Origin of the sequence: Aeromonas sp. A600620, assembly GCF_029479985.1 — a bacterium.
GTDB classification, from domain to species: Bacteria; Pseudomonadota; Gammaproteobacteria; order Enterobacterales; family Aeromonadaceae; genus Aeromonas; species Aeromonas veronii_A.
In genome coordinates this window covers 1-227698 of record NZ_JAAKXB010000007.1, presented here as the reverse complement: position 1 = coordinate 227698, position 227698 = coordinate 1, and the positions used below count along the sequence as shown (strand labels likewise).

Here is a 227698-nt window from a genome sequence, read left to right as displayed (position 1 = left end):
GGTGCGTCCTAGTGGATTCGAACCACCGACCCCCACCATGTCAAGGTGATGCTCTAACCAGCTGAGCTAAGGACGCATAACAGCAATCTGTGATGGTGCGTCCTAGTGGATTCGAACCACCGACCCCCACCATGTCAAGGTGGTGCTCTAACCAGCTGAGCTAAGGACGCATCACAGAAAAAGTGGTGGGTTTAATTGGATTCGAACCAACGACCCCTACCATGTCAAGGTAGTGCTCTAACCAACTGAGCTATAAACCCACTTTCTCTTACTTCACTACGCCAGCGCTGCTGACGTGGTCGGCATACTACCCATGCCCCCCAAGGCTGTCAACAGGCCATATGCACAAAGGAGACTGTTTGCCCAGTTCTTGCGCAGCCTGTTGATTTTGCAGGCGAGTTGTCGCTCGCCAAGCCCTGTTACTGAGATCGCGACAGGGTAGTGCAGGCTTCCGGAGTGGCAAAACGGCCATAGATGTAGCGCAATCTCGCCCCCAGCATCAGGGCCGCACTGGTGAGGCCGACGATAAAGCCGATCCAGAAGCCCTGCGGCCCCATCCGCGGCACCAGCCAGTCGGTCAGACCCAGGATCATGCCGGTGGGCAGCCCCAGTCCCCAGTAGGCGACGATGGTGACGTAGAAAATCGCCTGGGTATCCTTGTAACCGCGTAGTGCGGCGGCCGCGACCACCTGCACCGAGTCGGAGATTTGATAAATGGCGGCGAAGAACAGCAAAATGGCCGCCAGGACGATCACCTGCTGATCATCGGTATAGATCGAGGCGATCTGCTCGCGCAGTAGCACCGTCATGGCGGCAGTGGCCGCGGCAATGGCCATCCCCAGCATCAAGCCGGTGCGAGCCGCTACCCGAGCGTGATGGGGCTGCCCTTCACCTATGCTGTGGCCAACCCGGATGGTGACACCCACCCCGATGGAGAGGGGTAGCATAAAGACCAGGCTGGAGAAGTTGAGCGCAATCTGGTGGCTCGCCACCGTCTCGGCACCGAAAGGAGCCAGCATCAGGGCTACCACGGTAAACAGGGTCACTTCGCAGAAGATCGCCATGGCGATGGGGAAGCCCAAGCGAAACAGTCGCCAGATCCGGCTGCCGTTGGGGCGAGCCAGCTGGGAGAAAAGCCGGATCTCGGTGAAGTGACGGGAGAGCTTCACATAGAGGATCATCGCCAGCAGCATGGCCCACAGCACGATGGCAGTAGCCACGCCACAACCCACACCGCCCAGTTTCGGCATGCCGAAGTGGCCGTGAATGAAGATGTAGTTGGCGGGAATATTGACCGCCAGCCCGACAAAGCCGATCACCATGGTAGGCATGGTGTGGGAGAGCCCCTCACTGAAGTTGCGCAGCACCTGGAACATCACGAAGGCAGGCAGGCCCCACAGGATGGCGTGCAGATAACCAGTGGTCTTGGCAGCCATCACCGATTCCACATCCATAAACTGCAACGCCAGCGGGCTGTAATAGAGGGCGATCATCGCCAGCGGGGTGACGATCAGTGCCAGCCAGAAGCCCTGATGAACGGCCGGACGGATTGCCTCCCGTTTACGGGCGCCATTGAGCTGGGAGACGATGGGGGTGAGCGCCATGATGATCCCCTGCACCAGCAGGATCACCGGTAGCCAGAAGCTGGACGCCACCGACACGGCAGCCAGATCGACCGCACTCACCTGACCCGCCATCACGGTATCGACGAAGTTCATGGCGACCTGGGCCACCTGGGCGACCAGAATGGGGCTGGCTAGACGGACGAGCTGCTTCGCCTCGGACCAATAACGTTGCACTGACACCTCCGAGTGGATCAGATAAGAGTAAAAAAGAGCGGAAATCGGGAAGAGCCTTTGCACTTTCGGACGAAAGTGCAAAGGGTGGGGGAGGCATTCTAGCCTGAAAACGATACAGGGTGAAACGTTTGGCTTTGAATGTGGTCGATCAGGCGTCTTGGTGATCGCTGATCAGCAGGTTGGCAGCGGCATAGGCAGCCTGCTCGCGCAGCTCGGCGGGTACCCGCTCATCGACGGCGACCGCGTTGAGGGCGCGGATGGTGGCGGCGATGGCGTTTGGCACATAGCCCTGCTCACCGGAGCCAATCTGGTTATAGGCGATACGGATCGCTTCACAACATTGATATACCTGCATTTCTTTTTCCTTGTTTACCCGGATGTGAACGGCGTCACTATAGCGATCGGACGCAAGCTTGTCAGCCTGTACCCTTGTCTCACCCTCTGCCCGAGGTTAACCTGCCCTTTTTGCCGTAGCAGGAGACGAGAGATGTTCACTGGCATAGTGCAGGGGACCGCCGAACTGGTGGCCATCGAGGAGCAACCCAACTTCCGTACCCATGTTATCCGCATGCCAAGCCCGGCGTGGGGGGAAGGGCTGGTCCTCGGCGCCTCGGTCGCCCACAACGGCTGCTGCTTGACCGTTACCCGGGTAGAGGGTGAGCTGGTCAGCTTCGATCTGATGCAGGAGACCCTGCGTCTCACCAACCTCGGCAAGCTGCAGGTGGGGGACAAGGTCAACGTGGAGCGGGCTGCCCGCTTTGGCGACGAGATCGGCGGTCATGCCATGTCTGGCCATATCATCGGCATGGCAGAGGTTACCTCGGTGATCGATACACCCAACAACCGTCAGGTGTGGTATCGCCTTGCTCCCGAGCTGATGAAATATGTGCTGACCAAGGGGTATATCGGCATCGACGGCATCAGTCTGACCATAGGTGAGGTGCGCGAGCGGGAGTTTTGCGTCCACCTGATCCCCGAGACCCTGGCCCGCACCAACCTGGGTTGGGTCAAGGCTGGCTGGCAGACCAATATCGAGATCGATCCCCAGACCCAGGCCATCGTCGATACGGTGGAGCGGGTACTGGCGGCACGCGGGGGTAACTGAAAGGAAACGGCTCTGTTTCAATCCCCTCATAAGCAAGGGCCTGCAGTGTGCAGGCCCTTGTTATTTACATGGTGAAAAAATCCACTCAACTTTTTATGGCTCGCAGTCACAACATCTGCTCAGCTCTTTGCGACTTGCATGCAAAACAGCTGCTCGGCCTTTTGTGACTCGTAATCAAAACAGTTGCTCGTCGTCTGCATCCACAAACAACTGCAAACAGTCGCGTGCTTCGTCGCGGTGAAGCCGCAGATGGATCGGATTGCAACAGGCCATGCAATCTTCGTAAAACTCCTGATCACCCTGGCTGGCATCCAGCTCGACCCGGGTATGGTGGCCGCAGTGGGGGCAGACGATGCGCTTGCTGGTGTACTCGATCATGATAACCTCCTCGGGCCCTGAGGCCGCCTATCTACCCTGATTCTAGTCGGGCTGCAGGGGGTTAACCGCGAGCAAACGCACGTTTATGACAGAGATCAAGCCTGAGGGATGGCAAGGTGAAACCGGCTGGACTGGTCGTGTGCGATAAGCACAATCCGGTTGTGATTGACGGGTGAAAAGAGGGGAATTGCCAACGGTTGTTTGGCAATAACAGGGGGCTGGAGCCCCCTGCGGATATGAGAACGCGAGCGCAGCAAGGCGCCGATAGGCGCTATTTGACCCAGCTGGCCAACATGTCGGCATTGAGTTCGGCCAGCGAGCCGAGCTGGTAGTTGGCGATGGCCAAGCGTGGGTCGCCCACTAAAGCGGGATCCGGCACGATCAGCGCTGTCATGGAGGCCGCCTTGGCCGCCAGCAAACCGGTAAAGCTGTCTTCGATGGCCAAGCAGTGCACCGGTTCCACCCCCAGTTTCTCGGCGGCGTGGATATAGACATCCGGGTGCGGTTTGCCGAAACGCTCGATTTCCGCAGAGTGAACCGCCATAAAGCGATCGCGAATGCCGAGTTTGCCGAGTACAGCTTCTACCATGGCAAAGGGTGAGGAGGTCGCCAGACCCACTTTCAGGCCGCGGGCCTCGATAAGGTCGAGCGCCTCCTGCACACCGGCTTTGGCCTGACCTTCGGAGAGGATCAGGGCGTTGACCCGATCCAGAATGCGCTGTACCACCTCTTCCTGAGTCGGGCCGCTCCACGGGCGCAGGCGATACCAGTGGGCAACCAGCTGATCTATGCGCACGCCGATGGTCGACTCACAATCCTCGACGGTGTGGGGGTGGCCCAGATCGGAGAAAACGGCGATTTGGGCCCGTTGCCAAAAGGGTTCCGAGTCGATCAGAACACCATCCATATCGAAGATCACGGCAGCTAACATCTTGTACTCCTGACAAATTTGAAGAGGGGATTATAAGCCTGACGGGGAAATGCAAAAGGGGCATTGCCATGCCCCTTGCGCTCGATCACATCGGCAAACGTTTGTTTTGCTGTGGCAAAAAAGCCCTTAGAACAGTACTTCGACCTTGGCGGCCACAGCTTTGGCTTTTTCCACCGCATCCTGGCAATCCGCTGCGCGGGTCAGCGCCACGCCAAGACGGCGGCGACCGGCGATCTCCGGCTTGCCAAACAGCCGCAGCTGGGCGCCCGGCACCAGCGCCAATGCCTCACCAATTCCCTGATAGCGGATGTCCTGGCTGTGCCCTTCGCGCAACACCACGGCGGAGGCACTCGGCCCGTACTGGGTGATGGTGCCGACCGGCAGCCCCAGAATGGCGCGCACGTGCAGGGCGAACTCGGAGAGATCCTGCGAGATCAGGGTCACCATGCCGGTATCGTGGGGGCGGGGGGAGACTTCGCTGAACCACACCTCATCCCCCTTGATGAAGAGTTCGACCCCGAACAGGCCGTAACCGCCGAGGGCCTCGACCACCTTGGCCGCTACCTCTTTGGATCGGACCAGCGCCAGCTCGCTCATCACCTGTGGCTGCCAGGATTCGCGGTAGTCGCCATCTTCCTGCCGGTGGCCGATAGGGTCGCAGAAGTGAATGCCATCGACGGCGCGTACCGTGAGCAGGGTGATCTCGTACTCAAAGGGAACGAAGCCCTCGACGATCACCTTGCCACGACCGGCGCGGCCACCCTCCTGGGCGTAGGTCCAGCTCTCATCCAGCTTGGCGAGATCGCGCAGTACACTCTGCCCCTTGCCGGACGAACTCATCACAGGTTTCACCACGCAGGGCAGGCCGATAGCCTCGACGGCGGCGACAAACTCCTCTTTGCTTTGGGCAAAACGATAGGGTGAGGTGGGCAGACCCAGGGTCTCGGCGGCGAGGCGGCGGATCCCTTCCCGGTTCATGGTGAGTTGGGTAGCGCAGGCGTTGGGCACTACCTTGACCCCTTCTTGCTCAAGGGCAGCCAGGGTATCAGTGGCAATCGCTTCAATCTCGGGGATGATGAGGTCGGGTTTAACCTCGGCAACCAGGGCACGCAGGGCGTTGCCATCGAGCATGTCCAGCACGTGGGCTGCGTGGGCCACCTGCATGGCGGGGGCGTTGGCATAGCGGTCGGCGGCGATCACTTCGATCCCGAACCGTTGCAACTCGATGGCGACCTCTTTGCCAAGTTCGCCGGAGCCCAGCAGCAGGGCACGGGTGGCGCCGGGGCGGGTTGCGGTTCCAAACATACGATCTCTCCTGATGTCGATGGTCATTGTTGATGATCGCTATCGCACGAATAGCGGACAAAAAAAGAGGCACGCATGGCGTACCTCAGGAAACGGGTTTGTGAGCGCGCTGCTCCAGATGGGTCAGCAAGGTAATGGCGCCAATGATGATGGCGGCGCCAAGCCACAGACGGCCGGGGGGCGCCCAGCCAAATACCAGCCAGCCCGCCAGCACGTTCATCGGCAGCTTGGCAAAATCGAAAGGCTGCACGAAGGAGGCCTCTGCCACGCTGTAAGCGCGAGCGATGGACATTTGGGCCAGTGCCGTCAGCACGCCGGAGGCGGCTACCAGCAGCCACTGGCTCTCGCTTGGCCACTGCCACTCCGGCAGGGCCAGCATGATGTTGAACGGGGTACTAAAGATAAGCAGATAGACCACAATGGTGTGGGATGATTCGTTGGCCGCCTGATAGCGCACCATCAGGGAGTAGCCGGCCCAGAACAGCGCCGCCGCCACCGGCAGCAGGGAGGCCCAGTTGAACTCGTCAGTCCAGGGGGCGAGGATCAGCATGGCGCCGGCAAAGCCCGCCAGGGTGGCCAGAATGCGGGTGCGGCTCACCTGCTCCTTGAGCAGCAGGGCGGAGCCCAGGGTGGCAAACAGCGGTGAGGTCATCAGCAGGGCGATCCCCTGCCAGATGGGGACGGGGTACGCCAGTGCCCAGAGCCAGAGCTGGATGCCGATCACTGCCAGCAATACCCGCAACAGGTGCAACCGGAACTGATTGGTCATCAGGGATTGGCGCAAGCCATGACGAACCAGCCAGGGCAGCAGGCAGATCAGGGCGATCAGGTATTGATGGAAGGCGACCTGAGTCGATGGGAGGCCAAGCTTGAAGCTGACATACTGGCTCAGGCTGTTGACGGCGGCGAAGCAGAGTCCTGCCACCATCATCCAGACTGCACCGGCCAAAGGAGAGTGCCTGCGCGAGGGTATCATGGGATCCGGGTCGCTGGAAAAAAGTGCGGCGGATCATAACGGCAATCGTTTGTTCTGCCAAGGGTGGAAGCGCGGCCGCAGGGTTGGCTGGCGAGGAAGTGGCCTTGCATCAAAAAATTTGAACAAGTTGAGCATCTATTTTCGCTATCAGCAAATAAGCACAATGTTTAGAGTGACCTCCATCGACAGCAAGGCTGTTCAACCGACAACCAAATGGAGTTTCACCATGGCCAATATCCTCGTACTCAAATCCAGCATCCTGGGTCAATATTCCCAATCCAACGCCCTGATCGACGGCTTCCTGGCTGATCATCAGGATGATGCCGTCACCGTGCGTGATCTGGCGGCCCTCAACCTGCCGGTGCTGGATGGCGAGCTGGCCTCCGGCCTGCGTGGTGGTGATAACCTCAATGAGCGTCAACTGGCGGTGATCGCCCAGTCCGACGAGCTGATCGCCGAACTGAAAGCGAGCGACTTGGTGGTGATTGCGGCCCCCATGTACAACTTCAACATCCCGACCCAGCTGAAAAACTGGATCGATCTGGTGGCTCGTGCTGGCGTCACCTTCCGCTACACCGAGACCGGTCCGGTGGGTATGGTTGAAAATACCCGTGCGCTGGTGATCAGCCCCCGCGGCGGCATGCACGTCGGCAGCGCCACCGATCTGGTCACTCCCTACATGCGTACCGTGCTCGGTTTCATCGGTATCAAAGAGGTGGATTTCATCTACGCCGAAGGGATGGGGATGGGCCCGGATGCCCAGAGCAAGGGGATGGAAGCGGCCAAAGCGCAGCTTGAGGCTCTGGCTATCTAAGGGCTCTCTTTTATAAGGGCTCTCTATCCCGTCAGGGGTTATCTCTTCAAGGGGTTGCCCCACCAGATACAAGAACGCAGCCATCAGGCTGCGTTTGTTTTTTGGCTCGATATGATTGTGACAGGCGTTGCTGCTACAGAGAGTATCGCGGCAAGCGGTCGGTATAGACGCTCTGGCGGAGTCACTACTCCATCATAAAGCGGCGACAACCGCGCACCAGCAGCAGTGCCACCGCGACCAGCAGGCCAAGCAGGAGGGTGGTTAGCCACTGTTCGGTACTTTGCGGCAAGTGGGGCGTGAAGAGGCTGATCATCAACAGGGTACAGAGCGTGATCAACAGGCTCTGTCGGGTCATCAGTATCATGGGGTCATCCTTGGTTTGCTCACCTGAAACGATTTTAATGCCCTCTTGTGACAGGGTGATGTATCCGTGCATCACCCTGTTGGGGCTCTTCAGACCATATCAGGTTTTTACCGCAGAGCCAGCGCCATCACTGGCGCTGTGATCCCGATCCCGCTAGCTCTCTTTATCTGAACTGTTTCTGCGCCGGCTGGTAGTGAAAATCGCCGCTGGCGAGCCGCGCTTCCAGTGCTGCTTGATCGATCTCCTGCGCCTTGCAGAGATCATCCAGGTCGTCATAGTGATCACGCAGCTGCATATTGACGACGCTCAACAGCATGTTGATATCCATGGTGGCGAACTTTTTCAAATCCATGATTATTTCTCCCGATCCAGTGATTGCAGCTGCTCGATGGCGGCGCTGACGCTGTGCAGATGCTGGCGGATCGCCTCGCGGGATTCGCTAGGCAGATAGTCGGTCAGGGTATGTTGCCAGCTGCCAGCTTCGCTCTTGAGCTGCAGGAAGAGTGCCTGGCCGGCATTGGTGAGGGAGACCAGGCTGATGCGTTTGTCCTGCTCGCTGCTCTCGGTGAAGATGATCCCTTTTTCGACCAGACGGCGGATCTCGCGGGAGATGCGCACCTTGTCCATGCCGCTCGCCTCGACCAGCTCTTTCTGGCTGATGGGGTAGTTGGGGCCGAGCACCATCATCAGGCGCCATTGCGGCACGGTCAGCTGGTAACGCTGTTCATAAAACTGTTCGAAGGTATCCCGTAGCATCTCGGCGGCATGTACCAACTGATAGGGCGGGTAGTGAGCGAGTAACGCTATGATTTTTGACATATTACACCCTGCTGTGACGGCTGCATCAGATGCAGTTTCTTTTGATACTTTGACATTGATGATACGAAACTCAAGCTGATTTGTCTGACCCGGTTGCGATGAAATGTGCGGTGGCGCACGCCCTCAAGGAAAAACCGGGTCTGACCGACGGGATTTTAAGCCAACGCTGTTCAGCCTTTACGCAACCAGATGAGGGCGTTCTGCTTGAGCCAAGCCTCGCGAGTGTGGATGGCGTAGAGCGCCGCCTCGTCACGGCTGCCCGCTTGCCAGCTTTGCGGCTCCTGTTTGGGCAGCTTGCGCTGACCCAGCAGGCAGGCAGGAATGTGCGGGTTGGCCTCGATGGCGACCAGCAGATGGGGCTTGGCTGCCTCGGCACCCTCGGTGGCAAAGACCATCAGCGCCTTGTTGTATAGCAACCAGCTGGAAGCTTCATCAAAGCGCACCAGCAGGGCGGCCAGCGCCTGCCAATCCCCTTGCAGTGCATAGAGAGTGGAGAGGTTGTAGCGGCAACCCAGCTCATCGGCCACGCAGATCGTCAGCAGATCCAGATACTCCGCTTTGGCTTCACCCAGCTTGCCAAGCCGCAACAGGCAGTCGGCGCGCCCGGCTCTGGCGGCCAGCAGGGGGCGCAGTTCGGGGGCACTCCAGCCGTGGCCAGCGATTTGCTGCCAAAAGGCTTCATCAAAGAGCGGAGTGGCATCGGCGATGATCTTCTCGAACCAGCCGAGGCGGGCCTGATGATCGCGGCAGCTGTCGGCCAGTTCGAACCAGGTCTGCCACTGTTGGGCCTGTTCGCCATTGAGGGAGACATCAGCGCTGGGAGCTGCCTGATACTGGTCGAGGTTGAGCAACTGGTTGAGGGCGGTTTTCATATTCTGGCGCTGTCGTTTGCAGAACTCGACAAAGGGGAGTTCGCTGGCGGCGGCGCTATAGAGCATCTGGGCCATCTGCTTGTCGCGAAACAGGCTCAGCTCGGCGGCCAGACTGAAGCGGTACTGGGTGGTCGGGTCGTTCAAATCCTTCGGCTTGGGCCAGGTGGCAAAGCCCTGGCTGAAACCGTAGCACCACTGACCGAGGGGATGGCTCTGCTCGAACACCTGCTCCGGGTTATCGCTGGGCAGGCGGCATTGGCTCGGCAGTGCCAGCTGGGCGTCGTCGGCCTGGGCTTCCAGCTCGGCGATCAGATGGTTGAGGGCTTCTGCGCTTTTTTCATCCAACTCGGCATCCTGTTCCAGCAATCCAGCCAGCGGGCGTTGCCAGTCAGGGGTCTCTGGCCCTACCAGACGGGCACAGAGAAAACCGTGCAGGGCCGGGTAGGTCATGTCTTGCTGGCTGTGGCTCTGGATCCATTGATTAAGATGGCGGGTACGAGTGGATGGGTTCATCGACAGTTCCTCTGGATTTGAACAGCCGCGAAGTCTACCTAAAAGTGGGGTTATTTGCAGCAAATGGCCGCCTGTTTGGCGATTTAATCACCATTGGCGGATAAGATAAGGGCGAAATGGCGGCCAGTGGTGGCTTGGGGACTAGGCCGGATCACCGCTCTTGAGGTAACATGCGCGCCCATAGGGGCCATGATCAATTGGCCCATCCGGGTAATGAGAAAAGAGAGCACCATGATACAGATTGGCAAGATGAACACCCTCACCGTTGTTGAACTCGAAGATCGCGGCGCCTGGCTTGCGGCCGATGAGTACGGTGAACTGCTGCTGCCCAAGCGTCAACTGCCGGAAGGGGTGAAAGAGGGGGATAGCGTGCAGGTCTTCCTCTATCTGGATGCCGATTGCGAGCCGGTGATCACCACCGACAAGCCGTTTGCCATGGTGGACGAATTTGCCGGTCTGAAAGTGGTCAATGCCAACAAGATTGGTGCTTTCCTCGACTGGGGCATGAAAAAGGATCTGTTTGTGCCCAGCCGCGAGCAGAACAAGCCGATGCAGGTGGGCCACGTCTATCTGGTGCGTCTGCAACTGGATAACGAAGGACGCATGGTCGGCACCAGCCGCATCGAGCGTTTCCTGACACCGGCCGGCAGCAACTTCAAGGTCGGTGACGAAGTGACCGCGCTGCCGGGGGAGCATTCTCCTCTAGGTATCAAGGTGATCGTCAACGGTCAGTATCCCGGCATGCTGTTCAAGAACGAAGTGTTTGGCCGAGTGATGACCGGTCGGCCGCAAACCGCCTGGGTCAAGCAGGTGCGCGAAGATGGCAAGCTCGATCTGACCCTGCAAAAGCCGGGTCTGGCGCGGGTCGATGATGCCGGTGAGCGCATTCTGAGCCGGATGAAAAAGCAGGGCGGCAGTCTGGCGGTGGGTGACAAGAGCGAACCCGAGCTCATCTACAAGCTGTTCAGCATGAGCAAGGGCACCTTCAAGAAGGCGATCGGCGGCCTCTACAAGCAGGGCAAGATTGTCATCGAAGATAACGCCATTACCCTGACCGACGCCGGTGCCGCGCAGGTACAAGCAGGTGAGCAGGCGCAGGATAGCGAATAAGATGCCGAGCCCCTGTGTTGGCCTCTGCAAGGCGAAAGACGGGCTTTGCCTTGGTTGTGGCCGCACCCTGAGCGAGATCGGCCACTGGTCGGCGATGGATAGCAAGGCCCAGCTGGCGGTGATGGCCGAGCTGAATGGCTCGAAAAGTACTCACCTCTGTCCGGGTTGTGGCGAACCGGCCTATTGCGCCGTCTCTGCCGGTCAGACCATTGCGCAGTGCTGGTGCAGCCAGTTGCCGGTACTGCCGATGCAGGAGGCCAGCGCTTGCTGGTGCCGCCGCTGTCTGGCCAAGGCCATCGCGGCGCAGGATTAGCAGAAAACTGAATTAAGTGAAAATAGAAACAAGAAAGGCGCCGATGGCGCCTTTTTTATGCCTGCTGCTGGCGATGCCAGCGCACATGCACTTGATCTTCGGTCAGCAGACGGGGCAGCAGGAAGGTGGCGAAGATCACCTCAAACTCATCCTGATGATCCAGCAAACCGACCCACACTTCGACCCAGCGCTCCATATCGACCGGTTCACCCAGCTCGGTCGACCAGTCGGCATTGGGCAGGGTCGCCTCCACGGCGCCACGCTGCTCAAACTCCAGGGTGATGTCGACTATTTGTTCGGGGGCCAGCATATCGGCGGCCTGCTCAAGAAACTGATCATAGGCCCATTCGACCAGCTGATCCGGGGTACGCTGTTCCATGAAATCACTCCAGATACATCGAGGTTCGTTACTGTAACAATTATTGGCTGTGGCGGCCAGACCAGTGCGCCGGGCGTGGCTGGCCTGTCCAAGTTGCCGTTGGGGGAGTATGGTTAAGGCGCGGATCAGCTGGCAGGGAGTAAGGGGATGAAGCAGCGGGGACGGCGGCAACAGATCAAGCGACGGCGCGAGGCCTGGTGGTGGCACTATCTGCCGCTTCACCGCGAAACGGTGGGCGGCCATCTGGGCCCACCGGAGAAACCCGATGAGCCCTGAGGATCAGTCGGCCTGATGCACCCGATTGAGGGTGATCTGGCCCAGTTGTCCCATCTGGCGGCGGATCCAGACCGAGCGCTTCTGCACATAGGGTGAAGGGGGCTTGACCCGATAGCGCCACGGATTGGGCAGGGCAGCAGCCAGCAGGGATGACTCGTAGCGGGTCAAGCGGCTGGCCGGTTTGCCAAAGTAGGTGCGGGCAGCGGCTTCGGCGCCATAGATGCCGGGGCCGAACTCCACGATATTGAGATAGACCTCGAGAATACGGGCCTTGTCCCAACCCAGCTCCATCAGCAGGGTAAACCAGGCCTCCAGCCCCTTGCGCAGGAAGCTGCGATCACTCCACATAAAGAGGTTCTTGGCGGTCTGCTGACTGAGGGTGCTGGCGCCGCGCACCCGTTCGCTGTGCTGGTTGTGCTTGAGGGCCGCGTTGATGGCATCCATGTCAAAGCCGTTGTGATCGGCAAAGCGCTGATCCTCGGCGGCGATCACCGCCAGTTGCAGCTCCTTGGAGATGGACTCCAGATCTACCCATTGATGGCGCACCTGGGTGATCTTGGCGGGCGGAAAGAGGGCCCGCTCGATACGCCAGCTCCACATCGGCGGATCGATAAAGCGCAGCAAGGCGACCGAGCCGACCGAGCAGAGCAGCCCGGCCAGCGCGATCTTGCCTGCCCACCTCAACACCCGGCGCCCAAGGGATGCAGATGGGCGTACGGGGGCCACGGCGTCAGGGCTAGACTCCCACTGATAGTGGCTGGGATCATCGGGATCCGGAATTATTGGGGCAGCCATTCGATGTGGCAGAACTTCTCGTCAACACGGCGGGAGAGCAGCATGCGGGCAAACAGATGCTCATACTCTTGTTCTTCATTGCCAAGGCCAACCCAGATCTCGGCATAGTCGGTGTCGCTCACCGCAAAACCCACGTCCGCTTCCCAGTCATCGGCCGGGTCGGTTTCGGCCAGCAGGCCGCGGTCGTTGAACTCCTGATTGAAACGGGCGATCTCCTGCCCCGGCAGGTTGTCAGAGGCCAGCTCCATAAAGAGTTCGAGGGCGGTATCGAGCAGTTCCTCGACGCTGTGCATTTCGTCATTCATAGACATAAGCGGTCTGTTCCAGAAAAGAGAAAAAGGTGCCAGCGCAGATCACTGCCTGCGGGGCGGCGCTATTCTAGCGGTCGGCAGACCCCTTGGCGAGATGAGGCGAGCCGCTGTGACCTGTTTTTGTGCCAATAAAAAACCGGATCCTGCCAGGGGATCCGGTTTCATTGGGGGAAGGGGTCACGCATAGGGCGTCAGCTCATCCCTTCTTGTTGTCATCGGCGAAGGTGATGTTGAGCTCCAGCACTGACAGCTCATCACTCTTCTGATCCAGTTGAACGGTTATCTTCTCCGGATCAATGTTGACGTATTTACGGATCACATCGAGGATATCCTGCTTGAGCTGGGGCAGGTAATCCGGCCCCCCTCTGGATGAACGCTCGTGAGCAACGATGATCTGCAACCGCTCTTTGGCCAGTTGTGCGGTGTTCTGTTTCTTGTTGGAACGAAAATAATCCAATAATGACATGTTTAACTCCCGAACAGTCGGCTAAAGAAGCCCTTCTTCTCTTCTTCCAGAAAACGAAATTCCTTGGCATCGCCCAGCAGGCGGGACACCGCATCTTCGTAGGCCTGACCGGCATCGGACTCCTTGTCCAGGATGACCGGTTCGCCGGAGTTGGAGGCGCGCAGCACCGCCTGGGACTCCGGGATCACCCCGAGCAGCGGGATGGCCAGGATCTCCTGCACATCCTGCACGCTCAGCATGTCGCCGCGGTTGACGCGGGTCGGGCAGTAGCGGGTCAGCAGCAGGTGCTCCTTGATGGGGTCTTCGCCACGCTCGGCGCGGCGAGACTTGGAGGCCAGGATGCCAAGGATGCGGTCGGAGTCACGCACGGAAGAGACTTCCGGGTTGGTGGTGACGATCGCTTCATCGGCAAAATAGAGCGCCATCAGTGCGCCCGCCTCGATCCCCGCCGGGGAGTCGCAGACGATGTAATCGAACTTCATCTCCGCCAGTTGATCCAGGATCTTCTCGACCCCCTCACGGGTGAGGGCATCTTTGTCCCGGGTCTGGGAGGCGGGCAGGATAAACAGATTTTCCGAGCGTTTGTCCTTGATCAGCGCCTGATTGAGGTTTGCTTCCCCATTGATGACGTTGACGAAGTCATACACCACGCGCCGCTCGCAGCCCATGATGAGATCCAGGTTTCTCAGACCGATGTCAAAGTCAATGACCACTGTCTTGTGACCACGCTGGGCTAAGCCGGTGCTCAGGGCCGCACTGGTTGTGGTCTTGCCAACGCCACCTTTACCCGATGTAACGACTATGATTCGCGCCATTCTCGCTTCCTTGTAACTCTATTTGATACGGTCTATTCGGAGTTGTTCATTGTCCAGCCGGACGTGTACCGGTTGCTGGATCAGGCCTGCCGGCAATGCATCGCTCAGCTGGAATGTGCCCGCGATGGAGAGCAGCTCGGCCTGTAATTGCTGGCAATAGATCCGGGCCTGGGTGTTTCCCCGGGCACCGGCAATGGCTCTGCCACGCAGGGTGCCATAAATATGAATGCTGTCGTCGGCGAGCACTTCGGCTCCTGGACTGACGGACCCCAGCACCACCAACGAGGTACCGGCGGCATAAATCTGCTGGCCGGAACGAACCGGTCCCACATGTACCTTGCTCGGGATCAAGGGGGCGGGTTCGGGCTCGGGAACCACCTCAGGGGCGGCTGGCGCGGGGGCAGGCTCGGGTTCCGGTTCGCTCTTGCGACTCTTGCCCGAGGCCATCACTGCCAGTCCCACCGCCTTGGCGGCCGTCTTCATCTCTTCACTGCGCGCCCCCGTGATGCCAACCAGCACAAACTCTTCGGACTCCACCAGCTCCTTGAGCTGTTCGAAATCGGGAATATGTTCCAGTCGGGAAACATTGATCACCAGCGGCGCACAATTAAAAAAGTAGGGTGCCTGGGCCACTTTTTCGGCCAACAACTGACGTATCCGCTCAGGCTCGCCATCGCTGATATGCAACACAGAAATAGTGAAGGTGGTCCCTTTCAATTCGTTATCGCGCTCAACCATGAATCTTCCCCGAGGCAGAGATGCTAATCCGTTATTGTTATTCAATTCCTGATGTTATAGTTTGCCCCCATCAGAGGCAATAAACTCGTCGGATTATATCAATTTCCATGTTGTGTGCAGTCTATAAAAGTCGCAAAAAAGCCGAGACCTACCTTTTTGTTGAGAGAAGAGAGGATTTTTCCCGCGTCCCCGCGCCCTTGATGGGGGTGTTTGGCCGCCCAGAACTGGTATTGATGACCAAACTGGACCCCGCTAAGCCCTTGGGAATGGCCGATGTTGGCAAGGTAATGGAGGCGCTGACGACTCAGGGCTTCTACCTGCAGGTGCCGCCGCCCCCCGAGAATTTGCTGGAGCAACACAAGGCCAGCCTGAAAAAACCAGCCTGAATATCCAGCCCCGTTGTGCGTTCTGCCAAGCGGGGCTAATTCTTTGTGACTCTGCATGACGCATTTCGGCCCCGAAGAGGTAGCTTGCGATAATCCCGTGACAGGATCTGGCCAAATTAAACCCTCCCTTTGGTGATATTCACTTTTCGCTGTTTAAATAGAAAGTCAATCTGCTCCCAACACCATATCCTCAACCTTTGCTGGCGCTCACAAAAATAGCGAGTAGCGCGTACTCATATCCTCCATTTCAACGACTATTGGCTCATTCATCGATTATTTTCAGCCTCTTCCTTGGGCGCTTTTTGGCCTCCACTGCCCGATGCGTTTTACATCAAATAGGGCGTAAAGAGGGCGGTGATAACTGTGCTAAAACCAGTTTGTGCGATGCGCTGTGGCTAAAATGATGAGCTAACCCTCTGTTTGTGTGCTTGATTGTTTGCCCTGATCACGAAAGTGCCACATAGGAGGCAATCAATGTGGCGGCGTGATAATCCGCAGGGTGAGCGGTAACCACGTCTTGCCAAACAAGGGTATGACCAAAGGGGGATATTGAGATGAGGGAGCATCTCGATATCGATTAGGTGTGAAAGCGTGGCTGGGGCAAGATAGCAGGTAAAGGTTTCATGTCGGGGCGTAATGTCTCTCTCAATGCATTGAGAAGAGTTAATCAAGGCATGTAATTAGAGAGGTATGCAGACAAGGCAATCCGCATTGCGGTGGCGTAGCAGGGTATATCAGCGACGCCCAACAGTGAAATGGTCGGTATGCCGGTATAAGTGCTCAGCATCCCATTCGGGCAATAAAAAAGGCGGGATATCCCGCCTTTGTTCAGATGAGGGTCGCAACCCTTATTTATTCGCAGGCAACCTGCATCACCTTGATGGCCAGACCGCCACGGGAGGTTTCACGGTACTTGGAGTCCATATCCTTGCCGGTGATGTACATGGTCTCGATCACCTTGTCCAGGGAGACGCGCGGCTTGGAGGTACGACGCAGGGCCATACGGGAGGCGTTGACTGCCTTCATGGCGGCGATGGCGTTACGCTCGATGCAAGGCACCTGTACCTGACCGGCAACCGGATCACAGGTCAGACCCAGGTTGTGTTCCATACCGATTTCAGCGGCTTCGCAAACGTGCTCCGGGCTACCGCCCATCAGCTCGGTCAGACCGGCAGCGGCCATGGAGCAGGAGACACCCACTTCACCCTGACAGCCCACTTCGGCGCCGGAGATGGAGGCGTTCATTTTGTAGAGGATGCCGACGGCACCGGCAGCCAGATAGAAGCGGGTGTACTCGTCGCGGCCAACCGGCTGGATGAACTTGTCGTAGTAAGCCAGTACGGCCGGGATGATACCGGCAGCGCCGTTGGTCGGGGCAGTGACCACGCGGCCACCGGCAGCGTTCTCTTCACTCACGGCCAGAGCGAACATGTTGACCCAGTCAACGATGTTCATCGGATCGCTCGAGAGGTTCTCGTTGGTGTTGAGCTGACGGTAGAGCGGCGCGGCACGACGGGGTACGCGCAGCGGGCCGGAGAGAACGCCTTCGGTACGGCAGCCGCGCTCGATACCTTCGCGCATGGTGTTCCAGATCTTGCCGAACTTCTTGTAGATCTCTTCCGGAGTGTTGAAGCACTTCTCGTTTTCCATCATCAGGGCAGAGATGGAGAGACCGGTCTGGCTGCAATGGGCAACCAGCTCAGCGGCGCTCTTGAACGGATAGCGTACGGACATGTCGCCGCTGTCAGCCTTGCCGAAGTTCTCTTCGTCAACGATAAAGCCACCACCGATGGAGTAATAGGTCTTGCTGTAGACCACTTCATCTTCGATCAGGGCAGTCAGCTTCATGCCGTTTTCGTGCAGCGGCAGGGCTTCGTCGTGGAATACCATGGCGTCGCGCGGGAAGCTGACGGTGTGGCAGTGCAGGCCGATCGGCAGGCGCTCGGTCTGCTCAACACGGGAGATAAACTCGGGGATGGCATCGATATCGACATTTTCCGGCAGGTTGCCAGCCAGGCCCATGATGATGGCAGTGTCGGTATGGTGGCCTTTGCCAGTCCAGGAGAGGGAGCCGTAGACATCGACATTGATCCGGGTTACATCGCGGATCTTGCCGCCCGCGCGCAGCTCGTCAACAAACTGCTTGGCCGCTTTCATCGGGCCAACAGTGTGGGAAGAAGAGGGGCCTACACCGATTTTGAAGATATCAAAAACGCTGATCATGTCACTATTACCTCAGGGTAGAAGGGGGCGGCATGCCCACTCACAGAAATTTGGGAGATCCATGGAACGCGCTTGTCAGCGCAGGTCACAGAACCAGATAACCGTAGTGTAACGGCTCCAGACCTAAAAAAAGTTGAAATAGATCTATTTTTGTTGAATCTGAGGCGCGAGTATAAAATTTATTTTTGTGCTTATCCATTTTGTTAAGCGTTTGCCCATAAAAATACCCGGCGATGCCGGGCATTTCGGAACCAAATGGATTCACTTTCCGTTTTTTAACATTCGGTAATGTTAACGGCGAGGCCACCACGGGCCGTCTCCTTGTATTTGGTCTTCATGTCGTTGCCGGTCTCCCACATGGTCTTGATCACCTTGTCCAGCGACACCTTGTGCTCGCCGGTGCCGCGCAGGGCGAGACGAGCTGCATTGATCGCTTTCACTGCGCCCATGGCGTTGCGCTCGATGCAGGGCACCTGTACCAGCCCGCCAATAGGATCGCAGGTGAGCCCGAGGTTGTGCTCCATGCCGATCTCGGCGGCGTTTTCCACCATGGCCGGGCTGCCACCCAAGAGTTCGGTCAGCGCGCCGGCCGCCATGGAGCAGGCCACGCCAACCTCACCTTGACAGCCCACTTCCGCTCCCGACAGGGAGGCATTCTTCTTATATAAGATGCCGATGGCAGCCGCGGTGAGGAAGTAGCGGATCAGCGTCTCGTCATCCACCTTGTGCACGAAGCGATCGTAGTAGTGCAGCACGGCGGGGATGATGCCCGCAGCGCCATTGGTGGGGGCGGTGACCACCCGGCCACCGGCGGCGTTCTCTTCATTGACCGCCAGCGCAAAGAGATCGACCCACTCCATCACCATCAGCGGATCCTTGTTGAAGTTGGTCTCGCAGCTTAACTGGCGGAACAGCCCCGGGGCGCGGCGCCGAACCTTGAGGCCGCCCGGCAGCACCCCTTCGCTCTTGCAGCCACGATCGACGCAGCCTTGCATCGCCTGCCAGATCTTGCGCAGCCCCGCTTTTATCTGCTCATCGCTGCGAAAGACCCGCTCATTGGCCAGGATCAGCCCCGAGATGGAGAGGCCGCTCTCCTGACAGTGGGCCAGCAGTTGGGCGCCGCTGTCGAACGGATAGGGGACAGGGTGTTCGGCATCGGACTTGGCGGCCTCCTCCTTGGCGGTAGCAAAGTGGCTCTCTTCAATGATGAAGCCGCCCCCGATGGAGTAGTAGGTCTGGCTGAAGCGCAGGTTTTCCTCTTTATCAAAGGCCCGCAGAGTCATGCCGTTGGTGTGGGCCGGCAGGGTTTTGCGGCGGTTGAAGATGATGGCACCGATGCGGGGAAAATAGCTTGGCTGTTCGCCAGCCAACTGTAGGCTCTGCTCCTTTTCCACGTGTGCCAGAATGGCGGGGATGGCATCGATATCGACAGATTCCGGTTCAAAGCCCGACAGCCCCAGAATGATCGCCTTGCCGGTACCGTGTCCCTTGCCGGTCTGTCCCAGCGAGCCGTAACACTCCACTTCGACTCGCGCAGTATGAGGCAGATGGCCATGGAGCTTGAGCTGCTGCACAAAAGCATAAGAGGCGCGCATAGGACCGACTGTATGGGAAGAGGAGGGGCCGATACCGATAGAGAAAAGGTCAAACACACTGATCATGACACCACTCCGGTGATGGTTTATGTCTGTTTATTCTAGGATTTTTGCCATGGATGAAAAGCGGGGATGTGCGGTGCTGTGACATGGACACAGATAATGGGGCTGGGGGGGCCAATAAGGTTGAAGGGGGGGCTCCCCTTCAACCGGCCTGATCAGTCGAGAAATTCGCACAGGTAGGCGGTGGGGGTTTTCACTTCCAGTTTGAAGGAGGAGTGACCGGCCACCAGGAAGGATTCACCCTGGCTGTAGGTGTGCCACTCATCTTCATCAGCCAGCTGGATGGTGAGGGCGCCCTTGATCACTGTCATCCGTTCGGGGGCGGCAGTGTTGAACAGGTAGTCACCGGCGTTCATCACCCCGACGGTTGATTTCTCGCCTTTTTGTTCGAAACCGATGGATTTTACATTTCCGTCGAAATACTCGTTAACTTTCAGCATCTTTACATCCCTGTGTGTACGTTTGTGCAGCCAAACTAGCACAATCTTTTGCCAGTTGTCATGGGGGATGAGGTAAAAATCGCCGAGGCCGCTTTGAATCTTCACTTTTTCGCAAACTTATTAATAGCCAAGGTTAATGATTTGCTGATTTAAAACAGCAATTAAATGTGAGATAACACGCGCAAACAGGGGAATGGGCAGCCGCTCATTCCCCTGTTTGGTTAATTGCACTGGGAAAAGTGTGAATTTTGCTACATAAAGGAACATATTGTGTTAACTAAAGGACTCATTAAAAACATCGGCTTCCAGGTTGTGGTCGCCATGGTACTGGGCGCAGTGGTCGGCGCGTTCATGGGTGAACAAGCCATCGTGTTTGCACCGCTCGGTACCCTGTTTATCCAGCTGATCAAGATGCTGGTGATCCCGCTGGTGGCGGTAGCCATCCTCTCCGGCGCCGCCAATCTGGGCGCCAGCCCCGCTGCGGGCAAGATCGGTGCGGCTACGCTGGCCTTCTTCCTCGTGACCTCAGCGTTGGCCGTGTTGCTGGCACTGGTGATGGGGCAGATCTTCAAACCGGGTGTCGGGGTCGATTTCGCTTCCGTTGCCTCCATGTTTGGCGGTGACTATGCCGATAAAGGGGCGTTGCCGGATGCAGTCGCCACCTTGCTTGGCATGATCCCCACCAACGTCTTCAACTCCCTCAACGAAGCGAACATCCTGCAGATCCTGGTGTTCTGCATGTTCCTCGGCATTGCGCTGGCCAAACAGCCGCGCGAGCGGGCCAAGCCACTGGTCGATGGGCTCAATACCCTGGTGGATGCCTTCGTCTGGATGATCAACAAGGTGATGATCATCGCGCCGCTCGGGGTGTTCGGTCTGATGGCTGAGGCCATCGGTACCTATGGCTTCGATGTGCTGACCCTGGTACTCAAGCTGTTCGTGGTCTATGTGGCTGCCATCCTTATCTTCGGCTTTGTGGTCTATCCGCTGCTGGTGATGATGTTCTCCAACACGCCGGTGATGAAGTACCTCTCTGCCATGAAGAAGCCGCAGATCGTGGCCTTCTCCACCGCCTCTTCCATGGCGACCCTGCCGGTCAATATGGAGACCTGCGAGCATGATCTGAAAGTGACCAACGCGACCGCCTCCTTCGTGTTGCCGTTGGGTGCCACCATCAATATGAGCGGCAACGCCATCTATTACGGTCTGGTCGCCATCTTCTTCGCGCAGGTTTACAACATCGATCTGAGCGTCGGTGCCTGGGCGGCCATCATTGTGACCTCCACTCTGGGGGCGATCGGTCAGGCCGGTGTGCCGGGCCCAAGCTTCCTGGTGGTTGCCGTGCTGCTGGCGGCCGGGATCCCCATCGAAGGGTTGCCGCTGCTGTTCGCGCTGGACCGTCTGTTCGACATGATCCGCACCTCCCTCAATATCACCGGCGATGCGGCCTGTGCTGTCATTGTTGACCGCTTCAGCCCGGAATATGACCCAGAGCGCTGGAACAAGGCATAACTGCTTTGAGCTGGGCTGAGATATAACAGCCTTAAGCTGACACTGCGTAACGCGAGCCCCTGCCATGATGGCGGGGGCTTTTTTATATCTGCCGGACAAGTATCAGAGCAAAGGTGTGCTCAAGAGATTGCTAACGGATGTAGCTGTGTTGAATGGAGAGTACAGGAGGGGAAAACATCAGTCGTGGGCATGGGCCTTGTGACGGATGGCTGCCTGTGTGGCCGCCGGGGCAATGGGGTTGTCAAAGACAGGTAACAAAAAGGGGAGCCTCGCTCCCCTCGGATATGATTTGCTGCTGGTTCTACTCCATCAGGCCATATGGTTAAACCATCCTGGTTACACCCTTGTGGCGAAAGAAACAGCGTCAACGTGATGAAATCATATCTATGTTGACCATCTCGGCATTGTCACTGAAAAGCGCCAGTTGGTGGCGATTAAACAGACATGGCAAAGAGGGTCGGTCCGGATTGATGCCTCTCTATCCGGCTCAGAACTGTGACAGTGAGGGCAGAGAGACAGCAACCAGGGTGAAAAACACCGTGAAAACGGCAGTAACGACAAACTCTTTCATTTTTCTCTCCCTAAGTTGTTGGTTGATGTAGTCAAGATACCATAACAAGGGGGTAAAACAAGGTGTAAATTGATAAAATAGCTTCTTTGTGTGCGTGGTTGGTTGAGATGTCTATTTTTGTCATATTGAGCTTATTTTATCACCTTATCTGGCAGGGGAGGCATTCAAGACGCTGTCCTTATGATTATTTCATTTAAATTCAATTGGTTGGTGAGCTGCTGGTTGGCTTGGTAATGGGTTTTGCATGGGGCTTCAATGGGGTTTTATAAGTTTTCACCCTCGTAATGGCGTCATTAAGGCCATGAAAAGTGTACGAGGTAATGATTTGACGATACCTGACGTAGATAGCCCATCCAAAATAAGTCTATGGAGACAATCTGGTCGCCAGCCCTTGTCGCACCATCACTTTATCAGTCCGGAGTCTCCGCATTTATACACAATACATTGGGTTCATAGGGATGAGAGCCGTGCATCGGGGGGATACAGAGTAGCAGCTGGCTGTTTTATCACCGCCAATTTCCCCGTTGGCCTCGGAATAGACATGGCCGCAGCAAGAGTGAGGTGCGCAATAGGCCAGAGGCGTATTCTCTGGCTGGGCTGGGCTGGGCTGGGCTGGGCTGGGCTGGGCTGGGCGCGAGCAGCGATCTGCGTGGGCGATGCACCTGAGTGAGTCATGTGAGTGCAATACGAGAACTGCGCCGGAGCATGGTTGGGGAAGATATCTGAATCCCTTCTACAAGATTGAGATATAAAAAGCGGCGTATGACGAGGAGGCTGAACAAGCTCGTTTCAGGGTCGACAGAGCACAGGTCAACGCAATCCGGTTCGCAGTAATAAAACACATCCACGACGATACCGGAACTCTGTTCGTAGTGAAGCCGGTTGCTGTGAGCAGAGGAAGGCTAGTGATCAGTCAGATGGCGCAAGGGTTGGGAATCAGGCAACCCGTATGGTGAGGGCCACACAGCGTGCCGATGCCCACGTTTTTGTAAGATATAAAAAACCCTCCGATGGAGGGTTTTTGTCATCAACAGCCGGTTAAAAGCCGCGTGGCTTAGAACAGGGTGGTGGAGAGGTTGTACAACTCCTGATCGAACGGACGCTTCATGTTCTCGATGCAGTCGATGATGTCGTGGTGTACCAGCTCGTTGCGCTGGATACCGACGCAGCGACCACCGTGACCAGCCAGCAGCTGCTCAACGGCGTAAGCACCCATACGGCTGGACATGATGCGGTCACGAGCAGTCGGGGCACCGCCACGCTGGATATGACCCAGGATGGTTGCGCGGGTTTCACGACCGGTCAGGGCTTCGATGTCCTTGGCCAGCGCATTCACGTCGGTAACGTGCTCACAGATGGTGATGATGGCGTGCTTCTTGCCCTTGGCTTCGCCTTCCTTGATCTGCTTGAGCAGCTTCTCTTTGTCGAAGGCTACTTCCGGCACGATCACATATTCGGCACCACCGGCAACGGCGGCGGACATGGCCAGATCGCCACAGTGGCGGCCCATGATCTCGACCACGGAGATACGGTGGTGGGAGCTGCAGGTGTCGCGCAGGCGGTCGATGGCGTCAACAACTACGTTCAGAGCGGTATCAAAGCCGATGGTGAAGTCGGTACCGGCGATGTCGTTGTCGATGGTGCCCGGCAGGCCGATGCAGGGGAAACCCTCTTCGGTCAGCTTCTTGGCACCCATGTAGGAGCCGTCACCACCGATGACGACCAGCGCATCGATACCGTGCTTTTTCAGGTTTTCGATTGCTTCGGCGCGCACTGCGGGGTCTTTGAAGGCAGGGAAACGGGCGGAGCCGAGGAAAGTACCACCACGGTTCACCACGTCGGAGACGCTGTGACGCTCCAGCTTGACGATACGATCCTGGTGCAGACCGAGGTAGCCATCATAAATACCGTAAACTTCCAGGCCATGATGCAAACCGGCGCGAACCACGGCGCGAATGGCTGCGTTCATACCCGGTGCGTCGCCACCACTGGTCAAAACACCAATACGTTTGATTTGTTTGGTCATGAGTGCCTCTGGATCTGAGTTGTCAAATACGAATGTTTAAATAGACAAGCCACTTTTACTATATCGGCTTTCATATGGGATGCGGGGGCCACCATAGGAAAAGCGATACAAGAGAGGGGACCAGCCCCTCTCTTTGCCGTAATCAGCGATTACTTGGCAGCGCCAGCGATGATCTGGGAGAAGTCGTCCACTTTCAGGGACGCACCACCGACCAGGCCACCGTCGATGTCCGGCTGACCGAACAGGTCGGCTGCAGTGGCGCCAGTGACGGAACCGCCGTACAGGATCTGTACTTTGGCAGCAACGGCGGCATCAAAACCGGCCAGGTACTGACGGATGTGAGCGTGAACGGACTGAGCGATCTCCGGAGTGGCAGTCTTGCCAGTACCGATGGCCCATACCGGCTCGTAAGCGATAACGGCGTTGTTGAAGGAGGCGATGCCGCAACGGTCGATAACGGCTTTCAGCTGGGTCTCAACCACGTTCTTGGTCACGCCGGCTTCGAACTGCTCCAGAGTTTCACCGATGCACAGAACCGGGATCAGGCCGCCTTTCTGTATCGCTTCGTACTTGGCAGCAACCACGTCGTCACTCTCTGCGTGCAGGGTACGACGCTCGCTGTGGCCGACCAGAGAGTAGGTGCAACCAAAAGCTTTCAGCATGGAGGGGGCGTTTTCGCCGGTGAAGGCACCAGACTCGTGAACGTCAGCGTTCTGGGCACCGTAGGCAATCTTGCTGCCAGCGGTCAGTTGCTCAACCAGACCCAAAAAGATAACCGGCGGGCAGACGGCGACTTGTACAGAAGGATGAGCGGCAGCAGCCGGGGTCAGTCCTTTGATCAGAGCTTCTACAGAAGCCTTGGTGCCGTTCAGTTTCCAGTTACCCATTACCAGGTGCTGTCTCATCTTGTATATCTCCTAGGCATTTGATTGCGCGACATTATATGAATTGAACCGAGCCCAAGATAGCTGACCCGGCGGCAAATGACGTAATTTTTTTTCGCTTTCCTGATCCAAATCAGGAATGAAACGCTTGATCGCTCATTCGTTAACCTGCCCCCGCAAGCGAGCCCACCATACCCCAATCCATTCGTGGATGGCAGCTTCGGAATACATCAGATAACGTCCTTTGGGTAAAAAACTGTAGAGCGGCTGGGGTACCTGGCTCTGCTTGGCGGTGTAATCGGTGGGGGCCGGCACGGCCTTGAGTCCCTGACCCTGATAGAGGGCCATGGCACGTGGCAAATGAGTGGCCGAACTGACCAGCGCCACCTCTTTTCCTTTCAGATGGCGGCTGATACTGACCGCTTCATCATGAGTGTCTTTGTTGTTTTCAAACAACGTCATTCGCGCGCGGGGAATGCCAAGGCTCTCGGCCATCCGGGCATTGACCTCGGCATTGGAGAGGGTATCCCCCGACACATAACCGGAGAACACCAGCTCGGCGTCGGGATAGGCCTGGGCAAGGCGAACCCCCTCTAGAGTCCGTGCCAGGGCGATATTGTTTTGCCAGGAGCGCTCGGGCACCGCCGGGTCACTGACATGGCCGTTGCCGAGCACTACTATGGCATCGATGTTGGGATGCTGGCTCACCTCGAACGGCGGGAAGGTCTGCTCCAGCCCGCGGGCCAGTTCATAGCTCACCGGCCGCATCCCCATCAGGGCCACAATGAGCAGCGAGAGGGTGGCCAGCAGCTTGCCGGTTTTCTGAAAACGGGTGAACCAGAGCAGCAGCAGGGCGACCAGTAGCAGGGAGAGGGAGAAGGGGAGCGGCATCAACAGCTGACCCAGCCACTTTTTAATCACAAACACGACAGACACTTCCTTGAGTTTTCAGCAAATTCGGGATGTGACAGAATACCTCTCTTTTTTGGGATGGCCACAACCCTGTGGCGCTAATGTTGAGTTTCTCCTTGAAGCACGATCAGAGTTTTGACGGGCGCGCCGACAAGTTCGCCCGCAACATTTACGACTCCACCAAGGGGCGCATCCGCACCACCATTGTCTGGAGCGACATCGAAGCCTGCCTGGCCCGCCTTGGCAACCGACCGCTGCGCATCCTCGATGCGGGGGGCGGTTTTGGCTATTTCGCCCAGAAGCTGGCGGCCATGGGCCATCAGGTGGAGCTGTGCGATCTGTCAGCAGAAATGCTGGAACTGGCCCGCAGCCAGATCGCCGAGAAGGGGCTGGAAGACAAAATCCGTCTCATCCATTGCCCCATTCAGGATCTGAAGCAACACGTGACCGGTACCTTTGATCTGGTGCTCTGCCATGCGGTGCTGGAGTGGCTTGCCGAGCCGCGCCAGACCTTGCTGGGTCTGTTCCCTTTCGTCAATGCCGGGGGCATACTGTCGCTGCTTTTCTACAACCGTCATGGTTTGCTGTTCCAGAGCCTGGTGGTGGGCAATTTTGACTATGTGCGCCTTGGCCTTCGCAAGAAGCGCCAGACAGCGCTTACGCCCACCAACCCCCAGTTGCCGGAGCAGGTCTATGACTGGATTGGTCGCGGGGGGCTGCGCATCATCGGCAAGACGGGGGTGCGGGTCATCCACGACTATATGCGTCACAAGCAGGATCAGGTGGAGAAGTTCGACGATCTGCTGGCCATGGAGCAGCAATATTGCCGTCAGGAGCCTTTTGTCGCCCTCGGCCGCTATATCCATGTGATGGCCCAGAAGCCGGCCAGCTGACTGCTCGCGGTTCACGTCAATAATGTGAACCATGTTTTCGATGCTACCGGATGTAGCCGCGCGCACGATTTTGCGCCCAATACAACAACGAGATGACAACATCATGATGAGTACATCCCGTACCCTGCCAGAGCGTTCTTTGCCGGAGCTAGTAGGGTGGGTCAGGCAGGAGGGGTTGGCGTTGAGCCTGCCAACCGACCGGCTGGCCTTTCTGATTGCAATCAAGACCCTGTCCGAAGATGAGTCGGATTTGTCGGAAGCGGCGCTGCACGACGCTTTTGGCTATGTCAGCAGCGCTTTTGGCCAGATGGACGAGACCCTCACCGGTCGCGCCAACAACGCCATCAACGATCTCATTCGCCAGCAGCTGCTGTCGCGTTTCAACACCGACATGGTGGCGGGGGAGAGCCTCTACCGCCTGTCGCGTCTGGGTGTGAGCATCGTCGACTTCTTTATGGATCAGCGTCAGGTCGACTCCATCAAGCTCTCCATCCTGCTTGAACACCTGGCCTCCGAGCTCGACACCGCCCGTAAGGCGGCGCTCGAGACCAACACTCGCGAGCAGTGGGATGCCGAGGTGCTGCCGCGCCTCACTTTCTCGCTGGAAGAGACCCTGGGGCGGATCGATCTCACCCAGCGCGCCATGGATGAGCAGCAGAATCAGGTCAAAAGCGAGATTGCGGCCCTGCTGACCCAGAACTGGGTCGATGCCATTCACAGCTGCGAAAAGCTGCTGCACGAGACCGGCCAGACCCTGCGCGAGCTGCAGGATACCCTGGATGCTGCCGGCCACCGCCTGCAGGCGGGGCTGCTCAACATTCAGGAGGCGGCGCAGGGGCGCGACGATCTGTTCCACGTCGAGGAGCTGACTCACGCCTTGCAAGGTCGCCTTGACATCATCACCAGCTGGGGTCAGCAGTGCATCGAGCTCTGGTCCCGCTACGATAGACACGTCCACAAATTTATCCGCAACGCCATCGATATGGACAAGAACCGCGCCTTCAGCCAGCGGCTGCGCGAGTCCATCCGCAACTTCGAGCAGCACAACTGGCAGCTGCGGGTGGCCGAAGAGCCCCGCCTGCTGGAGCTGCGCGACGAAACCATCGCCATCCACGACGAGGAGGTGACCGGTGAGGTGCCACTCGAGATGGAGTACGTCGAGATGGTGGACATCAACCAGGAGCTGGCTGAGCGCATCGAGCGTTATCTGGCCCGCTACCCCGAGCAGGGCCAGCAGCTGGACTTGGCCGATGTGCTGCGGGAATATCTGCTGGACTACCCGGCCCATGCCCACTTCGATGTGGCGCGTCTTCTGATCGACCAGGCCGTGCGCCTGGGCCATGCCAGCGGCGAGCGCGAACTGCATCGCCAACCCGCATGGAAACCCATTAACCAAGCTGGATCCAAGGTTCAGGCCTATGTCATTGATCAATTCTGAGTTTCCCTTGCCGCTGCGCCTTGCAGAGGCGATTGCCAACCCCTTGTTTCCGCGCATCGACACCGCCTTGCGCTCCGGCCGCCACATCAGTGCCGACGAGTTCGAGCAGCATTCGGCGCTGGTCGAGTATCACAGCGAGCTGGAGATCTTCTACGGCCGCTATCAGGTGGAGCTGATCAAGGCGCCGGAAGGCTTCTTCTACCTGCGTCCGCGCCCGAGCTCCGACATCGGCACCACTGTGCTCTCCGAGCTCGATATGCTGGTGGGCAAGGTGCTCTGCTACCTCTACCTGAGCCCGGATCGTCTCGCCTCGGAAGGGGTGTTCGCCATGGCCGAGCTGCAGGAAGAGGTGCTGAGCCTCGCCGACGAGAAGCAGCTGCTGCGGATGGTCAACAGCCGCTCCGGCGGTACCGATCTCGACAAGAAGAAGTTGCTCGAAAAGATCCGTACCTCCATGCGCCGTCTGCGCCGCCTTGGCATGATCACCGCCCTTGGTAACGGGGATAAATTCCGGGTCAACGAATCGGTGTTCCGTTTCGCCGCCGACGTGCGTTCCGATGAAGATCCGCGCGCCGTTCAGCTGCGGATGATCCAGGAGGGTGAAGCCATCTTCCACGACGATGAAATGCCGAGCAGCGACTCGCTCTTTGATGACATCGAGGCGGATCTCGATGAAGAACAACTGGATCTGGAGGTATAACCGGTGCGAGGCAAGTTCAAATCCCTGACCATGGTCAACTGGAACGGCTTCTTTGCCCGGACCTTCGATCTCGACCAGCTGGTCACCACCCTTTCCGGCGGCAACGGCGCGGGCAAGTCCACCACCATGGCGGCCTTTATCGCGGCGCTCATCCCCGACCAGTCACTGCTCCATTTCCGCAATACCACGGAAGCGGGATCGAGCAGCGCCTCCCGTGACAAGGGGCTCTACGGCAAGCTGCAGCGCGGCCACTGCTATTCCCTGCTGGAAGTGATGAACAGCCGCGAACAGCGGATCTGGGTCGGCGTGCACCTCGAGCAGGTGGCCAACCGTGACAACAAGGTCAACATCACTCCGTTTGCGCTGGTGGATGTGCCGGAGAATCTGGCGCCGACCGATCTGCTGCTGGAGAAGCTTGATGGCGGCAAGGGGCGGGTGCGCGCCTTTACCGACCTGAAAGGAGCGGCCGCCGAGCTGGGGGCGCTGAAAGTCGCCAAATTCAATACGGTGACCGACTATCACAACTTCATGTTCGAGTTCGGCATCACCCCGAAGAAGCTGCGCGATCAAAAAGATCGCGGCAAGTTCTATCGCCTGATCGAGGCTTCCCTCTACGGCGGCATCTCCTCGTCCATCAGCCGTTCCCTGCGCGAATACCTGCTGCCGGAGAACTCCGGGGTGCGCAAGGCGTTTGCAGACATGGAGGCGGCCATCTATGAAAACCGCCGCACGCTGGAAGCGATCAAGGAGACGCAAGGGCAGCGGGATCTGTTCAAGAACCTGATCACCGAGACCACCCACTATGTGGCCGCCGACTATGTGCGCAACGCCGCCGAGAAGAGCCGTCTCTCCGAGCTGGCCCTCAAGGCGCGCCAGGAGCTGGCCGACAAGCGCCGCATTCTGGCCGAAGAGAAACAGCGCGCCATCTATCTGGCCGACGAGGTGGAGCAGCTCACCAACCGCGAAAAATTGCTGACCGACGAGCTGGAGTCTGCCTCCGAGCATCTGGCCAAGGTGATGGCGGCCGTCAGCTTGCAGAAGAAGATCGAGATGTATCGCGCCGATCTGGCGGATCTCTCTGACAAACTCGAGCAGCAGCAGGCGGTAGTGGAAGAGATCCACGGCCAGCTGCTGGAAGTGGAAGAGCGCAAGGAGCTGGCGCAGGCAGAAGTCGACAGCCTCAAGACCCAGCTGGCCGACTACCAGCAGGCGCTCGATATCCAGCAGACCCGCGCCATCCAGTACCGTCAGGCGGTGCAGGCCCTCGATGCTGCCCGCGAGCAGTGCGAGCTGCCGGGGCTGAGCGCCGAACAGGCGAGCGACACCCTGCACCAGTTCCGCGCCGCCGAGCAGAGCCTCACCAGCCGGGTGCTGGGGGCCGAGCAGCAATTGGCGCTGGCGAAGGCGGCGGTGGCCGAGCATGAAGCGGCGTTGGCGCTGCTTTTGAGCATCGCCCCCGAAACAGTGCGCGAGGCCGCCTGGCCCACCGCGCAGGCGCTGCTCAAGCGTCACATCGAAGACAAGGCTCGCATCGCGCAGGGGCAGGGGCTGCGCGCCGCGCTGGCTCGCCTCGAGAAAGAGAGCGAAAGCCAGAAGAGCCTCTTCAAGCTGCGTGACGAGCTGCAGCAGGCCTCTGGCCAGCTGATTGCCAGCAGCGACGAGCTGGAGATCTTCCTCGAATCCCAGCGCACCCGTCAGGAGGAGCTCTCCGAACAGCAGGCGGAGGTGAACCAGCGCCGCGCCAGCCTCGAGCATCAGGGCACCCAGCTGGGCCGTGATATTGCGGAGCTCACCAAGCTGGCGCCGCGCTGGCTGAAATCTTTTGAAAAACTCGAGCAGCTGCGCGAGCAGAGCGGTCTGCCGCTCGCTACCGCTGAAGAGCTTTCGGTCGGCATGCAGGCCGTGCTCGACAAGGAGCGCGAGTTCGAGCAGGAGAGCAACCGCATCGCGGCGCAGAAACAGGCGCTGGAGCTGCAAATTCGCAACCTGCAGTTGGGAGCAGGCGAGGCGGATCCCCGTCTTGCCCGCATCGCCGAGCAAGTGGGGGGTGTGCTGCTCTCCGATGTCTATGACGACATCTCCATCGACGATGCCCCTTACTACTCGGCGCTCTATGGCCCGGCTCGCAGCGCCCTGGTGGTGCTCGACCTTGAGGGCGCCATCGAGCGGCTGAAAAAGCTGGAAGATTGCCCGGAAGATATCTACCTGATTCAGGGCAACCCCGACTCCTTTGACGAGGATCTGGTGGAAGCGGACGAGCTGGGGGACGCCGTGCTGGTACGCACCAGCAAGCGTCAGGTGCGCTTCTCCCGCTACCCCGAGCTGCCGCTGTTTGGCCGCGCTGCCCGGGAAAAGCGGATCGAGCAGCTCGACCTTGAGCGTGAAGGGCTGATCGAGGGTTACGCCAAGGCTGCGTTTGAGCAGCAGAAGTACCACCGTCTCTACGGTCACTTCCGCGACTTTATCGGTCAGCATCTGGATATCGCCTTCCGCCCCGACCCCGAAGCCGAAGTGCAGGCCAAACAGGCCGAACTGCGCACACTGCAAGCAGCCATCGGCGAGTATGACAAGCAGCTGAGTGATGCCAAAGCGGCCGCCGCCCAGCTGACTCGCCATATCCAGCTGGTGCAGGGGATGCTGCCCTTTGCCCACCTGTTTGCCGAGACTGATCTGGCGGCCCGCCTCGAGGCGGCTCATGCCGACGTTGAGGCCCTTAAAACAGCCGAAGCCTTTATCGCCAAACACGGCAAGTCGCTGGAAACACTGGAAACCATGGTGCAGGTGCTGCGTCAGGATCCGCAGGATCTTGCCGCGCTGCAGGCGGCCTTCGATGAGGTAAATGACCTGCTGGCCGAGCAGAAACGCCGTTGCTACGCCCTCGATCAGCTGGTGGCCCGTCTGCCGCACTTTGCCTATCAGGATGCGCAAGATCTGCTGGGCAAGGCCTCCGAGATGAGCGAGCGACTCAAAGAGAAGCTCAAAGCCGCCGAGCTGGCAGCCCGTACCGCTGGCGAGCAGCACAAGCAGATTGCCCAGCGTCACACCGAGGCGTTGCAGCTGCGCACCGCGCTCAACTCCAGCGTAGAGGCCAAGCGCCAGACCCTGACCGAGTTTGAGCAGGAGCTGGCGGCCATGGGGCTGACCCTCTCTGACGATATGGAAGAGAAGGCGCGCGCCCACAAGAAAGAGATTGAAGAGCTGCTGATCCGCACCCGCTCCCGTCGCACCAGCGCCGAGGCCCAGTTGCAGGTCACCAAGCGCGAGATCGAATCCCTCGGTGGCCGTCTCAAGCTCGAAGGAAAGGATTACTACAGCGCCCGTAAATCTCTGGTGGGTCACAAGGCGAGCTGGTCGCGGGTGGTGCGACTGGCGCGGGAGACCGACGTCGAGAAGCGCCTCAACAAGCGCGAGCTGGCGTACCTCGACAGCGACGAGCTGCGTTCCATGTCGGACAAGGCCCTCGGCGCCCTGCGGGTGGCGGTGGCCCACGACGAGGCTCTGCGCGATGCGCTGCGTCTCTCTGAGGGCAACCGTAGCACCGAGCAGAAGGTGGCCTTCTACGTGCAGGTCTACCGTTACCTCAAGGATCGCATCCGCAACGACATCATTCGCTCCGATGATCCGGTGGAGGCGATCGAGGAGATGGAGATCGAGCTGGCCCGTCTGGCTGACGAGCTCAAGCAGCGGGAAACCCACCTGTCGCTCTCCTCCCACGAAGTGGCGGCCAAGATCACCAACATCATCCGCCGCGAGCAGAACCGCATCCGGGTGCTCAACCAGGGGCTGCAGAACATCGCCTTCGGTCTGGTGCGCGGGGTGCGCCTCAACGTCAATATCCGCGAGGCCCATACCCGTCTGCTGACGGCGCTGGCCGATCAAACTGCCATGCACAACGATCTGTTCGCCGACAAGGAGCTCAGCTTCTCCGAGGCGATGGCCAAGCTGTTCCAGCGCCTGAACCCGCAGATCGAGCAGGGAGATCGCAGCTATCAGGTGATGGGCGACGTGCTGCTCGACTATCGCAACTATTTGGAGCTGGAGATCGAGGTGCAGCGCGGGGCCGATGGCTGGCTGCGGGCCGAGAGCGGCGCGCTCTCCACCGGCGAGGCGATCGGTACCGGTCAGGCGATCCTGCTGATGGTGCTGATCAGCTGGGAGGAGGAGTCCCGCCGTCTGCGCGGCAAGGATATCGCCCCCTGCCGCCTGTTGTTCCTCGACGAAGCGGCCCGTCTGGATGGCAAATCCATCGCCACCCTGTTCGAGCTGTGCGAGCGCCAGGATATGCAGCTGCTTATCGCGGCGCCCGAGAACATCAGCCCCGAGAAGGGCACCACCTACAAGCTCATCCGCAAGGTGCAGGGCAAGCACGAGCACGTACATGTGGTGGGCCTGCGCGGTTTCGGCTTTGCCGACGACAAGCTGATTGCCTGAGAAGTCTCTGGCCCATCCCGACAAAGGATGACCGGTAACTAGTTGAAAGGGAGGCATTTGCCTCCCTTTTTGCATGGAGGATATGGCAAAGTAGCCGCGCGGTCGCTGTTGCCTGACAACAAGACGAGTAACATGATGAGTGCCTTGGAGCTATGGCAAGGTGAGGTCTCCCGCCTGCAAGCGTGTCGCCAGCGTCACCGGCCGTATCGAAGAAGAAAAATTGCGCATTGAGAAAAGAAGAAGAGAGGAGAGGGGAAAGGTGCAACATATCCAGAAAGGGCTGCTGTTATCTCTTTGCCTGCTGCTGGCGGCCTGTAGCAGCCGTTATGACGAGAGTCACGGCGGCAGCTGGCGCGGCTATAGCGAGACCGGTTACGCCAGCTATTATGCCGACCGTTATCACGGCAAAAAGACCGCCAGCGGCGAGATCTATCGCAACAACCTCAATAGCGCCGCCCATATGGAATTGCCCTTCGGCTCCATGGTGCGGGTCACCAACCTCGCCAACGGCAAGAGCGTAGTGGTCAAGGTCAATGACCGCGGCGCCTTTAAAAGTGGGCGTATTATCGATCTCTCCAAATCTGCCTTTAGCACCATCGGCAATATTCGCGACGGGATTATCAAAGTAAAAATAGAGGTGCTCTAGGCTGGGTGAACCCGTTTATACACGAAAATGGATGTTGATGAATGATATTGGAAGGCTGACATCGACCAGTCAGCCTTTCGGTAGATAAAGATATAACATTGATATGGATCAATATTTAATTCGGCTAAAAATGGATTTGTTATCAATGGAAAAAATCGATGATCGTGATTGATATTTATTTTAGCTTATCTCGCCTGTTCGGCCTTACTATGGGGCAAAAGGAGGGATTAGTGATGATTATCTATGGTAAATATGGTGGTGCAGCGCTGAGAGCTGTTCATCTGATGGTGCAGAATAATTATGGGCATGCTACCGCTTGGGATATGGCTATTGCTGAAGCATTTGGTGATGATATTAGTACAGGGAAATTCAAGAATAATCCAAAGGTAACTTTTTTGACTCTTTGCAGTCTTGGTTGTATCAGTTGCATCATGCCAGTTCATTATGTAGCTGCGACCAAAACCAGAGCATATGTGTTGGCTGCCATTGATTTATTGTCACACAAGGATATTACCAAACCGATCAATCCCGAGCAGTTATGGCTGGAAGTGGTCTCTGCCTGTAAGAGCGGCAAGGTTGTTAAGCATAACAATCAGATGGATGTCATTCTGACACTCTGGTATGCCGGTGTGCTTAACCCCGAGTGGGATAGGGATGCCATCAGGATAGACTATCGACGAATATAAAAAAGCCAAGGTAATGAATACCTTGGCCATGAAACATCAATTGGTTCTGGTCAGGGATGCACTATCGGAGTGTGCGAATGGCTTGCCATACACCATCAGGTTGGTGGTTTGACTGTATTTGAGGAGATCTTTCTCTGAGAAGTCCAGAGTCATCGAGAAATCCGTGGTGGAATCATTAATGGTCATATAATTGCTTTCCGCAATACCGCGCTTGCCCGTCTTGAACTCGATTTTGTTACCCGCTTTGCCTTCAGTGACCACACAGACTGCACGGGGTATACAGTATGAGTTGTAAACAAGCTGATTAGTCTTGTCATAAATCAGATAGCCGCGTTGGTCATGAAATTTCCCATTATCGCTTTTTCTGAATACTTCCTGTTTGTAATACATGGCTACCAGATATTGTTCGCTGGCATTTTTAGCATCGGCTGCCGGTTCAAAAGTAATGACTTCGTAAAAGGGTTCCACTGCCGGCCCCCCTTTGCCAACTTTGCTACCCTCCTGGCCGGGTGCTACATCTACACCACCAGCATCGGTGCTTTTCCATGTGCCAGCCAACTGAGCTAATGGACCAAAATCCAGACCGTTGATAATAGTGCTGGACTCTGCGTGAGCGAGCGTGGCACAGGTAATTAATGCTATGGGTAAGATAACTTTATTCATTGTGATAACTCCATCACTAATAATGACTTGCGAATAAATATGTTCAGCAAAGTAATTGTTATAACGCACCAAGGGTGTGGTCAATGATATTGAGTGATAGTGGTTCGTTTTTGTGATGTATGATTTGCTTTTTCGTGGCTAAATAAATTGAATTTGATATAAGACAATGTTGTATTTTTTCATCGCGCTTCCTCAGATATATCGTGATAGAGATAAAGGAACATTGACATGATGCGATGATTATTATGTCAACGGCGTGAATATTTCACTCAGCCCCATCAATTGAAGGCGATAGCCACTAACTCTGTGGCACCCTGACCCCTTTATCGAGATAGAGGCTGCTGTAGTGGACGCGGTGGGTGACAAACATCACCTGATGGCGGCTGCCGTCGGAGAGGATAACAAAATCCCCCGCCTGAGCGGGGCTCTGCAAGGTGATCTCCTGCTCGGGGGCGGTCAGGCGATCGACATCTTCCTTGAAAGTGAGGGTGTAATAGTACATATGGCGCTCCACTGCTGGCTCATATCAAACACTCCGTTGAAGGTAGTTGCTGGCATGGGCGCGCGCGGCGCCCGATTGGCGCTGTTAGACCAAATATCAGCGATGAGAACGTGCGTGGCTTCAGTCGGGTTGTTCTGCTGAGGTGCGCTTGAGGCGTTTACATCAAGGCCATTGGTATCAAAACGATGGTAAAGGGGCGAAAGGGGGATGAAAAAACCGCCTATTGGCGGTTTTTCTTATGCGGTGGGCCCTACTTCAGGGCCTTCTTCAGCTTCTTGATCTTGCCTTCATGCTTGGCAATTTTCTCAAGACGAGCGGCGATCTTCTTCTTGATCTCTTTCTTGCTTGCTTTGGCCATCGGTGGCGCTCCTTTGCAGTGGGGACACATCAAGTGTCAGTGTGGGTCTTCCCTTTGACGTCCCAGAGTGCCACAGGGCTCCTGTGTGAACCAGCATTCTGTTGCTTTAATAGCCAGTTCGCTATAACTGCAAGGGGCTGAGCCAGCGCAGCAGTTGCTGGCCAACCTGTGGGTTGGCGAGCAGGGCCATATGGCTGGTGCGATAGACAATCAGGGTATGGGCAGGAAGAAAAGCCAGCTGATGGCGCGCTTCGTTGTGCTGACCGAGGGCACTGCGTAGCGGCACCAGTCCATCGCCAATCAGCCGGTCGGCCAGCAGGCTGCGCTTGGCGGCAGTGGTCGCGGCGATGGCATAACAGTTGACGCTGCAGGGTAAGGGGAGTGGAACGCGGGGATCGCGCAAGGGCACGGCGGGGTCGGGTTGGGCCACTTCGTCGATCACCTTGCCGTGGCGCAGATCCTTGATGCCTGCACTGCGCAGCCGCGCCAGTCTGACGAAGGGTTCGCTGTAGGCGGTAGCGGGCAACAACTGTTCCAGCCAGTGACCTGCATGTTCGAGCGGTGCGCCGTGGTGTGGTGTGCCGAGAAATATCAGGTTGGCAAGGCGTGCAGGCCAGGTGAGCCCGGCCACGCCGGCATGGTGGCAGGCGCTGCGTGCAACCAGTCCCCCCATGCTGTAGCCCATTATCGTTATCTCTTTGAGCTCTCCCGGCCAGTAGGCGAACAGCTCCTCCAGCAACAGGGCAAGTAGCTGCCCGTTATGTGCGATAGGCAGGCCCGAGTTGTAGCGCAAGTAAAGAGGCAGATAGCCAAGCGCGTTGGCAAGTTGCTCTCCGTGATTGACCGGCTTGCCTTGATGCTCGGTCTGCCACTGCAGATCGTTCATGCAGAGGCCATGGATCATCAGCAGCACCCGTCCCTCGCGGGGTAGATCCTTTGGCATCGCCTGCCAATCGAGGGGCTTGCCCTGATAGCGCAGTGTCATGGGGGTGGCGAGGGCATTGTGGTGATCGACCAGCTTGTCCCCCAATACGCCGTTGAGCGTGGCGATCAGGGCTGCACGTTTCGGGGTTTCGGGGATCTGGTGGGGCGGCGGAGTGGCTGGCAGGCGGCTGAGCAGTTGGTTGATGCCGCTGCCCAGGGTGTTGGCGGTGCCATGTACCCCCTTGTAGACCAGCCCGGTGATCCCGGCTGTTTTTCCCTCATCTCGTCCCTTGAGCCCCATACCGCTCAGTACCGCCTGATGTACCGCTTCGGTGATCTCTACCGCGGCGGGCAGCGCCAGAGTCAGCAGGTGCGCCAGCTCGCGGATATCCGAAAGATGCCAGGAAGAGGATGGCGATGGGTCTGTGGCGTCGGTCATGGCAAGCCCTTGTGAAAGCGGGTATCGCGTTGTCGTGCCGCGAAGAGCGCAGCGTATCTCTATATCAAACCAGCTTGCGCCCTTTGTGGCGGGTTTACCAGTAACGGGCCATGCATGGCGGGGCTGATAAGAACCGCTTGCGAAGCCGGTCACGGTAATGACAGGGAAAATCACCTCTACTTCGTCATATGAAGCCACATGGAGAGGTGATGATGTCGCTGTTTAATGAGGTGCGGGTACAGGATTTGTGTGCACGGTTGCTCGATAGCCAGAACGAGAAGGGCTGCTCCCTTGAGAGTCGGCATGGCCGCGAGTTGAAGGAGTTGCTGCAGGCTGTGGGCGGAGTCGAGTCAGTTGGGCGCAGTTCCCGTCATATATTGACCGACGCGGGGCGGACTTTTCTGACCGGACAACTGGCACGGGCTGCGCCCCCCGAACCGGACAAGGGGGAGCAGCTGCAACGTCTGGGAGTGAGTTTGCCTGCACGGCTCAATCAGGCCTGCTTTTATGCCCTCTGGCATGGGGACAGCAAGCATCCGCGGTCAGCATCCCTTGCCGCGCCACTGCTTGCGGAATTGTCGCTCACGCAGGATGAGGTGATCCGCATCCGTACCCTCGAACCGCTCTCACTGGTCGATCTGCAGGGTCAGCAGCACGATATGACTGCAATGATGGCGTTGTTGGGAGAGTTGGCGTTGCCGGAGCGGACTCTGGACACGCTGGCGGCCATCGGCTGGCAGGGGGAGCGGGTCATTACGGTGGAGAACAAGGGGGCCTTTGTCGACTACCCGCTGCAACCCGGGCAACTGCTGCTCTTTGTCCCCGGTCGCAATACCACCCTGGCCAAACAGCTGATCCCGCTGTTGCCTGCGGGCGTGCAGTGGGCCCATTTCGGTGATCTCGATCAACGAGGTATCGATATTGCCATCGATCTGGCGCGTGAGCTAAATCGACCGTCCATGCTCTGGCTTCCCTGTGAGCTGCAACCTTATCTGGATCACTACGCCCGTCCGGTACGCACCTTTGCGACGGACAGTGGCAAGGTGCCCTGGCGTGTGACGACGCAGACTGATCAGGTCGATGGTCATGGCACGCTGGCAGGCGTTCCCTGGCTCGATAAACTGATCACAGACGGGACTTGGCTGGAGCAGGAGGTATTGATTCTGGCCCCTCACTGGCGGAGCTGGTCATTGGAAGCGATGGGCAATCAGGTGTGAAACGGGGAGCCCGCGCTCCCCGTCATTTGTGGTCAGCTGCTTACTTGGCGTTGATGGGCCCCTTGGTGCCGGCATCATTATCGACCCAGCCATCTTCACCCTTGATGCGGCGATCCCCCTGAATGGTGTAGATGACCATGCCATCCTTGAACACCAGCGCGCCATCGGATTTCTTGGCATTGACCTTCTTATCGTTGACCCACACCTGATCCTTGCCATCGATGTGGATATTGGCCACGGTGGCGCCAGTTTGGGGGAAGGTGGCGATCCAGTTGCCCGCATAGGGGCTGCCGCTGGTTGCCGCGGCCGGAGCATTGCCAACACCGGCAGCCGCGTTCTCAGCCTTGGTTTTGTTGATATCGCAGCCATTAAGCTCGCTCACCTGAGTGCAGCCCGAGCGCTCCAGCTTCTGCTCATAGCTCAGATTCAGACCGCCCTTCGCGGCCGGGGCGGCAGTGCCAAATCCCGCCTTGGCATTTTCCGCTTTGGTTTTGTGAATGTCACAGCCCTGCGCCTCGGTGACCTGGGTGCAGCCGGATCGCTCCAGTTGCTCGGCATATTTGGCACTGATGGCGTGGGCAGGGGTGATACCGAGCAGGGTCAGGGTGATGAGCAGAGCAGCATTCCTGGACATAGATAATCCCTCAAAGATGTAAGTCATGCAGGTTCACCCGCGCAGTTGCGGTCGTGAACGTCGGCCTCTCTTGAGCATCCGAGACAGATGCGCAGCTGGCGTATTCACGTTAGCACCTTGGGCCAACCGCGCCCAGCGATGTGGCCGGAAGATAAGGCGAGAGGTGATACGGGCGGGGAGCGAAGGGGAGACGAGATAGCAGCAGTGTCAACGCTGGAGAGATCCTTCCAAGAGAAAAGGTGTTGCGGGCATTATCATAATGATAACGACAGCCCAGCTGATATCATTTCAGCCCCTGAAACTGACCTTTGATGATAATTCTCACCGACGTCGAGATATCGCCTTTGATTATTATCACCTTGCTATTTTATGGCTTGGCTGATCTGCGCACATTTTTATGGATTAAATCGCTGAAATAGCCGCTGATTTTGTGGGTGGCATCACACACTTTCGTCATTTATTAATATCTGCCTGCATCTTATTGGTTTGGCACGGTTATTGATTGCCTCATATCGACGCTAACCGACGCGCTCACCCACAACCGGGATGCTGGTGACATCGTGAGTGAAAGGGGAGCTATCCATATCTCATCCAATGATTGGGGCGAACGATGAAAGCAGTTAACGAATTAATCAAAGAGATCAGGGCACTCAAATCCAACCTGCATGAAAAAGATTTTCTGCTGACCTGGGAGCAAACGCCTCAGGAGCTGGAGCTGGTATTGAAACTGGCCGAATCACTCAAGACCCTGCGCGCCGAAAATATCTGCACCAAACTGTTTAACAGCGGGCTCGGTATCTCGGTTTTCCGCGATAACTCCACCCGAACCCGCTTCTCTTATGCCTCTGCATTGAACCTGCTCGGTCTGGCCCAGCAGGATCTGGATGAGGGCAAATCCCAGATCGCCCACGGTGAGACCGTCCGTGAAACCGCCAACATGATCTCCTTCTGCGCCGATGCCATCGGGATCCGTGACGACATGTTCCTCGGTGCCGGCAACGCCTATATGCGCGAAGTGGGCGCCGCACTGGATGAAGGGTTCGAGAAGGGAGTGCTGCCCCAGCGTCCGGCGCTGGTCAACCTGCAGTGCGACATTGATCACCCGACCCAGTCGATGGCTGATCTCGCCTGGTTACAGGAGCACTTCGGTAGTCTGGAGAGCCTCAAGGGCAAGAAGATTGCGATGACCTGGGCCTACTCCCCCAGCTACGGCAAGCCGCTCTCCGTGCCCCAGGGCATCATTGGTCTGATGACCCGTTTCGGTATGGACGTGACCCTGGCCCACCCGGAAGGGTATGACCTGATCCCGGATGTGATCGAAGTGGCCAAAGAGAACGCCAAGGCCTCCGGCGGCAGCTTCCGTCAGGTCACCTCCATGGAAGAGGCTTTCAAGGATGCGGATATCGTCTATCCCAAGTCCTGGGCCCCCTTCAAGGTGATGGAGCAGCGCACCGAGTTGCTGCGCGCCAATGATCACGCCGGCCTCAAAGAGCTGGAGAAACACTGCCTTGAGCAGAACGCCAAGCACAAGGATTGGCACTGCACTGAGGAGATGATGAAGCTCACCAAGGGGGGCGAGGCGCTCTATATGCACTGCCTACCGGCCGATATTTCCGGCGTCTCCTGCAAAGAGGGCGAAGTGACCGAAGGGGTATTCGAGAAATACCGTATCGCCACTTACAAAGAGGCGAGCTGGAAGCCCTATATTATCGCCGCCATGATCATGGCCCGTAAATTTTCCGCCCCGGCAGAAACTCTGGAAAATCTGATTAAAGAGGCGCAAAAGCGGGTGAAATAAATAACGGCAGGGCAGGGTGAATATTCATCCTGCCCATACTGTCGAATTCATTATTTCGAGTTTTCTCCCCGTGGTATCTGAATAACGGATCTCCCGGCGAGGCAGCTCTTTGTCAGGTAACGCCTAGTGAGGTAAGCATGTCCCAATTTTCGCTGAAGATGGATATTGCCGATAACCGCTTTTTTACCGCCGAGCCATCTCCGCTGTTTTCTCGCGCCGAAGCACAAAAGGCTCGCGCTTTTCATAAAAAACTGGCCGGTTATGAACCGACCCCATTGTGCGACCTGAAAGATCTGGCCGCCTATATCGGGGTGAAAAATATATTGGTCAAGGACGAGTCAAAGCGCTTTGGCCTCAACGCCTTCAAGATGCTGGGTGGCGTTTATGCCATCGCCAACTTGCTCTGTGAAAAATACGGGGTGGCCATCGAGGATTTCTCCTTCGATCTCATCAAACGCACCATCAAGGAGCCGATGACATTCGCCACCACCACAGATGGCAACCACGGTCGTGGCGTTGCCTGGGCCGCCAAACAGGTGGGTCAGCATGCGGTGGTCTACATGCCCAAGGGCTCGGCCCAGGAGCGGGTTGACCACATCCTCAATCTCGGTGCCGAGTGCATCGTCACCGACATGAACTATGACGACACCGTGCGCCTAACCATGAAGATGGCCGAAGAGCGCGGCTGGCACATAGTGCAGGACACCGCCTGGGAGGGCTACACCAAGATCCCGACCTGGATCATGCAGGGTTACTCCACCCTGGCCGACGAAGCGGTCGAGCAGATGCAGGCCATGGGCATCAAGCAGCCGACCCACGTGTTGCTGCAGGCTGGCGTTGGTGCGCTGGCGGGCGGTGTGCTCGGTTATCTGGTGGACTGCTTTGGTGCGAAAAACCTGCACAGTATCGTGGTCGAACCGGATCAGGCCGACTGCATCTTCCGCTCCGGTGTGGCGGGGGAGATGGTCAACGTGGGGGGCGACATGCGCACCATCATGGCCGGTCTCGCCTGCGGTGAACCCAATCCCCTCGGCTGGCCGCTGCTCAGAAGCTGCACCACCCAGTTCATCTCCTGTCACGACAAGGTGTCGGCATTGGGCATGAGAGTGCTCGGCAACCCCCTTGGCAATGATCCACGCATCATCTCCGGTGAGTCCGGCTCGGTCGGTACCGGCGTGCTGGCGGCAGTACGTCACCACCCGGATCGCGCAGCGCTGATGGCGCGCCTCGGGCTAAGTCGCGACTCCGTGGTGCTGATCATCAACACCGAAGGGGACACCGATGTGACCCACTACCGGGAAGTGGTGTGGGAAGGCAAACATCCTGCCTGCGATTAACCCCGGCTGTGAGTAACCCCTGCGAGAGCAGAGAGACGAATTGAAGAACTGATCGCGCCTCGCCAACGGGGCGCGGTAACGGGCACAGGGCGCTGCCGACGAACAGGCCGCGCACTCTCAGTTGTTATGGAGAATCACAATGAGCAAGCAAATTCCGTTTGAAATGGTGTTGGAGAAGGCCTACCAGTACAAGGCCGAGATGAGTCAGTTCCTGCGCGACATGATCGCCATCCCGAGCGAGAGCTGCGATGAAGAGCGCGTCGTGCTGCGCATCAAGCAGGAGATGGAGAAGGTTGGCTTTGACAAGGTCGAGATCGACCCCATGGGCAACGTGCTGGGCTATATCGGCCACGGCCCGCACCTGATCGCCATGGATGCCCACATCGATACCGTGGGCGTCGGCAACATGGCCAACTGGAAGTTCGACCCCTATGAGGGGATGGAAGATCACGAGATCATTGGTGGTCGTGGCGCATCTGACCAAGAAGGCGGCATGGCCTCCATGGTCTATGCGGGCAAGATCATCAAGGATTTGGGGCTGGAAGATCAGTACACCCTGCTGGTGACCGGTACCGTACAGGAGGAGGATTGCGATGGCCTCTGCTGGCAGTACATCATCGAGCAGAGCAAGATCCGCCCCGAGTTCGTGGTCAGTACCGAGCCGACCGACTGCCAGATCTACCGTGGCCAGCGCGGCCGCATGGAGATCCGTGTGGAGGTGCAGGGGGTGAGCTGCCACGGCTCTGCGCCGGAGCGCGGTGACAACGCCATCTTCAAGATGGGCCCCATCCTTGGCGAGCTGCAGGAGCTGAGCCACAACCTCGGCAACGACGACTTCCTCGGCAAGGGCACCCTGACCGTCTCGGAGATCTTCTTCACTTCGCCAAGCCGCTGCGCCGTGGCGGACAGCTGCGCCGTCTCCATCGACCGCCGCCTCACCTGGGGCGAAACCTGGCAAGGGGCGCTCGACGAGATCCGCGCCCTGCCTGCGGTGCAAGCCGCCGGTGCCGAGGTCTCCATGTACCAGTACGATCGCCCGGCCTACACCGGTCTGGTCTATCCGACCGAGTGCTACTTCCCGACCTGGAAGGTGGAAGAGGATCACATCACCGTCAAAACCCTCTCCAAGGCTTATCGCGAGCTGTTCAACAAGGAGCCGGTGGTGGACAAGTGGACCTTCTCGACCAACGGGGTCTCCATCATGGGTCGCCACGGTATTCCGGTGATCGGTTTTGGCCCGGGTAAAGAGCCGGAGGCCCACGCACCGAACGAGAAGACCTGGAAAGAGCATCTGGTCAAGTGCGCCGCCATGTACGCCGTGATCCCCATGCTCTATCTGGCCGAGCTGGACAAGTAAGGGGTCTGCCGGGTGGTGACTCTCATCACCGCCCGTCTGTCGCAAGTGTGGCAAGTGCCCCGTCTCCATTGAGGCGGGGCTTTGCTGTTTGAAGTGATGTTCGAGGTGGTGGGGATGAAACGGCTGATCAAAAACGGTGTGCTGGTCGATGCGCAGGGTGAATATCGTCAGGATCTGCTGATCGAGCACGGGGTGATCCGCGCGCGCGCCGCCGATATCGAGCCCGATGGCGAGACCGAAGTGATCGATGCCAGCGGCTGCTATGTGATGCCGGGTGGCATCGACGTCCATACCCACTTCAACATCGACGTGGGCATTGCCCGCAGTTGCGATGACTTTTTCAGCGGTACCCGTGCCGCCGCCTGTGGTGGCACCACCACCATCGTCGATCACATGGGATTTGGCCCAGCGGGGTGCAATCTGCATCACCAGCTGGCCCGATATCACGACTATGCCGCCGATCAGGCGGTGATCGACTACAGCTTTCATGGCGTGATCCAGCATGTGGATGACGCCATCCTTAATGAGATGGCCGCCATGGTGCAGGAGGAGGGGATCAGCAGCTTCAAGCTCTACCTCACCTACCAGTACAAGCTGGGGGATCACGATGTGTTGCGCGCGCTGGCCCGCCTCAAAGAGGTGGGGGCGCTCGCCACCGTCCATCCCGAGAACGATGCCGCCATCGCGGCGCGCCGTGCGGCCCTGCTCGCCGCCGGTCACCATGAACCCTGGTATCACCCGCAAAGCCGCCCACTGGAGTGCGAGGCGGAGGCGATCGCCCGGATGATCAATCTGGCGGGGCTCGCGGGCAATGCGCCGCTCTATATCGTCCACCTCTCCAATGGCTTGGGGCTGGAGTATCTGAAACTGGCGCGCCGTCAGGGCCAGCCGGTCTGGGTCGAGACCTGCCCGCAATATCTGCTGCTCGATGAGCAGTGTTATTACAAGGAGAACGGGGTCGACTATCTGCTGAGCCCGCCGCTGCGCTCGCGCCGCGAGCAGGACAAGCTGTGGGTCGGTATCGCTGCGGGTGACATCGACACGGTGGCGACCGATCACTGCAACTTCTCTCACGCCCAGCGCATGACCCTCTCGGGGGGCGATTTCAGCCGCTGCCCCAATGGTTTGCCCGGGGTCGAAAACCGGATGCTGCTGCTGTTTTCCCACGGGGTACTAGGCGGGCGCATCTCGCCGTCGCGCTTCGTGGCACTCACCAGCGCCAACCCGGCGCGCCTGTTTGGCCTCTGGCCGCGCAAGGGCAACCTGCAAGCGGGGTCTGATGCCGATCTGGTGATCATGGATCCCCGCGGTGACACCCTGATTTCTCACCCACTGCTGCATGACAACGGCGACTACAGCCCCTACGAGGGGATGCATTGCCCCGGCCGGATCAGGATGACCCTCAGTCGTGGCGAGATAGTCGCTCGCGACGGCGAGTTTCTGGGGCGGCGTGGTCATGGTCGGTTTTTGGCCAGAGCGCCCTTTGATCCGGCGTTGGCTTCGGATCTGCACTCGCCTTGCCCCGCGGTGTCAGGCTGACAATCCGTTCGAAATACGCAAATCAGCAAGCTTATGTGAACAACGAAAGGTGAGCCGGTATCGCGCCGGCTTGTCCCATCACTGGAGATAACAAGATGAAACAGAGAATCGTACTGGCCCTTGGTGGCAATGCGCTGGGCAACAACCTGCCCGAGCAGATGAAGGCGGTGCAGAGCACGGCGGGCACCATTGCCGACCTGATCGCCCAGGGGCACGAGGTGGTGGTGACCCACGGCAACGGCCCGCAGGTAGGGATGATCCAGCAGGCGTTCGAAGTGGCGGCCCGCCACGAGCCAAAATCCCCCCATCTGCCGATGTCGGTCTGCGTGGCCCTGAGTCAGGGTTATATCGGCTATGACCTGCAAAATGCCCTGCGCGAAGCCCTGCTTGAACGCGGCATCCACAAGCCGGTCGCCACTCTGGTGACCCAAGTGGAGGTAGATAAAAACGATCCCGCCTTCCTTGACCCGAGCAAACCCATCGGCGGTTTCTTCAGCAAGGAAGAGGCCGAGGCGCTGATGGCCAAGGGCGAGCGGCTCAAAGAGGATGCCGGTCGCGGCTATCGCCGGGTAGTGGCATCCCCCAAACCCGTCGATATCATCGAGAAAGAGACCGTCTCAGCGATGCTGGCCGCCGGTCAGGTGGTGATCACCGTCGGTGGCGGCGGCATTCCGGTGCTGCGGGAGGGCAATCACCTGCGCGGTGCCAGTGCGGTGATCGACAAGGATTGGGCCAGTGCCAAGCTGGCGGAACTGATTGACGCCGACATGCTGATCATCCTTACCGCGGTAGAGAAAGTGGCCATCAACTTCGGCAAACCCGATGTGCAGTGGCTCGATCAGCTGAGCGTGGGAGATGCCCAGTGTTTTATCGAGCAGGGGCAGTTTGCCAAGGGATCCATGCTGCCCAAGGTGGAGGCGGCGCTCTCGTTCGCTACCTCCATGCCGGGGCGCAAATCCCTGATCACCTTGCTGGAGAAGGCCGCCGACGGCATTGCCGGCAAGACGGGAACCCTTATCTGCCGCTAGGCGTTCCAGCTCGGGTTGCGTGTGATTGCGGGGGCCGACGGCCCCCTTGTTCATTTCGGGGCGACCATGGTCAGCGGAGGATGAGCGGCGTAAGATGGCCGCCTTCAAGCGCGGGCAAGAGGCCGAGAACAGACCCGGCGCAATGAGTGACAAGAGGTGAGTAACAAGCAAATGAGCGGAAAGATCAATATGGCGGCGCTGGTGGGATTGATCCTGCTCACCGCCATCTGGAGTTACAGCTGGATCGTGATGAAGCAGGTGATGCTTTACGCGGGGGCGTTCGAGTTCACCGCTCTGCGCTGCCTGTGCGGATCTCTGGTTCTGCTGCTGGTATTGGCCCTGCGCGGGCGCCGTTATCTCAAACCCACTCCGTTTCGCTATACCCTCGCCATCGCCCTGTTCCAGACCTGCGGCATGGTGGGGTTGGCCCAGTGGGCTTTGATCAGCGGCGGGGCGGGCAAGGTGGCCATTTTGAGTTATACCATGCCGTTCTGGGTGGTGATCTTCGCGGCGCTCTTTCTCGGCGAGCGGATGCGCAAGCTCCACTATCTGGCAGTCGGGGTGGCTGCCTGCGGGCTGCTGCTGGTGATCGAGCCCTGGCAATTGCATCTGGATTCCATGAAGAGTGCGCTGCTGGGGATTGCTTCCGGCATTTGCTGGGGGATTAGCGCCATCATCGCCAAGCGGATGTATGCCCGCCATCCCGCGGTGGATCTGATGTCCCTCACCACCTGGCAGATGATCTACGCCACCATGGTGATGGCCGTGGTGGCGGCGCTGGTGCCGGAGCGACCCATCGACTGGCAGCCCTATGTGTTTGGCGCGCTCGCCTACAGCGCCATCTTCGCCACGGCGCTGGCCTGGAGCCTCTGGCTGTTCGTACTGAAAAAGCTGCCGGCAGGGATCGCCAGTCTCAGTACCCTGGCGGTGCCGGTGAGCGGCGTGCTGCTCTCCTGGTGGCTGCTGGGCGAAAATCCGGGGCCGGTGGAGGGGAGCGGCATTGCCCTTATCGTGCTGGCGCTTCTCGTCATCAGCCGCAAGGGCAAGCGCTCTGTGGTGTCGGTGGCGGGGGAGACTCGCATCAAGCATGGTTGAGTGGTGACTGGGCTGCCAGTGGCACGATAAACGGCACTCAAAAGAGCCCGCGACAGGGGACCAACCCCTCGTTACAATGGCGTGGTTTGACTGTGCTGGAGCACAGGTATCTGATTTATTGTGATTATTTCAACGAACCTAACGGCAAGGATGAGACCGTATGATGACGCTGGTGTGGTTGGCTGTAGGCCTGGTGTGTCTGGTGGTGGGGGCCGAATCTCTGGTGCGGGGCGCATCTCGCCTCGCCACCATGATGGGGATATCGCCACTGGTGGTGGGATTGACCATAGTGGCCTTTGGGACCAGTGCTCCCGAGCTGGCTGTGAGCATCCAGTCTGGCCTCGAGGGGCAGGCAGGGATCGCAGTGGGAAACGTGGTCGGCAGCAATATTTTCAACGTGCTGTTTATTTTAGGTATTTCGGCACTGATCGTACCGTTGACCGTCTCCCAGCAACTGGTACGTCTCGACGTTCCCTTGATGATAGTGGTCTCTTTTCTAGTGTTGTTGCTGGGCTACGATGGCCGTATTGCACCACTGGAAGGGGCGCTGCTGTTTGCCGGCATCATCGCCTACACCGTGTTTCTCTTTGTCCAGAGTCGACGGGAAAACAAAGCGGTGCAGGCGGAGTATGAGCAGGAGTTTGGTACCCGTGAAGCGAGTACGGCGGGCAACTGGTTGCGCAATCTGCTCTTTATTGCCGCAGGTCTGGGTCTGCTGATCCTCGGCTCCCGCCTGCTGGTTGGCAGTGCGGTTGAGATTGCACACTACTTCGGGGTGAGCGATCTGATCATCGGCTTGACCATAGTGGCGGCCGGTACCTCCTTGCCCGAAGTGGTGACCTCCATCGTCGCAGCCCTGCGCGGGGAGCGGGATATCGCTGTGGGGAACGTGGTGGGCAGCAATATCTTCAATATCCTCTGCGTGCTGGGGCTCACCTCCATCGTCACTCCCGGTGGGCTTGAAGTGTCGGCCACCGCCCTTCAGTTCGATATTCCGGTAATGATTGCGGTGGCGCTTGCCTGCCTGCCCATCTTCTTTACCGGTTACACCATCGCCCGCTGGGAAGGGGCGCTGTTTCTGGCCTACTACATCGGCTACACCTGCTGGCTGATCCTCCACGCCACGTCCAGTCCGCTGCAAGGTCAGTTCAGTGCAGCGCTAACCGGTTTTGTGTTGCCGCTCACCGCCATCACTCTGGTTGTGCTGGCGGTGCGAGCCTGGCGATTGCAACGAACCCGGTCGTGATGCAGGTTCTCCTGATGTAAAGGAGCTGCATCAACCGACAGGCCGAAAAAAGCCCCACCATCATGGTGGGGCTTTTGCTTGGTGCTGAACTTGGTGCTGAAGAGGGACGCGAAGCGCCGTCATCGGCGCTGGGCCAGATGCATCATGGCTTCCAGCACGGCACCGCCGATGGCGCGAGCCTTGTCCGATACCGTAGTGGCATCGGCCCGCTCGCCTCTGGGATCGATGTCACCGATCTTGAAGCCGACGGTGACCTCGATGCCATCGCTGAGCAGACCTCGCACCATGCCGGAGAGCGGCGCGATAATAGGGGCGTCACCCACATGGGCGATCACATCCCCCTCCTGCACCAGATCACCGAGCTTGATAATGCTCTTCATCACGCCGGGGGCGGGGGCGCGCACCACCCGGCGGGCGGAGTGCCCCTCGATCACCCCGGGAATGCCGGTATTGGGCTGGGCGGGGCCCTGATAGATGACACGGCCCAGATGATGGCCGCGGTTGGTCTCAATGACCGCATCACAGTCGCGTCCCGCCTCAAATCCCGGGCCAAGGGCCACCGTAATGGGGGCCATCTCCTTGTGGGTGCCGAGATTCTGCTTGGCGAGGATGGCATCCACCAGATAGCGGGGCTTGAGCTCGGCGAGGGTGGTGCAGTCGGGGTCAACCAGCAGCGGAATGATGCCCCGATCCAGCTGCTCGAACGCTTGCTCAACGCTCTCGACCCGCTTGGCGCGCACACCCTCGACACTGGTTTCACCATCGAACAACCCTTGAGCGAAGGCGACGGTGCGGCGGATCACCGTGGGCTTGTCGAGATCCAACATCACCACCTTGAAACCGGCATTGTGCAGCCGCAGCGCCACCCCGGTAGCGATATCGCCGGAGCCGCGCATCACCACCAGCTGATCCCGCTTGAGGCGAACATCGTCCTGCATCAGCCCACCCGATTTGCCGTTTTTCACCTGCAGCAGCTCGGCGAGGATGCTGATGGCGATCTCCTCGGGGGTTTCGGCTCCGATGTTGTAACCGATGGGGGCGTGCAGCTGCTGCAGTTGCTCCTGGCTCACCCCTTGCTGGCGCAGCGCCTGGGTGAAGGTCTGCACCTTGCGCTTGCTGGCGAGCAGCCCCAGATAGGCGAGGGGGCGATTGATGAGCCGCTCCAGCGCCTCCTTGTCCTGATGGTTGGTGGCGATGATGACGAAGTTGGCGGGCTCGATGGCCAGCGCCTCGATCACCGCGCTGATGGTATCGGCCTGTTTGAGATGGGTGCCGACGGGGAAGTGATCGGGGTTGAGGCTCCCTTCAAAACAGTCGCCCACATGGATATCAAAACCCAGTGGCGCCGCAGCATGGGCCAGCGCCCGGTTGACGTGACCGGCACCAATGAGCACCAGCCGGGGGCGCAGGCCATAGACATCGATATAGACCGACATGGCTCCACCGCAATCCGACCCGACCGCATGCTCACCGTTGCGCGCCATCCGGCCGTGGAAGATGCGCGGCTTGCGCTCGGCAATGGCGGCCACGGCCTCTTCGATCACCAGCCGCTCGATCATGCCGCCGCCTATGGTGCCGAGGATCTGGCCATCGGCCATCACCAGCATCTGGGCCTGATGGCGGGGGGTGGAGCCACGGCTCTCGATGATCTGGGCCATGGCAAACGGCGTGTTCTCCTGTTCCAGTCGGGCTGCGTGTGTAAACAGATTCATAAGGTACCTCTTCTTATCCTTAAACCATCATGGGCGAGGCGGCTGTGCCTCATCCTGAGCGAAGTAACCGAGTGCGAGGCGAATGGGTTGTGGTTCGCGAACCGCCCCCTGCCAGATGGTGTGGAGCTCGGGGTGGCGGGTATGCAGCTTTATCAATTCATCGAGCCACGACGCCTCATTTTGATAATCCCCATTGATAAACCAGATCCGGCGCGCTCTGGCCGGGGAGCCCTTGAACAGCCCCTCGGGGTGGGAGAGCAGCTGGTGAAACAGAACCCAGTCGAGGGGGTCACCAGCCTCTATCCCGCACAGGGCCTGAAGCTCTGCCCAGCGGTGGATCTGCTGCGGGTCGGCCTTGGCCCCCACCATGGCGCCGCCCGTCAGGGCGATCACCCAATCACTGTGCTGAGGAATGCAAGGTTCGTGCAAAGCGGGCACTTTCAATAACTTGTGATGGGCGCCATCCGCTTCGACCAGGATCAGATCGAAGCGCTGCTGCCCCTTGATGAGATCAATCTGCTGGGGCGTGGGGCCCGCCACCTTTCCGGTGCGCTCGTCGAGATGGCTGAACAGGGCAACCAGCGCCGGGCCATCCGGTAGCGCCTGACAGCGGGTCAACTGGCGGACGGGATCGGCTTCCAGGATCAATTCCCGATAGTGTGACGGGGCAGGCAGAAACATCCGGGTGGTGGTGGTAATTAGCACCCTTTTACCCTGTTGATAAAAATATTCCGCCAGCCAGAACAGGGTGCTGGTTTTTCCACCGGCCCCACAGAGGCTAATTAAGGTGGTATGGCTATCAATATTTTTGGTGAGCGGGTTTAATAGCGGATCTATATCTGGAAATGCGACAGCAACAGCGTGTGGGTGCGACATAATGACGACCAAAATAAATATCGAAGGGAGTTGGAAACAACGTTGCCAGGAACAAGAGCAGTGTGACTGTATAATAACGGCGGCGGGTTTATCTTCCCGAATGGGTACCTGGAAAATGATGCTACCTTATTGCCAGGGGACAATGCTTGATGCAAGTCTCAAAAATGCCCTGGCTTTTTGTCAGCGCGTTATTCTGGTGGTGGGCCATCGTGGCGAGGAACTTCAAGCGCGCTACGGATCACGGCCGGATATTGTTGTCGTCCACAACCCCGACTATCGGCAGGGGCTGGGCAGCTCCATCCGCTGCGCCCTGGCGGCCAGTGACGCCAACTACCTCTTTATCAGCCACGGGGATCTCCCCTGTATCCCGCGCGATGTCTATCAACAGATCTGGCAGGCACGGGGTTGTGAGGCTCTTTTCCCCACCTGGCAGGGGGAGGCGGGCCATCCGGTGTTGCTGCCAAAATCCCTTGCCCGCGAGCTGGCTGCTGCCCCGGTGCAGTCGTCGGTACGACGCTGGTTGCAAGGGCATCCCCATCGTATGGTGCCCGTCGACAGCCCCGCCATCCTGTTTGATGTGGATACCCCGGAGCGCTATCAGGCGCTGCTGGGTGGTATTCTTGAAAATGAGAGCGAGCCCACGAAATAACCCTGTTTTAAAAAGATAACGGGGAGATAAATGGCGTATCAAAGTGATATTTCTCGCACTTGATCTGATAGGGCGAGTTCTTTTTGAACTGCTCATCAAGTAAATTTCAGAGTGATTGATAACTACTCGCAATACCCATAATGGTGATATCGTAATTTCTCATCATTAATTGGAGCTGCCTCACGCTTTCACCCTAAAAAATAGTTTTGTAGCTCGTTTTATAACTGTAGTGGCCTGATAGTTGCTCCTCTCCTTGCCAAGGGGGAACACCCGTGCGGGATACCCCATTTATTCATGCTGCCAATGGGCAGAACAGCTGCAAGGAGATAGCCATGGGCGATATTATGCGACCCGTTCCCTTCAAGAACCTTCTGACCCGTATTTTTGCGGAATATAAAGAGAGTCAGAGCATTTTCGGTATTCCCGCCGCGCAATTCTATCGCAAGCAGGACGAGCGCAAGATCAAGGTGTTCGGTGAAACCTGCGAGACCCCCATTGGCCCGGCAGCCGGCCCCCATACCCAGTTGGCCCAGAACATCGTCACCTCCTGGCTGACCGGCGGGCGCTTTATCGAGCTCAAGACGGTGCAGATCCTGGACCGTCTCGAACTGGAAAAGCCCTGCATCGATGCCGAAGACGAGTGCTTCAACACCGAGTGGTCTACCGAGTTCACCTTGCCCAAGGCGTTTGACGAGTATCTGAAGGCCTGGTTTGCCCTCTATCTGCTGGAGGAGGTGTTCGATCCGCGTCTTGAGGGGGAGGCCAAGTCTTTCATTTTCAACATGAGCGTGGGTTACAACCTCGATGGCATCAAACAGCCACCGATGCAGCAGTTCATCCACAGCCTGATGGATGCCAGCAGCAATCCGAAATTTGCCGAATACCAGCAGGTGGTACGTGAGCTGGTGGCCGATGAGCAGTTTATCGCCGAGCTGGGACTGGGGGCGCGCCGCGATCGCCTGCAACAGCTGGTAGATCGTATCCCGGCCAATCTGGTGCACGGCGTTACCCTCTCTACCATGCACGGCTGCCCGCCCAACGAAATTGAGGCCATCTGCCGCTACATGCTGGAAGAGAAGGGGCTCAACACCTTCGTCAAACTGAACCCGACCCTGCTAGGCTACCCGCGGGTGCGCGAGATCCTCGATACCTGCGGCTTTGATTACATTGGTCTGAGCGAAGCGTCGTTCGATCACGACCTCAAGCTGGATCAGGCCAAGGCAATGCTGACCCGATTGATGGCGCTGGGGGCCGAGAAGGGGCTCACCTTCGGGGTCAAGCTGACCAACACCCTCGGCACCATCAACCGCAAAGGGGCGCTGCCGGGGGATGAGATGTATATGTCCGGCCGTGCGTTGTTCCCCCTCTCCATCAACGTGGCCGCTGTGCTGTCCCGCGCCTTCGATGGCAAGCTGCCCATCTCCTACTCCGGTGGTGCCAGCAAGTTCAATATCGCCGAGATCTTCGAGACCGGTATTCGTCCCATCACCATGGCCACTGATCTGCTGAAACCGGGTGGTTACCTGCGCCAGATCGAGTGTCTCAAAGAGATCGACGCCTCCGACAGCTGGGGCATGAGTCAGGTGGATGTGGCCAAGCTGGAAGCGCTTGCCGCTAAGGCCCTCACCATGGATTACACCCAGAAGGAGTGGAAGTCCGACGATCGCATCGAAGTGGGTGGCGGCCTGCCGCTGACCGACTGCTACGTAGCGCCCTGCGTCACCGCCTGCGCCGTGCATCAGGATATCCCCGAGTACATTCGCCTGATGGGCGAGGGGCAGTATGTGGCAGCCCTTGAGCTGATTTATCAGCGCAACGCCTTGCCCGCCATCACCGGCCATATCTGCGATCACCAGTGCCAGTACAACTGCACCCGTCTCGACTACGACAGCGCGCTCAACATCCGCGAGCTGAAAAAGGTGGCGCTGGAGCGCGGCTGGGAAGGGTACAAGGCTCGCTGGCACAAACCGGCAGGCAGTGGTGACAAGCACCCGGTAGCGGTGATTGGCGCCGGCCCCGCCGGTCTCTCCGCTGGTTACTTCCTGGCCCGCGCCGGTCACCCGGTCACCGTGTTCGAGCGTGAAGCCGATGCCGGTGGCGTGGTCAAGCACATCATCCCCGAGTTCCGCATTCCGGCCGAGCTTATCCAGCATGACATCGACTTTGTCGCCGCCCACGGGGTCAAGTTCGAGTTTGGCTGCGATCCGGCGCTCACCGTCGACAAGCTGCACGCCCAGGGCTTTACCTATGTCTTCGTCGGCATCGGCGCCGACAAGAATGGCGGCATGCGTCTCGAAGGGGGACACGAGCGGATTTACAAATCCTTCCACTTCCTGCGCAGCTTCAATCAGGGCAAACCGCTGCCGCTCGGCCGCCATGTGGCGGTGATCGGCGCCGGTAACACCGCCATGGACTGCGCCCGCGCTGCCCTCAAGGTGCCGGGTGTCAGCGATGTGACCGTTATCTACCGTCGCAGCGAGAAAGAGATGCCCGCCTATCGCGAGGAGTATCTGGAAGCGGTGGAGGATGGGGTGCGTTTCTGCTTCCTCACCAATCCGGAGCGCTTTGACAAAGATGGCAAGCTCACCGTGCGGATGATGGCGTTGGGGGAACCTGACGAGCAGGGCCGCCGCCGTCCGGTGCCCACCGAGCAGACCGAAGTGATGCAGATGGATGCGCTGATCACCGCCATCGGCGAGCAGCCTGACTGCGAGGTGCTCAAAGCGATGGGCATTCCCTTGGGCAGCGATGGCTGGCCCGAGGTGGACAGCCAGACCGGCGAAACCAGCCGTCGCAACGTCTTCCTTATCGGTGACGTGCAGAGCGGCCCGTCCTCCATCGTCGGTGCCATCGGTGGTGCCCGCCGCGCCGCGGATCTGGTGCTCTCTCGCGAGCATATCGCCAGCCAGCAGAGTGAAGTGACCATCCAGCCGTCGGGCAAGGATGAGATCTACCGTCGCAAGGGGAGCATCGCCGTCACTATGGTCGACAAGAATGAGCGGGATGCCTTCGTGGCGCAAGAGGCGCACCGTTGCCTCGAGTGCAACTACCTCTGCAGCAAGTGCGTGGATGTCTGCCCCAACCGGGCCAACGTCGCCATTGCGGTGCCGGGCTTCAAGGATCAGTTCCAGACCCTGCACCTGGATGCCTACTGCAACGAATGTGGCAACTGCGCCCAGTTCTGCCCGTGGCAGGGCAAGCCCTATCAGGACAAGGTCACCATCTTCAGCCTGCCCGAGGATTTCGACAACAGCCGCAACCCCGGTTTCTATCTGGCTGACGGTGGCGAACTGCGGGTGCGTCAGGGTGGCGAGACCTATCGCCTGACCATAGACGCCCAGAGCCGGATCAAGGATGCGCCAGCGGCCCTTGGCGATATGTGCCGGATCATCAGCCATGTCCATGCTCATCACCACTACCTGCTGGGGGCCGTCGAGGCCTGAGCGAACCACGAATAAGCGAAGGAGCACACCATGTTTATTCTGAAAAACGTCACCGCTGTCCAGCTGGAGCCGACCCGGGTGCTGGAAGGGGTGGATATCGCCATCGAAGGCACCCTTATCAAAGCGGTGGGGCCCAATCTGCGGGTCCTCTACCCGGAGGCCAACTATCGGGAGATGGGGGGCAAGCTGGTGATGCCGGGCATCGTCTGTGCCCACAACCACTTCTACTCAGGCCTGTCGCGGGGGATCATGGCCAACATTGCCCCCTGCCCGGACTTTATCTCCACCCTGAAAAACCTCTGGTGGCGGCTCGATCGGGCGCTCGATGAGGAGTCCCTCTACTACAGCGGTCTCATCTGCTCGCTGGAGGCGATCAAGAGCGGTTGCAGCGCGGTGATCGACCACCACGCTTCGCCCAACTTCATCAAGGGCTCCCTGAATGTGCTGCGCAAAGGGTTTATGGAGGCGGGCCTGCGCGGCATGACCTGCTTCGAGACCACGGATCGCAACGGCGGCCTCGCCGAGCTGCAGGCTGGGGTGGAGGAGAACATCCTATTTGCGCAGGCCATTGATGCCGCCAAGGCCAAGGGGAACGAACCCTATCTGGTTGAAGCCCATATCGGCGCCCACGCCCCCTTCACCGTACCAGACGAAGGGCTAGCCATGTTGCGCGAAGCGGTGCAGGTTACCGGTCGCGGGCTGCATATCCATGTGGCGGAAGACCGCTACGACATGGCCCACGGCCACCACCACTATGGCAAGGAGCCCATCGCCCGGCTGGACGAGTTTGGCCTTATCGACAGCAAGTCACTTGTCGCCCACGGCATCTACCTGAGCCCGGCTGACATTGAGCTGCTCAACAGCCGCGATGCCTTTCTGGTGCACAACGCCCGCTCCAACATGAACAACCACGTGGGCTACAACATGCACCTGCCGGAGTATCGCAATCTGGCGCTCGGTACCGATGGCATCGGCTCCGACATGCTCGAAGAACTCAAGTTCGCCTACTTCAAGCACAAGGATGCCGGTGGCGCCCTGTGGCCCGACAGCTTTGCCCGCTTCCTCTGGAACGGCAACACCCTGCTGGAGCGCAACTTCGGTGCCAAATTTGGCCACCTGGAGCCGGGCTACAAGGCCGACCTCACCATTTGCGACTACGACGCACCGACCCCGCTGGCGCCGCGCAACCTCGGCGGCCATCTCGCCTTTGGTATGGGATCGAACAGCGTCAACAGCGTGATGGTGGAGGGGCGCATGGTCTATCAGGATCGCGAGTTCCCGTTCGATGTCGCGCCCATTTACGAGCAGGCCAGCAAGGTGGCGAGCCGCCTGTGGCAACGGATGGATCAGCTGGCCTAAGGCCACCTTCCACAGTTTTGGACCGGATTGCCCGCCCTGTTGATTTTCCCGGCGGCGGGCAGCAAGAGTAAGGACGACACATGATTGAGCAATTCTTCCGACCCGAGCAACTGGGTCAGGCTTTGGAACTCAAGGCCAGTTTCGGCAACGACGCCGTCTACATGGGAGGCGGCAGCAAGCTTAACGCCGCTCCGACTCGCACCGACAAGAAGGTCGCTATCTCGCTGGACAAGCTGGGACTGAACCAGATTGAGCAGCAGCACGGCCAGCTCCATATCGGCGCCACCGTCACCCTGCAGACCCTGAAAGAGGATCCCCGTACCCCGGCCGCCCTGTGCGATGCGCTGGGGTTTGTCTACTCCCGCCATCTGCGCAATCAGGCCACCATCGGCGGCGAACTTGCCTGCCAACAGCAGGACTCCCCCTTGCTGCCGGTGCTGCTGGTGCTCGAAGCGGTGGTGGTGCTGGAGAACAACCTGCTGCAACCCATCGACGCCTATCTGGCGGGTCAGCGCAATGCCCTGGTGCTGGGGGTTGTGCTGCCGGAGCCTGAACTGCGCTGCGCCACTCGCCGCATCAGCCGCAACGCCGATGGCTTGGCGGTGATGACCGCCGCCGTGGCCCTCGACAGCATTGGCGAAATGCGGGTCGCCGTTGCTGGCGTCACCCCGCAGCCGATGCGCCTGCGGGATCTGGAGCGCCGCGAACTGCACGATGCCGCGCTGGAGGCCGCCGTAAGCGAGCTGATTGCGCCCCGTGAAGATCTGGCGGGCAGCATAAGTTACAAGCGGTATATCACCGGCGTGGTAGTGGCGGATCTGCTGGTGGATTGCCAGCAGCAGGAGGTGCAAGCATGATGGAACTCAACTTTACCCTGAACGGTGCCCTGCGCACCGTCATCTGCAAGGCCGGTGACAATGCCCAGCGGGTGCTGTTCAACCAGTGCCGGATGCACTCGGTGCGCAACAGTGACGACGGCTTCGGCTTTGCCGGTTCTGACGCCATTCTCTTCAACGGCAAGGTGATCAACGCCTCTCTGCTGATCGCCGCCCAGCTGGATGGATCAGAGGTGCGCACCGCCGAGTCGCTCGGCAGCTGGAACCAGCTCAGCCTGGTACAGCAGGCGATGGTAGATGTGGGCGTGGTGCAGTCCGGCTACAACGATCCGGCTGCGGCACTCATCGTCACCGACCTGCTTGATCGCCACCCCGAGCCTACCCGTGATCAAATCGACGATGCCCTCTCGGGCCTCTTTCACCGGGACGGCGGTTATCAGCAGTTTTATCAGGCCATCGAGCTTGCCTGTTCACGGATGAAGGATCCCGATTACCTGTGCCAGATTGCTCCCGAGTTTCGTGACGACCTGCGCCATATCGGCAAGAGCTGTCCGAAAGTGGACGCCGCCAAGATGGTGCAGGCCAAGCCCTGTTATGTGGAGGATCGGGTTACTGAAGATGCGTTGATCATCAAGATGCTGCGCAGCCCCCATCCCCATGCGGTGATCACCAAACTCGATGTGAGCCGCGCCGAGGCGCTGCCGGGCGTCGTGCATGTCATTACCCACCTCAACTGCCCGGATGTGTTTTACACTCCGGGTGGTCAGAGTGCTCCCGAGCCGTCACCGCTTGATCGCCGTATGTTCAGCCGCAAGCTGCGCCACGTAGGTGACAGGGTCGCCGCCGTGGTGGCCGAGAGCGAAGCCATCGCATTGGCAGCCCTGAAACTCATCGAGGTCGAGTATCAGGTGCTGCCAGCGGTCATGAATATCGATGAGGCGATGGCCCCCAATGCACCCCTGGTACACGACGAGCCCATTGTCTACATGGCCGGTGCGCCTGCGGATCTCGAGCAGCAGAACGCCTGCTCGGTACGTCGCGGCGACGAGCACATGATCATCAACTTCCCCATCGGCTCCCGCCCGCACGAGAACCTGGCCGCAAGCGTCCATGGCCAGATCGGCGATGTGGCCAAGGGCTTTGCCGAGGCGGACGAGATAGTCGAACGTACTTACGAATCGACCCAGGCCCAGCAGTGCCCGACCGAGCCGCACATCTGCTTCACCTATATGGATGGGGAGCGTCTGGTCATTCACGCCTCTACTCAGGTGCCGTGGCACGTGCGCCGTCAGGTGGCGCGTATCGTCGGCCTCAAGCAACATCAGGTGCACGTGATCAAGGAGCGGGTAGGGGGCGGTTTTGGCTCCAAGCAGGACATCCTGCTGGAAGAGGTGTGCGCCTGGGCGACCAAGGTCACCGGCCGTCCGGTCACCTTCCGCTACACCCGTGAAGAGGAGTTCATCAGCAATACCTCGCGCCATGTGGCCAAGGTGAAGGTGAAAGTGGGGGCCAAGAAAGATGGCACCATCACCGCCATCGAGATGGATTTTCGCGCCAACACCGGCCCTTACGGCAACCACTCGTTGACGGTGCCGAGTAACGGCCCGGCGCTCTCCCTGCCGCTCTATCCGTGCGACAACGTGCGCTTTACCGTCAACACCTACTACAGCAACATCTGCCCGACCGGCGCCTATCAGGGCTACGGCGCGCCCAAGGGCAACTTCGCGCTGACCATGGCCATTGCCGAACTGGCCGAGAAACTGGGTATCGATCAGCTCGACATGGTGGAGCACAACCGGGTGCATGAAGGGGACATCCTCAAGGTGCTGGGGGCCATCGGCGAGGGCAAGATGCCGACTTCTGTGCCCCACGCGGCCAGTTGCGCCCTCGAGCCCATCCTCAAACAGGGTCGCGAACTGATTGCCTGGGATAGCCCCAAACCCGCCGATGGAGATTGGCGCATCGGTCGTGGCGTCGCCATCATCATGCAAAAATCGGGGATCCCGGATATCGATCAGGCCAACTGCATGGTCAAGCTGGAATCGGACGGCACCTTTATCGTCCACTCCGGTGGCGCCGATATCGGTACCGGCCTCGATACCGTGGTCGCCAAGCTGACCGCCGAGGTGCTCGGTTGCCCGCTCAGCGATGTGCATGTGATCTCTGGCGACACCGACCACGCCCTGTTCGACAAGGGGGCTTACGCTTCGTCAGGCACCTGCTTCTCCGGCAATGCGGCCAAGATGGCGGCCGAGAACCTCAAGGCGAAGATCCTGTTCCACGGCGCCGCCATGCTGGGCGAGCCGGTGGAGGATGTGGAGCTGGTTCATCCGGGTATAGTGCGCGGCAAGCAGGGGGAGGTGACCCTTGCCAAGCTGGCCCACAAGGCGGAGACCGGTACCGGCTTCGGTATCCTCGTGGGCACCGCCAGCTACATCACCTCTGAGCTTGCCTTCCCGTACGGGGCCAACTTCGCCGAGGTGGCGGTCAACGTCAGAACCGGCGAGATCCGGCTCGACAAGTTCTACGCCCTGCTCGACTGCGGCACCCCCATCAACCCGGAACTGGCGCTCGGTCAGATCTACGGGGCGACCATGCGGGCCATCGGCCACACCATGACCGAGGAGATCTGCTACGACAGCAAGGGCATCCCGCTGACCCGGGATCTGAAGAGCTATGGCGCGCCCAAGATTGGCGACATTCCCCGCGACTTCCGGGCCTTCCTGGTGCCGAGTGACGACAAGGTTGGCCCCTACGGCGCCAAGTCCATCTCGGAGATCGGGGTCAACGGCGCGGCGCCTGCCATCGCCACCGCTATCCACGACGCCTGTGGTGTCTGGTTGCGCAAGTGGCACTTCACGCCGGAGCAGATCCTGCGCGAACTGGGCAAGCTGGAGCAAAAAGTGTCGGCATAACAAAAGAAAAGGTGAGGGGCGGGCACCAGCTCGCCCCCAGCGCCTGACGGCGGAATGAGTACTCCGCCTACATTCTGTGTGATGGGACAAACACGATGTCTAAAACAACACGCAAGCACTCGGATCTCATTTACGAGCTGGAAGACAACCCCCCGTTTTATCAAACCCTGATGGGCGCAGTGACCCATCTGCTGGCGATTTTTGTCCCCATGGTGACCCCGGCGCTGATCGTCGGCGGCGCCCTGGGCCTCTCCACCGAGATCACCGCCTATCTGGTCTCCATGGCGATGATCGCTTCCGGTATCGGCACCTGGCTGCAGGTAAACCGTTATGGCCCCATCGGTTCGGGGCTGCTCTCCATCCAGTCGGTCAACTTCTCCTTCGTCACCGTGATGATCGCGCTCGGCGGCGCCATGAAAAAAGATGGCATCCATGAGGAGCTGATCGTCTCGACCCTGCTCGGGGTCTCCTTTGTCGGCGCCTTTCTGGTGATGGGCTCCTCCTTTGTGCTGCCCTACCTCAAGCGGGTGATCACCCCGACCGTGAGCGGTGTGGTGGTACTGATGATTGGCCTGAGCCTTATCAAGGTGGGGATCATCGATTTTGGCGGCGGCTTCTCCGCCATGAGCAGCGGCACCTTTGGCAAATACGAGCACATCGGGCTGGGGCTCTTGGTGCTCTGCGTTATCGTCGCCTTCAACTGCAGCCGAAGCCCGCTTCTGCGGATGAGCGGGATCGCCATCGGTCTGATGGTGGGCTATGCGGTGGCCCTGATGCTCGGTATGGTGGATTTCTCCGCCCTTGAAAACCTGCCGCTTATTACGGTGCCGATCCCGTTCAAGTACGGTTTCTCCTTCGATTTTCACGCCTTTATGTTGGCGGGCACCATCTATCTGTTGAGCGTGCTGGAGGCGGTGGGGGACATCACCGCCACCGCCATGGTCTCCCACCGGGATATTCAGGGTCCCGAGTTTCAAAAACGGCTATCCGGCGGCGTGCTGGCTGATGGGTTGGTGTCGGTGATCGCCTCTGCCCTCGGCTCTTTGCCACTCACCACCTTTGCCCAGAACAACGGCGTCATCCAGATGACCGGGGTGGCCTCACGCCATGTGGGCAAGTTTATCGCCGTCATCCTGGTGCTGCTGGGGCTCTTCCCCGTAGTAGGGCGCTTCTTTACCACCATACCGTCACCTGTGATGGGGGGCGCCATGGTCATCATGTTCTCGATGATCGCCATCGCCGGTGGTCGCATCATCATCAGCCACGGCTTCGATCGGCGGGAGACTCTGATTGTCGCCACCTCGCTTGGCCTTGGGCTCGGTGTTTCCTATGACCCGAACGTCTTCAAGGTGCTGCCAGCGGGTATTTACATGCTGGTGGAGAACCCCATCTGCGCTGGCGGCATCACCGCCATCATCATGAATCTGGTGCTGCCGCAAAGCCGCAAACGCAAGGCGGCCGTCAGGGATGCCGAGGCGGTGGAGGTGATCCAGCTGAGCGACAAGCCGGATGTGAGCTTTACCGCCCGCAGTGCGGGCCAGCCATCGGCCAGCAAGGGTGAGGGGTCACCAGAGCCAGTGCCCGGGCAGGCGGTGGCGCCACAAGTGGAACGGGTCTGACGGTTAAATCGGCAAAAAACGTCAACAGAACAAGAAAAACAGGGAAACGGTTATGAAAAACGACAACTCTGTCAAAGCGGTACGCGGCAGTTTCTTCGATATCACCCGGGTGGTGGATCAGCCCGAGGAGATTGAGTCCAACGCCCGCCTTATCGAGGATGGTCTGCTGATCATTCGCAACGGTTGCATCGACTGGTTCGGTGAGTGGGAGGAGGGGAAAGATCGCATTCCGGCCGAAGTGCGGGTGCGCGATTATCGCGGCAAGATGATAGTGCCCGGCTTTGTCGATACCCACATTCACTATCCCCAGAGCGAGATGGTAGGGGCCTATGGCGAGCAGCTGCTGGAGTGGCTCAACCGCCACACCTTCCCCGCCGAGCGGCGCTACAACGATCTCGAGTATGCCCGCGAGATGTCCACCTTCTTTATCAAGCAGTTGCTGCGAAACGGCACCACCACGGCGCTGGTGTTCGGCACCGTTCACCCCGAGTCGGTGGATGCCCTGTTCGAGGCGGCCAGTCGCATCAATATGCGAATGATCGCGGGCAAGGTAATGATGGATCGCAACGCGCCCGACTATCTGCTCGATACCGCCGAGAGCAGCTATGAACAGAGCAAGCAGCTTATCGAGCGTTGGCATGGTAACGGTCGACTTCTATATGCCATCACACCGCGATTTGCACCCACCTCGACACCCGAGCAACTGGCGATGGCGCGGCGACTGCGCGAAGAGTTTCCCACCACCTATCTGCACACCCATCTGTGCGAGAACAAGGATGAGATCGCCTGGGTCAAATCCCTCTTTCCGGCGCACAAGGGTTATCTCGATGTCTATCACCAGCATGGCCTGACCGGCCACAACTGTGTGTTTGCCCACTGCGTCCATCTGGAAGAGCAGGAGTGGGATTGCCTGAAGGAGACCGGCTCCACCATCGCCTTCTGCCCCACATCGAATCTTTATCTGGGCAGCGGCCTGTTCAAGCTGCACAAGGCGTGGCGCAAGCAGGTGAAGGTGGGGATGGGCACCGACATCGGCGCGGGCACCACCTTCAACATGCTGCAGACCCTCAACGAGGCTTACAAGGTGATGCAACTGCAGGGCGAACGGCTCTCGGCCTATCAGGCCTTCTATCTAGCCACCCTGGGCGGCGCCCATTCGCTGGGGCTGGACGAGAAGATCGGCAGCTTTGCGGTGGGCAAGGAGGCGGACTTCGTGGTGCTCGACCCGGTCGCCACCCCGCTGCAGCAGCTGCGTTATGACAACTCCACCACCCTGCGGGACAAGCTCTTTGTGTTGCTGACCCTGGGGGATGACAGATCCATCTACCGCACCTATGTGGATGGCCAACTGGTGCATGAACGGGGGTAGGGGCTGGAGTGGGCTGCCGCGGCGCAGCCCCAACGAATACGGCGGCTGGCGTGCTCCACAGGGGCGCCAGTCTTGCCGCACGACAGGGGATCTCCCCGCATAGAACGTGAAATGGCCCGGTTTTTTTGACCAGCAAGGCAAACGTTTGAGTCAAGGCTGCCTGCCCTGGTCTGTCTGTCGCATCCTCTGCCACCATCGCCTGTTTCTCATCAGACTGGCGCTCGGCAGACCCGCAGATCCTGTCGCCATTTCGTCATGGAACATTCAGGCGCGTGTGAAGGAGTTGGGTATGACCCAAGCAAACAGCAGGACAAACAGCGTGGAACAGCTGGCCAATGATGACGCCAGCCAGAGTGCAGCAAAGCAACAGCCGCTCACGGCTCTTGATCGCTACTTTATGATCAGCGAGCGGGGCAGCAACGTCAGACAGGAGGTGCTGGCGGGCCTCACCACCTTCCTTGCCATGGTCTACTCGGTGATCGTGGTGCCGAGCATGCTCGGCAAGGCGGGCTTTCCTCCCGGCGCCGTGTTTGTCGCCACCTGTCTGGTGGCGGGGTTCGGTTCACTCTTGATGGGGCTTTGGGCCAAGCTGCCGATGGCCATCGGCTGCGCTATTTCCCTCACGGCGTTTACCGCCTTCAGTCTGGTGCTGGGGCAGCAGATCCCCATTCCGGTGGCGCTGGGGGCCGTCTTCCTGATGGGGGTACTGTTTACCGCCATCTCGGTGACCGGGGTGCGTAGCTGGATCCTCGACAACCTGCCGATGGGGATTGCCCACGGCACCGGCATCGGTATCGGTCTCTTCCTGCTGCTTATTGCCGCCAACGGGGTGGGGCTGGTGATCAAGAACCCGCTGGATGGGCTGCCGGTGGCGCTGGGGGCCTTTACCTCTATGCCGGTCATCATGTCCCTGATCGGCCTTGCGGTGATCTTCGGGCTGGAGAAGCTGAGAGTACCGGGGGGGATCCTGCTGGTGATCATCGCCATCTCCATCTTCGGCCTCATCTTCGATCCGGCGGTGAAGTATCAGGGGCTGTTCGCCCTGCCGAGCCTCTCGGACGATCAGGGCAAGTCCCTCATCTTCAGCCTGGATATCATGGGGGCGCTCTCGCCGCTGGTGTTGCCCAGCGTGCTGGCGCTGGTGATGACAGCGGTATTTGATGCCACCGGCACCATCCGCGCCGTGGCGGGGCAGGCCAACCTGCTGGATAAAGATGGTCATATCATCAACAGCGGCAAGGCGCTCAGTGCCGACTCGGTCAGCAGCATCTTCTCCAGTCTGGTGGGGGCGGCCCCCGCTGCCGTCTATATCGAATCGGCAGCAGGCACGGCGGCGGGGGGCAAAACCGGCCTCACCGCGACTGTGGTCGGCGGCCTGTTCCTGTTGATGCTGTTCCTCTCGCCGCTCTCCTATCTGGTGCCGGCCTATGCCACCGCACCGGCCCTGATGTATGTGGGACTCCTGATGCTGAGCAATGTCACCAAGCTCGATTTCGATGACTTTGTCGGGGCCATGTCCGGGCTAGTGTGTGCGGTCTTTATCGTGCTCACCTGCAATATCGTCACCGGCATCATGCTTGGCTTCAGCTCGCTGGTGATCGGCCGCATCTGCTCGAAGGAGTGGCACAAGCTCAACGTCGGCACCGTGGTCATCGCCCTGGCGCTGGTGCTCTTTTATGCTGGGGGGTGGGCTATTTAGGGATAACCCGCCCGTTTGGGGCCGCACTGGCGGCCCCGTTTTTATACCTGTTATTTTTAGCCCACCCATGCTGGCTATCACGTCTCGGCCGTCTCCGCAGTTGGGTGGTCTCATCGCGATACCATTTTGATAAATCCCCCTACCAGATTGATAGGCTCCCACCCTTGCGCTACTCGCTCTGCCGTTTTTTTCACCGCTGATGTGCCCCGTTTGCTCAGGGGCTGCCCCTGGCTTGTCGCTTCGGGCAAACAAAAGCGGGCTAGATGGGATCCCCTTCACACTTCTCCCCATTGTCCTGACGATGGCGGGAAACAGGCGCATATCTTGCTGTTTTTTATGCCGGTTCCAGATTTTTCCCTTCGAAAAAAGGACTTGCATATGTCCATAGGATTACCGCTCAAGCGGGTGGATGCCGAGGCCAAGGTGACCGGCAGCGCCCGCTATACCGATGACAACATCATGCTCGGGATGCGCCACGCCAAGTACGTGCGAAGCAATATTGCCCACGGCAAGGTGCTTGCCATCGATGCGACCGAGGCGCTGGCCCTGCACGGGGTCGAAGCCGTGTTTACCCACGAGGATGTGCCCACCACCTGTTTTCGCACCGCCGGTCACGCCTGGTCCCTCGATGAGGCGAAACGGGATGTGAAAGACCGCCGTCTGCTCACCGATCATGTGCGCCACTTCGGCGATGGGGTCGCCATAGTCGTGGCGCGCGATCCGCTGGTCGCCGAAAAAGCGGCCGCGCTGGTCAAGGTGACTTACGAGCCGCTGCCGGTGATGACGGATGCCGAAAGTGCGCTGGCCGAGGGTGCCTATCCCATTCACCCGAGCGGCAATCTGCTGCGCCAAAGCCAGCTTCGCGCCAATGACCCGGAGCAGGCCATTGCGGCGGCCGATCTGCAGTTTCAGGGGCACTACCGGACCCCGGTGGTGCAGCACTGCCATCTGGAGACGGTGACCTGCTACGCCTATATGGATCAGCCGGACCACATCATCGTGGTCAGCAGTACCCAGATCCCCCAGATAGTGCGCAGCCGGGTGGCCAAATCTCTCGGCCTGGCCTGGTCGAGCGTGCGGGTGATCAAACCCTATATGGGCGGCGGCTTTGGCAACAAGCAGGATGTGCTGGAAGAGCCGATGGCGGCGTTTCTGAGCTACAAGCTTGGCGGTGTGCCGGTCAAGGTGACCCTGAGCCGGGAAGAGTGCTTTTTTGCCTCCCGCACCCGCCACGGCTTTGCCATCGACGGCAAGATGGGTCTCAACCGCGACGGCACCCTCAAGGGCTATCAGCTCGACGTGCTCTCCAACACCGGCGGCTATGCCTCCCATGGCCACTCCATCGCCAGCGCCGGTGGCAACAAGATCAGCTACCTCTATCCGCGCAGCGCCTTCGGTTATGACGCCAAGACCTTCTACAGCAACCTGCCCACCGCCGGTGCAATGCGCGGTTACGGCGCGCCCCAGGCGATTTTTGCCCTCGAGTGCATGCTGGACGATGCCTGCGCCGAGTTGGGTCTGGATCCGCTCGAAGTACGCATCGCCAACGTGGCGCGCGAGGGGGATGTCAATCAGGTCAACCAGAAGACCATCTACAGCGCCGGGTTGCCGGACTGCCTGCTGCGTGGTCGCGAGATGTTCGAGTGGGATCGGCTCAAGGCCGAGTGCTTGGGGCAGGATCCTGCGAGTCGGGTGCGCCGTGGCATCGGGGTGGCCTGTTTCAGCTACGGCTCCAACACCTATCCGGTGGGGGTCGAAATTGCCGGCGCCCGCATGCTGCTCAATCAGGATGGCACCGTCAATCTGCAGATCGGCGCCACCGAGATAGGGCAGGGGTCGGACACCGTCTTTGCCCAGATGGCGGCCCAGACGTTGGGCATTCCGTTTGAGCAGATCCGGGTCATCTCGACTCAGGATACCGACATTACTGCCTATGATCCTGGCTCGTTCGCCTCGCGTCAGAGCTATGTGGCGGCCCCCGCCATCCATCAGGCGGCGCTGCAGTTGCGGGCCCGCATTTTGTCGCTGGCGGCCCAACTCTGCCATCAGGATGTAGGATCGCTGACCCTGATCGACGGCTACGTGGTGCTGGCCGGTGCGCCGGACAAGGTGCTGATCAGCGTCGCCGAGGTGTCGGTCAACGCCTACTACCACCTCACCATCGGTGGCCAGATCACCTCCGAGGTCTCCCACAAGACCACCACCAACCCGCCCAGTTTCGGCTGTACCTTTGTCGATCTCAGCGTCGATATCGATCTCTGCAAGGTGACCATCAATCGCATCATCAACCTGCACGATGCGGGCAAGATCCTCAACCCGCAGCTGGCGGAGGGACAGGTGCACGGCGGCATGGGGATGGGGATCGGCTGGTCCCTGTTCGAGGAGATGATCATCGACGCCAAGAGCGGCGTGGTGCGCAACCCCAACCTGCTCGACTACAAGTTTCCCACCATGCTGGATTTGCCAGAGCTTGAGTGCGACTTCGTGCAGACCTACGAGCCCCAGTCGGTCTATGGCCACAAATCCCTGGGGGAACCGCCCATCATCTCGCCGGGCCCTGCTATTCGTAACGCCATTCGCATGGCGACCGGGGTGGCCATCAACGAGCTGCCCATCACCCCCAAAACCCTGTTTCGGGAGTTTGTCGCGGCGGGTCTGATTGGCGAGGGAGCAGGGGAGGAGCAACACCATGTTTGATATTGCCCGTTACTACAAGGCGCACAGTGTGGCCGAGGCGGTCGCCCTGCGTCAGGCTGACCCCGAGGCGCGCCTTCTGGCCGGTGGCACCGATGTGATGATCCAGCTGCATCACCTCAACGCCGCCTATCGCCATATCGTCGATATTCACGACTTGCCCGAACTCAAAGGGGTGAGCGAGCTGGCTGACGGTTCTATCCGCATCGGCTCCGGCACCACCTTTACCGAGCTCATCGAGAACGAACTGGTGCAGCGCCGCCTGCCGATGCTGGCCGAGGCGGCCGCTACTATCGCCGGCCCGCAGATCCGCAACGTCGCCACCTATGGCGGCAACATCTGCAACGGCGCCACCAGTGCCGACTCGGCGGCGCCTACCGTCGCGCTGGAGGCCGAGCTTGAGATTGCTGGTCCTAACGGCACACGCCGCATCCCCATCGCCGGTTTTCATACCGGCCCAGGCAAGGTTGCGCTGCAACCGGCGGAAATTCTGGTGGCGTTTCACTTTGCCCCGGACTCTCACCCCCATGTGGGCTCCCACTACTTCAAATACGCCATGCGCGATGCCATGGATATCGCGACCATCGGCTGCGCCGCCTACTGCCAGATTGAGGATGGTCACTTCAAGAGTCTGCGGCTGGCCTATGGGGTGGCGGCACCGACACCGGTACGCACGCCTCACGCGGAAGCTGCGGCCGAAGGGCAACCGCTGACTCGCGCCACACTGGCAGCCATTGCCGAGGCGGTGGTAGCCGATGTGGCGCCGCGCTCCTCCTGGCGGGCGGAGAAGGAGTTTCGCCTGCACCTTATCAAAACCCTGGCGCAGCGGGTGGTCGCCTGCGCAGTCGAACGTGCCGGAGGCAAGATCCTATGATGCAACCGCAAAGCTGTCCCGCAGTGGAGATCCAGTGCGAGATCAACGGCAAGCCTTACTCCTATGCAGTGCCGCCCACCATGTCGCTGCTCCACTTCCTGCGCGGGCAGGGGCTGATCAGTGTGAAAGAGGGGTGCTGTGTCGGTGAGTGCGGCGCCTGTACCGTGCGGGTGAATGGCACCGCTATCGACAGCTGCCTCTATCTGGCGGTGTGGGCCGATGGCAAATCCATTCGTACCGTGGAGGGGGAACGCAAAGGTAACGAGCTCTCCGACGTGCAGCAGGCCTTTATCGACGAGGGGGCGGTGCAGTGCGGTTTTTGCACCCCGGGCCTCGTGATGGCGAGCGCGGCTCTGCTCGACAAGACCGAGCGCCGTCCACTGACCGATGCGGAGATCCGCCGCGGCCTTTCTGGCAACCTCTGCCGCTGTACCGGCTATCAGAACGTGGTGCGGGCGGTGAAGAAGTGCTGCAAGGGGTGATAGTTCTAGTGCCGTGAGTGGTGCGTGCCGTTGTTTGAAAAAGGAAACAAGCCGTCCAAAAACACAGGCCCGCCTCGAAAGAGGCGGGCCTGCTGCTGAGTGGGGTCAGGAGAAATCACACTTTTGGCTGGTCGATCACCAATTTGCCATCTTTGACCGGAATGGTTGCACCGGGGGCTTGCTTCATGCGGATCACCCCCTCCTGACCTGCGAGGCGATAGGTCACGTCATAACCAATTGTGTTGACGCTAGTATCCTGCACGGTTTTGCAGCGCTGCTCGGTGGTGGTGTAGGTATCGCCAGCCTGCATATTGCCCTGCACCTGATTACCGGCATAACCACCCGCGACAGCCCCGGCAGCGGTGGCCACCTTCTTGCCACTGCCGCCACCAAACTGGTGGCCGACCACGCCCCCCAGCGCCGCGCCCACCACGGTGCCGAGGATCTTGTGCTCATCCTGTACCGGCTTGCGGTGGGTCACGGTGACGTTGCGACACTCCTGGCGGGGAGTCTTGATGGTCTCGGTGATCGGCTTGCTGGCAATCACCTCGGCAAAGGTGGGTTGTGGTGTAAAGAGCGAGCCACTGGCCGCCGCCGAGAGCGCCAGGGCCGAGGCGATGCCAATACCGATACCTGCCATCATGGATCTGTTCATCTTGTTGTTCTCCTGCATACCCATACGGGCTGTTCCAATCTGGCGCCATCTTGTCATAACCGGTTGGCCGAACAAGGCGAGGGGGATGGGTCTGCGACAGGCGCTGGCAAGGTCAAAAAACAGTCACCCCGAAAAAGTGTCTGGCTTTGGCGACAACGGACTAAAAGTGACCGGTTTCCGGCGCATGGTGGACTGTGCCAGTGTAATAAGGAGCAATTCGAGTCGCAATTTGCAAGGCGTGCGGTGAGCAGAATGCCAGAGTGGCAAAGTGCTGACGGGGGCAGGTCAAGGGAGGCCTTGAGCAAGGGCTCTGTTCGTTGAGATGGCCACGCAAGTGGTTGATAAATGGCTCCAGCCCCATCGGATGTTGGCCGATAAGAGATCACGGCAAGCATTTTGCTTTGATTGGGTGAAGCAGAGGGTGAACGGGTCGGCAGACAACTGCGTAAGACCTGATATGAAGAGGTTCACCCGAGATCACCGGATCAACGAGGGGGAGATATGTCAATGTTACCCAGCTGGATCACCCCGGCCATCCAGGCCAACATCATCACGGCGCAGCAGGCTGAACGTCTGCTCTCATCCCTCTACCGGCCCCTGGCCGAGCAGGGAGAGGAGCTTCCCGCCGATATCGCCGACATCAGCCTTAAACTCTACTGCTTCCGCCAGCAGGGGCGGGTGCGCCACTAAGGCTGACAAAAGAACACCCCGCGCCAGGCTCGGGGTGTTGTCACTCATGTATCACAGGCCCATCAGGCCAACATCACTTGCGCCACCAGCATCAGGGCGCCAAATCCCAGCACAAAGCCCACCATGGGCAGCACGAACTTGACCCACTTGTTGAACTGGATGCCGAGCATCTGCAGGGTGACCAGCACCAGTCCGGTGGGGGCCAGGAACAGCATGGCGTATTGGCCCCAGTTGTAGGCCGACAGCACGATATAGCGGGGGATCATCACGGTATCTGCCAGCGGCGCCATGATGGGCATGGAGAGCACTGCGAGCCCGGAGGAGGAGGGCACCACCAGCCCCAGCAGGGTGAACACCAGCATCTGCGCCACCGCGAACACGGCGCCGTGCATGCCGGAGACCAGATCGGAGGCGTAGGCCAGAATGGTGTCCGAGATCATCCCCTGATCCAGCACCAGATTGACCCCCCGTGCCAGCCCGATTATGAGGGAGACCGCCACCAGCTCCGACGCCCCCTGAGTGAAGGCCTCGACTGCCTCTTTCTCTTTGAGACCCGAGATAAAAATGATGATGATGGCGATGGTCAGGAAGGTGGCTGCCATCTGCGGAAACCACCAACCGGCCATGGAGACGCCCCACACCATCAGCGGGAAGGCGAGGATAAACAGGGTCAGAATGATCTTGCGGCGCAGGGTGAAGGGCACCCCTTCGTCCATAGAGCCCTCTTTGAGAAAACGGGCGCGAAAACTCTCTCTGTCCTCATAGGTGTAGGAGAAGGCCGGGTTGGCCTTGATCTTCTTGCAGTACCAGTAGAGATAACTGATCACCACCATGGTGCCCACCAGACAGCCAATGGCGCGAAAGATCAGCCCCTCGGTAAAGGGAATGCCGGCGGCATTGGAGGCGATCACCACCGAGAAGGGATTGATGGTGGAGAAGGTGGTGCCCATGGAGGCGGCGAGGAAGATGGCTCCCACGCAGACGATGGAGTCATAGCCGAGCGCCAGAAAGATGGGCACCAGTATGGGATAGAAGGCGACCGCCTCTTCCTCCAGTCCGCAGGTGGTGCCTCCCAGCGCCATTACGAAGCAGACCAGCGCCACAAACAGGAACTCGTTGCCCCGGGTCTTGCGCGACAACGCCACCAGCCCTGCACTGAAGGCACCTGTCTTGTTGATGACGCCGATCAGCCCCCCGAGCACCAGAATAAAGACGATGATATCCGCCCCCTCTATGGTGCCCTTGACCATGCTGACCGCCACGTCACCGAACCCCTTGGGCGCTTGCTCCAATCGGGCATAGGTGCCGGGAATGGCAATGGGCTTGCGGATGGTGCCGTTGGTAAATTGCTCCACCGCAATATTGATGTTAAGTTTTGCCAGGGCATCCTGGGTTGCGGGAAGTCGGCTTATTTCCCCCTGTGGGCTATTGACCATCAGACTTTCACTGGCTGGATTATAAGAGAGCTTGGCATAGGCGCCCGCCGGAATTATCCAGGTCAGTGCAATGGCCAGTAACATAATAAGAAACAGAATGGTAAATGCAGTAGGGAATTGTCTGCGTGGTGTGGTATTCGGCACGGCACACATAAAATGCTCCTTGATAAAGCAGGTTTGGGCTCGGCGGAATATCGGGTCGATAGGGTTTCTGCGTCATACATCCAAGGTACGCAAACTCACTGTGGATTGCGTAGTGATTGGCGAGAAATCTGGCCTGATATTGAACATCCGGTAGATTGTTTCACGTTGTAACCGTAACCCGTGTGTGGCTGAATGAACATGGTGCCATGCTCGCTTTATGGGATGGCTCACAAAATTTATTTTCCATGGATTTAACAGCTGATATGAAATAAAAGTTATTATGCAATAACTATTTCGGCTTTCGTTTTATGCGGTTTACCTTAAATAAAGGTCATGAAAATAGTGCGTGCCGAGATGAATGAAATGACATATAAAGCAGTTTTGACGGAATAATATTCCATTATCGTCATTTTTCGTTATTCGCCAAAAACAGCCTGTGAAAAAAATGGCACGCTTTCCCGTAATGAAATATTTTTTTGCAACGAAAACAGGGGGCCTCTGTTGGCAGCAGGCTGCCCCTGTCTAAGACGTTTTGCTAATACCTGCCGCCGCAGGCTCACTGTTAGGCTGTCATCCCCATAAGAGACCAGTGACGGGCAGGATGCCTATGTCGCTTGCTGATCTCTGATTGATCCCGAAATAGCCCGTTTTGTGCCACTTGTGAGGAAGGAACCCGATGACAGTGCAGAACATCTATGAGCGCGACCTTGCCAAAACTGCCGCCAATTTTGAGGCCCTGACCCCCATCAGCTTTTTGGGGCGGGCGGAGCGGGTCTATCCCGACTATCCGGCGCTGATCCACGGCCCGCTGCGCCAGAGCTGGGGCGAGACCGCCCGCCGTTGCCGCCTGCTGGCCTCGGCCCTGCGGCTCAGCGGTATCGGGGAGGGGGATACCGTCTCCATCGTTGCGCCCAATATCCCGGCGATGTTTGAAGCACACTTCGGGGTGCCCATGAGCGGCGCCGTGCTGAACACCATTAATACCCGGCTCGATGCCGAGTCGATGGCCTTTATCTTCCAGCATGCCCAGAGCAAGGCGGTGCTGGTGGACAGGGAGTTCGGCGCCGTGGTGCGCAAGGCATTGGATCTGCTGGAGCGCCAACCGCTGGTCATCGCCATCGACGATCCCCTCTACCGGGAGGGGGCGCTTGTCAGTGAACTGACCTATGAGGCCTTTATTGCCACTGGTAACGGCGATGAGCCCGGCTGGCTGCCACAAGATGAGTGGCAGGCCATCTCCCTTAACTACACCTCCGGCACCACCGGCAACCCCAAGGGGGTGGTCTATCACCATCGCGGCGCCCACCTCAACGCCATCAACAATGTGCTCTCCTGGGAGCTGCCCAAACATCCCGTCTACCTATGGACCTTGCCGATGTTTCACTGCAACGGCTGGTGTTTCCCCTGGACGCTGGCGGCCACCGCCGGGGTGAGCGTCTGTCTGCGTCATGTGCAGGCGGCCGCCATTTATGAGGCGCTGCATGAGCACAAGGTGAGTCATTTCTGCGCAGCGCCCATCGTGCTCAATATGCTCAACAATGCCGATCCGGCGCTCAAGCGTGGGCTGGATCACCCCATCAAGGTGATGACCGCCGGCGCTGCGCCCCCCGCCACCGTGATCGCCGGTATGGAAGCGATGGGGATCGCCGTGACCCACGTCTATGGCCTCACCGAAACCTATGGTCCCTGCGTGTTGTGCGAGCCGCAGAGAAGCTGGCAAGGGCAGGATGCTACGGCGCTCTCCCGCCTCAAGGCACGGCAGGGGGTTGCGTCACCTCTGCAGGGGGAGATGCGGGTTATCAATCCGGTCAGTGGCGAGCCGGTAGCCAAAGATGGCAAAACCATGGGGGAGATAGTGCTGCGCGGTAATGTGGTGATGAAGGGCTATCTGAAAAATCCGGCGGCCAGCGCCGAGGCGATGGCGGAGGGGTGGTTTCGCAGTGGCGATCTGGCGGTGTGGCACCCGGATGGTTATGTGGAGATCAAGGACAGATCCAAGGACATCATCATCTCGGGCGGGGAGAACATCTCCAGTCTGGAGGTGGAAGATGTGCTCTATCGCCATCCCGATGTGGACGAAGCGGCGGTGATCGCCATGCCCGACGAGAAGTGGGGGGAGGTGCCCTGCGCCTTCGTGAAACTGAAAGAGGGGCGAGAGACTACCCAGGCGGAGCTGATCGCCTTTTGTCGTGAGCAGATGGCCCACTTCAAGGCCCCCAAACGCATCATCTTCACCCCGTTGCCGAAAACCTCGACCGGCAAGGTACAAAAATTCGTGCTGCGCAAACAGTTGGGGTAGCGGCCTGTTCGTAAGGAGCCAGCACAGCCATTCATAGGAGGGAGATACAAGGGGTCTGGAGGGCTGCTGGCCCTCCCGTTGTATGGCTAGGGAGCCTTGCAGGCAACGCAGTTGCGGCCGCTCTGTTTGGCCTGATAGAGCATCTGATCGGCGCGGGCGTAGAGGCTCTCCATCTGCTCCCCCTTGCTATTTTCCACCAGCCCGGCGCTGATGGTGATAACCAGCTCATCCCCATCGGCAAGGGGTAACGGGCTTTGCATCACCTGCTTGCGCAGCCGTTCGGCCAGTGATGCGGCGGCCGAGAGGGTGGTGTTGGGCAGCAAGATGGCAAACTCGTCACCGCCGATGCGGGCCAGCACATCTTCGCTGCGCAGCACCGATTGCATCACCCTGCCCAGATGGATCAGCGCCTGATCGCCCAGCGGGTGACCGTAGCGATCGTTGATGCATTTGAACTGATCCACATCCAGCACTATCAGCACCGAGGTGAGCTGGTGGCGCATGTTCATACTCAGGTTCTTTTCGCACACCTCGAAGAAGAAACGGCGGTTATAAAGTCCGGAGAGGCTGTCACGAACCGATTGATATTGCAGTTGTTCCTTGAGCTGGTGCAGCTCGGTGATATCGGAGGAGATACCGATCAGGGTGGGGGTACCATCAGCCAGCTTGAAGGGGACTTTGACAGACCAGTAGTAATGTTGCTTGCCTTCGGTATCGGTCAGTGACTCTTCACCGGCTTGCAGCTCACCCGTTTCGAACACCCGGTTGTCCAGCTGCCACAGCTGGTTGGCTCCGTGTGGGGAGAACAGCTCATTATCGCTGCGGTTGATGATCTGTTCGGCGGGTAAACCGAGCAGGGCACATACCTTCTGATTGACGTAGAGAAAGCGGTGCTGGCTGTCCTTCATATAGATATGGGCATCCACGTTGGCGAGGATGATCTCCAGCAACTGATGCTGCTCGGCCATACGGGCCTCAATCAGCTTGTGTTCCGTGATATCGGTGGAGATGCCGCACAGACCGATCAGCGTGCCATCCCGGTCGTACATCGGCTTTTTCACGCTCCAGTAGACCCGTTTCTCTCCCGTGGGTTTGAGGTAGTTGATCTCCTCCCGGGCGATGGCGACCTGCTGCTCCAGCACCTGACGATCATTTCGTCTCAGATCTTCCGAGAAGTCGAGGTCAAAAAAGGCGCGATCATCCTTGCCTTGCAGTTCGGCCAGGGTACAACCAAAGAGATCCAGCACAGCCTGATTGGCATAGATATAACGGCCATCCAGATCCTTGGTAAAGAGGTAAGCCCCCATCTCGTTAAAGATGGATCTGAGGTGATCCAGCTCGTGCTGCAATCGGGTGGAGAAGGGTTCATCCTTCATGAAGTTGGCCATCCTTGGGTCGCTGTGATTGGTTGGCTGAACACGAGGCCAACGTGCATCAACTGCTTTAAATTAAGCACTCTTCACGGCATATTTCTCATTTATTTCCGCAGGTTCTGCGTTATGTCACATGGTTGTAACCTCTGAGCAAATCAAAGGAAATCAGTTGAGTCCATGGTTGTTGAGATAGCTTGCCACCATGTATCGACCCTCTATCATCGGCTCTCGGCAGAGAAGTTGAACAACAGCTAAATAAACCTCCCCAAGTGGCAAAAAGGGTAACGAACAGGTCTTTAGTCAAACTATTTCCTCGGTGTCCCTGATATCATCTCCAGCAACGCAATATGGAGAGATACGAGATGGCAGTGGCACCGTTTAATTGGAATGACACAGTTCAGTGGGACGGGCCGGGGGCCATTGCGGGTAGCGAAGAGAGTTTGAGCGCAGATCGGCTGGATCGCGCCCGCTATGCCGAATTTCTGACCAACTACCTCGCCGCCGAAGGCAAGCAGCGCAACTATGTGCTCAACCTCAATGCCGAGTGGGGGGCGGGTAAAACCTGGTTTATCAAGCGCTGGTATATGGAGCTGAAAGCGCACTATCCCACTGTCTATATCGACGCTTGGCAGCAGGACTTTTCCGATGATCCCTTATTGACGGTGATCTCGTCGATTATCGATCAATTGAGAGATGCAACGGGAAATAAGGTTGCCATACCTGATGGCATCAAGTCCAAACTATTGGGTTTGCTCAAAGTTGGCGGGAAATTGGTGCTCAAGTCAGCCATTAAAAAAGCTGGATGGGAAGATAGTGATTTTTCTGTGGAAGGCGAAGACGCAGATAAGCTGGTTGATACACTTTGCAGCAATCACAAAGAGCGTTATGAATCTATTCAGTATCTTAAACAAGAGATCCGGCAATGGGTTGAGGGAGCTGTTGGTTTAAGTGAAGGAGAACTGGATTATCCCGCATTCATTTTGATAGATGAGCTGGATCGCTGTCGCCCCTCTTATGCAGTAGAGATGCTTGAGACCATCAAGCATATTTTCGATATTCCCGAAGTGGTTTTTGTATTGGCCACGGATACCGAGCAGTTACAGCATTCTATCAAGGTCATTTATGGTGAAGGATTTCATGCATCTGCTTATCTAAGACGTTTTTTCAGGCGGCAATTTGCCTTAAAGGAAATATCAAAAGCGTCATTTATTGAAAGCTACATGACTCTTGATGATGCATTATTTGAGCACCTTTTTCCAAGATTTAAAACAATAGGCGAATTTTCATTGTTGCTATCTGTGCTCGCAGATGCCTTTAGTCTTCAGCTTAGAGATATTGAACAATACATAGACAAAGTAAAGGCTGCAATATCAAACTTTAGTGATAGTTTTGATTTGGTAATTTTTTCCATACTTCTTTTAGCCAAAGAGCGTGAGCCTGAGCTATATAGAAAGATAGTTAGTTTAGAATTATCACTTAGAAATGATAGTAAAAAGTCAGTCTCCAACATTGGGTTCTACGAGCGATTTAAATCTAATAAAGAGTTAGGTTTTTATTTGCCTTGGGAGAACAATAGCTCAGAGCTTTTAAAAGCTGAAGTAAGTATATCAAAATACATAGGTTGTTTCTTTTTCTCCATCAAAAATAAAGCTCAATTAGTTGCCGCAAAGGAAGCTATTTCGATAGGGGGAGTATTGGGTAAATATTCAATGGATTCATTTGCCGAGGCTAGACATGAAGAAGCGCTACTAGCATATTATTTGGCAAATCAAAATATCAATATTAATGATTATCAAGATCTGGTTGAGCTAGCATGCAATTTAAAATAGAAATGGGCATAAGCCCATTTCTAAACATGAATATTATTTTTGATGCCGCTCATAAAGCCGCTGAACGACATCCTGTAATCCCAGCCCTTCGTTTTGCAGTAGCACGGTGAGGTGGTAGAGCAGATCGGCGGATTCGTTGATGAGCTCCTCCCGATCCTTGGCCATGGCGGCCAGCGCCACTTCAACACCTTCCTCACCCACCTTCTGGGCGATGCGCTTTGTCCCTTTGCCGTAGAGGCTGGCGGTGTAGCTGGTGGCCGGATCGGCCCCTTTGCGGGCGGCCAGCACCTGTTCCAGCTCTGCCAGAAAACCGAGGGGTGGCAGCGGGTGACCATGGAAGCAGGAGGTTGTCCCTTTGTGGCAGGTGGGGCCGACGGGGTTGGCGGCGATCAGCAGAGAGTCCTGATCGCAGTCGGTGCTGATGGCCACGAGTTTGAGCACATGGCCCGAGCTTTCACCCTTGGTCCAAAGCCGCTGTTTGCTGCGGCTAAAGAAGGTGACCTGACCTGTGGTCTGTGTCTTTTCCAGTGCCTCACGGGTCATAAAGCCCTGCATCAGCACCTCGCCGCTGGCGGCGTGCTGGACGATGGCGGGGATCATGCCATCACATTTTGCCCAATCGAGCTGCTCGGCAAGGGGGCGCGCGCTGGCGGTGGTTTGTGCATTTTCAGAGAAGTTATTCACGGATGGCGACTCCTTCGTTTTTCAGCCAGCGTTTCAGTTCGGGAATGGGGATTAGGCCCTTGTGGAACACAGAGGCGGCCAGCGCCCCGTCCACATCGGCGAGGGTAAAGGCATCGCGAAAGTGTGCCATGGCACCGGCGCCGCCGGAGGCGATCAGCGGCACCTTGCAGACGCTGCGCACCAGCTTGAGCTGCTCAAGATCATAACCCTGACGCATGCCGTCCTGATTCATCACGTTCAGCACGATTTCGCCCGCGCCGCGTTTTTGCACCTCCTGTACCCAGTCGAGGGTGTGCCAGGCAGTGGTGCGGGTGCGACTCTCGTCACCGGTAAACTGTTTGACCTGATAGTGGCCCGTCTCGGCGTCGAAGTAGGAGTCAATGCCCACCACCACGCACTGCACGCCAAAGCGCTCGGCCAGTCGGCTGATAAGGGTCGGGTCGGCCAGCGCCGGAGAGTTGATGGAGACCTTGTCGGCGCCAAATTCCAGGATCTGGCGGGCATCTTCCACGCTTTTAATGCCACCGGCGACGCAGAAGGGGATATCGATCACCTCCGCTACCCGGCTTACCCAGCTCTTGTCCACTACCCGCGCATCGCTGGAGGCGGTGATGTCATAGAACACCAGCTCGTCAGCCCCTTCCTCGGCGTAGCGGCGCGCCAGCTCGACAATGCCGCCCATCACCTCGTGGTTGCGAAATTGCACCCCTTTGACCACCACGCCATCTTTTACGTCGAGGCAGGGGATAATGCGTCTTGCCAGCATCAGTTGCCTCCTGTGGTATCGGCTGCGGGGGCTTGCCAGCAGGCGATGGCGTCACCCACCGAGAATTTGCCCTCCAGCAGGGCGCGGCCAAGGATGATCCCCTTGACGCCGGAGCCCTTGAGCGCCTCGATATCCGCGATGCCGCCAATGCCGCCGGAGGCTTGAAAGGCGACGCTCGGGTAGCGGGCGCAGAGATCCCGATAGAGTTCGACGTTGGTGCCAGCCAGGGTGCCGTCACGGCTGATGTCGGTACAGAGCACATGCTTGAGCCCGGCGGGGAGGAAGCGCTCGATCAGCGCCTCGATGGTCACCCCGCTGTTCTCCTGCCAGCCTGCCACCGCGATATGGCGATTGCCCTGCTCATCGATATTGACGTCCAGCGCCAGCACGATCTGCTCGGGGCCATATTTTTCCATCCAGCTGGCCACCAGATCCGGGGATTTGACGGCGGTGGAGCCAATCACCACCCGGCTGGCACCGGCGGCCAGCAGATCTGCCACATCCTGCTCCGTGCGCACGCCGCCGCCAACTTGCACCGGCGCTTCGGTAGCTGACAGCAGTTGGGTCAGCAGGGGCAGCTGGCGCGCCTTGGCATCTTTGGCACCGTCCAGATCCACCAGATGGAGCTGCACCGCCCCCTGAGAGACATATTCGTCGAAGCGGGCCTGCGGGCTGCTGCTGTATTCGGTCTTCTGCTCGTAGTCCCCCTGATAGAGGCGAACCACCTGACCGTTGATAAGGTCAATTGCGGGAATGATCATTCATAGCTCCAGAAAATTTTGCAGCAAACGGGCACCGGCTGCGCCTGAGCGCTCCGGGTGGAATTGGGCGCCAAAGAAGTTGTCACGGGCGACAATCGCGGTAAAAGGTTTGCCATAGTCGCAGGTCGCCAGCGTCGCTTCGGTCACCTCCAGCGCATAGGAGTGCACGAAGTAGAAGTAGCTGCCGCTCGGGATCCCCTTGAGCAGAGGATGGGTCTCGTCGTGCTCAATCTGGTTCCAGCCCATATGGGGCAGGCGCATGCTTGACTGGTGTAAGGTGCCGACCTCCATCAACCGGATCTTGCCCGGCACTATGCCAAGGCAGTCGATAAGCCGCTCTGACGAGTCATCCGTACCCATGCTCTCTTCGGAGGCCTCTGCCAGCATCTGCATGCCGAGGCAAAAGCCCAGCAGCGGCTGTTTGGCGGCGCGAATGAGCGGTACCAGCCCACGCTCGTTGAGGTTGTTCATGGCGGCCACCGCGGTGCCGACGCCGGGCAGGATCAGCTTGTCCGCCTGCTCGATATCGGCTGTCTGGCTTGAGACCAGCGGCTGCACGCCGAGGCGTTCGAACGCCATTCTGACCGAGGCCAGATTGGCGCAGCCGGTATCGATAATGACCAGCTTCTGCTTGCTCACATCCATCACAGCACTCCCTTGCTGGAGGGAAGCTCGCTCCCTTCCACCCGAATAGCCTGACGCAGGGCGCGGCCAAAGCCTTTGAACAGCGCTTCCACCTGATGGTGGGTGTTGCCGCTGCCCACCTTCATCTGCAAGGTGATGGCCATGGCGTCCGACAGCGAGCGGAAGAAGTGGGGCACCATCTCGGTGGCCATCTCACCCACGTTGTCGCGGCCAAAACCGCTCGGGCAGTCAAACACGAAGTAGGGGCGACCACTGAGATCCAGCGCCGTGCTCACCTCCTGCTCGGTCAGCGGACGCGCATCGATCACCGCCTGCACCTCGTCCATAGCCAGCACGAAGCCGAAACGGCCGATACCGCGCTTGTTGCCAAGGGCTTGACGCAGCGCCTGACCCAGCGCCAGCCCCACATCCTCTACCGTGTGGTGATCGTCGATATGCAGATCGCCGCTGACGTTCAGCTTGAGCTGGAAACCGGCGTGGGTGGCAATTTGATCCAGCATGTGATCAAAGAAACCGATGCCGGTGGCGATCTGGTTGCCGCCGCTCTTGTCCAAATCTACCGCTACCTGAATGCGGGTCTCCTTGGTGTTACGCTCCACCGAGGCTACGCGCCCCTTGGACAACAGCTGATCACGGATGGCGAGCCAGTCGTGATCCTGTGGGTGGTAGCGAATGCCGCCAATGCCCATATTCTCGGCCAGCTGCAGATCGGTCTGGCGATCGCCAATCACGAAGGAGTTGGCAAAGTCGATGCGACCCGAGGCGAGATACTCCTTTACCAGCCCGAGGTGGGGCTTGCGGCAGCTGCAACCGTCGGTGGGGAAGTGCGGGCAGATCAGCACCTGCTCCCACTTCACCCCTTGCGATTCAAACAGGTGCATCATCAGGTCGTGGGGTGGCTGGAAGTTCTCCAGCGGCAGGCTGTCGGTGCCCAGCCCATCCTGATTGGTCACCATCACCAGCACATAGCCGGCGGCCTGCAACTCGCGCAGCACCGGAATGACCATGGGCTCGAAGCGCAGCTTGGCAAGGCTATCTACCTGCTTGTCGGTCACCGGCTCTTCAATCAGGGTGCCGTCGCGGTCGATAAACAAAAACGGGGTCTTCATCGCTACATCCTTGTCTTACAAAGTGGGAGAGGGCAGATCACGCAGTACCGCCAGCACGGCATCCATCTCGCCCTGATAGCCGATGGTGACGCGAATGCTGTTATCAAGGCCGGGTTTAGTCGAGAAATCCCGCAGTATGATGCCAGCGGCCTTCATGGCAGCAAAGACGGCGGCGCCATCCACAAAGCGCACCAGCACGAAGTTGCCCTTGTCTTCGAATACTTCCTTCACGCAGGCAAGCGTTGTCAGCTCTGCCTTGAAGGCGTCTTTTTGCTTGTTGAGCTCTACCACTCGCTCTTGCATCAGCTCCAGTCCCATGGGGGAGAGGGCCTGCGCCGCGATCTGGGCGATGGGCTCGGGGATGGGATAGGGGGCGATCACCTTGGCCAGCATGGCGATCACCTCGGGGCTTGCCAGCGTAAAGCCGCAGCGGATCCCCGCCAGGGCAAAGGCCTTGGAGAGGGTGCGGGTCACCACCAGATTGGGGAAGCGGGCCAACAGGTCCACTACGGATGCTTCCGGGCAGAACTCGATATAGGCTTCGTCCACCACCACGATGGCGCGATCCCGGGCTTTCTCCAGCAAAGCGATGAGACCGTCACGTCCCACCAGATCCCCGGTGGGGTTGTTGGGGGAGCAGAGAAACACCAGTTTCACGTCACTGAGGCGATCGGCGATGGCGGGCCAGTCGGGCTGGCGGCTGGCGGTCAGCGGCTGCTCGACGATACCGACGCCACAGGTCTCGGCGCTGATGGCGTACATGCCGTAGGTGGGCGGACAGATGAGGATCTGATCTTCACCCGCTTCGCAGAAGGTGCGAATAAGCAGCTCGATGGCCTCATCGGCGCCGCGGCTCACCAGCACCTGATCGGGATTGACCCCGGCATAGGCGGCATAGCCGTTCACCACCTCGGCCGGTTGGCACTCGGGGTAGCGGTTGAGGCGGCTCCCCTCGATGGTGAAGGGATAGGCCAGCGGCGCTTCGTTGGCGTTAAGCCAGACGTGGCCCTTGCCGCCGATGCGGCGGGCGGATTGATAAGGGGTGAGGGCCCGCACCACGCGGCGCGCCAGATTGGCAATGCTCATGACAAATCCTTTTGCTGTGCTGTTGGTTGGGGCGCGGCGGCCAGGGCGTTCAACCTGAGGGTGACGGCGTTCTTGTGGCCATCGAGCCCTTCGGCCTGAGCAATGCGCTCGACAATGGGGCCAAGGCCCTGAATGCCGCGCTCGCTCAGCTCCTGCACCGTGTAGCGGCGCTGATAATCGGCGAGGCCAAGGCTCGAGCAGGTGCGGGCATAGCCGTAGGTGGGCAGAGTGTGATTGGTGCCGCTGGCGTAATCGCCGACCGATTCCGGTGTCCATGCTCCCAGAAAGATGGAACCGGCGTTCTCGAGTTTATCCAGCAGATCGCGGGGAGCGCGGGTCTGCACGATCAGGTGTTCCGGCGCATAGGCGTTGGAGATGGCACACGCCTCGGCCAGATCGTCACAGAGGATCACCAGACTGCTGCCGAGCGCCTGGGCTGCGATATCGCGGCGGCTCAACTTGGCCAACTGGCTCTTGATTTCCCCTGCGATGGCATCGGCCAACAGTGGCGAGGTGGTCACCAGCACCACCTGGCTGTCTGGGCCATGCTCGGCCTGGGAGAGCAGATCCGCCGCCACGAAGGCTGGGTTCGCGCTCTCATCGGCGATCACCAGCACCTCGGAGGGGCCAGCTGGCATATCGATGGCGGCGCCGCGCCAGTCGCGGGATACCTGCCCCTTGGCTTCGGTCACATAGGCGTTGCCCGGGCCGAAGATCTTGTCCACCTTGGGAATGCTCTCGGTGCCGTAAGCCATGGCGGCGATGGCCTGGGCGCCGCCGATGGCGAACACCTTCTCGACGCCGCAGGCGCGGGCGGCAAACAGGATCTCGTCGCTGGCGGGGGACGGGGTGCAGAGCACCACTTCACGGCAACCGGCGATAGCCGCCGGAATAGCCAGCATCATCACGGTGGAGGGGAGCGGCGCGCTGCCCCCCGGCACATAGAGGCCGACCCGACTGATGGGCTGGGTGCGCAGCTCGCATACCACACCTGGTTGGGTTTCTACCCGTACCACTGGCTGCACTTGCGCGGCGTGGAAGGTGCGAATGTTGGCAATGGCCGCTTCGATGGCGTTTTTGATGTCGTCATCCAGCCGCGTGCAGGCGGCTTCAATCTCATCTTCACTAACGCGCAGCTGTTCACGGGGGGCGCGCTCGAAGCGCTGGCTCAGCTCGCGCAGGGCCTCATCGCCCCGGCTGCGTACCGCATCGATGATCTCCCGCACCACAGCGCCGATGTCGGCTTCGTCATTGAGGGCGGGGCGGGTCAGCACGTCGGCCTGCTGGGCAGGGGAGAGGGTCTTCCAGATCAGGGTCTGCATGATGTCCCTTCCTTATTCCATCATTTTTTCGATGGGCAGCACCAGAATGGAGCTGGCACCCAGAGCCTTGAGCTGCTCCATGGTCTCCCAGAACAAGGTCTCGCTGGAGACGACGTGCAGGGCCACCTGATTGGTGTCACCGGCCAGCTGCATGATGGTGGGGCGCTCGGCACCCGGCAGCAGATCGGTGATGGCATCGAGCTTGTCTTTGGGGGCGTGCAGCATGATGTACTTGCTCTCGCGAGCCTGCTGCATCCCCTGAATACGGGGCAGCAGGGTGTCGATGAGTTTCTGCTTGGCATCGGACAAGGGGTTGGGGGCCTGTACCAGTACCGCCTTGGAGCGGTAGATCACCTCTACTTCTTTCAGGCCATTGGCTTCCAGGGTTGCACCGGTGGAGACCAGATCGCAGATGGCATCGGCGAGACCCGCGCGGGGTGCCACTTCCACCGAACCGCCCAGCATCACGCTCTTGAAGCCAAGACCCTTTTCGTCGAAGAAGCGCTTGAGCAGCCCGGGGTAGGAGGTGGCGATGCGTTTGCCGGCAAGGCTCGCTGGCCCTGTGTAGGTCACATCTTCCGGCACCGCCAGCGAGAGGCGGCAGCCACCAAAGTCCAGCTGCTTGAGGGTTTTGACCTCGAAGGGGAGGCCTTGGGAGGCGCGAATAAGCTGCACCTCTTCCAGCACGTTCTCGCCGATGATGCCAAGGTCGACCACCCCTTCCATCACCAGACCCGGGATATCGTCATCACGCACCCGCAGGATATCGATGGGCATGTTCTCGACATGGGCGATAAGGCGCTGCTCGCGCAGGTTGATTTTCAGGCCACAGCTCTTGAACAGGGCTTGGGAGTCCTGGCTCAGACGACCGGACTTTTGCATGGCGATACGCAGACGTTGTGTTTCCATTGCTCGATTTCCTTCTAGTCAAAAACGAAAAAACCCTCGGAAGTGGGTGCTTCCGAGGGTTTATGAATCTTGCGGTCCTTTTGGAAGTCACCAGTTAAGTGTCTTCCAGCAGTCAACCTCCTGAAAGACTAGTCGGGATGATGGTGGTGATGAGTCTTCAGGGTGGTGAACTTCATGTAATCAATCCTTTACAAAATAAGATGTCGTAATTGACGCCTGATTTAAACTACCTGCCTTGACAGAAAATGCAACCCGAAATTGTGATTTGATCGATTAAAGTGGCGAAAACGGTTTTCTGGTCGATAACTAGACAATAACCCCTGCAGGAGTCGCCATCATGCCCAGCCAGGACCTGTTGTTCCCCATTTTGCCCCGGGCGCCTGCCGCGCCCGGCAGCGAAGAGATCAAGCGGGAAGTGAACCAGATCAGCAAGAAGCATCAGCTGCGCAAGACCAGCACTGACAACAGTGACTCCCAGAAGCGTCAGCAGGCGTATAGTACGCCCGCCAAGCGTGATCAGCCCAAGGCGGAGGAGGGCGATCACAAGCCGGACCCCGAGCATCAGATCGATCTGTTCGTCTGAGCAGATTATCTGTCCCGCTTTTGCCGCGCTTTTGGCATAATGGCCGCTTTTGCTGCGGGACGCCCTTTTGACCATCCAGACCCTGTTCAAGCCAGATGGCCCTCTGGCCAGCCATATCGACGGTTTCAAAGCCCGCGCTCCCCAACTGGAGATGGCCGAAGCGGTCGCGCGCGCCATCAAGAGTGGTGGCCGTCTGCTGGTGGAGGCGGGGACCGGTACCGGCAAGACCTACGCCTATCTGGTCCCTGCGCTGGAATCCGGCAAGCGGGTGGTGATCAGTACCGGCTCCAAGAACCTGCAGGAGCAGCTCTTCTATCGGGATCTCCCGACCATCACAGGGGCGCTCTCCTATACCCCGCCGGTGGCCTTGCTCAAGGGGCGCAGCAATTATCTCTGCATCGAGCGGATGAACCGGCTCTTGAGCGAATCCCATCTGCAAAAGCCAGAAGTGCTCAACGATCTGGTGAAGGTCAAATCCTGGTCCACTGCTACCGATAACGGCGATGTGGGGGATATTCCGGGATTGCAGGAGAACGCCGAGATCCTCGCCCACGTCACCAGCACCAACGACAACTGCCTCGGCCGCGACTGCCCCTATTACGACGACTGCCATCTGGTGGTAGCCCGTCGCCGCGCCATGGATGCCCAGGTGGTGGTGATCAATCATCACCTCTTCTTCGCCGATATGGCGGTGAAAGACACCGGATTTGGTGAGTTGGTGCCCGAAGCGCAAGTCTATGTGTTTGACGAGGCGCACCAGCTGCCGGAGATCGCCACCAACTACTTCGGCAAGTCGGTGGGTAGCCGAACGATTCAGGATCTGGCGCAGGATATCCAGCTGGCCTATCGGGCAGAGGCCCACGACATGGCCCAGCTCGGCAAGGCGGCGGACCGGCTCGCTATCGCCAGTCAGGACTTGCGTCTCGCCTTCGGGGTGGATGGCGGTCGCGGTAATACCCGCGACATGCTGCGCCAGCCGCTTTGGGGGCAGGCTTTAGCTCGTCTCAACGATGCCATCGGGCTTTGCTACGAAGTGCTGAAACTGGCTCTCGGCCGTGGCGAGCAGCTGGATCACGCCTTCGAGCGAATCAGTGAACTGCGCACCCGCCTGGGTGAAGTGCTGGCGGTCAACCAGACCGGTTTCTCCTACTGGTACGACTGCTCACGGCTTCATTTCACCCTCAATCTGACGCCGCTGTCGGTGGCCGAGCGATTCAGTGCCGAGGTGCAAAGACCGGAAGTGGCCTGGGTCTTCACCTCCGCCACCCTGACGGTGGATATGCGTTTTGATCACTTCAAGGCCGAGCTGGGGCTGGCGGGCAGTGCTGAGCTTATTCTCGACAGCCCGTTCGACTATGGCGAGCAGGCGCGGCTCTGTGTGCCCCGTTATCTGCCGGAGCCCAATGCCTTTGGCCGTGGCGAGCAGCTGGCCAATCTGATGATCCCGCTGATCAACAAGACGCCGGGTGGCTGTTTCTTCCTCTGCACCAGCCATCAGGTGATGCGTCAGGTAGCCGAGGTGCTGCGCCGGGAGATTGGCCGCACCGTCTTGTTGCAGGGGGAGGACAACAAGCAGCGGTTGCTCAAGGAGTTTGTCGAGAATGGCCGCGCCGTGCTGGTGGCGACCAGCAGCTTCTGGGAGGGGATCGACGTGCGAGGGGCGGCGTTGTCGTGTGTTATCATCGACAAGCTGCCGTTTGCCAGCCCCGATGATCCGTTGCTCAAGGCGCGGGTGGATGATTGCAAGCTCAAGGGGGCGGATCCCTTCGCCGAGCTGCAGTTGCCCAAGGCGGTGATCGCCCTCAAACAGGGGGTGGGGCGGCTTATTCGTGATCGCAGTGATCACGGGGTGCTGGTGATCTGTGATCCCCGAATGGTCAACAAACCCTACGGCGCCACCTTTATCAAGAGTCTGCCCGCCATCCCTCGCACCCGGGAGTTGGGAACGTTGGGGAGTTTTTTCGATCGCACTGAACGCGGTGAATAAGTGTGCCGCCAGCTAACAGATTTGAACAACGGGTGAGCATATCTCGCTTGCCGGTTATGTAATTGACTGATTTTATAGAGATTGGAAAGCATGAACGAGTTGAAGATCCTGGCCGTTGATACCGCCACCGAAGCCTGCTCCGCCGCCTTGCTGGTGGGTGACAAGCTGTTCTCCCGCTGGGAGGAGGCGCCACGGGATCACACCCGAAAAATCCTGCCCATGGTTCAGGCTGTGTTAGAGGATGCCGGGATAAGTTTGAGTGACCTCGATGCCATCGCGTTCGGCCGCGGCCCGGGCTCCTTTACCGGCGTGCGGATCGGCATCAGTGTGGCGCAAGGTCTGGCGTTTGGTGCGGGTGTCCCGCTGATTGGCATCTCGACCCTGGCCGCCATGGCGCAAGGGGCATATCGACTGGATGGCGCCGAGCAGGTGCTGACCGCCATCGATGCTCGGATGAACGAGGTCTATTTCGGCCGCTATGAGCTGATTGATGGCCGCATGCAGCTGGTGGGTGACGAGGTGGTGAGCGATCCCGCGGCACTGGTTGACGTCCGTGGCAAGCTGGCGGGCCCTGTGACCTGCGTCGGCACCGGCTTTGAAACCTATGGCGAGACCCTGAGTGGTCTGGCCGATGAGCTGGCGGTGAGTCAGGTGCGCTTCCCGGCGGCAGAAGACATGCTGCCGTTGGCCCGCGCCGCCTGGCTGGCGGGGGAGGCGGTGCCTGTGGAGCAGGCGACGCCGGTTTATTTGCGTGACAAGGTGACCTGGAAAAAACTGCCGGGTCGCGAATAAGGGCAGGAGCACTGATAGCATGTCGCTCTTGCCGCTCATCAGCTGCAACAAAAGCGGATGGCCCCGACAGGCCACGCTGGCAACAGGAGAGTGACATGATGCGTAATACCAGAAGCGATATGATGAAACGCACTATGGTGGTCGGGGCGCTGGCTCTGCTGCTCGGGGCCTGTAGCTCGGTTCCCAAGGAGCTGGCCTATGAACCAGAAAACCAGCTGGTGGCCTATCAGCCCGCCCTTGGCGGAATGGAGGGCAAACCGGCCCGCTGGAGCGGCGTTATCTCGGCGGTGCACAACAAGGCGGATCAGAGCGTTATTGAAGTGGTCTATCTGCCGCTTAAATCCAACGGTGTGCCGGAGCAGACCGAGCAGAGCCCGGGGCGTTTTCTGGCCATCATGAAGGGTTTTGTCGATCCGACCCTTTACGCCAAGGGGCGCAGCCTGACGGTGCTTGGCACCATAGGCCAACCGGTTGATAGCCAGATTGGCGAGCACAAGTACCGCTTCTCGGTGCTCAATGTGACGGGCAGCAAGCTGTGGCCGCCAGTCAAGGAGGTGGAGGTGCGCTATATGGACCCCTACTTCTATGACCCCTTCTATGATCCCTTCTGGCCGAGACGGCCGCTGCGTCGCTAAGGCTTGCCATGATTAACGCTATGATGAGCACCATGCACGAGCGGCTGCTTACGCTGGCGGATGGTCGGCAGGTGGCCTTGCTGGAGAATCAATCCGCTGAGCATGATCAGCAGGGCAAACCCCTGTTGATCGCCTTGCATGGCTGGCTCGACAACAGTGCCAGCTTCTTGCCGCTGGCGCCCCATCTGGGGGATTTTCACCTCATCTGTGTCGATCTGCCGGGACATGGTCACTCCGATCACAAAACCACCCCTTATGTCTTTGTTGACTGGCTGGACGATCTCTACCAGATCGTGCAGGCGGCAGGCTGGTCGCGCTTCACTCTGCTCGGTCACTCCCTCGGGGCGCTGATCGCCTCCGCCTATGCCGGGGTGTTCCCCGAACAGGTGGAGCGGTTGGTCATGCTGGAGGGGCTGGGGCCGCTGAGCCAGCCCGATGAGGAGGTACCTGCCCAGCTGCGACGTGCAATTTTAAACCGCAGCCGCACCCGGGAGCGCAGTGCCAACGGCTTTGCCTCCATCGATGAGGCTGTCGCCGCCCGTTGCAAAGTGGCGGATATCACGCCGCAGGCGGCGCGTCTTATCTGTGAACGGCAGCTTGAGATGAGGGCAGGGCGCTGGCACTGGCGCAGCGACCCCCGCTTGCGGGATCTGTCGCCCCTGAGAATGAGCGAAGGACAAGCTCGTGCACTGATGGCGGCTATCCGTTGTCCGGTGCTGTTGATTCAGGGGGAACAGGGCTTTGCTGCGCTTGAAGCCCAATGGCAGGCCCGTCAGGATGCCTTCCAGCAGATCGAGCGGGTCATATTGGGTGGAAACCACCATTTTCATATGGAAAATTCGGTTGATACGGCCGTTTGTATCGTAAAGTTTTGTCAAGTTCGGTAGAATCGCCAGCTTTCAATAATTCCAGGTTTGTTTTCTCCCTCACATTTTTCTGTTGTTAATTTGCTGTTAATTGATGTTGCGCTGTGTAAATATGTGCGGCATTAGAGCATCAGCTTAAAACAACCGATTAAAATGGATGTGAACCGGGACGGAGGCAACACAGTGAGCGCACAGGTGCTAGTTATGCAGGAGAAGTTTGTGGAAAAAGTCTGGCTGAAACGTTATCCGGAAGGGGTCCCCGCCGAGATCAATCCAGACCAATACAGCTCCCTGGTCGAGATGTTCGAATCCTCGGTAACCCAGTTTGCCGATCAGCCCGCCTTCGTCAACATGGGCCAAACCATCACCTACCGCCGGCTGGAAGAGCAGTCCCGCGCCTTTGCTGCCTACCTGCAAAACGAGCTGAAGCTGGAGAAAGGGGATCGGGTTGCGGTGATGATGCCTAACCTGCTGCAATACCCCATCGCCGTGTTCGGCATCCTGCGCGCCGGCATGATCGTGGTCAACGTCAACCCGCTCTATACCCCGCGCGAGCTGGAGCATCAGCTCAAAGATTCGGGTGCCAAGGCCATCGTCATCGTCTCCAACTTCGCCCATACCCTGGAAAAGGTGGTCTACGACACCCCGATCAAGCACGTTATTCTGACCCGGATGGGGGACAACCTGGGGCTGGCCAAGGGCACCCTGGTCAACTTCGTGGTCAAGTACGTCAAGAAGCTGGTGCCGAAATACAATCTGCCCCACGCCACCACCATGCGTCAGGCCCTCTCCAAGGGGCGTTTCCTGCAGTACATCAAGCCGGAGATCACCAACGACGATCTCGCCTTCCTGCAGTACACCGGCGGCACCACCGGCCTCTCCAAAGGGGCCATGCTGACTCATCGCAATATGATTGCCAACGTCGAGCAATGCCTCGGCGTCTACGGCCCCATGCTGGAGCGTGGCAAGGAGTTCGTGGTCACTGCGCTGCCGCTCTACCACGTCTTTGCCCTGACCGTGAACTGCCTGCTCTTTATGCGTATCGGCGGTTACAACCTGCTGATCAGCAACCCGCGCGACATCCCGGGCTTTGTCAAAGAGATCAAGAAGTACCCCTTCACCTGCATTACCGGGGTTAACACCCTGTTCAATGCGCTGGTCAACAACGAAGAGTTTCAGGGGATCTCCTTTGGAAAGCTCAAGCTGACCATCGGTGGCGGCATGGCGGTGCAGCGCGCGGTCGCTGAGAAGTGGAAGACACTGACCGACACTCCGCTGCTGGAAGGCTATGGCCTGACCGAATGTTCGCCACTGGTGAGCGTCTGCCCCTACGATCTCACTGATTACAACGGCTCCATCGGTTTGCCGGTCTGCTCCACCGATATCCGTCTGGTGGATGACAACAGTCAGGTGATCCACGCTCTCGGCACCCCGGGCGAGATGCAGGTTCGTGGCCCGCAGGTGATGGTCGGCTACTGGCAACGCCCCGAGGCCACTGCCGAAGTGATGCAGGATGGCTGGCTCTGTACCGGTGATATCGCCGTGTGTGACGAGCAGGGCTTCTTCAAGATCGTCGATCGCAAGAAGGACATGATCCTGGTCTCCGGTTTCAACGTCTATCCGAACGAGATCGAAGATGTCGTTGCCCTGCACCCGAAAGTGCTGGAAGTGGCCGCGGTCGGTGTGCCACACAAGGTCTCCGGCGAGCTGGTGAAGATCTTTGTGGTCAAGAAAGATGCAAAATTGCAGGAGGACGAGATTATTGCCCACTGCCGCAAACATCTGACTGCCTATAAGGTGCCGAAACTGGTAGAATTTCGTGACGAACTTCCCAAGACCAATGTGGGCAAGATCCTGCGCCGCGTACTGCGCGACGAGGAGATTGCCAAGCAATAACCGGATTGTGGCTGCAGAAGCCTCTGCAAACCAGCACCGTCGTTATGCAAAACCGTGGGTCATCCCACGGTTTTTTCTTTTTGGCCCTGATCAACCGCGCAGGCACAGATGCACTATCAACTTATCACTCAGCAAGCCGAACTTGAGCAGTATCTCGCTTCTCTGGCCGACGTTCCCCTGGCTATCGATACTGAATTCGTTCGCACCCGTACCTACTACCCCCAGCTTGGCCTGTTCCAGATCTATGACGGCGAGCATCTGGCGCTGCTGGATCCGCTGACGCTGGATCTCTCCGCCCTCTGGCAGCGACTGGGCAGGGAAGGGCAGATCGCCATCCTGCACGCCTCTGGCGAAGATCTGGAGCTTATCCAGCATCAGGCTGGCCACCTGCCCAACCAGATGCACGACACCCAGCTGGCTACCGCCTTTCTCGGTTACGGCGTCTCGGTCGGCTTTGGTGCGCTGGTGAATGAATTCCTCGGGGTCGAGCTGGAAAAAGATCAGGCGCGCACCGACTGGCTGGCACGCCCGCTTACACCGCGTCAGCTCGAATACGCGGCAGCGGATGTCTTCTACCTGATGCCGCTCTACGAGAAAGTGATGGCCAAACTGCGGGAAAGCGGCAAGTTTGCCTGGTTCGAGCAGGAGTGCCAGAACCACTCCGCCCGCAAGACCCAGGGTAGCGATCCCCGTCAGGCTTATCTTGAAATCGTCAATGCCTGGCAACTGGGTCGCCGCGAGCTCGCCATTCTGCGCGAGCTGGCCGCCTGGCGCCAGCAAGAGGCGGTGCGCCGCGATCTGGCCCTCAACTTCGTGGTCAAAGAGCTGCACCTGTTCAAGGTGGCAGAGCGTCGTCCTGCCTCCCTGCGGGATCTCAACGAGCTCGGCCTCTCGCCCATCGAGATCAAGATCCACGGCAAGCGGATGCTCGATATCGTCGCCAAGGCGCAGCAGAGCGATCCTGACAGCTGGCCCGAGCCCATTCGCCGGCTGGTGGACTTTCCCCAGTACAAGGCCGAGCTCAAGCGCATCAAAGCCATGGTGGAAGAGAAGGCCAAGGCGAGCAATATTCCGCCCGAGCTGATTGCCAGCAAGAAGATCATTCACCAGTACTTCACCTGGAGCTGGCGGATGAACGACGAAGAGCGGGCCCGCAGCGACAAGCCGATGCTGCTGCAAGGGTGGCGTCATGAGCTGGTCGGTCACCTGCTGGCACAATAAGCCACCAGACGGTTGCACCTATAAATCAATCCTCACCCTCGGGTGGGGATTTTTATTTTTAGGGGGAATTTATGATTTAAAATGTCAGAATATCTTGCGGTCGCTTATCAAATAATTGTGGCTCAAGAACAAGAGTTCGAAATAAATGAGCTTATTTTTCGTGACTGTGTTGGCAATAACAGGTTATATATCATTAATTGTCTTGTTAAACTTGATAGTGAAAATTCTTACAAGATAAATAGAGGTAAGTCCGCTACCAATAAGACTGCAAACATGTAGATAGGGTGATGCTTCAATAATTCCATTTCGTATGGCAGATGGGCATACTATAAAAATAGTCAACAAGAAGCACATGGGGATATTGATTGTATGCTGTCTATTTATTGCATTTCTATCATCTGGCCATATGAAAAAACCATATTTATATGCCATTACTAAAAAAATGGTGATCAACAATAGGTAGTATATAACTTGAGGAAGTACATAGGTTAGTAAGGTGCTGTAACTGGCCTGAATGGGGACAAACTCAGCTCTATATATTATTTCAAATGCAATATTAACGAGTAGTATTATTATCCCATGAATGACTGTTGGGCGTTTGTAATCTCTGATTCTATATCTGGCTCGTGACTTCTTCAGGAAAAAAATAAATAACAATATGGCGATAGCTAAAGCAAGATACATGTTTGTTCCCAAGTTTGGATGGTCAGAGCCAAATCATGGTGAATTATAAAGACTCGCTTGTACCTATAGCAATGAGGACTTCAGAAAAAAAAGGAAAAAGGCAGCGGAACACCGCTGCCTTTTTTGATCACCAGATAGGCTGGGTCAGGTAGGGATTGCTCGCCTTCTCGCGGCCGAAGGTGGAGCTGGGGCCGTGGCCCGGGATAAAGACGATTTCGTCCCCCAGCGGCAGCAGGGTCTCGGTGATCGACTTGATAAGCGTCCCATGATCCCCACGGGGGAAGTCGGTTCGGCCGATGCTGCCGGCAAAGAGCACGTCGCCAACCCAGGCGAGCTGCTCGGCTTGGGAGAGCAGCACGATATGGCCCGGGGTGTGGCCGGGGCAGAAGTAGACATCCAGCTCGCACTGGCCAAGCTGCACCTTGTCACCCTGCTCAAGCCAGCGATCCGGCGTGAAGGCGGGGGTATGGGCGAAGCCGAACATCTGGCTCTGCTGGGGCAGCATGTCGAGCCAGAAGGCATCCTCCTTGTGGGGGCCCGTGATGGTGACGCCAGTTTTTTCCCGCAGAGCGGCGGCGGCACCCACATGATCCAGATGACCGTGGGTCAGCAGGATATGAGTCAGGGTCAGGCCGCGCTTGGCGATGGCGGCCAGCAGTTTTTCCGCTTCGCCGCCCGGATCGATCAGGGCCGCCTGATGGGTCTCGTCACACCAGATGAGGGAGCAGTTCTGGGCGAACTGGGTGACCGGGATCACCTCGAATTTCAACATAGAGTTCCTCTCTTGGGATGGGTCAGCCGCGCAGCGAGCTGGCATGCTGCTCGGCGAAATAGTCGAGACAGGCCTGTTTGTCACCGCGGAATACGATGCGCTCCTGCTTGTTGCCAAGCTGGTAGAGATACATGGGGTCGTAGTAGCGGGTCAGCAGCAACGTGATCCAGGCTAGATGCAGCGCGGTATCACCGCTCTTTTCCTGCTCGGTGAGAGCGGTCTGCATCAGGGCATCCAGCTCGCGGTGGGCCTGATCGCCGAGGCGGCGCTTGAGACGGGCCAACGCATCGGTGAGATAGGCGGCAAACAGCGGCCATCCCTCTTCTTGGCCATACATGGCTTGATAGCGCAGCCAGAGATCGTGCACGTAATCTTCGCGGATCTGCTCGGCCCGATCGCACTGCGGCACATCCACCACCACCAGCGGTGCCTGACTCATGGCCTCATGGAGGGAGAGGGGCAGGCAGCAGCGGCCGATCAGGCGACTCTCATCTTCCACCACAAAGGCATGCTCACCCTGATGGCGGCGCTTGAGCAGCTCGATGGCGAGGTTGTTTTCAAAATTGATGTTGCTGGGCTGGCCGCCGGGCAGTTGACCAAACGACGAGCCCCTGTGATGGGCGTGTCCTTCCAGATCGAGCGCCTGGGCCACGTGGTCCAGCATATGGGTCTTGCCGGAACCGGTCATGCCGGTCAGCACAGTCCAGTGGCACTCGGCAGAGGCCTTGTCCTGGGTGTCGATCAGGAAGCGGCGCAGCTCCTTGTAGCCACCGGCGACGCGGGGGCGAGTCACCCCCGCTTCAGCCAGCCACTGTTGTACGGTTTGCGAGCGCAGGCCGCCGCGAAAGCAGTAGAGCATGGCATCGGGCTGCTTGCGCAACTGCGCCAGCCAGCCTTCGAGTCGCTCGGCCCGTACTGCTCCCCCCACCAGCTTGTGTCCAAGCTCAATGGCGGCGGCCTGCCCCTGCTTCTTGAAGCAGGTCCCCACCTGGGCGCGCTCATCGTCTGTCATCAAGGGCAGGCTGGTCGAGCAGGGGAAGGCCCCCTCCTTGAACTCGATGGGGGCGCGCACATCAATCAACGGCACATCGCCTAAAAAAATCTGGGCGTAGTCCGTGGCCAGTGGCAATTCACTCATTGGACAATCTCGATAAAGCGGGAGCCCTCAAGGGGCTTGATCTGACCGATGGGCGAGAGTTCTAGGCCAGCGTCTTGCGCGATGGCGAGCAGCTCGGCTTCGCTCTCTTTACCCACGGCGACCAGCAGGCCGCCGCTGGTTTGCGGGTCGCACATGATGTTGCGGGTGCGATCGTCCATGGCATCCAGCTTGTGGCCGTAGGAGTCGTGGTTGCGCAGGGTACCGCCCGGAACGCAGCCCTCACTCAGGTAGTAATCCACCTCATCCAGTAGCGGCAGCGCCTTGAAGTCGAGGCGGGCGCTGACATTGGATCCTTCACACATCTCCAGCAGATGGCCAGCCAGACCAAAACCGGTGACGTCGGTCATGGCGTGCACACCCGGCAGCTCGGCAAAACGCTGGCCAATCTTGTTGAGGGTGCACATGGCGTTGGGGGCCAGCTGCTCGTGTTCAGGCTTCAGCTTGCCCTTCTTCTGGGCTGTGGTGAGGATGCCGATACCAAGGGGCTTGGTCAGATAGAGGGTGTCACCCACCTTGGCGGTGTCGTTCTGCTTGATGGCATCCAGAGGCACGATACCGGTCACCGCAAGACCGAAGATGGGCTCGGGGGCATCGATACTGTGACCACCGGCCAGTGAAATGCCCGCTTCGTGGCACACCTGACGGCCACCGTCGATCACCTGCTGGGCCACTTCGGCGGGCAGGGTATTGATGGGCCAGCCGAGGATGGCGATGGCAACGATAGGCTTGCCGCCCATGGCGTAGATATCGCTGATGGCGTTGGTGGCGGCGATGCGGCCAAAGGTGAAGGGATCATCGACGATGGGCATGAAGAAGTCGGTGGTGGAGACAATGCCCTGACCGTTGCCGATATCGACCACGGCCGCGTCATCCTTGCTGCTGTTGCCAACGATCAGGGTCGGGTCGTTGAAGCCCGGGATCTGGCTCTTGAGAATGGTGTCGAGCACCTTGGGAGAGATTTTGCAGCCACAGCCAGCGCCGTGGCTGTATTGGGTCAGACGAATGGAAGACATACTTACCCCTTTTATTTGCAAACAGAGCAGAGGCTCTGTGGAGCCGTCTTGGTCAATGGGCGGCCTTGTAGTGAGGAAGACAAGAAGCCGCAAATATGGGTGGCCTCGGTGCCAACAGGGGCAGCGATGACTGGCAGTTATGAAAGACCGCCAGGCCGGACGGGGAAGAAATGGGCGACAAGGTACGCCAGCGCAGCCCCGCCAAGGGCCACAGGACAGGGCATTATGCCACAAATGCCCCCTCCGGTTCGAACAGGAATTCACACAAAGCGAAGGGGATTGGCGGGTGAAAGGTAAGGGAGGAGGGCGCTGGCATGAGCCGCTCAGTTATCGGCAGGGGTGAAGAGAAATCGTGGACTTGCCCCGCAGAGGTTGGCTTAACCTCTGCGGGGCAATCAGCTGGCGAAAGCAGATTAGCCGGCTTGCTCCAGCACCGGTTGGCGAGCCTTGCCCCAGCGGCGCAGGCACCGTTGCAGTGGCCGCTCCAGCAGGTTGTAGCTCAACGCCGAGAGCCCGATCAGCACCGCCAGCATCAGCAAGGTTGCCACTACCCCCAGCAGCGGGTTGGTCTGGCCATACCACCACTCGGTGATCCCCGGCGCCAGATAGTGGATGAGCTCGCAGCCAGTGAGCAGTACCAGCGCATGGAGCAGGTAGATGGAGTAGGAGAGATCCCCCAGCCAGTTGGTGAAGCGGTTATCCAGGAGGTGCAGCAGCGGGCTTTGGCGATCGCCTTGACAGGCGGCAATCCAGATCAGCAGCACGTAGGAGCTGATCAGCAGCAGTGTCAGTGGTGGCGTCATGGTGAACTGCATCAGCGCGAAGGGCAGCATAAAGGCGACCAGCAGCGGCAGATCATGCTTCATCATGGGGAAGTTTTTCGCGGCCTTGACCCTCGGCAGTAGCCAGAGGCCGAGCACAAATTCACTCACCCCGCGCCCCACCGCCAGCGCGCCGCTGGTGACATCCAGAGTGCCGCTACTGTGCACGATAAAGGCCAGCACCGTCAGCGCCAGCAGGGGGGCGAGATGGCTCCAGCGACTGCGGGTGACCGCCAGCGGGATCAGCAGCGGGAACAGCAGGTAGCTGATCCACTCCACGCTGAGCGACCAGGCTGCGAAGTTCCAGGTCAATCCGTGATCGGTTACCACCTGTAGCAGTAGGAAGGCGCTCGGCAACGCCTCGGCCGGGGTGAAGGGGGAGCCGAAGGGGGGCATCCCTTCCCACTCCCACATCTTGAACAAGGGGCCGGCGTAGAAGCCCACCCCGTGCTGCGCCTTGTAAAGCTCCCAGCCGACCAGCAGCAGCAGGGTGACGAGGTAGAGGGGGTAGACACGGGTCAGCCGCAGCCAGAGAAAACGGCCATAGCTCACGGTGCGGGGCGTGCGGGTGAAGGCCTCGCCATAGACATGGGCCAGCACCACGCCGCTCAAAATAAAGAACAGGTCGACCCAGAGGTAGCCATTCTCGATGAGTTGGGTGTGGCCTGCGATCGACTCCATCCACTGGGGAAAGAGCAGCAAGCGGGCATGGAACAGCACCACCATCAGGGCAGCGATGCCCCGCAGCGGCGTTAACAGCGGCAATGATTGATTCATAACGGGATCCCTTGTGATGTTCAGCTTGGCCTGACATCGATTTTTGTTGTTGTACCGTCCATCACTCCTGATAGGACGGTTGCTCCGGCTTGGCTGCCGCAGGCGAGATCACACTACGGAAAAGAGAGTCATACGGGTGTGATTTAAATCATAAATGTGCAGTTATTGTGCAAAAAAATTTAAACAGATAAAGACGTGGGACGCAGGCAGGGAAAGAGGAGGAGAGAGAACACCAATAAAGCAGAGAGGGTGGTCAACGGGGCGAGGGGCAGGTCTATAGGCGTTAAGCAAAACAATCAGGCCCGCAAGGGGCCTGATTGATCACAAGGGGAGGGTGGTTGCCGATCAGCGGGCGCGTACCACCAGACCCTTGAGGTAGAAGCCTTCCGGATAGGCGGTACCGATGGGGTGATCGGAGGCCTGGGAGAGCAGCTCCAGGATCTGGGCATCGCGACCGGCATCGAGCGCTGCATCGGCAACGATCTTCTGGAACAGACTCTGCTCCATCAGGCCGGAGCAGGAGTAGGTCAAGAGCACGCCACCCGGCGCCAGCAGCTGGAATGCCAGCATGTTGATGTCCTTGTAGCCGCGGCAGGCACCCAGCAGCTGGGCTTTGCTCTCGGCGAACTTGGGTGGATCCAGCACGATGACGTCGAACTTCTCGCCCTTTTCGCGATATTCACGCAGCAGCTTGAACACGTCGTGACGGACAAACTGGGTGTTGCTGATATCCAGCCCGTTCAGCTCGGCATTCTGGCGGGCGATATCCAGCGCATTCTGGGAGAGATCGACGTTGACCACTTCCTTGGCGCCGCCCTTGAGGGCATAAACGCCAAACCCGCCGGTGTAGCAGAAGCAGTTGAGGACGCGCTTGCCTTCGGTGTATTTGGCGGCAGCCTGACGGTTGTCCCGCTGATCCAGATAGAAGCCGGTTTTATGGCCGTTGCGAATATCCACCAGGATCTTGACGCCACCGTTCTCCTCGATGACCACGGGCTCGTTCGGGGTCTCGCCATAGATGACGCCGGTGCGCTCTTTCAGCCCTTCCTTCTTGCGCACTGCCACATCGGAGCGCTCATAGATGCTGCACTCTGGGTAGAGGGTACGCAGTGCTTGCGTTATCAGCTCACGCTGGAACTCGGCACCGGCAGAGAGGATCTGGCACACCAGAAAATCGGCATAACGGTCGATGGTCAGACCCGGTAGGCCGTCGGATTCGGCGGCGCAGAGGCGATAGCCGGTGAGACCCTGACGCTTGATCAGCGGATCGCGAGACTCCTGCGCATATTTGAGACGACGGATAAAGAAGTCGAGATCGACGGTCTCATCCTTGTCGAAGGTCCAGACTCGGGCACGGATCTGGGAACTGCCTGACCAGGCGCCACGGGCGAGCCACTTGCCATCGTTGGCATAGATCTCGACGGTATCGCCGTCAATGGGGTTGCCCTGAACCCGCTCAATCCCCTTGGAGAAGATCCAGGGGTGGCGACGCAGCAGGGATTTTTCGCGGCCTTTGACGAGATAGATGGAAGCGCTCATGGATGTTTGCCGATGGTAGAAAGAAAAGGGGCCACATTCTATGTGGCCCGCAGGTAAAACTCAAACAACCCTGTGTAATGGATGGGGTTGCCCTGATCTGACACCTCATACGGTCAGAGCTTAATCCCCTTGAGTGCCTGGGTCAGCTCGCTGGCGGTGGCTTTCAGCCCTTGCGTGCCAGCCACCGAGGCGCTGGCGGACTCTTCCACCTGCGCCGCTTCATGGCGTACCTGATCCAGATTGTGGGTGATCTCGGCGGCGACCGAGCTCTGCTCCTCGCTGGAGGTGGCGATCTGGGTGCTCATCTCCAGCACCGCATCGCTGTGGTTGCTCAGCTTCTCGATATCGAGCCCCACTTCGCTGATGAGCTGCTGGCTGCTGGCGGCGCGCCCTACAGTCTTTTCCATGATCTCGTTCAGCGCGCCGGTACCGGTCTGCAGCTCTTCGATCATCTGCTGGATCTCCACCGTAGCCTGCTGGGTACGGCTGGCGAGGGTACGCACTTCATCCGCCACCACCGCAAAGCCGCGACCCTGCTCACCGGCACGGGCCGCTTCGATGGCGGCGTTGAGGGCCAGCAGGTTGGTCTGCTGGGAGATGGCGTTGATGACGTTGACCACCTCGTTGATCCGGTTGGCGTTGTGGGTGAGCCGCTCGACTGCACCGGAGGCGTTGCCAATCTCGTCGGCCAGGGTGCGGATCGCCTCTATGGTGCGGGCTACTCGGTTGGCGCCATTCGCCGCCTCTTCGCTCGACTGGCGGGTTTGTTGCAGGGTGTCGTTGGCATTGCGCGCCACTTCGCGGATCGCCGCCGACATCTGCTCCATGGCGGTAGCCAGCGAATCCATGTGCTGGCGTTGGGAACGCGCCATGCTCTCGCCTTCGCGGGCATGGTCACGAAACTCGTCGGCGGCCAGGGTCAGCGCTTCGGCAGACTCCTCCACCAGTTTGACGATCTGGTGCTGGCGGTCGGTAAAGCGGTCGATGCTGCCCGCCAGGGTTGAGAACTCGTCCCGCACCGGGAAGAAGTTGAGTCGGAAGGTGAGATCGCCGTCCGCCACGGTTTGCAGCGCCTTGTTGGTGGAGTAAAGCGCTCCGGAGACAAAGGTCATCATGTAGTGGATCACCAGCGCCATCAGGGCGGCCAGCGCGCCGATCAGAAGCAGGGTCGAGCCCTGACCCTCCCACATGGAGAGGTTGCCGGTGTCAAGATCACCGGTGACGTAGCCCGCCTGACCTGCTGGCGCGGTAAAGAGGTAGTGCTCCCCTTGTTGTTGCAACCCGCTGCTGCCTTGCCGGGTCAGACGCAGATCAGCAGGCAACACCAGAGTGGGCTGCTGGCTGACCAGCTGCGCTGTGGTCTCGACCCGTTGCTGCAACTGCGCTACCCGCAGGGAGATCTCCTGCTGATGGCTGGCCGCCAGCATATACCAGCTGAGAAAGGCGATGATGAAGAGAGGTAACCAGAACGCGATATGGAATTTTTCACTGATGGTGAGGTGAATGAGATAGCGGTCAACCCACCGGAATTTAACTTCTTTCATAATGGAGCTGCATCCTGCAGAGATAGAGTGTCGGGCACATTATCGTCTCGGGAATTTTTTTCTTAAGCGGAAGGTGTGAGAAATGGGAGAGCAATCGTTTGTCATTCGGGTGTGGGGGCAGGTGCAGGGGGTGGGATTTCGATATTTCACCCGTGAGCGGGCGCTGCAACTGGGTTTGCGGGGCCATGCCTACAACCTGGAGGATGGCTCGGTGGAGATCCTCATCAGCGGCCCCGCGCAGGGGGTGCAGATGATGCTGGGTTGGCTGGAGCATGGCCCGCGCACCGCCAGGGTGACCCGGATGGAGTATGAAGAGGCGCTGCCGCCCACCGGCCAGGGCTTTCACACCAACTGAAGGGGCGGGGACGAGATGGACGCTGACAAGGAAAGTCTGTTGCTGACTCAGGCAACAAGCTGGGTCGCCCGTTATCAGGAGGCGGCGCGAGCGGTGCGCGAAGAGGCCAGCGAACCGGCCGTGCATGGCTACCGTATCGCGGCGCGCCGCTTGCTGGCACTGCTCGCCCTGTGGCGACCACTCGCCTATCATCCCGAGCTGGAGCGGCGTCTGCTGCGCTCGGTCGGGCGGCTTTCGGCGCTGCGGGATGCTCAGGTCTACGCCGAGCGTTTTGGCAAGCCGCCTGCCAGCACGGGCAATACCCACAAATCGGCCTGTCGCGTGCCCCTGTTGTCGAGGCGACTGGCCCGCTGGCTTGCAGCGGTGGCGCAGGTGCCGGATGCGCGGGCATTGGCATCGCTCTATCAGCAGCATCTGGCCCTGCGCCTTGATGAGGCGCAGGGCGCTCTCGATGAACCTATTCCCTGCGTTGGAAAATCTGCCAGCTCCCGTCAGCAACAGTTGCGCCGCTGGCATCGGCTGCGCCTCGAGATCAAGCAGGCCCGTTATGGCGTGGAACTGTTGCTGGATCTGGGGAGTGGAGATCCCGGCTGGTTGAGCACCCTGACTCACTGGCAGGAACGACTCGGCCAGTTGCAGGATTGGCGTCAATGGTGGCGGAGGTTGCGAGCAGAGCAGGGGAACACCCGCAAGCAGACGAAACTGCGGCAGCAGTTGAAGCAAAAGATCACTGCCCGTTTGCGTCAATTGGACTGCCAGCAGGCGGAGCTGGTGGCGCTCAAACTGGCGATGCTGGCAGGCCACAACATGAATGACATGCCAAGTCGGGTGATCAGCTATTCAGAACAAAATGTATCTTCCGCCAAGTCAAGCGGTGGATAGCCCCAAGGCCGCAATCTACGAAAGTCATCCGCGACCAGCATCTACAAAAACTCTCCAAGCCACAAATGCGAGACAAAAAAGAGAGGCCGTTTGGCCTCTCTTCTCTATCTGGCTGTGGTCGCAGTCAGCGATACGCTTACTTGACGCGCATACCCGGCTGGGCGCCTTCCTGCGGCTCCAAGATCCAGAGATCCTTGCCGCCCGGGCCTGCGGCCAGCACCATGCCTTCGGACATGCCGAAACGCATCTTGCGCGGAGCCAGGTTGGCCACCATCACGGTCAGCTTGCCTTCCAGATCTTCCGGGTTGTAGGCGGACTTGATACCGGCAAACACCTGACGGGTTTCGCCGCCGATATCCAGTTGCAGCTTGAGCAGCTTCTCGGCTTCCGGTACCGCTTCGGCCTTCTTGATCAGCGCGACGCGCAGGTCAATCTTGGCAAAATCGTCATAGGTGATGGTTTCGCTGATGGGGTCATCAGCCAGCGGACCGGTCACTTTCGGTGCCTGCTCCTTGGCCAAGTCTTCCTTGGATGCCTCGATCATGGCTTCAATCTTCGCCGGCTCAATGCGGGAGAAGAGGGCCTTGAACGGCGCAACGGTGTGATTGACCAGCGGCATTTCGATGCCATCCCAGCTGAGGGTTTCTGCCAGGAAGGCTTCGGCGCGCTCGGCCAGCTGCGGCATGACGGGCTTGAGGTAGGCCATCAGTACGCGGAACAGGTTGATGCCGACAGAGCAGACAGCTTGCAGCTCGGCGTCAGCACCTTCCTGCTTGGCGATAACCCAGGGAGCCTTGTCGTCCACATAGCGGTTGGCCTTGTCGGCCAGCGCCATGATCTCGCGGATGGCGCGGCTGAACTCGCGGCTCTCATACGCTTCGGCAATGGCGGTGCGGGCGTTGGCGAACTCGGCGTAGAGCTCCGGTTCGGCGCAGGTTGCCGCCAGCTTGCCGCCAAAACGCTTGGCGATAAAACCGGCGTTGCGGGAGGCGAGGTTGACCAGCTTGTTGACCACGTCGGCGTTGACGCGCTGCACGAAATCTTCGAGGTTCAAGTCCAGATCGTCGATGCGGCTGTTGAGCTTGGCGGCGTAGTAGTAACGCAGGCACTCCGGATCCAGGTGGTTCAGGTAGGTGGATGCCTTGATAAAGGTACCCTTGGACTTGGACATCTTGGCGCCGTTGACGGTCACATAGCCGTGTACGTTGACCTTGGTCGGCTTGCGGAAGTTGGCACCTTCCAGCATGGACGGCCAGAACAGGCAGTGGAAGTAGGCGATGTCCTTGCCGATGAAGTGGTAGAGCTCGGCGTCGGAGTCCGCTTTCCAGTAGCTGTCAAAGTCAATGTCGCCACGCTTGTTGCACAGGTTCTTGAAAGAGGCCATGTAACCGATGGGGGCATCCAGCCAGACGTAGAAGTACTTGCCCGGGGCGCCGGGAATTTCGAAACCGAAGTAGGGGGCGTCACGGGTGATGTCCCACTGCTGCAGGCCGCTCTCGAACCACTCCTGCATCTTGTTAGCCATCTCTTCCTGAATGGCGCCTGAGCCACGTACCCACTCAGAGAGCCATTTTTCAAACTGGGGCAGGTCGAAGAAGAAGTGCTCGGAGTCCTTCATTACCGGAGTCGCGCCGGAGACGGCAGATTTCGGATCGATAAGCTCAGTCGGGCTGTAGGTGGCGCCGCAGCTGTCGCAGTTGTCGCCATACTGCTCCGGAGACTTGCATTTGGGGCAGGTACCCTTGACGAAACGGTCCGGCAGGAACATGGATTTTTCCGGATCGAACAGCTGGGAGATGGTGCGGCTCTTGATAAAGCCACCATTTTTCAGGCGGCCGTAGATCAGCTCCGCCAGCTCGCGGTTTTCGTCGCTGTGGGTGGAGTGATAGTTGTCAAAGCTGATGTTGAACCCGGCGAAGTCGGCCTGGTGCTCCTTGGAGACAGCGGCAATCATCTCTTCCGGGGTGATCCCCATCTGCTGTGCCTTGAGCATGATCGGGGTGCCGTGGGCATCATCGGCACAGATGAAGTGCACCTGATGACCGCGCATTCGCTGATAACGAACCCAGATATCGGCCTGGATATGTTCCAGCATGTGGCCAAGATGGATGGAGCCATTGGCATAGGGGAGGGCGCAGGTTACCAGCATTTTACGAGGATCAGTTGCCATATTACGTTCTTGATGTGCTTGTTGGGATGATAGAGTGCCGTGCATGTTACCCGAATTGGGGGTAGCCTGCCTAGGGTTGTGGCTATGCCAACCTTGGCAGCACCTGCTGTTACGATGGCAGGCAAGCCACTGATTTGTGTGCGGTAACCGTTCACCTCAAGATAATGACAAGATAATGAGGAGTTAATGGTGATTGATTCAGTAAAACAGATCCTCGCCGAATTTAAGCCAGCAGGCTGGCACAAGGATCTGGTGGATGCCGGATTCGTTCGCGAGATCATCAATCAGGGTCAGGGGCTTACTATCCGGCTGGTCTTGCCGTTTGCCGGTCTCTCGCTGCTAGATCAGCTCAAAGAGAACTACGATGCCAGACTGCGCAGCGCCACCGGTGCTGCCCGTATCGACTGGGCACTGGAGATTGACGTCGCGAGCATGCCGCGGGCGCAGGGCCTCAATGCCGTGCAGGGCATTCGCAACATCATCGTGGTTGCTTCCGGCAAGGGCGGGGTAGGCAAGTCCACCACCGCAGTCAATCTGGCGCTGGCCCTGCAAAAAGAGGGTGCGCGGGTCGCTATTCTCGATGCCGATATCTATGGCCCTTCCATTCCCACCATGATGGGCACCCTCAAGGAGCGCCCGGTCAGCCATGACGGCAAGCTGATGGAGCCGGTGATGGCCTGCGGCCTCAAGAGCAACAGCATCGGCTATCTGGTCTCCGAGCAGGATGCCACCATCTGGCGTGGCCCGATGGCGAGCAAGGCGCTGGCGCAGATCCTCCATGAGACCCGCTGGGGTGAGGTGGATTATCTGGTGGTAGACATGCCGCCGGGCACTGGCGATATCCAGCTCACCATGGCCCAGCAAGTGCCTACCTCGGCCGCGGTCATTGTTACCACCCCGCAAGATGTGGCGCTGGCCGATGCCCGCAAGGGGATCGCCATGTTCAACAAGGTCAATGTGCCGGTGCTCGGCATCATCGAGAACATGAGCTACCACGTCTGCAGCGCCTGCGGTCATCATGAGCCGCTGTTCGGTACCGGTGGCGGTCAGAAGATGGCAGAGCAGTATCAAGTGGCGCTGCTTGGTCAGCTGCCGCTGCACATCGATATCCGCCAACACATGGATGATGGCTGTCCGACGGTGTTCGGCGCACCGGAAGGGAGCCTGGCTCAGGCCTATTTGAAGCTGGCGCGCAGGGTAGGGGCTGAACTCTTTTTCAGCGCAAAACCGATTGCGACCCCCCTCTATGCCATGGCGCTGGATGAATAATCGGCGGTCGGTCACTTGAAAGGGAATTGAGGGTGGGCATGACCCACCCTTTTTTATATAATGGATCGGTTTAAACCATCCCCACTGCTCTTCTCTTTTAGGTATTTGTCATGTCTGATACTCAACATTCGTGTGTGATCATCGGTATTGCGGGCGCATCTGCGTCTGGCAAAAGTCTTATAGCCCAGACCATTTATGAAGAGCTGGTGGCCGAACTGGGCGCAGGTCAGATTGGTGTGATCACCGAAGATTGCTACTACCGTGATCAGACCCACCTGACCATGGAAGAGCGGGTCAAGACTAACTATGACCACCCCAACGCGCTGGATCACGACTTGCTGGTACAGCACCTGAGCCAGCTGGTCAAAGGTGACGCGGTTGCCATTCCCCAGTACTCCTACACCGAGCACACCCGGATGAGCGAAGTGACCCCGTTTGCGCCGCGCCGGGTGATCATTCTGGAAGGGATCCTGCTGCTGACTGACAGCCGTCTGCGGGATCTGATGGATGCCTCCATCTTTATGGATACCCCGCTCGACATCTGCCTGCTTCGCCGTCTGGTGCGTGATGTGCAGGAGCGTGGCCGTACCATGGACTCCGTGCTCAAGCAGTATCAGAAGACGGTGCGTCCGATGTTCCTGCAGTTTATCGAGCCGTCCAAACAGTATGCCGATGTGATCGTGCCCCGTGGTGGCAAGAACCGCATCGCCATCGACATGCTCAAAGCGCGTATCCGCCACATGTTGATTGGTTAAGATGAAACAAGCCGGGTGATGCCCGGCTTTTTTAAAAGCACAATTTGTCAGGAGAGTCGCCCAATGCGTCTGTGTGATACCGATATTGAACGCCATCTGGATGAAGGCAAGATCGTCATTGAGCCACGGCCCGGGGTAGAGCGGATCAGTGGTGTCAGTGTCGATGTGCTGCTGGGTAACGAGTTTCGGGTGTTTCGCGATCATACCGCACCCTATATCGACCTGAGCGGCCCGAGCAGCGAGATGGCCGATGCCATCGATCGGGTGATGAGTGACGAGATCCACATCCCCGATGGCGAAGCCTTCTACCTGCACCCGGGTCAGCTGGCGCTGGCGGTGACCTACGAATCCGTCACCCTGCCTGCCGATATTGTCGGCTGGCTGGATGGCCGCTCTTCACTGGCGCGGCTGGGTCTGATGGTGCACGTGACGGCACACCGCATCGATCCGGGTTGGTCCGGTCGCATCGTGCTGGAGTTCTACAATGGCGGCAAACTGCCGCTGGCACTGCGCCCGAAGATGAAGATCGGCGCCTTGAACTTCGAGATGCTTTCCGGCGTCGCGGCCCGTCCCTACAACAAGCGGGAAAATGCCAAGTACAAGAGCCAGCAGGGCGCCGTCGCCAGCCGCATCAATCAGGACTGATAACTGGCAACACAGCAACGATTCGAGGGAGCACAAGGTGCTCCCTTTTTGCATCTGGAATCAAACGGATATGGGATTGATGGTGCTGGTCGGATGAGATTGGTGGGGTAGGGGCGTTTTATCACCAATTTTGCCTGTTTTTATGTCATAAAAACGTCATAAAAATGAAATCATTGGCTTAATTGTCAGCTAATTTTGCCATTTCCTGCAATCATTGATGGCTTTAATTAATCGATGGCAAGCCGTATGAGGACTGGCTCTAGGATATTTTTTTCCAAAAAGCTCTTTTTTTTTATGGCTGAAATATTTCAATGGTGGCTATGGTGTTGGCCGCCATCTGGCATAATCCGCCGCAACTCATAAACAGGCTTTTTTTTATGTTTGAAATGTTTAGTGGTTTGGGTTTGTGGTGGTCAATCGGTTTGGTATTGGCCGTTTTTTTTGTGCTTGCCTATGAATTTATCAACGGCTTTCACGATACCGCCAACGCGGTAGCAACGGTTATCTATACCAAGGCGATGCCGGCTCACCTGGCGGTTGTCGCATCGGGGATCTTCAACTTTTTTGGCGTCATGTTCGGCGGTCTGGGGGTGGCTTATGCCATTGTCCATCTGTTGCCCATCGACCTGCTGCTTGGGATGGACTCCACCCAAGGGTTGATCATGGTCTTCTCCTTGCTGTTTTCCGCCATCGTGTGGAACCTGGGCACCTGGTTCTTCGGGATCCCGGCCTCCAGTTCACATACCTTGATCGGTTCCATTCTGGGGGTAGGCGGCGCCTATGCCTGGATCACCCATAAACCGGTGACAGAAGGGATCAACGTGGGCAAAGCGATCGACATCATGCTTTCCCTCATCATCTCTCCCACCATAGGTTTCATCATCGCGGCGCTGCTGCTGCTGGCAATGAAACGCATCTGGACCAGCAACAAGATCCACAAAACACCGGAAGAGCGTCAGCTGGTGGATGGCAAGAAGCACCCGCCGTTTTGGGCGCGTCTGACCCTGGTGGCATCGGCCATGGGCGTCAGCTTCGTGCACGGCTCCAACGATGGCCAGAAGGGTATCGGTCTGGTGATGCTGGTGCTGATCTGCATGGCACCCGCCTATTTCGCGCTGGACATGAACAGCCGCTCTTATGACCTGGATCGGACCCAGGATGCCAACCAGCGCATCATGGAGATCTACCAGCGCAACCAGTCCGCCCTCTCTGGTGTCATCAACTTCTCTGCACCGGCAACGGCTCAGGAAGAGCTGATGACTCACTGCTCCGCCGATGGCGTGCTGCAGGCGATGGCCACCCTGGATGCCCGTCTGGGGGCTGTGCGTACTTATGATCAGATGAGCCTGACCGACCGTCGCGAAGTGCGTCGTCTGCTGCTCTGTATCGATGACACTGCCCGCAAGGTTGCCAAGCTGCCGCTGCCCGCCAAGGAGCTGACCGACCTGGCCAAATGGCGCAAGGATCTGACCGCGACCGCTGAATACGCACCGACCTGGGTGATCGTCTCCATCGCACTGGCGCTCGGTTGTGGCACCATGGTGGGCTGGCGTCGTATCGTCCATACCGTGGGAGAGAAGATCGGCACGACCGGCATGACCTACAGCCAGGGCATCGCGGCCCAGATCACGGCTGCGACCTCCATCGGAGTCGCCAGTCTGACTGGTATGCCGGTGTCCACCACCCACATCCTCTCTTCTGCGGTGGCGGGGACCATGATTGCCAACAAATCCGGCCTGCAGAGCCAGACTATCAAGACCATCCTGATGGCCTGGGTGCTGACCCTGCCGCTGACCATGCTGCTCTCCGGCGGCCTGTTCATCGTCAGCCATCATCTGTTTGGCTAAATGCCAATACCATATTCGATAAAGGGCCTGCGGGCCCTTTTTTGTGTTTCCTGTCCTCTCCTGAATACGGTGTCCCGTCCTGAATATGGTTTACACCTTTCCCCCCAATAAATGAACAGTCCTATGGGATAAGGTGTGAAACGGACACCGCGCGATGACTCGCTGACGTTTAAACTGGCGTTGGTCGAACAGATTGAAAGAGGCGAGCTCAGCTGCCTGCAAGCACAAGCCCGATATGGCATTCAGGGCAATTCGACCATTCTGGTGTGGTTTGCGTAAACATGGTTGGCAAGATTGGAGCCTGAGGTATCTGTACCCGCCGGCAATAGCATCACCATGCCTGACCCCGACAAACAGACGCACCAACAATGTATCAAAGAGCTCGAGCAGCTGGCGCTGATAAGCCTGAAGGCCCAAGTCGTCGATGTGCTGAAGAACGACTAGGCGTTTCCATCGTAAAAAAGCGACCCGACAAGTCCTCTCGCAGCGGCAGGTCGAGAGGCTGACCATTGTCAGGGCTTGCCTGTTTCTGGGAATAAGCCGGCAGGCTTTCTACAAGCGCAATCGGGTTGCGGACGGACATCTAAGCTCAGGGGCTGCAGGTGGTGCGATTTGTGCGTCAGGTTCAGCTGCGACAACTGCAGGTCGGCACTAGCAAGCTGCATTATCTGCTTCAGGGTCAGGATGATGCCTAGTTCAAGGTCGGGCGGGACAGGCTGTTTCGGATATTGGCCGAGTACCGCTACTGGTGCAGCCCAGTCTAGGGTTTCCTCGTCGCGCAGTAATGCCGATTAATCCCTGTTTGTATTGTGTATGCACTGAGCGATGCTTTGCTGTTATATGCCAACAGAATAGAAATCGAATATCATTTTTAACGAGTCGGAAGATAGAATGAAAATCTTGAGCCGGTTTAGCAAACCTTTACGACACAGACACAGTTTGTTGTCGCCAAGCTCCCGGTTCAAACAGAGGAGAGAGTCATGAGCCAGTCTGTGGCTTGGTCAATGCCATGCGGCGTATCGGTAGCGGATTTGTTTGTCCATATCCGAGGTATTACTGACCGGAGTCGGGTGTTCAAGAGGATATTTGCATTAGGTTCCTCATCCAAACTCCTTATCGATGAAGCTCGAGCAATCTATGTCATGAAGATAAAAAAAGAGCCACACAATGGTGTGGCTCTCGATTTAGTCGTTACCGGTGGATATCAGGGGCGGCCGGCCGGGCAGGTGGCCACGTTGACGGCGGCAGTGCTGCCACCGTGACGACCTGATGTGCTCACTTCGTTGCGTACCAGCGGCGGGTAGTTAACCGGCTCACGAGCAGGCAGGGCAGGGGCTTCGGCGGGGGTTGCCATCGGCGCGGATGCTTTGCGGGCACGAGCCAGCAGGCCAGCTCCGTGAGCTACCTGTTTGGTGACGGCCGGAGTCTCTTCCACCGCAACGGCAGCGACAGGAGTCAGGGCTTCGACAACAGCAGCTGGCATTTCGACTGCAACAGGTACAGCTTCCACGACAGGAGTGTTGACTGCAGGGGCTTCTTCAACAACCGGAGCGGTTTCAACCACGGTTGCGGCAGCCACGTCGACAGCCGGAGCGTCGACAACGGCAACTTCCGGCTCTGCTGCAACCACGACCTCAGCGACAGCTGCAACAACCGGGCTGGCAGCCACATCGGCTTGAGTTGCTTCGACCTGGGCAGCAGCCTGCTCGGCCGCTTCTTCAGCAACGGCTTCGACAACCACATGCTCGGTCAGTGCCGCAGAGGCTTGCAGAGCAGCAGCGACGGCTTCAGCGCTCGGGATGGTAACAACAGGCACTACCGGCTCTTCAACCTGCGCTTTGGCAATATCTGCCTGGGCTGCGGTGGTCAGAGTGGTGGTATCTTGCTGTTCTTCGTCACGCTGGCTGCGGACATCTTCGTTGATGCGCTTGCGGCGCTGACCTTCGATACGCTGGCTGCGCGGAGTGCGGCGTGAACGGCGCTGGCCTTCACTCTGCTCTTCCTGCTCGTTACCCACGGTGGCATCGATCACTTCAGCTTGCGCTGGTACTTCGTCAATCGGCAGGGCAGGGGTGTCAGCAGCGGCGACATCGACGCGGATCTGCTTGCGCAGTTGGCGACGTTCGCGGCGCTCGGCCACTTTCTGCTCTTTCTCCTGACGTGGCTGGACGGCAGTTGCATCAACGCCGTCTACCGCTTCAACAACGACTTCGGCGCGCGGCTCACGGGGAGCACGAGGTTCACGGGCTGGACGTGGCGCACGTTCCTGGCGCGGCTCGCGAGGTTCGCGCTCCTGACGGGGTTCACGTTCCATGCGCTGTTCGCTACGCACCTCACCACGGGCTTCACGCTCCTGACGAGGCTCGCGCTCTTTGCGGGGACGGCGATTGCGGTTTTCACCGGCTTCGCGGTTGCCACCTTCACGCTTCTCGCCAGCTTCCGCATTGTTGCGGTTGCCACGATTGTCGTCACGACGGGGACGCTGACCACGGCCACGACCTTCTTCGCGCTGGTGGCGTTGACCTTCATCCTTGCGTGCTTCACGAGCAGCAGGTTTCTCGGCGGGCGCTTTCACGTCGGCAGGGGCTGCATCGCTGCTGAACAGGCCGGTAATGCCTTTGATCAGCTTGCTGAAGAAACCGGCTTCGGCAGGGGCCGCAGCAACGGGAGCCGCTGGCTGTTGCGGTGCAACAGGGGCTGGTTGTGCCGGTTGGGCAAAGCCTTGCAGCAGCGGTTGCTCGCGCTCGATCACCTGAGCTTGCTTCGGTTGGTAGACCGGCTTGGCAATCTCGGTTTTCAGCTCGTAGCTGGCTGCTTCCGGGATCTCGTTCTGACGAATGCGGGTTACTTCGTAGTGCGGGGTTTCCAGATGCTGGTTCGGAATGATGTAAACACGCACATCATTGCGCTGTTCCAGACTGGCGATGGCGGCACGCTTCTCGTTAAGCAGATAGGCGGCAACATCCACCGGCACCTGGCCGTGAACCTGCTCGGTGTTGTCCTTCATGGCCTCTTCTTCGATGAGACGCAGGATGGACAGGGCGAGGGATTCGTTGTCACGGATCACGCCCTGACCCTGGCAACGAGGGCAGATATGGCTGCTGGATTCGTTGAGGGAGGGGCGCAGACGCTGGCGAGACATCTCCAGCAGACCGAAACGGGAGATCCGGCCCAGCTGGATGCGGGCGCGATCCTGATGAACCGCTTCACGCAGACGGTTTTCCACTTCGCGCTGATGGCGAACCGGCGTCATGTCGATGAAGTCGATGACGATCAGGCCACCCAGATCGCGCAGACGCAATTGACGGGCAATTTCGTCGGCCGCTTCCAAGTTGGTTTGCAGCGCAGTCTCTTCGATATCGCCGCCCTTGGTGGCGCGGGAGGAGTTGATATCGATGGAGGTCAGTGCTTCGGTCGGATCGATAACGATGCTGCCGCCGGAGGGGAGGCGCACTTCACGCTGGAAGGCTGATTCAATCTGGCTCTCAATCTGGAAGTGGTTGAACAGGGCAACTTCACCCTTGTACAGCTTCACACGGTTGAGGAAATCGGGACGTACCAGCTCGATATGGGCCTTGGCGCGTTCGAAAATCACCGGATTGTCGATCAGGATCTCGCCCACATCGCGACGCAGATAGTCACGGATGGCACGCACGATGACGTTGCTTTCCTGGTGGATCAGCACCGGCGCAGCGCGCTCCTGGGAGGCCTTATGGATGGAGTCCCAATGGTTGAGCAGAACGTTCAGATCCCACTCCAGCTCCTCTGGCGACTTGCCTACACCGGCGGTACGTACGATCAGGCCCATGCCTTCCGGCACGGTCAATCCGCTCAGGGCTTCTTTTAGTTCAGTCCGCTCATCACCCTCGATGCGGCGGGAGATACCACCGGCACGGGGGTTGTTGGGCATCAGTACCAGGTAGCTACCTGCCAGGCTGATAAAGGTGGTGAGGGCTGCACCCTTGGTGCCACGCTCTTCCTTGTCGATCTGGACGATAACTTCCTGACCTTCGCGGACCACTTCTTTGATGTTGGGACGACCCTGATAGGAGTAACCGGAGGGGAAGTAATTGCGGGCGATCTCCTTCAACGGCAGGAAACCGTGGCGCTCGGCGCCGTAGTCGACAAAAGCAGCTTCAAGGCTGGGTTCTACGCGGGTGATCTTACCCTTGTAAATGTTCGCTTTCTTCTGCTCGTGTCCCGGACTTTCAATATCCAAATCGTAGAGCTGTTGTCCGTCAACCAGCGCTACGCGCAACTCCTCTTCTTGAGTTGCGTTGATAAGCATTCTTTTCATTGAGTTCTCATTATTGTGTCATTTTGATTTCCTCCATCTGGGTCCTGCCAGCGCCGGCCTCGGGTCTTCAGCATACTGGGGCAACCTCCCGGTTGGGGTATGCATGAGGCGCAAACTAAGGGCGTTCTGGTCATCACTTCTCGAGAAGGAATGAATAAGGATGCCGAAATGGAGACAAATAAACGGTGATGTTTGTGTTCTCCATGCGTTGTACCTCGCACCCGGGAACCGTCATGTTCTTGTATACACGGTGTTTCGGGATTGGGTGGCATACTTTTTGGCCACTTAGTACAAGGCTTGAACACAATGACAAAACCTTGTTTATTATCCCATTTAAACCTCTTTTATAGCAAGGCGCCATTTTTCAACAAACCATGCAGCCAAGGGGCGCTGGCAGTGTTAAAATCCGCGCCATGACACAGATACAACAACAAGTGCAGCTGCTCACCATCGAAGCTGAGCATGACGGGCAGCGCATCGACAATTTTCTCAAGACTCAGCTAAAGGGCGTCCCCAAGAGCCTGATCTATCGCATCCTTCGTAAAGGCGAAGTGCGAGTAAACAAAAAGCGCATCAAACCGGAGTACAAACTCTGCGCAGGTGACGAGGTGCGGGTGCCCCCCGTGCGCGTTGCCGAGAAGAATGAGCTGCCTTCAGCTAACCTCGGGGTTATCCAGCGTTTGGAGAGCCAGATCCTGTTCGAAGACGATGCCATGATCGTGCTGAACAAGCCCTCCGGCATGGCAGTACACGGTGGCAGCGGCCTGAGCTTTGGCGTGATAGAAGGGCTCCGAGCTCTGCGGCCTGAAGCCCGCTTCCTCGAACTGGTTCATCGACTGGATCGCGACACCTCCGGCGTGCTGCTGGTTGCCAAGAAGCGCAGCGCCCTGCGCAGCCTGCATGAGCAGTTGCGCGTCAAGACCATGCGCAAGCAGTATCTGGCGCTGGTGCGTGGCAAGTGGCAGGCTCACGTCAAGGTGGTTAATGCGCCGCTGCGCAAAAACGATCTGCAATCCGGTGAACGGGTAGTACGGGTCAGTGCCGATGGCAAGCCCTCCGAAACCCGGTTCCGCATCGTGCGTCAATTTGCCGAAGCGACCCTGGTCGAGTGCAGCCCCATCACCGGCCGTACCCACCAGATCCGCGTGCACACCCTGCATGCCGGTCACCCGATCGCCTGTGACGATAAGTACGGTGAAGCGGCGTTTGACGAGAAAATGCGCAGCCAAGGTCTGAAACGGCTCTTTTTGCATGCCTGGAAGCTCAGCTTCACCCATCCGGCCGATGGTCGCGAAATGCAGGTAGAAGCGCCGCTGGCACCTGAGCTCGACAACTTCCTCAACGGCTTGCCACGCTGATGCAGGATATCCGGCTCGCCATTTTCGATTGGGACGGCACCCTGATGGATTCGGTAGGCCGGATTGTTGCCTGTGTGCAAGGGGCCGCCAGAGATTGTGAGCTGGCGGTACCTGCTCCAGCCCAGATCCGGCAGATCATCGGATTGAGCCTTGATGTCGCCATGTCCCGTCTGTTCCCTTTAAGTAGTGGCAGTGGCAGTGGCAGTGGCAGTGGTAGTGCCTTTGATGAGCGCCAGATTGCCGCACTCATCGATCGCTATCGTCATCACTATCTGCACGATGCCACCCCCAGCCCGCTGTTTGCCGGGGCAGGAGCGTTGCTGCATGATTGGCGGTCACGAGGGGTGCAACTGGCCGTCGCGACCGGCAAATCACGCCGTGGGCTGGATCGGGTATTGGATGAGACCGGACTGCGCCCGTTGTTTGTAACCAGTCGCGGGGCCGATGAGGCTCGCTCCAAGCCTGATCCGCTGATGCTTGAGCAGATCCTGGATGAGCTGGGGCTGTCAACCCGGCAGGCGGTAATGAGCGGCGACTCTGTTCACGATATGGCGATGGCCGAGGCGATCGCCATGCCGCGTATTGGTGCCACCTGGGGGGTGGATAGCCGCGATGCCCTCAGTCGTCACGGGCCAGTGGCGGTGGTGGATTCTATGGCGGCTCTTCGCGGGCTGTTATAGATGCCTCTCTTTAAGAGACATCAATCTGATTGATAACAGAAGCCCGGTCTATTGATCGGGCTTTTTATATGCTCGATCTAGCTTATCTATTCGTCTCGTCCGCAATCAGGGCAGGGCAATACCGTGGCGCTCCAGCAGTTCGATCAGGCCGATCAGTGGCAGACCGATCAAGGCGTTAGGATCGCGCCCTTCCAGCCCCTTGAACAGTACGATGCCCATACCTTCGCATTTGAAGCTGCCAGCACAATCGAGGGGCAGTTCAGCCTCTACATAGCGGCGAATGGCGGCTTCGTCGAGATCGCGAAAGTGAACCGTAAACGGTTCAATCAATTGATGAATCTCATTGGTTGCAGCGTTAAGTACGCACAGGCCGGTGTAAAAGGTGACGCTGCGCCCCTGAGCCGCCATCAGCTGGGCGATGGCATTGTCTATGGTGCCCGGTTTGCCGAGGATGTGGCCATTGCAGACACACACCTGATCAGAGCCGATGATCAAGCCGTGATCACGATATTGGGCGATGGCATCAGCCTTGGCACGAGCCAGTCTGGCCACCAGCGCCTCGGCGTATTCGCCAGCCAGCGGTCGCTCATCCACATCGGGGGCGGCACATTCAAAGGGGAGACCAAGCTTCTCCAGCAGGGCTTTGCGATAGCGAGAAGTTGAGGCGAGGATCAGATTCTGTGGCATAATCGAGTTACCGATGAAAGCAGGTACCGGCATTCTAGGGACTTGTGACGTTAAAATCATCGGCGGTAAGGACTTTTTCCTTTGACTATCAGTTGTTGGACCTATATTATTCGCGCCCTATGCAAAAGGTGAAGTTGCCCGTTAAGGTTGATCCAGTCCGTAGTGCCTTGAAGCTGCTCGACTATGTCGGGATAGTGGAAAAGTCGCAGATGCCCAGGCTGGAGGAATCAACCGCTGGCTTGCTGAGTGATATCGAGGTATCGCTGCACTTTGGCAAAGATGTCCAGAAGTTGACCGTTATGAAAGGCACTGCCCATGCCAAGGTCGACCTGGTTTGCCAACGTTGCGGAGAGACTTTCGAGCATCTCTGTGAAGCTGAATTTATCTACACTCCGCTGTTCGAAAGAACAAACGAGGAAGAACTGCCGGAAGCTTATGAGCCCATTGAGTTGGACGAAAACGGCGAGATAGACCTTCATCAAATCCTGGAGGATGAACTCATCCTCTCGTTGCCTCAGGTAGCCATGCATTCTTTGGATGCGTGTCCCCGCGGTAACATGGAGATGACCTGGGGTGAAATCGAACCTGCTGATGAGCGGCCGAATCCCTTTGCAGTTCTTGAAGAGCTTAAACGTAAGTGAATTTAGGAGTTAGCCTACAATGGCCGTACAACAGAACCGTAAAACCCGTGCCAAGCGTGGCATGCGTCGTTCCCACGATGCGCTGACCACCGCTGCCCTGACTGTTGATCAGACCAGTGGCGAAATTCATCGTCGTCACCACGTGACTGCCGATGGTTTCTACCGCGGTAAAAAGGTAATCGCTTAAGGATTGCCTTTGTCTACGCAAACTGTCGCGCTAGACATCATGGGGGGAGATATTGGCCCCTCGGAAACAGTGCCTGCCGCCGTGCAGGCACTGTCTCTTTTACCCCAGCTAAAACTGATCCTGGTCGGCGACCAGCACCAGACCTCTTCTCTGCTGCAGCAACATGGCTTGCTGAATAATCCCCGCGTTCGTTTCGTACATGCATCCCAGGTGGTTGGCATGGGCGATAAACCGATCGTGGCGCTGCGTACTCTGAAAGACTCCTCCATGCGGGTGGTACTCAATCTGGTGAAAGCCGGTGAGGCCGATGCTTGCGTCAGTGCTGGCAATACCGGTGCGTTGATGGCGATGGCCAAGTGCGTGCTCAAATCCCTGCCCGGGGTAGACAGACCTGCCCTTATCAAGGCGCTGCCGACATTGAGCGGCAAACGCACCGTGATGCTGGATCTTGGCGCCAACGTCAGTTGCGATGCCGATACCCTATTGCAGTTTGCGGTGATGGGCTCCGTCGTGGCCGAAAAGGTAGAAGGCATTGCATCACCCCGTGTTGCCTTGCTCAACATCGGCGAGGAGGAGATCAAGGGCAACGATCTGGTGCGTCACAGTGCCGAATTGCTGCGTCAGTGCCACGCGCTCAATTATGTCGGGTTCGTCGAAGGGGATCGCATCTTCAGCGGCGACAGCGACGTGATCGTCTGCGACGGTTTTGTCGGCAATGTCGCCCTCAAGACGGCAGAAGGGGTGGTGCGGATGATGGCTCAGCTGGCCGGATATCCCCGCAAGAAACGCACTTTTCTTGGCCGGATCGCCGGATTTATGTTCAAACGGCGTTTTTCTTACCTGAACCCCGACCAGTATAACGGAGCAAGTCTGTTAGGATTGCGCGGCATTGTGGTAAAAAGTCATGGGCGGGCCGAACGGCGCGCTCTGTGTAATGCGATCCTGCTGGCCGCACAAGAGGCCAAACATCAACTTCCACTGCAAATAGCAGATCGCCTTGAAGCTGTCTTCTCTGACAGGGATCTATAAGAACTCTATGCATAGCAAAATTCTGGGTACTGGCAGCTACCTGCCGAGTTCAGTGCGTACCAACGCCGATCTCGAGCAGATGGTTGAGACCAGTGATGAGTGGATCGTGGAACGCACCGGTATCCGTGAGCGCCGTATTGCCGGGGCTGACGAAACCGTTGCCACCCTCTCTTACCAGGCCGCCCTGCGCGCCCTGGATGCAGCCGGTCTGACCGCTGCCGATCTCGATATGATAGTGCTGGCCACTACCAGTGCTGAAAATGCCTTCCCGGCTGCCGCGTGCGAGCTGCAGGGGCTGCTCGGCGTTCCGGGCATTCCTGCCTTTGACGTGGCTGCTGCTTGCGCAGGCTTCACCTACGCACTCTCCATTGCCGATCAGTTCGTCAAATCCGGCGCCGCCCGCCATGTGCTGGTCGTCGGGGCCGATGTACTCTCCCGCATGTGCGATCCACAAGATCGCGGCACCATCATCCTGTTTGGTGATGGGGCAGGGGCTGTGATTGTCGGTGCCAGCGAGACGCCGGGTATCCTCTCTACCCATCTTCATGCCGATGGCCGTTATGGCGAGCTGCTCAAGCTGCCGCACCCTCGTCGCGGCATGCCGGGTGCCGAGCTCGAAGCCTACATGTATATGAAGGGCAACGATGTCTTCAAGGTCGCGGTCACCCGTCTGAGCGAGATCGTAACCGAAACGCTGGCCGCTGCTGGCATCGAGCCGAGCGAGCTGGATTGGCTGGTGCCGCATCAGGCCAACTTCCGCATCATCAGCGCCACCGCCAAGAAGTTGGGTATGAGCCTCGATAAAGTGGTGCTGACCCTCGACAAGCACGGCAATACCTCTGCCGCTTCCGTTCCGGTCGCCTTCGATGAAGGGGTGCGGGATGGCCGGATCAAACCGGGTCAGCTGGTTCTGCTGGAAGCCTTTGGCGGCGGTTTTGCCTGGGGCTCTGCGCTGGTTCGCCTCTGATCTTCGGCGGGATGGTGCGCCCATCATCCCGTCATCGATTTCATTTTTGTCTTATCTAAAAGGAATCAATGATGACCCAATTTGCCATTGCCTTCCCGGGACAAGGTTCCCAGTCCGTAGGCATGCTGGCCGAGCTGGCCGAACAACATGCCGTGATCAAGGAGACCTTCGCCGAGGCGAGCCAGGTGCTGGGTTATGACCTGTTTGCCCTGGTGATGGATGGTCCGGTTGAAGATCTGAACAAAACCTGGCGCACCCAGCCTGCGCTGCTGACTGCCTCTGTCGCCCTGTGGCGCCTCTGGCAACAGCTGGGTGGGGCAACGCCTGCCATGATGGCGGGTCACAGCCTGGGTGAGTACTCGGCGCTGGTTTGCAGCGGCGCACTCGATTTTGCCGATGCGGTCAAACTAGTCGAGCTGCGTGGTCTGGCCATGCAGGAAGCGGTACCGGAAGGCACCGGGGCCATGGCGGCTATCATCGGTCTGGATAACGAATCCATCGCCGCCAACTGCGAAAAAGCGGCAGAAGGGCAGGTGGTCTCTCCGGTCAACTTCAACTCCCCGGGCCAGGTGGTTATCGCCGGTCACAAAGAGGCCGTTGAGCGCGCCAACGTGCTGATGAAAGAGTCGGGCGCCAAGCGTGCGCTGCCGCTGCCGGTCTCCGTGCCGTCTCACTGCGCGCTGATGAAACCTGCCGCAGAAAAACTGGCAGCTGCGCTGGACGGGATCGAGATCAAGGTTCCAACCATCGCGGTCATCAATAATGTCGACGTATCCTGTGAACAGGATCCGGCCGCCATCAAGCAAGCACTGGTTCGTCAGCTGTTCAGCCCGGTTCGTTGGACCGAGACTGTCGAGCGGATGGCCAATGAGGGGGTTACCCTCGAGATCGAGATGGGACCGGGCAAAGTGTTGACCGGGCTCGCCAAGCGTATCGACAAGCGCGTGGAAGGTATTCACGCCAACGATGCCGCCTCTTTCGAGCAGGCGCTGGCCCAGATCAAGTAAACAGGAGCAAGTGATGAGCTTTACCGATAAGGTTGTGTTGGTGACCGGTGCCAGTCGTGGCATCGGCCGTGCGATTGCCGAAACATTCGTGGCCCGTGGCGCGAAAGTGGTCGGTACGGCGACCAGCGAGAGCGGTGCCGAGGCGATCAGCGCCTATCTGGGCGAGAATGGTTGTGGCATGGCACTCAACGTGACCAGCCAAGAATCCATCGAAGCCGTCTTCGCCGCCATCAAGGCGCGCTTTGGCGACATCGACATCCTGATCAACAACGCAGGGATCACCCGTGACAACCTGTTGATGCGGATGAAAGATGACGAGTGGAACGAGATCATCGATACCAATCTGACCTCGCTTTACCGTCTGAGCAAACCGGTGTTGCGTGCCATGATGAAGAAACGTCACGGTCGCATCATCAGCATTGGCTCCGTGGTGGGAACCATGGGCAATGCCGGTCAGGTCAACTATGCTGCCGCCAAGGCCGGTCTGGTTGGTTTTACCAAATCGTTGGCGCGGGAAGTGGCATCCCGTGGTATCACAGTGAACGCGGTTGCTCCCGGTTTCATCGAAACCGACATGACCCGTGCCCTGAATGACGATCAACGTGCCGGCATCATGAGTCAGGTGCCTGCCGCCCGTTTGGGTGATCCAAAAGAAATTGCCGCAGCTGTGGTATTCTTGGCTTCTGATGAAGCAGCCTATATCACCGGCGAAACCCTGCATGTTAATGGCGGGATGTACATGGTGTAATCAATTTGTCGTAAGATCTGTTCAAATTTGCGATAGTACGCCGAAGTTTGGCACATTTCGTGGTTTGACCAGCGGCAAGCTACTTGCAAACTCACGTCAATTGAATAAACTACCCCAACCAGACGCAAATAGCGTATTTTTAAAGGAAAATTCAGGTCATGAGCAACATCGAAGAACGCGTAAAGAAAATCATCATCGAACAACTGGGTGTTAAAGAGGAAGACGTTAAGAACGCTGCCTCCTTCGTCGACGACCTGGGCGCTGACTCTTTGGATACCGTTGAACTGGTAATGGCGCTGGAAGAAGAATTCGATACCGAAATTCCTGATGAAGAAGCCGAGAAGATCACCACTGTTCAAGCGGCTATCGACTACATCACCGCTAATCAGGAATAAGTTCCTGTTCTGAAAGAAGCGGCCCAAGGGCCGCTTCTTTTGTATTTGTTCCTTTTCAAAACACCTCTCGGAGACTACCTCAGTGTCAAAACGCAGAGTCGTGGTGACCGGCTTGGGGATGCTTTCCCCGGTGGGTAACACTGCCGAATCCAGCTGGCAAGCACTGCTCAACGGGCAGAGCGGTATTTCCCTTATCGAACACTTTGATGCCAGCGAGTTTGCAACCCGCTTCGCGGGTCTGGTCAAAGATTTCGATCCCGAGCAGTACGGTATCAACCGTAAAGACGCTCGCAAGATGGATCTCTTCATTCAATACGGCATCGCGGCCGGTATGCAGGCGCTGGATGATTCCGGCCTGACCATCAATGAAGAGAATGCCGAACGTGTCGGCGTGGCCATTGGCTCCGGTATCGGCGGTCTGGGTCTGATTGAACAGAACCACGAAAGCTTGGTCAACGGCGGCCCACGCAAGATCAGTCCCTTCTTCGTTCCGTCCACCATCATCAATATGGTGTCCGGTCATCTTTCCATCATGAAAGGTCTGCAAGGGCCGAACATCGCCGTGACTACCGCCTGTACCACTGGTACCCATGCCATCGGCATGGCTGGCCGTATGATCGCTTACGGTGATGCCGACGTGATGGTCGCTGGCGGCGCCGAGAAAGCCTCCACCGCGATGGGGATGGGGGGGTTTGCTGCCGCCAAGGCACTCTCCAACCGCAACGACGAGCCGCAAAAAGCGAGCCGTCCGTGGGATAAGGATCGCGACGGTTTCGTGCTGGGTGACGGTGCCGGTGTACTGGTGCTGGAAGAGTACGAACACGCCAAGGCCCGTGGCGCCAAGATCTACGCCGAGCTGGTCGGTTTTGGCATGAGCGGTGACGCGTACCACATGACTGCGCCTCCCGCAGATGGCAACGGTGGTGCTCGCGCCATGAAAAATGCCATCAAGGATGCCGGCATTGCCCCCGAGCAGATTGGTTACATCAACGCGCACGGTACCTCCACCCCACTGGGTGATGTGGCCGAGTTGCGTGGCATGAAGTCGGTGTTTGGTGAGCACGCCAAATCCCTGATGGTGAGCTCTACCAAGTCCATGACCGGTCACCTGCTGGGTGCCGCGGGTGCCATCGAGGCGATCATCACTGTGTTGGCCCTGCGTGATCAGGTGGCTCCGCCCACCATCAACCTGGACAACCCGGATGATGAGTGCGATCTGGATCTGGTACCCCATGTGGCCAAGCCAGGCAGCTTCGAGTATGCCCTTTCCAACTCGTTTGGTTTTGGCGGCACCAATGGCTCACTGATCTTCAAACGCGTATAATTTGCCGCAGGGCAAAGACACAGGCCCGATACTGCCGGTATCGGGCCTTTTTTATCGGAGGGATCCCTTTGCTTATCAATGGAATGAAGCTTGATACCATCTCGGCCCATGATCGGGGGCTGGCCTATGGTGACGGTCATTTCACCACCATGGCGGTCAGGGAGGGTCGCGTGTTGCAGTGGCCTGCCCATCTGGCACGGTTGCAGCTGGCCAACAACCGGCTGGGATTGGTTGAACCGGACTGGGATCTCTTGACCCGGGAGGTTGAAGAGATTGTGGCCGACCAGCCACAATGCGTGGCCAAGGTGATCCTGACCCGCGGCGAGGGGGGGCGAGGCTATGATGGCAGCGGATGTCAGCACACGACCCGGATGGTCAGTCTGGCGCCATTTCCCACTCACTATGGACAGTGGCAACAGGAGGGGATCGAGATGGTGGTGTGCCGCCAGCGGATCGGCGATGCTCCCATGCTGGCCGGGCTTAAAACCTTGAATCGTCTGGAGCAGGTATTGCTAAAAAGCGAACTTGTCAGCCGAAATGCAGTCGAAGGGATAGTACTTAACAGTCGCGGTTTTCTGATTGAAGGGGTCAGTGCCAATCTGTTTTGGCGTCGGGGCAAGACGGTGTTTACGCCCGATCTCGCCCGCGGTGGTGTCGATGGCATCATGCGCCGCCAGGTGATGGCGATGCTGAAACAGATGAGTATTGAGTTGCGTGTGGTAGAGGCTCCGCTGGAGTCACTATGGCAGGCTGAAGAGGTGTGGCTCACCAATACCCTGATGGGGATCGTGCCGGTCAATGGCATAGAGGATATTCACTATCCCCCAGCGGTATTGAGTCGCCGTTTACAGGAGCGTTTGGTCATTGAAGTTTAATCGGCTTTACACCCTGCTCGCGGGGGCGGCACTGACGGTAGCCGCTGCCGGGGGCTATGTACATTACAAATGGCAACAGGTAGAGACGCTCACCAACAAGGGGCCGACCCGGCTCTTTACGGTGGAGAAGGGCGCCCATGCGGCGCGCCTCATCGCCGAACTGGGGGAGGGGGAAGCCAGCCCCTGGGCGGTGCGGCTCTGGCTGCGCAGCCATCCCGAACTGGTGGCCATCAAATCGGGCACCTATGAAATCCAGGAAGGGGCCCCTCTCAAGGAGACCCTTTCTCTGTTCGCATCGGGCAAGGAGTTTCACTTCAGCCTCACCTTCGTCGAAGGTTCCCGTTTCGAGGATTGGCAGAAGCAGCTCTCCAGCGCCCCATACCTTGAGCGATTGACTGTTGAGCAATCCGAAGCCGACTTGGCGCAGGAGCTCGGCATCGAGAATGGCAAGCTGGAGGGGTGGTTCCTGCCGGAAACGTACGCTTATACCACCCATGCCAGCGATCTCTCGATCTTGCGCCGCGCCCATCAGGATATGGAGACCTTCCTGCAGCAGAGCTGGGAAAAACGTCAGGCTAACCTGCCTTACAAGACCCCCTATGAGGCGTTGATCATGGCCTCCATCATCGAGAAAGAGACCGGCCAGCCGGACGAGCGGGCACAGATCGCCTCGGTGTTTGTCAATCGACTGCGTCTGGGCATGAAGTTGCAAACCGATCCCACCGTCATTTACGGGGTGAAAGATCGCTACGATGGCAACATTCGCCGCAGCGATCTGACCGACAAGAATCCCTACAACACCTATGTGATCGATGGTCTGCCGCCCACGCCCATCGCCATGCCGGGCAAGGCCTCCATCGAAGCTGCGCTTAACCCCAAGTCGACCGACTATCTCTACTTTGTCGCTAAGGGGGGCGGTGCCCACTATTTCTCCAAGACCCTCGATGAACACAATCGGGCGGTTCGCGAATACATATTGAAGAAACCCTAATGTCTAAATTTATTGTGATCGAAGGATTGGAAGGGGCAGGGAAGAGCTCGGCCGTGCGTTATGTGACCGACTATCTGCAGCGCCACGGCATCAACCGGATCGAGTGCACCCGCGAGCCGGGTGGTACGCCGCTGGCCGAGCGGATGCGGGCCATCGTCAAAGAGGTGCACGACGAGCGCCTCACCATCGAGGCGGAACTGCTGCTGATGTATGCCTCCCGGGTACAACTGGTGGAGACCCGCATCAAGCCCGCGCTGGCCGACGGTGTCTGGGTGGTGGGGGATCGTCACGATCTCTCTTCCCAAGCCTATCAGGGTGGTGGCCGTGGTATCGATGCCCAGCTCATCGGTGCCATCAAGCAGGCGGTGCTCGGCAACTTCAAGCCGGATCTCACCCTCTATCTCGATATCGATCCAGCCCTTGGCTTGCAGCGCGCGCGCCATCGTGGCGAGCTGGATCGCATCGAACTGGAGCAACTGAGCTTCTTCGAGCGTACCCGCGTGCGTTATCTCGAACTGGCCGCCAAGGATGATTCCATTGTGGTGATCGATGCGGCGCAAACGCCGGAACAGGTCAAAACGTCCATCGAGCGTGCATTGGATCACTATCTGTCGAACGAGCCGCTATGTATCCCTGGCTGATCCCCGACTGGCATGCTCTGAGCCAGACGGCCCAGTCCGGTCGTCTCGGCCACGCCTGGTTGTTGCTGGGCGATCCCGGTCTTGGCAAGGAGCAACTGGCCGAGCGGCTGGCACGTTTGCACCTTTGCCAACAACCGGATCGTGGAGAGCCGTGTGGTCAGTGCCACTCCTGCCAGCTGTTTGACAAGGGCAACCACCCGGATCTCGGCACCATCACCCGCGACAGCAAGACCATCGGGGTCGAGGCCATTCGAGAGATCTGCACCCGGCTGCAGGGCTCTGCCCAGCTCGGCCGTGGCAAGGTGGTGATCATTCCTGATGCGGAGCGGATGACCGAATCGGCAGCCAATGCCCTGTTGAAAACCCTGGAAGAGCCGGCCGGCGACAGCTTGCTGTTGCTGATTGCCTCCCAGGTTTCCCGGTTGCTTCCCACCATTCTCAGTCGCTGTCACAAACATGTCTGTCAGTTGCCTGCGGAAGGGGAAACAGTACGCTGGTTGGCCGAGCAGGGTCATCAGGCCACTCTGGCTCAGGTGCGGATCTGTCAGGGGGCCCCGCTGCGGGTACTCGACTATATCGAGCAGCAACAGGACGGTACTCGCCGCGAACTGCTGGAGCAGTTTGTCGCCCTGAGTCAAAGTCCGGTCAAGGCGACGGCATTGTGTAGCCAGCTTGGTCAGGAGACGCAGGTCAGGTTGCACTGGTTGCAGCTCTTCTTGTGCGATGCCCTGAAAACCCAGGCCGGATGTGGTCACCATCAGCTGGCAATGCCTGATCTGGCCATCTTGAGTCAACGGTTGGCGGAGCAGCACTCCAGCGAAAAACTGCTGGAGGCAGAACAAGATCTGATTGCCCTGAAAGCGGCATGTCAGCCGGGTCAGCTCTCCAATCCCACCATCCATCTGATGAACTGGCTCAGTCGCTGGTTATAAGTACCGACAAGCAGAAAGGTTTTATATGTTACTCGTTGATTCCCACTGTCATCTCGATCGCCTCAGCTATGGCAGCAAGCAGACCAGCTTGGCTGATGTACTGGCAAAGGCCGCGAAACTGGACGTGGGATATTTTCTCTGTGTCAGTGTGACTCAGGCACAGTTCCCGACCATGCTCGAGGCGATCGCGCCCTATCCCCAGGTGTTTGCCTCTTGCGGGGTACACCCGCTCAATCAGGAACGCGGTGTCGATGCCGAGTTGCTGCTCAAGCAAGCTGCCGATCCACGTGTGGTGGCCATCGGTGAGACCGGACTCGACTACTTCTACTCCCCCGAGAACAAAGAGGTGCAGCAAGCCTCTTTCCGCGAACATATCCGGGTTGCTCGCGCGCTGAACAAGCCGCTGATCATCCACACTCGCGATGCCCAGCAAGATACCTTGCAGATCATGCGTGAAGAGGGCGCTGATCAGGTCGGCGGTGTGCTGCACTGCTTCACCGAATCCCTCGAGATGGCGCAAGCGGCGATGGCGATGGGGTTCTATATCTCCATCTCCGGGATCGCCACCTTCAAAAATGCGTCTGCACTGCAAGAAGTGGTCAAGGCTCTGCCCCTCGACAGATTGCTGGTCGAGACCGACTCGCCCTATCTTGCACCCGTGCCGCATCGGGGGAGGGAGAACGAACCTGCCTTTGTGCGAGACGTTGCCCAGTTTATTGCCGATCTGCGTCATATTCCGCTCAATGAATTGGCAGAAGCCACCAGCCGGAATTTCTTTGAACTGTTCAAGCTGGCGAAAAAATAATCCCCAAGCCCCGTTATTCGGGGCTTTTTAATTTTCAAATACCAAGCTGATTACCCACCTGAATATCAACACCGAGCTGCGTTATCTCTCACTTCTTCCTGCAAATGTTACTCTTTCGTTTTTGCTAAACCGGGTTGAATGATATTCCGATGTTTCCTTTATTCAGCGTGGTCAATGGGTATTAAAGTAGGATGCTCTAAGTATCGATAATATTCATTATCGATACTTGATGTGTGTGGAGGATCCTGTAAGATCCTCTCAAACTTCATATGAATCATAGAGTTCCGTGGCATATCCAACCTTGTCCAATCCAGCTCATCAGTCACTGCAGACTGTTTTCGATGCACAGCTAAATAGTCGGGCACGCCGCTTTTTGCGCAGTGCAAAAGCGGATTCCACCCTCAATGCCTATCAGGCGGATACCCGTATTTTTGTCTTCTGGTGCCAGTTACACGGGCTGGATCCGCTGCAAACGACCCATCACGACATCATGAATTTTCTCGCTGATCAGGCCGACGGCGTATTGGCAGACTGGGTATGGCTGGATAAAGAAGAGGGGAAAGGGGAGTTGCGTAATGGCGAGCCCCGAAAACCGGCAACCCTGGTGAGACGGCTTGCCGGGATCCGTTATGCCTTCAAGCAGAAAGGCATTCACCCCATGCCCACCGAACATCCCGAAATCAAGGAGATGATGCGCGGTATTGTCAGGTTAGGGGATAACCGCAAACGCAAAACCGGCGCCCTGACGCTACAGCCATTGACCCAGGTGCTCGATGGCATCGACACCCATGATCTGGCTGGCTTGCGTGATCACACCCTGCTGCTCTTGATGTTCAGTGGCGCCTTGCGCCGTTCGGAAGCGGCTCGAATTGAGGTGAGCGATCTCGATTTTGTGGGGCAGGGGCTCCGCCTTCGCCTCAAACCGAGCAAGCATCAGTTGCATGAAACCGAGATAGCTTTAATCCCGGGCAAGCACTACTGTCCCGTCTCGGCACTGCAAAAATGGCTACACAAAAGCCGGATCAGCGAGGGGCCGCTGTTTAGGCGCATGAACCGCTGGGGCCAATTGATGGCCGAACCACTCGGTCCCCAGGGCATCAACCTGATGATCAAGCGGCGAACCGGCCAAACCATCGACGATCTTTACGTCAGTGGCCATAGCCTGCGGCGCGGTTTTATCACCTCGGCGGTGACTGCCGGCAAGCCGATGAACAAGATCATTGAAGTCACTCGCCACAAGGATATGCGAACCCTGCAGGAGTACTTCGATGATGCCCATAAATTCTCCGATCATGCCCTTGATGGCTTGCTTTGACACAACTGCGTCACTGCGTTTTTTATGTTAAATGATATCTTGTTGATCTGATGATATATTTGCCGTGCAGCCAGCAGCCCAAGGTGGAAGGGCCATCTTCCTATGGATAATGGCATGTGATGAGAGATAACAAATCCGGAAATGAAACATCGCAAGGACATATGAGCCAAGAAATGACAGGGCGTGAAGTGCAAGAGGCGGGGCCCCAAAACAATGCCGAGCGGCAGCGCCAACATGTAAAACGCAAGCAGGAGACCCATACCCGGCTGCAATGCTGGATCAGCAATCGCCACGCCGAACGATTGGCCGCACTGGGTCTTCATCTCGAAGACAGTCAGGCATCACTCATCGAGCAGGCGATCGATCTGCTCTACCAACATGAGCTGGGTAGAGAACCTCCGTTTGAAAACAGAGTCGCCACACAGCTCGAAGAGACCGTTGAATAGACACAAGAGTGAAGTAACAGCGATACGTGAAGAGATAAAAAAAGCCAGGTACGAATTCCTTGTACCTGGCATAGGGGAATTGGCTCCTTGCAGAGCCGTGCGCTAACTGGTGTTCGGATTGCTTTAAGCTTAGACAAGGCTCAAGGCTTTTCAAGATCCGAAGAAAAGTTCAACCAGAGTGTGGGTATTTCAGACTCGTTCAAGTGCTTATGCACCGAACGGCCCACTACGCATTGAACAGATTGTTGTCACGCACCAGCTCGCGGGGGAGGGCATTCTTGACCCGACTCCCCACCCATTTCCCCATGCCCAGGGTGTGCCCCTGATATCGGACGATCACCTCGCCAGTGCCCGCATCCTGTTCTGGCCAGACATCCCGCCCCATCATGAATTCCCGCGCATTGGCGCTATCCAGCTCGACCACGCCCTTGCTCGCTTTATCGCCATAGGCCAATGCCCACTCATGAGTGAGGCGATAACCTTTCTTGAAGGTTTCGGCCAACTTGATGCCGATGCGATCGAAACGCAACTTGCCCTGCACCTGATCAAACCGCTGGGGGAAGAGCCAGATCTCGTCATTGCGGCCAAACAGCAGACCCTGTGGTGCCACCCCGAAGTTGGCTTCAATCTCGCGCAACATGGGTTCCGCCTCTTTGGCTGGAAGCGGCGCAAAGGGGAATTTACCCAGCTTGCCAGGCTTGAACATGGTGTTGGGCACAGAGTGATGCTTGCGCAATCTGGCGACGAAAAAGCCTTCACTATCGAAGATCTGGGGCCAAACGTGCAGGTATCCCTCGGATGTACAGGCCTGCTCTGCATGAGGGAATAGGTCTGCCAACGAATCAAAACTCAAGGCATCGCCAAACTTGTCCAGCAAGGATTGGCAAACCGCTTGGTTCTCCTGCTCACTCAAGGTACAGGTGGAGTAGACCAGCACACCACCCGGTTTCAGGGCATGGAAGGCGCTCTCCAGCAACCCTTGTTGCACTGCCGCAATTTCGTCGATGCTCTCGATGCTCCAGTTGCGCAGCGCATCTTCATCCTTGCGCACTGTACCTTCACCGGAGCAGGGGGCATCGAGCAGGATGGCATCGAATGTCTCCGGCAACCACTGGCCAAATACCTTGGCATCAAAATGGGTCATCCCCACATTGGTCACGCCGCAGCGCTGGATATTGGCGCTGAGCACTTTCAACCGGCTGCTGGAAAACTCGTTGGCAACCAACATCCCCTGATTGTTCATCAAGGCGGCGATCTGGGTGGTCTTGGAGCCGGGGGCCGCCGCCGCATCCAGCAACATACCATCCGCTTTGATCTTGTCGCTGGCAAAGAGCGCCGTCACCGGCAGCATGGAGCTCGCTTCCTGAATGTAGAAGAGCCCGCTCAAGTGCTCGGCGGTATTGCCAAGGGGGACGGTTTCGTCGCTGCGGGTCAGCCAGAAGCCGGTGTCACACCAGGGCACAGGGTCGAGCTGCCAACCCAGTGGCTCCATCAGGGCGACGAAATCCGAGACGGCTATCTTCAAGGTATTGACCCGAATGCTGCGGCGCAGCGGACGTCGACAACTGGCCACAAACTCATTCATCGAGAGATGGGCCGGCATGATGGCTGCAATGTGGCGTAAAAAGTAATCGGGAAGGAAGGTGTTGTCGTGCACTGTGCCATCTCGTTGACCGAAAAAGAGGGGCGATATCCTACCACAAGGCTAAGAATATTCTGAATCTGAACCCTATCAACAGGCACCGGAATATAAAAAAACCCGGCACTGTGCCGGGCTTGGATGAGATACAAAGGGAACAGATCAGGGCTGGATACGCGGACTCCACTCCAGCCACTCTTTCTCGGCCTTGCCGTAGAGCGGATAGCTGTGTCCTGCCTTGACGGTTGGACCCATCTCTCTCTCCGGGGTATTGAAGGCAATGCCGCCAGCCAGCAAGCTCTGCACCGTCTCCACTTCGATAGTGCCGCCAGTCAGGCCGATATCCGCCTTGACCCCGGAGACATTCCAGAAACGGGAGTTGGCCCGCACCAGATGGGCATACTCCTGATCCACGTTGACATCGATCACCACCTCGCTGCCATCCCGAGCCAGCGCTACCTTGGTGACACTGCCCACCACCATCTTGCGAAACAGCAGCGGGCTGCCGACGCTCAGGCCATTGACGGAGGGGCTCTTGAGGGTCAGGGCCAGACCCACCGGGCCGACCTGACTCAAGGGGAAGCGATCTTTGCCAGCGCCTTTACCGGGTTGTGCCTCTACAAACGCCCCCTTGATCAGGGTATCGAGGTGAGCGACACCGCCCAGCCCCAGCTTGGCCTGCACCAGAGTAAAGCGGGCGCCGGACTGCAGGAAACGCTCGGCATAGTGACCATCGAGTTCGGCCTTAAAGATCACCTGACCCAGAGACGGCTCCAGCTCGATCTCTTCAATTTTGCCGATATCGACCCCACGATAGCGGATCGGGCTGCCAATCCCGAGCCCCGGATTGCTCTCTGCCACCAGTGACAGCTGGCGCACCTTGGCCTTGGCTTGCTCCCTGGAATCGAACAGTTGATGGCTGCTGCGGCCATTGGCCAACCGATCGAACTCGATAGCACCGCGCAGCAGGGTACCGAGGTTACCCACTTTGACCTGCACCCCATCGACCCGCACCTTGGTGTCGATGGCCGGTTTTTTCCAGAACTGGGGTTGCTGGGCGAGGAGGGGAGTATAGACCCCATCAATCTCGAGTTCGATCTCGACCCCCTCTTTGGCGGCGCGTAGCTGTTTGACCTTGCCCGCTTCCAGCCCCAGATAGAGCACAGGCGAGCCAATGCCAATGCCATCGGCCTGATCTGCCTTGAGCAACCAGCGCTGGGGCTTGGCATCACGGGTACCGAGCAGTGCCAGCTCCTGACTCGGGTAGAGACGGTTAATCCGCTCGCCACTGCTGGCTTGTACCAGCTTGATCCCGCCCCCCAACCAGGCACTGGCCGGACTGGTTTCTACTTTGATGCCGCTCAGATCGGCATCGATCTGCAACGGGGCGGCGCGATAGAAGCGGGCACGGTTGAGCAGATGGCCATAGTTCGGCGCCATCACCAGCTCAACGCTGGCATTGCCGCGTGCATCCAGGGTGAGCTGGCTGATACGGCCCACCTGCAATCCCTTGTACCAGACAGGGGCATCCTGATTGAGCCCCGCCAGATCGTCAGCCTGCAGCGTCACCTTTGTGCCGCTCTGGGGCGCGCGATCGGTCAGGGTCATCTTCTGTACCGGTTTGCCCGCTACATAGTCGAGGCGAATGGCCGGGCCGGAGAGCAGGCGATCTGCATGCTGCACGCCGGTCGCAGAGAGGGAGACACTCTCCCACACCAGCTGGCTCTTGTCGGTAATGCGATAGGCCTGTTCAGGATTGATCAATGCCGTGACTACGCGGCCTTTGTCGGTCAGGCGAATGGGGTCGATACGACCAATCTCGATCCCCTCATAGAGGATGGGCATCCCCTCCTTGACAGGAAGATCGCCAGCCGCAATGTCGATACGCGCACCGCGTGCCGCTTCCGCCAGCCCTTTATAGAGGACGAAAGTCTGTCCCTTCTCCGGCTCCGGTGAATCTTTGGGCGAGTCAAAGGCAATGCCGCCGCTCAGGATGGAGGTGAGGCTGCCAGCCTCCACGCTCACCCCGGCCAGACTGAAGGAGCCCTTGATACCGCTGATATTCCAGAAGCGGGTATCAGCTTTGACCAGATGCTCGAAACGCGGCTCGATCACCAGATCCAGAATGACGTTCTGGTTGTCCTGACCCAGGCGGGTATTGATGACGCTGCCCACCTCGATACCGCGGAAATAGAGCTTGGCGCCAATCCCCACCGAACCCAGCGAATCGGCGGTCAGGTGCAGCATCCGCCCCTGAGCCTGATAGCCGGGGGGAGGGCCCTCCAGTGCATCAAAGGTCTCCTCCAGCGGATTGCTTTCACGCCCTGGTTGCAGGTTGATGTAGTTGCCGGAGACTAGGGTATCGAGTCCGGAGATCTCGGTAAGCGACGCCTTGGGGCTCACCAGCCAGAAGTCGGATCCCTTGCGGATCAGCGGTCTGGCACGGCTGTCAATCTTGGCCATCACCGCAATCTTGCGGCCATCTTCAGCCAGCTCCAGCTCCTGCACCACGCCGATGGCCACCCCCTGATAACGAATCTGGGTTTTGCCCGGCAAGATGCCGTTGCCCTGGGCGAAGTTGATCTGGATAAGCTGGCCACGGCTCAATACCTGCTGATAGAGAAAGCCACCCGCCAGCAGCAGGGCTATCAGGGGTAACAGCCAGACCGGCGATAACCAGCGGCGCTTTTCGATGACGGGTTCAGCCCCGATCATAGTGACTCCTTATTGGCTGGATTAAACAGCACATCAGACAAAAACAGAGAAATCATCAACGGGCCGCCTTGTCCCACAGTAAGCGGGTATCGAGCATGCGGGCCGACATCATGGTCAGCACCACCACACCGGCAAAGGCGGTGGCCCCCGGGCCTGCGCGAACACTCAGCAGCACCCCCCGATCGACCAGTGCCACCATCAGCGAAATCACGAACAAGTCCAGCATTGACCAGCGACCAATAAAATCGATCACCCGATACATCACCAGCTGGCGCTTGCGCCGCACCGGCTTGGCTCGCTGCAACTGCCAGCAGATCCAGCCCAACCCCAATATCTTGCCCACGGGTACCAGTATGCTGGCGGTGAGGACTATGGTGGCAATCCCGCTCATTTTGCTGCGATAGAGCATCATGATACCGCTGAAGATGGTATCTGACTGCAGCAACCCCTTGTTGTAGAAATGGGTTATGGGCAACAGATTGGCAGGCAACAACATGAAGGTGGCGAGCGCCAGCAAGCCCCACGACCAGGCGAGGGAGCGGGGAATGCGCACCTGCAATTTGCTGCTGCAACGGGGGCAGACTGCCCCTGTTTGATAGCGCACCAGCAGACCGCAGGTATGGCAGCGGCAGAGCCCCATCTCACGGGCGCTGGTCATGTTCCGGCTCCTTTAACGGGATCCGCGCCCAGTAGGGGGCGGGGTCAAACAGGATCAGCAGGGTCATGTTGAGCAGCATCAGAATACCGAGGCTGAGCAAGCCGCCACCGAGGCGCACATCGGCGATGTCGATCAGTTTGAACAGGGCAACCAGCAGGCTGACGATATAGACCTCCAGCATGGCCCAGTGGCGAAACACCTCGACCAGCTTCAAGGTGACGGGAAGAATGTGCCAACGTTTGGCCAGACCCGAAGCCAGCACAAAGATCCCCGCCAATAACCCCACCGGTGCCAGTACGGCGCACCAAAGCACCAAAGAGGCCACCCAAAACTCACCTTCGCCAAACAGCACCAGGATACCGCGCAGCAGGTCGGCATCGGTGTTGACCCCCGCCAGCCGCAGATAGATCAACGGCTCAAAAAAGGCGGAGGGCAGCAGCAGAAATCCGGTGATGGTCAGGGCCATCAACTGGGAGGGACGAAAGGCATAACGGCCATAGAGATGCTGGTGACATCGCGGGCAGTGGGCATGACGACGCAGCGGCAGCGCTTTGCGCTGGATCAGCAAGTCGCACGCCGGACAGACAATCACGGAACCGGGCTCCATCATACAATTCAACCTGTTGAAGGAATTGGTGAAATTTACCCTAAAACCGGTTTCCTGTCTTGCCTGCGGCCGGAATGTTACGAAAGTATAATTGACGTTAACGTAAACGTGATATTAGATAGCCAGACTAGACAGGTGAAAGGAGTCATGATGTCCAGTTTGCCCCCCTCGGCAGGCCTGCGCTTTCGCACCGCCCTTGCCAATGAACATCCCCTGCAGATCGTCGGCACCATCAATGCCTATATGGCGCTGATGGCCGAACGCAGCGGTTTTCAAGCTCTTTATCTCTCCGGCGCCGGAGTAGCCAATGCCTCCTATGGCTTGCCGGATCTCGGCATGACCTCCCTCAACGACGTGCTGATCGATGCCGAACGGATCACCGCAGCGACCCGAGTGCCGCTACTGGTCGATATCGACACCGGCTGGGGCGGGGCATTCAATATCGCCCGCACCATTCGCGCGTTCGAGCGAGCCGGAGTTGCCGCCGTCCATATGGAAGATCAGGTGGCCCAGAAGCGCTGTGGTCATCGTCCCAACAAGGCGGTGGTCACGCTTGAGGAGATGTGCGATCGCATCAAGGCGGCAGTAGATGCCCGCGAGAATAGCGAGTTCGTCATCATGGCCCGCACCGATGCACTGGCGGTGGAGGGGATGGAGTCTGCTCTTGAACGCACCGCTGCCTATGTGGCCGCCGGTGCCGACATGATCTTCGCCGAAGCGGTGACCGAGCTTGCCCAGTACGACCAGTTCAAGCTGGCGGCCAAAGTGCCGATCCTCGCCAACATGACCGAGTTCGGCAAAACCGAGCTGTTTGACAAAGAGCAACTGGCCGCCTACGGGGTCGACATGGTGCTCTACCCATTAAGTGCCAACCGCGCAGCCAATCAGGCCGCCCTCAACGTCTATCACCATATTCGCCAGGATGGCCATCAACGGGCCGTCGTGGAGACCATGCAGACCCGGGAGTCGCTCTACGACTTCCTCGGATATCACCACTACGAGCAGACACTGGATCGTCTGTTTACAGCCAAGGAATAGGAGGCAGCTTATGGGACAGCAAAAACCGTTGGGCGGGGCCGGTCTGCGCGGTCAAAGCGCAGGGGAGACCAGTATCTGCACAGTAGGCAAGAGCGGCACCGGTCTTACCTATCGCGGATATGACATCAAGGAGCTGGCCGACAGCGCTCAGTTCGAGGAGGTCGCCTATCTGCTGCTCAAGGGGGAATTGCCCGGTGAGCAGCAGCTTGACGCCTACAAGCGCGAACTGTGTCGCCTGCGCACTTTGCCCCAGCCGCTGTTGGAAGTGCTGGAGCGCATTCCCGCCGATGCTCACCCCATGGATGTGCTGCGCACCGGCTGTTCCATGCTCGGCGATCTGGAACCGGAAGATGGTTTCGAGCATGAGCATGAAGTGGCGGATCGGCTGCTGGCGGCCTTTCCGGGCATTCTGATCTACTGGTACAAGTTCAGCCATGAAGGTATTCGTATCGCCCTCGACAGCGACGAGGAGTGTATCGGTGGCCACTTTCTGGCGCTGCTGCACCAGAAGGCACCGAGCGAGCTGGAGCGGCGGGTGATGCATGTCTCTCTCATCCTCTACGCCGAGCATGAGTTCAACGCCTCCACCTTTGCGGCGCGGGTTTGCGCCTCGACCCTTTCCGACATGTTCTCCTGTATCACCGCCGCCATCGGTACCCTGCGCGGCCCGCTCCATGGCGGGGCCAACGAGGCAGCCATGGCGATGATCGAAGATTGGCAAGACGAGACGCAGGCAAGGCGCGAACTGCTGGCCAAGCTGGCGGCCAAGGAGAAGATCATGGGCTTTGGCCACGCCATCTACCGCACCTCGGATCCGCGCAACGTCATCATCAAGGAGTGGTCGGCCAAGCTCGCCGAGGCGGTGGGTGATGATCGCCTCTATCGCGTCTCCTGCGAGGCGGAGAAGGTGATGTGGGAGGAGAAAGAGCTCTTTCCCAACGCCGACTTCTTCCACGCCAGCGCCTATCACTACATGGGGATCCCGACCAAGCTGTTCACCCCCATCTTCGTCTGCTCGCGGGTCACCGGCTGGTGCGCCCACGTGATGGAGCAGCGCGAGCACAACCGGATCATCCGTCCGAGCGCCGATTATGTCGGCCCGGCCCCCCGTCACTTTGTCTCTCTACAACAACGATAAGGAAGTCACGATGTCCGCCAACGTCGACGTCAACCACAGACCAGACCCCGATCAGGTGCTGGTCGATATTGCCGATTATGTCTGCAACCACCCCATTACCAGCAAGGCGGCTCTCGACACCGCCCGTTACTGCCTGATGGATACGCTCGGCTGTGGCCTGCTGGCCCTGCGCTTCCCCGAGTGTACCAAGCACCTTGGCCCCATCGTACCCGGTACTGTCGTGCCCCATGGTGCCCGGGTGCCCGGTACCCAGCTCTGCCTCGACCCCGTCAAGGCAGCCTGGGACATCGGTGCCATCATCCGCTGGCTCGATTACAACGACACCTGGCTGGCCGCCGAGTGGGGTCATCCCTCCGACAATCTGGGCGGTATTCTCGCCACTGCCGACTGGCTCTCCCGTACTCGCGTGGCCGAGGGCAAGGCGCCGCTCACCATGAGCGATGTGCTGGTGGCCATGGTTAAAGCCCACGAAATTCAGGGTGTGCTGGCGCTGGAGAACTCCTTCAATCGGGTCGGTCTCGATCACGTGGTACTGGTCAAGGTCGCCAGTACCGCCGTGGTGACTCATATGCTGGGGGGCACCCGCGATCAGGTGATCGATGCGGTCTCCCAGGCCTGGGTCGATGGCCAGAGCCTGCGTACCTACCGTCATGCCCCCAATGCAGGGTCGCGCAAGAGCTGGGCGGCGGGGGATGCCACCTCCCGCGCAGTGCGCCTCGCCCTTATCACCATGAGCGGCGAGATGGGCTATCCCGGCGTACTGAGCGCGCCCAAATGGGGTTTTTACGACGTGCTATTCAAGGGCAACCAGTTCGCCCTGCATCAGGGATACGGCAGCTATGTGATGGAGAACGTGCTGTTCAAGATCTCCTATCCCGCCGAGTTCCATGCCCAGACCGCGGTAGAGTGCGCCATGAAGCTGCATGGGCAGGTGAAGGGGCGGCTCGACGAGATTGACCGCATCGAGCTCACCACCCATGAGTCGGCCATTCGCATCATCAGCAAGGTCGGCGCCCTCAACAACCCGGCCGATCGGGATCACTGCCTGCAGTACATGGTGGCAGTACCGCTGATCTTCGGTCGCCTGATCGCCGAGGATTACGAGGACGATGTAGCCGCCGATCCCCGCATCGACGCGCTGCGTAGCAAGATGGTGGTACAAGAGGATAAACGCTACAGCCGCGAATATCTGGAGGCGGACAAACGCTCCATTGCCAACGCCATCCAGATCTTCTTCAAGGACGGCACTCACACTGCCAAGGTGGAGGTGGAGTACCCGGTCGGCCATCGTCGCCGTCGGGAGGAGGGGATCCCGCTGCTGGTGGAGAAATTCCAACACAATCTGGCCACCCGCTTCCCGGCCAAACGGGTCAGCGACATTCTGGCCCTCTGTCAGGATGGGCCGCGTCTTGCCGCCACCCCGGTACACGCCTTTATGGATCTGCTGGTGATCTGACCGGTCTTGCATTGGCCAACATATCGGCAAACAGTGATAAACGAAAAGCGGGCTCATCGGCCCGCTTTGTTATTCTGGCGGCTTATCCCTCGATAAGCCTCACCCCAGCACACGGCTGTCGCCGTTAAAAAGCGCCGTCATGATGGCCGTCTCGCGACTGGCGATGGTTTCGAGAAACTCGTTGGCACACCCCATCTGATGACACACCTGATAGCCGCGCTCGACAAAGGAGAAGAGCTCGCCAAGCCCCGCCAGATGGGCGGGACCTGACACCAGCTTGAGGGTCGCCCCCAGCAGTGGTTTTCTCGCCAGCCTGTCCAGCGTCATGCCAAGCTCGCTCACCAGCGCAATCTGATGTTCCCGGCGCGCCTGTTCACCTACGGCACGATAGGCGATGGTGTAATGGTCCGGTGTGATGGGAGCAATGCCATCAATGCGCCGCAGCGCCACCACCATCAGGTAATCCAGCTCTTCGGAGAGAGCGTCGAGCTCGATCGCCTGCGCCAGCACCTTGAGACCGGACTCCGGCAACAACCGCTCGGCGGTCGGCATCACCCGCATCACATCTGCATCGCGGCGGGCGCAATCCCCCGGGCCATAGAGGTCGGTCAGGAAGAACTCGGCGGCAGGGCCGTAGCGGTCACTCTCCAGCAGATCACGATGGGTTCGCCCCAACCGGTCGGCCTGCCACTGGCGTAGCCGATCCCGATCCTGCTGATCTTCCGGGTGGGCACGCATCTGCTCGCGCAAGGCTGCAACCCGCTTGAGCTGGCGGTAGAGCCGACCCAGGGTGCTATCGTCGTCGTGGGCATGTTCTTGATGCGTCATCTACAGCTCTCTGGCCTTGGGCCCATTGATGGGGATTCGGTGATACGAAGATACAAATGAATGAAAAATAAGCAGCTTTTGCTGACCGTTCCGTGACAAGTGTAGCGCGCACGGGGGAGGGAATAAATGCCATGCCCCGCTGATGGCCTGCATCCCTCTCGACTCTGTTAAGTGAGTCCCATTTATGTGAACCATCCTTTCATTTGTTGTGAACATGTGTTTAATATCAATAACTAACTTATGACCCAGAGTAACGACCATGTTCTTCAACTCGCTCGCTGGCAGCAGCGCACTCTCTACCATCCAGATCAGCCGTCAGCATCCGCTGGGATTGGCCGCCGCTCGGATCGCGGCCGAAGCCATCGCTGCGGACATGAGCGAGAGCTATCAACTCGATTGCGAATGGGCAGATGAAGAGGAGACCGAGCTTCGTTTTCGCGGCTCAGGGGTACATGGCACTCTCACCCTGGACGAAGATACCTTGGAACTGGAAGTGCATCTTGGTTTGATGCTGTTGCCAGTACGCAGTGTACTGGAGCAAGAGATCCTCGATTATGTCGACAATCGCTTACCTTGCCCCAAACGTGTTTGAAACTCTTCGTTGCACTGGTTTTAAATAAATCAGCTGTAAACGATGGCTGTTTGAAATAAGTTGGTAAGCCATATGGTTTGTCAGATTTATTCTCCAGCGAGGTCTCGATTCTATTTTGCAAGTAATCTTTCATCTTTATTTCATATTTCGAGTCGGCACTCATTAATGTCATTCTGATTGCATCAAGTCTTCATCCGGATATGAAGACAGGAGCAATTTGCCGCCTCGGTAAATTCATTTTGTAGGGAAACAACCATGCCACTGAGTGAATTTATCTCCTGCGTCGATACCGCCTGGTTACGCATGGACAGACCCAACAACCTGATGCAGATCATCGGTGTCCTGATGTTTGAAGGGGAGCTTGATGAAGCGCGTCTGCGGGCCGGATTGCGCCATACCATTTCGGTGCAACCCCGCTTCCACCAGCGGGCCGTGCTGGAGGGGGGCTCCTACTACTGGCGTCATGATCCCGATTTCGATCTCGATCAGCACCTCAAGCGAGTGATCCTGCCGGGTGAAGCGGGCAAGCTGGAGCTGGAGAAGCTGGTGGCCGATCTCGCCTCGACGCCGCTCAACCACCAGCGCCCCCTGTGGGATATGCACCTGACCGACACGTCGCTGGGTGGGCAAGCGCTGGTGGTGCGCATTCACCACGCCATGGGCGATGGTTTCTCGCTGGTGCGGGCCATGCTGACCATGATGGATAACACACCGGAAGGGGCGCCGCGACCACCGTCACCGGAGCCACTGGATGACAGCGATGACGAGGATGAGGAGGATTGCCACCAGGGTAGCCGTCTGGTGCGGGCTGGTCTCAAACTGACCGGTAGCCTCTGGTCCAAATATGTCGAAGTGGTCACCCATCCCACCAAGGCGGTGGATTACCTCAAGACCGGGCGGGATGTGGCGAGCGAGCTGTGCAATATCGCCACCCTCGGTGATGATTCACCCTGCCGCCTGCGGGGCAAAACCACCAGCACCAAGCGGGTGGCCTGGTCGGAGCAAATTGATCTGCCGGATATCAAGGCGGTGGGCAAGGTGCTGGGCTGCTCGGTCAACGATCTGCTGATCGCCGCCACCGCAGGGGCGTTTCGCCACTACCTGCAGGAGAAGGGGGATGATGCCAACAAGGTCAAGATCCGCGCCCTGGTGCCAGTCAATATGCGTGCACCGGACGATGAGGGGGCACTTGGCAACCGCTTCGGGCTGGTGGCCCTGGACTTGCCACTGGATGTTGAACACCCGTTGCAGCGGCTCTATACCGTGCGTGACCGGATGCAGGCGCTACGCACCTCGCTGCAACCCGTGGTGGTGCTCAACTTGTTACATGCCCTTGGCATGGCCCCCAATGCGGTGCAACAGCAGGCCGTCGAGCTGCTCACGGCCAAGGCCAGCGCGGTGATCACCAATGTGCCCGGCCCGCAGCAGACCCTCTATCTGGCTGGAGCAAAATTGCGTCAGCCGCTGTTCTGGGTGCCGCAATCGGGGGATATCGGCGTCGGCGTCTCCATCCTCTCTTACGATCACAAGGTGCAACTGGGCCTAATCACCGACAAGAAGCTGGTACCGGACCCGGATCGGGTGGTCGAGCGGTTTGCGGTGGAGTTCGAGCAACTGCTGTTGCTGGTGCTGATGGAGCCGGAGCTACTGTTTGACCCCAACGGACTGGATGCGCTGCTCGGTTGAGTGTGCACTTGAGCAACCAGTGACGGCGTAGCCAACCGGTCAGCTCCCATCATAAAAGATGGCCAACCCGCGGGTTGGCCTCTTGTTTTGTTGTCTATCCGTGGCAAGAGTGGCGGTTAATCCTCCAACTCTTCGCGCGCCGCCTCCACATCGAGGCGCTCCATGGCATCCATGGGTTCGCACTCGGCCGCTTCGGCATAGAGGGCTTCGGCGGCTTTCAGGCGGCTCTTGCCGTGCAGCATCACCTGAGCGTTGGCGTACTCCATGCGGGCGATAGCCGAGTCGGGGATCAGCGCCAGCGCCTCCTTGAAGTGACGCTCGGACTCCTCCTTCTTGGCGCCATAGGTGAGGCCGCCGATCATGGCCCCCAACTTGTCGACGATCTCCGCATGCCAGGCGCCAAAGGCAATATGGGCCTCGGCGTGATCTGGCGCCAGCTCCAGAGTCTTCTCAAGGCTTGCCTTGATCTTGTCGCCAATTCCTTGCGAGAGGGCCTTGGAGATGGAAATGACCTGACTGTAGCGACCGAGGGCCAGAGCGTGGAAGTACCAGGCGTTGGCATTGTCAGGCTGGCGTTTTTGCAGCTTCTCGGCATGGCTGGCCGCCCGCTCGAAGGCGGCGCGCTTGGCATACTTGTCTTCCAGCAGATAGCTGGCATGGATCACCAGTGCCTTGTTCGCCACATTGAGGCCCGCCTCACCGGCCGCTTCGCCAAGGGCGACGGCCCGGGCAAAATCCCCGGCATGATAGGCCCGCCAGGCATCCTGTACCTGTTCATCCTCGGGCCAGGGTTCGGCATCCCCCTGATGGAGGCGATCCCAGTTGTCCGCCAGCTTCTGGCCGGCATAGTCATAGGCCGCATCCGCGTAGGGGAAGGTGACAAATTCGAGTTGTGAAGTGGTCATGCTTGTTCTCCCTGTAGCATGTGAATCAAACCTTGTCGGTGTAGTGGTGGGCGAGGGCGCCCAAATGAGCGCGAGCATCGGCCCGCAAATAGGGTGCGACCAGCTGCATCACCTGAAAGACGCCGAGGGCAATATCGGCGTCCGCCTTGGGGTGCAGTGCCCGCTGATAAGAGATCCAGAATGTGCCCACCAGCGCCACATTGGCCGCCAGCGTGCGCATCTGTTGCGCCGTGCCCTCCATCAGCCCGACCGTTTGCAGATGGTTGCAAATGGCGATGGCAGTCTGCTCCTTGCGGCGCAGCAGGGCGGAAAAGCGGTGCTCTACCTGATGATAACCACTCATCAGGGTCGCGATATCGTAGTAGAGGAAACGGTACTGCCAGATGGCTTCAAACATCAGGTGGAGAAAGAGCCAGATATCTTCTGGCTCATCGGACGGGGTGCTGACCGCCTCCAGCAGGCGATCCATCTGCTGTTCAAATTCGCAGAACAGGGCGTTGACGATCTCCTCCTTGTTGTGGAAGTGGTAGTAGAGATTGCCCTGGCTGATCTCCATCTCGGCCGCAATGGCCGAGGTGGTGACGCTGGGTTCCCCTTGTCGATTGAAGCAGGCGAGGGCAGTGGTCAGGATCCGCTCCCGGGTACGGCGTTTGGGTTTGCGATCCATGCTACTCCTTTGGTGATGAACGGCGCACGCCGTGGCGATAGCGTTTGGCAAGCCAGTGCTGCAACTGCTCCAGCGACTTGTCGAGGGCGGCGACCGAGCCAATGCCGGGGGCCAGCAGGGTGCGATCTTCATCGGCCAGCGCGGCCAGATTGAGCTCTAGGCCATGCTTGGCCAGCACCGGCGCAAGCTCGTCACGGCGCTGCCAGAGATCGCGGCGGGTATGCTGGTAAGCGTGCTCGCAGAGGCGACGACGATCCCGATAACTGAACACATTGGTGAAGAACATCTCGCCATCGGCTGAAGAGGGCTCAAACAGCAGGGCATCGGCGTCGGGATATTGGTGTCTGTAGCGATCCATCCCCACATGCATGCGGGAGTGGATGATGGCGCGAAAAGTCTGGGCCAGCACCACCGGCAGACCGCTGTCCACCAGATTGGTCGGCGCGCCGGCGGCCATGTCCGCATCATAGGGCACCAGCGGATTGATGCAGAACACCAGATCCGCCCCCTCTTCCAGCGCTACCGAAGCGTGCAGAGTCTTGATCAGCGCCCCGTCCACATAGTAACGCCCGTTAATCAATGAAGGGGGAAAGAGGCCGGGCAGGGCGGCCGACGCCTGTACCGCCGCCGAGATGGGCACGTCATCGAGCCCCGGGCTGCCGAAGGCGACCGGATGGCCGGTATCGAGTTCGGTAGCGACCACAAACAGTCGGCTGCGCAGCTGGCGGAAATCGTTGCTGCGGCCGGGACGAGAAAAAAACTGGGTCAGGGTGCGATCCACCCCGCGGTTGTCGAACAGTCCGGTCGGAATGGCCTTGGAGAGCCCCTGCAGCGATTCAAACAGGCTGCGTTTCCAGGGCGCCGCCAGATAGTAGGTCAGGCTCTGCCACGCCAGTGGTGGGATCGAGGTCAGACGGTCAGCGTATTCACGAAAGGCGGGGCGCAGCAAGGTGGCCGGGTCAAACATCTCCCCCGAATCATCGCTGAGCAGGATCCGCACCAGCTTAGCCGGCGAGATGCCGTTGGCCAGCGCCGATGCCACCACGGCCCCCGAACTGACGCCGACATAGATATCGGCATGGTCAAGGCGCAAGCCACTGATGCTGTCAGAGAGGGCAGCGCAGGCACCGATCTCGTAGATGCCGCCGAGGGGCCCGCCGCCAGCAAGGGCAATTGCGATGGTACTCATAGCGTCGCCTCCCTATCCATGACATTCACCATGACAAGACCGGCCCAGCGCAGGGCATGGGCCGGTATCAATCACCTTCCGTCACCGCGAGGGATCAGGGCAGAACGCTCTCGGCCTTGGCCTTCACCTCTTTGACTGCATCTTCTGCAGCGGAGAGGAGATCGGCGGCCTGCTCAACCACGGCCTCTTTAGCCTTGGCTACCGGTGCCTTCTTTACCGGAGGCTTGCGGGCAGCGGGCTTTTTGGCGGCAGCCGGTTTGGCTTCTGCGGCCGGGGCTTCTTCTTCCTGTGCATCCAGCAGTTGCTGGACCACATCGGTCAGCTCGGCCATGCGCTTGGAGAGCTTGTCGATATCCTTGCGGGTCGGAATGCCGAGGCTGGCCACAGCGCGGGCCACGCGATCTTCAAACACCTGCTCCAGACGACCCCAGGTATTGGCGGTCTTGTCGGTCACAGCGGCAATCTTCTCATCTGCGCTCTGACGGGTTTTTGCTTGCAGCGCTTCACCTTCCTGCACCAGCGCTTCAAAGATCTTGCCACCCTCTTCCTGCGCCTTGGCATAGGCACCCAGACCCGCCAACCAGATCTGCTGGGTGGACTCCTTGATGGTGGAGGTGAGTTGGTTGTCGGTCACTGACCCTGCCAGCGCTTTCAATTTCTTAGCCATGATCTTCTCCTTGAATAACGACAGTTAAATGTAATGGCGACAACGAAACTGCAATCGGGTTGTGGCATTACTGATTTTTCAACTTCAGTCTAGGGACAAAAAATAGAGGGTTCTACCTAATAACGGAACAGGCACACCACCGAAATTAGGGTTTGCTCACGAACCGACAATCAAATTGCGGATTCCCATATGAATCGTGATATATCTAACAACCTAGTAACACCCTAATCAGTAGCAGGATTCTCTTTATGAACTATTTCATTACTGGCGGTAGTGGTTTTATCGGGCGTCGATTGATCAAAAAGTTATTCCAACAGCATCCCGACTGTATCGTCTATTTTCTGATGCGGGCCTCTCATCAGGATAAATTGCCGGAGTTATTTGCATTCTGGAATGTGGATGAATCGCGCGCAGTCCCGGTTTTTGGCGACATGACGCAACCGCTGCTGGGGGTATCGATCGAGATGCAGGAGCAGTTGATCGGCAAGATCGACCACTTCTTCCATCTGGCTGCTATCTATGACCTCAACGCCAAGGCAGGGATCCAGCAGCAGGTCAACACCGAAGGGACCCGTCAGGCTGTTCAACTTGCCGAGCGGCTGGGGACGGGGCAGTTCCATCACTGCAGCTCCATCGCTGCAGCGGGCCTGTTCGACGGTCTGTTTCGCGAGGACATGTTCGATGAAGCCGAGCACCTCGACATGCCTTACTTCCAGACCAAGCACGAAGCGGAAGGGATTGTGCGAAACGAGTGCACCATTCCGTGGCGGGTCTACCGCCCGGGCATCGTTGTCGGTGACTCCAATACCGGCGAGATGGACAAGATCGACGGCCCTTACTACTTCTTCAAGACCATTCAGAAACTGCGCCGTCTGCTGCCGCCCTGGATGCCAGCCATCGGGGTTGAGGGCGGGCGCATCAACATAGTGCCGGTCAACTTTGTGGTCGATGCCATGGAGCATATCGCCCATCAGGAGGGCGAGGAGAACAAAACCTTCCACCTGACCGACCCCAACCCGATGCGGGTCGGCGACATGCTGAGCACCTTCTCCCGCGCCGCCCATGCGCCGGAGCCTGCGATCCGCATCAACGCCTCTCTCTTTAACTTCATTCCCCGCCACCTGACCGCCATGCTGATGACCATGGCGCCGGTGCGCCGCATCCGCGATGCCGCCATCGCCGATCTGGGTCTGCCCAAGGATGTGTTCCGCCTTATCAGCTATCCCACCCGTTTCGACAGTCGCGAAACCCAGCGGGTACTGAAAGGGACCGGTATCGAAGTGCCACCGCTGCACAGCTACGCCTGGCGGTTATGGGATTACTGGGAGCGCCACCTCGACCCGGAGCTCTTCATCGATCGCTCCCTGCGTGGTCGGGTAGAAGGCAAGGTGGTGCTGGTGACCGGAGCCACCTCTGGTATCGGCCGTGCAACCGCGCGCAAGCTGGCGGGTGCGGGGGCCAACGTCGTTACCATCGCTCGCGACGAGCAGAAGATTGCCGAGACTAAAGCGGAGTTTGCCGAGCTGGGGCTGACCATCGAGATCTATCAGGGGGATCTCGCCAATCTGGCGCAAGCCGAGGAGATCACCGCTCGCATCGTGGCCGATCGCGGCGGCGTCGATATTCTGGTCAACAATGCCGGCCGCTCCATCCGCCGCTCCATCGAGGACTCCTTCGATCGCTTCCACGATCTGGAGCGCACCATGCAGCTCAACTACTTCGGTGCGCTCAAGGTGATCATGGGGGTACTGCCCACCATGATCGAGAAGAAAAAAGGGCACATCATCAACATCTCCTCCATCGGGGTGTTGACCAATGCGCCGCGCTTCTCCGCCTATGTTGCCTCCAAGTCTGCCCTCGATGCCTGGGTGCGTACCGCCGCCTCCGAGTTTGCCGATAAAGGGGTGAGCTTCTCCATCATCAATATGCCGCTGGTGAAAACGCCGATGGTCGCGCCGACCAAGGTCTATGAGCAGGTGCCGATGATGACGCCGGAAGAGGCGGCCGATCTGGTGTGCGATACCATCATCAACAAGCATGTGCGACTGGCCACACGCCTCGGGGTGTTTGGTCAGGTGGTGCATGCCCTGGCACCTCGTGTTGCGCAGGTGATCATGAACACCAGCTTCCGCACCTTTGCCGATCCCAAGGATGGCGACAAATCCAAAGCCACCGCAGATCAGGTTGCCGTCTCGACCCTGATCAAGGGTATCCACTTCTAACCGGGTGATGGGATAAAGAGATCAACAGGGGCTTGAGCAATCAGGCCCCTGTTTTATTTGGAACAACAGTTGAAGGACGAATAAGGAGGGTCAGACTCGGGACAACAACTCAATCAGCAGATCAGTCGTGCGGCGGGAGTAGAGCAGAGAGAGATGGCCAATGGCAGGCAACTCGATATCTTCCATTCCCGCCAATCGTTGTCGCTCCTGCGGCATCACCACATTGTCGTGACTGGTGCGCACCGAGATGCCGGGCACGCAAAGCGGCACAGAGGCAAAACGCTGCAACCAGCCGGAACCGGGCTCCATCTCGCGGGCATTGGCCCCAAGCCCAAGGGCGGCAAGCTGACTCCCCTGATGAGGCGTAGCCAGGGTGATCAGGTGCGCGACCTTGTCACCACCATGGATAGCCAGATAGTCGCGGCAGACCAGCCCCCCCATGCTGTGACCGACCAGCACCAGCTTGTCAGCCCCGGTCTGCGCCAGCACATCGTCAATCCGGGTGGCCAGCAGCGGCACCATTTCATCGATATGACCAAATGGTGGCATCAGGGTAATGGTAGCGACCACATGGCCTGCGGCCTCCAGCCGGGCGCGCTGGGTGCGCCAGATCCCGCGACTGCAACCGTAACCATGTACCAGCAATACGGGACGCTGGCATGGCCGCAGCCGATCGGGTGCCATCAACAAAGGCTCGAATGGCAAGAGCAAGGTGAAGGTGTAGAGGTAGGCCAGCATCTCCTGCGCCATCATCTTCACCCTGCGCCAGGGGCCGATAACCGGGGAGGGGTAGAAACGGGTAAACAGCCAGCTGCCGAGCACCACCAGACAGCGCAACCCCAGCAGGGCAAACACCACAAACAGCAGGGTCAGCAGCCAGGGGAGTCCCACGACCAAGTGGGCGATACTCCCGAGGAGCAGCACCTCTACCATCAGCAGGATAAACAGGTGTCGTACGATCGTCATAAGGCCATGATCCGACCAGTCAGGCGTGGAAGTCAAATGGCACTTTGAGACAGCTTGATCCAGCGCGGCTTTTGTCGCTAAACCCCGGCGAACTCTTTTCCGGTGAGGTTATTTGCAATACTGTATATCCATACATATACTCTATCCATCATCACCAAGAGGAGGCCATCATGGCTGTCGAGATCAAATATGTGGTTGTTCGTGGGGGAGTGGAAAAAATGACCTTTGCCAGCAAAAAAGAGGCCGATGCCTATGACAAGCTGCTGGATACGGCCGACGAGTTGATGACCCTGTTGGCTGGCGCCCCGATCGAGTTGGCGCCAGAGCAGCAAGAGAGTCTGGCATTCTACCTGGCAGAGCAGCGCGATGTGCTGCAAACCCTGCTGCGCGGCGGCAAGGTTCAGGCAGGTACGAAAGAGGAAGAGGCCCCAGCAGCCAAGCGCAAGGAGAAGCCACTCAAGCAGGTGGCCTGATTGCCCAAGCCTGCTATTTCTCGGGATAAACAGCTCGCGACATTCACCTTATTTGCATTTAAAACCATTTTCACGGCTATTTACCCCGAGAATTTTTTAACAACGGTGCATATCGAATGCATAACTGAATAGCGTGCACCACTGAGCGACATCAGCCAAGTCTATGAGGAAATAATTGAGCAAACGGTGGAGAGAACGTTATCCAGATCGCTCCCGGTGACCTTAATCAGCAACAAGAGGCAGTACCAATCCCAATAGAAGCCGCATTCATCTATCACGAGTCCTTTTCTATCAACTCGGCTCACAGGCTCATATCGACTCATCTCAGCATCAACAAGCATCACCATGACTCAACACCCATTATCCTTGCCGCCAGCCATGCCGCTGTTTGACAGCCTTATCTATCTGGAGGCCGGTAACCCGCAGGTCAATCAGTACCTTGCCAACCTCAGCCTCAACGATGTGCCCGATGCAGGGCTAGTTTACGAACTGGCGGTCGATTGGCTGCTGGAGCAGCGCAACAGCGAAAACAACTACAAAACCTATCGCAGCGAACTGACCACTTTTTTGCACTGGTGCTTTCGAGAGGCGGCCATCAGCCCGAAAGATCTCACTCGCCGCATCATGTTCCGCTATCTCGACTACTGTCAGTCCCCCCCTGACGAGTTGATCGCCTATCGCAACGTAGCGCAATTTGTCCTCGACAAGGAGTGGGGAGAGCGGTTGCCCAATCCGCAATGGCGACCGTTCCTCGGCAAGCGGGAACTGGGCCGCACCTTGCCCTATCGTCTTAGCGAGCAGGCGATGAAGACCAAGCTCGCCATCTTGTCGGCCTTCTTCCAGTTCCTAATCCAGGAGGAGTACATGGACAGGAATCCCGCTCTGCTACTGCAGCGGGTCAAACGGCCGCAACAGCAGGAAGCCGATGATCAGGTGCAGGCCTTCAGCGAGTTGCAGTGGTCATACGTGATGCAGGCCGCCGATACCCTTGCCAACGACCATCCGGAGCAGCATGAGCGCAGCCGTTTTCTCACCATTCTGATGTACGCCTGCTATCTGCGGATCTCTGAGGTTGCAGCCCGGCCGGGCTTTACACCTGTGATGGGGCAGTTCAGGCGGGATCGCAAAACCGGCGTCTGGGGCTACTTTATTCCGCAAAGCAAAGGGGGCAAACGGCGTACCGTAGCGGTATCCCAAGCGCTGCTGGCGGCACTCGAACGCTACCGCCGTTTCCTCGGTCTCTCTCCCTTGCCGACACCGGATGAACAGACGCCACTGTTCGTTCGCCATAAAGCGGCAGCCCACGGCCGCGAGCAGGGGGAGATCAACGCCAACCTCGGCATTCGCCAGCTACGAGATTTGATCATGGTGATCATCGGTAAAGGCGCAGAATTGGCAGAGCAGGATGGATTTGCCCAGGATGCAGCCGAAATGCGGCAACTCTCTCCCCATGCGATCCGCCATACCGGGATCACCCATGACATCAATCTGCACGGGCGGCCGCTCTCCCACGTACAGGCCGATGCAGGACATGACAGCATCGACACCACTTCGAAATACCTGCACACCAGCAACAGTGAACGACATGAGAGTGCGCAGCAAAAACCGTTGGACAGATTAAGTAACGAAGTGAGAGATGACATTCCTAAAGATTCACGATAAGTGAGACATTACCCTGAACTTTACTGTTCATCTTTAGAACAAGCCTTGAGTCATTAATGTCTCATCCAAGCAGGTGCGGTTATTTTTACTGATCCGGGATGGCAATCGGTTCAAGGAACCATGGAGTAGTCAGGAACCAGAGCCTGACCAGCACCCCATGCCAAAATGAAAGCGCCGGTTGGGCCGCCTGATTTAATTGATTCGCGTACCACAAGGCCTTTATCGCCAGATAGGGGCCTTGTTCAATTCCATTGATTTGTCACCAATATTCCAGCCCCTTGCTCCTTGTGATTGCCTTAATACACTGGTCACAGGGGAGGGGACTCTCATAGCGAAATCCCTGCGGGCAATCGTCATTATTCTGTGGTGAACAACGATCACCCCAGCCATATCACATGCCAGTAAATCTATCAGGGCGACAGCTGTTCAAGCCCCCCGGGTAGTAATACGGGGTAATTCCCAGACAGAGCCATGCTCACACCAGCCACAGGGGAGGGGTGTTATCTCTCACAAGAAGGTTTTTTGTCAGTAAAGGCTTGGTTTGCAAGCAATAGCCCCAATATCCGTATGGAGCATGCCGCTCAATAGAGAATCTGACTCGAGGTGTCGTGATGCAGCTAGAGGAATTTGTTCAATCGGCTATTCAACAAATAGCCAGAGGCGTATCCAATGCGTCTGATAATGTTGCCAGCCTGGGAGGGCGAGTGAACCCTCATGCTCACATTGCATCATCATCAAGATCTCCACGTCTTACGAATATAGATTTTGATGTTGCGCTTGTTGTAACTGAGAGTCAGCAATCAGAAGCAGGGGCTAGGCAGTCAGTGATCAACGTTTTGAGCCTTGGTGGAAAGACCCAAGGGAACGACGTATATCAGCAAACTAGCAGGGTAAAGTTCACTGTTGCCGTAGAGCTACCAAAGGATTCAAGTGTCCGAGAAGAGCAAGGTGCTGCTTTACAGATCCCAAGCACTGTAACCGGTTGGTAATGGAGCTTTTCTCATTAGATGCCGATAAACACGGTTATCGGCATCTGTAAAAACGACAAGGTAACGTGACATGGCAAAAGCTAAAAGACAGCCCGACATTATCTATCGTGAGATGATGACTGAAGCGCTCTATCATCTAGGTTCCGCTGATAAGCTAATGAAAAATAGCAATAATTTTCAAGATAGAGTTCAGGTTGACAGTGCGATTTTGCAGATGCGAAAAGCAATGGAGGCCATTGCTTTTTCTTCAATTGCGCCCAGTGAAAAGCGTTATGAAGACCTTCATAGACATAAAGAAAATTGGCGATCACTACCATGCCCAAAAGATCATGACCTCGTTAGCTGCGATCAACCCTGATTTTTATCCAATACCAGTTGTCCCAGCAATTCGTCAGCCAGATGGAAGCTTGCATGTTGGTCGCAAAACAACGGGGTATATGACGAGAAAACGCTTTGAAAACTTCTACGCCCGGCTCGGTAAATATCTGCACACGATAAACCCTTGGGGCAAGGATCCGCAGCTTCATCAGTTGTGCAATGACTTGCCTGCAGCAATCGATGCTGTATACGAGTTGCTGGATGTGCACTTAGCAGTTCTCCATATTGAAGAACCATCCGCAACGCAAGTATGGGTCGTTGATGCAAAGCGTGATGGCACCGTAGCTATGGTGATAGCAATGGCTGACGGCCCATGTGTGATTCAACCTGCCTGACTGATACCCCTAAGCCTGACTGCGCATAATGTATATTATGTTAAATTTGGTATCTTGTTTCCTGTCACCACTTATTGAACTGTGTATAATGGCAACAATTGATCCTATCTTCGACCGGATGTCTTAAGTGGCTGAATTAACATCAGAACAATTAAAACCCGCTTTTGCGATTGAACAGTTCCCCAGGCTTTGTGAGCTTGATCCCATCCCCTTTGCCGCTCTGCAACCCAGAGCAATCTCCGGTATCAAACGTCTGGCCAGTTTTGATGGTGATTGCCCGGTTATGCTGCTCAACGGTTTCCCCGGTGCCGATTATGAAGATGTGTGCCGCACTCTGATTGCCGACTCCAATGGTAAGGATGGCGATCTGTTCGACCTCTGCTATACCGAGAATCTCAACAACCCGTTCAAACCTATCTGGCTGCGACTGCAACCCGGTACTGGCGTTGAGTTTTGCGAAATGGTTGGCGAGCTACTCAAGTTGCTTAGCCACCATCTCGATGCCGAGCGAATCGTAACCCGCATCATGCGCAAGCAAAACAACGATCCAAAGATCGATGACTTTCTCTCGGATCTGGCGGCCCATGTGGCATTGGGACTGGAGTTTCAGCATCCGGTGCTGATCAACCTGCTTATTCATCACCAAGAGCAGGAAGCACCGGTAATTTACGGTCGTGATCTCAACTGGGATACCCTGTTTGGTTCCATCAACTATCAGACAGAACAGGGTTCTGTCTACGCGAATCAGCACTTGCTGGAACCAGGTTTGCTACGTCAGGCCAATGGTGGCTACCTTATTCTTCAACTGGATGAGCTGCTCGACCAGCCTCATCTTTGGTTTAAGCTCAAAAATGCTATGCAAAAAGGCGAGCTGGACTGGAACGCCTATCAGGAAGGCAAGACACTAACCCCCTTCTTTGCACCTGAAGCGACCCCCATCAAGCTCAAGCTGATCTTGGTGGGTGACCGACTGGACGTGGCTGAGTTCCAGATGCTGGATCGTGACATGTCAGAGCGTATATTCCTGCGCGCCGACCTAGTATCCGAAGTAAACATAGAGGAAGACCTGCAGGAGTTTCTGCAGTATCTGGCCTGGTTACGTGAACGCTGGAACTTGCTGGATTTCACACCGGCAGCCCTTGTCGCACTCTGTCGCCATGCCAGCAGACTCTGTGATCACCAGGAGTGGCTCTCTCTCTCCGCGGTACAACTCTCCGCCATCATGAGGATGGCTGACAGTCTGGCACGGGAGCTGGAAGCGGAAGAGGTCACCGACGAGCACATTCGTGGTGCGCTGGAGGAGCAGGATTATCGCCTCAACTATCTGGTTGAGCAGTCCGATCAGGGGGTTATCGACGGCCAGATCCTGCTGCAGACTGATGGTGAAGAGATTGGCCAAATTAATGGTCTCTCCGTCATTCAGGTCTCCGGTCACCCATATGACTTTGGCGAACCGGTACGCCTGACCGCCACTGTTCACTTGGGTGATGGCGACGTGGCGGATATCGAGCGCAAGGCTGAACTGGCTGGCCATATTCATGCCAAGGCGATGATGATCATTCACGGCTACCTCTCCAACAAGTTCGGTGCCGAGAACCCCTCCCCTCTGTCGGCCAATCTGGTATTCGAGCAGTCTTACCACGAAATCGATGGTGACAGTGCCTCCCTGACCGGCCTGTGTGCCCTGCTCTCTGCCCTCGCCCGCCAGCCTATCTATCAGCACTTCGCCGTGACCGGTGCGGTCGATCAGTTTGGCAATGTGCAGGCCGTTGGTGGCGTGAACGAGAAGATTGAAGGCTTCTTCCGGGTGTGCAAAATCCACGGCATCACCGGCAAGCAAGGGATCATTTTACCGGGCACCAACATTCAGCAATTGAACCTCTCTGACGAGGTGATTGCAGCGGTTGAAGCGGGCCAGTTCCACATCCACCCGGTGGATCATGTGGAAGAGGCCATCGAGTTGCTGACTGGCTGTGTCGCCGGTGAGCCTGATATGCCCGATACCCTGTTTGGCCGTATTCAGGAGCGGTTGGACGAGTTGAACGGCTCCACTGCCAAAGTCGGACTGCTGCAATCCCTGCTGGGGCGCCTGTTTGGCCGCTGATGAAGTGATCGGAGTTGTTTAGCGAACAACTGTAAGCTAAATTGGCCCGGCTTTGACCCATTTGAAGGAAATACCGCGTGACCGTAGACAATACCACCATGGAAGCCCGCCTTTCCCTGTGCGAACAGGGCAAGAACTCTTTTACCCGTGAAGAGCTGCTGGCTTGCAGCCGTGGCGAACTGTTTGGTGAGGGTAACAGTCAGCTACCTGCCCCCAACATGTTGATGATGGACCGCATCGTCAAGATCAATGACAACGGCGGCGAGCACGGCAAGGGCGAGATCCTCGCTGAGCTCGACATTACTCCGGATCTCTGGTTCTTCGATTGCCACTTCCCGGGTGATCCTGTAATGCCTGGCTGTCTCGGTCTGGACGCCATGTGGCAGCTGGTTGGCTTCTTCCTTGGCTGGAAAGGTGGCCCCGGCAAGGGTCGTGCTCTGGGCGTAGGTGAAGTGAAATTCACCGGTCAGATCCTGCCGACTGCCAAGAAAGTGACCTACAAGATCACCTTCAAGCGCGTCATCAACCGCAAGCTGGTGATGGGGATTGCTGATGGAGTGGTCGAAGTTGACGGCCGTCCGATCTACAGCGCCACCGACCTGAAAGTGGGCCTGTTCAAAGATACCACCGCATTCTGATCTCTCTGATTGGTGGTAAAACAGCATTAACGCAAAGGGGCCACAACGGCCCCTTTCCTTTTGTAATGAGTGTAATGAAGTAACTTACTTCATGAAGAGGCCTGAGCCCCGCCCTTCCATGGCGTCACGCCAACCACCAAGCCAATGCCCTCGGGCATCCAGGCATTGATACGGACACGCTTCTTTCTGTTTGCCGACCACGCCAGCCTGATAACCACGAGCACGAGCTCTTTCCAGACGGTCCCGCTTCTGTCTCTTCATCATCTACGACCCTCTTCGTGGAACAAAAAAAGCGACCAATTCTGCATCGGTCGCTTTCATCTTTACTCCTGCGAGCGCACCGGGTCAAACAAAAACTTCCACCCTAACCGGGCTATGTGACACAAGGCACTGAACTGGATTAAGTTTTAATTACAGGGAACTTACTCCTGATTTTTGAGTCCTTCCAGCTCTTCCCAGCGAGCAAATGCCTGCTCCAGCGCGGCTTCAGCGGCATTGAGCGCATCAAGCTTCGGCTGGGTTTTATCTGCCGGCAGCGAGAAGAACCCAGGCTGGTTGATCTCGCTTTGCAGCGCATCCAGCTCGGCTTCCAGCTGCTCAAGACGAGCAGGCAACCCTTCCAGTTCAAGCTGCAGCTTGTAGGAGAGCTTCTTGCTCTTCTTTGGCGCTTCTGGCGCGGCGGCAACGACCGGCTCGGGCGCCTTCACCAGTGTGCTCTTGGCCTGTTGTTGAGCACGCTGCTGCTCACGGGTCGCCATCATGTCGGCATAGCCGCCCACGTAATCGCTGATGCGGCCATCCCCTTCAAACAGCCAGCAGCCGGTCACTGTGTTGTCGATGAAGCGACGATCGTGACTGACCAGCAGCAGGGTGCCGGGGTAGTCGGAAAGCAGCTCTTCCAGCAGCTCCAGGGTTTCCACATCCAGATCGTTGGTCGGTTCATCGAGGATCAGCAGGTTGCTCGGCTTGAGGAACAGCTTGGCCAGCAGCAGCCGGTTCTTCTCGCCACCGGAGAGCGCCTTGACCGGCGTACGGGCCCGCTTGGGCTCGAACAGGAAGTCCTGCAGGTAACCAAGAATGTGACGGGAGCGGCCGCGCACCATCACCTCCTGCTTGCCCTCACCCACGTTGTCCACCACGGTCTGCTCGGGATCGAGCTGCTCGCGGTACTGATCGAAGTAGGCCACCTCCAGATTGGTGCCCCCCTTGACGGTGCCACGGGTTGGCTCAAGCTGACCCAGCAACAGCTTGATCAGGGTCGATTTGCCGCAGCCATTAGGACCGACCAGCGCAATCTTGTCACCGCGCAGCACTTGCAGATCGAGCCCCTTGAACAGGGTGCGATCGCCAAAATCCAGCCCCAGCCCTTCGGTCTCGAACACCAGCTTGCCGGAGCGATTGACCTCGTCCAGTTGCAGCTTGGCCTTGCCCTGCAACTCGCGACGCTGGGAACGCTCCATCCGCATCGCCTCAAGGGCGCGCACCCGACCTTCGTTACGGGTACGGCGAGCCTTGATACCCTGACGCACCCACACCTCTTCCTGGGCCAGTTTGCGGTCGAACTCGGCATTTTTTAGTTCTTCGACCCTCAGCCACTCCTCTTTCCCCTGCAGGTACTCGTCGTAGTTGCCCGGCCAGGAGGTGATGGCGCCGCGATCGAGATCGATGATCCGGGTCGCCAGCTTGTGGATGAACTCCCGATCGTGAGAGATAAAGACGATGGCGCCGCGAAAATCCTTGAGGAAATCTTCCAGCCAGTTGATGGCTTCGATATCCAGGTGGTTGGTCGGCTCATCGAGCAGCAACAAGTCGGGATCGCAAGCCAGCGCACGGGCCAGCGCCACTTTGCGCAGCCAGCCGCCGGAGAGGCTGTCGAGGGGCACGTCAGGATCCAGCCCCAGCAGGGTCAACACCTGACTGATACGGGTCTCGAATTGCCAGCCGTTCTGATAATCGAGCTGCTCTTGCAACTCGCTCATCTTGCGAATGTTGGCATCTGACGGATCGCTCGCCAGCTCCATGGAGATGTGGTGGTACTGCTTGAGCAGCTCACCGACTCCGGCCAGCCCTTCGGCGGCGTAATCAAACACGGTGAGCTCGCTCGAGGTGGGCGGATCCTGCTCAAGACGAGTCACTTTCAAGTCCTGCTGCAACACCAGACGGCCATCATCGAGGGGCAATTCACCGGCAATTACCTTCATCAGGGTGGACTTGCCCGCCCCGTTGCGGCCCACCAGACAGAGGCGCTCGCCTCGCTCTATGGTCAGCTCGGCCTTGTCGAGCAACGGAAAATCACTGAACGACAGACACGCGCCGTGCAATGTTAAAAGAGCCATGTGTGTTCCTTATTTCATATGAAAAAAACGGGCAGCAGACTGGGTCTGCCCCCGTTTTATCGTCAAATCACTCTCACCCCTGACGGGCGGCCCAGCTTTTGAGCTCGGCCAGTGTGAAGGGCCAACCGAGCTCGCGGCCTGCTTCGTCACGCAGCACCGGAATGCGCACCCGATAGGCGGCAAGCCACTGCTCATCATCCATGATGTCGCACTGGCGGGTGGCGGTGGCAAGACCAGCCTCCTCCACCAGCGCCCAGGCCTGCTCGCACAGGTGGCAACCGTCGGTATGAAACAGGGTCAGCATCACGCCTCGCCTTGCTCCGGCGCATGGGTGATGATCCAGCAGTTGTGGATGTGCTGGTTGCGCTCGAAATCCTTCGGTCGCGTCTTCTGGGTGATGTTCTGGGCCTTGAGACCAGTGGCCTCTAGACCGGCCAGATCCATCTTGAAGTGACGCTTGTTGTTGGAGAAGACCAGAGTGCCGTCCGCCGCCAGCAGGCGCTTCAGGTGCTGCATCAGCAGCAGGTGATCGCGCTGTACGTCGAAGCTCTCGTCCATCCGCTTGGAGTTGGAGAAGGTGGGCGGATCGATGAAGATGAGGTCGTACTTATCATCGGCTTCAGACAACCACTTCAGGCAATCTGCCTGGACAAACTTGTGCTGACGGCCCACCAGCGAGTTGAGACGCATGTTGTCCTGCGCCCAGTTCAGGTAGGTGTGGGACATGTCCACTGTGGTGGTTTCGCTGGCGCCGCCAAGACCTGCGTGCACGGTGGCACTGCCGGTGTAGGCAAACAGATTCAGGAAGCGCTTGCCCTTGGCCATCTGACCCAGCATGCGGCGAGTCTGACGGTGGTCGAGGAACAGGCCGGTATCCAGATAGTCGTAGAGGTTGACCCACAGCCTGGCACCGTACTCCTGCACTTCCATCCGGTGCTGCTCTTCGGAGAGCTTCTGATACTGCTGTTTCCCTTCCTGACGCTCGCGCACCTTCAGGATCACCTTCTCGCCGTCCATCCCGGTCACCTTGATGGCAGCCTGCACCATGTCGAGCAGACGTTGACGGGTCTTCTGGGCGGGAATGTCTTTGGGTGCGGCATACTCTTGCACCACCAGATAGTCCTGATAGCGGTCGATGGCGGCGTTGTATTCCGGCAAGTCGGCATCATAGATGCGATAGCAATCGATGCCCTCTTTGTTGGCCCACTTCTCGAGGGTTTTAAGATTCTTGCGCAGACGGTTGGCAAAATCCTGCGCCACCTCTTTTTGGGAGGCCACGGAGTCCAGTGCGATCTGGTAGTTACGCAGCTGACACTCGAGGGCGCCGTTGAACAGGCGATATTGCTTGTCGGCGCGCAGGCGCAGACAGCTGAGCAGTTCGGGGGATGCGGAAAGAATGGAGACTCTCCACCCTTGGAAGCTGCGACGCAGGGCATCGCCAAGGGCCTGATGCACTTCCAGCAGCGCCGGGAACTCGCCAAGACGCTCGCCGTAAGGCGGGTTGGAGATAAGCATGCCGACCTGGCGGGCCTCCCCTTGACCTGCTTCCCCTTCAACAGGGGCAGGCATCGGCAGCGGGTTTTCCAGCTTGGTGACGTCGGCCTGCTTGAAGGTGATGAGGTGGGCCACACCGGCTGCTTTGGCGTTATCACGGGCTTTGAGCAGCACACGCTGGTCGGCATCACAACCAAACAGTTTTACTTCACAGCGCTGCATGCCGCGTTTGGCGCGCACTTGCGCTTCCATCATCAGGCTCTGCCACAGCTCGCTATCGTGCTGCAGCCAGCGATCGAAACCGAAGCGCTCGCGGCGCAGCGCAGGCGCCATGTCGGCGGCGATAAAGGCCGCTTCAATCAGCAAGGTACCGGAACCGCACATGGGGTCCATCATGGGCTCACCGGCCCAGCCGCTACGGGCAATCATGGCGCAGGCCAGGTTCTCTTTGAGCGGTGCTTCACCTGTGCCTTGACGATAGAAACGCTGGTGCAGCGCCGGGCCTGACAAGTCTAGCGTGATATTGGCCTTGCCCTTGCCCAGGTGCGCCATGATGCGAATATCCGGCGACTTCTTGTCCACGTCAGGACGCACGTGGCCGCGCTTGGTGAAGCGGTCGACGATGGCATCCTTGATCTTCAGCGCGCCATATTGGGTATTGCGAATGGCGGGGTTGGTACCGGTAAAGTCCACCGCGATGGTAGAGGTACCGGAGAAGTGCTCTTCCCAGGGAATGGTGTGGGCGCCCAGATATAGATCCAGATCGTCGTTCATCTGGAATTCGGAGAGCACCAGCACGATGCGGGAAGCAAAACGGCTCCACAGGCAGGCCTTGTAGCCAATCGCCAGTTCGCCTTTGAAGTGGACGCCAGCCACGGTCTCACGGACCTGCTCTGCGCCAAGATTGGTCAGCTCATCGGCCAACAGGTTTTCCAGCCCCTTGGGGCAGGTTGCAAAAAATTCTTTCATCACGCTCACGGGGAACCCATAAAAATAGTGCCGCATTATACCTCATCAGGCGGACTGGAGCATGCAAAAGTCGGCGCAAACAGCAGGATGGAAACAGATTGATATGGGGCGATAAAGGTAAAAGGCCCCATGACTACCCGATGGCGAGATCATGGGGCCAGACATCATTTAGCGGCTCACTTCATGCGAGCCTTGAAACGGGGATTGCTTCTGCAAATCACGAACAATTTGCCGCGGCGGCGCACCAACTGACAATCGGGATGACGCGCCCGTGCGGATTTGAGTGAACAGACGACCTGCATTCAGGACTCCTTCTTGCTTGAAAATGCGCCAAAACGCTTGTTGAAACGGGCAACACTTCCCTCACTAGAAACCTGCTTCTGCTTGCCGGTATAAAACGAGTGCGACTGGCTGGAAACATCGAGCGATACATAGGGATACTCCTTCCCGTCTTGCCACGTATAGCGGCGATCGCTCTTGATGGTTGAACCGACCAGGAAAAAGGCATCTGCCGCCGTGTCATGGAACAGCACCAAACGATAATCCGGGTGAATATGAGACTTCATGGCAACTCCATTTTGTTATGTTATAACAAAATGTGAGTGAGAATAGCTCTCGTTTCAAGCAAAAAATGTCGTATGAAGAACATCGCTGCAGTGAGTGATGTGTTGATAGTTAGGGGGAGACACTACGCAAGCAGAACGAAACAAGAGGAAGACACCATGCTTGCAGCACGGAAGACCAAGATACTGCGTGGGTTAGAACACAAGGTGCAAGTGGATGTAACAAGCCTCAAGAGAGGCTGGATCACAACCATGAAGATCAATGAGAATGGGCAATATGTACGCGGATCAATGAAGTATCAGAAACGAGGCGCGATTGAGGTGACAACAGTAAAAAGAGGCAGCGGTGTAATCACAGAGATAAAAAGATTGGTGAAAAGATATCAACTGACCTGACGATATTGCTCGGTCACGGTAATACGCGGCTTCATCCGGTTATTCATCACCTTGATCACCCCGAAACGCGGCAAGGTTTTACTGGTGGTCAATACCAGCTCGGCAGTGAGGTTCAAACAGACGCTGGCCTGCTCCCCAGCCTCAATGACCATAAATTCACCGTTGCCATGGGGTGTATTCATCAAGACCAGATCACCGTTTTGCGGGATCACTTGCGGATGCTGTTCACTAAAAAACCAGCTTTGCGGCATCAGGGGTTTATAAAAACGACTGACCGCGATGGCATTAAGCACCAGCTGTACCTGATGGGGAATACTCCACTCGAGTTCGGCTGCTTTATCCATCAATTGATAATAGAGGGCTGCATCATCGACACAAAAAGGTTGGGTCGCAAACGAGCTGGGCACCAATTGTCGCCCTTTATACTCGGTCGCAAATAACATGTTATCAGACAGGTCCAACATCAGACGGTCATTCTGGGCATCATAGTGCCATTGCCAGCTATCGGTCGGTTGAATAAACATGTTGGAGCCCTTACTTGATAATTACCAGTTGACTTTATTCCATATGCAGGAAATCAGCAACGTCAAATAAAGGGCTCCTCCATCTATTTCTTAAATATTGGTCACAATCTCTTTGACCAGCCCCGGCCCTTTATAAATAAAGCCGCTATAAATTTGTACCAGACTGGCACCGGCAGCCAGCTTTTCACGGGCAGCCATGGCACTATCAATACCACCCACCCCGATAATTGGCAGAGCACCATTGAGCGCCTTGGCCAGATGACGGATCACCTCGGTACTCTTGTGCTGTAGCGGACGACCACTCAGGCCACCAGCTTCACCGGCGTGGGGCATGTCATAAATCATTTCACGCTCGAGGGTGGTATTGGTGGCGATAACCCCATCAATACCATTCCGTACCAACGAAGCGGCCACCTGATCTATTTCTTCAAGGCTTAAATCCGGGGCAATTTTAACCGCCAGCGGCACGTACTTTTTATATTGGGCGGCCAGCTCTTGCTGACGCACCTTGAGGGCGGCCAGCAACTCATCCAGCGCCTCGCCATATTGCAGCGAACGCAACCCCGGGGTGTTGGGGGAAGAGATATTGACGGCAATATAACCGGCATGATCATAAACCTTGTCCATGCAGATCAGGTAATCATCCTTGCCCTGCTCGATGGGAGTGTCTTTGTTCTTGCCGATATTAATGCCGATGACCCCCTGATATTTGGCCTCTTTTACCTTGGTCACCAGATGATCCACCCCCTTGTTGTTGAATCCCATCCGGTTGATGATCCCCTCTGCCGGAATAACCCGGAACAGGCGCGGCTTGTCATTGCCACTCTGGGGTCTGGGGGTGACGGTACCGACCTCGATAAAGCCAAATCCCATGGCGCCCAGCGCGTCAATGCACTCACCATCTTTATCCAGACCGGCCGCCAATCCCACCGGATTGGCAAAAGAAAGCCCCATGACAGTGACGGGGCGTTTCGGCAAATTCTGGCGGAAGAAACAATCGAGTGGCGTACCGAGAAGGCGGGGCAAATATTTCATGGAGATATCGTGAGCCTGTTCCGGATTGAGCTTGAACAGGAAATGCCTGGCGATGGGGTACAACATCTTTGCTCCTTAAAGAAAGCCCCGGCAACTGGCCGGGGCTTTGGGTGTAATGTCGGTGCCATGCCTTAATCTGGTAATTAAAGTGCCCGACAATTCAACTGGAGCAGGTTCAACTCTCGCAAGGCCACCGAGAACTTGGCGAACTCGTGGGTACTGGTGGTCTTGAAGTCGGCCAACATGTGGGTCCAACGGGACAAGAGTTGCTCATGCTCCGAAATCCAGTCGGCCAGTATGGTAGCGCATTCTCCCTGATCTTTGCACCCTTCCAGTACCACAGAAGTGAGACTGCGTTGCTGCCAGTCAAGATCTTCGCGGAAGGAGGCACGCGCCATCGCCTGCCAGTGGTTGCCGACCGGCTGATGGTTGATCTGGTCGAGGAACCAGTGCAGATCAAGCTTGGCCCCGAGGCGATAGTAGACATTGGCGGCGCGCAGGATATCGGTCTTGTGCTCCGCGGCAATCTGCGCCAGATCCAGGCTGGAGAAGAGGCTGCTCATATGGGCTACCTGACGGGCAATGGCCTCCGGCACCTGTTTCTCCATCCACTTGGCTACAGCCTGACGATGCTCGGCCACTTCGCTCTCATCCATGACCTCGTAGAGGTGTTGACCGAGGGTTTCGAACGCCGGACGGAAGAAGGCGATGTTCTCGCTGATGCTCCAGCTGCGATTGCGGGCGCGCAGGAACCAGCGGGTGGCACGGCGCACGATCCGGCGGCTGTAGAACATCAGCTCGAGCTGAGTCTGGGCATCCACCAGGTTGTCGCACCCTTCGATATCGCGCCACAGCTGGTTCATGCCAAACACTTCGCGGGCCATGGCAAAGCAGCAGGCCACTTCGGCGACCGAGGCACCGGTTTCGTCCTTCATCCGGCTGGCGAAGTTGAGCCCCATGTCGTTAACCAGCATGTTGGCAACCCGGGTAGCGATGATCTCGCCGCGTAGCGGGTGATCGGCCAGCTGGGCACCAAACTGCTGCTGTACCTTGGCCGGGAAGCTGGTGACCAGCATGTTGGCGAGGAAGGGCTCGTCGGTCACTTCCGGGCAGTTGAGCTGCTCTTTCAGTACCATCTTGCCGTACGCCACCAACACCGCCAGTTCGGGGCGGGTCAGCCCCTGCCCTGCCGCCATCCGCTCGGAGAGCTCCTCATCGGATGGCAGGAACTCCAGTGCACGATCGAGCTTGCCTTCCCGCTCCAGCCCCTGAATGAAGCGCTGCTGCTCTTTAAGTTGTTCAGAACCGCGGAAGCTGGTGACCGATATGGACTGGGACTGGCGATAGGCATTGGTGATCACGATCTGCGCCACGTCGTCGGTCATCTCGTAGAGCATCTGGTTACGTTGCTTGAGGGTCAGATCCCCTGCCGCAACCAACTGGTTCAGCAGGATCTTGATGTTCACCTCGTTGTCGGAGCAATCCACACCGCCGACGTTGTCGGTAAAATCGGTGTTGATGCGACCGCCCTGACTGGCGTACTCCACCCGACCGAGCTGGGTAAAGCCGAGGTTGCCCCCCTCACCCACGATACGGGCCCGCAGATCGCGGCCGTTGACTCGCAGTGCGTCGTTGCTGCGATCCCCAACTTCCCCATCGCTCTCGCGAGCGCTCTTCACATAGGTGCCGATGCCACCGTTCCACAGCAGATCGACGTTGAGGCAGAGCAGCGCTTTGATCAACTCGTTCGGTGCCATGCTGGCCTTGTCGGTACCGAGCAGGGTTTGTATTTCCGGGCTCAGCTTGATGGACTTGGCCGAGCGCAGGAAGATGCCGCCCCCCTGTGATATCAGCTCGCGGTTGTAGTCATCCCAGCTGGAGCCCGGCAGATCGAACAGGCGCTGGCGCTCGACAAAACTCTTGGCCGCATCCGGAGTGGGGTCGACGAAGATGTGCATGTGGTTGAACGCGCCCACCAGCCGGGTGTGCTCGGAGAGCAACATGCCGTTGCCGAACACGTCGCCGGCCATGTCCCCAATCCCCACGCAAGTGAAGTCGGTGGTCTGGCAGTTGACGCCAATTTCACGAAAATGCCGCTTGACCGACTCCCAGGCACCACGGGCGGTGATGCCCATCTTCTTGTGGTCGTAACCGACCGAGCCGCCGGAGGCGAATGCATCGCCGAGCCAGTGACCGTATTCGAGGCTGATCTCGTTGGCAATATCCGAGAAGGTGGCTGTGCCCTTGTCTGCGGCGACTACCAGGTAGTAGTCATCCTCATCGTGACGCACCACGGATTTGGGCGGGATCACCTCGCCGCCGATGATGTTGTCGGTCACATCGAGCAGGCCACGAATAAACAGGCGATAACAGGCCTTACCCTCCTCCTGGATGACAGCACGGGGCGCCCCCGCCGGCATCTGTTTGCAGTAGAAGCCGCCTTTTGCCCCCACCGGCACAATGACGGTGTTCTTCACCTGCTGGGCTTTCACCAGACCCAGCACTTCGGTGCGGAAGTCCTCTTTGCGATCTGACCAACGCAGACCGCCACGAGCCACTTTACCCCAGCGCAGATGCACCCCTTCCACCCTCGGCGAGTAGACGAAGATCTCGAATTTCGGCAGCGGTAGCGGCATGTCGGTGATGCTGGAGGGAGCCAGTTTGAAGGAGATGTAGGGCTTGATGTTGCCCGCCTTGTCCAGCTGGTAGTAGTTGGTGCGCAGGGTAGCGTCGATCATCTCCACATAGCGGCGAATGATGCGATCGTCGTCCAGGTTGGCGACCTGATCCAGCTTGGTGGCAAGCTCCTCATGCAACTTGGTTTCTGCTTTGGCATCCTGCTTGCCAGCCGGGTCGAGGCGCTGCTCAAACAGGGTAAACAGCAGCTGGGCGATATCAGGGTAACGGGTCAGGGTCTCTTCGATATAGGACTGGCTGAAGGAGACGCCGGTCTGGCGCATGTATTTGGCATAGGCGCGCAGCACCGACACCTGGCGGCCGGTGAGACCCGCCCCCAGCACCAGCCGGTTGAAGCCGTCATCTTCCAGCTGCTTGTTCCAGATGGCGGCAAACGCCTGCTGGAAGCGCTGCTGGCTCTGGGCCAGATCAAAGGGCTGCTCGCCATGCAGCAGCATGGAGAAGTCGAGGATCCAGAACAGATCGCCCCCCGGAGTGCGTACCTGATACGGGGTCTCGCCGATCACCCGCAGCCCCATGTTCTCCAGCATCGGCAGCACATCGGAGAGGTGGATGGGTTCGGTGCGATGGAACAGCTTGAGCCGTACCCGACGGTCGTTCTCCTCCTCCTGGGCGCGGTAGAACAGCATGCCCAGCGGCTCGGCTTCGCTCAGGTTATCGAGCGCCATGATGTCGGCCACGGCAGAGCCAGGCAGCACATCTTCCTTGTAAGCGCGAGGGAAGGCAGTGCTGAAACGACGGCGCAGCTCGTTGCCACGGGCCTCACCATAGTGAGAGAGCAGCACGGAGTCGAGTCTGTCGTCCCAGCTGCGGGCCGCTTCAATCAGGTTGTTCTGTACTTCGTTCACATCCACATCCACGTTGTTGTTGTTGACCCGCACTATGTAGTGGGTCCGCGCCAGCACGCCTTCGGTGAAGTAGACGTTGAACTCCACCTCTTCATTGCTGCCAAAATATTTCTGCAAAATTTGCTGGGTTTTGATCCGCAGCGCCGTGTTGTAGCGCTCCTTGGTGACATAGACCATGCAGGAGAAGAAGCGACCATAGACATCCCGGCGCACGAATAGCCGCAGCATGTCCCGCTCCTGCATCTCCAGCACCCCAAGGCCGGTAGCCAGCAGCTCCTCTTCGCGGGCCTGGATCAGTTCGTCACGGGGATAGGTTTCCAATACGTTCAGCAGCGCCTTGTAGGCGTGGGAGCCCTTCTCGTGACCGGAGGCGGCCATGATGCGTTCGAGACGATGGCTGATGAGCGGGATCTGGGTCGCGCTGGTGTTGTAGATGGAAGAGGCGTAGAGGCCGATGAAGCGATCTTCCCCGATCACCTTGCCATGCTCGTCAAAGCGCTTGATGCCAATGTAATCCACATAAGCCGGACGGTGCACCCGGGACTTGCTGTTGGATTTGGTGAGGATCAGCAGATCAGAACTCAGAGCGGCGTGACGGGCGCTGGCTGGCATGTTGCCAAGGCGCTGACCCACCTCCTTGATGGAGTTTTTCATCAGCCCCAGGCTGGAGCTCGCCTGCGGCAGGATCTCGTGATCCCCCTCCACCGCCTTGACGTCGTAACGGCGATAACCCATCAGGGTGAAGTTGTGGGCAGCCACCCATTTGAGGAAAGCAACGCAGGAGGCCACCTCCTCCTTGCTGACCGGGTGCTTGCGCTTGGGCAGTTCGTCAATGATCTCATTGAGCTTGGCCAGCATGGGCTGCCAGTCGCCGACTGCCAGTGCCACTTCACCTGCCACCGAGTTGAGCTCGGCAGCCAGCGCGGCCATCTGCTCCTCGCTGGTGAGGTGATCGATCTCGATAAGGAAGGCCGTTTCAACCGAGGTCTGCCCGTCGGTGTTGTCGAGCGCCAGAATGGCGTCAATCTTGCCATCCGCACCGCGAATGAGGTGCAGCGGTTGGTGCAGCATCATGTGGGCGGTGATATTGAGCCGCTTGAGCGCCATCCGGATGGAGTCCACCAGGAAGGGCGAGTCCTGCAGGATCACCTCGACGATGGTATGGGGCGATTGCCAGCCGTGACGGGTCAGCTCGGGATTGTAGACCCGGATGTAGGGATCGGTACCGCTGCGCTGATTGAGGGCATTCCACAGGCTCAGGGCCGCACCGTAGAGATCGCTGTCATTGCGATCGTGCAGGTCGGAGCTCGCCATGTTGCCGTAGAACTTGGCAACGAAGCGCTCGACCAGAGAGGCGCTGTTTTTGGGCAACTTTTGATGGATCAGGCTGAGAACGTTTTCGAGCAGAACTGAGGTAGGGGCGTCTTTCAATGCCATTTTTATATTCCTTATCGGACGACATTAACCACCGACGCAGAGGCAACCACCCTGGTTACCCGCTGGTGCAGAGTTGTTGCGAAGTGTAATGGCTTGGATAAGGGAAGGCGAGGAAAGGTGCTAACGAGATGTTAAAAACAAGGTGCAGATCACGGCTTAAACTGTGAGAAATTTTGCAAATAACCAAAAATACAGAAATTCCCACTACCTTTGTGCCAGTTTACCGGATAGATAGTGACGCAAAGCAGATAAACAGTCGGTAATCTGTTCGATTTTTGTTAATTTATGCGTTCGAGGCTGATAAAGCGGTAATCGTCCTGGGTTTTCAGCCGAAAATAGCCATGCACACCATTGATGGCGACAAAGGGGCGTATTTTTTCTATGCCAAGCTCCAGGGTCAATCCCTGTTCGCTGCGCACCACCAGCCGTCTGGCATGGCCCTGATACATCAGCATCACCTCGTCACTGCTCAATGAGAGCCGAAAAGTAAACTGCTTCACACTTGCTCCTGATCACACGACAAATCACACAATAGGGGCAGGCGCATTCACGCCCCTGCCCCGTCGACACTTACTGCTGCAGCGCCTTGCTTACCTTCTCGAACAGATCCCGTGCCAGCCCCTCAAGGTTGGCAAGACGGGTCAGCTCGGCGCGGATCAGGGCCTTTCGCACCTCATCCAGTCGCTTGAACTGGATAAGCGGAGTGATGAGGCGGGAGGCCACCTGCGGATTGACCTCGTTGAGCTCGATCAGCAGATCGGTCAGGAAGCGGTAACCGCTGCCATCCACCGCATGGAACTGCACCTGATTGCTCATGGCGAAGCTGCCGATCAGCGCCCGCAGCCGGTTCGGATTGCGAATGCTGAAAGTGGGGTGATTCATCGCCTGTTTCACTTCGCTAAGAACATCGGCAGCCGGTTTGCTACCAATCAGCCGCAGCCAGTTGTCCAGCACCAGTCCATCCTTGGCCCACTTGCCTTCAAAATCGGCCAGCAGCGCAGCGCGGCATGGCAACAGATAGCCGTTGGCCACCTGCAGCGCCGCCAGGGTGTCGGTCATGTTGTCGGCAGTTGCATACTGCTCGCGCACCAGCGCATCAGCATGCTCCGCATCCAGCGCAGCCAGATAGCCGAGCACCACCCCTTTGAGGGCCCGTTTGGCCATGTCGGCATGCACCACCTGATAACCATTCAGACGCAGACTCTGATAGGTTGCCGCCAAACGCGCGCCAAAGGCCTCGGCAAGACGGGTGTGGATCGCGTCGCGCACCTGATGGATGGCATCAATATCGGCCACCTCGAACAGCTCGGCCAGGGTCGCTTCACCGGGCAGCGCCAGGAGCTCCGCCTTGAGGGCCAAATCGAGATCGCTGTCGTCCAGAATGGCGACGAAGGCGGCCAGCAGGGTTTGGGAGAGCTCAACCCCCTGCCCATGCTGGACCCGTGCCACCCCATCGATGACTGCTTTGTTGATCAGCATCTGGGCCGCATCCCAGCGGGCAAACTCGTTGCGGGCAAAGCGCATCAGGAAGGCGAGCGCTTCGTCGCTGTAGTCATAGTGCAGCTTGACCGGCGCGGAGAAGTCCCGCAGCAGGGAGGGAACCGGTTTGACCGGCACCCGATCGAACTCGAAGGTCTGCTCCGCTTCCAGCACATCGAGCACGTTGCCGATGGCCTTGCCCTGATACTGCAGCGCAATGACAGCACCCTGCTCGTCATATAGCTCGATATCGAGAGGGATATGCAGCGGCAGCTTTTGCGGTTGATCCTGAGTCGGCGGGGTGTGCTGGCTTACATGGAGGCGATAGATACCGCTGGCGGCATCGTACTCGTCGGTAACGGTCAGCTCGGGGGTGCCGGACTGGCTGTACCAGCGACGGAAACGACCGAGATCCACACCGGAAGCATCCTCCATCGCCTGCACGAAATCATCGCAGGTAGCGGCCGAGCCGTCGTGACGCTCGAAGTAGAGACGCATGCCGGCCTGGAAGGCAGCTTCACCCAGCAGGGTGTGCATCATGCGGATCACTTCCGACCCCTTCTCGTAGACGGTCAGGGTGTAGAAGTTGTTCATCTCGATCACCACATCCGGGCGGATCGGGTGCGCCATGGGGCCGGCATCTTCGGCAAACTGCGGGCCGCGCACGGTACGCACGTTGTTGATGCGGTTGACACCACGGGAGCCCAGGTCGGAGGAGAACTCCTGATCCCGGAATACTGTCAGCCCCTCTTTCAGGCTGAGCTGGAACCAGTCTCGACAGGTGACGCGGTTGCCGGTCCAGTTGTGGAAATATTCGTGACCGATCACCCGTTCGATACCGTGGTAGTCGCTGTCGGTGGCGGTGGCCGGATTGGCCAGCACGAACTTGGAGTTGAAGATGTTGAGCCCCTTGTTCTCCATGGCGCCCATGTTGAAGAAGTCCACTGCGACGATCATGTAGATGTCGAGATCATACTCGAGGCCGAAACGCTGTTCGTCCCAGCGCATGGAGTTTATGAGGCTCTCCATGGCAAAACCGGCGCGATCGAGGTTGCCCTTGTCGACGAAGATCTCGAGGGCAACCTTGCGGCCGCTCTTGGTGGTGTAGTGGCTGCGCTCCACATCGAAATCACCGGCCACCAGCGCAAACAGGTAGCTGGGTTTGGGGAAAGGATCCTGCCACTGCACGAAGTGACGGCCGCCATCCAGATCACCGCTGTCGACCTTGTTGCCATTGGAGAGCAGGAAGGGGAACTGGGCTTTGTCGGCGGTAATGCGGGTGCTGTAACGCGCCAGAATGTCGGGGCGGTCCAGATAATAGGTAATGCGGCGAAAACCCTCCGCTTCACACTGGGTGCAGTAGGCATCGCCAGACTTGTAAAGCCCTTCCAGCGCGGTGTTGGCAGCCGGATCCAGCAGGGTGACGATTGTCAGCACACATTCGGACGGCAGGTTGAACAGGGTCAGACTGCTCTCGCCTTGCTCGTAGTGGTCACAGGGTATGCCATCAATGGCAACGCTTTTGAGGGTCAGCTGCTCACCATCGAGGACGAGCGGCGCATTGTGCTCGCCGTTGCGGCGAATGCGAGTGATGGCGGTGACCTGGGTCAGCGGCTCCTGCAGTTGGAAATCGAGGTCGATGGTGTCGATCCAGTAGAGCGGCGCCTGATAATCCTGGCGATATTTGGCCGTCATGGCCTGGGAGTGATCGGTCATTATTGTCTGCTTCCACGCTTGTTAAAGGCGAGAAAGAGGCTGTCACAACCAACTGGTGGGGTCAAACAATTTGCATTACGTCAAATACGTCAGACAAAAAGAAAGGGCGACCGCAGTCGCCCTTGTGCATTGGAGGTCGCCTTGTCAGCTGCGTTTGCTGACCTTGGCCAGATCCGCAGTGATATTGGCCGCTTCGATGAGATACTCATCGGGTGCTTCAAAATCAGCGGGCAGTTCATCCAGACTCTTCACCGCCGGCTTCCCAAGACGTGCCAGACGCTCGTTGGTACGTTTGAGCGCTTTCTCATCCTGTTTCGCCTGCTCTGCAACACGCTCCGCCTCGTTGAGGGAGACCGACTTCTTGTCTTTCTCCTCCTTGTAGTCGGCGATGTCCTGCATCACATAGGCAAACTCGGGATCCTTGGCGATCCGGGCATCGTGCGCCGCCTGCAACTTGGGCAGTACGCTGGCGAAGTTGCCGAGTTTCTCGTAGTTGGCGGAGGCAATCTTGTCCCACGGCAACGCATTGAACTCACGGCTTTCGCCCGTCTCTTCCGGAGCAACCGGTGTCGGGAAGCTGATATCCGGCGCAACGCCCTTGTTCTGGGTGCTGCCACCGTCGATCCGGTAGAACTTGGCGATGGTGTACTGCACGTGACCGAGCGGCTGCTCGTAAAAGTCATAGACCTTGGCGAGACTGCGATGCTGCTGCACCGTCCCCTTGCCGAACGAGTTTTCACCCAGAATCAACGCGCGGCCATAATCCTGCATGGCGGCAGCGAAGATCTCGGAGGCCGAGGCACTGTAGCGGTCGATCATCACCGACATCGGGCCGCCGTAGTAGACGTTGCCATCGTCATCGCCATTGACCGTGATACGGCCCATGTGATCACGAATTTGCACCACGGGCCCGCTGGCAAAGAAGAGACCGCTCAGGGCGGAAGCTTCAGTCAGGGCGCCACCGCCGTTACCGCGCAGATCGATGATCAAGCCATCGATCTTCTTCTTGTTCAGGCTGGAGAGCTCCTTGATCACGTCATCATGCAGATTGACGTAGAAACTCGGGATCTCGATGACGCCTATCTTCTTGCCTTCGGCGTTAATCACCTTGGACTTGGCTGCCCGGTCTTCAAGGCGCACCTTGTCGCGGGTCAGCTCGATCTGCTCGGTCTTGGCGGTTGCGCCCTTGCCGCGCTGGATCTCCAGCTTGACCTTGCTCCCCTTGGGCCCCTTGATGAGCTCAACCACGTCATCAAGACGCCAGCCGATCACATCGACAATCTTGCCATCTTCCTGCCCCACCCCGGTGATCTTGTCATCGGGTTTGAGATGGTTGGATTTGGCAGCCGGGCCACCGGGCACCAGAGAACGGATGACGGTAAAGTCATCTTCCGCCTGCAACACGGCACCAATCCCCTCCAGCGAGAGGTTCATCTCGGTGTTGAAACGATCGGCACTGCGCGGGGAGAGGTAACTAGTGTGTGGTTCGATGGCGCGAGCGAAGGAGTTCATGAAGAGCTGGAAGACATCCTCGCTCTCGGTCTGGGACATCCGCTTGATGGCGTTGTTGTAACGCTTGCCAAGCAGTTCCTTGATCTCGGGCCACTCCTTGCCGCTGAGCTTGAGGCTCAGGGCATCGAACTTGACCCGCTGACGCCACAGCTCGTTGAGCTCTGCTTCATCTTTGGGCCAAGCCGCCCCTTCCCGATCGAACACATAGTTGTCGGGCTGGGTGAAATCAAAGGGAGTATCAAGCAGTTTGAGGGCGTATTCGAACCGCTCATAACGCCGTTGCTGACTCAGGTTGAACATCTCGTAGGCGGGAGCCAGACGGCCTCTTTCGAGGTCGGTGTCAAAACCGTTACGGTACTTTTCAAAACGGCTGATATCAGAGGCCAAAAACAGGTTGCGGCTGTAGTCCAGATTCTCCAGATATTTATCGAAAATCACGGAGGAAAAGGCATCGTCCAGCTTGAACTGTTTGTAGTGCGAGCGGGTAAACAGATTGGTAATTCGCTTGCTGGCCGTAGCATGTTGGCTCTCTTGAGCCAACACAGGCAAATCACTCTCCTTGAGCACCGGCTCGATGGCCTGTGCAAGCCCGGCAAGCGCCAGGCTACAGGCTACGAGGGAAAAACGAATTACGCCATGCTTCAACATTTGTCTCCTTAGAGAACCAAGTGCTCTGATTTGACCCGCACCATCATGCCGGTCTGCAGTTGGACCTGTACATCGTCCTTGGTTACTTCCTTGATGGTTGCCGGAACCGGGAATTTACCCATAACGACGCGCACATCCTGGCCCACTTTCAGCGTAGCGGCATCCACTTTAACCAGCGGAGCGTCAGCGACCGGTGCCTTGGCGGCAGCTTTCGGCTTGGCAGCTACATCAGCTTTCTCGGTTTTGCGCACAGCAGGACGACGGGGCTTCTTGGCCTTCTCATCCTTCTCTTTGGTATTGGTACGACGGCTGGCGAATACGCGTTCTTTGCTCTCTTTCAGAGCTTGCTTGGCGTGCTCGATGTGCTCTTCGGTCAGCAGCTCGCCCGGGTTGCCATCCAGATCAACGCGAGCCTGGCCAGCTTTGAGACCGTGCAGGTAGCGCCAGCTGGAGGTGTATTGACGCAGTGCGGAACGCAGCATGGTCTTGGAGACTCTGGCATCGTCAGCAAGACGCTCGGCCAAATCCTGGAAGATGCCAATCTTGAGCGGCTTGGCCTCTCCTTCAGCAACGAAGCAGGCCGGGAATTTCTCGACCAGGTAGGCAACGATCTCTTTACTGTTCTTCAGCTTCTCAGTGTTTTCCATGTATAACCTTGGCTTTCATATAAACGCACGGGCACGTCCCGAGCACAACAAAGGCCCCATTATAGAGAGCTTGGGGCCTTTTGCGAACCATCTAGCAATGACTTAGAGCATGCTTTCCAAAATTTGCACCGTTTCTTCGAGGCCAATCCGGTCTTCCTGGTCGAAACGGTTAAAAATCGGACTGTCGATATCGAGTACCCCGATGATCTCGCCACCACGGCGCACCGGGATCACGATTTCCGAGTTGCTCGCGCCATCACAAGCGATGTGACCATCGAACTGGTGGACATCGTCAATGAGCTGGGTTTTCCCCTCTGCCACTGCCGTACCACACACACCGCGGCCGACCGGGATCCGCACGCAGGCTGGTTTGCCCTGAAATGGCCCCAATACCAGGGTCTCGCCCTGCAACAGATAAAAACCGACCCAGTTGATCTCCTCCAGCTCCTGATTCAGCAGCGCGGAGAGGTTGGCCAGATTGGCAATAAGATCGGTTTCCCCCTCCAGCAGCGCCTTGGCCTGCTGGTTGAGGGTGCGATAAAATGGTTGTTTTTCAATCATGATTAAATGAACTTCACTCCCTGATGGTTTGGGGAAGGTAACGCCTGGCCGGGAAATTTCAAATATTTTTTCCACTCCCCGCTCCTTGCGCCGTTATTCCCGGGCAACGGAAAGCGCCAATTGCTGGCGTTGACCATTACTCCACTCGATATTTAACAACCAGATCATGACGGGTGATGTACAACTCCCCACCTGGGTTACCCCCTGCCACTGTCCGTCTATTTGTTCAAAGTTCACCGGAATGGTGCCCATAAACATATCTTTGCCTTCGAGTGTCGCTTTCACCGGTTTGATGGCCGGATCGCCGCCGCTAATAGCGATGACAAAGTCATGTTCAGCGCGCAGCGGTAATTCCTTGATGGCGACCGTCAGCGACTTGTCACCAATCAGCGCGCTGCAAGGGGTGTGGGAAAGATCACAAATCTGATCTTTTGTCTGGTCAGCAGAGACGCTGTTATCGACCGAAAACCAGGTGCGATAGGCCATCAGCGCCAATAACAGCGCCAATACCAGTACGAGGTGCAAAACTTTACGTGCGGTAAGTCTCTCTTTCATCAAAAACAGCCCGATTAAGATGCAATTAAAATAGTTTTTTGTGATCTCGAACAAGGTAAAAAACTGCCATATCGAGACCGGACGGAGCCAAATATATCACTGTTTATACTGTTATTTTACCTGTCACTTCAGTATCATTCCCATGCAGTTTTCATTTAGCCATCTTTTGCTTTTCCTTTCGTTAACAGATGTTAACAACTGGTCGGCGGTGGCTGATGAAGCCAGTCCGGTTCTCCGGATACAAAACCAAACAACAGCAGCATCGGAAGCGGAATATAACGATGAGCCATACAACTAACCATCCTGAGTACAACTACACCGTTGTTCGCCAGTTTACCGTCATGACGATTGTCTGGGGAATTGTCGGCATGTCGGTTGGCGTACTGATCGCAGCCCAGTTGATCTGGCCTGCCCTCAACTTCGAGACCCCGTGGCTGACTTACAGTCGTCTGCGGCCCCTCCATACCAACGCAGTGATCTTCGCCTTCGGCGTCAGTGCACTCATGGCCACCTCGTTTTACGTGGTGCAGCGCACCTGTCAAACCAGACTGTTTGGTGGCCCGCTGGCAACCTTCGTCTTCTGGGGCTGGCAAGCAATCATCCTCTCTGCCGCCATCTCTCTGCCGCTGGGTTACACCTCCGCCAAAGAGTACGCCGAGCTGGAGTGGCCGATTGATATCGCCATCACTGTGGTATGGGTCGCCTATGCCATCGTCTTCTTCGGCACCCTGATGAAGCGCACCACCTCCCACATCTATGTGGCGAACTGGTTCTTCGGCGCCTTCATCATCACCGTTGCGGTGCTGCACATTGTCAACAACATGGAAGTGCCGCTCTCCGGCATGAAGTCCTACTCCATGTACTCCGGCGCCATGGACGCCATGGTGCAATGGTGGTATGGCCACAACGCGGTAGGCTTCCTGCTGACCGCCGGCTTCCTGGGGATGATGTACTACTTCGTGCCCAAGCAGGCCGGTCGTCCGGTTTACTCCTATCGCCTCTCCATCGTGCACTTCTGGGCGTTGATCTCCCTCTATATCTGGGCCGGTCCGCACCACCTGCACTACACCGCACTGCCTGACTGGGCTCAGTCACTGGGCATGGTGATGTCCCTGATCCTGTTCGTACCCTCCTGGGGCGGCATGATCAACGGCATCATGACCCTCTCCGGTGCCTGGCACAAACTGCGTTATGACCCCATCCTGCGCTTCCTGATCGTCTCCCTCTCTTTCTACGGCATGTCGACCTTCGAAGGCCCGATGATGGCGATCAAAACCGTCAACGCCCTCTCCCACTACACCGACTGGACCGTTGGTCACGTGCACTCCGGTGCGCTGGGCTGGGTTGCCATGGTCTCCATCGGTGCGGTTTACCATCTGATCCCGAACCTGTTCGGCCAGGGCCGGATGTACAGCGTCAAGCTGATCAACGTTCACTTCTGGCTGGCGACCGTGGGCACCGTGCTCTACATCGTTGCCATGTGGATTTCCGGCGTGATGCAGGGCCTGATGTGGCGTGCAGTCAACGAAGACGGCACCCTGACCTACAGCTTCGTTGAAGCGCTGCAGGCATCCTATCCCTTCTATTTCGTGCGCTTCCTGGGTGGCTGCTTCTTCGTCACCGGCATGTTGCTGATGGCTTACAACGCCTATCGCACCATCACTGCGCCCAAAGGTTCTCTGGAACCTGTCGCCCAGCCAGCATGATTGAAGAGGTCAACCCATGAGCAACAATAACCGTCACGAAATATTTGAAAAAAGCGTTCCCATGCTGGTGGTCGGCATCATCTTCGCCATCAGTCTGGGGGGGCTGGTTGAAATCACTCCGCTGTTCTTCCAGAAGCAAACCACCGAGCCGGTGGAGGGCCTCAAGCCCTACACAGCCCTGCAGATGGAAGGACGCGACATCTTCATTCGCGAAGGCTGCACCAACTGCCACAGCCAGATGATCCGTCCGTTCCGTGCCGAAACCGAGCGTTACGGTCACTACTCGGTCGCTGGCGAGAGCGTCTGGGAGCACCCCTTCCTGTGGGGATCCAAGCGTACCGGTCCGGATCTGGCCCGTGTTGGTGGCCGCTACTCCGACGAGTGGCACAAGGTTCACCTGATCAACCCGCGCGATGTGGTACCGGAATCCAACATGCCCGCCTACCCCTGGCTTGATACCAATGTGCTGACTGGCGAGATGACCGGCAAAAAACTGGCGCTGTTCCGCGATCACTTCGGTGTGCCCTATACCGACGCCGATATTCAGGGTGCTGGCGAAGCCGTCAAGGGCAAAACCGAGCTGGATGCGCTGGTGGCCTATCTGCAATCACTGGGTCATGCCCTGAAATAAGGAGGCGAAAATGGACTACGGCACATTTCGCGGTCTGTATACCCTACTGTTGATGGCCATCATGATTGGCATCATCGTCTGGGCCTACAGCAAACGCCGCAAGACCTCTTTCGACGAGGCTGCCAATCTGGTTTTTGCCGATGATGAGCAACCCGGTGCTGATAAAAAGAACGCAGGAGCGAAACAATAATGAGCACTCTGTTTAGCATTTTTGTGACTGTCATCAGTCTGGGAACCATCCTCGGCTGCTTCTTGCTGCTGATGTGGTGCCGCAAGGACAAGATGGGTGTTGAAGAAGGCAAATCGATGGGTCACTCCTTCGATGGCATCGAGGAGATCAACAACCCGCTGCCGAAGTGGTGGACTTACATGTTCCTCTTCTTCATCGTCACCGGTCTGGTCTATCTGGTCGCCTTCCCGGGGCTTGGCAACTTCAAAGGCCTGTTGGGCTGGCAAAGTTCCAACCAGAACGTGCGCTCGTTGGCCGAATCCAAGGCTGCAACCGAATCGGCCAAGGCTGAAGGTCGCGCGGTGGAGTATGACCGCGAGGTCGCCAAGGCTGACGAGATCTACGGCGCCAAGTTCCGTGAACTCACCTACGAAGCGGATGGCAAAACCTATCGTGCCATTACCGAGATCGCCAAGGATCCGGAAGCCCTCAAAGTGGGGCAGCGTCTGTTCCTGCAGAACTGCTCCCAGTGTCACGGCTCCGATGCCCGTGGTGGCCGCGGCTTCCCGAACCTGACCGACAGCGAATGGCAATGGGGCGGCCAGCCTGATCAAATCAAGACCACCATCATGGGCGGTCGTCAGGGGATCATGGCTGCTTGGGGTGAAATCCTCGGCAAAGATGGCGTTCAGGAAGTGGCCTCCTATGTGCTGAGCCTCTCCGGTCGCAAGGTCGACCTGGTGGAAGCGAAGAAAGGTGAAGCACGCTTTGCCATCTGCGCTGCCTGCCACGGGGCCGATGCCAAGGGCGGTGTTGCCGTCGGTGCGCCAGATCTGACCAACAACACCTGGCTCTACGGTGGCTCCCGCGAAGTGGTGGTACAAACCATCACCCACGGTCGTCACGGCGTGATGCCAGCCTGGAAAGATATTCTGGGTGAGGACAAGGTTCACCTGCTGGCCTCCTACGTTTACAGCCTGTCTCATCAACAGTCTGCCAAATAAGGTTCGCCCGTAACGTTGTAACATGTGATAAACACGTGATTACACAGCAAAAAGCCTCGACTCCTCGAGGCTTTTTGTTATCTTGTGTTGCGTAAAAACCATCTTCCACGTTAATCATTCGTTTCATGGCAGTAGCAATCATGACCCAACCTCTATCCAAACCGTGGTATCGCCAATTCTGGCCCTGGTTTATCATCGCCCTCCCCACTGCCGCCGTTGTCGGCAGCATCGCCACCGCCATCATCGCCAGCAAGGATGGGGTCAATCTGGTGGCCGAGGACTATTACAAACAAGGGAAAGAGATCAATCAGGACTTGAGCAAGTTTGACCGCTCCGAAGCCCTCAATATCCGCTTTGGACTGGAGGTTGACGGCAACGAGCTGACCCTCAAACCCATCAGCGGTGACATTCCTGCCGGGCAAGCTCTCTATCTCTCATTGTTCCACCCGACCTTGGCCGGTCAGGACAGCGAACACATGATCACCGCCGATGCGAGCGGCACCTATCGCCTCCATTTCGACAAGCCGCTGGTCGGCAAGTGGCACATTCGGGTCGATGCTTTCGATCACGAGTGGCGATTGCAAGAGACCGTCCAGTTGCCCACCCTGGCCCCTGTCGAACTCGACCCGAAAGGACGCTAAGCCATGACCGGCTGTTCTCACTGTGGCGAGCCGGTGTTCGCCAGCGCCCCTGCAGCTTGCATTCTGCATTCAGAGGGGCATAACGCATGACCCCCTGCTTTCACTGTGGCGAGCCGGTACCCGCTAATAGTGGCTATTCCCTCGAGATAAAGGGGATTGTTCGCCCCATGTGCTGCCCCGGTTGTCAGGCGGTGGCAGAAACCATCATGGAGTGCGGCCTCGCCAGTTACTACGATCACCGCACCGCTCCTGGCACCAAGGGCGATCTGGTGCCCGAAGAGCTGGCCGCCCTCACCCACTACGATCTGGCAGAAGTGCAACAGGAGTTTGTCACCGACAGCGGTACCCTTCGCGAAATCCAGCTGACAGTTGAAGGGCTCACCTGCGCCGCCTGTGCCTGGCTTATCGAACGCCACCTGATGACCCTTGGCGGCTTGCGCTACATCAACGTCAACACCACCACCCACCGGGCCCGCATCAAGTGGGATCCGGACCAACTCTCCCTGAGTGACATCCTCAAGGGATTTGCCCAGATCGGCTATCGGGCCTACCCGTTCCAGACCCATCAACAGGAGGCGCTCTACGCCAAAGAGGTGCGCAGCTATATGTTCCGGCTGGCTCTGGCGGGGCTGGGCTCAATGCAGGTGATGATGTGCGCCGTGGCCCTCTACATGGATCTCTTCATCAGCGTTGAAGATGAGTTCATGGTCTACTTCAAGTGGATAAGCCTGTTGCTCTCCACCCCCATCATGATCTATTCAGCCCAACCCTTTTACGTGGGTGCCTGGCGCAGCCTGAAACAGGGCCACCTGTCGATGGATGTGTCGGTGTCGCTGGCGCTGATCGGGGCTTTTATCGCCTCTATGTGGGCCACCGTGTTCAATACCGGTGAGGTCTATTACGACTCCATCACCATGTTCGTCTTCTTCCTGCTGCTGGGGCGCTTTCTCGAGTTGCGGGCCCGGCGCAAGGCGTCGGAATCGAGCTCCAACCTGGCACGACTGGTGCCCATCATGGCGACCCGCATCGATGATGAAGGGGAGCATGAGGTAGCGGCCAAGACCTTGCAGGTCGGCGATCGGGTACGGGTGCTGGCCGGAGCAACCTTGCCGGCGGACGGCATCATTGTCGAAGGGCAAGCCAGCCTCAACGAATCCATGCTGACCGGTGAACAGCTGCCCCTGCTCAAACAGCCCGGTGAGCAGGTCTATGCCGGTACCATCAACACCGATGCCCCGCTGCAGATCCGGGTCAGCCACCGTATCGAAGAGTCGCGGATCGCCCAGATCATGCGGCTGCAGGATCACGCCCTCGACGACAAACCGGCCATCGCCCAGATGGCGGATCAGCTGTCGCGCCACTTTATTCTGGTGCTGCTGATCATTGCCGCCGCGGTCTGGACCTTCTGGCACTTCCATCAACCGGATCAGGCGTTCTGGGTCACCCTCGCCGTGCTGGTTGCCACCTGCCCCTGTGCCCTGTCGCTGGCCACCCCGACGGCGCTGACCTCGGCCACCGCCAATCTGACCCGCAACGGCATTCTGCTGCGCCGTGGTCATGTGCTGGACGTGTTGACCAAGGCCAACCGGATAGTGATGGACAAGACCGGTACCCTGACCACAGGGGAGATCAGTCTGACGCAGACTCAGGCGTTGGCCGACCTTGACGAGACGCACTGCCTCGCCATCGCCCGGGCCATGGAGGCGCAATCCGAGCACCCCATAGCTCGCGCCTTCCGGCTACCTGCCGACAGTATCAGTGTGCTGCCATCCGCCCGCGAGATCACCCCTGTCATCGGTCACGGCATCACAGCGCTGGTGGATGGCGTACGTTACCGCATCGGCAGTGCCCGCTGGCTTGGGCTGGATCCGGCGCAAGAACGCGGCCGCGGTCTGGCTATCTATCTGGCCGACGAGCAGCAGGTCTTGGCCCGCTTCAATCTGGAAGATACCCTGCGCCCCGATGCTAGGGCGCTGATCGCGGCATTCAAGGCGGCAGGTCTGCAAACTACCGTGCTGACTGGCGACAGCTCTTTTCAGGCAGACGAGATTGCCCGCGAGCTGGGCGTGGATGAGCTGGTCAAGGGGGTCTCACCCGATGGCAAGCTGACCTACCTCAAGGCCCGGGAAGCCCAGGGGGATATCAGCATCATGGTGGGCGATGGCATCAACGACGCCCCGGTACTGGCCGGAGCGCACGCCTCGTTTGCCATGGCTGGTGGCACCGATCTGGCGAAAAACAGCGCCGATGCCATCCTGCTGGCCGATGACCTGAGCCGACTGCTCGAGGCCAGAGTGCTGGCAATGCGTACCCGCAAGATCATCATCGAGAACTTCGCCTGGTCCATCGGTTACAACCTGCTGGTGTTGCCGCTGGCGGCCTGCGGCTGGCTGCCCCCCTATCTGGCGGCGGCGGGCATGTCGCTCAGCTCACTCATCGTGGTAACCAACTCCATGCGCCTCAACCGATGAGGCTGGTGGCGGAAAATAGCTGAAAATGTGGCCTGCCTTCGATGCAGGCCACATTTCTAATTGATAGCGGCTGGCCCCCTGCCCGAACAGGGTTACCATAGGGGACGCTTGCCAAGGAAGAACGCCAAGGTACCTCTCATGAATATAATTTTTGTCCTGATCCCCATCGCCATCCTGTTTGTGATCATCGCCGGGGTCGTCTTCTTCTGGGCCATTCGCTCCGAGCAGTTTGAAGATCTCGACCGGCAGGGTTCCAACATCCTGTTTGACGAAGAGCAACCCACCCACAAACCCGCAAAGCCTGCTGACCATGACCCACAACCTTGATCTGGCCGGCGCCCTGCTGGTCGGACTGGCAGGCTCCGCCCACTGCATCGGCATGTGTGGTGGCGTCTCCGCCGCGCTCTCCATGGCAATCCCCGCCAACAAACAACACTTCTGGGGGCGGCTCGCCTATCTGCTCAACTACAACCTCGGCCGGATCCTGAGCTATGTCATTGCAGGTGCACTGGTGGGCGGCCTGCTCGCCACCACCAGTGAGCTGGGCGCTGGCAAACACGCTATTGCCGGCTTGCGTCTCGTGGCAGCGCTATTGATGATTGCGCTTGGTCTCTATCTGGCGGGCTGGTGGCAAGGGATCTTGCTGCTGGAGCGGCTCGGCGCCAGATTTTGGCCACGTATCAAACCGCTGGCGGGCAAATTTATCCCCTTCACCTCACCTGTGCAGGCACTGCCCTTTGGCATGGTGTGGGGTTGGCTCCCCTGCGGGCTGGTCTACTCCATGCTGACCTGGAGCGCAGCGGCGGGTTCGGCCAGTGGCGGGGCGCTCATCATGCTATTTTTTGGCCTCGGCACCCTGCCCACCCTGTTTGCGTTGGGCGGGCTCGCCGATCGCCTGAGATACTGGCTCACCCTGCGCAGTTTGCGCCTTGGCGGTGCCCTGCTGCTCATTTTGTTCGGGGTGCATACCTTCTGGATTGGCATTGCTTCCTTTTGAAACCCTATCCAAAACGGATGAGTTGATGGTAAACTTGTTTGATATAAATCAATTATTCGTATGAGCCTATGATCCCGGAAAAGAAACCTGGCAGACGTATCCAGAGCGGTGGCTGTGCAATTCATTGCCAGGATTGCAGCATCAGTCAGCTCTGTATTCCCTTCACTCTGAACGACAACGAGCTTGATCAGCTGGACAGCATCATCGAGCGCAAGAAGCCGATCCAGAAGGGTGAAGAGCTGTTCAAGGCTGGCGATGAGTTCAAATCGCTCTATGCCATCCGTTCCGGGACCATCAAGTCTTACACCATCACCGAGCAAGGGGATGAGCAGATCACCGCGTTCCACCTCGCTGGCGATCTGGTCGGTTTTGATGCCATCCACAAACAAGCACACCCCTCCTTCGCCCAGGCGCTGGAAACCGCCATGGTGTGCGAGATCCCCTTTGAAGTGCTGGATGATCTCTCCGGCAAGATGCCCAAGCTGCGCCAGCAGATCATGCGTCTGATGAGCAACGAAATCATGGGCGATCAGGAGATGATCCTGCTGCTCTCCAAGAAGAATGCCGAAGAGCGCCTCGCCGCCTTCCTGCACAATCTGTCGGTACGCTTCTCCGAACGCGGCTTCTCCGCCAAGGAGTTCCGTCTATCCATGACCCGTGGTGACATTGGCAACTATCTGGGGCTGACCGTTGAGACCATCAGTCGTCTGCTCGGCCGTTTCCAGAAGTCCGGTCTCATCAGCGTTAAAGGCAAATACATTACCGTACTGGATCAGGTCGCGCTGGGCATGATGGCCGGTGCAACTCGCCCGCCCTGCGGCTGATTTTTCCGCTTACCCTCTCACTTTTTTCCTGCTTTCCCTGCCGGATCCTTTCCTCTGGAATGTGATCCGGTACGTTCCCCATACCCTCCTCCTGCGCTAAGCTGTAATGGCTAAGATTCTGCTGTCATTGGACTTTTCCAAGGAGGAGAAGATGGTCAAATATCAGAATATTCTGGTGGTTATCAATCCAGAAGAGGAGCGCCAAATCGCCCTCGAACGGGCAGTCAAAGTCGCCGAGCTGGACGAAAACGCCCATCTGACCCTGCTGCTCACCATCTATGACTTCTCGTATGAAATGACCGCCATGCTCTCGGTGGACGAGCGGCAAGAGATGCGCGACGGCGTCATTTCACAGCGACGTGAGTGGCTGGACGAGATCCTGACCCCCTATCGGGCACAGGGGATCGAATGCGAAGTGAAAGTGGTCTGGCACAATCGCCCCTTCGAGTGTGTCATTCAGGAAGTGCTGGAGCAGCGCCACGATCTGGTGGTCAAAGCCACTCACCATCACAGCTTCCTGCAAACCTTCATCTTTACCCCCACCGACTGGCACCTGCTGCGCAAATGCCCCTGTCCGGTGCTGCTGGTCAAAGAGGGTCACTGGCAACGGGACGGCAACATCATCGCCGCCATCAACTGCTCAAGCGACGATCCGGATCAGAAACTGCTCAACGAACGGATCACCCAGGAGGGAAGCGACATCGCCGAGCTGCTGGGCTCCAACCTCTATCTGGTCAACACCTACCCGGGCACCCCGGTCAACGTGGCCATCGAGCTGCCGGAGTTTGACCCCAACGCCTACAACGAAGCGATCCGCAAGCACCACGAAAGCCTGCTGCTCAGCCATGCCGACAAGTTCGGGATCGGTCATCTCTGGACTCGGGTAGCAGAGGGACTACCGGAAGAGGTGTTGCCGGATATGGCAGAAGAGCTCAAGGCAACCCTGATGATCATGGGCTGCGTCGGTCGCACCGGGCTTTCTGCTGCTTTGCTCGGCAATACCGCCGAACATGTGATTGACCGCCTCTCCTGCGACATCCTGATCCTCAAACCGGCGGACTACAGCTGCCCGGTCGACAGCCGTCGCAATCAATCATAAGGTGCCTGGCACCTTGCCCTCCCCCGGGACATGGCTATAATAACGCGCTTATTTGTGTCCCGGGTTTTACGAGCATGCTAGAAGAGCTGAACGCCAAAGAAAAATACAGTTTTAACAAACTGCAGAAGCGCCTGCGGCGCAACGTGGGTCAGGCCATTGCCGACTTCAACATGATTGAAGAGGGCGACAAGGTCATGGTCTGCCTCTCAGGCGGCAAGGACAGCTTCGGTATGCTCGACATACTGATGAGCCTCAAAGCCAGCGCCCCCATCCATTTCGATCTGGTTGCCGTCAACCTGGATCAGAAGCAGCCCGGTTTCCCCGAGCATGTGCTGCCCGAGTATCTGGATTCCCTCGGCATCGAGTACAAGATTGTTGAAGAGGATACCTACTCCATCGTCAAGGAGAAGGTACCGGAAGGCAAAACTACCTGCTCTCTTTGCTCACGGCTGCGCCGCGGTATTCTCTACCGCACCGCCCAAGAGCTGGGTTGCACCAAGATTGCCCTTGGCCACCACCGCGACGACATCCTCGAGACCCTGTTCCTCAACATGTTCTACGGTGGCAAGCTCAAGTCCATGCCGCCCAAGCTGGTGAGCGACGATGGCAAGAACGTGGTGATCCGCCCGCTGGCCTACTGCAAAGAGAAGGATCTGATCCGCTACGCCGACGTCAAAGCCTTCCCCATCATTCCGTGCAACCTGTGCGGCTCGCAGGAGAACCTGCAGCGTCAGGCCATCAAACAGATGATGCAGGATTGGGATCGCCGCTTCCCCGGTCGTATCGAAACCATGTTCACCGCCATTCAGGACGTGATCCCGAGCCACCTGCTCGACCACAAGCTGTTTGACTTCAAGAGCATCAACCGCGACTCCGGCATCATCGATGGCGGCGACAAGGCCTTTGATCCGCCCGAGATGCCAAAGGCGCCGCTGCTGGATATCGACGAGATGGACATGCTGGATGTGATTGAAGTGCGCTAAGCCGCGCTCACAGGGCAAACACCACGCAATAAAAAAGGAGCGATAATCGCTCCTTTTTTGCTTTCTTGACCTGCCTGTTACCAACGTGACAACACCATCGGCATCAGTCCTTGTGCAGCCAGGGGGTCAGTCGCAGCACGTCACCCTGCAGGCGCAGTTGCCCGGCAGCGAACGCGGCCAGTTGCTCATTGCTCAGCAGCAGGTGGCCTTCCTGCCAGGGCAGCGCCTCCTGACGGGCGCCATCAATCAGATAGGCGGTGCCGCTCTGTTGCACCAGGGTAATGCGTACCCCTTCCATCTTCGGCAGGAAGTGCTTGCCGACCATGCCCGCCATCTTGTCGAGCAGCGACTGCATTTGCTGCTGACGGGCCGCCAACTCCGCCAGCGGCAGCTCGGGGCCATTTGGTACGTCGGCCATCACCTGTACCGTCATATCGCATGTGGCGTGCTCTTCTTTCAGGCCGACGGTCACGATCCCCTTGTCGAGGTTGAGATCCTCATCAAAAGGCAGGCGCAGTTCGCTATCGACCGTTACCTCGCCCGCCACTTCCTTGCTGTCGGTTGCAACCCGGGCAAAGGTTAGGCCACAGCGCTGACCATTTTGCGGATCGGTCAGATAAAACCCCAGTCTGGCGTGACCAAACTCCCCTTTGGCAAAGGTCTTCATCTGGCTGTAGAAGGTGCTGTATTGCAGATCCAGCACCGGCTCAGCCAGCGCCAGCCCAGGCAGCAAGAGCGTGGCTAGCAGACTCTGGCGCACAGCCTTGGTCACTCCATATCGACGGGTCATTCAACGTCCTTTTGCATCATGCATTGAAATGGTTGGGGCCTTCTGTCACCTCGTTAACCTCTACCCCCACCCCGCAGAGATCCCGATAGAGGATCCCCTTGCAGTTGAAATAGAGCGGTGCCACCCAGATAAGCCCCAACCCCATGGGGATCAGAGCCAGGAAGAAGAGCGCGGTCATCACGCCGTGGAACAACACAATGCTGGGCCAGCCGCGCGCAAAGAGCTTGAGAGAGACCAGAATGGCCTGGGGCGGCGTCAGGCCGCGCTCCAGCACCAGCGGCACGGTAAAGAGCAGCCCCATGCCGATCAGGGCCGAGGGAATGAATGAGAGCACGGCGGGCAAGCCCAGCAGATCGAACAGCGGGCCAAACAGGCTGGTGAGCAGACTGCCAAGCAGGCTCAGCATGCCGAGGCGTACAAAGTGGCGGAAGAAGTCGAACACCTGGTTGGCCCGGGCGCGTACCCCGACCGACTGCTGCAACCCCAGCATATCGAGGGAGCTGGTCATGGGAGCCATCACCACCGTCATCAGCAGGCTCAGCACCATGGCCACATTCATCTGGCTGTCATCCCCCAGATAGGGCAACAGCAGCACATTGCTGAGCAGGATCCAGATCGCCGTCACCCCGACAATCGCCAGCAGCAGGCCAAATCCGGTACGGCGGGTCTGTTGCCATCCCTCCTGGATGACCCCTTTCAGATCAAGGCGGTAGCCCTGGTTCAGAGACTGCTCAAGGGAGCCGCCAATACGCATTTTATTACTCAATTGACTATCCAATATCGAAAACGACCAAATCAGGTGGCACATTATAGCGATTTGGTCTGCTATTCGTAGCCGTTTTTCCTGCGCACTTGCGGCTAATTCGGGCCAAAAAGCCTTTAATTTCATGTGTCGGCTGCATAGAATGCGGCCCTCTTTCAACACGATGGCCACTGGCTGGGGTGAGACTGGCGGATGATGAACAATCCACAGGTAATTGTCGCGCTGAACAAGATCAGCAAAAAATACGATGGCAAGGTGATTCTGAGTGACCTTGACCTTGAAATCTATGACGGTGAATTTCTTACCCTGCTGGGCCCCTCCGGCTGTGGCAAGACCACCCTGCTGCGCCTGCTGGCCGGACTCGAATCGGTCGATGGTGGCTCCATCCATCTGGCCGGTGACGAGATCACCCATATCCCCGCCGAACACAGGCATATCAACACCGTGTTCCAGAGCTATGCGCTCTTCCCCCATATGACGGTGTTTGAAAACGTCGCCTTTGGCCTCGAGATGCAGAAAGTACCGGCCAGCGAGATCCGCCAGCGGGTCGAGGAGACACTCGCCATGGTGCAGCTCACCGAGCTGGCCAACCGCCGCCCGGATCAGCTCTCCGGCGGTCAGCAGCAACGGGTCGCCATCGCCCGCGCCGTGGTCAACAAGCCGCGCCTGCTGCTGCTCGATGAATCCCTCTCGGCGCTCGACTACAAGCTGCGCAAGCAGATGCAGAGCGAGCTCAAGGCGCTGCAGCGTCGCCTTGGTATCACCTTTGTCTTCGTTACCCATGATCAGGAAGAGGCGCTCACCATGTCTGATCGAATCCTGGTGATGGAGGGGGGCAAGATCATCCAGCGCGGCACCCCGCGCGATATCTACGAATCGCCAGCCAACCTGTTCGTGGCCCGCTTTATCGGCGAGATCAACGTGATGGATGGCAAACTGATCAGCCAGCGCGAGCCCGGTATCTGGCAGGCGGAGGTAGAGGGGCGCGAATGCCTGCTTCATACCACCTTGCCGTTCCAGCCAGACGACAAGGTGCTGGTGCTGCTGCGCCCGGAAGATCTGCGCATTCTCGATCAGGATGACGATCAGAGCGGTGCGCTGCGGGGCAATATCCGCGAGCGCAACTACAAGGGGGCGACGCTGGATTCGGTGATCGAGCTCGAAAGTGGCAAACAGCTGCTTATCTCCGAGTTCTTCGACGAGGATGACCCCGACTTTGACTACCGTCTGGGTCAGGAGGTGGCGATCCACTGGGTTGACAGCTGGGAGGTGGTGTTGCCCTATGAGCCTCACTAATCTGCGGGTAGCGCACAGCTTTGCCCACAACGGCTTTCGCAACGGGGCCATCGCGCTGATCCTAGGCTGGCTGACGCTGTTTGTCTTCCTGCCCAACCTGATGATCATCGGCGTCAGCTTCCTGACCCGGGACGAGTCCGAGCTTATCGCACCGCTCTTTACCCTGAGCAACTATGGCCGCCTGCTGGACCCCCTCTATTTCGAGGTGCTGCTCCACTCCCTCTGGCTGGCGCTGCTCGCCACCGCCATCTGCCTGCTGGTGGGCTACCCCTTTGCCTGGCTGCTGGCTCATCTGCCAGCGCGTATCCGCCCGCTGCTGCTGTTTCTGGTGGTGGTGCCGTTCTGGACCAACTCCCTGATCCGCACCTATGCGCTGAAAGTGCTGCTCGGCACCCGGGGGCTGATCAATGGCTGGCTGCTGGATCTGGGGCTTATCGAACGACCGCTGCAGATGATGTATACCGAGGTGGCCGTCATCATCGGGCTGGTCTATGTGCTGCTCCCCTTTATGGTGCTGCCGCTCTACTCCAGCATCGAGAAGCTGGATGGCCGTTTGCTGGAGGCGGCGCGAGATCTTGGCGCCAACGGCTGGCAGCGACTGGTACGGATCATCCTGCCCCTCACCCTGCCCGGCATCATCGCCGGTTGTCTGCTGGTGTTCCTGCCCGCCATGGGGATGTTCTATGTCTCCGACTTGCTGGGAGGTGCCAAGCACCTGCTGATCGGCAACCTGATCAAGACCCAGTTCCTCAACAGCCGTGACTGGCCCTTTGGCGCCGCCATCAGCGTGATGCTGACGGTGCTGATGGCGCTGTTGGTCTACTGCTACTGGCGGGCGGGCAAGCTGCTCAGCAAGAAGGGGGAGCTGGCATGATGCGCGCACTGAAGGCTCTGTTCTTGCTGCTGGTGTTTGGCTATCTCTATGTACCCATCGGGGTGCTGATCGCCAACTCCTTCAACCTGTCGAAATATGGCATCGACTGGCGCGGCTTTACCCTGGGGTGGTATGAGAAGCTGTTTGCCAGCGCCAGCCTGATGCAGGCGGCCCAGCACTCCCTGACCATCGCCGCCCTCACCGCCACCGCAGCCACCCTGATCGGCACCCTCACCGCCGTGGCGCTGTTTCGCTACCGTTTTCGCGGCAAGCAGTATGTGAGCGGCATGTTGTTCGTGGTGATGATGTCCCCCGATATTGTGATGGCCATCTCCCTGCTGACCCTGTTTGTGGTGACCGGCATTGCGCTCGGCTTCTGGTCGCTGCTGATCGCCCACATCACCTTCTGTCTGCCGTTTGTGGTGATCACCGTCTACTCGCGGTTGTGCGGTTTTGATGTGCGGATGCTGGAAGCTGCGCGGGATCTGGGGGCTGGCGAGTGGATCATCCTGCGCCGCATCATACTGCCGCTGGCCCTGCCAGCGGTGATGGCGGGCTGGCTGCTCTCCTTTACTCTGTCGTTGGACGACGTGGTGGTCAGCTCCTTTGTTACCGGCCCGGCCTACGAGATCCTGCCGCTCAAGATCTACTCCATGGTCAAGGTGGGGGTCTCCCCCGAGGTCAACGCCCTGGCCACCCTGATGCTGGTCGCCTCCCTCGGGATGGTGCTGCTGGCGCAACTGTTACTGCGCAAACGGCAGGGCTGACCCTGCCCGTTTCGTCCCCGCCACCTTTGGCGAACTCTGTCACGGTGGGCCGCAAGGCCCCATAACCCCAAGGAGTTGTTGATGACAATCCAACACAAGGCCGGCGCCCTGCTGGCAGCCGCCCTCACCCTCACCACCCCGCTGCTGAGCCAGAGCGCTCACGCGGCCGACGACAAGGTGGTCTACTTCTACAACTGGTCGGAATATGTGCCGGACGGCCTGCTGGAACAGTTCCAGCACGAGACCGGCATCAAGGTGATCTACTCCACCTACGAATCCAACGAGACCCTCTACGCCAAGCTGAAAACCCATGGCGACGGCTATGACGTGGTGGTGCCCAGCACCTACTTCATCTCGAAAATGGCCAAAGAGGGGATGCTGCAGCCGCTGGATCGCGCCCAGCTACCCAACTTCAAGCACCTCGACCCCACCCTGCTCAACCATGAGTACGACCCGGACAACAGCTACTCCATCCCCTATATCTGGGGCGCAACCGGCATCGGCACCAACACCGATATCATCGAACAGCCGGTCACCAGCTGGAAGCAGCTCTGGGCACCGGAGTGGAAAGAGAGCCTGCTGCTGATGGACGATGCCCGCGAGGTGTTCCATATCGCGCTGGTGCAGCTGGGCTACAGCCCCAACACCCGGGACAAGGCGCAAATTGCCGAAGCGTTCGAATACCTGAAAAAGCTGATGCCCAACGTCAAGGCGTTCAACTCCGACAACCCGGCCGACCCCTTTATCGCCGGTGAGGTCAATATCGGCATGCTGTGGAACGGCTCGGCCTACGGCGCCCAGCGCGAATACCCCTCCATCCAGATGACCTACCCCGAAGAAGGCGCCGTGCTCTGGATGGACAACCTCGCCATCCCGGCCAGGGCCAAGCATGTGAAAGAGGCCCATGCCCTGATCAACTTCCTGATGCGCCCCGATGTGGCCGCCAAGGTGGCCGAGGCGATTGGCTACCCCACCCCAGTCAAGGATGCCATTCCCCTGCTCACCCCGGCGTTTCGCAACAACCCCATGGTCTTCCCGAGCGACGAGATCAAGCGCAAGGGCGAATTCCAGTCCGATGTGGGTGATGCCTCCCGCCTCTACGAGCAGTACTTCCTGCAGCTTAAAGCCATGGTGGCCAAGGCCGGTTAAGTCGGCGGTTAATCGACCCTCTGACGGGCTTAATGGATAAAGGGGGCAATATTTGCCCCCTTCTCTTTTTAACCACCAGCGCAATTTTTAAGCACAACAGTCATAGACACTGAGAGGCACAGGCGCGCATCGATTAACAGCAAAATATATAGATAGTCATCTTTAAGCCAGACAGACCACAATTTTTGTAAGTGCTCCACTGCAGCCGGCTTCAGAGCAAATTTGTAGGGAAATATGAGGGGGGCGATGTATTTCTCCATTTAGAAGGGAGGAACTCATAGCGACCCCACTGTGGAGATATAGGCAAAACGGATGTGTTTATGGGGAATAACTGTGCAATTTTATCGAAACAGCTAACGTCCGATTACGATTCGCTAATCTAACTAACAGTCTTTATACCCCCTTTTCATAGGACAAATTATTATTTAGTGGATCGCCATATGCACTCTCTAAAACAGTATTTTGTTTAGCGCTTGACATTTTGTCCTCCATAACGAATTTAAAATTAACTATCGATGGTAGCGGTTTATTATGAACTTTATAGTTACGTCTATATGTATTTACTTCTCTTTGATTCAGTCGCTTACAAACAACACCACCTTTTAATTTTTTAAGACCAACATCTGGTCGGCATGAAATATTTACACTCCCCAGTTTTAACTCACTCCAATTGCTGTGTGCTGAAGATAAAAAATACCCTTGACGATTATGTTGATCTGAAGGGTTAGCTTTCAAATTAGCCTCCAACTCGGAACCTGCCTTCACTATAAAATAGCCAACAGAATCTAACACCCAATTACATCGGTCAGGCAATAAATAGTCTTTTGACACTTTTACACTGAATCTGTTTGATTGATATTTCTTAATGGGGTTATCTATTTGCCATCCCCTGAGTCTAGTATTTGCAGGTATAACACCGAACGCATAAAAAGTTTTGCTGCAAGTAGAGTCAGTTTTATTAGATGCAATGAAAGTACTATGAACAGCTAATTGATAGCCCTTATCAAAAGGAAACTCACCCTGAATAGTAAACAATTCTGTTGGGGTGGGATTAATCTCTGGCTCAATATAGGGCTCTTTAAGCCACCAGTACCACCCTCCGCCTATCACGGCCAAAGCTACAAAACCCGATATCAGTTTGGTTTTATTTTTGATATTGCTTGAGTTTCCCTTTTCATCATCCATTGATCACCTCTTTATTTTCCTTAACCTACTTCCTACCTTTCCTTAAGACTCTCAATTTCGCTGAGTTTCACTCCCCTTCTCTTAGTAAACAACATGGCTACTGCATATATATTTCCAACTACCTATATGCTGTTTTATAACCGGATTAAAGCATGATAAAACATTATAGCCACCATGAAAGCCGTGGAAAGTTTGTAGAAGAACATGGTATCAAACACAAACGATTGCAGTCATCAAAAAGTTATCTAAAAAGGCCGTTTTCTGTTTGATAATCTAAATGAAGATCAGTCTTGTTAGATAGGATTCATTGTAACGACCCAAAAATTAGAATATCTGATGACGATCATATCGTGCAAGAGCGGGAGAACAACCAAGGACGCTATTGTGCCCCAGTCCTTTCAGTACCAACCGCCCATCCTCAGGTATCAACTATCCCATCAAGTTCAACACCATCTGATTTGCGCCCTTAGCCGAGGAATTTATGAAATGGTCAAACAAACCGATTAATTCTGCGCTTTTTCATCACCTCTAAGGGGTGTAGATTGGTTGAGGGGGCAAACGTTGCCCCCCTCTCTTTTTTCATGACCCCTCGAGGTATCACGAAAACACATTTTTCGCCGATATCGCGGGTGGCCTGAGCCAATCAGGAGTATTCATGTCCGATCTGACCCTCTATTTCGCTCCCGGCACCTGTGCCATGGCCGTGCAGATTGCCCTGCTGGAAGCGAATGCCCCGTTCCAACCCCGTCTCGTCAACCTCGCCGCAGGGGAGCAGCGTGATCCTGCGTATCTTGCCATCAACCCCAAAGGGCGGGTGCCTGCCCTTGTCACCGAGCAGGGCACCCTGACCGAGACCCCGGCACTGCTGCTCTATGTGGCGCAGCGCTTCCCCGCAGCCAAGCTGGCACCGCTGGACAACCCGTTCCTGCTGGCCCGCATGCAGGAGGTCAACAGCTTCCTCGCCTCCACCGTGCATGTCTCCCACGCCCACGGCCGCCGTGGCAGCCGCTGGGCGGATGACGAGCAAGCCATTGCCGCCATGCAGCAGAAAGTCGCCAGCAATATGCGCGATGGCTTTGCCCAGATTGAGCAGCACTATCTGGCAGGCCCCTGGGTGCTGGGCGAGCAGTTCAGCGTGGCGGACATCTATCTGTTCGTGGTCGCGGGCTGGCTGAAAAGCGATGGGGTCGAGATCAGTGAATTCCCCAAGGTTGCCGACCATTATCAGCGCATGCTGAGCCGCCCGGCGGTCGCCAAGGCACTGGCCAACTAACCATAAAATCAATAGCTCGATAAATAACAAGGGTGCCAGGGCTCTGCTGACACCCTTCCTGCCTCCTCCCCTGCACTTCTTCTCCCGCCTTTGAGATCGTTTTCACATTTCCGTGGTTTTGCCGTGGCCCTTCCTTAGTAAAAAGCCTATCTTTGCGCCATGACGCAACCGGTTGCGTAACCGGTTGCCTAGCGGTTCACAGATTGACGGGCCAAGGCCTGATGAGGTGCTGTATGAAACGAGGCGTACTGCTCAATGCTCCCCTGAGTGCTCTGGTGGCACAGATGGGCCACACCGACGAGATCACCGTCTGCGATGCAGGCTTGCCCATTCCGGCAGGTCCGGAGCGGATCGATCTGGCGCTGATGGCGGGGACCCCCAGCCTTGAAACCGTACTGACCGCCCTGCTCACCGATCTGGTGGTGGAGAAGGTGATCATGGCAAGCGAGATCAAGCAGATTAGCCCCGCCGCCCATCAGGCGCTGGTCGATCAGCTTGAAGCCCACGCAGCCGCCCAGGGCAAGCCCATCGCCATCGAATACTGCCTGCACGAGGAGTTCAAAACCCGCTCCCGCCAGAGCAAGGCGATCGTGCGCAGCGGCGAGGTGACTCCCTACGCCAACCTCATCCTCTGCGCCGGTGTGGCGTTCTGACATTCTTCAAAGAAGGCCTCTTCAAGGAAGCTGCAAATGAGCACAACCTCCCCCCTCTCACCCATTCTGGAGCTGACCGGGATCGTCAAGACCTTCCCCGGTGTGCGCGCCCTCGACGAAGCGGGTCTGCGGGTCTATCCGGGCCAGGTGATGGCCCTGCTCGGTGAAAATGGCGCCGGCAAATCCACCCTGATGAAGGTGCTGACCGGTATCTATCAGGCCGATGCGGGCAGCGTCAGCTACCGCGGTCAGTCGGTCCACTTCAAGGGGCCGCGCGACTCTCAGGATCAGGGGATCAGCATCATCCACCAGGAGCTGAACCTGCTGCCGGAGTTGTCGATTGCCGCCAACATCTTCTTGGGTCGTGAACCGCGCACCCGTTTTGGCAGCATCGACCACAAACAGCTGCGCGAACGGGCAAGCACCCTCCTGGCCCGTTTGGGCGTTAAACACGGGCCGGATACCCGACTCGGGGATCTCTCCATCGGCGAACAGCAGATGGTAGAGATTGCCAAGGCGCTGTCGTTCGATGCCAGCGTCATCATCATGGATGAACCCACCGATGCGCTGACCGATACCGAGACCGAGCAGCTGTTCAAGGTGATCCGCGAGCTGCGTGAGCAGGGTTGCGGCATCGTCTATATCTCCCACCGCCTCAAGGAGATCTTCGAGATCTGCGATCGGGTCACCGTGCTGCGCGATGGCAAGTGGATCGGCGAGAAGGCGGTGAGCGATCTGGATGAAGACAAGATCATCGAGATGATGGTGGGCCGCCGACTGGAAGAGCAGTACCCGCGTCTTGAGCGCGAGCTTGGCCCCGTCAGCCTGCAGGTAAAAGATCTGGCCGGTCCCGGCGTGCGCGGGGTGAGTTTCTCCCTGCGTCAGGGGGAAATTCTGGGTTTTAGCGGCCTGATGGGTTCCGGTCGTACCGAGCTGATGAAGCTGATCTATGGCGCCAGCCCCATCAGCGCCGGTGAAGTGGCAGTGGACGGTCATGCTCTGGTGCCCAAAAGCCCGGCCGATGGGCTGACCGCAGGCATCGCCTATATCTCCGAAGATCGCAAGGGGGATGGGCTGGTGCTGGAGCTGTCGGTGCGCGAAAACATGAGTCTGTGCGCCCTCGACGAGTTCATCAGCAACGGCAAGATCGACGGCAAGGCCGAGCGGCAGGCGGTGAGCGACTATGTGCGTCTGTTCAACATCAAGACCCCGAGTCAGGATCAGCTGATAAAGCTGCTCTCCGGCGGCAACCAGCAGAAGGTGGCCATCGCCAAGGGGCTGTTGACCCGGCCCAAGGTGCTGATCCTCGACGAGCCGACCCGCGGCGTCGACGTGGGGGCGAAAAAGGAAATTTATCAGCTGATCAACCAGTTCAAGAAGGAGGGGATGAGCATCATTCTGGTCTCCTCCGAGATGCCGGAAGTGCTCGGCATGAGTGATCGCATCATGGTGATGCACGAAGGGCGCATCAGCGCAGAGTTCAACACCCGCGATGCCAATCAGGAGAAGCTGATGGCGGCGGCAGTCGGTAAACAGTGGCAAGCAGAGCAAGAGGCATCCCAATGACAACCCAAACCCTTTCCCGCCGTGGCGTCATGAGCAAGGCGTGGTGGATCGAGAACAAATCCCTGGTCGCGCTGCTGGTTCTGATTGGTGTGGTCTCCTTTCTGAGCCCCAACTTCTTCACCGCCGACAACCTGCTCAACATCCTGCGCCAGACCTCGGTCAACGCCATCATGGCGGTCGGTATGACGCTGGTTATCCTTACCGCCGGTATCGATCTGTCGGTCGGCTCTGTGCTGGCCCTGTGCGGTGCGCTGGCCGCGACCATGGTCGCCATGGAGCTACCGATCTGGCTGGTGGTGCCCCTCACCCTGGGTGCCGGTGCCCTGCTGGGCGGCGTCAGCGGCCTCATCATTGCCAAGGGCAAAGTACAGGCATTTATCGCCACCCTGGTCACCATGACCGCTCTGCGCGGCATCACCATGGTCTATACCGAGGGTCGTCCCATCTCCACCGGTTTCAGTGACGGCGCCGATCACTTCGCCTGGCTTGGTACCGGTTACCTGTTCGGTCTGCCGGTGCCCATCTGGCTGATGGCCATCGTCTTCCTGCTCGCCTGGTTCATGCTCAACCACACCCGTCTCGGTCGCTACATCTACGCGCTGGGGGGCAACGAATCGGCTACCCGCCTCTCCGGCATCAATGTGGATCGGGTGAAGCTGGCGGTGTATGGTCTGTGCGGCGCGCTCTCGGCACTGGCAGGGCTTATCGTCACCTCCCGTCTCTCCTCTGCCCAGCCGACCGCCGGCATGGGTTACGAGCTGGATGCCATCGCCGCTGTGGTGCTGGGTGGTACCAGCCTGATGGGCGGCAAGGGCCGCATCATGGGCACCCTGATAGGTGCGCTGATCATCGGCTTCCTGAATAACGCCCTCAACCTGCTCGACGTATCCTCTTATTACCAGATGATCGCCAAGGCCAGCGTGATCTTGCTTGCCGTGATGATCGATAACAAAAGCAATCGTTGATAAGACAAGCCACACACAAGGAATGAAATGATGAAAAAGCTCAATACCCTGCTCGCTGCCGCCATCATGTCCGTGCTGGGCACCGCCCAGGCTGCAGACCATACCCTGGCGATGGTGGTCTCCACCCTCAACAACCCCTTCTTCGTCACCATGAAGGAGGGTGCCGAAGCCAAGGCCAAGGAGCTTGGCTACGAACTGGTGGTGCTGGACTCCCAGAATGACCCGGCCAAAGAGCTCTCCAACATGGAAGATCTCACCGTGCGCAAGGTCGGCGCCATCCTGATCAACCCCACCGACTCCGAAGCTGTCGGCAACGCTATCCGTCTGGCCAACCGCGCCAGCATTCCGGTACTGACTCTGGATCGCGGCGCTGCGCAGGGTGAGGTCAAGGCCCATATCGCCTCCGACAACGTGGCGGGCGGCAAGCTGGCCGGTGACTTCATCACCGAGAAACTGGGTACCGGTGCCAAGGTCATTCAGCTTGAAGGGATTGCCGGTACCTCCGCCGCCCGCGACCGTGGCGAAGGTTTTGCCCTGGCCGTGGCGGCCAACAAGCTGCAGGTGCTGGCTTCCCAGCCTGCCGACTTTGACCGCACCAAGGGTCTGAACGTCATGGAAAACCTGCTGGCCGCCCATCCGACCGTACAGGCAGTGTTCGCCCAGAACGACGAGATGGCGCTGGGTGCCATCCGCGCGGTGCAGGCTGCCGGGAAAGAGGTAATGATCGTCGGCTTCGACGGTACTGACGATGGCAAAGCCGCCGTAGCCAAGGGTAAACTGGCCGCCACCGTGGCCCAGCAACCGGCCCTGATCGGTGCCATCGGTGTCGAGACTGCCGACAAGGTGCTGAAAGGTCAGCCGGTCGAGAAATCCATTCCGGTACCGCTGCAAGTGGTCAGCAAGTAAGTTCTCGAGGGGAGGTTCGCCTCCCCTTTTCCCATCAATTGCGGTGCCTCCCGGCTTGAGCTCACTCAGTTATTGTGTTCAAGCCAAGATGCATCAGGAGTAGTCAACATGAATCGTCTCGTCGTTCTGGGCAGTGTCAATGCAGACCATGTGCTGCGCGTTCCCCACTTTCCTCGCCCGGGTGAAACCCTGACCGGCCACAGCTATCAGGTGGTGCCGGGTGGCAAGGGGGCTAATCAGGCAGTCGCTGCCGCCCGCCTTGGCGCCCCCGTCTCCTTTATCGCCCGCATCGGTGATGACGCCATCGGCCACCAGATGAAGAGCGGTTTTGCCAAAGACGGTATCGATGTGAGCGCCGTCGAACTCGATCCCAAGCTCCCGACCGGGATCGCCATCATCTATGTGAGCGATGAGGGGGAGAACAGCATAGGTATCTCCGCCGAGGCGAACGGTGCCATCACCCCTGCCGTGGTGAAAAACCACGAAGCGATGATCGCCGACGCCCACACCCTGCTGTTGCAGCTGGAAGTGCCGCTCGAGAGCGTCCATGAGGCTGCACGGCTGGCCCGCGCCCATGGCACCCGGGTGGTGCTCAACCCCGCCCCCGCCCGCCCACTCTCAAGCGAACTGCTGGCACTGGTGGATCTCATCACCCCCAACCAGACCGAAGCCGAGCTGTTGACCGGCGTGAAAGTCACCGATGAAGCGAGTGCCCGCGAGGCGGCCGCCCGCTTCCACCAGATGGGGATTGCGGACGTGATGATCACCCTGGGGTCGCAGGGGGTCTATTGCAGCAACGCACAGCAGCAACAGCTGATCCCGGGCTTTCGGGTCAAGGCGGTGGATACAACAGCCGCGGGCGATACCTTCAACGGCGCCCTGCTGGCGGCGGAACTGGCCGGAGCCGATTTCCACGGTGCGGTGCGCTTTGCCCACGGGGCGGCGGCACTCTCCGTCACCCGGTTCGGTGCCCAGAGCTCCATCCCGAGCAAGCAGGAGGTTGACGCCTTCCTGCTTGAGCAGACTGCGCAGGGGAACTGATGGCCAATATCAAGGAGGTGGCGGCGAGGGCCCAGGTCTCCACCACCACCGTTTCCCATGTCATCAACGAGACCCGTTTCGTGGCCGAGGAGACCCGTGAGCGGGTCTTCGCGGCCATGCGCGAGCTCAACTATGCCCCGAGTCTGGTGGCCCGCAGCCTTAAGGTGAAGGAGACCAACAGTATCGGCATGCTGGTCACCACCTCCAGCAACCCCTTCTTTGCCGAGGTGGTGCGCGGGGTGGAGCGCTACTGCTTCGAGCAGGGCTACAACCTGATGCTGGGCAACACCGAGGGTCAAGCCGAGACGGCCCTCTCCTACCTCAAGATGATGCTGCGCAAGCGGGTCGATGGCCTGCTCATCATGTGTAGCGAAGGGCAGCAAGAGGTGTTCAATCAGCTCGACTGGCTCAAGAGCCTGCCGGTGGTGGTGATGGATTGGGGGCTGGTCAGTGAGGATGTGGATCTGATCGCCGACAACTCCTTCCACGGTGGTTATCTGGCGACCCGCCATCTTATTGAGCTGGGCCATACCGCCATCGGTTGTATCACAGGCCCCCACAGCCGTGCCCCCGCCAACCAGCGGCAGGCTGGCTTCGAACAGGCGCTGCAGGAGGCAGGGCTCACGCTCAATCAAGAGTGGATCCAGGAGGGGGATTTTGACTGCGCCAGCGGCCATCAGGCGATGACTCGTCTGCTGGCATTGCCCAAGCGCCCCTCCGCCCTCTTTGTCTGCAACGACATGATGGCGATGGGGGCCATCAGTGCCGCCCATCAGGCGGGGCTAGTGATCCCGCGCGACCTCTCCATCGTCGGCTACGACAATGTGGCGCTGGCCGAATTTATGTCGCCGCCACTCACCACCGTCAACCAGCCCAAGGAGGAGCTGGGGCGCCTCGCCGTCACCCGCTTGTTGGCGCGGATCAACGGCGAAGCGGTGGAGAACCACCTGATCACCGTCGACCCTGACCTGGTGATCAGACAATCCTGCGCCTCTCGCCCCTGACTTTCAGGGGCAATAAACGAAACAAGGCGACCCCGAGGTCGCCTTGTGTCATTTTGTCTCTTGCCAGTGCAATACCGCTTTTTGCCCTCAGGCCAGCGACCGGGTCTCCCTGACTGCCAGCACTTGCAGTGGCTCCAGCCCCAATCGTCTGGCCAGAGGTTGCAACAACTCGCCATCTTCATCACCCTGCGGCAACCAGTAGCGGACAGGCCAGCCGGCGGCCAACTGCGCCGCGGTGGTGCTGCCAATCTCTCTGAGCGCCAGAGTGCAACCCTGCTGGCGCAATCCCGCCAGCAGGGCACCATCCGGCTGTAGCGTCGGTACCAGCAACACTAGCGGCGTGCAGGAAGCCTCCGGCAAATAGGCCAGTAGATGGGTCAGCTGGGCCTGATTGTCGAGCGGGACCAGCAGTGTCCGACCATCGGCATACTGCGCCTCGTGCGTTTGCAGCACACGGGCCAACACGGGCCCCAGTACGCCGCACTCCTGCAGCCAGCGCATATGGCATGGGACTCCCTGCTCACGCCACTCAAGCGCCAATTGCCACATCTCGTTGCCCTGCCCGTCCGTCAGCGGCTGCAATGCCACTCGCAGCGGTGCTGGCTCGCGCCCCGCCAACCACTCTCGCAGCTGATGAAGCTGCTGCTGACTCAACTGCAACTGCTGCAGCATGGCTGGCTCAAACCAGCTGATCGCCCCCTCCTGGCTACGCTTGGCCTGGTTAAGGGCCAGGATGGCCTGATCCAGCAACCGGGCGGCATCCTGTTGCTGCGCCTTGGCAACCCCGAGCCGACAGGCCAGATCGAAGCTGCACTCCCGGGTCACGAACTCGAAATGGAGCAGATCCACCAGCTCATGAATGGCGGTTTCCAGCGCATCATCTGCCTTGGTCAGCACCACGGCAAATTCGTCACCACCGAGGCGGTAAGCGTGACTGCCATGAGCCTGTTGCAGCTTGTTGGCCACCATCTGCAACAACCGATCACCGACCTGATAACCCAGCAGATCATTGACCTGCTTGAAGCGCTTGAGATCGAGCACCACCAAAGCGCTCACATCATCAGCATGCAGAGCGCGAGAGAGCTGCTCCTGCAGGGCACGGCGGTTGCCAAGCTGGGTCAGGGGATCGAGCAGGGCAAGCCAGCGGTTCGCCAGATTGGCGCGAATGAGGGCTGCGACCAGAGCGCCGCCAGTCAGCAGCAGGATCAGTTGCCAGATCTGCAGCCAGAACAGACTGTTGCGGATCTGGCTGACCGAATGCTCCCGCTCCTGGCCGGAGAGGATCTGATCCCCTATCTGTTCGATGAGACGGGTCTGGCTGGCGATCGCCTCCTGCAAGCGGGCAAGCTCAGCCCCCTCGCGCAGCGCACCAGCCTCCATCTGGGGTTCGAGCTGCTTGATCTGCTCGAACAGGGTGGCCAGCACCTTGCCGAGTCCGTGCCGCTGGCGCATCTCGGCGGTCTCGCTGCTGATGAGGAAGATGTCGAGCCGGTTCCACAGCAGATCGTAATCGAGGCTCAGGGTCTCCATCGACAGTCTGCCAGCCCGATAGAGCTGCAGGTCGTAGAGGAAACGCTGGGATTCGAGCATCACCTGGCTGATGTTCCAGTGGACATTGCGGTAGAAGGTATCGACCAGCTGCTCTTGCCGATACTGCAGATAGAGGCTGCTGCCCGACGAGAGCAGAAACAGCAGCGACACCGCAACCAACAGCAGATTTTGGCGGGATAGCCCCATCAATCGACGATCTCGATGCGGGTCACCTGCCACACCATGCAGTTGTGAATGGCAGGCACGTCCAGCTTGGGATAGGTGGTGAACGGGATGAGCAGCCAGAGCGGCCCCTTGTTGCGCCGGGTCAGCGGTTTGCCGTCCTCCTGACGCACCAGGGTCAGCGGCACGCCGTCGAACAGGGCCAGATCCACCACCTGCTGATAGCCGTTGAGGGCCGAAACGGCGATCTTGCGAGCATCCGGGATCCCTTGCGCCGCCAGCACGGTTGACAGGGTCGGCCCGCGATAGTGGTGGGTGCCCTGGGTCCAGGGAGTAGTGGTGGTGAATTCGGTCTGTGGCAAGGCGGAGAGGGCCGCCTCATCGAGGGTCACCTGCTGGCCATCTGGCAGTACCAGGGTCATCAGGGGGATGGAGGCCGATGCGCTGGCACTGGCCAGCATCAGGAGAAAAAAAGCGATCCATTGCTTTACTGCGTTCATGGTAATTTGCGCCAACTGCGTCCCATTTTTTGTGGCTGCCAGTGTGGCGATTTCACCGAACCATTGCAACTGTCCCGTCACACACTAGCTCAGGGACCGCGCATCTCCATCCAGTTGTGCCCCTCGACTTGCCTCGGTTGATGGATGCCGCACGCCTCCAGCAACTCATCGACATAGGCGGGTACCAGCAGGGAGGCCGGCCCATAGCGCTTCTCGTCAAACTGGCTACCCACCTCGCTCGGCTCGAGATTGAGCTCTATGGTGTGGGCCCCGTTCAATCCCGCTTCGTGCACGAAACCGGCGGCCGGATAGACGGCACCCGAGGTGCCGATGGAGATAAAGAGATCGCACTGGGCCAGCGCACTATAGATGCGATCCAACCCGAGCGGCATCTCGCCAAACCAGACCACGTGGGGGCGCATCGGCTGGGGGAACTGGCAGCAGGAGCAGAGCTCGTCCTGATGGAGATCCCCGCGCCACTCGATCACCTGACCGGACTCCGGGCAGCGAGCCTTGAGCAGCTCGCCGTGCATATGGATAAGGTTCTTGCTGCCAGCACTCTCGTGCAGATTGTCGATGTTCTGGGTCACCAGGGTGACCGTGCCGGGCAAAAGCCGCTCGAGACGAGCCAACGCATAGTGGGCCGGATTGGGGTGAACCTGGGGCTGTTGCAGCTGTTTGCGGCGGGAGTTGTAAAAGCGCAGCACCAGATCGGGATCACGAGCATAACCCTCGGGGGTCGCCACGTCCTCGACCTTGTGCTCTTCCCACAAACCGTCGCAGGCACGAAAAGTCTTGATGCCGGATTCGGCAGAGATCCCCGCTCCGGTCAGGATCACGATATGTTTGTATGACTGCGCCATAAGCTGCTCCGTCTATCCCCGCATAATAGTGTGACCTTAGCACAGGGAAAAAAGCGCCACTATTCGCCCTTGGTCTTAAAAGCTTGGCGTGGCTGTGCGGGCAACCACTCATCCAGCACGGTCAGATCGAGCCTGACAAAAACCATCTCCCGCCCGGTTACCAGGGTCAGCGGCAGACCAAGGCGCTTGAGCAAAGTGAGCATGGGACGATTCTGGGCCAGCACCTCCGCGGTCCACTCACAGATCCCCTCAGCTCGGGCCAGCAGTGCCAGCGCCAGCAGAATGCGCCGTCCCGCTCCCTTGTGCTGGAAATGATCTGCCACGATGCAGGAAAATTCGGCACGCTCCGGATGGAGTCGACGCCGGATGGACTGAGCCTGAGCCAGCGGCTCACCGGCAAGATCGGTCAGCAACAGCGAGATCTGGTGTTCGGGATGGTAATTGAGAAACTGGGCCACCTGCTCCGGCGGTGGCCTCCGTTTGGGGCGCATAAAACGCAAGTAGATGCTCTCCTCACTGAGCGCATCATAGGCGGCCAGCATACGGTCAGGATCCACCCCCTGCAGCTCTCGTAGCAGACAAGGTTGGTCGGCGACCTGCATCGTCAGTGGCAGTACCGACCGCGAAGCCGGATGGGGCCAGCCTGCCAGCCCCTTGCAGAGACGCTCCCGATGGATGGGCCAGCAGAGATAACGGGGCACGGGTTACCAGCGCCCCGCAATACCCTGCTCCCGCCACACCTCGGCGTCGAGCAGATTGTAAGGATCATCGAGATAGACGGCGATCCCCAGCTCTCTGACTCGGGCCATAAAGCGTCCCAGCAGGGAGTCCATGGCCAATGACTCTATTTCGGGTAAAAGCGCCTGCCCCAGCAGCAAAGCGCTCAACGGCAAACGCTCCAGCAGATCGAATGGCAAATGCTGGCTGTTATCGAGCAGCAACGCCAGCTTGCTCCCCGCCAGACTCGCTTGCAGTACCAGCGCAAACCGCTCTCCATTGCTCAACAGGTGATCCCGACGATGGATCAATAATGTCAGCTCTGTGGGGCTACGTGACTGATCCGTCAACCACTCTTTAAGTGCCTCCCAGCGGCCGGGTAAACCCGTTACCGCCAGCCAGACCGGATGAGGAGTCGCGGGGCTGGAGAGCAGCCCAAGCTGACCCTGCACTTCCCCCTGCCAACGACGAATTGTTCGACGTTGGCCACTCAGCCGACGCTGACGCAGAGGCCCCAGATAGAGTCCGCGCAGCAACCTGAGCAACTCGTTGCCATCGAGTGGCTTGGCCAGTGCAGCCAGCACATTGAAACCGGCATCGTGCAGCAGACGGCGGGCACCGTCGATCAATGTCTGCTCGTGCGCCGACAAGAGAATGATCGGCAACCCGCTGCGCTGAATTTGCGGCTGGCTCATCAGCAGGCTGATGGCATCCTGCTCCACCAGACTGAGATCACACACCAGCAGACTGATGTCGCCAGCCTCCAACGCAGCAAGACAGGCAGTTTCATCCTGCACCCACTGGCAGGAGAGCCCCAGTTCGGCGATAGCCTGCTGTAACTGCATCCCCTGAAACGGGTGATCTTCTAGCAGCAGTACCCGCTTGGCCGCCAGCCAGTTGTTCCAGTCACGGTAACTGGCGGCAAGTCCTCCCAGCCAATCTTCACCAATGGCATAAATTCCCTGATGATGCTGCAACTCGGGGAAATAGTCCGCCTGCTGGTGAGCGGCAGGATCGTAAAGGGCAATGGCTCCTGCCGCAAACAACCCTTCCCACTGCCAGCAGGCGTCCGGTTGGGTGCGCTGCAAAGTGACATAGGAGGGGAGTGTCGTGCTCTTTGCCAGCTCATGGGAGGCCCGATCAAGCGCATAGAGCAAGACAGGGCAAAAATCTGCCGCCTCGTGCTCTTCCGAGTCGAGCAACGCCAGCAGTTCTTCATCAGTAATGATCATCTTGGGTCCTTTTCGAGAAATGCTGGCTGAACTCATCCAACGCCCGGTTCAAACTGCTCTGGAGAGCTGGATGGGGGGCTTGTTGCCACTCGTCAATCACCGTCACCAGCGCCGTGGCTCCTACCATTCTGGCGGCCCCCTTCAGCTTGTGTAAAGCAGCATTCACGCCAACTTCATCTTCTTCTGTGCAGCAGCGTTCAAGTTCGGCCAAATCATCACGGGTAGCCTTCAGATAAAGGGCAGCCAGTTCATCGGTCAGCAACGAGGCAACCGGCGTCGGGGCGACAGCATTGCTCCCCTCTTTGCCAATATGGCGCAGCAAGGTCGCCAGCACCTTGAGGGCGACCGGCTTGTCCAGATGACCATCGCAACCGCAGGATTGCAGCTCCCTTGCCGCTTGCTCACTGAGATCTGCGGTGATCACATAGACCGGAAGACGGGCCCAACGCGCGGATTTACGCAATTGCCTGCACAGTTCGGCCCCGTTCATCACCGGCATCTGCAGGTCTGTCAACACAAGATCCACCTGGTGCTTCACCAGCATCTCCAGCGCCAGCTGCCCATTGGCGGCACTGACTACGCTTGCACCCAGTTGCCCCAGTTGCATACAGATCAGCTCCCGGTTGACATCGTGATCCTCAACAAGCAGTACCCGCATACCAAGCCCAGGCTGCATCTCACCCACAGGTTGCTCTGATGTCATCCGTGGCTGGAACAGGCTGATCATGGTGCCCGGCACCCAGGACTCCCCCTGCCATGACCAGTGATACAGACTATCCTCGTCTCTCTCGGCCTGCAGCAGATCAACCGCACGACTGGCAACATGAATACCGAGCCTGGACAACCAGGGCGTGACCCCCAAAACCTCATCGTGAGGCAGTGAGAGGGATAACTGGCGTACTCTTGGCTGCCAATCGATATCTTGCTGAACCTGTTGCAACGGCAACTCGCAGAAGAAGCGGCTACCACCGCCCGGGCGTCCCTCGACATCGATCAACCCGCCCATCTGCTCGAGCAGCTGCTTGCAGATCGCCAGACCAAGGCCGGTGCCCGGCGCCCGCAACTGCCCTTCAACAGCAAACTGTTCGAATGGCATAAAGAGAGTAGGACGCATCTTGGCGGTGATCCCCGGCCCTTCATCATCGACCCCGAAGCGCAAGGTCGATGCGACTACCTCGACCCACAGCACCACTTCCCCACGCAGGCTGAACTTGATGGCATTGGAGAGCAGATTGTGGAGCACTTGCCGTACCCGATGGGGATCGAGAGTCAGCAAGGCTGGCAAGGCAGGGTCAAGCCGCAATCGTAATTGCAGCCGTTTGGATCTGGCCTTACTCCAGTGCACCGCCGCCACGTGCTCGCACAGCTCGGCGAAATCGGTGGGCTGGGGCGAGAGGGAGAGTTTGCTGTTTTCGTTGCGACTAAAGTCGAGTACATCGTTGAGCAGGCCGAGCAGCTCATCCCCCGCCTGACGCACCCGCGCCAGCGCCGAATCCTGTTCTCTCGACAAAGGGGTGCTGGCCAGCCACTCAAGCAAGCCGAGCATGGCGTTCATCGGTGTACGGATCTCGTGGCTAATCGCCGCCAGGAAACGGCCCTTGGCCTGCACCGCCTGCTGCGCCTGTTCATGGGAGTGCTGCAATGCTTGATCCTGCTCGACCCGGGCAGTGGCATCCTGCATCACCGCATAAATTCGCCAACCATGCGGTTGACTGCGGCCACGGCCATAGAGCTGCAACCAGCGCAGACCCTTGGTCGGATGGTGATAGCGCAGGGTGAATGCGAAGGGTTTGCCAGCCTGCAACATGGCGAACATCTCACGGCTTACCCGGCGGCGATCCTCGCGCTCAAGCATAATGAGCACCCGTTTGGGCTCACGGCGGATCTGCTGGCTCGCCAGCCCCAGCAGCTCGTAACAGCCTCGGCTGATAAACTCGATGGCCCCTACCCGTCCCCGCTCGAACATAAACTGCAGCACCACGCCGGGGACTGTATTGGTCAGGGCACGCAGGCGGCGCTCTGCCTGACGTAGAAAACGGGCCTGCTCACGCAGCACACTGATATCCGACAGGGCGATGAGATCGGTGGCAGGTGCTTGCTTGTCCAGCCGCAGCGGATGCTGGGCATAGGCGAAGACCTGCTCCCCCAGCACCAGCTCCCCTTCGCTCTTTTGCGGCTGAACCGGCGGCAGCATCAACTGCTGAGAGTAGCGCAGGGCCAGACGTCGCCCCTGTTTATTGGATTTGATCACCTTGCCCTGGCTGTTGCGCAGATAGACGGGCACCGGCAACGCCTGAAACATGGTTTCCCGCAGCTCGCTCTCGATGGCCAGCGCCTTCTCGGCGGCGTGACGCTGGGCCACTTCCCTTGCCAGTTGCTGGCGAGAACGCCAGATCCCGCCGATGACAATACCGCTGATCAGCAGTGCCATGGCGATGGAGCCAAACCAGGCGGCGTAGCTCACACCGGGTTGCTGCACGACGAGCAAGCGGCGCCAGCGCTGGTTAAGTTCGTCAATCTGGGTGCTGGTAAGGGCCATCAGGTTGCGATCCATCACCCCGGCCAGTTCGGTCTGACTCTTGTTGATGGCAAAGCCAAGACTGAAGCGATCTTCCAGCTCCTCAATATCGAGCCCTTCCAGCAAGTTGGTACGCTGGGGATATTGCAGCTGATATAGCTCGCTCAGCATGGCGTCAGCCTTGCCATGTTTGATCGCTGCCAGCCCCTGTTCGATGCCGTCGGTGCGAACCCACTCCTGATCACCGAGCAGGGCGAGCAAGGAGGGATCGTAGAGGGATTCCGGCACCAGAATACGCTGCCGCTTGAGTTGGGTAATGCGATCAGCAGCCAGCTTGCGCTTGCTGATAAAGGCAAACCGGTTGGTGGAGATCGTCCGGCTGAAAATGAACTGATCCGTCAATGCCGGGGATTCCGGCAAACCGGCCATCATATCCGCCTCACCACGACGCAGCTTTTCTACGGCCTCCGCCTTGCTGGCGGCAGGCACCAGCTTGTATTTCAGGCCGGTCTCCTGGGTGACCCAGCGCAACACATCCGCGCTCCACCCTTTCGGCTCCCCCAGATCATTGACGCCGCTATAGGGCATCAACTCGGGATTGACCACCAGGCGAATGGTGCGACCGCGGCCGGATAACCAGGCCTGCTCGGTATCGCTGAAGTGGGGTTGGTTGACGTAGAGCGACCCCTGATCGAGATAACGGGCCAGATCGGTATAGATAGTACCGGCGGGCATATGACGGATCAGGGTGTCCACCAGATTGGCCAACTCAGGCTGATCACGCATCATCAAGCGATAGCTGATGATCCGATCCTCACCAAACAGGCGGCGCAGGCGCAAACCATCGGCAGGAAACTCGCGCATCAGATAGCGCAGTTGCAGATAGTCCCCCAGATAGGCATCCCCCTTGCCACTCTGCAGCGCGTCGTAGACCTTCTCTCCGCTTTTTAGGGAAATAATGCGTGCCTGGGGATAGAGCTCGTGCAGCAGGCGGGCAGAGTCTGCCAGCGAGTAGACCAGAAAGCGGGCCTGTTTGAGATTTTCACCCTTGTAGAGGATGGCGGCATCGGTTTCCATCATCGGACGACTTAACCGCATACCCTCCACGGCCTTCTTGCGGGTTCCGACATAGGGAATGATGTCGCATTCCCCCTCTGCGAGCCCGTTGCGCAATGTCTGCCAATCGGGCAGCTCTTTGAGCACAAGTGGAATAGGGAACAGCTCCTGCAACCGGGCAAGGCGATCCTTGAGCAGTCCCCCCTCGGCCATCAGGTATGGTGGAGGAAGCGTCGCAGGATAGCAGAGCGAAAGCTGACTCAGTGAATTGACATAAGCCTGGGTCGCCGGCGCCAACGGCAGCACAGTGGTCTGCAAAGGCTTGGCGTGCAATGGCAGTGCCAGTACGGCACCCAGAAGAAAAACGGGGAATTTGGTCATCTGAAAACAAAAGCCAGGCATCTGCCTGGCTTTTTATCACTCGTTGGGTTCAACATTTTCTACCCTGGCCTTGAGCTTCTGGCCAGGCCGGAAGGTCACCACGCGGCGGGCGCTGATAGGAATATCCTCGCCCGTCTTGGGGTTGCGTCCGGGACGCTGATTCTTCTCACGAAGGTCAAAGTTACCGAAGCCTGAAATCTTGACTTGTTCACCACGCTCAAGCGCCTGTCGGATTTCCTCAAAGAAGGCTTCCACCATATCTTTGGCTTCACGCTTGCTCATCCCGAGCTGGGTGAACAGGTGCTCTGCAATGTCGGCTTTGGTAAGCGCCATAGATCAATCCCTCAAGGATGCATTCAACTCTTCACCAAGGGCCCGCACGACATTGTCTACGGTCTCGGCAATCTCTTTCTCCTCCAGGGTACGCTGGGTGTCTTGCAATACAAGACTGATGGCCAGGCTCTTCTTGTCCTCTGCCATACCAGCACCCTGGTATACGTCAAACAAGTTTATTCCAACTACCTGATTTCCGCCAACTTTTTTAATTACCGCAAGCACATCACCTGCCAGAACCTGACGATCGACCACGACGGCGATGTCGCGACGGTTCGCAGGGAACTTGGAAACTTCGGCTGCAACCGGCACCTTGGCCGGGGTCAGCTTGTCCAGCTCCAGCTCAAACATCACCGCGCGGCTCTTGAGGCCCAGCTTCTTCTCGAGGCTCGGGTGGATCACGCCGATGTGGCCGATGATCTCGCCATTGCGCAGGATGGCTGCGCTCTGGCCCGGGTGCAGGGCGCTGTGCTCGGTGCGCTCGAAGGTAAAGGTGGCCCCTTCGGCGGTCAAGTCCAGCACCGCTTCCAGATCCCCTTTCAAATCAAAGAAGTCGGCTGCGCGGGTTTTGATATCCCAGTGCTCGTCGCTCTGGTTGCCAGTGATGATACCGGCCAGCATCGGCTCCTGACGGATGCCATTCTCGGCGCTTTCATCCTTGATGAAACGCAGACCCTGCTCGAACAGACGCACACGCGGCTGCTGACGATTCTGGTTGTAAACAACGGCTTGCACCAGACCCGGGAACAGAGAGACACGCATGGCGGACATCTCGACCGAGATCGGGTTCGGCAGCACGATGGCATCGCTCTGCGGGAACAGGGTTTGCTGGGTCTTGGGATCGACGAAGCTGTAGGTGATCGCTTCCTGGAAACCGCGGTCAACCAGCAGGTCGCGCACGCGCTTCAAGGTCACCTGCCCTTCTGCCTGCTCCACCATCGCCAGAGAAGCGGCGGGTTTCAGGTTCGGGATGTTGTTGTAGCCGTAGATGCGAGCCACTTCCTCAATGAGGTCTTCCTCTATGGCGATATCGAAACGCCAGGAGGGTGCCAGCGCAGTCCAACCGTCAGCATCCACAGTGACCTGCATGCCGAGGCGGGTCAGGATCTCGACCACCTGAGCGTCAGCCACGCTGATACCGATCACCTTGTCGAGCTTGCTGCGACGCAGCTTGATGGGGGCCGCTTTCGGCAGATGGGCATCGGATTTGACCTCGATGACCGGACCCGCTTCGCCGCCGCAGATCTCCAACAGCAGACGGGTGGCTCTGTCCATCACCTTGGCTTGCAACTCCGGATCCACCCCGCGCTCGAAGCGGTGGGAAGAGTCGGTGTGCAGACCGTAGGCACGGGCACGGCCGGTGATGGAGAGCGGCGCGAAGAAGGCGCACTCCAGCAGGATGTCGGTAGTGGTCTCGGATACACCGGTGCGATTGCCACCGAAGATACCGGCCATGCAGGCAGGACCTTTGGCATCGGCAATCACCAGGGTGGTCTCTTTGAGCTTCACTTCGTTGCCATCGAGCAGGGTCATCGGCTCATCGGCGTGGGCACGACGCACCACCAGTTCCCCTTCCAGGGTAGCCAGATCGAAGGCGTGCATCGGCTGACCGTATTCCAGCAGCAGGTAGTTGGTGATGTCGACAATGGCGTCGATGGAACGAATGCCGCCACGGCGCAGCTTCTCTTGCATCCAGAGCGGGCTCTGGGCCTGCAAGTTCAGCCCCTTGATGACGCGGCCCAGATAACGGGGGCAATCAGCTGGTGCTTCAACCCGGATCGGGAAAGTTGCATCAATGGTAGCAACAGCTGGTGCCCAGGTCGGCTCGACCACGTCCACGCTGTTGAGCACGCCAATTTCACGAGCCAGACCCGCGATACCGAGGCAATCGGCACGGTTCGGAGTCAGATCCACGTCGATGGAGACGTCGTTCAGATTGAGGTAGTCACGAATATCGGTACCGATGGGGGCATCGGCCGGCAGCTCGATGATGCCATCGGCTTCAACGTCGATACCCAGCTCGCTGAAAGAGCAAAGCATGCCGTGAGACGGCTGGCCACGCAGCTTGGCTTTCTTGATAGTGAAATCACCCGGCAGGGTCGCCCCTACTTTGGCCACACACACTTTCAGGCCCTGACGGCAGTTCGGCGCGCCACAGACGATGTCCAGCAGCTCGGCTTCACCCACGTTGACCTTGGTCACCCGCAGCTTGTCGGCGTCAGGATGCTGGGCGCACTCGACCACTTCACCCACCACCACATTGTTGAACTGGCCGGCAACTGCTTCCACGGCGTCCACTTCCAGACCGGCCATGGTGATCTGCTCGGCCAGCGCATTGTCACTCAACTCGGTGCGGACCCACTCCATCACCCAGGATTTACTGAATTTCATGTTCTCTCGCCCTTACTTGAACTGCTTGAGGAAGCGCAGGTCGTTTTCGAAGAAGGCACGCAGGTCGTTGACCCCGTAACGCAGCATGGTCAGGCGCTCAACGCCCATGCCGAAGGCAAAGCCGGAGTATTTTTCCGGATCTATGCCGACCGAACGCAGTACGTTCGGGTGAACCATGCCGCAGCCCAGCACTTCCAGCCACTTGCCATTCTTGCCCATCACGTCTACTTCGGCGCTCGGCTCGGTGAACGGGAAATAGGAAGGACGGAAGCGAATGGTCAGGTCTTCCTCGAAGTAGTTGCGCAGGAAGTCGTGCAGAATGCCCTTCAGCTCGGTAAAGCTGGCATGCTCGTCAACCAGCAGACCTTCAACCTGATGGAACATCGGGGTATGGGTCATGTCGTAGTCGTTACGATAGACGCGGCCCGGTGCAATGATGCGGATCGGCGGCTGCTGATGCTCCATGGTACGGATCTGCACGCCCGAGGTGTGGGTACGCAGCATCAGATCAGGATTGAAGTAGAAGGTATCGTGATCGGTACGCGCCGGGTGATGAGCCGGAATGTTCAGTGCATCGAAGTTGTGGAAGCCATCTTCAATCTCGGGACCACGGGCAACCTTGAAGCCCATCTCGCCAAACAGGCGCTCAATGCGCTCGATGGTGCGGGTTACAGGATGCAGACCACCATTCTCAATGCGACGGCCCGGCAGGCTGACATCGATGGTCTCGGCGGCCAGCTTCTGGTTCAGCACGGCAGCTTCGAGCGCTTCACGACGCTCGTTCAGCGCATCCTGAACCTGCTGTTTTGCCTGGTTGATCACGGCGCCCGCGGCGGGACGCTCTTCGGCAGACAAGGCACCCAGGCCCTTCATCTGCTCGGTAAAAAAGCCCTTTTTACCCAGATATTTGACCCGGATTTCGTCGAGGGTCGCGATATCGCTCACGCCCTCAATTTCGGCTCTGGCTTGGCCGACTACTTCTTCAAGCTGTTGCATGTCTTCCTCGTCACCACTCCCGGTACAGGAGCCTTTAGGCTAAATAAGGTCAAGAGTGGAATAATACAAAAAAAGCCCCTTCGCTGACCATAGTTAAGGTGGGCTTTTCTCCCTACAAATCATTTTGTTATATCAAGCGAGTCTCATCGATTTACCGTCACTCTTGAAATAGTAGAATAAAGACATAGTTTGTTGGCATACAATCCATTTATAGAACTAGTGATCTCCCACATGTCACTTTGTATGGAGAAAACTGTAGCGCGTGTAAAACAGTGGACAAAACGTGGACGGGAGAAAGAAAAACGTGATGTAAAACCGTGAATGACAGATACAAAAAAGGAGGCCTGAGCCTCCTTTATTTTTTATAACAGTGCTGGAATTAGACCAGAGCTGCTTTAGCTTTTTCAACCAGGGCGGTGAAAGCCAGCTTGTCGTGAACGGCGATATCGGACAGGATCTTGCGATCGATCTCGATAGAAGCCTTCTTCAGACCGTTGATCAGACGGCTGTAGGACAGACCGTTCTGACGGGCAGCAGCGTTGATACGCGCAATCCACAGCTGACGGAATTGACGCTTTTTCTGGCGACGGTCACGGTAGGCATACTGACCAGCTTTGGTTACCGCTTGTACCGCTACGCGGTAAACACGGGAACGGGCGCCGTAGTAACCCTTGGCGGCTTTCATTACTTTCTTGTGACGAGCACGAGCAGTCACACCACGTTTAACTCTTGGCATTTTTCACATCCCCCCTTATGCGTACGGCAGACAAGCGACAACACGTTTGTGGTCGGCAGCGGAAACAAAGAACTTCGGTCCCAGCTGACGCTTACGCTTACTGCTCTTCTTGGTCAGGATGTGACGCAGGTGGTTGTGCTTGCACTTGAAGCGACCTGAGCCAGTCTTCTTGAAGCGCTTTGCGGCGCCCCGGTTGGTTTTCATCTTCGGCATTTCATACTCCGCATTGTGAGTGACAACAAAATCGCAAGGCGAACCGACTCATGGAGCGAGCCCCATGAGTCAATTTCTTGTGGGCCTTAAGATTTCTTCTTAGGTGCGAGGACCATCACAGCTTGACGGCCTTCGACTTTCGGGAACGATTCGACTACGGCCAACTCTTCCAGATCGTTCTTGACGCGCTCAAGAACCTTGATACCAAGATCCTGGTGTGCCATTTCACGACCACGGAAGCGCAGGGTGACCTTAGCCTTGTCCCCGTCTTCCAGAAAGCGAACCAGGTTGCGTAGTTTTACCTGATAGTCGCCTTCGTCAGTGCCAGGACGGAATTTGATCTCCTTGACCTGGACGACTTTCTGCTTTTTCTTCTGTTCTTTGGTGGTTTTGCTCTTTTCGTAGAGGAATTTGCCGTAATCCATGATCCGGCAAACGGGCGGCTCGGCGTTCGGACTGATCTCGACCAGATCCACTTCGGCCTCTGCGGCCAAGTTCAGTGCTTCCTGGATAGATACGATGCCAAGAGCTTCGCCATCCAGACCAGCCAAACGAACTTCTTTCAGACGGATCTCTTCATTGATCCGGTGAGCGCGGGCTTGCGGTTGCTTGCCCAGTTTTTTTCCGCCTTTTATAGCTTATTCCTCCACTTTCTTTTGTCCGCGGGTCTGAACTTCCTGGGTCAGCAGAGCGATGAACTCTTCAACAGGATAAGTGCCCAGGTCAGCCCCTTTACGAGTCCGTACTGCAATCTTACCGGCTTCAACTTCTTTATCGCCGCAGACCAGCATGAAAGGTACTCGCTTCAAAGTATGCTCGCGGATTTTAAAGCCAATCTTCTCATTTCTCAAGTCCGCTTTTGCGCGAAGGCCCGCATCATTCAATGCTTTGGCTACTTTCACCGCATAATCGGCCTGATTGTCCGTGATATTCATGACCACAGCCTGAGTCGGAGCCAACCAGGTCGGGAACAGACCGGCGTACTCTTCAGTCAGAATACCGATGAAGCGCTCGATAGAACCCAAGATGGCCCGGTGGATCATCACAGGTACATGACGATCGTTGTTTTCGCCCACATAAGTGGCACCCAGACGACCAGGCAGGGCAAAGTCGAGCTGCACGGTACCACATTGCCACGCACGATCAAGGCAATCGTGCAGGGTAAATTCAATTTTTGGACCGTAGAACGCCCCTTCACCCGGCTGCAAATCGTACTTCAGACCGTTGAGCTCCAGCGCTTCGGCCAGCGCTTTCTCGGCGCGATCCCACATCTCGTCAGAGCCGATACGCTGCTCGGGACGAGTGGAGAGCTTGACCACGATGTTCTCGAAGCCAAAGGTACCGTAGACGTCATAGACCATACGAATACAGCCGGAGACCTCTTCCATGATCTGCTCTTCGGTACAGAAGATGTGAGCGTCATCCTGAGTGAAACCGCGCACCCGCATCAGACCGTGCAGGGAACCGGACGGCTCGTTGCGGTGGCAGGAACCAAACTCGGCCATCCGCAGCGGCAGATCGCGGTAGGACTTCAGACCCTGGTTGAAGATCTGGACGTGACCCGGGCAGTTCATCGGCTTGATGGCGTACTCGCGGTTTTCGGACTGGGTGGTGAACATGGCCTGGGCATACTTCTCCCAGTGACCTGAACGCTCCCACAGGACGCGGTCCATCATGAACGGACCTTTCACTTCCTGATAGTCGTACTCTTTGAGCTTGCCGCGGATAAAGGTTTCCAGCTCACGGAAGATGGTCCAGCCATCGTTGTGCCAGAACACCATACCGGGTGCTTCTTCCTGCATGTGATACAGGTCGAGCTGCTTGCCGATCTTGCGGTGGTCGCGCTTGGCGGCCTCTTCCAGACGCTGCAGATAAGCCTTGAGCTGCTTCTTGTCAGCCCAGGCAGTACCGTAGATACGCTGCAGCATCTTGTTGTTGGAGTCGCCACGCCAGTAGGCGCCGGACATCTTCAGCAACTTGAAGTGGTGGCAGTGACGCATGTTGGGCACGTGCGGGCCGCGACACATGTCGATGTACTCTTCGTGATGATAGAGACCTGGCTGGTCATCACGGGCAATGTTCTGATCCAGGATTTCGACTTTGTAAGACTCGCCGCGCGCCTCGAATACATCGCGCGCTTCTTGCCAGGAGACTTTCTTCTTGATGACGTCGTAATCCTTGGCTACCAGCGCCAGCATGCGCTCTTCCAGGGCAGCCAGATCTTCATCGGTCAGGGTACGGTCAAGATCAACGTCATAGTAGAAGCCGTTGTCGATGACAGGACCGATGGCCATCTTGGTCTGGGGCCAGAGTTGCTTGATAGCATGACCCAGCAAGTGAGCGCAGGAGTGGCGCAGGATGTCCAGACCTTCTTCGTCTTTGGCGGTGATGATGGCCAGCGCAGCATCGGCTTCGATCAGCTCGCATGCATCCACCAGTTCACCGTTTACCCGACCGGCAATGCACGCCTTGGCGAGACCGGGACCGATGTCCGCAGCCACATCCATGACGGAAACAGAGTGGGCAAATTGACGTTGGCTGCCGTCAGGCAGAGTAATGATTGGCATTATGTGTTTCCTTATACAGTGGTGACCCCTACCAAAGGTCACATGCGGGATGGAAAAGAGATTCAAAAAGGTGATGTTCTGGTTCTCCACAGCACTTTGCGAAGACGGCCTGACACGCAAACAGCATGTCTAACATGACAAACCAAGCCAAAACGGCCCCCATGCTACCAGAAGTCGGGCGTGCTGTATCGGATTTGCAGATATTTTCTACAGTCAAATGAGTCGCCTACCGACTATTCGCCAAGCAGGGATTGCCAGTTGAAGTCAAAGTCACTGCTCCCCTCCTCTGCCAGCGCCAGCTCTTGCAGCACCTGAAGCGCCAGCTTGTTGCCCTTTTGTGCCGCCTGATAGAGCCACTGTTTCGCCTGAGCCAGATCGACCCTGCCGCTGACCCCCATCAGATGAAGCACACCGACTTTCAGCATGGCCGGGACATCACCATTGCGGGCAGCCTGCTCCATCCAGTGAAAGGCTTGGCGCAGATCTCGCTTGACCCCGACACCGCGCAGATAGAGCTCTGCCAGCCGATATTGGCCGAAGGGATCTCCTGCCTGCGCCGACTGGCGATAGAGGCTGATGGCCTGATGGATATCCTGCTCGCTCCCCTGCCCCACCTCATGACTCCAGCCCATCAGGGCTTGCGCCCGAGGTTGGCCTTGATCGGCCAGTGGCGACCAGATCCGGGTCGCCTCATCAAAGTGACCGGTACGCCAGGCACGGTTGGCGGCAGCCATCTCCTGCTCGGTGGAGAGCGGAAGCAGACGCCAGATAACCAGCGCAAACAGACCGATAAACAGCCAACGGGAAGTGGTGGGGCTCATGATGATTTCCGTGATCCAGTTCTCATTTCGTCTATGTAAACGAAATGTAGCGTTGCGATCAAGCAAGAGATCCCTACGACAACCCTTTTTGCACCCGGTCGATCAGCAGTTGTTGTCATTTATCCGGGGTACCTGCAAAATAACTGTATGTATAAACAGTGTCGGTGCACACCATGGCAGGACGAGGCAGCCCCAACAATATCGATCACCGTTTTAGCGGCCCCCTTGTCGAAGCGGTCGATGACGGCTGGCAATCGTCCGATTGGGATGCCGCCTTCACTTCTTCTGTGCCTGGCACCGAAGTGCGGGAGATCGATGCACGCAGTATCATCAGCTACAACAGCTCGCCGGATGTCCCCTTTGGTCGCTCCATCAACCCCTATCAGGGGTGCGAACACGGCTGCATCTACTGCTATGCCAGACCCAGTCACGCCTATCTGGAACTCTCCCCTGGTCTTGATTTCGAGAGCAAGCTGTTTGCTAAACGCAATGCAGCCGATCTGCTGCGTCGGGAGTTTGCCAAACCGGCCTATCAGCCACAGACCATCTTCATTGGCGCCAATACCGACCCCTATCAACCCATCGAGCAGCGCTATCGCCTCACCCGGCAGTTGCTGGAAGTGATGCTGGCCCACCGCCATCCGGTCGGACTCATTACCAAGAGCGCCATGATCTTGCGCGACCTCGATCTGTTGACCGAGCTGGCCAGAGAGGGACTGTGTCAGGTGATGGTATCGGTGACGACCTTGAACGAAACCCTGCGGCGACAGCTGGAGCCCCGCGCCAGCACGGGCACCGGCCGCTTGAAAGTGATCGAAAAGCTGGCCAACGCTGGTATACAGGTGGGGGTATTGGCCGCCCCCATGATCCCGCGGCTCAATGAGCCGGAGCTGGAGCAGATCATCAAATCGGCTGCCGAGGCTGGCGCCAGCTGCGCCGATTACATTCTGCTGCGCCTGCCCCACGAGCTGGCGCCGCTATTTGGTGACTGGCTCGATACCCACTATCCGGGCCAGAAGGAGGCTATTTTGAATCAGTTGCGAGCCAGCCGCGGTGGCGGGCTCAACAGTACCGCCTTCGGTACCCGCATGCGCGGTGAGGGGCACTTTGCCGATCTGCTGGCCCAGCGCTTTCGCCTTATCAGCAAACGACTTGATCTGGGCAAACGCCATATTCAGCTCAGGCTGGATGGGTTTATCCGCCCCGGGGAGCAGCTGTCGCTCTTCTAATCCCCCTGCTCACGCCCTTCACGCATCAGGCACAGAGCCCTTGCCTGCCAAGAGGTCGAGAGGAAGATATGCCGCGATACATCCTGTGGAAAACCCGCTTTCCTAATTTTCCAAATTGGCCAACGAAGTAGCCATGTCGCCACAAGATCGCGCAATCCGGTAAAGGCTGTGTTAGCGCCTTAGCCTGCGCGCTGATCCCGACCCTGCTGCACCATTTCAACCGGTAGTCGCGAGAGTTCATGAGCCACTTCGTGCTCATCCTCTTCATACAGCGGCACCTCTGACTCGCCCCATACCCGGCTCCACCAAATTTCCCACGTGATCCAACTGGTCATATGCAGCTCCTGACGGTGAAGGTGATGGCAACAACGCACCACTCGCCTGGCAGGATAGCGGCTGGGAATGACAGGGAAATGACAAAAAAATCACTTGTAAAAAGCAACTGGCGGTGGCGAGGAAAAGCCGAAACAGTTCACATATTCGGCGAAATCATACTGAAAGCGGTCACAAATCTGCAGGTTGTTGATTGCAGCTCACTCTGTTCCCGCCAAAGCTGAGTTGCCCATTCAGGCATCTATAAAAACAGGGACACAATAATGAAACACACAGCGGGAATATGGGCGATCGCAGGCATGCTGATCGCCCCCTTGGCGCACGCCGACGTCATACTGCACGCCTTCAACTGGAAGTACAGTGAAGTGACCGCCAAAGCCGATCTTATCAAGTCAGCCGGTTACAAACAGGTACTCATCTCACCACCTCTCAAGTCATCAGGCAACGAGTGGTGGGCCCGTTACCAACCCCAGGATCTGCGCCTTGTCGACTCCCCCCTTGGCAACAAGCAGGATCTCGAGCAGCTGATCGCCGCCATGAAGGCGCGGGGTATCGCCGTCTACGCCGATGTGGTGCTCAATCACATGGCCAACGAAAGCTGGAAGCGCAGCGATCTCAACTATCCCGGCAACGAGCTGCTGCAGAGCTACGCCAGCAACCCCAGCTACTTCGAGCGCCAAAAACTGTTTGGCGATCTGGGGCAAAACCTCCTCTCCGGTCAGGATTTTCATCCGGAAGGGTGTATCACCGACTGGAACAATCCGGGCCATGTCCAGTACTGGCGGCTGTGTGGTGGACCCGGTGACAAGGGCTTGCCGGATCTTGACCCCAACAACTGGGTGGTGAGCCAGCAGCAGGCCTACCTGCAGGCACTCAAGGGGATGGGGATCAAAGGCTTTCGGGTCGATGCGGTCAAGCACATGAGTGATTACCAGATCAATGCCATATTCACTCCCGAAATCAAACAGGGGATGCACGTCTTTGGTGAGGTGATCACCACGGGGGGCGCCGGCAACAGCGACTATGAAAACTTCCTCAAGCCCTACCTCGACAGTAGCGGTCAGGGCGCCTATGACTTCCCGCTCTTTGCTTCCCTGCGCGGCGCCTTCAGTTACGGTGGCAGCATGAACCTGCTGGCCGATCCGGGTGCTTATGGTCAGGCACTGCCTGGCAGCCGTGCGGTCACCTTCGCGGTCACCCACGACATCCCCACCAATGACGGCTTCCGCTACCAGATCCTGAACCAGACAGACGAGTCGCTGGCCTATGCCTACCTGCTCGGGCGCGATGGTGGCTCGCCACTGGTCTACTCCGATCATGGCGAAACCCGAGACAAGGATGGCTTGCGCTGGCAGGACTACTACCTGCGCGCCGATCTCAAGGGAATGATCCGCTTCCACAATGCGGTTCAGGGCCAACCGATGCAGCTGATCGGCAGCGACAACTGCTTCGTACTGTTCAAACGGGGCAAGCAGGGACTGGTTGGCATCAACAAATGCGGGCAGGAGCAGGAGTACTGGCTCGATACCACCAAGTACGAGATGAACTGGTATCGCAACTACCGGGATGTGCTCGATCAGAATGCGGTGGTCAATGTGCAGAGCCAGTGGGTACGGCTGGCGATCCCTGCTCGCAGCGCCAGAATGTGGCTGCAGGAGTAATGATGATGCCCCGACATCTCGGGCCAAAGTGAAGAAAACATCCAAACGAAGAAAATAAAAGAGCGACCGCAAGGTCGCTCTTTTTATCTGCTGCAGCAAGGGGGGAACGATTACTCGTCGCCCGCCTCGCCATCAACGGAACTGGCGGCGTCTGCTGCGGTATCAGTGCCTTCGGACACCTCACCCTCAGCAACCACTGCATCGTTTTCGTCTTCATCGCTTTCGGCGATGCGCTGCAAACCGACTACGGTTTCGTCTTCACCGGTACGGATCAGACGCACACCACCGGTGTTGCGACCGATAATGCTCACCTCGGCCACACGGGTACGCACCAGAGTGCCGCCGTTGGTGATCAGCATGATCTGATCGGTCTCTTCAACCTGGATGGCATCGATGACCTTGCCGTTGCGATCGTCCACCTTGATGGAGATAACGCCCTGGGTACCACGACTCTTGGTCGGGTACTCGTCGAGTGCGGTACGCTTGCCGTAACCGTTCTCGGTAGCGGTGAGGATGGCACCTTCGCCGCGCGGAACGATAAGGGAAACCACCTTGTCGCCAGCGGCCAGCTTGATACCACGGACACCGGCGGCGGTACGGCCCATCGGACGCACGCCCTTGAAGGTACCCTTGCTTTCGGTGCCTTCACCGTTGTCGCTGCCATCATCATCATTGCCGGCATCGTCGTCGGTTTCGACCTCATCGCTGGCATCCGCATCGGCGCGACCGCTGCCTTCGGCGAAGCGAACAACCTTGCCCGCATCGGAGAAGAGCATGATCTCGTTGCTGCCGTCGGTGATATCCACCCCGATCAGCTCATCACCCTCTTTGAGGTTGATAGCACGAATACCGGAGGAGAGCGGACGGCTGAAGTCGGAGAGGCTGGTCTTCTTCACGGTACCGTTGGCGGTCGCGAAGAAGACATACTTCTCGGCATCATACTCCTTGACCGGCAGAATGGCGGTGATGCGCTCACCCTCTTCCAGCGGCAACAGGTTGATGATCGGACGACCACGGGCGCCACGGGACGCTTCCGGCAGCTGGTAAACCTTGAGCCAGTAGACCTTGCCGCGGGTAGAGAAGCACAGAATGGTGTCGTGGGTGTTGGCCACCAGCAGACGCTCGACGAAGTCCTCTTCCTTGATCCGGGTCGCGGACTTGCCCTTGCCGCCACGGCGCTGGGCTTCGTAATCGGAGAGCGGCTGATACTTCACGTAACCCTGGTGGGACAGAGTCACCACCACGTCTTCCGGAGTGATCAGGTCTTCGATGTTGATCTCGGCACTGGACATGCTGATTTCGGTACGACGCTCGTCGCCATACTGGTCGCGCACGGCCAGCAGCTCATCGCGGATCACTTCCATCAGACGAACCGGGCTCGCCAGGATGTGCAGCAGCTCGGCGATGAGATCCAGCAGCTCCTGATACTCTTCCAGGATCTTCTCGTGCTCAAGGCCGGTCAGCTTGTGCAGACGCAGGTCAAGGATGGCCTGTGCCTGCTGCTCGGTCAGGTAGTAGTAACCGTCGCGAATGCCGAACTCGGGCTCCAGCCACTCGGGGCGAGCCGCGTCGTCACCGGCTTTTTCCAGCATGGCAGCCACGTTGCCGAGCTCCCAGCCCTTGGCAACCAGGCCCGCTTTCGCATCAGCCGGGGTGGCACTGTGACGGATCAGTTCGATAACCGGATCGATGTTGGCCAGCGCAACCGCCAGACCTTCAAGGATGTGCGCCCGATCCCGCGCCTTGCGCAGTTCGAACACGGTCCGGCGGGTCACCACTTCGCGGCGGTGCAGCAGGAACGCATCCAAGATCTCTTTAAGGTTCATCACCTTGGGCTGGTTGTTATCGAGCGCCACCATGTTGATGCCGAACGTGGTCTGCATCTGGGTGTGCTTGTAGAGATTGTTCAGCACAATCTCGCCGGACTCGCCGCGCTTGATCTCGATAACGATACGCATACCGTCCTTGTCGGACTCGTCGCGCAGGGCACTGATGCCTTCGATCTTTTTGTCTTTGACCAGCTCGGCGATCTTCTCGATCAGACGCGCCTTGTTCACCTGATAGGGAATTTCGTGAACGATGATGGTCTCGCGACTGGTCTTTTCGTCCACTTCCACTTCAGCCTTGGCCCGCACATAGATGGAGCCACGACCGGTACGGTACGCCTGCACGATACCGGAACGACCGTTGATAATGCCGCCGGTGGGGAAATCCGGGCCGGTGATGTAGGTCATCAGCTCGTCAATGGTGAGGTCGCCGTTTTCGATCAGCGCCAGGCAGCCATTGACAATCTCGGTGAGGTTGTGAGGCGGAATGTTGGTCGCCATGCCCACCGCAATACCGGAGGAGCCGTTGACCAGCAGATTGGGAACCTTGGTGGGCATGACAGCCGGGATCATCTCGGTGCCGTCATAGTTCGGCACCCAGTCCACGGTCTCTTTGTCCAGATCGGCCAGCAGCTCGTGGGAGATGCGTGCCATCCGCACTTCGGTGTAACGCATGGCCGCGGCGCTGTCGCCATCGACCGAACCGAAGTTGCCCTGACCATCGACCAGCATGTAGCGCATGGAGAAATCCTGCGCCATCCGGACGATGGTGTCATACACAGCGCTATCGCCGTGCGGGTGATATTTACCGATTACGTCACCGACCACACGGGCCGATTTTTTATAGGGCTTGTTCCAGTCGTTCCCCAGCTCGTTCATTGCATACAGAACGCGGCGGTGAACCGGTTTCAAGCCATCACGCACATCCGGCAGAGCTCGTCCTACGATCACGCTCATGGCGTAATCAAGATAGGAACTCTTGAGCTCTTCTTCGATGTTGACCGGCGTGATCTCTCTGGCCAGATCGCTCATAGAAAGCCTTAATCCCTAATTAGTTGTTCTTTGGCTTAAACAGCGCGACATGGTAACACACCAAGGCGGATTCCTTAAGCCACAAATCGGGCTGGTTTGACAAAGTCCGTCCGTTATAATGCCCGCCAGGACAATAGATTGCGCGCGAGTCACCCGCTCTGCGCGCCCTGCCACAGGATCTTCGATAAATGAACAGTGACGCCAATGTCGACCTGACCGAAATCGCCAAATTTGAAGCCATCGCCTCTCGCTGGTGGGACATGGAGGGCGAGTTCAAGCCCCTGCACCAGATCAATCCGGTGCGCCTTGACTGGATAACCAACAAGAGCGGCGGCCTGTTTGGCAAGCGCGTGCTCGACATCGGCTGTGGCGGCGGCATCCTCGCCGAGAGCATGGCGCGCCGCGGGGCACAGGTCACCGGTATCGACATGGGCAAGGAGCCCCTTGGCGTCGCCCGCCTGCACGCCCTGGAGCAGGGGGTCGAGCTCGAGTACCGCCAGATCACTGCCGAAGCCCATGCCGCCGAAGTACCGGGCCAGTATGACGTGGTCACCTGCATGGAGATGCTGGAGCATGTGCCGGACCCCGCCTCCGTGCTGCGCGCCATCGCTACCCTGGTGCGCCCGGGCGGCCGGGTGTTCGTCTCCACCATCAACCGCAACCCCAAATCCTATCTGATGATGATCATCGGGGCCGAATACCTGATGAAGATGGTGCCCAAGGGTACCCACGATCACAAAAAATTCATCACCCCGGCCGAACTGTGTCGCATGGGGGAAGCAGCTGGCCTGCTGGTGCGGGACATGAGCGGCGTCCACTACGCCCCCCTCACCAACCAGTTCAAGCTCGGCAAAAATGTCGACGTCAACTATATGGTGGAGTTTGTCCGCCCGGAGCACGGTTGATGAGCTCCTCTCACCTGCTGCCTCTTCGTTGCGTGCTGTTCGATCTGGATGGCACCCTGCTCGACACAGCCCCGGATCTGGGGGCCGCCGTCAATCACGTGCTGATAAGCGAAGGCTTTGCACCGCTTTCTGACGAGATCATTCGCCAGACCACCTCCCACGGCGCCCTCGGGCTGCTCAGGGCGGGGCTGGGTGACGATCTGCTGGAAGAGCTGGGGGCCACCCGCCTGCGCAATGCCCTGCTCGACTACTACGCTGCCAATCTCTGCGTTGGTACCCGCCCCTATGAGGGGATGGTGGATCTCATCGAGTGGCTCGACGAGAAGCAGCTGCCCTGGGGTATCGTCACCAACAAGCCGGCCTTTCTCACCGAGCCGCTGCTAGCTGCTCTGCCAGTGCTCGCCAACTGCGGCGTCACCGTCAGCGCCGATACCCTGCCGGTACGCAAACCCGACCCTGCCCCCATGTATTTTGCCTGCGAGAAGCTGGGGGTCGAGGCAGCTCACTGCCTCTATGTGGGGGATCATGTGCGCGACATCGAAGCGGGCCGCAACGCCGGCATGCGCACTGCGGTCGCTGGCTGGGGCTATCTCAATGATGAGGAAGATCCTGCCCAATGGGGCGCCGACCTGCACTTTGATACCGTGCAGGCGCTGCACCACTGGCTGCGCTACGAGCTGGGCTGAAACTACCGGTCGTGACGTTGCAAGAGTTGGGGCATCAAAGGTTGATGCCCTTTTTTACGGCCTTCTCCTGTCCCCGACAGCTAACGAGAAGAGAGCGTAGGTGGATCACCAAGGCAACTTTAACTGTCACAAAGAGTCCATATGACAACCTTGCTCCCGTTTCGCTGAGGCAACTGTCACAAGCAGACCGAGAAAGTGCGCTTCACATTTTGCAGTGACAACCGAGCGCTGGACAGCTTTTGTCCCTTGTTGGGCAAGGGATAATCAGCAGGCGTTTGCTAGTAAAAAGGCCCCCTTTTCGCAAGCAAAAAAAGTTATTTAAATTTTCCATCTTCGATCGGGAGGCTTGCATTTGACGAAGCGGACGAATGAAAACCCGCTCACTGTGAGCAACCACTAACAGAGACAACAACACCCACAATTTATCCACAGCAAGCCAGTTATCCACACATTGCAATGCGCAGTCGACCTCACTATCTTGTAGCTCGACATCAAAATAACACTATATCTTGTGATTCATCGCACAATAGTTACCCAACAACTGCACCGGCCCGTTCTCCTGTGACCGCCAGCAGCCGGGTGGCGTGCGATGGTTTTTCGGGAATCAACTAAAGGTCATCAGCCAATGAACTTGTTTGTGACGAAGCGTAACGGACACAAAGAACCCATCGATCTGGATAAAATTCACCGCGTGCTGGACTGGGCCGCCGAGGGTCTCGACAACGTGTCGGTCTCCCAGGTAGAGCTCAAGTCCCACATCCAGTTCTATGACGGTATCCGTACCGCCGACATTCACGAAACCATTATCAAGGCAACGGCTGACCTGATCTCCGAGCAGACTCCGGACTACCAGTACATGGCAGCCCGTCTGGCCATCTTCCACCTGCGCAAGAAGGCCTACGGCCAGTTCGAACCGCCCCACCTCTACCAGCACGTGGCTCGTCTGGTCGACATGGGCAAGTACGACAAACACCTGCTGGAAGACTACACCCAGGCAGAGTTCGAAGAGCTGAACGCGCACATGGATCACTGGCGCGACATGAACTTCTCCTATGCAGCGGTCAAGCAGCTGGAAGGCAAGTATCTGGTACAAAACCGTGTCACCGGCGAGATCTACGAGAGCCCGCAGTTCCTCTACATCCTGGTAGCGGCATGCCTCTTCTCCAAGTATCCGAAAGATACCCGTCTGGACTACATCAAGCGCTTCTATGATGCGGTCTCGACCTTCAAGATCTCCCTGCCGACCCCGATCATGAGCGGCGTGCGCACCCCGACCCGTCAGTTCAGCTCCTGCGTACTGATCGAGTGCGACGACAGCCTGGATTCCATCAACGCCACCGCCAGCTCCATCGTGCGTTATGTCTCCCAGCGCGCCGGTATCGGCATCAACGCCGGTCGCATCCGCGGTCTAGGCAGCCCCATCCGTGGTGGCGAAGCGTTCCACACCGGTTGCATCCCCTTCTACAAATACTTCCAGACTGCCGTGAAGTGCTGCTCCCAGGGCGGCGTGCGCGGCGGTGCGGCCACCCTGTTCTACCCGCTGTGGCACACCGAAGTGGAAAGCCTGCTGGTGCTGAAGAACAACCGCGGCGTGGAAGAGAACCGTGTCCGTCACATGGACTACGGCGTGCAGATCAACAAGCTGATGTACCAGCGCCTCATCAAGGGCGGTGACATCACCCTGTTCTCCCCGTCCGATGCGCCGGGTCTGTACGATGCCTTCTTTGCCGATCAGGACAAGTTTGAAGAGCTCTACGTCAAGTACGAGCAGGATCCGGCCATTCGCAAGAAGACCCTCAAGGCAGTCGATCTCTTCTCCCTGATGATGCAGGAGCGTGCCGGTACCGGTCGCATCTACATCCAGAACGTCGATCACTGCAACACCCACAGCCCGTTTGATCCGAGCGTAGCGCCGGTACGCCAGTCCAACCTCTGCCTCGAGATTGCGCTGCCGACCAAGCCGCTCAACAACATTGACGACGAGAACGGCGAGATCGCCCTGTGCACCCTCTCCGCCTTCAACCTGGGTGCCATCGACAAGCTGGAAGATCTGGAAGAGATGGCCGATCTGGCCGTACGCGCTCTCGATGCCCTGCTCGACTATCAGGACTACCCGATTACCGCCGCCAAGCGTGGCAGCATGGGTCGCCGTACTCTGGGGATCGGCGTCATCAACTACGCCTACTACTTGGCCAAGAACGGTGCCCGCTACTCTGACGGCTCCGGTCTGGCGCTGACTCACCGCACCTTCGAGGCGATCCAGTACTACCTGCTGAAAGCCTCCGTGCAGCTGGCCCGCGAATTCGGCCCCTGCCCGCTGTTTGGCGAGACCACCTATGCCCAGGGCATCCTGCCGATCGACACCTACAAGAAGGATCTGGATGCGCTGTGCAACGAGCCGCTGCATCTGGATTGGGAAAGCCTGCGTGAAGAGATCAAATCCGTGGGGCTGCGCAACTCCACCCTGACCGCCCTGATGCCGAGCGAGACCTCCAGCCAGATCTCCAACGCCACCAACGGCATCGAGCCGCCGCGCGGTCTGGTGTCGGTCAAGGCCTCCAAGGACGGCATTCTCAAACAGGTGGTGCCCGAGTATGATCGCCTGAAAGATCAATACGAACTGCTCTGGAAGCAACCGAGCGTTGACGGCTACCTGCAGCTGGTCGGTATCATGCAGAAGTTTGTGGATCAGGCGATCTCCGCCAACACAAACTACGACCCGGCCCGTTTCGAAGGCAACAAGGTGCCGATGAAGCAGCTGCTGAAGGACTTGCTGACCGCCTACAAATACGGCCTCAAGACCCTCTACTATCACAACACCCGTGATGGTGCGGACGATGCCCAGACCGATCTGCAAGATGACGGTTGCGCTGGCGGGGCTTGCAAAATCTAAGTCACGGCAAGATCTGATAACCGGGCGGGAGCGACAAGCTCCCGCTCTCCTGTTTTCTCCATACAGACATTCTGGTAACCATGGCCTATTCAACTTTCTGCCAAACCCAAAACGACCAGCTCAAAGAGCCGATGTTTTTTGGCCAATCGGTCAACGTAGCCCGTTATGACCAGCAAAAGCACGAAGTGTTCGAGCGGCTGATCGAAAAACAACTCTCCTTCTTCTGGCGCCCGGAAGAGGTGGATGTCTCCCGTGATCGTATCGACTATCAGGCCCTGCCCCCCCACGAGCAGCACATCTTCATCTCCAACCTGAAGTACCAGACCCTGCTGGACTCCATTCAGGGTCGCAGCCCCAACGTGGCACTGCTGCCGCTTGTCTCCATTCCGGAGCTGGAAACTTGGATCGAGACCTGGGCGTTCTCCGAGACCATCCACTCTCGCTCCTACACCCATATCATCCGCAACATCGTCAACACTCCCGCCCAGGTGTTTGACGACATCGTGACCAACGAGCAGATCCTCAAACGCGCTGGCTCCATCAGCCACTTCTACGACGACCTGATCGAAGCGACCGCCCTCTACAACCTGCACGGTGAAGGAACCCACACCGTTGCTGGCCGCGAGGTGACCATCACCTTGCGTGAGCTCAAGAAGAAGCTCTATCTGTGCCTGATGAGCGTCAACGCGCTGGAAGCGATCCGCTTCTACGTCAGCTTCGCCTGCTCCTTTGCCTTTGCCGAGCGCGAGCTGATGGAGGGCAACGCCAAGATCATCAAGATGATCGCCCGCGATGAGGCACTGCACCTGACCGGGACCCAGCACATGCTGAACCTGATGCGCAGCGGTCAGGACGACCTCGAGATGGCCGAGATCGCCGCCGAGTGCGAACAGGCCTGCTTCGAGCTGTTCAAAGAGGCAGCCATTCAGGAGAAAGAGTGGGCCGAGTACCTGTTCCAGGGCGGCTCCATGATCGGCCTGAACAAGGACATTCTCTGCCAGTACGTCGAGTACATCACCAACCTGCGGATGGCCGCCGTCGGTCTGCAGCCAGCCTTTGCCGGCACCAAGCAGAACCCGATCCCCTGGATCAACACCTGGCTCTCCTCCGACAACGTGCAGGTCGCCCCGCAAGAGGTAGAGGTAAGCTCCTATCTGGTGGGTCAGATCGATAGCGAAGTGAATGCTGAAGACCTGGGTGATTTCGAGCTGTGAGTGACGCCACCAACACGCTGACACCTGCCCCGCACTCGCCTGCCGAACAGCAGGCGGTGCAGGCACCACGGGTACATACCCGGGATGGTGCCGTGCTGCACGCCCATCCCGGCGAAAGTGTGTTGGAGACCCTGGAGCGCCATGGTCATCATGTGGAGTTCCAGTGTCGCAGCGGCTATTGCGGCGCCTGCCGCACTCCGCTGATGGCTGGCAAGGTGCACTACCCCAATGTGCCGCTGGCATTTGTCGCCCAGGGGGAGTGCCTCCCCTGCTGCTGCACACCGGTCGGCGCCATCCGGCTGGATATCCAGAAGAGCTGACGCAGCCACAGACTGGCAACTCGCACAAAATAGAAAGCCGCCGGAGCAATCCGGCGGCTTTTTTGTCTCTTCTGTCCCGTCCTGAATATGGTTTACACCTTTCCCCCCAATAAATGGAGAACCCGATGGGACAAGGTGTGAAACGGACACAGCGCGATTACTCGCTGACTTTTAAACTGGCACTGGTCGAGCAGATTGAAAAAGGCGAGCTCACCTACAAACAGGCTCAGGTGCGTTATGGCATTCAGGGCCATTCCACCGTTCTGGTATGGTTGCGTAAACATGGTCGGCAAGATTGGAGCCAGGGGGCTTCTGTACGTGCCGGCAGGAGCATCACCATGCCTGACCCCGACAACCAGACGCCCGAACAGCGCATCAAGGAACTCGAGCAACAGCTGGCGCTGATGAGCCAGAAGGCCCAGTTCTTTGAGGCCGTCGTCGA

The 227698-nt window shown here is 58.2% G+C and carries 200 protein-coding genes, 3 tRNA genes, 2 pseudogenes and 1 other annotated feature; of the genes and pseudogenes, 110 read left to right on the top strand and 95 right to left on the bottom strand.

Features of this window, described 5'->3' with window-relative positions; translation table 11 throughout:
• Window positions 1–2 precede the first annotated feature (2 nt).
• The 5 genes from G5533_RS11500 to G5533_RS11480 all read right to left on the bottom strand — a co-directional run bounded on the left by G5533_RS11500 (window position 3) and on the right by G5533_RS11480 (window position 2154).
• Window positions 3–76 (bottom strand) — tRNA-Val (locus G5533_RS11500).
• 17 nt (window positions 77–93) lie between these two features.
• Window positions 94–170, bottom strand: a tRNA-Val gene (locus tag G5533_RS11495).
• Window positions 171–183: 13 nt separating this feature from the next.
• Window positions 184–260: transfer RNA gene (locus G5533_RS11490), tRNA-Val, on the bottom strand.
• A gap of 159 nt (window positions 261–419) precedes the next feature.
• The gene (locus G5533_RS11485) at window positions 420–1799 is read right to left on the bottom strand and encodes an MATE family efflux transporter (protein ID WP_266135060.1); all 1380 of its coding nucleotides are present in this window, start codon (window positions 1797–1799) and stop codon (window positions 420–422) included.
• Between the two features lie 148 nt (window positions 1800–1947).
• Window positions 1948–2154, bottom strand: a complete 207-nt coding sequence (locus G5533_RS11480; RefSeq protein WP_421230905.1) for a YaeP family protein — start codon at window positions 2152–2154, stop codon at window positions 1948–1950.
• 132 nt (window positions 2155–2286) lie between these two features.
• Here G5533_RS11480 and G5533_RS11475 point away from each other — a divergent pair, with 132 nt between their 5' ends.
• Window positions 2287–2904 carry a riboflavin synthase subunit alpha gene (locus G5533_RS11475; protein WP_441254818.1) on the top strand — a complete coding sequence of 206 codons (618 nt, stop codon included), beginning with the start codon at window positions 2287–2289 and terminating at the stop codon, window positions 2902–2904.
• A gap of 174 nt (window positions 2905–3078) precedes the next feature.
• On the opposite strand, the gene G5533_RS11470 is transcribed toward G5533_RS11475, so the two are convergent.
• From G5533_RS11470 to G5533_RS11455, 4 genes are all read right to left on the bottom strand, one after another.
• Window positions 3079–3282, bottom strand: coding sequence for a CPXCG motif-containing cysteine-rich protein (locus G5533_RS11470; RefSeq protein ID WP_005336871.1), 204 nt, complete (start codon window positions 3280–3282; stop codon window positions 3079–3081).
• A 271-nt stretch (window positions 3283–3553) separates the two neighbouring features.
• Window positions 3554–4213, bottom strand: a complete 660-nt coding sequence (hxpB, locus tag G5533_RS11465; RefSeq protein WP_421204960.1) for a hexitol phosphatase HxpB — start codon at window positions 4211–4213, stop codon at window positions 3554–3556.
• Between the two features lie 126 nt (window positions 4214–4339).
• Window positions 4340–5518 carry a formate-dependent phosphoribosylglycinamide formyltransferase gene (gene purT, locus G5533_RS11460; protein ID WP_216978854.1) on the bottom strand — a complete coding sequence of 393 codons (1179 nt, stop codon included), beginning with the start codon at window positions 5516–5518 and terminating at the stop codon, window positions 4340–4342.
• Window positions 5519–5603: 85 nt separating this feature from the next.
• Complete coding sequence (locus G5533_RS11455) at window positions 5604–6494, bottom strand: DMT family transporter (RefSeq protein ID WP_224967576.1); 891 nt, start codon at window positions 6492–6494, stop codon at window positions 5604–5606.
• Between the two features lie 226 nt (window positions 6495–6720).
• On the opposite strand from G5533_RS11455, the gene G5533_RS11450 reads away from it, so the two are divergent.
• The gene (locus G5533_RS11450; protein ID WP_005352326.1) at window positions 6721–7308 is read left to right on the top strand and encodes an FMN-dependent NADH-azoreductase; all 588 of its coding nucleotides are present in this window, start codon (window positions 6721–6723) and stop codon (window positions 7306–7308) included.
• 184 nt (window positions 7309–7492) lie between these two features.
• On the opposite strand, the gene G5533_RS11445 is transcribed toward G5533_RS11450, so the two are convergent.
• The 4 genes from G5533_RS11445 to G5533_RS11430 all read right to left on the bottom strand — a co-directional run bounded on the left by G5533_RS11445 (window position 7493) and on the right by G5533_RS11430 (window position 9876).
• Complete coding sequence (locus G5533_RS11445) at window positions 7493–7672, bottom strand: hypothetical protein (RefSeq protein WP_005336860.1); 180 nt, start codon at window positions 7670–7672, stop codon at window positions 7493–7495.
• A gap of 163 nt (window positions 7673–7835) precedes the next feature.
• Window positions 7836–8024 (bottom strand): DUF4250 domain-containing protein, encoded by a 189-nt coding sequence (locus tag G5533_RS11440; RefSeq protein WP_204383253.1) that lies wholly within the window; start codon window positions 8022–8024, stop codon window positions 7836–7838.
• A 2-nt stretch (window positions 8025–8026) separates the two neighbouring features.
• Window positions 8027–8491, bottom strand: coding sequence for a MarR family winged helix-turn-helix transcriptional regulator (locus G5533_RS11435; RefSeq protein WP_005345795.1), 465 nt, complete (start codon window positions 8489–8491; stop codon window positions 8027–8029).
• 170 nt (window positions 8492–8661) lie between these two features.
• A complete protein-coding gene (locus G5533_RS11430) occupies window positions 8662–9876 on the bottom strand; it encodes a YecA/YgfB family protein (protein WP_421243529.1) in 1215 nt (404 codons plus the stop codon).
• Between the two features lie 231 nt (window positions 9877–10107).
• Between G5533_RS11430 and G5533_RS11425 the strand changes: the two genes are divergently transcribed.
• Window positions 10108–10986, top strand: coding sequence for a CvfB family protein (locus tag G5533_RS11425; RefSeq protein WP_005345791.1), 879 nt, complete (start codon window positions 10108–10110; stop codon window positions 10984–10986).
• A 1-nt stretch (window position 10987) separates the two neighbouring features.
• Window positions 10988–11299, top strand: coding sequence for a DUF1289 domain-containing protein (locus G5533_RS11420; RefSeq protein WP_005345788.1), 312 nt, complete (start codon window positions 10988–10990; stop codon window positions 11297–11299).
• A 55-nt stretch (window positions 11300–11354) separates the two neighbouring features.
• Here the strand turns inward: G5533_RS11420 and G5533_RS11415 are convergent, their stop codons facing one another.
• Complete coding sequence (locus tag G5533_RS11415; RefSeq protein WP_005336851.1) at window positions 11355–11678, bottom strand: HI1450 family dsDNA-mimic protein; 324 nt, start codon at window positions 11676–11678, stop codon at window positions 11355–11357.
• A gap of 147 nt (window positions 11679–11825) precedes the next feature.
• Here G5533_RS11415 and G5533_RS11410 point away from each other — a divergent pair, with 147 nt between their 5' ends.
• A complete protein-coding gene (locus G5533_RS11410; protein WP_019445852.1) occupies window positions 11826–11954 on the top strand; it encodes a hypothetical protein in 129 nt (42 codons plus the stop codon).
• 3 nt (window positions 11955–11957) lie between these two features.
• Here the strand turns inward: G5533_RS11410 and mtgA are convergent, their stop codons facing one another.
• From mtgA to minC, 5 genes are all read right to left on the bottom strand, one after another.
• Window positions 11958–12749: a monofunctional biosynthetic peptidoglycan transglycosylase gene (gene mtgA, locus G5533_RS11405; protein ID WP_410489648.1), complete on the bottom strand. Its 792-nt coding sequence runs from the start codon at window positions 12747–12749 to the stop codon at window positions 11958–11960.
• Complete coding sequence (locus G5533_RS11400; protein WP_421255175.1) at window positions 12734–13060, bottom strand: HI1450 family dsDNA-mimic protein; 327 nt, start codon at window positions 13058–13060, stop codon at window positions 12734–12736. Before G5533_RS11400 ends, mtgA begins: the two co-directional genes overlap by 16 nt.
• Window positions 13061–13256: 196 nt before the next feature.
• Window positions 13257–13526 (bottom strand): cell division topological specificity factor MinE, encoded by a 270-nt coding sequence (minE, locus tag G5533_RS11395; protein WP_005345779.1) that lies wholly within the window; start codon window positions 13524–13526, stop codon window positions 13257–13259.
• Window positions 13527–13528: 2 nt separating this feature from the next.
• Window positions 13529–14341 carry a septum site-determining protein MinD gene (gene minD / locus G5533_RS11390; RefSeq protein ID WP_005336847.1) on the bottom strand — a complete coding sequence of 271 codons (813 nt, stop codon included), beginning with the start codon at window positions 14339–14341 and terminating at the stop codon, window positions 13529–13531.
• Window positions 14342–14359: 18 nt separating this feature from the next.
• Window positions 14360–15079, bottom strand: a complete 720-nt coding sequence (gene minC / locus G5533_RS11385; protein ID WP_013723728.1) for a septum site-determining protein MinC — start codon at window positions 15077–15079, stop codon at window positions 14360–14362.
• Window positions 15080–15186: 107 nt separating this feature from the next.
• Between minC and G5533_RS11380 the strand changes: the two genes are divergently transcribed.
• Complete coding sequence (locus tag G5533_RS11380; RefSeq protein ID WP_421255174.1) at window positions 15187–15465, top strand: YcgL domain-containing protein; 279 nt, start codon at window positions 15187–15189, stop codon at window positions 15463–15465.
• Between the two features lie 852 nt (window positions 15466–16317).
• Here the strand turns inward: G5533_RS11380 and G5533_RS11375 are convergent.
• The 3 genes from G5533_RS11375 to G5533_RS11365 form a co-directional block, all read right to left on the bottom strand.
• Window positions 16318–17688, bottom strand: coding sequence for an L-serine ammonia-lyase (locus tag G5533_RS11375; protein ID WP_005336844.1), 1371 nt, complete (start codon window positions 17686–17688; stop codon window positions 16318–16320).
• Window positions 17689–17963: 275 nt separating this feature from the next.
• Window positions 17964–19349, bottom strand: coding sequence for an L-serine ammonia-lyase (locus tag G5533_RS11370; protein ID WP_421208999.1), 1386 nt, complete (start codon window positions 19347–19349; stop codon window positions 17964–17966).
• 152 nt (window positions 19350–19501) lie between these two features.
• Window positions 19502–19786, bottom strand: a complete 285-nt coding sequence (locus G5533_RS11365) for a pyrimidine/purine nucleoside phosphorylase (RefSeq protein ID WP_005336842.1) — start codon at window positions 19784–19786, stop codon at window positions 19502–19504.
• 270 nt (window positions 19787–20056) lie between these two features.
• Between G5533_RS11365 and G5533_RS11360 the strand changes: the two genes are divergently transcribed.
• Window positions 20057–21298: a dicarboxylate/amino acid:cation symporter gene (locus G5533_RS11360; RefSeq protein ID WP_040069277.1), complete on the top strand. Its 1242-nt coding sequence runs from the start codon at window positions 20057–20059 to the stop codon at window positions 21296–21298.
• Window positions 21299–22923: 1625 nt separating this feature from the next.
• Here the strand turns inward: G5533_RS11360 and pfkA are convergent.
• From pfkA to elyC, 3 genes are all read right to left on the bottom strand, one after another.
• Window positions 22924–23895, bottom strand: a complete 972-nt coding sequence (gene pfkA / locus G5533_RS11355; RefSeq protein ID WP_005336840.1) for a 6-phosphofructokinase — start codon at window positions 23893–23895, stop codon at window positions 22924–22926.
• 149 nt (window positions 23896–24044) lie between these two features.
• Window positions 24045–24800, bottom strand: coding sequence for a triose-phosphate isomerase (gene tpiA, locus G5533_RS11350; protein ID WP_120414341.1), 756 nt, complete (start codon window positions 24798–24800; stop codon window positions 24045–24047).
• A gap of 135 nt (window positions 24801–24935) precedes the next feature.
• Window positions 24936–25706 carry an envelope biogenesis factor ElyC gene (gene elyC / locus G5533_RS11345; protein WP_421209000.1) on the bottom strand — a complete coding sequence of 257 codons (771 nt, stop codon included), beginning with the start codon at window positions 25704–25706 and terminating at the stop codon, window positions 24936–24938.
• 101 nt (window positions 25707–25807) lie between these two features.
• Here elyC and cmoM point away from each other — a divergent pair, with 101 nt between their 5' ends.
• The 6 genes from cmoM to G5533_RS11315 all read left to right on the top strand — a co-directional run bounded on the left by cmoM (window position 25808) and on the right by G5533_RS11315 (window position 34485).
• Window positions 25808–26584, top strand: a complete 777-nt coding sequence (cmoM, locus tag G5533_RS11340; protein ID WP_031227571.1) for a tRNA uridine 5-oxyacetic acid(34) methyltransferase CmoM — start codon at window positions 25808–25810, stop codon at window positions 26582–26584.
• A 103-nt stretch (window positions 26585–26687) separates the two neighbouring features.
• On the top strand, window positions 26688–28022 hold the full coding sequence (gene mukF / locus G5533_RS11335) for a chromosome partition protein MukF (RefSeq protein ID WP_421172332.1): 1335 nt from the start codon (window positions 26688–26690) through the stop codon (window positions 28020–28022).
• Window positions 28003–28722 (top strand): chromosome partition protein MukE, encoded by a 720-nt coding sequence (gene mukE / locus G5533_RS11330; protein ID WP_005336835.1) that lies wholly within the window; start codon window positions 28003–28005, stop codon window positions 28720–28722. Before mukF ends, mukE begins: the two co-directional genes overlap by 20 nt.
• A 3-nt stretch (window positions 28723–28725) precedes the next feature.
• A complete protein-coding gene (gene mukB, locus G5533_RS11325) occupies window positions 28726–33153 on the top strand; it encodes a chromosome partition protein MukB (protein ID WP_421323486.1) in 4428 nt (1475 codons plus the stop codon).
• Between the two features lie 259 nt (window positions 33154–33412).
• Window positions 33413–33799 carry a septal ring lytic transglycosylase RlpA family protein gene (locus tag G5533_RS11320; RefSeq protein WP_162506377.1) on the top strand — a complete coding sequence of 129 codons (387 nt, stop codon included), beginning with the start codon at window positions 33413–33415 and terminating at the stop codon, window positions 33797–33799.
• Window positions 33800–33957: 158 nt separating this feature from the next.
• Window positions 33958–34485 carry a DUF6979 family protein gene (locus G5533_RS11315; RefSeq protein ID WP_236727593.1) on the top strand — a complete coding sequence of 176 codons (528 nt, stop codon included), beginning with the start codon at window positions 33958–33960 and terminating at the stop codon, window positions 34483–34485.
• 36 nt (window positions 34486–34521) lie between these two features.
• Here G5533_RS11315 and G5533_RS11310 read toward each other — a convergent pair whose 3' ends face one another.
• The 3 genes from G5533_RS11310 to G5533_RS11300 all read right to left on the bottom strand — a co-directional run bounded on the left by G5533_RS11310 (window position 34522) and on the right by G5533_RS11300 (window position 37371).
• Entirely contained in the window at window positions 34522–35148 is a 627-nt protein-coding gene (locus G5533_RS11310) for a heme-binding beta-barrel domain-containing protein (RefSeq protein WP_042055942.1), read from the bottom strand.
• 298 nt (window positions 35149–35446) lie between these two features.
• A complete protein-coding gene (locus tag G5533_RS11305; RefSeq protein ID WP_421323487.1) occupies window positions 35447–35650 on the bottom strand; it encodes a hypothetical protein in 204 nt (67 codons plus the stop codon).
• 479 nt (window positions 35651–36129) lie between these two features.
• Window positions 36130–37371, bottom strand: coding sequence for a lipase family alpha/beta hydrolase (locus tag G5533_RS11300; RefSeq protein WP_441254817.1), 1242 nt, complete (start codon window positions 37369–37371; stop codon window positions 36130–36132).
• Window positions 37372–37583: 212 nt separating this feature from the next.
• Here G5533_RS11300 and G5533_RS11295 point away from each other — a divergent pair, with 212 nt between their 5' ends.
• On the top strand, window positions 37584–38588 hold the full coding sequence (locus G5533_RS11295; protein ID WP_441254823.1) for a Wadjet anti-phage system protein JetD domain-containing protein: 1005 nt from the start codon (window positions 37584–37586) through the stop codon (window positions 38586–38588).
• A gap of 40 nt (window positions 38589–38628) precedes the next feature.
• On the opposite strand, the gene G5533_RS11290 is transcribed toward G5533_RS11295, so the two are convergent.
• The gene (locus G5533_RS11290; protein ID WP_441254816.1) at window positions 38629–39222 is read right to left on the bottom strand and encodes a hypothetical protein; all 594 of its coding nucleotides are present in this window, start codon (window positions 39220–39222) and stop codon (window positions 38629–38631) included.
• A 610-nt stretch (window positions 39223–39832) separates the two neighbouring features.
• On the opposite strand from G5533_RS11290, the gene ygeW reads away from it, so the two are divergent.
• The 7 genes from ygeW (at window position 39833) to G5533_RS11255 (ending at window position 48622) form a co-directional block, all read left to right on the top strand.
• Window positions 39833–41020, top strand: a complete 1188-nt coding sequence (ygeW, locus tag G5533_RS11285; RefSeq protein WP_270904871.1) for a knotted carbamoyltransferase YgeW — start codon at window positions 39833–39835, stop codon at window positions 41018–41020.
• A 137-nt stretch (window positions 41021–41157) separates the two neighbouring features.
• Entirely contained in the window at window positions 41158–42357 is a 1200-nt protein-coding gene (gene dpaL / locus G5533_RS11280; RefSeq protein WP_040070005.1) for a diaminopropionate ammonia-lyase, read from the top strand.
• Window positions 42358–42496: 139 nt separating this feature from the next.
• Window positions 42497–43714 (top strand): YgeY family selenium metabolism-linked hydrolase, encoded by a 1218-nt coding sequence (locus tag G5533_RS11275; protein ID WP_101530615.1) that lies wholly within the window; start codon window positions 42497–42499, stop codon window positions 43712–43714.
• A gap of 114 nt (window positions 43715–43828) precedes the next feature.
• Window positions 43829–45253, top strand: a complete 1425-nt coding sequence (gene hydA, locus G5533_RS11270; RefSeq protein WP_441254822.1) for a dihydropyrimidinase — start codon at window positions 43829–43831, stop codon at window positions 45251–45253.
• A gap of 95 nt (window positions 45254–45348) precedes the next feature.
• Complete coding sequence (gene arcC / locus G5533_RS11265; RefSeq protein ID WP_421255168.1) at window positions 45349–46281, top strand: carbamate kinase; 933 nt, start codon at window positions 45349–45351, stop codon at window positions 46279–46281.
• A 171-nt stretch (window positions 46282–46452) separates the two neighbouring features.
• Window positions 46453–47376 (top strand): DMT family transporter, encoded by a 924-nt coding sequence (locus G5533_RS11260; protein ID WP_076491567.1) that lies wholly within the window; start codon window positions 46453–46455, stop codon window positions 47374–47376.
• 160 nt (window positions 47377–47536) lie between these two features.
• Window positions 47537–48622, top strand: a complete 1086-nt coding sequence (locus G5533_RS11255) for a calcium/sodium antiporter (RefSeq protein WP_151285962.1) — start codon at window positions 47537–47539, stop codon at window positions 48620–48622.
• 119 nt (window positions 48623–48741) lie between these two features.
• Here G5533_RS11255 and yqeB read toward each other — a convergent pair whose 3' ends face one another.
• Together yqeB and yqeC are read right to left on the bottom strand one after the other, a co-directional pair.
• Window positions 48742–50334 carry a selenium-dependent molybdenum cofactor biosynthesis protein YqeB gene (gene yqeB / locus G5533_RS11250; RefSeq protein WP_441254815.1) on the bottom strand — a complete coding sequence of 531 codons (1593 nt, stop codon included), beginning with the start codon at window positions 50332–50334 and terminating at the stop codon, window positions 48742–48744.
• A gap of 27 nt (window positions 50335–50361) precedes the next feature.
• Entirely contained in the window at window positions 50362–51210 is an 849-nt protein-coding gene (gene yqeC / locus G5533_RS11245; protein WP_441254814.1) for a selenium cofactor biosynthesis protein YqeC, read from the bottom strand.
• A gap of 1 nt (window position 51211) precedes the next feature.
• Here yqeC and mocA point away from each other — a divergent pair, with 1 nt between their 5' ends.
• The 11 genes from mocA to xdhC all read left to right on the top strand — a co-directional run bounded on the left by mocA (window position 51212) and on the right by xdhC (window position 69149).
• Window positions 51212–51859 (top strand): molybdenum cofactor cytidylyltransferase, encoded by a 648-nt coding sequence (gene mocA, locus G5533_RS11240; protein ID WP_421255165.1) that lies wholly within the window; start codon window positions 51212–51214, stop codon window positions 51857–51859.
• Window positions 51860–52191: 332 nt separating this feature from the next.
• Entirely contained in the window at window positions 52192–55302 is a 3111-nt protein-coding gene (gene ygfK, locus G5533_RS11235; RefSeq protein WP_216953630.1) for a putative selenate reductase subunit YgfK, read from the top strand.
• A gap of 30 nt (window positions 55303–55332) precedes the next feature.
• A complete protein-coding gene (gene ssnA / locus G5533_RS11230) occupies window positions 55333–56661 on the top strand; it encodes a putative aminohydrolase SsnA (protein ID WP_421255163.1) in 1329 nt (442 codons plus the stop codon).
• 80 nt (window positions 56662–56741) lie between these two features.
• Window positions 56742–57518, top strand: a complete 777-nt coding sequence (ygfM, locus tag G5533_RS11225) for a molybdopterin-dependent oxidoreductase FAD-binding subunit (protein WP_421231025.1) — start codon at window positions 56742–56744, stop codon at window positions 57516–57518.
• Window positions 57515–60412 (top strand): molybdopterin-dependent oxidoreductase Mo/Fe-S-binding subunit, encoded by a 2898-nt coding sequence (locus G5533_RS11220; RefSeq protein ID WP_421231024.1) that lies wholly within the window; start codon window positions 57515–57517, stop codon window positions 60410–60412. Before ygfM ends, G5533_RS11220 begins: the two co-directional genes overlap by 4 nt.
• A gap of 95 nt (window positions 60413–60507) precedes the next feature.
• On the top strand, window positions 60508–62031 hold the full coding sequence (locus G5533_RS11215; RefSeq protein WP_421255161.1) for a nucleobase:cation symporter-2 family protein: 1524 nt from the start codon (window positions 60508–60510) through the stop codon (window positions 62029–62031).
• Window positions 62032–62083: 52 nt separating this feature from the next.
• Window positions 62084–63400, top strand: coding sequence for a guanine deaminase (guaD, locus tag G5533_RS11210; RefSeq protein ID WP_139429891.1), 1317 nt, complete (start codon window positions 62084–62086; stop codon window positions 63398–63400).
• Window positions 63401–63797: 397 nt separating this feature from the next.
• A complete protein-coding gene (locus G5533_RS11205; protein ID WP_441254821.1) occupies window positions 63798–65099 on the top strand; it encodes an NCS2 family permease in 1302 nt (433 codons plus the stop codon).
• A 378-nt stretch (window positions 65100–65477) separates the two neighbouring features.
• A complete protein-coding gene (gene xdhA / locus G5533_RS11200) occupies window positions 65478–67796 on the top strand; it encodes a xanthine dehydrogenase molybdenum-binding subunit XdhA (RefSeq protein WP_441254813.1) in 2319 nt (772 codons plus the stop codon).
• Window positions 67789–68667 carry a xanthine dehydrogenase FAD-binding subunit XdhB gene (xdhB, locus tag G5533_RS11195; RefSeq protein WP_441254812.1) on the top strand — a complete coding sequence of 293 codons (879 nt, stop codon included), beginning with the start codon at window positions 67789–67791 and terminating at the stop codon, window positions 68665–68667. Before xdhA ends, xdhB begins: the two co-directional genes overlap by 8 nt.
• Window positions 68664–69149, top strand: coding sequence for a xanthine dehydrogenase iron sulfur-binding subunit XdhC (gene xdhC / locus G5533_RS11190; protein WP_058056839.1), 486 nt, complete (start codon window positions 68664–68666; stop codon window positions 69147–69149). The genes xdhB and xdhC overlap by 4 nt, the downstream gene beginning before the upstream one ends.
• Before the next feature lie 115 nt (window positions 69150–69264).
• On the opposite strand, the gene G5533_RS11185 is transcribed toward xdhC, so the two are convergent.
• Window positions 69265–69804 (bottom strand): glycine zipper 2TM domain-containing protein, encoded by a 540-nt coding sequence (locus G5533_RS11185; protein ID WP_026035120.1) that lies wholly within the window; start codon window positions 69802–69804, stop codon window positions 69265–69267.
• Window positions 69805–70305: 501 nt separating this feature from the next.
• Here G5533_RS11185 and G5533_RS11180 point away from each other — a divergent pair.
• The gene (locus G5533_RS11180; RefSeq protein WP_040069812.1) at window positions 70306–70494 is read left to right on the top strand and encodes a hypothetical protein; all 189 of its coding nucleotides are present in this window, start codon (window positions 70306–70308) and stop codon (window positions 70492–70494) included.
• Between the two features lie 62 nt (window positions 70495–70556).
• Here the strand turns inward: G5533_RS11180 and G5533_RS11175 are convergent, their stop codons facing one another.
• Window positions 70557–72083, bottom strand: coding sequence for a YfcC family protein (locus G5533_RS11175; protein WP_441254811.1), 1527 nt, complete (start codon window positions 72081–72083; stop codon window positions 70557–70559).
• 667 nt (window positions 72084–72750) lie between these two features.
• Between G5533_RS11175 and G5533_RS11170 the strand changes: the two genes are divergently transcribed.
• Window positions 72751–74373: an acyl-CoA synthetase gene (locus G5533_RS11170; RefSeq protein WP_441254810.1), complete on the top strand. Its 1623-nt coding sequence runs from the start codon at window positions 72751–72753 to the stop codon at window positions 74371–74373.
• Window positions 74374–74459: 86 nt separating this feature from the next.
• Here the strand turns inward: G5533_RS11170 and G5533_RS11165 are convergent, their stop codons facing one another.
• Window positions 74460–75749, bottom strand: coding sequence for a sensor domain-containing diguanylate cyclase (locus G5533_RS11165; protein WP_441254809.1), 1290 nt, complete (start codon window positions 75747–75749; stop codon window positions 74460–74462).
• 359 nt (window positions 75750–76108) lie between these two features.
• On the opposite strand from G5533_RS11165, the gene G5533_RS11160 reads away from it, so the two are divergent.
• Window positions 76109–77575, top strand: coding sequence for a KAP family P-loop NTPase fold protein (locus G5533_RS11160; protein WP_441254808.1), 1467 nt, complete (start codon window positions 76109–76111; stop codon window positions 77573–77575).
• A gap of 33 nt (window positions 77576–77608) precedes the next feature.
• Here G5533_RS11160 and hisIE read toward each other — a convergent pair whose 3' ends face one another.
• The 8 genes from hisIE to hisG are packed head-to-tail and all read right to left on the bottom strand — an operon-like array spanning window position 77609 to window position 84857.
• Entirely contained in the window at window positions 77609–78259 is a 651-nt protein-coding gene (hisIE, locus tag G5533_RS11155) for a bifunctional phosphoribosyl-AMP cyclohydrolase/phosphoribosyl-ATP diphosphatase HisIE (RefSeq protein WP_441254807.1), read from the bottom strand.
• A complete protein-coding gene (gene hisF / locus G5533_RS11150) occupies window positions 78252–79025 on the bottom strand; it encodes an imidazole glycerol phosphate synthase subunit HisF (RefSeq protein ID WP_101530599.1) in 774 nt (257 codons plus the stop codon). The genes hisIE and hisF overlap by 8 nt, the downstream gene beginning before the upstream one ends.
• Complete coding sequence (gene hisA, locus G5533_RS11145; RefSeq protein ID WP_042030922.1) at window positions 79025–79786, bottom strand: 1-(5-phosphoribosyl)-5-[(5-phosphoribosylamino)methylideneamino]imidazole-4-carboxamide isomerase; 762 nt, start codon at window positions 79784–79786, stop codon at window positions 79025–79027. The genes hisF and hisA overlap by 1 nt, the downstream gene beginning before the upstream one ends.
• Window positions 79787–80431: an imidazole glycerol phosphate synthase subunit HisH gene (hisH, locus tag G5533_RS11140; RefSeq protein WP_323968328.1), complete on the bottom strand. Its 645-nt coding sequence runs from the start codon at window positions 80429–80431 to the stop codon at window positions 79787–79789.
• Window positions 80431–81540 carry a bifunctional histidinol-phosphatase/imidazoleglycerol-phosphate dehydratase HisB gene (gene hisB / locus G5533_RS11135; protein ID WP_441254806.1) on the bottom strand — a complete coding sequence of 370 codons (1110 nt, stop codon included), beginning with the start codon at window positions 81538–81540 and terminating at the stop codon, window positions 80431–80433. Before hisB ends, hisH begins: the two co-directional genes overlap by 1 nt.
• 15 nt (window positions 81541–81555) lie before the next feature.
• On the bottom strand, window positions 81556–82626 hold the full coding sequence (hisC, locus tag G5533_RS11130) for a histidinol-phosphate transaminase (protein WP_441254805.1): 1071 nt from the start codon (window positions 82624–82626) through the stop codon (window positions 81556–81558).
• Window positions 82623–83948, bottom strand: coding sequence for a histidinol dehydrogenase (hisD, locus tag G5533_RS11125; RefSeq protein WP_441254804.1), 1326 nt, complete (start codon window positions 83946–83948; stop codon window positions 82623–82625). The genes hisC and hisD overlap by 4 nt, the downstream gene beginning before the upstream one ends.
• A gap of 12 nt (window positions 83949–83960) precedes the next feature.
• Entirely contained in the window at window positions 83961–84857 is an 897-nt protein-coding gene (hisG, locus tag G5533_RS11120; RefSeq protein ID WP_441254803.1) for an ATP phosphoribosyltransferase, read from the bottom strand.
• Window positions 84858–84881: 24 nt separating this feature from the next.
• Window positions 84882–85010: a sequence feature (His leader region), on the bottom strand.
• A 184-nt stretch (window positions 85011–85194) separates the two neighbouring features.
• Between hisG and G5533_RS11115 the strand changes: the two genes are divergently transcribed.
• From G5533_RS11115 to rnd, 7 genes are all read left to right on the top strand, one after another.
• Window positions 85195–85440 carry a hypothetical protein gene (locus G5533_RS11115; protein ID WP_439970404.1) on the top strand — a complete coding sequence of 82 codons (246 nt, stop codon included), beginning with the start codon at window positions 85195–85197 and terminating at the stop codon, window positions 85438–85440.
• A gap of 67 nt (window positions 85441–85507) precedes the next feature.
• Window positions 85508–87427, top strand: a complete 1920-nt coding sequence (locus G5533_RS11110; protein WP_441254802.1) for an ATP-dependent DNA helicase — start codon at window positions 85508–85510, stop codon at window positions 87425–87427.
• A 90-nt stretch (window positions 87428–87517) separates the two neighbouring features.
• On the top strand, window positions 87518–88219 hold the full coding sequence (tsaB, locus tag G5533_RS11105) for a tRNA (adenosine(37)-N6)-threonylcarbamoyltransferase complex dimerization subunit type 1 TsaB (protein ID WP_181281633.1): 702 nt from the start codon (window positions 87518–87520) through the stop codon (window positions 88217–88219).
• A 119-nt stretch (window positions 88220–88338) separates the two neighbouring features.
• Window positions 88339–88854: a Slp family lipoprotein gene (locus G5533_RS11100; protein ID WP_019446435.1), complete on the top strand. Its 516-nt coding sequence runs from the start codon at window positions 88339–88341 to the stop codon at window positions 88852–88854.
• Window positions 88855–88874: 20 nt separating this feature from the next.
• The gene (locus G5533_RS11095) at window positions 88875–89741 is read left to right on the top strand and encodes an alpha/beta fold hydrolase (RefSeq protein WP_421255151.1); all 867 of its coding nucleotides are present in this window, start codon (window positions 88875–88877) and stop codon (window positions 89739–89741) included.
• Window positions 89742–89939: 198 nt separating this feature from the next.
• Entirely contained in the window at window positions 89940–91616 is a 1677-nt protein-coding gene (fadD, locus tag G5533_RS11090) for a long-chain-fatty-acid--CoA ligase FadD (protein ID WP_441254820.1), read from the top strand.
• A gap of 108 nt (window positions 91617–91724) precedes the next feature.
• Window positions 91725–92837, top strand: a complete 1113-nt coding sequence (rnd, locus tag G5533_RS11085; RefSeq protein WP_108612378.1) for a ribonuclease D — start codon at window positions 91725–91727, stop codon at window positions 92835–92837.
• A gap of 811 nt (window positions 92838–93648) precedes the next feature.
• Here rnd and G5533_RS11080 read toward each other — a convergent pair.
• The 6 genes from G5533_RS11080 to G5533_RS11055 all read right to left on the bottom strand — a co-directional run bounded on the left by G5533_RS11080 (window position 93649) and on the right by G5533_RS11055 (window position 101146).
• Window positions 93649–94293 (bottom strand): MBL fold metallo-hydrolase, encoded by a 645-nt coding sequence (locus G5533_RS11080; protein ID WP_441254801.1) that lies wholly within the window; start codon window positions 94291–94293, stop codon window positions 93649–93651.
• Between the two features lie 22 nt (window positions 94294–94315).
• Complete coding sequence (gene mnmH, locus G5533_RS11075) at window positions 94316–95431, bottom strand: tRNA 2-selenouridine(34) synthase MnmH (RefSeq protein WP_421255149.1); 1116 nt, start codon at window positions 95429–95431, stop codon at window positions 94316–94318.
• Window positions 95428–96465, bottom strand: coding sequence for a selenide, water dikinase SelD (selD, locus tag G5533_RS11070; protein WP_047440105.1), 1038 nt, complete (start codon window positions 96463–96465; stop codon window positions 95428–95430). The genes mnmH and selD overlap by 4 nt, the downstream gene beginning before the upstream one ends.
• A 413-nt stretch (window positions 96466–96878) precedes the next feature.
• A complete protein-coding gene (locus G5533_RS11065; RefSeq protein WP_421255147.1) occupies window positions 96879–98063 on the bottom strand; it encodes an acyltransferase family protein in 1185 nt (394 codons plus the stop codon).
• Between the two features lie 345 nt (window positions 98064–98408).
• Window positions 98409–99602: a class I SAM-dependent methyltransferase gene (locus G5533_RS11060; protein ID WP_421221715.1), complete on the bottom strand. Its 1194-nt coding sequence runs from the start codon at window positions 99600–99602 to the stop codon at window positions 98409–98411.
• Window positions 99603–99715: 113 nt separating this feature from the next.
• Entirely contained in the window at window positions 99716–101146 is a 1431-nt protein-coding gene (locus tag G5533_RS11055) for a methyl-accepting chemotaxis protein (protein ID WP_441254800.1), read from the bottom strand.
• An 82-nt stretch (window positions 101147–101228) separates the two neighbouring features.
• On the opposite strand from G5533_RS11055, the gene G5533_RS11050 reads away from it, so the two are divergent.
• Window positions 101229–101501: an acylphosphatase gene (locus tag G5533_RS11050; RefSeq protein ID WP_005345583.1), complete on the top strand. Its 273-nt coding sequence runs from the start codon at window positions 101229–101231 to the stop codon at window positions 101499–101501.
• Between the two features lie 15 nt (window positions 101502–101516).
• Window positions 101517–102383: a CHAD domain-containing protein gene (locus G5533_RS11045; RefSeq protein ID WP_441254799.1), complete on the top strand. Its 867-nt coding sequence runs from the start codon at window positions 101517–101519 to the stop codon at window positions 102381–102383.
• Between the two features lie 136 nt (window positions 102384–102519).
• Here the strand turns inward: G5533_RS11045 and metG are convergent, their stop codons facing one another.
• A complete protein-coding gene (gene metG, locus G5533_RS11040; RefSeq protein WP_441254798.1) occupies window positions 102520–104553 on the bottom strand; it encodes a methionine--tRNA ligase in 2034 nt (677 codons plus the stop codon).
• Window positions 104554–104739: 186 nt separating this feature from the next.
• Between metG and apbC the strand changes: the two genes are divergently transcribed.
• From apbC to G5533_RS11015, 5 genes and pseudogenes are all read left to right on the top strand, one after another.
• On the top strand, window positions 104740–105822 hold the full coding sequence (gene apbC / locus G5533_RS11035; RefSeq protein ID WP_005345574.1) for an iron-sulfur cluster carrier protein ApbC: 1083 nt from the start codon (window positions 104740–104742) through the stop codon (window positions 105820–105822).
• A 110-nt stretch (window positions 105823–105932) separates the two neighbouring features.
• Window positions 105933–106577: a uridine kinase gene (gene udk, locus G5533_RS11030; protein WP_005345570.1), complete on the top strand. Its 645-nt coding sequence runs from the start codon at window positions 105933–105935 to the stop codon at window positions 106575–106577.
• Window positions 106578–106640: 63 nt separating this feature from the next.
• Window positions 106641–107222: a dCTP deaminase gene (gene dcd / locus G5533_RS11025; protein ID WP_005336719.1), complete on the top strand. Its 582-nt coding sequence runs from the start codon at window positions 106641–106643 to the stop codon at window positions 107220–107222.
• A 377-nt stretch (window positions 107223–107599) separates the two neighbouring features.
• Entirely contained in the window at window positions 107600–109069 is a 1470-nt protein-coding gene (locus G5533_RS11020) for an inorganic phosphate transporter (protein WP_216950818.1), read from the top strand.
• Window positions 109070–109204: 135 nt separating this feature from the next.
• Window positions 109205–109827: pseudogene (locus G5533_RS11015) on the top strand (IS3 family transposase); the annotation flags it as partial.
• Window positions 109828–110273: 446 nt separating this feature from the next.
• On the opposite strand, the gene rne reads toward G5533_RS11015, so the two are convergent.
• The gene (rne, locus tag G5533_RS11010) at window positions 110274–113366 is read right to left on the bottom strand and encodes a ribonuclease E (protein ID WP_421297120.1); all 3093 of its coding nucleotides are present in this window, start codon (window positions 113364–113366) and stop codon (window positions 110274–110276) included.
• A 413-nt stretch (window positions 113367–113779) separates the two neighbouring features.
• Here rne and rluC point away from each other — a divergent pair, with 413 nt between their 5' ends.
• On the top strand, window positions 113780–114724 hold the full coding sequence (gene rluC / locus G5533_RS11005) for a 23S rRNA pseudouridine(955/2504/2580) synthase RluC (protein ID WP_005351815.1): 945 nt from the start codon (window positions 113780–113782) through the stop codon (window positions 114722–114724).
• Window positions 114724–115404 carry an HAD-IA family hydrolase gene (locus G5533_RS11000; RefSeq protein ID WP_441254797.1) on the top strand — a complete coding sequence of 227 codons (681 nt, stop codon included), beginning with the start codon at window positions 114724–114726 and terminating at the stop codon, window positions 115402–115404. Before rluC ends, G5533_RS11000 begins: the two co-directional genes overlap by 1 nt.
• Window positions 115405–115509: 105 nt before the next feature.
• Here the strand turns inward: G5533_RS11000 and G5533_RS10995 are convergent, their stop codons facing one another.
• Entirely contained in the window at window positions 115510–116091 is a 582-nt protein-coding gene (locus G5533_RS10995) for a Maf family protein (protein ID WP_216953600.1), read from the bottom strand.
• A 119-nt stretch (window positions 116092–116210) separates the two neighbouring features.
• On the opposite strand from G5533_RS10995, the gene yceD reads away from it, so the two are divergent.
• The 15 genes from yceD (at window position 116211) to G5533_RS10920 (ending at window position 128394) form a co-directional block, all read left to right on the top strand.
• Window positions 116211–116732 carry a 23S rRNA accumulation protein YceD gene (gene yceD, locus G5533_RS10990; RefSeq protein WP_337072246.1) on the top strand — a complete coding sequence of 174 codons (522 nt, stop codon included), beginning with the start codon at window positions 116211–116213 and terminating at the stop codon, window positions 116730–116732.
• Window positions 116733–116751: 19 nt separating this feature from the next.
• A complete protein-coding gene (gene rpmF / locus G5533_RS10985; RefSeq protein WP_005300935.1) occupies window positions 116752–116919 on the top strand; it encodes a 50S ribosomal protein L32 in 168 nt (55 codons plus the stop codon).
• Window positions 116920–116928: 9 nt separating this feature from the next.
• On the top strand, window positions 116929–117948 hold the full coding sequence (plsX, locus tag G5533_RS10980) for a phosphate acyltransferase PlsX (protein ID WP_337072245.1): 1020 nt from the start codon (window positions 116929–116931) through the stop codon (window positions 117946–117948).
• A gap of 7 nt (window positions 117949–117955) precedes the next feature.
• Complete coding sequence (locus tag G5533_RS10975; RefSeq protein ID WP_040065495.1) at window positions 117956–118915, top strand: beta-ketoacyl-ACP synthase III; 960 nt, start codon at window positions 117956–117958, stop codon at window positions 118913–118915.
• A gap of 71 nt (window positions 118916–118986) precedes the next feature.
• Window positions 118987–119922, top strand: a complete 936-nt coding sequence (gene fabD, locus G5533_RS10970; protein ID WP_255912249.1) for an ACP S-malonyltransferase — start codon at window positions 118987–118989, stop codon at window positions 119920–119922.
• A 13-nt stretch (window positions 119923–119935) separates the two neighbouring features.
• A complete protein-coding gene (fabG, locus tag G5533_RS10965; protein ID WP_005333159.1) occupies window positions 119936–120670 on the top strand; it encodes a 3-oxoacyl-ACP reductase FabG in 735 nt (244 codons plus the stop codon).
• Between the two features lie 158 nt (window positions 120671–120828).
• A complete protein-coding gene (acpP, locus tag G5533_RS10960; RefSeq protein ID WP_005300909.1) occupies window positions 120829–121065 on the top strand; it encodes an acyl carrier protein in 237 nt (78 codons plus the stop codon).
• An 82-nt stretch (window positions 121066–121147) separates the two neighbouring features.
• A complete protein-coding gene (gene fabF / locus G5533_RS10955) occupies window positions 121148–122389 on the top strand; it encodes a beta-ketoacyl-ACP synthase II (protein ID WP_005360452.1) in 1242 nt (413 codons plus the stop codon).
• Window positions 122390–122457: 68 nt separating this feature from the next.
• Window positions 122458–123264 (top strand): aminodeoxychorismate lyase, encoded by an 807-nt coding sequence (pabC, locus tag G5533_RS10950; RefSeq protein ID WP_441254796.1) that lies wholly within the window; start codon window positions 122458–122460, stop codon window positions 123262–123264.
• Complete coding sequence (gene mltG / locus G5533_RS10945; protein WP_441254795.1) at window positions 123254–124255, top strand: endolytic transglycosylase MltG; 1002 nt, start codon at window positions 123254–123256, stop codon at window positions 124253–124255. Before pabC ends, mltG begins: the two co-directional genes overlap by 11 nt.
• Window positions 124255–124896: a dTMP kinase gene (gene tmk, locus G5533_RS10940; protein ID WP_441254794.1), complete on the top strand. Its 642-nt coding sequence runs from the start codon at window positions 124255–124257 to the stop codon at window positions 124894–124896. The genes mltG and tmk overlap by 1 nt, the downstream gene beginning before the upstream one ends.
• The gene (holB, locus tag G5533_RS10935; RefSeq protein ID WP_441254793.1) at window positions 124881–125828 is read left to right on the top strand and encodes a DNA polymerase III subunit delta'; all 948 of its coding nucleotides are present in this window, start codon (window positions 124881–124883) and stop codon (window positions 125826–125828) included. The genes tmk and holB overlap by 16 nt, the downstream gene beginning before the upstream one ends.
• Window positions 125829–125853: 25 nt before the next feature.
• On the top strand, window positions 125854–126633 hold the full coding sequence (locus G5533_RS10930) for a TatD family hydrolase (RefSeq protein WP_441254792.1): 780 nt from the start codon (window positions 125854–125856) through the stop codon (window positions 126631–126633).
• Between the two features lie 286 nt (window positions 126634–126919).
• Window positions 126920–127948 carry a site-specific integrase gene (locus G5533_RS10925; protein ID WP_441254791.1) on the top strand — a complete coding sequence of 343 codons (1029 nt, stop codon included), beginning with the start codon at window positions 126920–126922 and terminating at the stop codon, window positions 127946–127948.
• A 173-nt stretch (window positions 127949–128121) separates the two neighbouring features.
• Window positions 128122–128394: a RepB family protein gene (locus G5533_RS10920; protein ID WP_441254819.1), complete on the top strand. Its 273-nt coding sequence runs from the start codon at window positions 128122–128124 to the stop codon at window positions 128392–128394.
• Between the two features lie 226 nt (window positions 128395–128620).
• Here the strand turns inward: G5533_RS10920 and rsmF are convergent, their stop codons facing one another.
• The 4 genes from rsmF to G5533_RS10900 form a co-directional block, all read right to left on the bottom strand.
• Entirely contained in the window at window positions 128621–130051 is a 1431-nt protein-coding gene (rsmF, locus tag G5533_RS10915; RefSeq protein ID WP_441254790.1) for a 16S rRNA (cytosine(1407)-C(5))-methyltransferase RsmF, read from the bottom strand.
• Window positions 130052–130195: 144 nt separating this feature from the next.
• Window positions 130196–132748: an MlaD family protein gene (locus G5533_RS10910; protein ID WP_441254789.1), complete on the bottom strand. Its 2553-nt coding sequence runs from the start codon at window positions 132746–132748 to the stop codon at window positions 130196–130198.
• Window positions 132749–132803: 55 nt separating this feature from the next.
• Window positions 132804–133406, bottom strand: a complete 603-nt coding sequence (locus tag G5533_RS10905; protein ID WP_058057039.1) for a paraquat-inducible protein A — start codon at window positions 133404–133406, stop codon at window positions 132804–132806.
• A complete protein-coding gene (locus G5533_RS10900) occupies window positions 133390–134016 on the bottom strand; it encodes a paraquat-inducible protein A (protein WP_100645876.1) in 627 nt (208 codons plus the stop codon). Before G5533_RS10900 ends, G5533_RS10905 begins: the two co-directional genes overlap by 17 nt.
• Before the next feature lie 147 nt (window positions 134017–134163).
• Here G5533_RS10900 and prpB point away from each other — a divergent pair, with 147 nt between their 5' ends.
• From prpB to G5533_RS10885, 3 genes are read left to right on the top strand one after another with little or no spacing between them, the layout of a single operon-like run.
• Window positions 134164–135051 (top strand): methylisocitrate lyase, encoded by an 888-nt coding sequence (prpB, locus tag G5533_RS10895; RefSeq protein WP_441254788.1) that lies wholly within the window; start codon window positions 134164–134166, stop codon window positions 135049–135051.
• Between the two features lie 10 nt (window positions 135052–135061).
• Window positions 135062–136189, top strand: a complete 1128-nt coding sequence (gene prpC / locus G5533_RS10890; protein ID WP_441254787.1) for a bifunctional 2-methylcitrate synthase/citrate synthase — start codon at window positions 135062–135064, stop codon at window positions 136187–136189.
• 10 nt (window positions 136190–136199) lie between these two features.
• On the top strand, window positions 136200–137645 hold the full coding sequence (locus G5533_RS10885; protein ID WP_421251662.1) for a bifunctional 2-methylcitrate dehydratase/aconitate hydratase: 1446 nt from the start codon (window positions 136200–136202) through the stop codon (window positions 137643–137645).
• Window positions 137646–137744: 99 nt separating this feature from the next.
• Here G5533_RS10885 and G5533_RS10880 read toward each other — a convergent pair whose 3' ends face one another.
• Complete coding sequence (locus G5533_RS10880) at window positions 137745–138473, bottom strand: FFLEELY motif protein (protein ID WP_319920514.1); 729 nt, start codon at window positions 138471–138473, stop codon at window positions 137745–137747.
• 259 nt (window positions 138474–138732) lie between these two features.
• Between G5533_RS10880 and G5533_RS10875 the strand changes: the two genes are divergently transcribed.
• Window positions 138733–139065 (top strand): polyhydroxyalkanoic acid system family protein, encoded by a 333-nt coding sequence (locus G5533_RS10875; RefSeq protein ID WP_100645872.1) that lies wholly within the window; start codon window positions 138733–138735, stop codon window positions 139063–139065.
• Window positions 139066–139320: 255 nt separating this feature from the next.
• A complete protein-coding gene (locus G5533_RS10870) occupies window positions 139321–140751 on the top strand; it encodes a wax ester/triacylglycerol synthase family O-acyltransferase (RefSeq protein WP_005333122.1) in 1431 nt (476 codons plus the stop codon).
• Between the two features lie 116 nt (window positions 140752–140867).
• On the opposite strand, the gene G5533_RS10865 is transcribed toward G5533_RS10870, so the two are convergent.
• The 4 genes from G5533_RS10865 to G5533_RS10850 all read right to left on the bottom strand — a co-directional run bounded on the left by G5533_RS10865 (window position 140868) and on the right by G5533_RS10850 (window position 144179).
• Complete coding sequence (locus G5533_RS10865) at window positions 140868–141656, bottom strand: hypothetical protein (RefSeq protein ID WP_421255135.1); 789 nt, start codon at window positions 141654–141656, stop codon at window positions 140868–140870.
• Window positions 141657–141681: 25 nt separating this feature from the next.
• Window positions 141682–142323, bottom strand: a complete 642-nt coding sequence (locus G5533_RS10860; protein WP_227342928.1) for a TetR/AcrR family transcriptional regulator — start codon at window positions 142321–142323, stop codon at window positions 141682–141684.
• A 1-nt stretch (window position 142324) separates the two neighbouring features.
• The gene (locus G5533_RS10855; protein ID WP_441254786.1) at window positions 142325–143512 is read right to left on the bottom strand and encodes a patatin-like phospholipase family protein; all 1188 of its coding nucleotides are present in this window, start codon (window positions 143510–143512) and stop codon (window positions 142325–142327) included.
• A gap of 94 nt (window positions 143513–143606) precedes the next feature.
• A complete protein-coding gene (locus G5533_RS10850; RefSeq protein WP_005333118.1) occupies window positions 143607–144179 on the bottom strand; it encodes a phasin family protein in 573 nt (190 codons plus the stop codon).
• A 248-nt stretch (window positions 144180–144427) separates the two neighbouring features.
• Between G5533_RS10850 and G5533_RS10845 the strand changes: the two genes are divergently transcribed.
• The gene (locus G5533_RS10845; protein WP_441254785.1) at window positions 144428–146401 is read left to right on the top strand and encodes an SDR family oxidoreductase; all 1974 of its coding nucleotides are present in this window, start codon (window positions 144428–144430) and stop codon (window positions 146399–146401) included.
• 90 nt (window positions 146402–146491) lie between these two features.
• Here G5533_RS10845 and G5533_RS10840 read toward each other — a convergent pair whose 3' ends face one another.
• Window positions 146492–147367: an esterase/lipase family protein gene (locus G5533_RS10840; RefSeq protein ID WP_335844080.1), complete on the bottom strand. Its 876-nt coding sequence runs from the start codon at window positions 147365–147367 to the stop codon at window positions 146492–146494.
• Window positions 147368–147537: 170 nt separating this feature from the next.
• Between G5533_RS10840 and G5533_RS10835 the strand changes: the two genes are divergently transcribed.
• The 7 genes from G5533_RS10835 to fabA all read left to right on the top strand — a co-directional run bounded on the left by G5533_RS10835 (window position 147538) and on the right by fabA (window position 153946).
• Window positions 147538–147840, top strand: coding sequence for a YebG family protein (locus G5533_RS10835; protein WP_005333111.1), 303 nt, complete (start codon window positions 147538–147540; stop codon window positions 147838–147840).
• Window positions 147841–148218: 378 nt separating this feature from the next.
• Window positions 148219–149502, top strand: a complete 1284-nt coding sequence (locus G5533_RS10830) for a tyrosine-type recombinase/integrase (RefSeq protein ID WP_421255178.1) — start codon at window positions 148219–148221, stop codon at window positions 149500–149502.
• A 611-nt stretch (window positions 149503–150113) separates the two neighbouring features.
• Window positions 150114–150491 carry a hypothetical protein gene (locus tag G5533_RS10825; RefSeq protein ID WP_421310339.1) on the top strand — a complete coding sequence of 126 codons (378 nt, stop codon included), beginning with the start codon at window positions 150114–150116 and terminating at the stop codon, window positions 150489–150491.
• A gap of 70 nt (window positions 150492–150561) precedes the next feature.
• Window positions 150562–150849 carry a hypothetical protein gene (locus tag G5533_RS10820; protein ID WP_421323720.1) on the top strand — a complete coding sequence of 96 codons (288 nt, stop codon included), beginning with the start codon at window positions 150562–150564 and terminating at the stop codon, window positions 150847–150849.
• Window positions 150764–151204 carry a hypothetical protein gene (locus tag G5533_RS10815; RefSeq protein ID WP_421255132.1) on the top strand — a complete coding sequence of 147 codons (441 nt, stop codon included), beginning with the start codon at window positions 150764–150766 and terminating at the stop codon, window positions 151202–151204. The genes G5533_RS10820 and G5533_RS10815 overlap by 86 nt, the downstream gene beginning before the upstream one ends.
• Window positions 151205–151331: 127 nt before the next feature.
• Window positions 151332–153308: a Lon protease family protein gene (locus G5533_RS10810; RefSeq protein ID WP_421255131.1), complete on the top strand. Its 1977-nt coding sequence runs from the start codon at window positions 151332–151334 to the stop codon at window positions 153306–153308.
• A gap of 77 nt (window positions 153309–153385) precedes the next feature.
• Complete coding sequence (fabA, locus tag G5533_RS10805; protein WP_005336586.1) at window positions 153386–153946, top strand: 3-hydroxyacyl-[acyl-carrier-protein] dehydratase FabA; 561 nt, start codon at window positions 153386–153388, stop codon at window positions 153944–153946.
• Between the two features lie 84 nt (window positions 153947–154030).
• Here the strand turns inward: fabA and rmf are convergent, their stop codons facing one another.
• The 6 genes from rmf to G5533_RS10775 all read right to left on the bottom strand — a co-directional run bounded on the left by rmf (window position 154031) and on the right by G5533_RS10775 (window position 159311).
• Window positions 154031–154210: a ribosome modulation factor gene (gene rmf / locus G5533_RS10800; RefSeq protein WP_005315693.1), complete on the bottom strand. Its 180-nt coding sequence runs from the start codon at window positions 154208–154210 to the stop codon at window positions 154031–154033.
• A 158-nt stretch (window positions 154211–154368) separates the two neighbouring features.
• Window positions 154369–156282, bottom strand: coding sequence for an ATP-binding cassette ATPase Uup (gene uup, locus G5533_RS10795; protein ID WP_441254784.1), 1914 nt, complete (start codon window positions 156280–156282; stop codon window positions 154369–154371).
• 73 nt (window positions 156283–156355) lie between these two features.
• Window positions 156356–156586, bottom strand: coding sequence for a glutaredoxin family protein (locus tag G5533_RS10790; protein WP_064336064.1), 231 nt, complete (start codon window positions 156584–156586; stop codon window positions 156356–156358).
• On the bottom strand, window positions 156586–158781 hold the full coding sequence (gene rlmKL, locus G5533_RS10785; RefSeq protein ID WP_021230101.1) for a bifunctional 23S rRNA (guanine(2069)-N(7))-methyltransferase RlmK/23S rRNA (guanine(2445)-N(2))-methyltransferase RlmL: 2196 nt from the start codon (window positions 158779–158781) through the stop codon (window positions 156586–156588). Before rlmKL ends, G5533_RS10790 begins: the two co-directional genes overlap by 1 nt.
• 140 nt (window positions 158782–158921) lie before the next feature.
• Window positions 158922–159047, bottom strand: a complete 126-nt coding sequence (gene ykgO, locus G5533_RS10780) for a type B 50S ribosomal protein L36 (protein WP_123173069.1) — start codon at window positions 159045–159047, stop codon at window positions 158922–158924.
• Window positions 159048–159311: a type B 50S ribosomal protein L31 gene (locus G5533_RS10775; protein ID WP_042055007.1), complete on the bottom strand. Its 264-nt coding sequence runs from the start codon at window positions 159309–159311 to the stop codon at window positions 159048–159050.
• A 72-nt stretch (window positions 159312–159383) separates the two neighbouring features.
• Between G5533_RS10775 and G5533_RS10770 the strand changes: the two genes are divergently transcribed.
• Window positions 159384–159704: a hypothetical protein gene (locus tag G5533_RS10770; RefSeq protein WP_254204265.1), complete on the top strand. Its 321-nt coding sequence runs from the start codon at window positions 159384–159386 to the stop codon at window positions 159702–159704.
• Here G5533_RS10770 and G5533_RS10765 read toward each other — a convergent pair.
• The 9 genes from G5533_RS10765 to G5533_RS10725 form a co-directional block, all read right to left on the bottom strand.
• Window positions 159692–160228 (bottom strand): cell division protein ZapC, encoded by a 537-nt coding sequence (locus tag G5533_RS10765; RefSeq protein WP_441254783.1) that lies wholly within the window; start codon window positions 160226–160228, stop codon window positions 159692–159694. The genes G5533_RS10770 and G5533_RS10765 overlap by 13 nt on opposite strands.
• A gap of 90 nt (window positions 160229–160318) precedes the next feature.
• Complete coding sequence (gene pyrD, locus G5533_RS10760; RefSeq protein WP_421259758.1) at window positions 160319–161329, bottom strand: quinone-dependent dihydroorotate dehydrogenase; 1011 nt, start codon at window positions 161327–161329, stop codon at window positions 160319–160321.
• A gap of 77 nt (window positions 161330–161406) precedes the next feature.
• The gene (locus G5533_RS10755; RefSeq protein WP_441254782.1) at window positions 161407–166245 is read right to left on the bottom strand and encodes an NAD-glutamate dehydrogenase; all 4839 of its coding nucleotides are present in this window, start codon (window positions 166243–166245) and stop codon (window positions 161407–161409) included.
• Window positions 166246–166523: 278 nt separating this feature from the next.
• On the bottom strand, window positions 166524–166745 hold the full coding sequence (locus G5533_RS10750; RefSeq protein ID WP_033136823.1) for a DUF2835 domain-containing protein: 222 nt from the start codon (window positions 166743–166745) through the stop codon (window positions 166524–166526).
• Window positions 166746–166815: 70 nt separating this feature from the next.
• On the bottom strand, window positions 166816–169440 hold the full coding sequence (gene pepN, locus G5533_RS10745; protein ID WP_421255128.1) for an aminopeptidase N: 2625 nt from the start codon (window positions 169438–169440) through the stop codon (window positions 166816–166818).
• 144 nt (window positions 169441–169584) lie between these two features.
• Window positions 169585–171600: a carboxy terminal-processing peptidase gene (prc, locus tag G5533_RS10740; protein ID WP_421255127.1), complete on the bottom strand. Its 2016-nt coding sequence runs from the start codon at window positions 171598–171600 to the stop codon at window positions 169585–169587.
• Window positions 171601–171608: 8 nt separating this feature from the next.
• On the bottom strand, window positions 171609–172247 hold the full coding sequence (gene proQ / locus G5533_RS10735) for an RNA chaperone ProQ (protein WP_005351923.1): 639 nt from the start codon (window positions 172245–172247) through the stop codon (window positions 171609–171611).
• Between the two features lie 102 nt (window positions 172248–172349).
• Window positions 172350–172808 carry a GAF domain-containing protein gene (locus tag G5533_RS10730; protein ID WP_040065573.1) on the bottom strand — a complete coding sequence of 153 codons (459 nt, stop codon included), beginning with the start codon at window positions 172806–172808 and terminating at the stop codon, window positions 172350–172352.
• 93 nt (window positions 172809–172901) lie between these two features.
• Complete coding sequence (locus G5533_RS10725) at window positions 172902–173363, bottom strand: hypothetical protein (RefSeq protein WP_040065751.1); 462 nt, start codon at window positions 173361–173363, stop codon at window positions 172902–172904.
• Window positions 173364–173644: 281 nt separating this feature from the next.
• Here G5533_RS10725 and ccoN point away from each other — a divergent pair, with 281 nt between their 5' ends.
• From ccoN to ttcA, 11 genes are all read left to right on the top strand, one after another.
• A complete protein-coding gene (ccoN, locus tag G5533_RS10720) occupies window positions 173645–175069 on the top strand; it encodes a cytochrome-c oxidase, cbb3-type subunit I (RefSeq protein ID WP_005336616.1) in 1425 nt (474 codons plus the stop codon).
• A gap of 16 nt (window positions 175070–175085) precedes the next feature.
• Entirely contained in the window at window positions 175086–175700 is a 615-nt protein-coding gene (gene ccoO / locus G5533_RS10715) for a cytochrome-c oxidase, cbb3-type subunit II (RefSeq protein WP_021230095.1), read from the top strand.
• Window positions 175701–175710: 10 nt separating this feature from the next.
• Window positions 175711–175890: a CcoQ/FixQ family Cbb3-type cytochrome c oxidase assembly chaperone gene (locus tag G5533_RS10710; RefSeq protein ID WP_005336620.1), complete on the top strand. Its 180-nt coding sequence runs from the start codon at window positions 175711–175713 to the stop codon at window positions 175888–175890.
• On the top strand, window positions 175890–176873 hold the full coding sequence (ccoP, locus tag G5533_RS10705) for a cytochrome-c oxidase, cbb3-type subunit III (RefSeq protein ID WP_421221769.1): 984 nt from the start codon (window positions 175890–175892) through the stop codon (window positions 176871–176873). The genes G5533_RS10710 and ccoP overlap by 1 nt, the downstream gene beginning before the upstream one ends.
• A gap of 140 nt (window positions 176874–177013) precedes the next feature.
• Window positions 177014–177514, top strand: coding sequence for a FixH family protein (locus tag G5533_RS10700; RefSeq protein WP_043820362.1), 501 nt, complete (start codon window positions 177014–177016; stop codon window positions 177512–177514).
• An 86-nt stretch (window positions 177515–177600) separates the two neighbouring features.
• Entirely contained in the window at window positions 177601–179985 is a 2385-nt protein-coding gene (locus tag G5533_RS10695) for a heavy metal translocating P-type ATPase (RefSeq protein WP_421289326.1), read from the top strand.
• Between the two features lie 138 nt (window positions 179986–180123).
• On the top strand, window positions 180124–180312 hold the full coding sequence (ccoS, locus tag G5533_RS10690; protein WP_005360558.1) for a cbb3-type cytochrome oxidase assembly protein CcoS: 189 nt from the start codon (window positions 180124–180126) through the stop codon (window positions 180310–180312).
• Entirely contained in the window at window positions 180296–180982 is a 687-nt protein-coding gene (locus G5533_RS10685) for a sulfite exporter TauE/SafE family protein (RefSeq protein WP_279502064.1), read from the top strand. The genes ccoS and G5533_RS10685 overlap by 17 nt, the downstream gene beginning before the upstream one ends.
• Before the next feature lie 68 nt (window positions 180983–181050).
• On the top strand, window positions 181051–181806 hold the full coding sequence (locus G5533_RS10680; protein ID WP_005336632.1) for an FNR family transcription factor: 756 nt from the start codon (window positions 181051–181053) through the stop codon (window positions 181804–181806).
• Between the two features lie 151 nt (window positions 181807–181957).
• A complete protein-coding gene (uspE, locus tag G5533_RS10675) occupies window positions 181958–182905 on the top strand; it encodes a universal stress protein UspE (protein ID WP_201956730.1) in 948 nt (315 codons plus the stop codon).
• Between the two features lie 74 nt (window positions 182906–182979).
• A complete protein-coding gene (gene ttcA, locus G5533_RS10670; RefSeq protein WP_005336634.1) occupies window positions 182980–183888 on the top strand; it encodes a tRNA 2-thiocytidine(32) synthetase TtcA in 909 nt (302 codons plus the stop codon).
• A gap of 103 nt (window positions 183889–183991) precedes the next feature.
• On the opposite strand, the gene G5533_RS10665 is transcribed toward ttcA, so the two are convergent.
• Window positions 183992–184678, bottom strand: a complete 687-nt coding sequence (locus tag G5533_RS10665) for a DUF2987 domain-containing protein (RefSeq protein WP_441254781.1) — start codon at window positions 184676–184678, stop codon at window positions 183992–183994.
• A 16-nt stretch (window positions 184679–184694) separates the two neighbouring features.
• Entirely contained in the window at window positions 184695–185432 is a 738-nt protein-coding gene (locus G5533_RS10660) for a hypothetical protein (RefSeq protein ID WP_005351939.1), read from the bottom strand.
• A 201-nt stretch (window positions 185433–185633) separates the two neighbouring features.
• On the opposite strand from G5533_RS10660, the gene potA reads away from it, so the two are divergent.
• The 4 genes from potA (at window position 185634) to G5533_RS10640 (ending at window position 189527) form a co-directional block, all read left to right on the top strand.
• Window positions 185634–186737 carry a spermidine/putrescine ABC transporter ATP-binding protein PotA gene (gene potA / locus G5533_RS10655; RefSeq protein WP_139747253.1) on the top strand — a complete coding sequence of 368 codons (1104 nt, stop codon included), beginning with the start codon at window positions 185634–185636 and terminating at the stop codon, window positions 186735–186737.
• A complete protein-coding gene (gene potB, locus G5533_RS10650; protein ID WP_019446371.1) occupies window positions 186724–187611 on the top strand; it encodes a spermidine/putrescine ABC transporter permease PotB in 888 nt (295 codons plus the stop codon). The genes potA and potB overlap by 14 nt, the downstream gene beginning before the upstream one ends.
• Window positions 187608–188378, top strand: coding sequence for a spermidine/putrescine ABC transporter permease PotC (gene potC / locus G5533_RS10645; protein ID WP_005336644.1), 771 nt, complete (start codon window positions 187608–187610; stop codon window positions 188376–188378). The genes potB and potC overlap by 4 nt, the downstream gene beginning before the upstream one ends.
• Before the next feature lie 81 nt (window positions 188379–188459).
• The gene (locus G5533_RS10640) at window positions 188460–189527 is read left to right on the top strand and encodes an extracellular solute-binding protein (protein ID WP_441254780.1); all 1068 of its coding nucleotides are present in this window, start codon (window positions 188460–188462) and stop codon (window positions 189525–189527) included.
• A 393-nt stretch (window positions 189528–189920) separates the two neighbouring features.
• On the opposite strand, the gene G5533_RS10635 is transcribed toward G5533_RS10640, so the two are convergent.
• Window positions 189921–190712 (bottom strand): hypothetical protein, encoded by a 792-nt coding sequence (locus G5533_RS10635; protein ID WP_441254779.1) that lies wholly within the window; start codon window positions 190710–190712, stop codon window positions 189921–189923.
• A gap of 655 nt (window positions 190713–191367) precedes the next feature.
• Here G5533_RS10635 and G5533_RS10630 point away from each other — a divergent pair.
• From G5533_RS10630 to G5533_RS10600, 7 genes are all read left to right on the top strand, one after another.
• On the top strand, window positions 191368–191985 hold the full coding sequence (locus G5533_RS10630) for a glutathione S-transferase family protein (protein WP_216953560.1): 618 nt from the start codon (window positions 191368–191370) through the stop codon (window positions 191983–191985).
• Between the two features lie 233 nt (window positions 191986–192218).
• Window positions 192219–192638 (top strand): D-ribose pyranase, encoded by a 420-nt coding sequence (rbsD, locus tag G5533_RS10625; protein ID WP_058052594.1) that lies wholly within the window; start codon window positions 192219–192221, stop codon window positions 192636–192638.
• A gap of 36 nt (window positions 192639–192674) precedes the next feature.
• Window positions 192675–194204 carry a ribose ABC transporter ATP-binding protein RbsA gene (gene rbsA, locus G5533_RS10620; RefSeq protein WP_441254778.1) on the top strand — a complete coding sequence of 510 codons (1530 nt, stop codon included), beginning with the start codon at window positions 192675–192677 and terminating at the stop codon, window positions 194202–194204.
• On the top strand, window positions 194201–195169 hold the full coding sequence (rbsC, locus tag G5533_RS10615) for a ribose ABC transporter permease (RefSeq protein WP_005336670.1): 969 nt from the start codon (window positions 194201–194203) through the stop codon (window positions 195167–195169). The genes rbsA and rbsC overlap by 4 nt, the downstream gene beginning before the upstream one ends.
• A gap of 30 nt (window positions 195170–195199) precedes the next feature.
• Entirely contained in the window at window positions 195200–196075 is an 876-nt protein-coding gene (gene rbsB, locus G5533_RS10610; protein ID WP_216951598.1) for a ribose ABC transporter substrate-binding protein RbsB, read from the top strand.
• A 108-nt stretch (window positions 196076–196183) separates the two neighbouring features.
• Window positions 196184–197116 (top strand): ribokinase, encoded by a 933-nt coding sequence (gene rbsK / locus G5533_RS10605; protein ID WP_421262636.1) that lies wholly within the window; start codon window positions 196184–196186, stop codon window positions 197114–197116.
• Window positions 197116–198120 (top strand): substrate-binding domain-containing protein, encoded by a 1005-nt coding sequence (locus tag G5533_RS10600; RefSeq protein WP_441254777.1) that lies wholly within the window; start codon window positions 197116–197118, stop codon window positions 198118–198120. The genes rbsK and G5533_RS10600 overlap by 1 nt, the downstream gene beginning before the upstream one ends.
• 87 nt (window positions 198121–198207) lie before the next feature.
• Here G5533_RS10600 and G5533_RS10595 read toward each other — a convergent pair whose 3' ends face one another.
• The 14 genes from G5533_RS10595 to G5533_RS10530 all read right to left on the bottom strand — a co-directional run bounded on the left by G5533_RS10595 (window position 198208) and on the right by G5533_RS10530 (window position 215157).
• On the bottom strand, window positions 198208–199857 hold the full coding sequence (locus G5533_RS10595; RefSeq protein WP_441254776.1) for a diguanylate cyclase domain-containing protein: 1650 nt from the start codon (window positions 199855–199857) through the stop codon (window positions 198208–198210).
• Window positions 199857–200333, bottom strand: coding sequence for a hypothetical protein (locus G5533_RS10590; protein WP_216978767.1), 477 nt, complete (start codon window positions 200331–200333; stop codon window positions 199857–199859). Before G5533_RS10590 ends, G5533_RS10595 begins: the two co-directional genes overlap by 1 nt.
• Window positions 200334–200422: 89 nt before the next feature.
• A complete protein-coding gene (gene cobB, locus G5533_RS10585) occupies window positions 200423–201196 on the bottom strand; it encodes a Sir2 family NAD+-dependent deacetylase (RefSeq protein WP_216978766.1) in 774 nt (257 codons plus the stop codon).
• A gap of 59 nt (window positions 201197–201255) precedes the next feature.
• On the bottom strand, window positions 201256–201897 hold the full coding sequence (locus G5533_RS10580; protein ID WP_216978765.1) for a GNAT family N-acetyltransferase: 642 nt from the start codon (window positions 201895–201897) through the stop codon (window positions 201256–201258).
• Between the two features lie 3 nt (window positions 201898–201900).
• Window positions 201901–203145: a response regulator gene (locus G5533_RS10575; protein WP_216978764.1), complete on the bottom strand. Its 1245-nt coding sequence runs from the start codon at window positions 203143–203145 to the stop codon at window positions 201901–201903.
• Complete coding sequence (locus G5533_RS10570; RefSeq protein ID WP_441254775.1) at window positions 203132–207121, bottom strand: ATP-binding protein; 3990 nt, start codon at window positions 207119–207121, stop codon at window positions 203132–203134. Before G5533_RS10570 ends, G5533_RS10575 begins: the two co-directional genes overlap by 14 nt.
• 15 nt (window positions 207122–207136) lie before the next feature.
• A complete protein-coding gene (gene ihfA, locus G5533_RS10565) occupies window positions 207137–207433 on the bottom strand; it encodes an integration host factor subunit alpha (RefSeq protein ID WP_005300715.1) in 297 nt (98 codons plus the stop codon).
• A 3-nt stretch (window positions 207434–207436) separates the two neighbouring features.
• The gene (gene pheT / locus G5533_RS10560; RefSeq protein ID WP_376901005.1) at window positions 207437–209824 is read right to left on the bottom strand and encodes a phenylalanine--tRNA ligase subunit beta; all 2388 of its coding nucleotides are present in this window, start codon (window positions 209822–209824) and stop codon (window positions 207437–207439) included.
• Window positions 209825–209836: 12 nt separating this feature from the next.
• Entirely contained in the window at window positions 209837–210820 is a 984-nt protein-coding gene (gene pheS / locus G5533_RS10555) for a phenylalanine--tRNA ligase subunit alpha (RefSeq protein WP_376901004.1), read from the bottom strand.
• A 379-nt stretch (window positions 210821–211199) separates the two neighbouring features.
• The gene (rplT, locus tag G5533_RS10550; protein WP_005300683.1) at window positions 211200–211556 is read right to left on the bottom strand and encodes a 50S ribosomal protein L20; all 357 of its coding nucleotides are present in this window, start codon (window positions 211554–211556) and stop codon (window positions 211200–211202) included.
• A gap of 15 nt (window positions 211557–211571) precedes the next feature.
• Window positions 211572–211769 carry a 50S ribosomal protein L35 gene (rpmI, locus tag G5533_RS10545; protein ID WP_005300673.1) on the bottom strand — a complete coding sequence of 66 codons (198 nt, stop codon included), beginning with the start codon at window positions 211767–211769 and terminating at the stop codon, window positions 211572–211574.
• Window positions 211770–211855: 86 nt separating this feature from the next.
• Complete coding sequence (gene infC, locus G5533_RS10540) at window positions 211856–212386, bottom strand: translation initiation factor IF-3 (protein ID WP_234923365.1); 531 nt, start codon at window positions 212384–212386, stop codon at window positions 211856–211858.
• A gap of 21 nt (window positions 212387–212407) precedes the next feature.
• Entirely contained in the window at window positions 212408–214336 is a 1929-nt protein-coding gene (gene thrS / locus G5533_RS10535; RefSeq protein ID WP_005336690.1) for a threonine--tRNA ligase, read from the bottom strand.
• 233 nt (window positions 214337–214569) lie between these two features.
• The gene (locus G5533_RS10530; RefSeq protein ID WP_227342860.1) at window positions 214570–215157 is read right to left on the bottom strand and encodes a tetratricopeptide repeat protein; all 588 of its coding nucleotides are present in this window, start codon (window positions 215155–215157) and stop codon (window positions 214570–214572) included.
• Between the two features lie 173 nt (window positions 215158–215330).
• Here G5533_RS10530 and G5533_RS10525 point away from each other — a divergent pair, with 173 nt between their 5' ends.
• Window positions 215331–216386 carry a PA0069 family radical SAM protein gene (locus G5533_RS10525; protein WP_005336693.1) on the top strand — a complete coding sequence of 352 codons (1056 nt, stop codon included), beginning with the start codon at window positions 215331–215333 and terminating at the stop codon, window positions 216384–216386.
• 179 nt (window positions 216387–216565) lie between these two features.
• On the opposite strand, the gene G5533_RS10520 is transcribed toward G5533_RS10525, so the two are convergent.
• Window positions 216566–216721 (bottom strand): hypothetical protein, encoded by a 156-nt coding sequence (locus G5533_RS10520; RefSeq protein ID WP_441254774.1) that lies wholly within the window; start codon window positions 216719–216721, stop codon window positions 216566–216568.
• Window positions 216722–216982: 261 nt separating this feature from the next.
• On the opposite strand from G5533_RS10520, the gene G5533_RS10515 reads away from it, so the two are divergent.
• On the top strand, window positions 216983–218380 hold the full coding sequence (locus tag G5533_RS10515) for an alpha-amylase family protein (RefSeq protein WP_441254773.1): 1398 nt from the start codon (window positions 216983–216985) through the stop codon (window positions 218378–218380).
• A 110-nt stretch (window positions 218381–218490) separates the two neighbouring features.
• Here the strand turns inward: G5533_RS10515 and gyrA are convergent, their stop codons facing one another.
• Window positions 218491–221238, bottom strand: a complete 2748-nt coding sequence (gyrA, locus tag G5533_RS10510) for a DNA topoisomerase (ATP-hydrolyzing) subunit A (RefSeq protein ID WP_441254772.1) — start codon at window positions 221236–221238, stop codon at window positions 218491–218493.
• A 188-nt stretch (window positions 221239–221426) separates the two neighbouring features.
• Here gyrA and ubiG point away from each other — a divergent pair, with 188 nt between their 5' ends.
• From ubiG to G5533_RS10480, 6 genes and pseudogenes are all read left to right on the top strand, one after another.
• A complete protein-coding gene (gene ubiG, locus G5533_RS10505; protein WP_441254771.1) occupies window positions 221427–222143 on the top strand; it encodes a bifunctional 2-polyprenyl-6-hydroxyphenol methylase/3-demethylubiquinol 3-O-methyltransferase UbiG in 717 nt (238 codons plus the stop codon).
• Window positions 222143–222829, top strand: a complete 687-nt coding sequence (locus G5533_RS10500) for an HAD family hydrolase (RefSeq protein WP_441254770.1) — start codon at window positions 222143–222145, stop codon at window positions 222827–222829. The genes ubiG and G5533_RS10500 overlap by 1 nt, the downstream gene beginning before the upstream one ends.
• A gap of 625 nt (window positions 222830–223454) precedes the next feature.
• On the top strand, window positions 223455–225722 hold the full coding sequence (nrdA, locus tag G5533_RS10495) for a class 1a ribonucleoside-diphosphate reductase subunit alpha (RefSeq protein WP_182925442.1): 2268 nt from the start codon (window positions 223455–223457) through the stop codon (window positions 225720–225722).
• Window positions 225723–225802: 80 nt separating this feature from the next.
• Entirely contained in the window at window positions 225803–226936 is a 1134-nt protein-coding gene (gene nrdB / locus G5533_RS10490) for a class Ia ribonucleoside-diphosphate reductase subunit beta (RefSeq protein WP_441254769.1), read from the top strand.
• Window positions 226933–227256, top strand: coding sequence for a class I ribonucleotide reductase maintenance protein YfaE (gene yfaE / locus G5533_RS10485; RefSeq protein ID WP_441254768.1), 324 nt, complete (start codon window positions 226933–226935; stop codon window positions 227254–227256). The genes nrdB and yfaE overlap by 4 nt, the downstream gene beginning before the upstream one ends.
• A gap of 125 nt (window positions 227257–227381) precedes the next feature.
• Window positions 227382–227698: pseudogene (locus tag G5533_RS10480) on the top strand (IS3 family transposase); the annotation flags it as partial.

Coding starts and splice junctions, on each gene's coding strand:
- G5533_RS10530 (WP_227342860.1), bottom strand. CDS start 215,157: ATGAGCCCCACCACTTCCCGTTGGCTGTTTATCGGTCTGTTTGCGCTG.
- G5533_RS10920 (WP_441254819.1), top strand. CDS start 128,122: ATGACAGGGCGTGAAGTGCAAGAGGCGGGGCCCCAAAACAATGCCGAG.
- rbsA (WP_441254778.1), top strand. CDS start 192,675: ATGAGCACAACCTCCCCCCTCTCACCCATTCTGGAGCTGACCGGGATC.
- G5533_RS10975 (WP_040065495.1), top strand. CDS start 117,956: ATGCATAGCAAAATTCTGGGTACTGGCAGCTACCTGCCGAGTTCAGTG.
- G5533_RS11475 (WP_441254818.1), top strand. CDS start 2,287: ATGTTCACTGGCATAGTGCAGGGGACCGCCGAACTGGTGGCCATCGAG.
- G5533_RS10700 (WP_043820362.1), top strand. CDS start 177,014: ATGACCCAACCTCTATCCAAACCGTGGTATCGCCAATTCTGGCCCTGG.
- ttcA (WP_005336634.1), top strand. CDS start 182,980: ATGCTAGAAGAGCTGAACGCCAAAGAAAAATACAGTTTTAACAAACTG.
- ygfK (WP_216953630.1), top strand. CDS start 52,192: ATGGGCGATATTATGCGACCCGTTCCCTTCAAGAACCTTCTGACCCGT.
- ygeW (WP_270904871.1), top strand. CDS start 39,833: ATGAAAGCAGTTAACGAATTAATCAAAGAGATCAGGGCACTCAAATCC.
- G5533_RS11295 (WP_441254823.1), top strand. CDS start 37,584: ATGTCGCTGTTTAATGAGGTGCGGGTACAGGATTTGTGTGCACGGTTG.
- mnmH (WP_421255149.1), bottom strand. CDS start 95,431: ATGAGTGAATTGCCACTGGCCACGGACTACGCCCAGATTTTTTTAGGC.
- yceD (WP_337072246.1), top strand. CDS start 116,211: ATGCAAAAGGTGAAGTTGCCCGTTAAGGTTGATCCAGTCCGTAGTGCC.
- rbsC (WP_005336670.1), top strand. CDS start 194,201: ATGACAACCCAAACCCTTTCCCGCCGTGGCGTCATGAGCAAGGCGTGG.
- G5533_RS11450 (WP_005352326.1), top strand. CDS start 6,721: ATGGCCAATATCCTCGTACTCAAATCCAGCATCCTGGGTCAATATTCC.
- G5533_RS11000 (WP_441254797.1), top strand. CDS start 114,724: ATGCAGGATATCCGGCTCGCCATTTTCGATTGGGACGGCACCCTGATG.
- prpC (WP_441254787.1), top strand. CDS start 135,062: ATGGGACAGCAAAAACCGTTGGGCGGGGCCGGTCTGCGCGGTCAAAGC.
- G5533_RS10710 (WP_005336620.1), top strand. CDS start 175,711: ATGGACTACGGCACATTTCGCGGTCTGTATACCCTACTGTTGATGGCC.
- G5533_RS11160 (WP_441254808.1), top strand. CDS start 76,109: ATGGCAGTGGCACCGTTTAATTGGAATGACACAGTTCAGTGGGACGGG.
- G5533_RS10830 (WP_421255178.1), top strand. CDS start 148,219: ATGCCGCTGTTTGACAGCCTTATCTATCTGGAGGCCGGTAACCCGCAG.
- G5533_RS11310 (WP_042055942.1), bottom strand. CDS start 35,148: ATGAATAAAGTTATCTTACCCATAGCATTAATTACCTGTGCCACGCTC.
- pheS (WP_376901004.1), bottom strand. CDS start 210,820: ATGCAACAGCTTGAAGAAGTAGTCGGCCAAGCCAGAGCCGAAATTGAG.
- G5533_RS11290 (WP_441254816.1), bottom strand. CDS start 39,222: ATGTCCAGGAATGCTGCTCTGCTCATCACCCTGACCCTGCTCGGTATC.
- uspE (WP_201956730.1), top strand. CDS start 181,958: ATGGTCAAATATCAGAATATTCTGGTGGTTATCAATCCAGAAGAGGAG.
- G5533_RS10860 (WP_227342928.1), bottom strand. CDS start 142,323: ATGGATCGCAAACCCAAACGCCGTACCCGGGAGCGGATCCTGACCACT.
- G5533_RS11050 (WP_005345583.1), top strand. CDS start 101,229: ATGGGAGAGCAATCGTTTGTCATTCGGGTGTGGGGGCAGGTGCAGGGG.
- G5533_RS11305 (WP_421323487.1), bottom strand. CDS start 35,650: ATGTACTATTACACCCTCACTTTCAAGGAAGATGTCGATCGCCTGACC.
- yqeB (WP_441254815.1), bottom strand. CDS start 50,334: ATGAATCTGTTTACACACGCAGCCCGACTGGAACAGGAGAACACGCCG.
- holB (WP_441254793.1), top strand. CDS start 124,881: ATGTATCCCTGGCTGATCCCCGACTGGCATGCTCTGAGCCAGACGGCC.
- G5533_RS11440 (WP_204383253.1), bottom strand. CDS start 8,024: ATGGATTTGAAAAAGTTCGCCACCATGGATATCAACATGCTGTTGAGC.
- hisD (WP_441254804.1), bottom strand. CDS start 83,948: ATGCAGACCCTGATCTGGAAGACCCTCTCCCCTGCCCAGCAGGCCGAC.
- G5533_RS11215 (WP_421255161.1), top strand. CDS start 60,508: ATGTCTAAAACAACACGCAAGCACTCGGATCTCATTTACGAGCTGGAA.
- G5533_RS11365 (WP_005336842.1), bottom strand. CDS start 19,786: ATGCTGAAAGTTAACGAGTATTTCGACGGAAATGTAAAATCCATCGGT.
- tsaB (WP_181281633.1), top strand. CDS start 87,518: ATGAACGAGTTGAAGATCCTGGCCGTTGATACCGCCACCGAAGCCTGC.
- G5533_RS10725 (WP_040065751.1), bottom strand. CDS start 173,363: ATGAAAGAGAGACTTACCGCACGTAAAGTTTTGCACCTCGTACTGGTA.
- cobB (WP_216978766.1), bottom strand. CDS start 201,196: ATGGCGCAGTCATACAAACATATCGTGATCCTGACCGGAGCGGGGATC.
- G5533_RS10730 (WP_040065573.1), bottom strand. CDS start 172,808: ATGATTGAAAAACAACCATTTTATCGCACCCTCAACCAGCAGGCCAAG.
- G5533_RS11080 (WP_441254801.1), bottom strand. CDS start 94,293: ATGTTGAAATTCGAGGTGATCCCGGTCACCCAGTTCGCCCAGAACTGC.
- rpmI (WP_005300673.1), bottom strand. CDS start 211,769: ATGCCGAAGATGAAAACCAACCGGGGCGCCGCAAAGCGCTTCAAGAAG.
- xdhC (WP_058056839.1), top strand. CDS start 68,664: ATGATGCAACCGCAAAGCTGTCCCGCAGTGGAGATCCAGTGCGAGATC.
- uup (WP_441254784.1), bottom strand. CDS start 156,282: ATGGCTCTTTTAACATTGCACGGCGCGTGTCTGTCGTTCAGTGATTTT.
- G5533_RS10770 (WP_254204265.1), top strand. CDS start 159,384: ATGAAGAACATCGCTGCAGTGAGTGATGTGTTGATAGTTAGGGGGAGA.
- G5533_RS11455 (WP_224967576.1), bottom strand. CDS start 6,494: ATGATACCCTCGCGCAGGCACTCTCCTTTGGCCGGTGCAGTCTGGATG.
- G5533_RS10820 (WP_421323720.1), top strand. CDS start 150,562: ATGGCAAAAGCTAAAAGACAGCCCGACATTATCTATCGTGAGATGATG.
- G5533_RS10850 (WP_005333118.1), bottom strand. CDS start 144,179: ATGGCTAAGAAATTGAAAGCGCTGGCAGGGTCAGTGACCGACAACCAA.
- G5533_RS10590 (WP_216978767.1), bottom strand. CDS start 200,333: ATGAACGCAGTAAAGCAATGGATCGCTTTTTTTCTCCTGATGCTGGCC.
- G5533_RS11170 (WP_441254810.1), top strand. CDS start 72,751: ATGACAGTGCAGAACATCTATGAGCGCGACCTTGCCAAAACTGCCGCC.
- G5533_RS11375 (WP_005336844.1), bottom strand. CDS start 17,688: ATGATCAGCGTTTTTGATATCTTCAAAATCGGTGTAGGCCCCTCTTCT.
- G5533_RS11370 (WP_421208999.1), bottom strand. CDS start 19,349: ATGATCAGTGTGTTTGACCTTTTCTCTATCGGTATCGGCCCCTCCTCT.
- G5533_RS11175 (WP_441254811.1), bottom strand. CDS start 72,083: ATGTGTGCCGTGCCGAATACCACACCACGCAGACAATTCCCTACTGCA.
- G5533_RS11045 (WP_441254799.1), top strand. CDS start 101,517: ATGGACGCTGACAAGGAAAGTCTGTTGCTGACTCAGGCAACAAGCTGG.
- G5533_RS10865 (WP_421255135.1), bottom strand. CDS start 141,656: ATGACCACTTCACAACTCGAATTTGTCACCTTCCCCTACGCGGATGCG.
- ssnA (WP_421255163.1), top strand. CDS start 55,333: ATGTTTATTCTGAAAAACGTCACCGCTGTCCAGCTGGAGCCGACCCGG.
- ubiG (WP_441254771.1), top strand. CDS start 221,427: ATGAACAGTGACGCCAATGTCGACCTGACCGAAATCGCCAAATTTGAA.
- G5533_RS11430 (WP_421243529.1), bottom strand. CDS start 9,876: ATGAACCCATCCACTCGTACCCGCCATCTTAATCAATGGATCCAGAGC.
- G5533_RS11055 (WP_441254800.1), bottom strand. CDS start 101,146: ATGAAAGAAGTTAAATTCCGGTGGGTTGACCGCTATCTCATTCACCTC.
- ccoS (WP_005360558.1), top strand. CDS start 180,124: ATGAATATAATTTTTGTCCTGATCCCCATCGCCATCCTGTTTGTGATC.
- G5533_RS11315 (WP_236727593.1), top strand. CDS start 33,958: ATGATCGTGATTGATATTTATTTTAGCTTATCTCGCCTGTTCGGCCTT.
- G5533_RS10695 (WP_421289326.1), top strand. CDS start 177,601: ATGACCCCCTGCTTTCACTGTGGCGAGCCGGTACCCGCTAATAGTGGC.
- G5533_RS11020 (WP_216950818.1), top strand. CDS start 107,600: ATGTTTGAAATGTTTAGTGGTTTGGGTTTGTGGTGGTCAATCGGTTTG.
- pheT (WP_376901005.1), bottom strand. CDS start 209,824: ATGAAATTCAGTAAATCCTGGGTGATGGAGTGGGTCCGCACCGAGTTG.
- G5533_RS10870 (WP_005333122.1), top strand. CDS start 139,321: ATGCCACTGAGTGAATTTATCTCCTGCGTCGATACCGCCTGGTTACGC.
- G5533_RS10660 (WP_005351939.1), bottom strand. CDS start 185,432: ATGCGTATTGGCGGCTCCCTTGAGCAGTCTCTGAACCAGGGCTACCGC.
- G5533_RS11095 (WP_421255151.1), top strand. CDS start 88,875: ATGATGAGCACCATGCACGAGCGGCTGCTTACGCTGGCGGATGGTCGG.
- G5533_RS10575 (WP_216978764.1), bottom strand. CDS start 203,145: ATGATCATTACTGATGAAGAACTGCTGGCGTTGCTCGACTCGGAAGAG.
- minD (WP_005336847.1), bottom strand. CDS start 14,341: ATGGCGCGAATCATAGTCGTTACATCGGGTAAAGGTGGCGTTGGCAAG.
- G5533_RS11380 (WP_421255174.1), top strand. CDS start 15,187: ATGTTGTGTGCAGTCTATAAAAGTCGCAAAAAAGCCGAGACCTACCTT.
- acpP (WP_005300909.1), top strand. CDS start 120,829: ATGAGCAACATCGAAGAACGCGTAAAGAAAATCATCATCGAACAACTG.
- hisH (WP_323968328.1), bottom strand. CDS start 80,431: ATGGATGTGAGCAAGCAGAAGCTGGTCATTATCGATACCGGCTGCGCC.
- G5533_RS11100 (WP_019446435.1), top strand. CDS start 88,339: ATGATGAAACGCACTATGGTGGTCGGGGCGCTGGCTCTGCTGCTCGGG.
- mtgA (WP_410489648.1), bottom strand. CDS start 12,749: ATGGCTGCCCCAATAATTCCGGATCCCGATGATCCCAGCCACTATCAG.
- proQ (WP_005351923.1), bottom strand. CDS start 172,247: ATGGAAAACACTGAGAAGCTGAAGAACAGTAAAGAGATCGTTGCCTAC.
- hisC (WP_441254805.1), bottom strand. CDS start 82,626: ATGAGCATTGCCAATCTGGCGCGCCGCGTGGTGCGGGCCCTCACCCCT.
- rplT (WP_005300683.1), bottom strand. CDS start 211,556: ATGCCAAGAGTTAAACGTGGTGTGACTGCTCGTGCTCGTCACAAGAAA.
- G5533_RS10910 (WP_441254789.1), bottom strand. CDS start 132,748: ATGATCGGGGCTGAACCCGTCATCGAAAAGCGCCGCTGGTTATCGCCG.
- tpiA (WP_120414341.1), bottom strand. CDS start 24,800: ATGAGACAGCACCTGGTAATGGGTAACTGGAAACTGAACGGCACCAAG.
- hydA (WP_441254822.1), top strand. CDS start 43,829: ATGAAACGGCTGATCAAAAACGGTGTGCTGGTCGATGCGCAGGGTGAA.
- rnd (WP_108612378.1), top strand. CDS start 91,725: ATGCACTATCAACTTATCACTCAGCAAGCCGAACTTGAGCAGTATCTC.
- G5533_RS10500 (WP_441254770.1), top strand. CDS start 222,143: ATGAGCTCCTCTCACCTGCTGCCTCTTCGTTGCGTGCTGTTCGATCTG.
- G5533_RS10775 (WP_042055007.1), bottom strand. CDS start 159,311: ATGAAGTCTCATATTCACCCGGATTATCGTTTGGTGCTGTTCCATGAC.
- guaD (WP_139429891.1), top strand. CDS start 62,084: ATGAAAAACGACAACTCTGTCAAAGCGGTACGCGGCAGTTTCTTCGAT.
- fabG (WP_005333159.1), top strand. CDS start 119,936: ATGAGCTTTACCGATAAGGTTGTGTTGGTGACCGGTGCCAGTCGTGGC.
- G5533_RS10880 (WP_319920514.1), bottom strand. CDS start 138,473: ATGACGCATCAAGAACATGCCCACGACGACGATAGCACCCTGGGTCGG.
- ccoO (WP_021230095.1), top strand. CDS start 175,086: ATGAGCAACAATAACCGTCACGAAATATTTGAAAAAAGCGTTCCCATG.
- pyrD (WP_421259758.1), bottom strand. CDS start 161,329: ATGTTGTACCCCATCGCCAGGCATTTCCTGTTCAAGCTCAATCCGGAA.
- dcd (WP_005336719.1), top strand. CDS start 106,641: ATGCGTCTGTGTGATACCGATATTGAACGCCATCTGGATGAAGGCAAG.
- rbsK (WP_421262636.1), top strand. CDS start 196,184: ATGAATCGTCTCGTCGTTCTGGGCAGTGTCAATGCAGACCATGTGCTG.
- G5533_RS10515 (WP_441254773.1), top strand. CDS start 216,983: ATGAAACACACAGCGGGAATATGGGCGATCGCAGGCATGCTGATCGCC.
- G5533_RS11115 (WP_439970404.1), top strand. CDS start 85,195: ATGCCCAGCCAGGACCTGTTGTTCCCCATTTTGCCCCGGGCGCCTGCC.
- gyrA (WP_441254772.1), bottom strand. CDS start 221,238: ATGAGCGATCTGGCCAGAGAGATCACGCCGGTCAACATCGAAGAAGAG.
- thrS (WP_005336690.1), bottom strand. CDS start 214,336: ATGCCAATCATTACTCTGCCTGACGGCAGCCAACGTCAATTTGCCCAC.
- G5533_RS10525 (WP_005336693.1), top strand. CDS start 215,331: ATGGCAGGACGAGGCAGCCCCAACAATATCGATCACCGTTTTAGCGGC.
- G5533_RS10630 (WP_216953560.1), top strand. CDS start 191,368: ATGTCCGATCTGACCCTCTATTTCGCTCCCGGCACCTGTGCCATGGCC.
- G5533_RS11470 (WP_005336871.1), bottom strand. CDS start 3,282: ATGATCGAGTACACCAGCAAGCGCATCGTCTGCCCCCACTGCGGCCAC.
- G5533_RS11255 (WP_151285962.1), top strand. CDS start 47,537: ATGATGACGCTGGTGTGGTTGGCTGTAGGCCTGGTGTGTCTGGTGGTG.
- rluC (WP_005351815.1), top strand. CDS start 113,780: ATGACACAGATACAACAACAAGTGCAGCTGCTCACCATCGAAGCTGAG.
- rlmKL (WP_021230101.1), bottom strand. CDS start 158,781: ATGCGGCACTATTTTTATGGGTTCCCCGTGAGCGTGATGAAAGAATTT.
- metG (WP_441254798.1), bottom strand. CDS start 104,553: ATGGCAACTGATCCTCGTAAAATGCTGGTAACCTGCGCCCTCCCCTAT.
- G5533_RS11300 (WP_441254817.1), bottom strand. CDS start 37,371: ATGACCGACGCCACAGACCCATCGCCATCCTCTTCCTGGCATCTTTCG.
- xdhB (WP_441254812.1), top strand. CDS start 67,789: ATGTTTGATATTGCCCGTTACTACAAGGCGCACAGTGTGGCCGAGGCG.
- G5533_RS10900 (WP_100645876.1), bottom strand. CDS start 134,016: ATGATGGAGCCCGGTTCCGTGATTGTCTGTCCGGCGTGCGACTTGCTG.
- rbsB (WP_216951598.1), top strand. CDS start 195,200: ATGAAAAAGCTCAATACCCTGCTCGCTGCCGCCATCATGTCCGTGCTG.
- tmk (WP_441254794.1), top strand. CDS start 124,255: ATGTCTAAATTTATTGTGATCGAAGGATTGGAAGGGGCAGGGAAGAGC.
- fabD (WP_255912249.1), top strand. CDS start 118,987: ATGACCCAATTTGCCATTGCCTTCCCGGGACAAGGTTCCCAGTCCGTA.
- hxpB (WP_421204960.1), bottom strand. CDS start 4,213: ATGTTAGCTGCCGTGATCTTCGATATGGATGGTGTTCTGATCGACTCG.
- potA (WP_139747253.1), top strand. CDS start 185,634: ATGATGAACAATCCACAGGTAATTGTCGCGCTGAACAAGATCAGCAAA.
- G5533_RS10855 (WP_441254786.1), bottom strand. CDS start 143,512: ATGAGTACCATCGCAATTGCCCTTGCTGGCGGCGGGCCCCTCGGCGGC.
- G5533_RS11205 (WP_441254821.1), top strand. CDS start 63,798: ATGATCAGCGAGCGGGGCAGCAACGTCAGACAGGAGGTGCTGGCGGGC.
- G5533_RS10905 (WP_058057039.1), bottom strand. CDS start 133,406: ATGACCAGCGCCCGTGAGATGGGGCTCTGCCGCTGCCATACCTGCGGT.
- pepN (WP_421255128.1), bottom strand. CDS start 169,440: ATGACCGATCACTCCCAGGCCATGACGGCCAAATATCGCCAGGATTAT.
- minE (WP_005345779.1), bottom strand. CDS start 13,526: ATGTCATTATTGGATTATTTTCGTTCCAACAAGAAACAGAACACCGCA.
- rpmF (WP_005300935.1), top strand. CDS start 116,752: ATGGCCGTACAACAGAACCGTAAAACCCGTGCCAAGCGTGGCATGCGT.
- G5533_RS10755 (WP_441254782.1), bottom strand. CDS start 166,245: ATGGCATTGAAAGACGCCCCTACCTCAGTTCTGCTCGAAAACGTTCTC.
- minC (WP_013723728.1), bottom strand. CDS start 15,079: ATGGTTGAGCGCGATAACGAATTGAAAGGGACCACCTTCACTATTTCT.
- G5533_RS10640 (WP_441254780.1), top strand. CDS start 188,460: ATGACAATCCAACACAAGGCCGGCGCCCTGCTGGCAGCCGCCCTCACC.
- nrdA (WP_182925442.1), top strand. CDS start 223,455: ATGAACTTGTTTGTGACGAAGCGTAACGGACACAAAGAACCCATCGAT.
- potC (WP_005336644.1), top strand. CDS start 187,608: ATGATGCGCGCACTGAAGGCTCTGTTCTTGCTGCTGGTGTTTGGCTAT.
- udk (WP_005345570.1), top strand. CDS start 105,933: ATGTCTGATACTCAACATTCGTGTGTGATCATCGGTATTGCGGGCGCA.
- G5533_RS10995 (WP_216953600.1), bottom strand. CDS start 116,091: ATGCCACAGAATCTGATCCTCGCCTCAACTTCTCGCTATCGCAAAGCC.
- G5533_RS11275 (WP_101530615.1), top strand. CDS start 42,497: ATGAGCAAGCAAATTCCGTTTGAAATGGTGTTGGAGAAGGCCTACCAG.
- G5533_RS11400 (WP_421255175.1), bottom strand. CDS start 13,060: ATGTCTATGAATGACGAAATGCACAGCGTCGAGGAACTGCTCGATACC.
- G5533_RS11165 (WP_441254809.1), bottom strand. CDS start 75,749: ATGAAGGATGAACCCTTCTCCACCCGATTGCAGCACGAGCTGGATCAC.
- nrdB (WP_441254769.1), top strand. CDS start 225,803: ATGGCCTATTCAACTTTCTGCCAAACCCAAAACGACCAGCTCAAAGAG.
- hisA (WP_042030922.1), bottom strand. CDS start 79,786: ATGATCATTCCCGCAATTGACCTTATCAACGGTCAGGTGGTTCGCCTC.
- G5533_RS11480 (WP_421230905.1), bottom strand. CDS start 2,154: ATGCAGGTATATCAATGTTGTGAAGCGATCCGTATCGCCTATAACCAG.
- G5533_RS11410 (WP_019445852.1), top strand. CDS start 11,826: ATGAAGCAGCGGGGACGGCGGCAACAGATCAAGCGACGGCGCGAGGCC.
- mukF (WP_421172332.1), top strand. CDS start 26,688: ATGATGAGTACATCCCGTACCCTGCCAGAGCGTTCTTTGCCGGAGCTA.
- G5533_RS11185 (WP_026035120.1), bottom strand. CDS start 69,804: ATGAACAGATCCATGATGGCAGGTATCGGTATTGGCATCGCCTCGGCC.
- G5533_RS10815 (WP_421255132.1), top strand. CDS start 150,764: ATGAAGACCTTCATAGACATAAAGAAAATTGGCGATCACTACCATGCC.
- selD (WP_047440105.1), bottom strand. CDS start 96,465: ATGTCTTCCATTCGTCTGACCCAATACAGCCACGGCGCTGGCTGTGGC.
- mukE (WP_005336835.1), top strand. CDS start 28,003: ATGTCATTGATCAATTCTGAGTTTCCCTTGCCGCTGCGCCTTGCAGAG.
- G5533_RS10635 (WP_441254779.1), bottom strand. CDS start 190,712: ATGGATGATGAAAAGGGAAACTCAAGCAATATCAAAAATAAAACCAAA.
- prc (WP_421255127.1), bottom strand. CDS start 171,600: ATGTTGAAGCATGGCGTAATTCGTTTTTCCCTCGTAGCCTGTAGCCTG.
- G5533_RS11425 (WP_005345791.1), top strand. CDS start 10,108: ATGATACAGATTGGCAAGATGAACACCCTCACCGTTGTTGAACTCGAA.
- G5533_RS11060 (WP_421221715.1), bottom strand. CDS start 99,602: ATGAGCGCTTCCATCTATCTCGTCAAAGGCCGCGAAAAATCCCTGCTG.
- ccoP (WP_421221769.1), top strand. CDS start 175,890: ATGAGCACTCTGTTTAGCATTTTTGTGACTGTCATCAGTCTGGGAACC.
- G5533_RS10840 (WP_335844080.1), bottom strand. CDS start 147,367: ATGACGATCGTACGACACCTGTTTATCCTGCTGATGGTAGAGGTGCTG.
- G5533_RS11435 (WP_005345795.1), bottom strand. CDS start 8,491: ATGTCAAAAATCATAGCGTTACTCGCTCACTACCCGCCCTATCAGTTG.
- G5533_RS11260 (WP_076491567.1), top strand. CDS start 46,453: ATGAGCGGAAAGATCAATATGGCGGCGCTGGTGGGATTGATCCTGCTC.
- G5533_RS10845 (WP_441254785.1), top strand. CDS start 144,428: ATGAACTATTTCATTACTGGCGGTAGTGGTTTTATCGGGCGTCGATTG.
- hisG (WP_441254803.1), bottom strand. CDS start 84,857: ATGGAAACACAACGTCTGCGTATCGCCATGCAAAAGTCCGGTCGTCTG.
- G5533_RS10665 (WP_441254781.1), bottom strand. CDS start 184,678: ATGACCCGTCGATATGGAGTGACCAAGGCTGTGCGCCAGAGTCTGCTA.
- G5533_RS11420 (WP_005345788.1), top strand. CDS start 10,988: ATGCCGAGCCCCTGTGTTGGCCTCTGCAAGGCGAAAGACGGGCTTTGC.
- G5533_RS10680 (WP_005336632.1), top strand. CDS start 181,051: ATGATCCCGGAAAAGAAACCTGGCAGACGTATCCAGAGCGGTGGCTGT.
- rne (WP_421297120.1), bottom strand. CDS start 113,366: ATGAAAAGAATGCTTATCAACGCAACTCAAGAAGAGGAGTTGCGCGTA.
- rmf (WP_005315693.1), bottom strand. CDS start 154,210: ATGATGAAGAGACAGAAGCGGGACCGTCTGGAAAGAGCTCGTGCTCGT.
- G5533_RS10570 (WP_441254775.1), bottom strand. CDS start 207,121: ATGCCTGGCTTTTGTTTTCAGATGACCAAATTCCCCGTTTTTCTTCTG.
- G5533_RS10595 (WP_441254776.1), bottom strand. CDS start 199,857: ATGGGGCTATCCCGCCAAAATCTGCTGTTGGTTGCGGTGTCGCTGCTG.
- purT (WP_216978854.1), bottom strand. CDS start 5,518: ATGTTTGGAACCGCAACCCGCCCCGGCGCCACCCGTGCCCTGCTGCTG.
- G5533_RS10685 (WP_279502064.1), top strand. CDS start 180,296: ATGACCCACAACCTTGATCTGGCCGGCGCCCTGCTGGTCGGACTGGCA.
- G5533_RS10600 (WP_441254777.1), top strand. CDS start 197,116: ATGGCCAATATCAAGGAGGTGGCGGCGAGGGCCCAGGTCTCCACCACC.
- G5533_RS10835 (WP_005333111.1), top strand. CDS start 147,538: ATGGCTGTCGAGATCAAATATGTGGTTGTTCGTGGGGGAGTGGAAAAA.
- pfkA (WP_005336840.1), bottom strand. CDS start 23,895: ATGACCAAACAAATCAAACGTATTGGTGTTTTGACCAGTGGTGGCGAC.
- G5533_RS10765 (WP_441254783.1), bottom strand. CDS start 160,228: ATGTTTATTCAACCGACCGATAGCTGGCAATGGCACTATGATGCCCAG.
- potB (WP_019446371.1), top strand. CDS start 186,724: ATGAGCCTCACTAATCTGCGGGTAGCGCACAGCTTTGCCCACAACGGC.
- G5533_RS10825 (WP_421310339.1), top strand. CDS start 150,114: ATGCAGCTAGAGGAATTTGTTCAATCGGCTATTCAACAAATAGCCAGA.
- xdhA (WP_441254813.1), top strand. CDS start 65,478: ATGTCCATAGGATTACCGCTCAAGCGGGTGGATGCCGAGGCCAAGGTG.
- ygfM (WP_421231025.1), top strand. CDS start 56,742: ATGATTGAGCAATTCTTCCGACCCGAGCAACTGGGTCAGGCTTTGGAA.
- rbsD (WP_058052594.1), top strand. CDS start 192,219: ATGAAACGAGGCGTACTGCTCAATGCTCCCCTGAGTGCTCTGGTGGCA.
- G5533_RS11220 (WP_421231024.1), top strand. CDS start 57,515: ATGATGGAACTCAACTTTACCCTGAACGGTGCCCTGCGCACCGTCATC.
- G5533_RS10875 (WP_100645872.1), top strand. CDS start 138,733: ATGTTCTTCAACTCGCTCGCTGGCAGCAGCGCACTCTCTACCATCCAG.
- G5533_RS11445 (WP_005336860.1), bottom strand. CDS start 7,672: ATGATACTGATGACCCGACAGAGCCTGTTGATCACGCTCTGTACCCTG.
- prpB (WP_441254788.1), top strand. CDS start 134,164: ATGTCCAGTTTGCCCCCCTCGGCAGGCCTGCGCTTTCGCACCGCCCTT.
- ccoN (WP_005336616.1), top strand. CDS start 173,645: ATGAGCCATACAACTAACCATCCTGAGTACAACTACACCGTTGTTCGC.
- yqeC (WP_441254814.1), bottom strand. CDS start 51,210: ATGTCGCACCCACACGCTGTTGCTGTCGCATTTCCAGATATAGATCCG.
- G5533_RS10930 (WP_441254792.1), top strand. CDS start 125,854: ATGTTACTCGTTGATTCCCACTGTCATCTCGATCGCCTCAGCTATGGC.
- G5533_RS11415 (WP_005336851.1), bottom strand. CDS start 11,678: ATGGAACAGCGTACCCCGGATCAGCTGGTCGAATGGGCCTATGATCAG.
- G5533_RS10790 (WP_064336064.1), bottom strand. CDS start 156,586: ATGCTGACCCTGTTTCATACCGACGGTTGCCACCTGTGCGAGCAGGCC.
- G5533_RS11065 (WP_421255147.1), bottom strand. CDS start 98,063: ATGAATCAATCATTGCCGCTGTTAACGCCGCTGCGGGGCATCGCTGCC.
- ihfA (WP_005300715.1), bottom strand. CDS start 207,433: ATGGCGCTTACCAAAGCCGACATTGCAGAGCACCTGTTCACCCAGCTC.
- mocA (WP_421255165.1), top strand. CDS start 51,212: ATGACGACCAAAATAAATATCGAAGGGAGTTGGAAACAACGTTGCCAG.
- arcC (WP_421255168.1), top strand. CDS start 45,349: ATGAAACAGAGAATCGTACTGGCCCTTGGTGGCAATGCGCTGGGCAAC.
- G5533_RS10885 (WP_421251662.1), top strand. CDS start 136,200: ATGTCCGCCAACGTCGACGTCAACCACAGACCAGACCCCGATCAGGTG.
- hisB (WP_441254806.1), bottom strand. CDS start 81,540: ATGAAGACCCCGTTTTTGTTTATCGACCGCGACGGCACCCTGATTGAA.
- G5533_RS10520 (WP_441254774.1), bottom strand. CDS start 216,721: ATGACCAGTTGGATCACGTGGGAAATTTGGTGGAGCCGGGTATGGGGC.
- ykgO (WP_123173069.1), bottom strand. CDS start 159,047: ATGCAGGTCGTCTGTTCACTCAAATCCGCACGGGCGCGTCATCCCGAT.
- dpaL (WP_040070005.1), top strand. CDS start 41,158: ATGTCCCAATTTTCGCTGAAGATGGATATTGCCGATAACCGCTTTTTT.
- G5533_RS11180 (WP_040069812.1), top strand. CDS start 70,306: ATGTCAATGTTACCCAGCTGGATCACCCCGGCCATCCAGGCCAACATC.
- apbC (WP_005345574.1), top strand. CDS start 104,740: ATGGTGATTGATTCAGTAAAACAGATCCTCGCCGAATTTAAGCCAGCA.
- hisF (WP_101530599.1), bottom strand. CDS start 79,025: ATGCTGGCAAGACGCATTATCCCCTGCCTCGACGTAAAAGATGGCGTG.